This is a genomic window from Bacillus sp. FSL M7-0003 (assembly GCF_038628485.1).
Classification (GTDB): Bacteria; Bacillota; Bacilli; order Bacillales; family Bacillaceae; genus Bacillus; species Bacillus safensis.
The window spans coordinates 288,358-519,043 of the sequence record NZ_CP152024.1 but is presented as its reverse complement, the minus strand read 5'-3'; the positions used below and the strand labels follow the sequence as shown (position 1 = coordinate 519,043).

Here is a 230,686-nt window from a genome sequence, read left to right as displayed (position 1 = left end):
TTTGAGAAAATAAGTCATCTGATACGGTGAGAACAGCCACCCCTTTATGGGTATAAGCTGCTTTAATGGCTTGATTCAATAAATCAGGCAGAGCTTCTGCTGTTTGTACCTGCTGATTAAAGACAGCGACGTCGTCAAACATCCGCTCTAATTTGATTTCTTGAAATGTGTCTCTTCCTACTTCATTCGACGCAACCTGCCCTGCAATTGCTAAAACGGGTGCGCCATCTGCTTTTGCATCGTATAGTCCATTTAATAAGTGGACAGCACCCGGTCCAGCGATGGATAAGCAGACACCGAGCTTACCTGTTAGTTTGGCATCAGCCGCTGCTGAGAGTGCCGCCACTTCTTCATGTCTCGTTTGTATAAATTGTATTTGGCTTGATTCATGCCTAAGCTCTTCAATCAATTCGTTTATGCTGTCGCCGGGCATTCCATAAATATGTTTTACGCCCCACTCTTCCAGTAGCGCTGTTACTTCTTTTCCTGCGGTTCTTTGCGGCATGTGAGAAAACTCCTTTTTTCTTACTCCATACCACCGCACCCTTTTGATCAAACGTTTCAACTTGCTGCTACTTTTTAAAATGATATGGAAGGGTGGCGACCACAATATCCCGTTTCCATAATAGACGGAATCTTAATAAAAAGGCAGATTGGTTATGCAAGATCGTATGCCATCTTTTTTTCGGGATAAATTGAGGCACAAGCACCATCACTTTATATTGATGCGCATTTGCTTTAGCCTCAACTGTTTCAAGAAATTTATCAAGCGGATGAATAAGACTTCGATAAGACGAATGCAATATCACAAGCCGCACACCGCTGTTCAGTTTTTCCCAATCCGCTTCAATTTTCTTATCTTTTTCTTTATCAAAAGATACATGAACTGCTATGACTTGCTCTGATAAGGATTTTGCATATTGAACAGATTGTTCGACGACTCGTGTTACTCCTGCTATTGGCACGATGACCACATTTCCTTTAATCTCAACAGGCTCTGTTTCATTCATTAAACGCAGTTGTTCTCCGACAGACAGATAATGCTTTTTTATGGAATGAAAGATCAATAGCACAATTGGCATGAAAACAAATACTGGCCATACAAGATGGAACTTGGTCAAAATGAGAATCATGAGAACCGTGAAAGAAATCAGTGCTCCGACTATATTGATAGGCATTTTCGTTTTCCAGCCCTGCGGTTTTTCACGAATCCACTTCACACACATACCGGTCTGTGACAAGGTAAATGGAATAAATACACCGACAGCATATAGCGGAATGAGGTGTTCCGTTTTCCCATCAAACAACCAAATGAGCAGCATGGAAGCTACACCTAAAAAGATAATGCCATTAGAATAACCAAGTCGATCCCCTCTTACTGTAAACATGCGCGGCATATATTTATCCTTTGCTAAGTTGACCGCCAATAAAGGAAAGGCGGAAAAGCCGGTGTTTGCCGCTAATATCAAGATTAAAGCTGTGACAGCCTGAATGACATAATAGAAAAATGTACGTCCAAATGTATCTGATGCAATTTGTGATACAACCGTTTCTTCTGGCTTTGGTGAGATGCCAAAACCAAACGCAAGCAATGTCACACCCACAAATAAAACAGCTAGTAATCCACCCATCATCAATAATGTTCTCGCTGCATTTTGTGCAGCTGGTTTTTTAAAGGATGGAATGGTATTTGAAATGGCTTCTACCCCAGTCAGTGCTGAACAGCCAGACGAAAATGCTTTTAATAAAAGAAATAATGTAATGCCAGGTACATGTGTGCCGATCGCTGTATGCTCAGGTGCTGGAGGCACACCTCCTGTTAATAATTTAAAGCCGCCGACTCCAATTAATATAAGGAGTGATATGACAAACAAGTATACGGGATAAGCCAAAATAGATGCTGATTCTGTCAATCCACGAAGGTTGAGCACCATAATCAAAATGACCAATACAATTGAAATCAGCACATGATATGGGTATAGTGCCGGAAAAGCCGATGTGATGGCATCGGTACCCGCTGATATGCTCACTGCTACAGTCAGAATATAATCTACAAGCAATGATCCGCCAGCGACCAGTCCTGGCTTTTCACCTAAGTTTCTGCTAGAGACGACATAAGCCCCTCCGCCTTCTGGATAAGCATAAATAATTTGGCGGTAAGATAAAATTAACGCCATTAAAAGAATTAATACACAACCTGCAATCGGGAGTGAGTACCAAAATGCTGCTGCACTAACAACGGAAAGAACAATCAAGATTTGTTCTGTACCATATGCAACGGATGACAATGCGTCTGATGACAATAATGCCAACGCTTTGATTTTTGATAGTTTTTGTTCTCCTGCTGCCTGTGATTTTAATGGTTTCCCAATTAAAATACGCTTCATCAAACTGTACATGTGATGCCCGCTCCTTTAGTGTCAAAACGATTTAAGTTACAAAAGATGGATCGCCAAAAAGACACAGAGGCAATAGAATGCCCCTGCGTCTATTGTTTAGATCACAGGTTGGTCTTTGCTCTCTTTAACGCTTACGAGGTTAGCTGACGGATTCGGGCGCATGAGACTTTGCCCTACCTAAAAAGGATTCACCCCACGTGGTGTCCTGCACCACTAATGGTTCCCCCGCTCATTGAAATGATTCAGCGATTGGTCTTTTATAAAAGAGATCATACTCCCGTTTGACACCAAAGTAAAGACATTTTTTCAAGGTCTTTTGATCGTTTATCAATCAGTCTTTTTGCGGTTTTTTCGCACGAAATAAATAATCAGCCCAACCACAAAAATAATCAGCGCAGCGATACATGCAAAGTAAATCCAAGAATCATCGATGCCTTGCTTTTCATCTTTTTGGAGATCATTTGTTGTGCTGCTGACCGTTTGATGATTAGAGAACATGTCTTTGTTTTTGCTCTCGATTGCGACTGTTGCCGTTTCCGTATTTGTTTGCAGGAAATGAAGCACTTCATGTGAAAGATCAGCGTCAGCTGCATTCATTCCTGAAAAGACGGTCATTGTCTGTTCTTTATTCCATACAGATGGCTGCGTCCATACAATACGAGCAGTCGTTTCGTTGATCATGCCAAAGGAGGATACATCATACTGATCCTTTTTCACTGGAACGATGAGATCGTCTGCCTTTTCTTTTAAAAGAGAGAACGTTTGAATGCCTCCGATGAAAATGAGAGAGTGATCTTTCAATTGATCATTTGTCACATTTGAAGCTTTGATCAAATGATATTGGGCAGCTTCCGGCTGACTAAATGATTCTGTCAGCATCGCCATTTGATTGATCGTTTCTTGCTTGATTTGATCTGGAATGACGATCAATGTTTTTCCTTGCTGCGTTTTTGATGTGAAAGGAAGCGGCCATGCGGCTAAATCCGGTGTATCACTAGTCGTACCTTCTGGTATTTGAAGAGAGCTGTTCTTATCAATGTAAATCCAGCCTTCTTCATCCGTATGTCTGCAGGATTCCATGTTTTTAAAGCCTGTAGTAACAAATTGCAAATCAATATATTCGTTCTTTTGGAGTACTTGTGAATCTACTGGAATTGACACATGATAGAATCCATTCTCATCTTTGTTTCCTAGTTTTGTTAACGGTACATCGTGTGGTTCGTTATTGATCATGACTGTTAAGCGTTCCGCTTTGTTCGCTATATCAGATTTTTTAAATGATAGATTTAGCTTTGCACCTGATTTTTGATTAGCGATCAATGCCTTCGGATAATAGTAATGTTCAGACGACGTTTTCTTGGTTCCAACTGTGACATCCTCTCCACCGAAATCTTTTAAACGAATTTGATGAGATGGTTTTGATGCTTTAGCCGTAACCTTTTGAAGCAGTAAATCGCTACCAGTGAGCTGACCAGTCAGTTCTGGTTGAGTTAGGACATTGATTTTTTCAGCAATTGTTTTTGGCTGCTTAGCAGTGACAAATAAAATAGGCTGTTCTTTTTTCTTTCCTGTCAAGGTTCTCACCGCTAATGTGAGCTGATTGCTTGCTGTTTTCATTTTCGCAGCTTGCTCGATCGATTTCACTCGTCCATCCCAGTTTCCTTTTGCTCCCACAGCAATCGTTGGATGCGCGATTTGCTTGATGTCCTTTTCTTGGACAATTTTGAGGTCTGCTTGGCGGTCTTTGTTTTTCAATGTACGGTATACTTTCATAGCCGCTTCTAATTCAGCTGCTTCCGGTGAATTTGGAATCACGATATCTGTTTGTTCTTTCTGATCACCTGTTTGAATGAAAGGTGAAGGGAAGCTGTCTAACGTCACGTCTTTCGTTTGAGTTCCTTTGAAAGTCAGCTCACTTTCAGGATATACTTTCAGCCAGTTGGCAGGTGTCTCTTGGTTGATACACACACCTTCTTTTAACACGCCATAAAATGCGAGCTGAATTTGATGAGAACCTTTTTTCAATTGCGATTTGCTTAATTTGATTTGAATTGATTTCTTTTGGTTTTTCCCTGATACGGGAATGGTCTTTTCAATCTCTCCATCGATCATGACTGTGAACGAAGATGGCGAAATGAGTAATGGTGAAGCCTCTATATTCAATGTAAGGATGCTAGACTCTACTTTTTCTTTTTCTATTTGATAGGAAAATTCAGTGCGGTCTTCTTGTCCATACAAGGTCACTACATCTTCTGATAAGTGCTGCGTTTCTGTCTGGCTTCCTTTAGATGAGCGAATCCAGTCATCTTTCACTTGTACTCGATTTGATTGCGCCATTGCTTGACCCGCCATAAAAAAGGGCTGAATGGCAAGGGATATCATCAATATAAAAATCATCCATTTTACCGATTTCAATTTGTCACCCGCTTTTCTTTTGTTGTTGATCGTAACGCTCGGTTTTGTACCATTTCACTTCTTGTTTGAATAATCGGCTCTTTGCCTCTACACATAAGGAGTACACGACTAGCGCAATCCATACTTGAGAATAAGTGAAGTACATGAGTGCCACAATGAGTATATTTTGTTTGGTGAGCTCTGTTTTCTCAATGCTTAATGTAATCATCACTTCTGTTAGAAAGAGGAAGAAGGCCAATCCCCACAGGATCAGTGCAACAGCTCCTACAGATAAGTGAAGGTCAACAAATAGGTTCACGATAAAGATCCCATTTGAGAGCAGGACACCGAAGAAAAATAAGAAATACGTAAAGAAGAAATAAAACAAATCGAAAATCATTCGTTTTCGTTTCAGCTTCATAAACTGCTTTAAAAATTTGAGTACAACATATTGATTGCCTCGTGCCCAGCGCGTTCTTTGCCGCCACCAGACTTTCCATGTCTCAGGCTCTTGTTCCCATGTAATCGCAGCCGGGAAAAATCGAATGACATAGCCAAGGTTATAGACTCGAATCGTTAATTCGGTGTCCTCAGCTAACGCATGAACATCCCAGCCGCCAAGCTCTTCTAAAATGTGCCGGCGGATGGCGAAGTTGGTGCCTGGTATTGTCGCAATGCCAAACCACTTCCATCTTCCACCCTGCGCCATCCATTGGAAGCAGATGGTCTCAATATTAATAAATTTGGTCAGGAGATTTTTGGCTGCATTGATAACCCTGAATTTCCCGACAACAGCGCCTGCCTTCGGGTCATTCAATAAACCAAGAACCAAATGATAGACGGCCTTTTGTTCAGGCATGTTATCTGCATCGTATACGCAGATGACTTCTCCTGTTGAAGCCTTTAAGCCTTCATTCAGTGCAGTGGATTTTCCCTTTCCTGCAAATGGCGGCTTCGTTTCAATCATATGGACATGATCATATTGCTCACTGAATGACTGCACGATGTCCCCTGTGCCATCAGAGGAATTGTCATTAATCACAATGATTTCAAGAAGATGTTTAGGATAGGATAGCTGCACCATTGCTTTTAGCGTTTGCCGGATGACAACTTCTTCATTATGAGCAGGAATTAGAATGCTGACGGTCGGCAGCTCTTTCCCTTGTTTCGTCCATTCAGGCAGCACTTTTTCGTAGGTCAGGTAGTGCTGAAAGCCGCCCTGCATGAGAAACATGTGGTATAGGAGCATGATCCAAATCAGTATTAATGAAAGATAAAATAAGACATCAGCCACCTAATTTTCTCTCCTTAAAAATTCGTTTTTTCATTGTCAGTCTTAAATACAATGTGTAAAATGCAAATGCCGCAATAAACAGCATCACCACGACTGTTAGAATTCGCAGCATATTTTCCATACCGCTTCGTTTGACTGTTGTGGTTTCCGCTCTATTGGATTGTTCTACTTGAATATGTCCATTCCCTGATGTTTTGATCTGTACATGTGATGTTTGGACTGTTTGTTTTGTTTTCTTTAAATCCAGCCATTCACTAGAAGGAATTGCATCCATCTGCATCATCAGATTCTGCAATCCAGTTATTCCGGATTCCACATCATAGGACAGCCCGATTGCGGCTGATTGAAGATGCTGGATGGATTGAATCTTTTGTTCTAATAAAATATTTGAACCTTCTTGGTCAGACGCTGGCTCTACTGATTGCTGAGGATATAAGGTCATACCATGAAGCATGGCGGGTTTCGTCACGAGTGGCGGAGCACCGGCTGTTTTCCACGTATGGTCCGACAGCTGTACCTGTCCAAACAGACTGGACACATGCCTTGATATCACTTCATAGCCTTGTTGAGATATGGCATCATGCGGCACCTCGAATGCCAGTGGATAGAGACCTTGCTGCGCAAGAAACTCAATACCTTTTGTCAGTTTTTCTTCTGTATAGATGGTTTCTTGCTGCTGATTCGATCTCGTATAAGCATGGAAGTCTTTCTCATTCGAAAAATGACTTTCACTTTGCTTCTTCTCGGCTTTTTTTGGGTCATTTGACGTAATGGACTGATCATTCTTTGCATCCCAGAACTCAAAGTCCTGACCAGAATCCTCTGTTCGATACGTACGGCTAAATCCATGAAGAATAATGCTGGCTCCATTACTTTGCAATTGTTTTAACACTTTTACGAGCTTCGGGCGGTCACTCAGTGTCACTTCATCGCCTGTTGTTCGATCCACCCAAACAGGGGTTACCGCTATCAGAAACGGGATATGCCGAGTGGATACATATTGTCCAAGCTCAAGCAGCTTCTTTTCGTCAGTGACAGGACTGATGTTCCCAAGCCTTAAGTACTTTGTGGTCAGCTGATCAGAAGAAGGCAGGTGTTTTTCTAGCACTTCTGCAAGAAGCTCATTATGCTGCACGACATTTAAGATTCCAATATAGGCCGCACCTTCCTTTGTTTGAATCACAAATGGAAGATCAGCTTCATGCTTCTTCAATAGAAATTCCCTTTGCAAGTCTGCCCCTTGAACCGTTAACGCAATGATCCTTTTCTCTAGCTGACGGTAAGTGGGATCATCTGTATATTTGATTTGACTCGTGTGTTCTTGTTTATGAAAAGTAAGCTTGGAAAATGGGCGCAGCTGGTCCGCATTGTATCCAATGGCTATGATCTTCTGTGCTTCGTTCATTACACGAATGGTCTGTTTTGGTAAGGTTCTCTTTATTTCCCCTAGATAGATGACTTGCTGAAATTCGCTGATCTTCTTTTCAGCCAAATGTTCATCAGATACAATCGTCGTCTGTTTGGAAAAATGTCCGGCGAGTAGATCCAGCATATGCACTGCTGGAGTCGCTTCTCCCGATTCTGTTGAATAAACGATCAGGGTATCTGGCTTGGCAAGAGCGTCGGCTGAAGCCATGTGAAACGAAAGAATGAAAAAAAGAGCGATCATCAAACAGCATTTCATTATAGAATTAAAGTTCATTCATCATCATCTCTTTTTCTAGTTCTTCTAAAAATTGCTCTGGCGTACGATAATCCGAACTGCTTGTTAAATGACAGACATGAAAAGTCAGGGTGACTTCACGACCGTTTAACAGCACATGCTTTTGCAATTTATCTTTTAGCTTCTCAAGGACGACAGAGACATTCTCTTCTGGTGTGTGAGTAAGCAGCAATCCTATTCGTTCTTCGGATAATCGAAATTTCTTATCAGTTTCTCTGACACTTTCGCGGATCTTGATACTTAATTGCTGAAATAGGTGCTGCATTTCTTTTTCTCCATATAATGATTTGAATTCCGCTGCATAATGGATATGAAGAAGGATAAAAACGAATGGCTGTCTGTAGCGTTCTGCCCGTTTCATTTCCTCGGATAATTCCAGCTTCATCCGATCTGCATTGTCAAATCCAGTTGTCGAGTCAATCGCCACAAATTGTTTCATCGCCTGCTTTTGTTGTTCTATGGTGTGACGCATCGTCTTGATTCGCTCATGCAAGCTTCCTGCTGAAATCGCGAAAAAGAGAAGAGCTGCGCCCCAAACCACCACATCCTGCAATGTTTGATTGGAAAAGAAGGGATTTGTGTGGCCAAGCTCTGTAAAGAACATAGCACTTCCTATAAAGAACAGCATTAGCAAGGTAAAAATTAATGCTGGTAAGATGCCAAATAAAATCCCGCATCCTAACACGACAAAAGTCAGTGTGATCATCAAAAAGCTCTCTGCATCAAGTACGCCAAGGTAGCCCATAAATAAAATAAGACCTGCAAACGTGAGGAGCAGAGAATAATATAAACGATACGTATTACTGAATAACCGATTCATTAAAAAGCTCCCTTTCTGCAATGAGAGGCAATAAGTTGTCAAATGAGTGTGTGTCTTTTTCGTTCATGTATCCTCCATAATAATCCTTGAGAGGATCTTGAATTTGTAATTCTTTCATGCGGTCATACACCTCTTTTGCGAATTCCGGTTCGTTTCGTTTAAGAGCATACAAGATGACCAGCGCATATACAGAAGGCGATTCATACGTCACTGATGGCTGCAATGTGCTCAGTTTATATCTACCGTACAGCTTTCCTTCTTTTTTAAAAGTCGTTTTAAGCCATTTCATGATCGCGGACGTATTCACCTTTGCACGATCAGCATGTAGAGCCGTATAGAGTTGATCAATCATATTGATTTCTCGATCAAATGAATAGGCTTTTTTCTTTATGTCATAGGATTTAGGAAAGAATCCTTTTTTTCTCGGTGCTTGTTTTAGAATGGTCAATTGGTTACTCGTCATTTGTTTCGTGAATATTTTGAGGGATTCCAATTCTTTGATTGCTTTTGGGTCTAAATATGAGAGTGTGATTGTGTGTGAAGTTCGATTTGTTGATGCATCATAATAATCGGACAAGATGCCTCTATACATATTTTTGTCTTTTAACGCTTGTGCGATTTCTTTTGCTGTGGTTTGATACGCTGCATTCTTCCATAAACGATCTGCCTTTTGAAGTGCCGCCACTACCCGTAAATCATCAACTAAGGCATTGGCCTTACTTTTTTGATCAGATTCGATTTGCCAGCTGAGAAGATGATGGTCTAGTAAAAATTCATCTTGCAGGACACCAAATTGTTGGTCAAAAGAATTTTGGTCTTTTTTTCGAACAAGATAATCCATCCAAAGCCCAAGCGATTCAGATAAGTAGATATGCTGCTCTGCAAATGAAGTGCGAATCATGCCTTGATCTGTCATGAGGTGATGAGTAATAAAATATTCTCCAGGCAATACAGGCTGTGGTGATACTGGATAAGCTGATTCCTTCTGCTGCTTCCAGGTACATCCGCCTAGTAGAATGACAATGAGTAAAACAATACCTATGCGATGTATGGGTGTATCCATTCGTGTCCCCTTTCAACTCCCGTTCTCTTAGCATTCCAACGATTTATTATAGATTGTTTCTGTTTAAATTTAAATAAATATTTTATACCAAATTACGAGTCTTTTCGCATAGACATTCCCATTTTCAGAAAAACAATATGTCGATATGCTTGATTACATTGGAAAACCCATGCGTTTCCGCATGGGTTTTTATAATACTATTGATCTAATTTTAATTTCTTTAATTGCTCAGCCAGTGCGTTATTGATTGGTTCTTCCACTTTCTTTTGTTTCTTCATATATTTAGACACATCATGCTTACTGGCTCTCTTTTGATTGGATTGTGATTTGCGTTTTTCGAAAACAGACAGTTTTTCTCTATGGCCGCACACACAAGCGAAGATTTTGCCATCGCCTTCTCCGCGCAGCTCGAGCTTTTTATGGCAGTTCGGGCAGCGTGCGTTTGTTTTCTTCGCCACATTTTTACGATGGCCGCATTCTCGGTCTTGGCACACGAGCATTGTGCCATGTTTTCCGTTCACTTTCAGCATAAGTTTTCCGCAGTCCGGACAATGGGTGCCAGTGACATTGTCATGCTTAAAGGTTTGGTTCGTCTGTTTGATTTCAGATACGGCTTGTTTTGCATAGGACTTCATTTCACTCATGAATTGAGAAGCCTTCAGCTGTCCTTTTGCGATTTTAGAAAGCTTTTGTTCCCACTCTGCTGTTAATGCTGGAGACTTTAAGTCTTCAGGCACTAAGGAGAGCAGCTGCTTCCCTTTCGATGTGATGAAAATATCTTTGCCCTTTTTCTCGATTAAGAAGCTGTTGAACAGTTTCTCAATCATATCGGCTCTTGTGGCTACTGTCCCTAGTCCACCTGTTTCACCAAGGGTTTTCACTAAGTCCTTTTCCTGATTTTGCATGAATGCCGCTGGGTTCTCCATTGCAGATAGCAGGGTTGCTTCATTAAAACGAGCAGGAGGTTTCGTTTCTCCTTTTGTTTCTTTCAGCTGGCGTACTTCAAGTGATTGCCCTTCGGAAAGTACCGGCAGATGCTGATCTGCTTCGGCTGATTCCTCGTCTTCATAGGATTCATCATACACGGCTTTCCAGCCGGCTGATTGCACGGTTTTTCCTTTTGCTGTGAATGTTTCACTGCCTATTTTGGCAATCACCGTTGTTTCCTCGTATTCAAAAGGATTCATGAGTACAGCAAGGAATCGTTTGGCAATAAGATCATATAATTTACGTTCTTTATCACTTAATGCACCAGGATACAGCTCTTCCTCGGTTGGAATGATCGCATGGTGATCTGACACTTTTGCATCGTTGACGAAGCCTTTGTGTGCTTTCACGCCTGATTGTAAAATGCGGTTCACATGCTGTGCGTACGGTCTGACGTTCATTCCTTTTAACCGATCTTTTAATGTAGGAACGATATCCGCTGAAATAAATCGTGAATCTGTACGCGGATATGTCACAAGCTTATGCTGCTCATACAACCGTTGAAGCGTAGATAATGTTTCTTTCGCCGAGAAGCCATAGCGTTTATGCGCATCACGCTGCAATTCAGTCAGGTCGTACAGCCCTGGAGCAAAAGCTTTTTTCGCTGTTTTTTTCAATGCATCGATCACTGCTGGTTTTCCTTTACAGCCTGCTAAGCGCTCTTTTATGACATTCTCTTGGAATGTGCGGTTTTGCTTTGTTTTGGCATCCTGCCAGGTCAAGGTAAGTCCATCTACTTGTGCAGTCAATCCATAGAACGGCTTCGGCTGGAATTGCTGAATGTCTTCTTCTCGTTTGGCGATCATGGCAATCGTTGGTGTCTGTACCCGTCCGCAGGAAAGCTGTGCATTGAACTTGGTCGTCAGCGCTCTTGTTGCGTTGATCCCTACAATCCAGTCTGCTTCTGCACGTGCAACCGCCGAGCGATACAGGTTATCATATTCTCTGCCGTCTTTTAATCGTTTGAAGCCTTCTTGAATGGCTTTGTCCGTAACAGATGAGATCCATAGTCGTTTTAGCGGCTTTTTCACATGTGCTTTTTCAAGAATCCATCTTGCGACAAGCTCCCCTTCACGTCCAGCATCTGTTGCGATGACAATATCTTTTACATCTTTTCTTGCAAGCTGCGCTTTCACTGCTTGAAATTGTTTCCCTGTCTTTTTCATAACAACAAGCTTAAGCGGCTCTGGAATGATCGGCAAATCCTCTAAACGCCAGGATTGAAATTCTTTTCCGTAGCCTTCTGGATCAGCCAGTGTGACCAAATGGCCAAGCGCCCACGTTACAATGTATTGATCTCCTTCTAAAAAACCATTTCCTTTTTTATGACACTTCAGCACACGCGCTAAGTCACGTCCTACTGAAGGTTTCTCTGCTAATACAACTGTTTTTGACACTAGATTTCACATCTCTTTCTTCTATCCATCCTTTTATTATAGCAGACGTGGAGATGTGGTTCTAATGACTAAAAAATTCAATGATCTTCTAGAAAATAAATTCTGATCATGTTATATTTAATTAAATTATTTTACAAATCAGGAGTAATTTATGAAAATATTTAATGATTACATACACAATGTATCTTTTTTTGATCTCTGCTGGACATCTCTTCTCTATTTTATTACTACTCTAATATTATTTTCTGAAAATGAATATTTATTACTTATCTCTATACTATTAATCCCTTTTACATGGATATTAAAAATAGTTAGTATAGTTAATTCATTCAAGAATTTCAAAAATATAGACATTAGTGAACCAGGGTTTAAATCAGATCGTGTAGCTAGAGGGAAAACCTATATATATATTTCTGTATTAACTTTGATTTTAGGATTTATAACATTTAAATATCTTGGTTATAATTATTTTAGCAATTTTCATACGATTTCTTTCTTCTGCTTTATTATCTGTTTGTTTTTTAGTGGGCTTGCAATAATTAAAAATAGTTATATTTTCAGATTTTGTTGTATTATTAGTGTAACTTTTTTAGGATTATTCACATTACTTTTAGTTTTTGTATCTTTGTTATCTTTACTTATCACTTTTTTACCCTTAGAAGCTAGTAATAGTAACCAAAACTTTTATACAGAAATTTATAATGTATTTTCGCTAAAAACTTTAATTATTCTATCATTTGTAGTAGAAAACTACTCATACGAGTCTATAATACTATCCATCTACTCAACTGTATTTTTATGCATAACTGTACTTATCCATCCAGCATATCAACTTGAGCAATTAAGTACAGCTTTTAAAATAAGCAATATCACTTTAACCTTAAGCTCTTTAGCAATCTTTTTCTTTGTAAGTATAAGTTTTTCACCAATTTCTTTATTAAACGAACTTAAAAATTTGGAATACTACAAGGATACTGATATCGCAGTGATTCAGAATAATTTCTCTAACTTTAAAACATATTTAAGTGATTTTTCCAAAGCGAATATTATAAGTGTTGGTACAATTCTTTTTGCACCATATGTAGTGGGAATCTTAATTACATCTTTTTTACTTGATCTAAGGTTAAAGCAAACAAAAAAAGTTTCTGCAAATATCTTAGAAAAATCCATGGTATTAGATCTTTCTTATAAAAATGAGCACTTTATGACGAAAAAATACTTTTACTACAATGGCGACAAAAACCAATGGAAAATGCATAATGATTTAAACACTTTAAAAAGGAACAATCTGAATAGATCCAGCATAAAAAAGACATTTTTTAAAAATAACATGAACATATTTTGAATTTTTCGTAGATTTCAGCATGTCCAGACGATCTTTCGTTTATATTAGAAGATGAGAAACTAGCTTTTATACAGGAGGATTTGTATATGCATACAAGTATTAGCCGTCTTCGACAGGCGGGTTTTATTGAGGGTATGTCTCTTTTAACCCTTCTTTTAATTGCCATGCCTCTAAAATATTTTGCGGATATTCCGATGGCAGTCACTATTGTAGGCTCTCTTCATGGCGCATTGTTTGTCATCTATATGCTCATTTTGGCATATGTGACTTTTAAAGTTCGCTGGCATTTGAAATGGTCCATCGCTGGTTTTTTTGCGGCTTTCATTCCTTTCGGTAACTTCGCCTACGATAAGGTGCTCCGCCAATATGATACAAAAGCTTAATCAAAAAGGGCTAAAACGACATTCGTTTTAGCCCTTAGTCTTCACGCTGAAGCGTCCTGATAAAGGAACGCTTTTTTATATTGATGCATATTTCACAATGGCTGCTCGACGCGTCATGTCGTGATATGCCACCCATAATTCATCACCAGGCAAGATGCTGGTGATTGGATCGATTGGCTGTTTCACTTCATACATCATGCCATTTCTCTCAACCTGAATGATCGCTAACGGCAGATTGCCGATGACGCCAGCAAATTCGACATTGGTCACTTTTGCACTTCCTTGTTTCTCTTGCATGAGACCCATTTCTCTATCCAGCTCTTCTTTCTTTGTCTGGATCGTGATTTGAGTGCCCGCTGCGACCTGCATATGATCAGGGATAAACTGGCTGACCGTTTTTGTGATGGACTCATCTCCGTTTGAAACCGTCACATCAAGCTGAATAGGCTTTTGTTCATGGATGGCAATTGGATATTGCTTCACACGCTGGATCGTTCCTGTTAACGTCACATCTTTCCCCGATCGATTCCGCACTTCATGGCCATAGGCTGCCATTTTGAGCTGGCCGTTGATGTCGACGAGATCGGCTTTTTCTCCTGTTGTAAATTCAAAACCAGCGGCTTGAATCATTGGAATGATATAAGTTTTCTGATCCAATTCAAATGTGAGTGATAAGACAGTGCCTCGTCCTACGGTTCCATATGATTCTATATTTCTTAAAACAGCGCCTTTGATGAACTTTGGCTCACTTGTCTGGGAGAAGTCTCCCTCTTTTAAGAGCATCGCCTTTTTCTTCTGCGGATTATAGAGAATGGCGATACGCTGACCCGGCTGTGGTATCTGGGTATAGGATACAACCGTTTTAACCGTCTTCTCGATATTTTGCCCATCATATTGAAATTGCAGCTGCATTTTGATAATCGGCTGTTCGTTGATGTAGGTGCCCGTTTCTTTAACAGACACAATATTGGCTTCTAATGTGACACTGTCTTTGATTTTGTTGTTTCTCACCAATCTCAAAATCGGCGGCAGGAAGATGGCTAGTATAAATAACAGCAATGGAATAAACAGCCATATTGCCCAGTTGAGAATGAGCGGTCCGCCTTTCATGACATATTGCATAAAGGTGTCAAATGATGTTTGGTGAGCAGGGCTTGCGTTTTCGATTGAGATGACTTTTTGCAAAGGAAATTCCTTTAGCTGTTTGCTTTTCGTCTCAAATGCACCCGTTAATTGATTTTCGAATGAATAATAGATCCAATCACTTTTCACATTTTTATGGAAAAATAGTCCTTCTCGGTTTAAATTTTCATATGAAAACGACTGAAAAAGCTTGCTGACAGACGTCGTCTTATTCGTGCGGTGGTTGTAAATATAACCAGTCAGCTTGCCTTTTGCTTCGTCCTTTGCTGTAGAGCCTACAAGAAGAACTTCTTCTTCATTAAGCTGGTAGATAAAGGTTTGATAAATCGGTTTTGGTGTTGGGACGACTTCACCAAGCCCTCCATCTGCATTCACTTTCCTTGGTCTTTTTGGATAGTTAGATTCGACAGCGACGGCAAAGTTTTGGGATGTTCCGATTGTTTTTGCTAGCTGCTTCTCCACTTTATCTTTAATGAGGCTAAACGGTTCAGCGTTTTTGGAGACATAGACCCCAAGCTGATGCTTATCGTTTGAGACTCCGCTGACATATGCTTTCTGGTCATTTTTTAAAGTCAATTCAAATATAGGTATAGGCGTCTGGCCTCTAAAGGAGTTCATGACGGCATCGATGGAAACGGGTCTTGCTGGCAGGTTCAGTTTGTTGAGATTGTGCACATGAAAAAACTGACCATTCTTTAGCTCACCTAGGACGGTAGCGGCACCTTCCATTTCTCCTGTAAACACAAGCCGTCCATTCCATTGATATGTATTCGTTTTTAAAAACGAGGGTATCTGCAAGTTTTGTTTAATGAGCTCTTTCTTTTCTCCGCTAGGCGTTAGTTTCTCGATCAAAAGCTGCCCCTCTTTATTTTTTAAAGCAAGTAAGAGATTGTTACCTTGAATGGATGGCAGCATTTCATTAAACGTATCGCTTTCCGTGGTCCATTCACTGATTATTTTTCCTGATTGAGGATCATACATTACAAAATGGAGCTGCTGGTCTTTTGATACAGCACTCACCACTCGTTTCCCTTCATCAAATGTAAATATTCGTCTGACGTCATATTGCGTCGCTTTCCCTGCTGACAAATCATCTTGGTAATGGTTCCACACCAAGAAACTAAGAATGATTGCTGGAATAAAGAAGACAATATATCTGAGGAAGATGACTGGTACTCTTTTCACTTGATCGCTTCCTTTCTTGAGGTTCCTTTCACTTATACGTCAGTACAGCGAAAATGTTTCATGCTAGAAGAATACCATCAAAGCCTCTAAAATCCATATTTTACAAACTTTGTTGTTTACGATAAAATCCAATCAGATTCAAAAAAGGAGTTATCTCATTGGATAAGCTATCATCAATCATTCTAGCAGCTTGGCTGCGTGTCCCTCGCTGGTTCAAGCAATGGGTACTCGTATCCATTTCCATTTTCTTTTTTTATATGTGTTTTGTAAAGGGGCTGACTAGCTGGCACACCTTGCCGCCTAGCACTTTGCTCTCATGTGTGATTGGTTCCTTCATCATTTGGCTGATGTGGCTTAAGGGTCAAAAAAATAAGTGAAAAGAGGACAATAATGAAAAAATCGATTCTATATTTTGCGATCTCTTTTGTTCTGCAATTCGTTTGGTTTGGTCTTGTGCACCCAAATAGAGGGGTGACACTGCTGGATATGTTCATGTTTTCTATTTTGTTTGCGGTTATGTTCTTTTTTATTGAGCGAATTTGGCAGTATCAGAAGAAAGGACAAAGTAAATGATCATGAAGCCCGCTTTATTCACTCTGATGATCTGTGCATTTATCGGCCTGCTGTTAGTATCGAACCCTTTTGGAGCGGACGCTATGCGAATGGTTGCGACCTTTGTTTTTCCTTTTCTTGTGCTCATTGGTTTCGGGGTTCTATTGTTTGACCTAATGAAAAAGGCTGCCAAATAGATGGCAGCCTGTTCCTTACTCTTTTCATGCAAATAAATAATCAATGTTTAATCTCCGTTACGGAGTGTATGAGTTAAGATTCGATCATATCAGTGTGTCATATGTGTTCCGAGTGAACCTACGTTTGAAAGTAAACGCCATGGAAGTTCTGGATAACAAGACAACGAAAGCCCTACCTCTCATTCGTCCTTACGGCTCCGAAGCCGCGCCAGTGTGAATTGTAAATCAAAACGTCTTTTTTCCATTCTTCCGCTTTTATAGGGGGCGGGTGCAGAAGGAAAAGAATAAGTTTGTTCGCTTTGACAGCGTCTCGTTCTTATCAAGTAGAAGCTCTATTGCTTCTCATTATGTCATAGAAAAAAGAAAGTTTACTTTCTTTATTTATTTGCTTATTTCAACACTAATATAAAACTATAACACATTCCCCCTGCTTACGCAAGTGTTAAAGTGATAATTCTGCTGGTGTACGGCTTCCTTCATTCATATAACGAATGGAGGTTGGCTCAATCTTCAGAATCACTAGATTCGGATCCTCTTTTCCTTTAAACCATTTCTCCATCTCATCAGACCAAAGACGGTCGATCAGTTCCCGATCATCGGTTAATGTGGCGGTGCCTGCAATCTCTGCATAAGTATCACCGAATCCTTCGCCTGAATATCCAATAAGAATATGAACATTCGGGTTTTTTTCAATTTCTTCTGCTTTATGTGTTTCTTTACTCGTTGGTGTATATAACGTCAGCCCTTCATGGAAAAAAGTCATATAGCGGGTATGCGGCTTATCCTGTTCAACAGTCGCTAGTGTCCCGACCTTTTGTTCATCTAATAGGTTTAATACCTTTTGTTTTAATTCTTCTTGAGACATATCGTTTCACTCCTTCAAAATTTCATCCGTATTCGTAGGTTTCCACGACAGCCCATTCATTAAACAAAGAAATGTGTTTTTCATAAAAAGCGACCTTCTGGCTGATGCTATAGAAAACAGGTTCAATGAAGGGAGAAATTGAACATGCATCATGAAACGATGTTCCATTTAAGTTCACTTGTCATTGCGGCAGTTGTTGTAGGCATTATCGTATGGTCTGTCATATCTGTGCAGAAAAATCGCAAGAAATACTAAAAACACCGCCCAATCAAAGCTGGGCGGTGCCGCGGTAGATCATGTATTCATAAAGGAACCGCCATTTACATGAAGTGTTTGTCCTGTCATATAAGACGATTCATCAGAAGCCAGCAGGACAAAGCAGCCGACATGCTCAACAGGCTGTCCTGGTCTTCCCATTGGGGTTTCTGCGCCGAAGCTTTCCACACTGTCTTCATCAAATGTAGATGGAATGAGCGGCGTCCAAATTGGACCTGGCGCTACACCGTTCACCCGAATCCCATCTTTCACAAGCGATTGTGCCATAGAACGCGTAAAGCCGTTAATGGCTCCTTTTGTCGCCGTATAATCAATCAGCACTGGGTTTCCCCGATATGGGTTAATTGATGTTGTATTAATGATGGAGCTTCCCGGTTTTAAATAATCCAGTGCCTTTTTCGTAAAATAGAAATAGGAATAGAAGTTGGTTCTAAAGGTTTGGTGAAGCTGTTCACTCGAAATATCTTGAATACGTTCTTGCGGATGCTGTTCAGCCGCATTATTTACTAAAATGTCTAATTGACCAAAGGCTTCAACTGTTTTTTCTACTGCTTTCTCACAAAAGGCTTCGTCACCGACATCTCCTGCAATCGTTAAGCATTTAACGCCTTCTTGTTCTACACGCTTTTGCGTATCCTCTGCATCCTCATGTTCATTTAAATACACAATGGCAACATGTGCACCTTCCTTTGCATAGGCAACAGATACTGCCCGTCCAATTCCACTATCTCCACCTGTAATCAGTGCCACTTTTCCTTTAAGCTTGCCAGAACCTTGATATGATTCATCCTCAAAGATCGGCGCTGGATTCATTTCTCTTTCACTGCCTGGCTGCTGATCCTGCGTTTGGCGCGGAATGCCATTTGTTAAATATTCACGTAAATCCATGTATAAGCTCCTCCTTGATTTGTTGATGTATCCTTTCATTACCACCTCATTTTTTCACTCAAACATCATAAAGCTGTACTGATGTGTTCCCGAAAATCAGCATGTTTGAAGAGGGGAAAAATCGGTTACATGATCATCAAAAAGGAGCGTTCTCACATGCTGTCTATTTCGAAAACCTTTAGCAGACCAAAAGGCTGGCTCGGAAGCATTGCTGGACTCATTATGGCAAATGAAAATAAAGCATTGAATCAGTGGGCCATCCGCCACTTAGATTTGACAGATGGTGAAAACATTTTAGAAATTGGCTATGGACCCGGCTACAGCATTAAACATATGCTCAAGCATTATCAAGATCTTCATATTGATGGGCTTGATGCTTCTTCCACCATGCAGGAGCAAGCACAGTCACGCGTCAGCAAACGGGCAAAAGACAAACAGGTTCGGCTGTATGTCGGAAAAATCGAGAAAACACGTCTTCCCGGAGAGCAGTATGATAAAGTGCTGTCTGTTAACAATTTTACGATTTGGGATGATCCAAAAACGGGCTTACTCAATCTTTATCACACCTTGAAACCAGGCGGAACACTCGTTATTGTGATGCAGCCAAGAGAAAAAGGAGCTGATGCCAATCGGACAAAAGAGATGGGTGAAAACATATTAAACGACTTGCAGTTTGCTGGGTTTGACCAATTTTCTATTGAGTATGAAGAAATTCGCCCTACCCTTGCCGTCTGTGTCACAGCAAAAAAGCCGAGAAGCGACTAATCTCTCGGCCTTTTTCTTACCACTTTGCCTCTTTAACAAATTGATAGAAAAGCTGATGTAATTTCTGTTCAATGTCTTCCTTTGTTCCTTGTCCATAAAGCGCCATGCTTTCTTCACTTTCAATGATGGATGAACTGATCAGACTAAACATTTCTGACCCTTCCTTGCCAAGCTCTTGCGGCGCAAGCATCATGAGCATTCGTGACATCTGCTGCTGCCCGCCATCCATGCTTTTAACCTCATATGCCTGATCAAGATCATAAATATGAAAAATTGGTTCCTTGATGAATGCATGCTTTAAATGATAAAGAGCAAACTCGGTCCCGGGTATGCCTAAGCCGCCTTGCTGTTCACGTTCCAAAAGGCCGCCCGCTACATCATCCGCATGTATGATAAACCCTTCCTCTTCAAGCTGACAAAGCAGCTGCCTGATGGTTTCATCATGCTGCGGCATCGTCTTTCTTTTTTCGATGGTAAAATGGGACAGAATGCTGCGAATCACAAACATATAATTCGCCACCTGCTCTGCAACCGCCATCATATCAACGGTTTCTTGCACCAATTCTTTAGGAGATTCTTTTGTTCTTTTTTTCTCGATGATATAAGGAATCTTCCGTTTAATATGAGCCTTCACACGCATGGCATCATCCTCGTTTAAAAGGGGGCTGACCATAATGTAATCGATATGCTCATAGGGAATCGGAACGGTCGAGACAATCATGTCATAGCTTGATGCATCGATTTCCTTTAGCTCCATCAAAGAGGATAGATCGAATTTGGCGATCTCCGGCAATTCTTTTTTCAACCGGGAGGCGAGCATTTTCGAGGAACCAATCCCGCTTGAGCAAACAACGAGCGCATGAATTTTTGTTTCTTCTTTTTTGATTTCAAGCACTGAGCCAAAGTGAAGCACAAGAAAGGCGATTTCATCCTCTGGAAATTCAATCTCTGGAAAGAAACGCTCGACTCCTTCTTCAATCGCCATAAACAGCAAAAAGTAGTCTTTTTTTATTTGTTGTGTGAGCGGATTATAGATTCTCATCTTTTCCTTTAGACGGTTCATGGCAGGCTCAAGATGAGACACGAGCCCCTCATACAATGAATCATTTTCATTGAGATGATAGCCGGTTTTATTTGAAATAAAATCAATGAGCTTTTTCGTTCTCAGCGCTATATCCAGCTCAATTTCATCAATACGGTATTCTGCCCCAAAGCTGCGATTTGCACTGCGAAGATGGATGGTCATATATCCGACCTCCGCTTCAGGAATCTCCACATTAAACATGCGTTCAAGTGCCCTTGCCATTCGAAGTGATGATTCAAATTCCTTCGTCCGCTTTAATTCCAGCAACTCTTCCTCTTCCATTCGAATGGTTTCCCCAAGCTGAATACGTTCGATAGCATAGGTTAAGTGAACAACAAGTGCAATATAGGCACTATCAGATAATGAGAGTGACAGTCGATCTTTCAAATGAAAGAGCAGCCTTTCTACCTTTAGCAGCTGTCCTCTGCTGACAACGCCAAACACCTTTTCCGTTGCTTTCGTTCGATGTTTGATATTCATTTCTATCGTTTCTAAAAATAATTGAATGTCGAGCCGGTCAACAATGAGATTGCCGACAATTTTTCGTTTTGCTTCCTCCGGCCCTTTTAATTCAATGCCGTACCCGCGCTTGCGGATAAGCTGCAAACCGTATGGAGCAATCCACTCTGTTAGTTCATCTAAATCATAGCTGATCGTCGCATTTGTTACCTGCAAGTCAGCTGCGAGTGTGTATAATTTCACCGGTTCCTTCGCTTCAAGCAGCGCACATAGAATTAAGAGCTTTCGTTCATCTGAGCTATATTCGATTTGATCCTCATTTGACATATGAGCAAGAAGCCGCTGTTTATCCTCCTGTTCGCCGACTGCCTTCAAGCCTTTCCCCGGCTGTTTATCTAATGAAAGATGATAATCTTTCAATATTGGTTTAATGGATTTTAGTTCTCTATGGATCGTTCTAGTACTTACCTGAACAGAATCGGCTATCTCACGAATGGTGACATAACGATTTTGCTGAATGATGTATTTAATGACTTTCTGTTCTCGTGCCGTTATGTACATGAAATGCCTCCTTCTGTATAAATAGGTCTATTGTCACACCTTAATATAAAACGCTTTCAACAAGCGAAGCAATCTTAAGTTGATCTGACTTTGGCACAGCGGCTATGACAAAATTAAAAACAAGGGTTTCATCAGACACTTCTCCAAAATGAAGGCCCATAATCCTTTTGATGAAATTGAACCTTTTGTTTTTGAAAAGGCAGTGAACCCCCGGCTTTTAAAGAATAAGTCGGATTGTATACTGGAGAGCCAAAGCAATAATCGATTGTGCCTTCTTCCGGACGAAACATGACGGTTCGCATCGTTCCAAACAGCTCCTCATAATTGTGCACAGTCAGACCATCAGGATATTCTGTCTGGAACAGTTTCAAAAGAGAATCACTTGACCGTTGCTCTTTTAAAGCTTCCATTAACATATCGTATCTGACAACAGAATGATGTTTGGTCATCCCTTTTGCTGTTTGATCAGCTACCGGATGATTCGTTGCAGCAATATAACCTCTCTCCGGTCTCCTCACCCTTTTTTGACCATCAATGATTTCAATCACAGCCGCCTTTCCTTTTCGATCGGCAAGCATGATATGAACATTTGAGGCAACGGGCATTTCCTCGATAGAGCGAATGGCTTCCTCGACCGTTGGACAGGATTCCAGAACAGAGCGAATCACATGATACACCTGCAAACCGGCGACGGCTGGAGGCTTTAAACCGGGTTCATTGCCAACCGGCGGACCGCAAGCAGAGAAAGTCACAGCAAGACCATGCTCATTCATTCCATCAGATCTGCCAAACAACAGCAGCGACGAGCCTGTATGATATGCCGAGCCTTTCACATGTGTCGTCACAAGACGCATATCATCAAAAATCGGGGAGAAATCATAGTTACGCAGCATGACCGTTTGTTGACCGGCCGCCATATTCCCCTGCCTCACACAGTGGGAACAGCCTGGCTGAAGATGAGATGAATAGAAAAAGGTCAAATAACGCTCATCTAATTGCATTTCATCACAAAACCCAGCAATCTCTTCATCTAATTGAGGAAGAAAGGGACGGATCAGCTGCTTCGTTTCTTTCACAGCCTGTTGTGTTACCGGTTCTGTTCGAATATATTGTGTCTTTAGCAACGGGTTCTCCTTAAGCCAGACAGCCTGCTGTTTTCCTACTTCATAAGCCGTTCCTGTCATCTTTTGAAAAAACGCACTGATTTCCTCCATGCCTGCACACCTCTTTCGCCTTCGTTTCTTTTATCATATCGAAACCGTCATATAATGAAAAGGATGAAAAAAACTGCAATCCCACGGATTACAGCTGTTTACAGTATGCCTTAAACAATGCTTCTGCCATCGCTTCATACCCCTTAGGATTCGGGTGAAATTGATCAATCGATAAGTAGGCTCTTTCATGTCCTTCAAACGCCCGGTACACATCCACAACTTCTACATACGGATTCGCAGCAAGCAAACGAAGCTGTTGATTATATTGCTGAAGCCACCGCCCGGCTATTGGTATTTGCGGAAATGGATTATATAAATTCATGAAATACACGTAGTAGGGCTGATGCTGCCCTCTTTTAATTTGAGCGATTTCTTGAATCATCTTGCTAAAATTCGCCTGGCAATGCGTGACCGCTTGCAGCAGTTTCTTTTCATCTTCACCTTCTTCATACTGCTGAACAGCTTGAACAAGGTCATTCCCACAGCCTGTGATGGTGATGATGTCAGCTGCCGCAATCGAACGTCTCACCTCTGACCGTTTGAAGAGCTGTAAAATCTGCTCAGTCGTTAACCCTGATTTTGCAAATACGGACAGCTCAACTGGTGCATGCGTCTTTTTTTCAAGCATCCACCAAAACCGCTGAACAAATCCTCCGCCAAATAAACGTGCCCCCACCCCAACTGTTAAGGAATCTCCAATCGCAACATAGGATCGTCCCACTCTTATCCCTCACTCTCTCCTGCCTTCTTTTATATATACGAAACCGGAGAACAGATGCTTGTAGCAGATGACTTAGGGGCATCCATCTTTTTTTGAGATGCAGCGCCTTTACAAACTCTTTACTTGCGATATCGATCAATTTTTTGTTCAATAAGAGTAGGCTTTTTGCGCTGAAAACTGCGTGTTTACGCGTTCCAGAAAAATTTACAAACTTTTTATCTTGATTTCGAGACTTTTTACCTTGACTTCAAACTACATAGTGATTACAATGAAAATATCAGTTTTCATGTAACTGTGCTTGTTACATCTTTTTCATAGCATTCCAATATGATTAAAGATGCCACATATTCAGTGTACCTTTGGGATACGCTAAAAAAATAACCGAAACAGAAAGGATTGAATGAACATGGCAAAAGTTTTATACATCACTGCACATCCGCATGATGAAACAGTTTCTTACAGTATGGCTACTGCTAAGGCATTTATCGAATCTTATAAGGAAGCAAATCCAAGTGACGAGGTTGTACATATCGATTTGTACAAAGAAAACATCCCTCACATTGATGCAGATGTATTCGCTGGCTGGGGCAAACTTCAATCTGGCGCTGGTTTCGATACACTTTCAGCTGAAGAACAAGCGAAAGTTGCTCGTCTAAACGAATTAAGTGATCAATTCGTTTCTGCTGACAAATATGTATTTGTTTCACCACTTTGGAACTTCTCATTCCCACCAGTTCTTAAAGCATACATCGACTCTGTTGCTGTAGCTGGTAAAACATTCAAATACACTGAGCAAGGTCCTGTTGGATTATTAACAGACAAAAAAGCTCTTCACATCCAAGCACGTGGCGGATACTACTCTGAAGGTCCTGCTGCTGAACTTGAAGCAGGTCACCGTTACCTTGGTACAATCGCTAACTTCTTCGGAATTCCTTCTTTCGAAGGTCTTATCGTTGAAGGCCACAATGCTGAGCCTGCAAAAGCAGAGCAAATTAAAGCAGATGCAATCGAACGTGCGAAAGCTTTAGGAAAAACTTTCTAATAACTGCACACAAAAAGCCAATGATCTTTACGGTCATTGGCTTTTTATTTGTTCAGAAAAGCCTAATTCTCTCGAAATATCACTGGCGGCTTTTTTCACCTGTTTAATTAAGTAAGGTAAGCGTTCTTTTTGATATCCTGCTTCAAATCCTGCAATGCTAATACCTGCTGCCACTTCCCCCAGATGATTGAAAATAGGAGCTCCAATCGCAGCTGTATAGTTTTCAAGCTCAGAATAGCTTAGCGTATATCCCCTCGCATTTGATTCTTCCAGCATGTTTCTTAGAACCTCTTTATCTGTGATGGTCCCAATTCCGATCTTCCCCAGCTCAATTGAGTCAATATAGGCAAGTCTCTCGCTCTCTGGCAAAAAGGAGAGAATACTTCTCGCACAGGCACCCGCATATAGGGGAGACCGTCTGCCAACGGCGGTGTAGAGACGAACAGGCTGCGTACCTTCAATCTTTTCCACGTAAATGGCTTCGTCGCCCTCACGAACAATGAGCTGTACAGCCTCTCCTACTTCATCGCGTAAGCTTTCCATAAATGGTCTTGCAATCCTTCGAATATCAAGGCGGTCCGCCACAAGCTGACCGTATTCAAGGAACATTAAGCCTAATCGATAAACACCTGTTTCTTGCTTTTCTAACAGTCCCATATCGGCTAAAGAGCTCGCCATGCGATGGACAGATGTTTTCGGCATACCGGAAAGCTCGATCATTTCATTTAATGTTAATTGATCGTGAGCGATAAACAGCCGCAAAATCTCCATTGATTTCACAACCGTTTTATTTGTGTTTTGCATCTTCTTCACCTTTTCTAAACGAGAATGCTTCCAGCTTGATTCTTGCGGCCAGCTCCCTCAGTTCTGCTTCTTGCTTAAATAACGCCTGCTCTGCATCCCGATGATCTATTTGTTCAAAATACAGCTTTGCCCCAGGCATCGCCTGTGCAATAAGCGGCAAATCAACAGTCGCTACTTCTCCAATACGCGGGTATCCGCCTGTCGTCTGCCGATCTGCCAGCAGAATAATCGGCTGGCCATCGGGTGGAATTTGAATAGATCCAAAGGCGACAGCTTCTGAGATCAATTCCAGCTTTTCTTTTAAATGAACCGGCTCTCCCTTTAGCCGGCAGCCCATGCGATCTGATTGGGGTGTGACCTGATAAGGCTGCTCAAAAAACGCGGTTTGAGATGTTTCTTGAAAATGAGAAAGATGCCTGCCTGCCAGCACACGAATCACTGGTGATTTCCGCAGCGGTAAAAAATGATCATGACTCACTGTCCAATCGGGTGCGCCGTATCCCGCCTGTTTCACTTTATTTTTCAGCCTATCAAACAAATGATCCGCTACGAGAGACGGCTCTCCAACAGGCAGAACGTCGCCTTTTTCAAGCGGTCGTCCTTTCAGTCCACCGATCCCTGCTCTGACATAGGTGCTTTTGCTCTGCATGACTGGTTCCACATCAAATCCACCTGCCACAGCAAGATAAACGCGGCAGCCTCTCTTACAAAGACCAAAGGTGATCGTACTTCCTGATCGAACAAAGAGCGGCTTCCATAATGGTGCCCGCTCCCCATCAATATCAATCTCTACATCAGCACCAGTGACTGCAATGAGCTGATCCCTCTCACATGTGAGCACAGGCCCCGGCCCCATCAACGTCACTTCCAGCACTGCTTCGTTTTCTTGGTTGCCAGTGAGAATGTTGGCGATTCTAAGTGAGAGCGGGTCCATGCCGCCGCTCGTTAAGACACCATACTTTTGATAGCCTTGCCGCCCTTTATCTTGAATGGTTGTGTAGATTCCTGGCTTGATGACATGAATACTCAACGTTCTGCCTCCTTCATGCTGAAAAATTCCTTTTCAGACATTTGGACAAATCTGACCTCGTCCCCTGCTTTCAATAGACTCGGAATTTCCTCGTCTGGGCGAAAAAGCGGCAGCGGGGTTTGTCCAATGAGCTGCCAGCCCCCGGGTGTGGAAATTGGATAAACACCTGTCTGCTTTCCTGCAATACCAACAGAGCCTTTTGGAATGGACATCCTTGGTGTTTCTCTGCGTGGTGCCGCGATCTTTTCAGACAGCCCGCCTAAAAACGGAAACCCTGGGGCAAATCCAATCATATAGACAAGGTACGTGCCGGCAGTGTGAATACGCACGACTTCTTCTGGCGTTAAACCATTGATACGGGCAACCTCTTCTAAATCAGGGCCCAGCGCTCCCCCGTAACAGACTGGAATGTCAACGGTGCGGCGCTTTACCTGAACTCCCTCCTGCCATTTGTCTTCAAGAAGTTGTTCAATATAGCCTTTGACCCATTCATACGGAGACAGATCTTGTGTTTGCAGCTGGGCCGATTGATGTACGGTATAAGGCTCGTAAAAAACAGTCACGTTTGTAAAGGCTTGAACTGCTTCTACATACCCTTCAAATGGGTGCTGTTCAATACATGCAAACAGCTGCTCAACACGTGCATGAATCTCCTCACGTATGTCAGCTCCTGCTTGGATGACGATCGCTGCATCTCCCAGCGGGTGATAGGTGATGGAATCTTTTATCGTTGAAAAAGCCACTTGAGGACACCTCTCTTTCTACAGTACACCGAGCTTTTGATCTCTTCGATCTGTGATGAACATATGCCCGGGTGCATGAGTGATCGCAATGTCGGGTTTTGTATGCATGACAATCGCTTGCGGCGTCACACCACATGCCCAAAACACCGGGACTTCTCCTTCTTTGATCACAGATGGCTCTCCAAAGTCAGGATGATTCACATCGGAAATGCCAATCACCGCTGGGTCCCCTATATGGATCGGTCCGCCATGGACTGATGGAAATCGAGATGTCACTTGAACACTTCTTGTGACTTGATGCGCCGGAATGGGTCTCATGCTGACCACCATCGGGCCATGAAAGACTCCTGCTTTTTCACAAGCTATATTCGTTTGATACATGGGAACGTTATGACCGTCTTCAATATGGCGGACAGGAATGTCATTCAGCATAAGCGCGTGCTCAAACGTAAAACTGCATCCAATGAGAAAGGCAACCATATCATCCTCCCAATAAGCCGTGATATCTGTCACCTCTTCTTCAAGAATCCCTTTTCGGTAAATACGGTACTTAGGAAAGTCCGTACGAATATCCGCTTGAGGCGCCGACCGTCTTGGCACTGGATCACCTGGGTCCAGTACATCAAGCAAGGGACATGCAGCCGGATTCCGCTGGCAAAATAAAAGAAAATCAAAGGCAAGTTCCTTTTTGACAATCATTAAATTGGCTTGAGCAAACCCTTCTGCAAAGCCAGCCGTTGGTCCTGTGATCTTTTTTTCGCGAATCAATTCTCTCATCTGTGATGGCTCATATGTTTGATAAGTATTCATCTGAATCAGCTCCATAGTTTCGGGATTTCATTAATGATGGTATAGCCGCCCATCATCGCCATAATGACCACAACAAATGCACCAGTCACTGTCAAAAAGAATGGATGACGATAATCTCCGACAATGTCTTTCTTATACGCCGCAACGAGTAATGTGCCAAGGGCGAGCGGCAAAATCAATGCATTGATTGCTCCAACTAATATCAAGATGTTCACTGGTCTTCCGATCGTAATAAAACAAATGGTCGAGAGGGCAATAAAGCCAATGATGATACCACGCTGGTTTTGCTCAATTTTTGGTGAGAAGGTTTTAAAAAAGGAAACAGATGTGTATGCTGCTCCAATGACGGATGTAATCGCCGCAGCCCACATAATAATCCCGAACATTTTATATCCGATATTTCCTGAAGCTAATTGAAAAACAGAGGCAGGCGGGTTGGATGGATCTATCTGCAAGCCTTTTGAGACAACTCCTAATGTGGCAAGAAAAAGTGCTACACGCATGACAGATGTAATTAACACACCGAAAATAGAGCTTTTCGTCACTTGCGGCAGTGCTTCCTTCCCCTTAATACCTGCATCCAGCAAGCGATGCCCGCCAGCAAAGACGATATAGCCGCCTACCGTTCCGCCCACAAGTGTCACAATGGATAAAATATCAATCGTCTCTGGGACAAATGTTCTCACGGCCGCTTCTCCAACTGGCGGCGCTGTTGAAATCGCCACATACAGCATCAGGCCAATCATGACAAAACCAGCTGCCTGTGTGAAACGGTCCATCGCTTTCCCAGCCTCTTTGATCACAAAGATGAGAATGGCAATCACAGCACTGATCCCTGCGCCGATTCGCGGATCGACTCCGAAGATTACCTGGAAACCGAGACCAGCTCCAGCGATATTTCCGATGTTAAAGGCAAGTCCTCCAATGACAATCAAAAAGGCCAGCACATAGCCGAGACCCGGGAGCACCATATTCGCTATATCCTGACCTCGTTTTTCTGAAACGGCAATGATGCGCCATACATTTGTTTGTGCAAAAATATCTAATAAAATTGAGATCAAAATGACAAACCCAAAGCTAGCCGCAAGCTGCTGTGTGAAGACGGTTGTTTGTGTTAAAAATCCCGGTCCGATCGCGGACGTCGCCATTAAAAAGGCAGCGCCCATCAGCATAGACCGATTCCCCTTTGGTGCCTTCATTTGTTTGACTTTCTCTGTTTTCATGCTGTTTCCCCCTTTGATGACGATTTTTATTGAAAGGCCTTGAGATGAATCCCGGCTTCTTTTAGCTTCGCTGTAATGGTCTTCGCAAATTGAAGCGCATGGCTGCCGTCTCCGTGAATGCAGACCGTATCTGCTTTGAGCTCGATATCTTCTCCTTGAACTGTACGAACCCTGCCTTCTCTCACCATACGAACAACCTGCTGAACGGCCCGTTCATCCTCTTCAATGAGTGCATGTTGTTCGCGGCGCGATGTCAGCGTCCCGTCTGTTTGATACGTCCGATCAGAAAACACTTCATGTGCCACTTGCAAACCTATTCGTTCACCTTCTAACGCAAGTTCACTGCCTGACAGACCAAATAACACAAGGTTTGGGTCCACATCATACACAGCCTTCGCAATCGATTCAGATAATTCAGTATTTTCAGCCGCCATGTTGTAGAGGGCGCCGTGTGGTTTGACATGCTGCATCGTACCACCCTCGGCCTTGAGAAAGGCTGATAGAGCGCCAATTTGATAGATGACAAGATCATAGGCTTCCTCTGCGGAGATAGCCATTGGACGTCTGCCAAAGCCGGCCAAATCTTGCAAACCAGGATGTGCACCAATTTTGACCCCTTTATCCAATGCCATTCTGACCGTCTTTCTCATAACCGTTGGATCTCCTGCATGAAAACCGCAAGCAATGTTGGCTGAGGTGACATATTCTAAGATTTGTTCGTCTGCACCGATTGTGTATTGACCAAAGCTTTCTCCCAAATCACAGTTGATATCCACTTGATACATAGAATCCCTCCTTGTTGTTCCGAAATACGGAATATAAAGTCCGAATATTCGAATTTATATTGATTATACCAACTTTGGATAGACTGCACATGAAATTGTCAGAAAATATAACAATCGAACTAGGAGAAAACAAAAAAAGCGAGAGGCAAAATCCTCTCACTTTTTCTGTCATGAAATGCACCTTATTTAGACAGCACCCAATGTTGGATGGCTTTTGCCACACCGTGTTCTGTGTTAGGAGCCGTAATCCAATCAGCGGCCTCTTTCACCACTTCCTGGGCATTTCCCATCGCAATGCCTAACCCGGCTTCTTGAATCATGGCCATATCATTGAGGCTGTCGCCAAGTGACATGACGTTGTCCATCGTACAGCCAATGCGTTCTGCTACTTTTGCAAGAGCTGCCGCTTTGTTAATGCCGGCTGCATTGACTTCAATATTCGTTGGACTTGAGTTTGTGATCTCTAGGTGCTTATTTGTTTTCAATGTATTGAGTACTTCCTCACGAACGTCATCATCATGAATATCAAAGCCAAATTTCAGCCATTCATGGTCATGAATTCGTTCAGGAAATTCACCTCTCCACACCTTATCCACAGTTGAAGCCCAGTAATCGGTTTCGTACCTATTTTTTAAATCCCACATCATTTGGACATGATCAGGATGCAGCAGATCCCGTTCGATCAGCTGGAAGTTTGAATCCCAGATTTCACTTCCGTTTGCTGTCACAAGGTAAGACGATAACTTGAGCGGCTCAACCAGCTCTCGGCATGTCATCAGTGTCCGCCCTGTGCTAATGACCACATGGACCCCTTTTGCTTCAGCCTCTTTAATGGCTTGTTTATTTTCCTCTGGAATGATGTGCTCACTGTTTAACAGCGTGCCATCCATATCAATGGCAATCAATCGGATGTCTTTCTTATGAGCTTGTGTTGACAAATTGAGTACCCCACTTTGTATCGATTTTTGAAACTATCTTTATTTTAATATAAAGAGGAAGAAGGCACAAAGGGACGAGTTTGATCCCATAGAAAAAAGACCTTGTTGCAGGTCTTTTTCACATGTGCTTAGCGTTCACACGCAATGCCGTCTTTATCGCGGTCAAGGTGCTTATTTTTTTGATAAAGTGCTTTAGATACATAAGGCTTGTATTTTGTTTTTCCGCCTTTGTTTTTCGTGTTTTTGCTTTTTGCTACGCCGCCTTTATACACTTTGTTCAGCGCTTTGCAGTTTTTGTAAGACTTGACCGTTTTTGCATCTGCTGTGTGGGTGTCGACTTGTGTAAAACTTAGTAAAAGTCCTAAAGACAAGACAGCCACCATGATTTTTTTCAACATGTAAGATCCCCCTATTTTTTCTATTTTTACATTTTTATCATATGTCACCACTTTTTGTTTTTCAAGACTATTGAGCTAAATATTTTGATTTTTTTGGAACGAAATACACCTTATATCCTATATGGTACAATGAGTGGGAAACCTTTCCGTTTTTGACACGTATATGAAGAAAGGAGTTTTTCACATGAAAATGAAATATACCATTTTATATGTAAACGATGTGGAGGCAAGTATTCATTTCTATCAGCATGTACTTGGTTTCCCAATAAAATTGAGGGTTGAATCCTATGTTGAGTTTGACACTGGAGACGTGACGTTATCGATTAATTCACGCCAGGATGTCAAAGAAGCACTCGGATTGCCTGTCCCTGAAGCAAATCAAGCGTCTCACACGTTTGAGATTGGCTTTGTTGTGGATGATGTGGAGCAAACGATTGCATCAATGAAGAAAAAAGGGGTTTCGATCATCAAAGAACCTGCCAAAAAACCATGGGGTCAAACAGTCGCTTATGTGTCTGATCCTGATGGTCATTTCATTGAAATATGTGATGCGGTCTCCTAATTGTCTTTGAAGGGAGTGAACCAGAATGAGAAAAAAACATGCTTTTTTCGCCGGTGTTTGCTCAATGATTGTGATTTGCAGCGCCGCTATCCTGTTGCAGCACCTTGAATGGATTGGGTTTGTCAGTGGCGGCATCTCAATTATTGGGGTCGTGATGTCTGGGGTGCTAATGGGTGCTTGGACAAGTGGAGAAGAGACACGAACAGCCTATCATTCTGAAACAAAAGAACACCGCATGTGGCGTCTTGATACGGCTTTTCTTGTAATCATTTTTGCACTTCCACACATGGCTGCGTCAGTCTTTTATGTTTTGATGTAAACACTTGTTAAAAGGAGTTCGCAATATGGCTGTTTTTATTCTATTCATTGTATTTGGCTTTCCTATTCTCTCTGTGCTGATTGGCATTTTGGGCACGCTCTTTTTGAAGAATGTTTGGATGCCCACTTTAATTGTGCTGTTAGCGAGCATGATCTTCATGTTCACTTATATTGACGGGAATGAATCCTTTCTCATTTGGGTCATCGTCTATACCGTCTTTACATTCTTTGCTGGGTGGATTACAAAGCGGCTCAAGTAAAAAAGAACAGTTTCCACTGTTCTTTTTTTGAATCATATCTCCGCACACCATAGTTCAATTTCAATTTTCAGCTCAGGCCATCCTAAAGCTGATACATAAGCAACCGTCATTGATGGGTAAGCTGTTTTGAAGATCGTATCCCACTGAGGGTATAGATGGTCCCAGTCGATCACTTTAGGAGCTATTTTTCATTTCATTTAAGTGCTAATTCACACTAAAATACTCTTATATTGAAGCATCTTATTGATTTAAACAAAATATTAAGTAATAGCCCATAAGGGATAGCTTCATACCTAAACTACAGGTAAAATACCAGTCATACACTAAGCGTTTTTGTTACCTTTATTTTTTTGAGGCCGAAAAAGGGTCTCATCGTTTTCTAGCTTAGAATCAATAAACTCCACAATACGTTGAAGATCGTGTATTTGATTCATCACTTTTTCTTTATATTCTAAAAGGGTTCTTTTTAATTCGGGAACAGAACTAAGTTTATATTTTACAGGATATTGTAAAATATTTTTCATTTCATTTAATGACATTCCTGTTTTTTTCAGACAAATGATCAGTTCCATTAGCTCTATGTCTTCTTCATCGTATATTCGATGTCCATTTCGTTTTCTTTTTGCATAAGGAAGCAATCCGATTTTTTCATAATAGCGGATCGCATCTTCAGTTAATCCGGTTTTCTTGGAAGCTTGCTTGATAGAATAAGCATTCAAATCATCACCTACTAATTTTGTTTACAGATAGATTAATTAAAATCTAAACGAGAAACTCGTTTTGGTAAATATCAATCAGTTGATTAAGTACTTGTGCCTCATAACCAGAGAATTTGATTGCAGTTTCTTTGCCCTTGTTTACAAAAATCCCGGTAATTTCGTTGTTGAAATTGAAAGCAGCTTCATATAAGCGAGATGCCCCTTTGCTTGGAGGAGAAAAAATAAGGTTCCTTATGGGAAGAATATAACTGGGCATTCTTTTTCCTTTGGTCAACTTCGTCCTGTTTGGTCCTGGGCAGACACTGCGAATTTTTATTCCCTCGGTCAATAGCTTCGGAGCAATTCCATTCGTCCACAGGGAAAGGGCTAATTTACTGTTCGCATATGGACCTATAATCTTTTTAAATGGAATTGTCTTAGGATCGATTACTGTATTTAAGTCAAATTGCTTCAAAAATAATAAAGAATTGGAAGACGTATTGATGATCGTTTTCTCCTGCCCATGTAGTAACAGTTCTTTAAGTTCCATTGTAACGATATAAGGCACTAATGTATTAACTTCAAAATGAATTTCACGCCCTTGTTTGGAATATTTGTATTCAGCAAAACTGACTCCTGCATTGTTAAAAATCAAGTCAATTTTGGTCTCGCTTTTCTTAATCTGGCTAAGTACGTTTCTAAGGCTGGAGAATTCGGCTAAATCAGCTTTATATACTCTTAATAGCTTCTTTTTAAGAGCATCAATAATTATTGGTTGATCATTTGGAAAATCAGAACGAATTACAGCAATTACTTCCCATCCTTGAGATAGAATCTTTTTCGTCAGCTCCAATCCAATCCCAGAGTTGGCTCCTGTAATCAATACTACTTTATTTTGTTCGTTCATTTTATTCTTCCTTTCTGTGTTTCCGATAGTAAACACAGATTACTACTTGGAGTGAACACCAAGTCAAGGGAAATTTATTTAATATATTTCCATAAGCGATTTATATTCGTATCCTTAAAAAAGCTATCCTTTATTATGGATAGCTTTTTGTATTAGTGAAAAATAAAACCAAAATGAGTATCCATAGCCACAAGGTAAGAACATCAATATCTTCTTTTTCATGACCGGAACACTCCTTTTGTTTGCGTGAGCAAGGTTTTGATTAACTTCATCGTATCTGACAAGTGATACATCGTCAAAATGATTTATAGACGATAACGTGCAATGTCCTGATTCAATCGCATGCTTAGTTCATTGAGCCTTTCTGCTGCTTTAGCCACATTAGAGATGGCTGTCACTTGTTCGTCTGTAGACGCAGTGATTTCTTCGATCGCCGCAGCATTTTCTTGAGAAACATGTGCTGCGCCGTGCATGGCTTTAGTGATGAGGTCGTTTTGCTCCAGCAGTGTATTCAGCTCTTTTGCCATCGCGTTTGTTTCAACGATGGTTTGTGAAATCAATGTAGAGATGGCATTGAATTCATGTTCTGTTGCATGCACCGCTTCATCCAGCTCGGCAAAACGATCCATTGTGTTAGACATGATACCAGCTGTTGTTGTCGTTTCTTCTTTAATGCCTTGGATCATTTGCTGAATTTGAACGGCTGATTGTTTTGTCTGCTCAGCTAAATTCCGCACTTCACTCGCCACAACTGAGAAGCCTTTGCCGTGCTCTCCTGCACGAGCTGCCTCAATACTTGCATTCAGTGCCAGTAAATTCGTCTCATTTGAAATGCTTTCAATCGTATCTGTGATTTGAGAAATATCCTGTACTTTTGTACTTAACTGCTCGATTCCTGCTCTAATGCCTTGAGACGCCTGAATCGATTGTTCATTCGATTGTTTTAATTGCTGTACGATTTGCTGGCCCTGCTGCGATGATTGACTCGATTGGTCGGAAATCCGTTTAATTTGATCACTCTGTTCTTTAACATTCTCAATAGATTGATTAAACTGGGTCATTTGTTGATTGGCTACTTCAAGATCGGATGCTTGATGAAGTGTTCCAGTCGAAATGTCTCCGATGGCTCGTCCAATTTCTTCACTGCTGGCTGAGGTTTCTTCAGATATCGCCGATAAATCTGTCGCTGATTCAACAAGCTGACTGCTCGTTTCCTGTAAACCGCTCACCAGTGTTCTGAGCTCTCCTGACATATGGTTAAAGCCTTTTGCCAGCTGGCCGATTTCATCCGTTGTTTCCTTTAAGTTCGTGCGTTCAATATTCCCCGCCGCAATTTCCTTTGAAGCAGAAGTGACTTGCTTCAGCAGTCTGACTTTTCCTCGGGCAGCTAAATAAAAGACGCCTAGACTCAGAAGGGCGACACCTGCTGTAATGAGAATAATATAGAGCTTCATCTGCTCTAATTCTTTATAAAATTCGTCCTGGAAGACAGCGATACCTACACTCCAATTCCACGGCGTAAACTGGCTCATATAGGCGAGCTTTTCTTTTTCTTCGCCGGTTGCATCGTCCTTATCCATATAGGTCACATAGTGTGCATCCTCACCTTTTGCATTAGCGCCAGCGACCATTTTTTCACGATTGGTCGTGTTATCTGGAATGACGCCAATGTCGTTGACCGGATGAACCTGGGTAGAATAGTCAGAGCCATATGCGATCAGATAGCCTTTATTTTTATAGATAAAATCTGATTTTTGAGATTGGTATCCCTTCCCGTTTTCATTTTTGGGTCCGCTCAAGTAAAGCCGGGCTTGTTCTTGCGCCTGCTCAAGCGTCAGTTCTTTTTTCTCCACACGGTCATTCAACTGTTCAAGTGTGGCCATCGCTCCGCTGACGATGTGCTTTAAATCTGCTTTCCCTGCATCAATTAATACATGTTTCGCTAACAAATACCCCGTTGTTCCAACAAGTCCGCCCGTTAAAATCGTGATCACGATAATGGCAGACATTAATTGAAAAAAGACACTTCTTGACGCAAACGCTTTCTTTTTCATGTACAAATTCCCCCTTACTTTATATATCGTCAAGCAGGGAAAAGTATTAAAAAAGTCATAGAAAAAATCCCTTTCTCACGTTGGAAAGGGATTTTCTGATTAATGGGCTGTTTCTTTAAGAATGGCTTGATAAAGATCGTCTGCTGGCGAGAGTCCACATACCTCTTCCAGCACACCTTCAATGCCTTTTTCTTTTCGTAATGCCTGCAGACGAACAGCTTCTTCGTCTTCAGTAAAGTCATAAGACAAAGCTGCCACAATACCTTTAATTAAATACTGTGGCTGTTTGATTTTTTTCGCTGGACCGATTAAACGGTCATTTGCTCCAAGCTTTCTAAGCGGGGAACGTGCGACGCGCGTGACTTCATCAGAGATAAAGGCATTTTCAAATCGTTTGATGATTTTTTGGATATACGCATCATGTTCTTCTTTTTGAAAACCATATGTGTCGATTAAATAACTGCCCGTTTCGTGAAGTGCACCTTCGACCACTTGACGAATCTCTGGTGTATCGACAGCTTCTTTAATCGTTTGCACGCCTTTTTCGTACCCGACATAAGCAGCTAGTGCATGTCCTGTGTTGACAGTAAAGAGCTTACGCTCAATATAAGGCGTCAAATCTTGTACAAAGGTTGCTCCATCGATCTGAGGAACGTCTCCAATAAAGCCTGTCTCATCAATGACCCACTCGAAAAATGGCTCGACTGATACTTTCAAAATGTCCTCATGGTGCTGAATGGGGACAATGCGGTCAACCGCAGCGTTTGGAAAACCAACTGTGTGTGACAGCGCTTCTTGTTCATCAGCTGTTAAATGAGAGAAAACAGCTTCCTTTAAATGAGAGCTGCCGCCAATCATATTTTCACATGCCACAATGTTGATGATATGATCAGATTTTTTTTGTTTTAAACCTTCAGCAATCGATGAAGCAATAATGTTCAAAACAGCTGGTCCAACAGCTGTTGTAATGAGATCAGCTGTTGCAACTGCCTCTCTTAAAGCGGCTGGATCTTTTGCGGAATTGATGGCTGACACAGGACCAACCACTTCTTGCTGCTGCCCTGGTGCTGCGAGTTCAACCGTGTATTCTCCTTTTTCATTCAGCTCGTTGATCACCGCTTCATTTACATCGGTAAAAACGAGCTCAAAGCCTGATGCTTTTAACAAAGATCCGATAAACCCTCTGCCAATATTTCCTGCTCCAAAATGAAGTGCCTTCATGTTAGTTCACCTCGTTAAAGATGGCAATCAGTTCATCCTGATCCTTTGCATGAATGATACGCTCTACGTTTTCTTCCTCTGAACAGACAATCGCAATTTGGGAAAGAATATCGAGATGTTCATTGTTTTTACCAGCGATACCAAATACAACTTTAGCAATATTCCCCTCGCCATATTCAACGCCATCTGGAATTTGGATAATGGAAATTCCTGAATGAAGTACAGCCGCTTTCGCATCCTCTGTTCCATGAGGAATGGCAATTCCATTGCCCATAAATGTAGAAGAAATGTTTTCTCTTTCAAACATTTTGTCCACATAATCACTTGTGACATAACCGTTTGCCACTAAGACTTCGCCTGCTTTTTTAATGGCTTCTTCTTTAGATCCCGCTTGTTCGTTTAGAAAAATATTGTCTTTTGAAAGTACTTGTTTCATGAAAGATCACACACCTTTTTTAGAATAGAAAATCAGAAAACAACCAAAACGGGGAGTTCAATTAGGAAAAATTGGACTCAACCCGTTTCGTCATGTTATTTTTTCAATTTCTCAATCAGCTCATCGTATTTCGGGCTGTTTAAGAAATTATCAACTGAGATATGGACAGCTCCTGGCAGTTTTGCCTTGGCTCTATCTGTTAAATCTTTATGAGTAAAGACCACATCGGCATCATCTGGGATGTTGCTGATGGATGTATTTGTCACATCAATATCAAGCTCTGCCTTTTTGACTTTATTCTTTAAGACGGATGCGCCCATCGCACTTGAGCCCATTCCTGCATCACAGGCAAAGATGATTTTGTTCACGTTATCTGGATTGATTTCATCTGGAGATGCTGCTTGCTCGCTTGCTTCAGCGCCTTCTTTTTGTGCTGTAAGAGCAGCTGCTGCTGCACTTTTCTTGCCTTTCATGTCTTGCATTTTTTCAGTTGCTGCTGTTAAGTCTTCGTCCACTGCTTTAGATGCTTTTAAAATGACAGAAGCGACAAGGAACGATACGACCGCTGCCACGACAACACCTGCTAGAACGGCTAGATGGCCGCCTTTTGGTGACATGAGCATAAGAGCGATGATACTTCCTGGTGACGGCACAGCCTTTAAGCCTGCATTTAACAGTGTAAAGGTCAGAACGCCGCTTGCTCCCCCAGCAATAACCGCCAAAATGAGCTTTGGCTTCATTAAGATGTATGGGAAGTAAATCTCATGGATTCCCCCTAAAAATTGAATGACAATCGCACCCGGTGCAGACTGCTTTGCCGTCCCTCTTCCAAAGAACATGTAAGCTAGAAGAACACCGAGACCTGGCCCTGGGTTTGTTTCAAGCAAGAACAGAACGGACTGGCCTGTCTTCGCCGCTTGCTCTACTCCTAATGGACCTAAAATCCCTTGGTTAATGGCATTGTTTAAGAACAATACTTTCGCTGGTTCAATGAAGATACTTGCCAGCGGAAGTAAATGTGCATTGACAATGATATCTACACCTGCCGCAAGGGCTTTATTCAGGCCTAGTACCACTGGACCGATGGCGTAGAAAGCAATGGCGACTAAAATGGCACCTAGAATACCTGCACTAAAGTTATTAATCAGCATTTCAAAGCCTGATCTGATTCGGTCTTTGAACAGCTGGTCGATTTTCTTAATGAGATAACCGCCAAGCGGCCCCATGATCATTGCGCCTAGAAACATTGGGATGTCCGAACCGACAATAACCCCAATCGTAGCGGTTGCACCGAGTACCCCGCCTCGATGGTCATATACGAGCTTCCCGCCTGTGTAACCGATTAAGAGCGGCAGCAAGTAGTTGATCATTGGTCCAACAAGTGTATTTAATTGTTCATTTGGAAAATAACCACTTGGAATGAACAATGCTGTGATGAGTCCCCAAGCGATAAACGCTCCAATATTCGGCATGATCATACCGCTTAAATAGCTTCCGAAGCGCTGTACTTTTACGCGAAATCCGCTTTTTTCCTGCATCTATGAAAACTCCTTTCTTCTCTCCCTTTATTTAGGGCTTTATAGGTCAAAAGATATAAGAACAAGATTCAGTGAAGCCCTTATGCCTATCGTAAAACGCTTTCACTTTCTCTTCAATTGAAACTAAATGTCACTTTGTCACATAGTGTGTGACAAAATTGAAAAATGATGTGACATCACCTTCAGATCCCAATACAAAAGGGGAGAAAAGGTTGATCTGCCGTTGTTTTGAAGCAAAATTCATGGGAATTTCACAACTTTCAAATGGTCTCTTCTTGTTTCCTCTTCTTAAATCGAATAGGCTTATAATTGATCAAACCTATTCAATTAAGAAATGTCTGCGCAGACATGACACAGAAAAAGTGAACCATCTTGCTGTTTGTTTCGTTTACCTTTTAGAGAGGGCGGTACAATAGGAAGAGCGGTTTTTTCTGTGACTCACAGTTTACTGCCGCTTTCTTTCTGATACATGAGACATTTTCATAGGTAGAAAGGCGGTTATTCACCTTGTTTAAAAATAGTAAGTGGCTTCTGCTTCTTATGGTCATGTTCGCTTTTTTCATTCCAAAGGAAGCATTTGCTCACGCATACGTCGTGAGCTCAAACCCAGCGGCAAATGAAGAACTGGATCAGCAGCCTCCTTCAGTCTCGATCACATTTAGTGAAGGGATTGAAAGCGGATTTCATGCCATTAAGGTGCTAAATGCAAAAGGTGATCGTGTGGATAAAGGAGATACGGTCATTAAAGATCAAAAGATCATGGAAGCGGCTTTGAAAAAGAATTTACCAAAAGGAATTTACACCATCCAGTGGAATGCGGTATCAGCGGACGGACACTCTGTCTCAGGCATGATTCCGTTTAGTATTGGAAAAGCGGATGGCGGTTTTGACCAATTAGAGCAAGGTCAAACGAATGAATCCATTGATGTGGCCTCAACTATTGATAAAGCCTTTCTTTATACGTCATTCAGCTTATTCCTTGGGACCATTTTGTTTGGACTGCTTTGGTTTAAGACTGCGATTTCACCTGCATTGGCGAAACGAATGAAGCGGCTTTTGACCGTGTCATTGATGATGATGGGCGGAGCACTTGTGTTCCAGCTGCCGATTCAGACAAAATCAGCGGCAGATGTGTCCTTTTGGGGGGCATTTCAGCCTTCGCTTTTACAAGAAACGATTGCGTCCACTTCTGGCGGTAGTCTGTGGATGATGCTTATGGCGTCATTTGTTCTTCTCACCATCTGGACGATTGTGGCGGTGAGAAAAGGGGATTTCTCTTCTTTCCGGGTTTGGCTGTTTCCACTGCTCCTCTTCACAGTGCTCCTTTGGCTGAAGGCACAAATCGGACATCCAGCCGCAACAGACAATAGAATACTCACAACATCACTTGATTTCATCCATCTCGTCTCTGCTTCGATTTGGGTCGGTGGTTTAACAGCCATTGTCCTTCTATTAATGAAGAAACTGCCAAATGAAGATCAGCCGCTCATTCGGAGTACGCTAGCAGCATTTCATCCTTGGGCACTGCTCTCTGTTGGACTCATTGTGTTTTCAGGATTTGTGAATGCCATCTTTATTTTGCAATCGTTTGACGCTCTTTTCCAATCAGCATACGGACGCACCTTTTTAATCAAGCTTGGTTTATTTATCATCATGGGCCTTCTTGGGCTTATGCATTACTTGATGCTGAGATGGGAAAAGAAGCAGAAACGCAGCATTTCCTTACGAGCCGAATGGATGATCGGGATCGCCATTTTGTTATTAACAGCTGTCTTTACCAATATTCCGAGCCCTCCTCCGCCTGCACCTGAGCCCTTCTTTGGTGCAAATCAGGTCGAGCATCGTGATATTGTGTCCTTGAGCATTACTCCGAATGCCCCGGGGAAAAACTCATTCGAAGTGGCATTTACAAAGAAGAATGGCGAAACGATCACTGATATTCAATCTGTAACAGCCAAGATCCATAAGGTGGCTTTATTCGGTGATGAGACACCGAGTGAATTTCAGCTGAAACGATTAAAAAATGGTCATTTCTCTGCTGAAAATCTCTTATTAAATGAAAAAGGCACATGGAAAATTGAAATCCATGCGTTAACTGGTTCTTTTAAGAATATCGATACCACATTTATTAGAAGAAACTAAAAGGAGTTCATCACATATGAAAAAATACGTTAAAGCTTTATTACCAATGCTTCTCGCTTCATTTTTATTAGCAATTCCTGTGAGTGCGCACGTAACAGTCAAGCCTGATACATCTGCGACAAATGCTTGGGAGACCTATACATTAAAGGTTCCTTCTGAGAGTGACAGCCCGACGACAAAGGTTGTCTTGTCAATACCTAAAGGCGTAGAATTCCAGCAATATGAGCCAGTACCTGGCTGGAAAACGTCAACTGAAGAGAAAGATGGCAAGGTAACAAGAGTGACTTGGGAAGCAACAGGTAAAGGTGTGCTTGCTGGACAATTCCAACAATTCGTTTTTGTAGCGAAAAACCCTGAAAAAGCAGGTGAAGCTGCTTGGGATGCGTATCAATATTATAAAGATGGAACAGTCGTTGAATGGACTGGCGATAAAGATGCTGATAAACCTCATTCCATCACAAACATTGTGGCATCTAATACTGTAACGGATTCACATGGCCAGGAAAAACCAAAAGAAGAAAAGGCCTCTGAAACAGCCTCTGCTTCTTCCTCACCACTTGTCCTTGGTCTGTCCATTGCTGCTCTAGTCGTGGCACTGATTGCACTTGGACTTGCTTTTAGAAAGAAATAAAAGCTGTATGAGCGATCGTTTTCTCAGAAACGATCGCTTTTTCTTGCACCACAGACTGTTTACTTTTATTAGAAATCAATTATTTTCCATTTTCCCAACTTGTTATTACCAATATAGGATTGAATAGGATAAAGCCGCGTGACATAATGAGACAGATGACCACATAGGAGGCTATGAGATGAACCATGTAATTATATTTGCTCATCCCCAGCAAAGCTTAAATCAAACCTTATTAGATCTTGTTGTGAGCACTCTATTGAACAATGGTCATAAAGTGACTGTTCGTGATGTCTATGCCCTAGGTTTTCCGCCAGAGCTCACCATTGCAGAAAAGGCTGCCATCAAATGCGGTGATGTCCCGATTGCCATTCAAAGAGAGCAGACACTGATTCAGCAAGCGGATGTGCTGACGTTTATTTTTCCAATATGGTGGACAGGCTTGCCGGCCATGCTAAAAGGATATGTAGAGCGCGTGTTTTCTGAAGGTTTTGCTTATCAGATCAGTGAGGATGGAGAGATTGAAAATCTGCTTCGACACAAAAAAGGTGTCATTATCAACACGCATGATGCACCGAGGACTTTTCTTGATTCCAATAAAGTCTTCAGCTCCTCTCATCACATGACAACCGATACTGAAGTCTTCAATTTTATTGGCGTTCAGCCTGTCGAACGGCTTTTGTTCAGCAGCATGGAGCAGGCATCTGCAGATTACATACATGAAATTTTGAAAGAAACGAAAGAAACGGTGGATCAGCTTTTTCCGCCGGCTGTTTAACATAAAAAAGACTGCCGAGATCCCTCTGACAGTCTTTTTCACGTTTATTCGTCTAAACCAATGGATACATATTTTGTTTCTAAATAAGGTTCGATCCCTTCGATGCCGCCTTCTCGGCCAATTCCGCTCTCTTTCATACCGCCAAAAGGTGCTTGGACAGCCGATGGACCGCCATCATTCCAGCCAATAATCCCATAATCGAGATGTTCTGAAATGTAGAGTCCGTTCCGATAATTTTCTGTAAAGAAATAAGCTGCAAGGCCAAAAGGTGTATCGTTGGCTAATTCAATTGCCTCGTCTAACGTTTTGAATGTCGTAATTGGTGCCACTGGACCAAATGTCTCTTCATGCATGATGTTCATCGAAGGATCCACATGTGTAAGAACCGTTGGCTGGACAAAATAATATGATTTGTCATCGTCGAAATGCGTATCGCCGCCGACAAGAACTTTCGCCCCTTTATCCACTGCATCTTGAATTTGACCGACAATTTTATCAAAGCCGCGCTTGTTGATAATTGGTCCAATAGATATGCCTTCTTCAAAGCCATTACCTACTTTCAGCTTTTCTACTTCTTTGCTGAAGCTTTGCGCAAATGCTTCATGAATATCTTCATGCACAATTAAGCGGTTGGCACAGACACAGGTTTGTCCTGCATTCCGGAACTTAGATGCCACTGCCTGTTTGACAGCTAGTTCAAGATTCGCATCCTTGTCTACGATGAGCGGAGCATGACCGCCAAGCTCCATTGATACGTGTTTGACTGTGCTGGCACTGTTTTTGATCAAATGCTTTCCGACGGGCGTTGAGCCTGTAAACGTGATTTTTCGAATCAATGGACTATCTGTGAAGATTTCACCCACTTCTTTGCCATCTCCCACAACCCATTGCAGTGCATCCTCTGGAATGCCGGCTTCATGACCTAATTTTACTAGTTCAATGGCTGTCAGCGGTGTGTCTTCAGCAGGTTTTACAATAAACGTACAGCCTGCTGCAAGCGCAGGAGCTGCCTTTCTCGTAATCATCGCCGCAGGGAAATTCCACGGAGTAATGGCAGCAACAGGACCAACTGGCTGTTTTGTGACGAAAAGGCGTTTGTTCGTCGTATGTGACGGGATGGTTCTGCCGTAGATTCGCTTTGCTTCTTCTGCGTACCATTCAATATAACCAGCCGCATAGACGATTTCTCCTAATGCTTCTTGATACGGCTTTCCGTTTTCTTCTGTGATGATTTTCGCAAGCCTTTCTTTATGCTCAATCATCAGATCAAACCATTTGCGAATGATATTGGCACGTTCATGCGCTGACGTTTTTGCCCATGATTTGAATGCTTTGTGTGAACGGGAAATTGCATCTTCGATCTGTTCTTTTGTATGCTGAGCAACTGAAGCAATTTCTTCTCCTGTTGCAGGATTATATACTCTGAGTTCGTTTGTCATGCTCTACCGTCTCCTTCGTTCTTGGATTCATTACATATAGTATATACCCAATGAGTACCCAACCTAAAAGCAATATCCATTCAGCTGGCCACGATAAGGAAGCCGGCATTCCTGGAAAGTAAAATGAAAGGAAAAGAAGACTCAGTCCGATGGCTAAAACACCTGTCGTCCGCCAATATTTAATGCTGTATGGACGCTCCAGCTCAGGTTCTGTTTTGCGAAGTCTCATAAAGGCAATGGACACGATTAAGTACCCGACGATGATTCCGACACCGCCTGCATTGACAATCCATACGAGGGCAGGACGCCCTAGTAATGGAGCAAAAAAAGCTAAAGCTCCAAGAAATAAAATGGCATTTGTCGGTGTTTTATACTTTGGATGAATATACGCAAACCATTTGGAAATCATACCTCTTTCCGCCATAGCATATAGAATACGGCTTGCACCGATAATAAAAGCATTCCAGCTCGTCACAATTCCTGCTACCCCTCCAATGACAAGCACTGTTCCAAACGCTTGATGACCGAGAAGCTGTACCATCGCATCTGCTGTCGCTAATGAGGAAGCTTCAAGCTGTCCTTTTGACATTCCAGCAGCTACCCCAAAGACAATAAGCAGATAAAAAACGACTGCGCTCACGATGGAGATAATCAAGATTCTCCCAATGATTTTTTTTGGTGCGTTAATCTCTGCCGCTACTTGCGGAATGACATCAAACCCAACGAATAAAAAGGGAATCATGACTAACACCGCCATAAGCCCCCCAACCCCGCCTTGAAACATCGGCTCAAGGTTTGCAAAATCTCCATTAAATGTTGCGCCGCCTAAAAGGAGAAAACCTGTCAGAATAATCGCCACTGTGAACACGGACTGAAAAATGGCAGCAGGCTTCGCTCCAATGTAATTCAGCGCTGTTAAAAACAATGCCCCGCCAGATCCAATCAATACCCATGTGAAATAAACGTCCCATCCTCCTATATTCCATAAGAAGCCAGCATGCTGTGTTGGAATCACATAATCAATGACAGTCGGCAAGGCGACTGCTTCAAACGTAATCACAGACACATAACCAAATAATACGCCCCATGCTGAGACGAACGCTGCTTTCATCCCAAATGCCCGCTGGACAAAAACGAGCCCTCCGCCTGTCTCTGGAATCGCAGACGAAAGCTCAGCATACGTAAGTCCGATAAAGATGACGAGAATACCGCCTATAACGAAAGCAATCACACTGCCTAAAAATCCAGCTGTTAAAATCCAATCTCCCGAAAGTACAACCCAGCCCCAGCCAAGCATTGCACCAATGGACAAAAATAGCACGTCAGACTGCGACATCGTTTTTGCCATTTGTTGTTTTTGCATACAACCATCCCCCTTTGTTGTTTAGCGTGCTTTGAAGGCGTCCTCGATAATCCCTAGTCCTTCGTGAAGCAGCTCATCTGTGATGACAAGTGGTGTTAAGAAGCGAATGATATTCCCATTAATCCCTGCCGTTAAAAGAAGCAGCCCGTGCTCATTTGCATATGCTGCAATCGCTGCGGCTGTTTTCTTATCCGGTGTACGCGTTGTTTGATCTTCCACAATTTCAATTGCCGCCATTGCCCCTAACCGGCGGACTTCCCCAATGAATGGATACGCCTGTCTCCATTCATTTGCTTTGTCCTCAATGACTTGCCCAATATGTTCAGATCGTTGATTCAGTTGTTCTGTTTCAATGATATCAAGGACAGCCAGTGCAGCTACACAGCCTAACGGACTTCCTGCATATGTTCCCCCAAGCTCCCCTGGATCTGCCGCATCAAGCATTTCTTTTCTGCCAACGACTCCGCTCAGCGGTAAGCCAGCTGCAAGAGATTTTGACACAGTGATTAAGTCCGGTACCACATCAAAGTGCTCAATCGCAAAGTATTTCCCTGTTCTCGCAAAACCAGTTTGGATTTCATCTGCAACAAAGACAATCCCGTGCTGCTGACAGAAGGAAGCGACATGCTGAACGAAACGCTTCGATGGCACAATGAATCCGCCCTCCCCTTGGACTGGCTCCATGACCACACAAGCAACAGTTTCAGGTGCAACGGCTGCGACGAAGAATTGATTGAATTGGTCAATGATGTACTCGTCGTAAGCAGCATCGCTTAATCCTTCTGGCTTTTGATAGTAATACGGGTATGGTGCTTGATACACCTCTGACGCAAATGGCCCAAAGCCAAATTTATATGGCTTGACCTTGCTCGTCATGCTCATTGTCATATTCGTTCTGCCATGAAAACCTCTTGTAAACGACACAACGGCCTGTCTTTTCGTATATTTACGTGCAATTTTCACCGCATTTTCAACAGCTTCTGCACCTGAATTAAGAAAAATGGCTTTCTTATCATGATCCCCTGGTGTGAGATGGCACAGCTTCTCTGCCAATTCGATATACGATTCGTACATCATCACGTTGAATCCTGGGTGAATCAGGCTCTCTGCCTGTGCTTTGACCGCTTCCACAACCTTTGGATGTGAATGTCCTACGTTTAATGTGCCAATGGCGCCTGCAAAATCGATAAATCGTTTCCCATCAATATCGAACAGCTCGGCTCCTTTCCCCTTCGCTGCAAGATGACGGTTGCCATTACTCACGCCTCTTGCGACGTATTGATCTCTTTTCCCCTGCCATTCTTCGGTTGAAAAACGGTTTGTTGTCGTTTGACTCATTGTCATCCATCCCCTTTATATCCTTTTTTATTATTCTGAATATTTTTTGGTATGATAGAAAGTACCAATATCATTTTTTTCATGGTACCAGAGAGGATGGAATGGTGAGATGCTGACAATTCAACTAGACCAAACAGGACAAAACGGATATATTTATCATCAAATTTATATGAAAATTAAAGAAGAAATCTTAAATCGCAACCTGCAGCCGCATGATCAATTACCATCTAAACGAGAGTTAGCCGATACATTAAACGTCAGCGTTAATTCAGTGAATGGCGCCTATCAGCAGCTGCTTGCTGAGGGATATTTATATTCGGTTGAACGCAAAGGTTTTTTCGTGGAATCACTAGAAACATTTCATGAATCTGGTCAGCTGAAACCCTCTTCTCTTCCTGTAGATTTAAAGGAAGAACCGATTGCCCGAGACGACTGGTATTCCTTTTCACATATCTCCGTCGATACAGCGAACTTTCCATTTAAAAGCTGGCTGAAAAGTGAACAAAAGGCGATCCATCTCCACCAAGAAGCCTTCGGTGAGCTTCCGCATCCACAAGGTGTGTATGAACTGCGGGAAACGATTGCCCGATTGATCGGACTTGCACGAGGGGTCAAATGCTATCCAGAACAGCTCATTTTAAGTGCAGGCACCCAGTCACTGATCCATTCGTTATCAAGCATTCTTCCGGCCGATCAAATATATGGGTTAGAAAACCCTGGCTACCGCCGGCTCTATCAAATGCTGAAAAACAATCATCACCAAATTGAAACGATTGGCATTGACCAAAAAGGTGTGCGGATGAGCGACATTCATAAGAAACAGCCAAATGTGTTGATCATTACCCCTTCACATCAATTTCCAACAGGGGTGATTATGCCGATTTCCCGGCGTATTCAGCTGTTAAACTGGGCAGCCGATCAGCCAGATCGTTATATCATTGAGGATGATTATGACAGTGAATTTAAATATGGCACAGACAGCATTCCGGCGCTGCAAAGTCTTGACCGATATGACAAAGTCATTTATATGGGCACCTTTTCAAAATCATTGCTGCCCGGCTTGCGGCTAAGCTATATGGTGCTGCCTCAGCATTTATTGAGACGCTATAAGGAGGAACAGCATTTTTTCATTCAAACAGCTAATCTTTTTACACAATACACCCTTCTTCATTTTATAAAAGATGGGGCGTATCAACGGCATATTAAAAGAATGAATGGTTTATATGAGGAAAAACGGAAGCAGCTCATTGAAGAGCTCAATACGGTTTTTGCTGACAATGTGCGGATTATTGGAGAAAATGCCGGTCTTCATTTTATTGCAGAGTTCCGCTCAAATCGAACGCAGCATGAGATTTTACAGCGAGCGAAAGAAAGAAAGCTGAAAATGTACGGAATGGATCGTTTTACCCTTGATGAGCAATTGCCGGGGCATCAGCCAGGCTTTGTTCCGCTCGTCCTCGGCTTCTCACATATGAAGCAAGAGGATATTCAGCCGGCAGTGAAACGGCTGTATGACGCCATTTTTGGGAAATAAAACAGCCAGCTGCTCTTCATAGACAGCTGGCTTACCACCGTTCTTTATCTATAGCTAGAATCGATGACATGAGTCCAGGAAAAGCGGTCTCGATGTCTTCTTTTCTTAAAGAATAGTAACGGTGCTTCCCGTCAATTCTCACTTTCACGACGCCTGCCTCCCTCAGCACTTTGAAGTGATGGGAAAGCGTGGATTTGGCAATATTCATCTCATACGTGCCGCATGTCCTCTCCCCCGCTTCCGCTAAGCAGCGGACAATTTCTAACCGGATTGGATCAGCCAATGCGTGCAGCACAGAAATCAGTCTCATATCTTCTTTGTTTGGATGGCTTGGATTCGTCATACAATAAATGTATCGTATTTTGTGCCAACATACAATCTCATTCACCTGGAGCTGACTAGTCAAGTAACGATATGACTTCACAAACGTCTATTATTCATGAGACTGTCTGAAGGGAAGGAACCCATTTTGAACATAATATATGGATGAGTTTATTGATGATGATTTTCGCGATCTTCCTATGTGCCTGCCAGTCCCTCCAATATTCTTAGTCAAAACCACCTAGTGCGGAAGAGTTATTAGCTATGGATCAGCAGGCAGATTTATTTCAATGGGAAGGAACGGTCTATGAAACAAATGTAGATTGGACGACATCCTTACACGTCACAAAACATCAGCAAGTAGGTGTCATTCAGAAAACAGCCGTCAAAAATTTTGAACATGGTACAGCTTCTAGGCTGCAAAAAGGGACCGCTATTTACTCTGTGAAAGAGAGAGAAGACATGTTGGTCGTCGAACTTCACGGCAAAACAAAAATATATACCGCACATGCGGAAGGATAAAATACCTGTCATGCAGACGGGTATTTTTTTAAGTTCATTTTCTTGTCATGGGTCATTGGTTTTGTTATCATAGCAAAAGTGACCACTCGGTTTCCATTGTGACCATATGGTTTTGCCGATTCGGAAAGGACTTATGAAGATGAACGAAAAGCAAGAAGAGATTTTGCGGGTTTCAAAGAAATTATTTTCTCAAAAAGGCTATATGAGTGTCTCCATGCAGTCAATTGCCGATGCCTGTAAAATATCAAAAGCGTCTATTTATAAACTGTTTGATTCAAAGGAAGCTCTTCTACTAGAACTGATTAAATACAATCAGTGCAAAATGAGAGAGATTTCTCAGATCATTCATTCAGAAACAACGTTGTCCAAAAAGGAAAAATTCACAAAGAAGATCAAGCTTGAGCTTGAAGAGTTTAAAGAGAATCATAAATTTTTGAACATGCTGTCCTTTGAAGCTTTTTCTCAGCATTCGCCTATTGTCATTAAACACTTACGCGAGACACGCTCCATTATCATGCAGCGGCACAGGGACATTATTTTGAGCACCTATGGTGAATCTGTCGCTCCTTATGTCTGGGATCTCGTGATTGTTCTCAATGGATTAATGAGAGAATTCATCTTAATGCTGGCGATTGAGCACAAGAACATCAAATTAGAAAATGCTGCTGAGATGATTATCGGTGTGATGGACCGTGTATCGAAAAAGCCTTGCTCAATTGAGCCTGTGTTAACAGATCAGCTCATGGACTCTTATTTGTTTTCCTCACAGGACGGATATGATGAAGAAAAACTTGTCATCTCGTACTTAACGAAGATCAAACATGAGCTTCACGCACTGTCAAACGGAGAAGAAAAAGACGATCTCCTCTCTGCTTATGAGCTGCTCAAACAAGAATTATCAAAGGATGAACCGAGAACCTTTTTAGTCAGCTCACTGCTCGATTATTTAGGCAAAAACAGCGTTTTATCACAAAACGTGTCACAGCTGAAAAACATCATTTTATAGATAAAGAAGGGATAACATGAACCAATCAACTACATCGTATAATCGATCTGTGATTGTTGGGATTTTCCTCGTTGGGGCATTCGTTGCGATTTTAAACCAAACGCTTCTCATTCCAGCGATCCCGCATATCATGGAAGATTTCAATATTGAGGTCAGCAAAGGACAGTGGCTTACAACAGCCTTTATGCTGACAAACGGGATTCTCATCCCCATTACGGCTTTCCTCATTGAGAAATTTTCAAGCCGTTCTTTAGTTTTAACGGCACTTAGCATCTTTACAGCCGGTACAATTCTTGCTTCATTTGCAACGAATTTCCCGGTGTTACTTGCAGCGCGTATCGTACAGGCAGCAGGCGCAGGGATTTTAATGCCGCTGATGCAAACGATCTTTTTAACCATTTTCCCGAAAGAAAAACGCGGGCAGGCAATGGGCATGGTCGGACTTGTCATCTCGTTCGCACCTGCGCTTGGGCCAACACTTGGCGGCTGGATTGTTGATTCCTTCAGCTGGAAGTTCTTGTTCTATATTGTTCTGCCAATCGGTATCATTGATCTCATTCTTGCTTTCTTCTTAATGAAAAATGTGACGCAGCAAAGAGAAACACGTATTGATGTCTTATCTGTCATCTTGTCGTCGTTCGGTTTCGGAGGGCTGCTTTACGGATTTTCTAGTGTCGGCACGTATGGATGGACGAGTGCGACTGTTCTCATTTCGCTGATTGTCGGCGCCGTGAGCTTGTTCTTCTTTATCCTGCGCCAGTCGAACTTAACAAGGCCGATGCTGGAGTTTGGCGTATTTAAATTTGCGATCTTTAGCTTAACAACCTTCCTCGGCATGCTTGTCTTTGCTTTATTAATTGGGACAGAGACGATTCTGCCGCTTTATACGCAGAATGTCAGAGGGCTGTCTGCACTTGATACAGGGCTTATCTTATTGCCAGGTGCTCTCTTCATGGGACTCCTGTCACCGATTATTGGACGGATTTTTGATAAAGTCGGCGGAAAAGGGCTGGCATTAGGCGGATTTACGATACTCACCGTTACCACCCTGCCATTTATGCTGCTCACCCTTGATTCATCGATCGCCCTCATTACAGTCGCCTACACGCTTCGGTTAATCGGGGTTGGGATGATCATGATGCCGCTGACAACCGCAGGTATTAACTCTTTACCGCCTCATTTGATCCCTCATGGGACAGCGATGAATAACACGATGAGACAAGTAGGCGGTTCCATTGGAACGGCTGTGCTTGTCTCTATCATGAGCAGCTCTGCTGCAAATGCAGAATTGGCCAATCCATTAAAATCGGCCGTTCATGGAATGAATACGTCATTCTTCATTTCTGGTCTGATTGCCGTCATTGGTCTCGTCCTCTCCTTTTTCTTAAAGGAAAAAAAACGTGAGAATAAAGTGATGAAGCAGGAGCTATCTTCCTCCTCGTCTTCTTCATAAGAAAAAGAGCTCGGCATATGGCCGGCTCTTTTTTCATATACTCATACAATATCGTCCTCTCTGTAAACACATTTGTATTTCTAGTGAAGAAAAACCTTGATAATTTAAAGAAAAGAGTTGATAATAGGAACTATTCAATTTGTGAGAAAATTTTTACTATAGGAGATGTATGCATTGAAGGTCGTTAAATTTGGTGGCAGTTCACTTGCATCTGGCAAGCAGCTGCAAAAGGTATTTGACATTGTAACAGCAGATCCAGCTCGAAAAGCAGTCGTTGTTTCCGCACCAGGAAAACGGCATTCAACGGATACAAAGGTCACCGATCTATTAATTAGCTGCGGTGAACAATATTTACGTTTAGGCGAAGCACATGATTTAAAGGAAGCAGTCATTGAGAGGTATGCCTCAATAGCGGATGAACTCGGATTAGGTCAAGACATTATCGATACCATCAGGCAAGATTTAGACACATTATTACAGGCTGATTCATCCCGCCCTGAGTGCTATCTTGATGCCATTAAAGCAAGCGGTGAAGACAATAACGCTAAGCTCATTGCCGCCTATTTCCGCCACCAAGGTGTGGAAGCTCATTATGTGAATCCAAAGGAAGCTGGTTTGTTTGTGAGCGATGAGCCTGGCCAAGCACAAGTTCTGCCGGAGTCTTATGATCATTTGTACAAATTAAGAGAGCGCTCTGGCATTATTATATTCCCTGGCTTTTTTGGCTTTAGTCTCTCGGGAGACATCGTCACCTTTTCGCGAAGCGGCTCCGATATTACCGGCTCCATTTTGGCGAACGGTTTGAAGGCAGATGTATATGAAAACTTTACAGATGTCGATGCTGTCTATGCCGTCAATCCAACGATTGTTCATGAACCGAAAGAGATTACAGAGCTGACATACCGGGAAATGCGCGAGCTGTCCTATGCTGGTTTTTCTGTGTTCCATGATGAAGCACTTATTCCTGCCTTCCGTGCAGGCATTCCGGTTCAGATTAAAAACACCAACAACCCGTCGGCAAAAGGGACAAAAATCGTAAATCAGCGGGACCATACAAATGGACCTGTTGTTGGAATCGCCTCAGACAATGGATTTTGCAGTATTTACATTAGTAAATATTTGATGAACAGAGAAGTCGGTTTTGGACGAAAGGTGCTGCAAACACTAGAAGAGTATGGGCTTACGTATGAGCATGTTCCTTCTGGCATTGATGATATGACCATTATTTTACGTCAGGATCAGCTGGAGGAGCAGCATATCGAAGAGGAGCTGCTAGACCGCTTGAAGGTCGTGCTTGATGCAGATGAGGTCGTTTTAGAGCGAAATCTCTCGCTGATTATGGTTGTAGGAGAAGCGATGCGTCATAATGTTGGCACAACAGCAAGAGCGGCAAAGGCGCTGTCAAAAGCGAAGGTCAATATTGAAATGATCAATCAAGGCTCTTCAGAGGTCAGCATGATGTTTGGCGTCAAAGCGGCTCAAGAAAAAGAAGCTGTTCAAGCCTTGTATGAGGAATTTTTCTCTATGTCTACTGTCCCTGTCTCTCTTTAATCAGAAGGCTGCCAGATCTTGGGATCGGCAGTCTTTTTTCATCTCGACGATCAGAGTGTTTTTGCGCATTAAAGTGTATCTATTTCTTGTTTGATTTTGTATGATAGAGACAAATCAACTATCCGTTCCGGCCTATGATCGGAGCTACAAGGAGTCCTAAAACAATGCCTCGTCAACAACTATTAAAACAGTTTCGCAATTTTCATGATGCTTCTACTAGTATTTTAAACATGATGAGTCAATTCATTGATGTGAATACACTGTTTATTGCTAAAAATGATCAAAACACCAATCAAATTGTAAAGGTGCTAAATCATGACGAGCAGCTTCTTGAAGAAGGAGAAGAACTTCCTTACGAAAAGACATTTTGCAAGCTTGTGGTCGATCATCGGGATACACTTGTGATTCCTGACATTTCGAAGGATGACCGTTTTAAATACTTAGAGGTTACGAAAAATCTTCAAGGCGGCTCGTTTATTGGAGTTCCCATTAATTTCACAGATGGGACGAACTACGGAACGATTTGCGGACTTGATTTGAGGCCGAAGCAGTTCACAGAAGAGCATGTGTATATGTTTGAAACGATGGCTTCATTATTAAGCTATGTCCTCGAACTAGACCGTGCCAACCGGCAAATTCGGCAATTGTCTGTACCGATCGTACCAGTTGTTGACGGTGTTGCTGTGCTTCCTCTGCTTGGTGATATCGAAGAGACACGTGCTCAGCATATTTTAGAAACCATTTTACAGGAAAGCTACAGGCTGTCGCTCTCTCATTTGGTCATTGATGTATCGGGAACCAAAAGCCTGAATGAACAAAGCATTCAATATTTGGTCAGCTACGCACAAACGCTGAGACTTTTAGGAATTTCGGCAGTTTTAACAGGTATTAAGCAAGACCTTGCTTTAAGTGCGATTCAATCCAATATATCGTTTAAAGACATCACCATCCGGAAAGACTTGCCGCAGGCACTTGCTCATATTGGGTTGACGTTTACCAAAAATGAATAAGTGGTGATTCACCAAAAAGGGCTAAGATGAACTTCATTTTAGCCTTTTTCTTTTGGAAACGGCAGTCGTATGGTAAATGTCGTTCCATTGTTTTTTTCACTTTTCATATCAATATGCCCTTCATGCAGGTCCACAAGCTGCTTCACGATAGACAAGCCCAATCCGTATTCTCCATACGGTGTATTCGTTCTTGAGATATCCGCTTTATAAAAACGTTCCCATATGTGTTTGACTTCGTCTGGCGCAATGCCAATGCCTGTGTCTTCCACTTCGATGATCGTCTCTTGATTTTCTTGTTTTCCTCTTAAGTAAATACGGCCGTCTTCTGTGAATTGAATCGCGTTCTTTGTGATATTGACAAGTATTTGAATGAGCCTGTCATAATCTGCATAAACCTTTAGCTCGGGATCAACGTCCACGATCAGCTGATTGTTTTTCTCTTCGGCGATTCGGCTCAGCTGCTCTTTCATCACTTCAAATGTGTCAATGAGTGGATAATGAAATTTCTGAAGGGTAATTTGATTCGATCTAATTTTCTCATAATCCATATTTTCATTGACGAGGCGCAGCATACGTTTTGTCTCATCAGTGATTAAGGCATAGCATTTCTCTTTCTCTTCTGCTGACACATCCGCAGTGTTCAGCCATTCCACCAGTCCTCGAATGGTGGTCAGCGGTGTTTTCAATTCGTGAGACACATCTGCGATGAATTGACGTCTGCGCTTTTCGAGCCGATCAATTTCCTCTCTTGATTGCTGAAGACGCTTGGCCATCATATTAAAATCCTCACCAAGTGTGCCAATTTCATCAAGGTGTTTGTTTTCAAGCTTGATGTTGTAATCACCTTGCGCAATCTTTTCAGTCGCCTCTCTCAACTTTTTGATGCGGTTCACATGAAATTTAGACAGGAACAGGCTGAGAATAAAGGTGATCGTCAGCGCCACAAATACGATGATATACAGATAACGATTCATTTGGGCGATGAGCTGTTCAGCGCCTTGAATCGGGGCAATAAGGACAACTCCACCCTTTAGCTTTCCATCCTCCATGACAGGGAGCGCCACAAGTGATGCCTCTTGATCAAGGCGGCGTGAATCACTTCGCTTCACAATGATTTGCTCTCCTTTTGAGAGTTTGGCCCATAAATCCTTTGTCAGTAATACTTCATGCGGCGGCATCACTTGCTGCTGAGACAGAATATCTCCTTTTTCATCAAACACGAAAAAACGAATTTGCCTCGTCGAAAGAATATCTTCAAATGGCCGCAGACGAAAGGTCATTTCGCTTTTAGAGAGTCGTTTATAATCTTGCAAGATTTCATTCCCATAGGAGCTCATTTCATTCACTCTGTTTTGATAGGCAATATCTTTCACAAAATGAGATAAAAGGGTGCTGATAATGACAATGGCAATGAGCAATAACCCAAGGTGACTGATCAGCAGCTGATAAAAATATTTAATCTTCATCGAACTTATACCCTACGCCCCATACTGTATACAAAAAGGGCTTAGGCCCGTCCCCAATTTTTTGACGCAGCCGTTTAATATGAACATCTACCGTTCGTTCATCTCCATAAAATTGGTATCCCCAAATTTGCTCAAGCAATTGTTCTCGTGAAAATACTTGCCGAGGATGCTGAATAAAAAAGCACAGCAGATCGTATTCTTTCGGTGTGAGGTTCTCTATTCGCTCTCCATCCAGGAAAACTTCTCTCGTTTTTTTATCCAACTGAAAATGTGCTGTCTCCAGCCGTTCGCCCTCATTCACCTTTTCTTGAGTGGTTGTATGAGCAAAGCGTCGTTTCACCGCTTTAATTCTTGCCATCAAGGTTAGTGGACTAAAGGGCTTGGTCACATAATCATCTGCCCCAAGATCAAAACCAAGCACCTGATCAGATTCGGTTTCCTTGGCTGTCAGCATGATAATCGGAATGTCACTAATCTGGCGCACTTTTTGACAAATGGTCAGACCATCCATCGAAGGAAGCATGACATCTAAAATGAGCAGATCCCAATCCTCCTCTTGCTTAAAGCGATTCAATCCTTCTAATCCATCATGAACGAATTCCGCTTGAAATCCCTCTCGTTGAAAAAACATATCCGTCATTGTACAAACGCTCTGATTATCTTCAATCATTAATATTTTCATGATCAGCCTCCGCTGCTACCATTGTTTTTCTTTATGTAGCTTTATTTTACATGTTCCCTTTCAAATCTCAATTGGATTCCACTGTTTTTATGAACTTATCATCGTTTGGTCATCTTTTATTCATACTTTTTGAAAGAACTAATACTGCGGTGAATCACATGAGGTTTTTTTATGATGGCATTGCAGAAGATGGTCAAGATATTGGTTGAAATAGGACAGCGTCATTTACATATATTTAGAGAAAGAACTTCCTGACAGTTATAGGATAGATCTATTTAAAAAAGCTCATCACTATATCGATGAGCTTTTTTATCATGCCAGCAACTTCAAATAAGCAGTGTCATTTTCCTCTTCAACCGCCTGTAAAATCTGCTGTGCCTGAGATGCGCTTGTGATGCTGCTTAACTTTTGTATGATGTCTTCTTTCGATAACGCACAGCCTGGTGCTCCCTGCGGAATATCAACCCGCTTGCTCATGGTGGTGCCGTCAGTTAAGGTGAGCTTCACAATCGTAAAGCGTCCTTTTGGGACAGCATCGGGATGGGGTACTGTCGTTTGATCATATCCTCTGTTTACCCGCTTCATCCATGTCCGCATGTCTGATGGAATGTTTTTTTTCGTAAAGGCATCCAGCGTAAGCGTCTGTCCAAACACTGCAAGTGCGATGACATATTCGACACTGAATCGTCCTTCTTCCCCGGTTAAAGGTGTCCGCTCAATAAGCGCTGCATCTCCGCCTGGCGGGAATATGACATCGACCTGTTTTACCTGCTCCGGCAAGAAAGACCGCTCTTTCATTAAGGATTGGATCGCATCTGCTGCATGGTGGGCTGCTGAGCAGAATGGATATACTTTGAACCACAGCCCCGGCGAAACGATACGCCATGTAGAACCATAGCCCTCTAGCAAACGGCTTTTCGCAAGTTCCAGATCTCCATAGAGTGAAAAGAAACCAAGCGCGCCATCAAGAACCGAGTCATTCCCGCCAAAACCTGAACAAGCTAAATCCATAGACCAAACGGCTGTTTTAGCAGCTAAGCCGGCTTGTAATGATTTCATATCAGAGCCAAATTGCTTTCGCATTCCGGCTGATTGCGCTCCGGCAAAGCCGATTGCTTTCGTCAGTTCTTCCTTGGAGACTTGTTTCAAATAGCCAATCGCACACACTGCCGCAATGGCTCCGAGTGTTCCTGTATTATGCCAGCCCCGCTCATAATGCGCCTTACCGATCGATTCGCCAAGTCTTGCCATCACTTCAACACCTGTGATGTAGGCAGCTAAAAACCGCTCGCCATACCCTTTGCCGTCTGTCAGCTGTGATAGCAGCGCTGGAATGATGACTGCGCTCGGATGTCCTCTCACATCTGAGTGCACATCATCATAATCCAGGGCATGGATGAGGTAGCCATTCAGCATTGCTGCAGATTGGCGGCTCACCTTCTTTCCTTGTCCAATGACAGGAATCTGAGCGGCTCCGCCTTCCTGTTCAACAAGCTGCATCAGCTTTTGGATCCCTTCATCCTCTTTCGCAGCAAGCGCTGATGCTGCAGCGTCTAACAGGCCATTTCTAGCCATTTGAATGGCCCGCTCATCCTGCAGCGGATCAGCAGAAAGCACTGCTTCTGCCAGATGTTTTGTTAATTCCATGATCGAGACTCCAATGCCCGTACGGCAAGCTCAGCAAAGAAGGCAGCGGAAACTGGAAGTGCGTCTTCATTTAATGTAAACGCAGGGTGATGCCACTCCTTCGTACCACTAGTCCCCATCCATACAAAAAAGCCTGGAATGCGTTCTTGATAAAGAGCAAAATCTTCTCCGCCCGGTGACTGCTCTGCCTGCACGACATGTAAGTCAAGTGAGCCAGCCGTTTCTTCTACTACCTTTGTCAAACGCTCATCATTCATGACAGATGGCAAATAAGGATGCCATCTTACTTCAGCCTCTGCTCCAAATCCTTCTGCAATTCCACTGACGATTTGTTTCATAAGCTCCGGAATCATCGCTCTTACTTCAGGCTCAAACGTCCGAACGGTTCCTTCCATCTCAACACGGTCGGGTATGACATTCCATGATGTACCGCCTTGGATACGTGTGATACTGACAACCGCATGATGCAAGGAGCTGATGCGGCGGCTGACGATTTGCTGAAGGGCGCTTGTGATCTGCCCGCTGATGGCTATGGGGTCTACCGTGTGATTTGGAATACCGGCGTGGCCACCCGTTCCTTTAATATCGATTTCAAACCGGTCCACACTCGCCATCAATGCTTTTTCTCTGATGCCAATCGTGCCAACTGGCAGGTCAGGCTTGTTGTGCATACCGAAAATCGCATCGACTCCATCTAAAACGCCTGCCTCTATGACGTGTTTCGCCCCTTGAGCAACTTCCTCAGCCGGCTGGAACAAAATACGCACCGTTCCTTTGATCTCGTGTTTCCGCTCTTTTAATAAAAGAGCCGCGCCAAAAATAGAAGCTGTATGGAAATCATGACCGCATGCATGCATTTTACCCGGTACCTTTGAAGAAAATGGTTCGCCAGATGCCTCTTCAATCGGAAGTGCATCAATATCGGCTCTCAAAGCAATTGTTGGCCCCTCTTGTTCTCCTTTGATTTCACAGACAACGCCTGTTTGAAGGGCTGGGATATCAAGTACAGTGATCCCTTCCTCTTCTAACCAGTGGCGCAGTTTCTTTGTCGTTTCATATTCTTCAAACGCCAGCTCTGGATGCTCATGAAGCGCTCGGCGAATGTTGATCAAACGTTTGTTTAAAGCTTCATTTCCTATTGATTTCACTAGACACTCACCCCTCTAAAGAATAAAAAGCAGCTTATGCTTCTTCAGCCGCTGCTTCTTTTTGGATAAATCGTTTCGTTCGTTCATTCTTTGTTTCATCAAATAGCTCAGTTGGCGTCCCCTGCTCGATAATATGACCATCCGCCATGAAAATCACATGGTCTGCCACTTCTCTTGCAAATGCCATTTCATGTGTGACGATAATCATTGTTGTTTCTTGAATCGCAATGGATTTAATGACTTGAAGCACACCTGAGACAAGCTCTGGATCAAGCGCTGACGTTGGTTCATCCAGCAAAATCGCATGTGGATCAACCGCTAACGCGCGGGCAATCCCAATCCGCTGCTGCTGTCCGCCAGATAATGTGACTGGATAGCTGTCAGCCTTTTGCTCTAACCCTACCTGCTTCAGCAGTTTCATACCGATTTCATTCGCCTGCTGCTTCGTCATTTTTTTCGTCACAAGCAGTGATTCTGTTATGTTTTGCAGTGCTGTCTTGTTTTTAAATAAATTATAGTTTTGAAACACCATGGCCGTTTGTTGACGCAGGTGATGAGCTTCTTTACGTGAATATTTGGACGCATCGAGCCTTGCATCGCCAATTTCAATCGTGCCTTCATCAGGTGTTTCTAATAAATTTAAACAGCGCAGCAAGGTGGATTTACCGGAGCCAGAAGGTCCGATAATGGCCACAACCTGCCCTTTTTTCACGTCGAGATTGATTCCGTCTAAGACGACAAGGTCGCCGAATGATTTCTTCAAATTGGTGAGCTTGATCATGTCCACACCTCCTTAATTCCGGTAAGGTTTGCTGATTTTTCGTTCAAACAGGTCCTGCAGGAAGCTATAAATGATCGTCATCACCCAATACACGATCCCTACGGCTAAATAGGTTTCAAAGTATTTATAGTTCGCCGATGCAATCATCTTCCCTTGTGCAAACATTTCTGCCACACCAATCGTAAAGGCAAGAGATGTTTCTTTTAAAAGACCGATAAAGGTATTCCCCGTCGCTGGAATTGCATTTCTAATGGCCTGCGGGAAAATAATTCTAACGTAAGACTGCCATCTTGTCATACCGACAGATAAGCATGCCTCAAGCTGCCCTTCATCCACTGAGTTCAGAGCCGCTCTGAAAATTTCTGCTAAGTATGCTGAGTTTTTAATACTTAATCCGATAATGACCGCTGTTAAAGCATCCATTGAGGTCATCGCAGGGAATAGCTGCGGGAGACCAAAATAAATGAGAAAGAGCTGAACCAAGGTTGGAACCGCTCTGAAGAAAGAAATATACAGCTTGGCAAATTGGTATAAAACAGGTATCCGGTTTTTCGTAATGAGAGCGAATACCACACCAATGATAATGGCAAATACCATGGAGACAATCGCCATGAAGATCGTTATCGGCAAGTATTGAAGCAATGTCGGAAACACCGTCACCATATACTGCCAATCAATTTTGTTCATGTCTGCTCTTCACCGCCGCTGTCGTTATTTTTTAATTGGCACTGTGACATCGTCTTTGAAATATTTCTCAGACAATTTCTTAAGTGTCCCGTCTTCTCTTAATTCTTTGATGGCTTTGTTAAATTCTTCTCTTAGTTTGTCATGCTTTTTATCTTTCGCAAATGGATAGCCTACTTCTTCATACACAATTGGGTTGCCTACGATTTTCAGCGGCAGACCTGTTTTTTCAATTTGAGCAAGTAATACACTGCGTCCGTTGACATAAGCATCTACGCGGCCATTTGCCACTTCATTTAATACGCCGTCTTGCGTTTCATATGTTTTGATCTTAATTTTCTTGTCAGGGTCTTTGCTCTCTAAGTTTTTAGCATGGTTAGAGCCAAGAACCGCCGCCACTGTTTTTCCTTTTAAATCGTCAAGACCTTTGATGTCGTTGTTGTCTTTTTTCACGATGATTTGTGTTCCTGCGTAAGCGTACGTATCTGTAAAGTTAAATGTTTGTTTACGCTCGTCTGTGATGGCAACTTGGTTTGACACTGTATCGAGCTTACCAGACGTCAGCTGTCCCATCAGTCCGCTGAATTCACTCAGCTGCCAGTCTAGTTTGTAGCCAAGCTTTTTCGCAATGGCTTCTGTTACTTCAACATCGAATCCTACAAGCTTGCCATTGTCTTTATAAGCAAACGGATAGCTTTGTCCTGTAGCGCCTACTTTTAACACCTTTTCGTCTTTGCCTTCACTCTGATTGTTGCCGCCGCAAGCTGCTAAAACTGCCAGCATTGCTGCAAATAGAACGACTAGCCACTTTTTGTTTTTCATGTTTGTAAACCCTTCTTCCTCTTATGGTTGTGTGATATCTGATCTTAATTGTTTTTTGAAATAAACCGTGATATGACCTTTGCCTAAATCCTTTTCACCTGCTCTGACGTAGCCTTTACGCTCATACATCTCTATGAGCCATGGATGCTTATCAGCTGTACCGAGCGACACGTACGGCACCTTCAGTGTATCCCTTAGCACTTCGGTTTCAACCCATTCCAGCAAGGCTGAGCCTGTGCCTTTTTTGGCAGCTGGTTCTGAGGCAAACCACCAGATGTGAGGGACGCCGAATGGTCCTGGCTGCTCTCCCCAAGGCATACGGAGTGATAAGGTGGATAGAAGCTCTCCGTTTTCTTCCATCACATAGCAAAGATTCTTTTGTACATTTTTCTGAACGAGAGCGAAATCAGCATGTGCTGCTTGGAACTGGATGCCTAGCTCACGAATTGGCTCGTAGGCTCTTGTTGTCAGTTCAAGCAGCGCCTCTATATCTGCCTCTGTTGCCAGACGAAACGTGTATCCCAACGTTAGTCACCTCACCCTTATGTCGTGTAGCGATTTTTTGGCTCTGTTAATCCAAGATTTTCTCGTAAGGTTTGTCCTGTGTAATCGGTTTTGAATAAGCCTCGTTCCTGAAGGATTGGGACGACGCGGTCTACGAACACATCCAGCCCTTCTGGCAAGAGCGGCGGCATGACATTAAAGCCGTCTGCTGCTTCTTCACGAAGCCATGTTTCCATCACGTCTGCCAGCTGCTGCGGCGTTCCAATGAAAATATTATGACCGCGTGAGCCAGCAACCGATTGATAAAGCTGGCGAATGGTCAGGTTATCCTTTCTCGCCATATTCATCACGAGATCAAAACGGCTTTTCACCGCATTTGACGTGCTCGGATCAATCTCTGGAAGCGGCCCGTCTAAAGGATACTGAGACAGATCAATCCCGCCTAAGTAATTTTGCAGAATGCTCAGTCCAATCTCAGGAACAATCAGCTCCTGTAATTCTTCATATTTCGCTTGGGCTTCTTCCTCTGTATCAGCAATGATCGGGAAGATACCCGGCATGATGCTGACGTCCTCTCTAGCACGGCCAGCAGCCTCTACTTTCCCCTTCAAGCTTTGATAAAATTCCTTCGCTTTATCGAGATCGTTTTGTGCAGTGAAAATGAGTTCTGCTGTTTTTGCTGCAAGCTTTTGGCCATCTTCAGAAGATCCTGCTTGAATGATCACGGGCTGCCCTTGCGGCGTGCGTGATACGTTGAGAGGACCTCTTACTGAGAAGAACTCACCTTTGTGCTGGAGCTCATGAAGCTTACTAGATTCGAAGAATTCTCCCGTTTCCTTGTTTCTGACAAGGGCGTCTTCCTCCCAAGAATCCCAGAGACCTTTGACGACTTCGACGAACTCTTCTGCACGCTCATATCGTTTATGGTGTGCTAAATGCTCTTCTCCGCTAAAATTTTTCGCTGTTTCTTCAATAGAAGATGTGACCACATTCCATGCTGCTCTTCCGCCTGATAAATGATCAAGGGAGGCAAACTGCCTTGCAATATGGAAAGGCTCACTGTATGTAGTGGATGCTGTTGCTGCTAAACCAATGGTTGAAGTAGACTCAGCAATCGATGAAAGCAGCGTGAGCGGTTCAAATCTCGTTAATACGTTCGGATGAGAGGTTTGATTAATGGATAAACTGTCAGCTAAAAAGAGCAAATCCAGCTTTCCTTCCTCTGCCTTTTTCGCTAATTGTTTAAAATAATCTAGGTTCATGGCTGCATCTGGTACTGCATTCGGATGTCTCCAAGAGGCAACGTGATGTCCAGTTCCTGCGATGAATACGCCTAGCTTGAGCTTCCTTTTCGGCTGTGACACTTGTTCTTCATCCTTTCTATATCCTACATGTATCAAACTGAAGTCTTAGAAGATACATTTTTCTGATTGAATTAATCGGTTTTATTAATAAAAAAAGGGCAAATGTTGCGAAAAATGAAAAATAATTATTACTATATGCCCTTTTTACAGGATTGTCAACCGCCTTCTGAACCTCCAAAATAAGGGATTTCAAACGCTCATGACGGTGTATCAATCTCAATATTTCCGATGAGCCGATCTGTGGTATGTGTCAACAATTGACTGCGTTCCAGCATGTTGTGAGCGATGACAGAATGAGTGGAATTTGCGGTGCGGACAGCAATCGCTTTTTGAGGAGATAGATTGATGATGTTATTGCGCAGCACACGGGCTGAGGCGGCCTGGTCAATAAAGATCGCCGTCGGCTGTCCGATCGATCGATTTAAATAGAAACGGTTATCTCCAATTTGTGGCGAACCATTTTTAATATACATCACCACATATAAGGATGTTTCTTCAAAGGAATTATCTTTAATCTCTAATGCCCCCGTCGTGCTGCTGTATACAGCGTAGTTTTGATAGTGTTTAAAGCGATTCTGCCAGATGAAAGCCTTTGCATTTTCAGTGACACTGATCGTATACGAAGAATCTAGCTCCGGGTGTCCTTCTTGAATAAAGTGATTGCCGTTGATCCCGACTTCCCCTTCCTGCACCCAGATGCCTCTGCTGAATTCTTTGAATTGATTGTGCTGGATGAGAATATTCGTTCCTCTCACCACGGCCGCATCGATTACAGAGTAGACCGTATTGTTTGAAAAGACGACACTATCCGATTGATAGATACGCAGCGAGGCGCTTCTTTTTCCGGTATTCGTTCCTGATTCAATATGGTTTCCTTCTATTAGAATACGATTCGCCATATAAACGGACACAGCCGCATCTTCAAAAAGACTAATCTTATTGCCTGTAATGTGAACACTGTCTCCCCTCACATCAATCCCTTTTTCAAACCCCTCAATCATATTGCCAATAATCACCACATTGTTTTCCGTTTGACCAAGTGAGACGCCTAAGCTCGTAATCCCTGCTTTTGTCACACCTCCTCCCACTGCACGAATCATATTGTTGGCAATGATCGTTTCGGTGGAGAAGCCATAGGAGATACTGCTATCTGTATGATTGCCTTCAATGATCACACCATAACCGTTAAAGTTATAGATGGAGCTCGCTGCACCTCCTCTGACGATGTTGTTGCGAATCTGAATATTCAGAGGCTCCTCCATATTAACGGCATTTTCTCCATAGCCTTCAATATCAATACCCATTCTTGGCTCGACCCCATTTACTCCTGCTCTTTCCAAGAGACAGTCCTCCACAATAACCCCATCACAGCCTGTAATCGAAATATTGTTGCGTCTCGAATCTGTGATGGTGCAGCCAGAAATATCAATAGATGCAGCAGGCGAGTATGGTTCCCCCTCTGTCAACAAACCGTGGGGACTGACAATGATGCCGTCTCCCGTACAATTTTTTATTTGGACATGATTGACCTCTACATGGGAGGCACCTTCAATACATATCCCAAAGCCCCATTCATGGGTTTTTCGTTCAGCGGGGAGCGGCTTGTATACATGCTCATGACGATCCCCTTCAATACGCCCGCCTCGAATGGTCACATGCTCAACCTTTCCTATATAAAAAGTTGCATACCCCCATGAATCATTTGGTTTCACCTTTATTACAGCGTCTGACGCCATCTCAATGCATATATGACTTGGCACCCGTATACCTGCACCTCGGAAAGGAAAAAATGGATCACCTCTGTACACCGCATCGATTAAATATGTGCCGCTCGGCAGCCAGATATGGGAATATCCCTGTGCTTTTGTCCACTCTAAACATTCATTGAGCTTAGCTGTGCAATCCGTTTTCCCGTCAGCAATTACGCCAAAATCTAGTACATTGACAACTGGTTTTTTTAGATCAGATTCATTCAATTCCCCCAACCTAATCACTCCTTTTCACACATGTTCTCTTGTCATCCTATGCATGTGGTAAAGGTTTGCTTGTACATTCCTTCAAATTTTAAATAAATTCTTTCGGAATAACTTTCCGATAATTTTCACTTCAAAGAATTTTTCAATTTTTTGAGTCTTTACGCCTATTGAACTAACATTTTCCTGTTTTAGAATAGTTTTATATTGACACAAGAACTATACAAGAATATCATTTTTCTCATATCTCTTTTTTTAAGAAAGGATCTATGCCATGTCTACAATTGATCACGATAAAATTGTTAAAAGTGTTCCTCAAAAAGGGTTTTTTGGACATCCTAAAGGACTTTACACACTGTTTTTCACTGAATTTTGGGAGCGTTTCTCCTATTATGGCATGCGTGCACTGCTTATTTATTATATGTACACAGAGGTGACAAAAGGCGGTCTAGGCTTTGACCAGACGACAGCCAATTCGATCATGTCTGTCTATGGTGCGCTTGTCTATATGTCAGGAGTGATTGGCGGATGGCTCGCCGACCGGGTATTTGGATCATCCAGTACGGTCTTTTATGGCGGAGTTTTTATTATGCTCGGCCACGTGATTTTGGCTTTGCCAAGCGGAGCAACAGCGCTCTTTATTAGTATGGGACTGATTATTATCGGGACAGGTCTTCTCAAGCCAAACGTTTCAAACATTGTTGGTGACCTGTATACAAAAACAGACCCTCGCAGGGACTCTGGATTTAGTATTTTCTACATGGGGATCAACATGGGTGGCTTTATCTCCCCATTAATTGTCGGAACACTCGGTCAAAAAGTCAATTTCCACCTCGGGTTCTCACTCGCTGCCGTGGGGATGCTTGTTGGACTTATTACATTTGTGGTCACAAAAAAACCGAACCTTGGTCTTGCCGGCACGTATGTGACAAATCCATTATCAGCTGCCGAACGTAAGAACTTCAAAATTTACGGATCATTGGTTGTGATTTTGCTTGCGGTTTTTGCTGTCATTGGCATTCAAACAGGCGCACTCACAATTAATCTATTCACTTGGTTTGTTAGTGCCCTTGGTGTACTCATTCCGATTGTTTATTTCATTGTCATGTATTTCAGTAAAAAGACGAGCGCAGTGGAACAATCCAGGGTTCTCGCTTATATTCCATTGTTCCTTGCTGCCGTGATGTTCTGGGCAATTCAAGAGCAGGGCTCAAACATTTTAGCAACATATGCAGATCAACGAACAAACTTGAATTTCTTTGGGATGACACTAGCGTCTTCATGGTTCCAATCATTGAACCCAATCTTTATTGTGCTGCTGTCTCCAGTGTTTGCTTGGTTATGGGTTAGACTTGGGAAGAAACAGCCGTCTACCCCGATTAAATTCTCACTCGGTCTTCTGTTTGCAGGGTTATCCTTCATCATCATGATCATTCCTGCATACATGTCCGGTCCGAACACACTTGTGAGCCCATTATGGCTCGTTCTGAGCTTCTTCCTCGTCGTGATCGGAGAGCTCTGCTTATCACCAGTTGGACTGTCAGCGACAACAAAGCTGGCCCCTGCTGCCTTCTCAGCGCAAACGATGAGCCTTTGGTTCCTTTCAAATGCAATGGCACAGGCGATCAATGCGCAAGTAGTCAAACTGTTTGATAAAGTGCCGGAAACCGTCTATTTCGGTATCATCGGATTCCTTGCCATCGTTTTATGCGTTGTGATGCTATTACTGACACCAGTGATTAAGAAAGCGATGAAAGGCGTTCATTAATAAAAAACTGGGCATGAGTACATCATGTCCAGTTTTTCACTTTAATTATAATCATTATCTTACTGCATTATTCATTCGTTTTCATTGGTACTGTCTCATTTATTTCAATATTAAAATAATTCACGGCATTGTGATAACAAATATCTTTGACTATTTTTCCTATAAATTCGTAATCCCTTGGAAGCTCACCATTTTCTATCCAAGTCCCAAATAAATCACATAAGATTCTTCTGAAATATTCATGGCGAGGGAACGATAAAAAGCTTCTGGAGTCTGTAAGCATCCCTACGAAAGTGCTAAGCAAACCTATATTAGATAATGTTTTCATTTGATCTAGCATGCCGTCTTTTTGATCATTAAACCACCACCCAGACCCAAATTGAATTTTTGCTCTGGCATCAGAAGACTGAAAATTCCCTATAGTAGAGGCCACAATCGCATTATGAGCGGGATTTAAATTATAGATAATGGTTTTAGGTAAAAGGTTGTCTTTGTCTAATTCATTCAAAAAACCATTTAAATGTCTTGCTAGGTGGAAGTCAGACATAGAGTCGTACCCACTATCTTTCCCCGTTAACTTGAACATTCGTGTGTTATTATTCCTTAAAGCACCTATGTGTAATTGCATGGTCCAATGAAGCGAATGATATTTTTTACTCAGGTGAAGAAGAGTGTTTGTTTTAAATTTATTGATATCCTCTAGGGATAGTGTTTTTCCTTGCAGCGCACGTACAAATATAGAAGACACTTCTTGTTCAGTAGCTGGTGAAAATGGAAATATTTCAAAACCATGATCAGAAATTCTGCATCCATTCGCGTGAAAATAATCAATTCGTGAATGTAATGAAGCGATAAAGTTTTCATATGTTAAAACAGCGCCGTTGATTGAATCACCTAATTTTTCTATATAGTTTACAAAATTCGATTGTTCAATATTTAAAGCATGATCCGGTCTAAATGTAGGTAGGACCCTAGTTTTAATTCCTACATCTTTACGTATGATTTGATGAATCTCTAAAGTATCGATTGGATCATCAGTCGTACACACAACTTTTACATTAAATTTTTCTAAAATTCCATTTGTGGACATGTTACTTTCATTTAATCTCTCATTACAAATATCCCAAACTTGATGTGCATTTTTTTCTGAGAACAACTCATTTATATTGAAATAACGACTTAATTCTAAATGTGACCAATGATAAAGAGGGTTTCCTATTGTATATGGAACCGTTTGCGCCCAAGCTAAGAATTTTTCCTTGTCACGTGCATTCCCCGTGATCAATCTTTCTTCTACGCCTAACCATCGCATCGCCCTCCATTTATAGTGATCTCCATTAAGCCAAATATCAGTCATATTTTCATATTTTTTGTTAGCAGCAATGTCATCAGCCATTAAATGCGTATGAAAATCATAGATTGGCATATTTTTCGCGTAATCATGATAAAGAACTTTTGAACTTTCATGATTAAGCATCATATCTTCGCTTAGGAATGTAGACAATATCGTCACCTCTATACTTATGTTTAGAAAATCAATTAAATGAAATAAGGTGTTATTAACAAAAATAACACCTCACTTTTTTAGATCTTACTTAATTCAAACTCCGTATTTACGTAGATTGCGTCCCGTTGTGCAATTAAGCAAAGTTCTGCGGCTTTAAAAGTATGTTCTTGAGTCATAGCATTTTCAGTACCGTTTAAACAATCTAAAATAAGTTCACCAAAGTAAGGGAATCCTACTTCTCCATTTAGAGAAAAATGCTGCTCTGTCTGTTGATTTACTAAATATAAATGGTCTCCTGTTTTATCCCTTGCGATGTCTACGTATTTGCGGATTTCAATATACCCTTCTGTTCCAAGAATGAATGTACGCCCATCCCCCCAAGTGCTAAGGCCATCAGGAGTCAGCCAGTCTACTCTAAAGTAGTTTGTGGCCCCATTATCAGCAATCAAAGTAGCATCACCAAAGTCTTCTAATTCTGGATATTGATGATGCTTATAATTGCCCACTTTACTATGTACAACTTTTGCATCTTTTGCGCCAGAATAGAAAAGGAATTGTTCAATTTGGTGACTGCCAATATCACATAGAATACCTCCATAATATTCCTTTTCAAAAAACCAGCTTGGTCTGCTTTCTACATTACTACGATGTGGGCCAGTTCCAAGAACTTGTACCACTTTTCCAATGGCTCCTTGTTCAATCAATTGACCAGCAAATACGGCACTCTCCACGTGCAAACGTTCACTATAATAAACAGCCCATTTAAGGCCCGTATCAGCTGTTTTTTTACGAGCAAGCTCCAATTGTTCTAACGTTGTAAAAGGTGATTTATCGGTAAAGTAATGCTTACCATGATCTAAAACACGCAGCCCTAAATCACAGCGTTTAGATGTAATGGCTGCGCCTGCCACGAGCCTAACATCTGGATCTTCGAGGATTTCTTTCTCACTTTTGGCTGCCTGTACCTCCGGATATGCTTTACAAAATTCTTGTACTTTTTTCTGATCATGATCATAAACCCATTTTAATGTAGCCCCAGCCTCAGTTAATCCATTGCACATTGCATAGATGTGTCCATGATCAAGACCTATAGCCGCCATGACGAATTGTCCTTCTGTAACGACAGGGGCACTTTTTCCCTTAGGAGCATAATTCATTCCATCACTTTTCTGCATGATTGTTCCTCCTCTAGCTAGCTTCCAGTTTATTTTTAATAATTTAATAACGTTAGACTCATAGTTTCTCGTAATTTCCTCCAACGGTTATCGTATCGTCTGAAAAATTTTCTACACTGCTTTGTTTTTCATAAAAATGCTTAACGTTCGCGAGCATTCCTTCACGTGTATAAAAAGGATCGTCTGCTGAAAGAGGAAGCTTCACATGAACACCTTGGTTTGCAGATTTATAGATGGCTGTAATAAGTTCTAGTGTTTTTCTTCCTTCTGTTCCATCAATTAAAAGCTTCTGGTTACCCTTGATAGCCATTAAAAAATTATTTATTTGTCCTTTATGCCCTTCAAATAGTAATTCCGGATATTGATGAAAAGCTTCCTGAATACGATTTTCTAAATCCTCATCATTTTTCTCTTGAGGAAACCCATTTTCTTTAGCTATTTGAGCATTTACTTTCCATGGGACAGATACTCTAGCTTTTTCACCTTGAAAAATCAATTGTTGTTCTTCTCCATGATGAACAACAGAACTGGTTACTTGTGCTAAGCTGCCATTTCCATAGCGAAGTACAGCAATAGAAAGGTCTTCAACCTCTGCATTATCATGCAAGGTATTACTAGTTGCTGCAAAAATGTCAGTCGGCAATCCTAACATCCATTGCAACATATCAATATGATGGACAGCATGATTAAGTGTACAACCTCCACCTTCTTTTTCCCATGTACCGCGCCACCATAAATCATAATAACTATGACCACGCCACCAAAAAGAATCAACTTGAGTATGAGCGATTTTTCCAATTAGGTTTTGATCAAGGACATGTTTTAATCTCATAATGGGCGTCATAAACCTGTTTTGAGCAACAACAGATAAAAGCTTTTGGCTTTCAATAGATGCTTTTATCATTTCGTCACATTCTTTTAGAGAAGAAGCCATAGGTTTTTCTACTAAAACATGTTTGCCTGCTTTAAGAAAATCGATGGCAATAGTTGCGTGCATATAAGGAGGTGTACAAATGGAAACGGCATCAATCGTAGGATCATTCAATAATTCTTGGTAGTTAGCGACAACTCGTGCTTCCAGGTTATATTTTGTTGCTGCAGACATTGCTTTTTCAGGATAAATATCAGCTAAAGCTACAATTTTACTGATTTCAGGCATTGCAAGATAAGCCTCGATATGGGCAGTTGCAATAGATCCAGTTCCTATAATGGCGATGTTGGACATATCAATCTTTCCCTTCTGCAATAAGATAAATTTTCACTTCTAATAATGAGATAGCGCTTTCAAAAAACTGAATAATTCACCTAGCTGATAGATCAGAGTACCGTTCGTTTTATTAATATTCTAGTTATACTAGTATGGTAGCTCAAAAACATTATAACTTAATCTTTTTGAATTTTGTATAGTTTTTTGAATTTTCTTTTTAATATCCCGCACTTTTATGATTGATTATGGCTTACATAGTGGAATCATCAGGAGATGCTCACAGTGAAAGTATTCAGAAAAATGAAATTAATGGCTACCATTCTAATCTACTTGTATGGTAGTATGTTAGAGAAAGGAGATTAGAATAATGAATATTGATTTTAAAAACCAAAACCTCTCTACGAGGGAACAAGTTTACAATATGCTAAAAGATCAAATATTAAGCCTGAAGCTTCCACCTGGGACAAATATTTCTGAAAAAGAAATATCCGTTCAATTTAATGTTAGTCGAACTCCTGTAAGAGAAAGCTTTTTAAAATTATCTCAAGAAGGATTATTAAGTATCTATCCTCAACGAGGTACTTTTGTTTCTTTAATTGATTTGAACCTTGTGGAGGAAGCACGGTTTATGCGAGAACATCTCGAGAAGGCAGTGATTAGACTAGCCTGTCAGGAATTTTCGGAAGAGCTGATTAATGATTTAGATATGAATTTAAGTATGCAAAAAATTTGCGTTAAGAAAAAAGACTATAAAAAAATGTTTGAATTAGATGAGGAGTTTCATAGAACTATTTTCAAACGGTGTAAAAAAGAAAAAACATGGTTAGTTATTCAACAGATGAATGTACACTTTAATAGGAGCCGCATGTTAAGGCTAGTAACAGATTATAATTGGGATAATATTCTTTCCCAACATGTGGATATATTCAAAGCTATACAAGATCAAGATGCTGATAAAGCTGAAAAAATCATGGAAGAGCATTTGAAAATTGCACTTGTTGATAAAGAATTATTGAAGAAAGAATATCCAAATTATTTTAAATAACATTAGGGGTGATGGTAGATGAGGATGACATTCAGATGGTTTGGAGAAGGAAACGATACGATCACACTGGAACAAATAAAGCAGATTCCAGGAGTGGAAGGAATTGTTTGGGCACTGCATGATGTGCCCGTAGGAGAAGAGTGGCCAATAGAAAGAATGTTAGAAATGAAAAAATTAGCTGATAAACATAACCTTCATATTGAAGTAGTTGAAAGCGTGAATGTTCATGAAGACATTAAGCTCGGACTTCCAACTAGAGATCGATACATAGAAAATTATAAGAAAACAATTCAGAAGCTAGCAAAGGTAGGTGTTAAAGTCATATGTTATAACTTTATGCCTGTCTTTGATTGGATCCGTACAGACTTAAATAAAACACTTTCTGATGGATCTACAGCTCTATTTTATGAACATAGTCGAATTAAAGATATTGATCCGAAAGAATTAGTAAATAAAATTAGTGAAAACTCCAGTTTAACCATGCCAGGTTGGGAACCAGAGCGGTTAAATCACCTCCACCAACTTTTTGAAGCCTACAAAAATATAACAGAAGATGATTTATGGGCCAACTTGAAATATTTTTTAGATCAGATTATTCCAATTGCAGAACTTCATGATATTAAGATGGCTATTCATCCTGACGACCCACCTTGGCCTGTCTTTGGTCTACCGCGAATAGTAACTAACCAAAAAAACATCAGAAAAATTTTACAACTAAATAGCAGCCCATCTCATTGTATAACGCTCTGTACAGGATCTTTAGGAGCAAATTTAGAAAATGATTTAGTCTCTATGATTCACGAATTTATTGATAGAATACCATTTACTCATATAAGAAATGTACGTGTATATGATAACGGGGACTTTGTTGAAACATCGCATCGATCAAAAGATGGATCAGTAGACGTTTCAGCCATTATACATGCTTATTATGAAAGCGGATTCAAAGGTTATTGCAGACCCGATCATGGAAGACACATTTGGGATGAACAATGCAGGCCTGGATATGGTCTTTATGATAGAGCACTTGGAATTATGTATTTGTGGGGAGCTTGGGATGCTTTAAAAAATAAACAGTCTGTACGAAAAGAAGCAAAGGAGGAAGCTACATGGTAAACATACAAGAAAATAAAAATTTAGCTGGTAAAGTAGCTGTCATAACAGGAGGCAGTGGCGTACTTTGCAGCGCCATGGCAAAGGAACTTGCTAGACATGGCGTGTCTGTGGCTATTTTAAATAGAACAGTCGAAAAGGGCGAAAAGGTAGCCGAAGAAATTAACCTTATGGGTGGGAAAGCGATTGCGATTAAATGTGATGTTCTGAATAAAGATAGTGTGGAACAAGCCGAGAAGATTGTAACAGAGGAATTAGGCAATTGTACAATATTGATAAATGGAGCTGGTGGTAACCACTCCAGTGCAAATACAACCAACGAAATATTTCAAACAGAAGATCTTACTAATCCTAATGTAAATACTTTTTTTCATTTAAGTACAGATAGTGTACAAAATGTATTTGATTTAAATTTTATGGGGACTTTCATTCCTACACAAATTTTCACTAAACATATGGTTTATCAAAAGGGAGCAGTTGTCATCAACATGTCATCTATGAGTGCCCCTTCTCCAATGACCAAAGTGCCTGCTTATAGCGCGGCAAAAGCAGCAATTGAAAATTTCACCAAATGGTTAGCTGTTCATATGGCTGAGGCAGGAATTAGAGTAAATGCTATTGCACCGGGCTTCTTTTTAACCTCACAAAATAAAAAACTTCTCCTAAATGAAGATGGAGATTATACAGAGAGGTCTTATAAGATTATTTCGAACACACCAATGAGAAGGTTTGGTACGCCAGAAGATCTTCTTGGTACCCTATTATGGCTTGTTGATGATCATATGTCAGCATTTGTTACCGGCGTGACAATTCCTGTTGATGGAGGTTTTATGGCGTATTCAGGTGTTTAATATTTTTATTTTTTTCCTTGTCATACATCTTTATTTTATATGTTTTTTTAAATTTATAAGTAGGCTTGGAAAGGAGAAATAAGAATGCAGACTGAGAATAGGAAACTAACACTCAAAAATTATATTGGTTATGGAACAATGGATTTATTTGGAGGGGGAGCATTCGCTATAATAGGCGCATGGATGTTATATTTTTTCATTACATACTGCGGTCTTACCCCTGTTGAAGCAGGATCTATTATTGCAATTGCTCGTATTATTGATGCGATAGCAAGCCCAATTATGGGCCATATCACTGATAATTTTGGTCGTACAAAACTTGGGAAAAAATTTGGAAGACGCAGGTTCTTTTTGCTAGTTGGAAGCCCTTTGATGATTATTTATTCCCTTCTTTGGATTTCTGATATGAATTACTGGTACTATTTAACGGTTTATATTTTGTTAGAATTCCTTGCAGCAATGGTATTAATTCCATTTGAAACACTTGGAGCTGAAATGACGAATGATTTTAATGCACGGACCAAGCTCTCAACAATAAGATTAATCTATTCAGGACTAGGAACATTTTTAGCTACCTTTATTCCAGGCAGATTATTCGAAATATTCGGAAAAGATTCACCTCAAGTTTTTCTTTACAATGGGATTATCTTCACCTTTATTTTTATGGCTGCATTATTAATTACACATAGAACAACATGGGAACGTAAAATAGAAGAAGACATGATAGAACCTGATGGTGTAGAAAAAGTACCTGCTATAGAATCCATCAAAAAAGTCATCATTGACTTAACATCTACTTTTAGAATAAGAAGTTTCCGTCAGCACCTCACGATGTATATTTGTTCGTTTACAGCCATGGATATTTTAAACGCTGTCTTTGTCTACTTTGTTGTGTTTTCTTTAAATAAAGATGCAGTGCTGGCAGCTGATTTATTATCTATTGGTTCATTACTTCAAATGGTATGTACAATATTGTTTGGTTGGCTCGTGATTAAAATAGGCCCTGCGCCATCTTTGAAAATATCTTATATTGCGATTATTACATGTATCAGCGGTTATATATTTTTATACTTCACACAACCAGCTTATATGATTATAGCGCTGTATGCTTTCTCTGTTATCTTAGGCATCGGAAAGAGTGGGTTATATTATATACCATGGAATATTTACACTTTCATTCCTGATGTAGATGAAATGGTCACTCGTAAAAGAAGAGAAGGAATATTTGCAGGTATTATGACGTTTACACGCAAAAGTACTACAGCTTTAGCCACATTTTTGGTAGGAGTTATTTTACAGGAAAGTGGATTCGTTGCAAGCGCGACGACACAGTCTACGACAGCAATAAATGGGATTGTAGGTATTCTGTTTTTCGGAACTGTAGGGCTAGTCGGTATTAGTTTAGTCATTTCATTTAAATTTAAATTATCTAAGAAAACTCATTCCATTATGATTAATGAAATTAATAGGTTAAAGAATAATGGTTCAATGGAACAGGCTGATGATGAAACGAGAAGTGTTTTGAAAGCGCTAACAGGATGGGATTACGAGAAGCTTTGGGGTAATAATAACGTAGGATATCAGAATAAGCGCCAACATTTTGAACAACAAGATTTTAAACAGGATATGAACTAACTTTTGTTGTTAGTTGCACTTCAAAAAAAAACACCTTCAGATTGATATCAGAGGTGTTTTTAAATATCTTACATTTAGTGTTTTTTGATTTTAAAACCGGATCTCATCATCTCCATGGATTTGCAGCTTCAGTGGCTCACTTTGTGCCTGATGCTTTTTCACATAGCGGTGATAGACAATATACCCAATGATCATGAGCGGTACACCGACATATAGCCCGATGCGCTGCTCTTGATCAAAGGCAAGGCTGACCAATACGATGGTATTCAGTGTGATCGCAATGATTGGCAGCACCGGATAAAGAGGCGTTTTAAATTTTAAGTTTTCCAGCTTTCCGCCTGCTTTCAAGTATTTTCTACGGAAAAGCAGCTGTGATAATGTAATCGTGATCCAGCCTGTCTGGGCACTCATGCCGGCAATGGACACGATCCAGGCAAAAACCGTTTTCTCTGCAAAAAACCCGGATAACAGCGAAATCCCTGTAAACAGGAACGTGAGCAGTAAGGCATTCATCGGAATACCGCGCTGATTGACGCGTCTAAACGCTTTTCCTGCCATTCCTTCCTTCGATAAGGAATACAGCATTCTCGTCGATGCATACAAGCCAGAGTTCGCAACAGATAATAAAGCAATGATAATGACAAAGTTCATGATGTCTGCCGCAAAAGGAATGCCCGTTCTCTCAAACACAGTAACAAATGGGCTTTGCAGCACACTAGCTTCCTTCCAAGGCACCATACCGGCTAAGACGAAAATCGATAAGACGAAAAAGACAAGTGTACGCCATACGGTCTGATGAATCGAGCGGGGAACGGTTTTCTCAGGGTTTTCACTTTCTCCTGCCGCAATCCCGATCAGCTCTGTTCCTTGAAACGAAAAATTTACTGTTATCATCGTAACCACAACAGCGAGCAGGCCATTTGGAAACAGCCCGTCACTCACAAAATGGCTGAAGTATGGGGCGGGTTCACCGCTCGTTGTTTCAATAAACCCAAACATCGCCGCTCCACCTACGCCAATAAAGAGTAAAATCGCAATAATCTTAATGGTGGAAAAGAAAAACTCCGACTCCCCGAACGCTTTCGCTGACCGGGCATTTAATAAGAAAAGACAGAGTCCGAATATGAGACACCAAATCCACACATCCACTTGCGGGAGCCAGCGCCTCATCAGCTGCCCTGCTGATAAGAACTCAAGGGCGACCGTTGCTGCCCAGCCGAGCCAATAAATCCAGCCGACAGCAAAACCTGCTGCAGGGCTGACAAATTTCGTCGCATACGTATGAAACGACCCCGACACAGGAAGTGCAACCGACAGCTCACCAAGACACAGCATGGTTAAATACATGATCAATCCGCCCACAATATATGAAAGAACAGCTCCGACTGGCCCTGCTTGTCCAATCGTATAGCCCGTTCCTAAGAAAAAGCCTGTCCCAATGACACCGCCAAGTGAAATCATAAATAAATGGCGGGAGGTCATCGCCCTTTTCAATTGTTCAGGCTGATTTTGTCCAACATCCACAATGATGCCCTCCTTCTTCTAAGATGCTCTGTTATCAAAACATGTCTCCATGTGATTCATTCCATTTTCAAAACAACCTACTAATTATACATCTTTTATAATAAATATGCTTCCTTCTATGGTCACTGTCTCAAAGTCTTTATTTTAGTAATGTTCGCACAACTATGTGGTGGATCAAACCATTTGATAGGATGCCATATATCTAAAATATTGCACAAAAAAACCAGCATGAAACTTTATCGTTGCACACTGGTTTCGTTTCATTCTTTTCAAGTCTCATTTTAGACAGTTCTTATGATCACTTTAGTCACAAGTCATTCTGCTTTTAACAAACACACTTTGATAAATTCATCTATTTTCTGAAAGCAGCGCTTTTTAGATTCAGCGTGAAAGGCCGCAGAATATGAATTGGCGAATCCATGCTCACCCTCTACTATTGTCACGCAAAGCTTTTCCTTTTTCTCCAAAACACTCGCAATCTCCCTTGGATGAAAGGATGCTTCGATCTCCGGGAAAAATAACAGCGTTTTGCAGGCGGGCACAAGATCGACGTCATCTCTGATCCTTGAACCATAAAATCCAATAACTCCTCTAAACAGCTGATCATTTTGGCTGCATCGCCAGGCAATTGTTGCCCCCACACTAAAACCTAGCAGAAATATGTCTATCGCGGCATTCTTCGTTTTTAACTCTTTTGCCAGATTCAGTACACTCTTTACCGGCTTATCAAAACCAACTTTATTCATAAAGTAGTCGTAAGCCTCATTTTCACTGACATAAGGGAAGTGCTTCGCCTGTCCCAATAAATGAGGACAATAAACCTCAAAACCAGCTGTGTCGAAATAATGGATCATACTCTTCATATGATCATTTATTCCGTATATTTCGTGTATTAAGATCATGACAGGTTTTTGTTTCGATGTATGCAAATGTTCACACTTCCCTTTTGTTTCTTAGAAGTCAATTGAATCGATTGGAAAATTTCGTTGGGATGATCATTGCATATTTTACCCGAATCGTTTATCTAACGTTCCTCCAATCAAATCATCTTAATCATCTTGAACTTGTGATTGGTTTTATTCACCTTTTAACTTGGGTATAGTTCTATCGTTTGTCCGTTCGACCGTTTGAGGGCATAAAGTTGGTGAGATTCGCTCAAGCTAGTTTCAAATGCTTTACTTTTAGGTTGCTTCTCTGTAAGATCATATGTTGTAAATACCAACAAGAAAAGTGGGGAATAAAATGAAAAAAATGTTCTTTGCCATTATTTTAGGCGTTTGTGTTGCATTGATCACGGCATGTGGATCTGGTGCAAGCGACAACGCGAATAAACAATCTGGGTCTAAGGAATCAGGAGACCTTTGGAAATCCATTCAGGATAAAGGTGTATTAACCATCGGAACAGAGGGAACTTATGCTCCTTTCACCTTCCATGACAAAAAGACAGATAAATTAACTGGCTATGATGTAGAAGTCATCACAGAGGTAGCAAAACGCCTTGACTTAAAACCTGAATTCAAAGAAACACAATGGGACAGTATGTTTGCTGGACTGAATGCAAAACGTTTTGACGTGGTAGCAAACCAAGTTGGGAAAACTGGACGTGAAAATCAATATGATTTCTCTGATAAATACACGACTTCTCAAGCTATTGTTGTGACAAAATCAGATAACAACGACATCAAGAAGCTATCGGATGTCAAAGGCAAAAAAGCAGCACAATCGTTAACAAGTAACTACAATAAACTAGCAACAGATGCTGGCGCTAAGATTGAAGGCGTTGAAGGTCTTGCACAATCCATTCAATTGATTCAGCAAGGACGTGCTGATCTAACGTTCAATGACAAATTAGCTGTATTAAATTACTTGAAAACAAGCGGTAACAAAAACCTAAAAGTTGCATTTGAAACAGGAGATCCTCAAGAAACGTATTTCGCATTCAGAAAAGGCAGCGGCGAAGTCGTTGACAAAGTGAATGGCGCATTAAAAGAAATGAAGAAAGACGGTACACTTGCTAAGATTTCTAAGAAATGGTTTGGTGAAGATGTTACAAAATAATATCCTAGGAGTCGTCATTCCTTGGGATCTTCTTCAGCAATCTTTTTGGCCAATGGTGATGCAGGGGATTTATTATACAATTCCCCTCGCCATCATTGCCTTTATTATTGGTATTTTTATCGCGCTTGTGACAGCTCTTGCTAGAATGTCTAAGATTAAAGCCCTCAGATGGATTTTCTCCATCTATGTGTCGGCCGTTCGCGGAACGCCGCTTTTTGTGCAATTGTTTATTATTTTCTATTTCTTTCCGACATTTAATATCACACTTGATCCATATCCAAGTGCCATTATTGCTTTTTCTTTAAACGTAGGTGCGTATGCGTCGGAAATTATCCGTGCATCTGTCCTGTCTGTTCCAAAAGGACAATGGGAAGCTGGTTATTCAATCGGAATGACGCATCGCAAAACGCTCGTCCGCGTGATTTTACCGCAGGCTGTGCGTGTATCGATTCCACCGCTCTCTAATTCATTTATTAGTTTGGTGAAGGATACATCCCTTGCCTCCCAAATTCTCGTGGCAGAGATGTTCCGTAAATCACAGGAAATTGCTGCGGCAAACTTGGATCAAATCTTGTTTATTTATATGGAAGCAGCCCTCATCTATTGGGTATTCTGCTTCATTCTATCGCTCGTTCAGCATCAAATTGAAAAACGACTTGATCGATATGTCGCAAGGTAAGGAGGGAACGACATGCTAACAGTCAAAGGTCTCAAGAAATCCTTTGGTGAAAACGAAATATTAAAGTCGATTGATTTTTCGATCAACAAAGGGCAGGTTGTGGCCATTCTCGGTCCATCTGGTTCAGGAAAAACAACGATGCTTCGCTGTTTAAATGCACTTGAAATACCAAATGGCGGCTCCTTTACCTTCGATGATTTCTCGATTGATTTTTCGAAAAAAAATAAATCAGCTGATCTCCTGAAGTTACGCCGGAAATCAGGAATGGTGTTTCAGGATTATCACCTGTTTCCTCACCGTACAGTGCTTGAAAATGTGATGGAAGGTCCTGTTCAGGTGCAGCGCCGTCCAAAGGAAACGGTTCGAAAGGAAGCCATTCAGCTCTTGCAAAAGGTCGGTCTTGAGGATAAAAAGGATCTGTATCCATTCCAGCTCTCAGGCGGTCAAAAGCAGCGTGTCGGGATTGCCCGTGCACTTGCCATTCAGCCAGAGCTCATGCTTTTTGATGAACCAACCTCTGCGCTTGACCCTGAGCTTGTCGGGGAAGTCTTAAAGGTCATGAAGGATCTAGCGAAGGAAGGCTGGACCATGGCAGTTGTCACACATGAAATCAAGTTTGCCCAAGAAGTAGCAGACGAAGTGATTTTTATTGATGGCGGCGTCATCGTCGAACAAGGTCCCCCGGAAGAAATCTTCAAACGACCAAAGGAAGAACGAACAAAACAATTCTTAAACCGGATATTAAATCCAGTATGATGAAAAAAGGCTGTTCTCACGTGGTGAGGACAGCCTTTTTTATATCTCTTTTTGCAGGCGAAGTGCCAGTAAATCTTGCAGAAGCAGTCTCGCTCCCTCTGGACTGATAACTAGCCCGCCGGATAGCACCTTATTGGAACACGTCACTTGTCCTGTTACGATGCAAGGTTTGTCCTGCCAATACGGCTTCATCACAATTTGGTCTTCTTCTCGATAAATCTCCATAAAATCTTGCGGATGAATGTTCAACCGTTTTCTCATCTCTGTCGGCAGGACGATTCTTCCAAATTTATCTATATATTTAACATAATCGTTATTTAACAAATTGCCCCCTCCTGCATCTCTAGATATGATATAAAAGATTCCCTCTTTATGAAGGGATTAAGCGATCAAATCGGTTAATCTGCAGGCTGTTCCAGTGACTAAATACGCTTCCCATATATGATATATCTGTTTGGTGCAGGACCAATATAGGAAAAAGGGTAACATGTGGTGAGGACAAGTTCTTCCTTTTCCTGTTGTAAAGTAATAATTGTTTGATCATCTTTCTTCACTATCTTTGTTTTCTCGATTTCATAGACAAAACGTCCATATGAAAGCTCGATAATCAATTGATCTCCCTTCACAAGTTCTCCTGTTCGTCTAAACACCGTATCACGATGCCCTGATAGAACGATTTGTCCGTGCTCGTTTGGAAAATAACTCTCGTGAAAGTGACCAACGCCTTTTGCTAAATCATCTGCTTCTGTTCCTTCTACAATCGGTAACTCAGCTTTTAGCTTTGGGATGTGCAAAAGCCCAATCGCTTCACCAGTCTGCGGCGCAAAAGGGGAATCTGTTTGCCCCTTTTGCGCCGCAGACTGAAATGACTGATCTACTTCTTTTTGTCCATCAACGATATTCAAATATCCTACAATCGCAAGACAAAGCCCTGCTATGATCATTATCGCTGAGATGAATTTTTGAAACATGACTGGTTATCCGTTTCTTTTTCTTCTATTCCAAAAAATCAGGGCTGCACCTATTAATACGAGTGCAAATCCTGCTAGTAAAAGGTTGTACATCGCAGTTGCAGTATTCGGAAGATGATGTCCAGGTGTATCCTGTTGTGGATCAGAAGGTTGATCTGGATTTGCTGGCACTTCTGGCACATTCGGTGGTTCTACTGTCGTTGAGTTTTCAGGTTTGTCTGGTTCATCTACATTCTCACCCTTCACGACTCCAATATTTTGAATGGTTTTACCTTCAGATCCTTTGACAGCCTTCGCCTCAAACGTTACGGTATGCCAATCGTTATCTTTGATATCGCCAAATTGACCAGTTACTTTGCCTTTTGTGTAATCTCCGTTGTCGTCATCTTTTGCATCTGTGACGGTTTGTCCATCTACTTTTAATGAATCTTCGACATATTGAAGACCTTCCGGCAGCTTATCTGTGATGACTAGATCTTTGATGACACTGTCTTCTACACTATTTTTTGTTTTGATGGTGTAAAGAAGAGTGTCGCCTGCCTGTACTTGTTTTTCATCTGTATTGCCTTCTGCTTTTTGAGAGATTTCAGATGTTTTCTCTGATTCAAGCTTTGGATCTCTTGGTCCAATTTTTGTTTCGGTCGTTGGTTCATCTGGCGGTGTGTTTTCGCCTGTTACTTTCGCTGTGTTTTGAATGCTTTTACCTGATTGGCCTTTAGCGACTTTCGCTTCAAAGGTCACTGTATGCCAGTCCGTATCTTTGATATCGCCAATTTGACCGGTTACTGTGCCTTTTGTGTAGTCTCCGTTGTCGTCATCTTTTGCATCTGTAACAACTTGTCCATCTACTTTTAATGACCCTTCGACATATTGAAGACCTTCTGGCAATTCATCGGAAATCACGAGATTGTTGACGATGCTGTCTTCTTCAAGGTTCTTTGTTTTGATTGTATACAGAAGGGTATCGCCTACCTGTGGTGTCTTTTTATCTGTGTTGCCCTCTGCCTTCTTTTGAATGTCCGCTGATTTTTCTGATGCTAGTTTTGGGTCACGAGGGTAAATTTTTGTTTCTGTTGTTGGCTCTTCTGGCGGTGTGTTTTCGCCTGTGACGCTGGCTGTGTTTTGAATGTCTTGACCAGCCTGTCCCTTTTCAACTGTTACTTCAAACGTCACCGTGTGCCAGTCCGTATCCTTCACATCACCAAAAGAACCTGTAACCTTTCCATCTGTGTAGTCTCCGCTATCGTCGTCTTTTACATCCGTGACAGATTCTCCATCAACCTGAAGAGATCCCGTGACATACTTCAGTCCTTTTGGTAATTGATCTGAGATTACTAGATTTTCAACAAGGCTGTCTTCTATCGTGTTTTTTGTTTTAATTGTATAAAGAAGGGTATCGCCTACTTCTGGGTGTTTCTCATCTTTGTTACCTTCTGCTTTTTTCTGCAAGACCGCTGATTTTTCTGATTCAAGCTTTGGATCACGCGGATAGATTTCTGTTTTTGTTGTCGGCTTATCCGGCGGTGTGTTGCCGCCTGTGACATTGGCTGTATTTTGAATGTCTTTACCAGATTGTCCTTTTTCAACCGTCACTTCAAACGTCACCGTATGCCAATCTGTATCCTTAATGTCGCCAAATTGTCCTGAAACGGTTCCGTTTGTAAAGTCTCCGTTATCGTCATCCTTTGCGTCTGTGACTGTATCTCCATCCACCTGTAGTGAATTCGGTACATACGCCAATCCTTCCGGCAGTTCATCTGAGATCACTAAGTTTTCAACGAGACTGTCTTCTTTCGTATTCTTTGTTTTAATTGTATAAAGAAGAGTGTCACCAACCTCTGGATGCTTCTCATCTGTGTTACCTTCTGCTTTTTTCTGCAAGACGGCTGATTTTTCAGAGGTCAGCTTCGGGTCACGCGGATAAATTTCTACATTCGTTGTCGGTTCATCTGGCGGTGTGTTGCCGCTTGTGACATTGGCTGTATTTTGAATGTCTTTGCCTGCCTGCCCTTTGTTAATCGTCACTTCGAACGTCACTGTATGCCATTTTGCATCTTTCACTTCACCGAACGTTCCAGTGACAGTTCCGTCTGTCATATCACCGTTGTCATCATCTTTTGTATCTGTGACTGGATTTCCATCTATCTGTAGAGAATTTGGTACATATGATAACCCTTGAGGTAACTTGTCAGAAATCACCAGATCTTCAATGACGCTGTCTTCAACAGCATTACGGGCTTGAATGGTATACAGTAATGTGTCGCCTACTTCTGGATGCTTCTCATCTGTGTTACCTTCTGCTTTTTTCTGTAAGACGGCTGATTTTTCTGATTCAAGCTTTGGGTCACGCGGGTAAATTTCTATGTTTGTTGTTGGTGTGTCCGGTGGTGTGTTTTCCCCTTTGACATTCGCGGTATTTTGAATATCTTTTCCTGCCTGACCTTTGCCTACCGTCGCTTCAAATGTCACTGTGTGCCAATCGGTATCTTTCACGTCACCTATTTGACCTAAAACAGTGCCGTTTGTATAATCACCTTTGTCTTGATCTTTTGCATCTGTTACGCTTGTTCCATCCACCTTAAGCGACCCTGACACATACGTTAAGCTGCTTGGCAGGTTATCAGATATGATCAGATTTTTGACAATACCATATTGCACGGTATTTTTTGCTTTAATTGTATAAAGTAACGTGTCGCCTACTTCTGGATGCTTCTCATCTGTGTTGCCCTCTGCTTTTTTCTGTAAGATAACTGATTTTTCAGATTCAAGCTCTGGAGGATATGGATCAAATTCTGGCTTTACTCGTGATGCTAAGTCGTAAGATAATGAATCACCTACAGTGCCCATATATGTTGTACTTAATGTTTTCGCATCAAGTGTAAAAAGAGTGGAATGGCCAATGGATTCATTTAACCCTGACTGTAATAGCATTTGTCCATTTGGCAAGAAGCTAATCCCCCGAACGCCTCCGTCAATCGTTTTGCCATCCGCATTTTTAATTGGAATGACACGAATGACTTCTGCTGTATCAGGGTTCATTTGCGCAATGGCTCCACTGCCATTTGATGCGAACCAAAGATAGCCGTCCTTATCAACGACAAGATCTCCGCCAACGCCAGAGCCAATGTCATAGCCTACAATTTTTTTGGCCGTTTTTTTCTTCGTAACTAAATCGTATGTTCCAAGGAAATACTCACCATTAGAAGCGTAAGAATAGATATATTTATCTTGATACACAACGGCATTAGAAGCACCTTCTGGTAATTGGGCTACACTCTCTGCTTGTCCTGATGTCGCATTTATTTTATATAGAGTAGGGGTAGTGCTATTCGCAAATGCATACATAACATTTTCTCGATCACTTACAGCAACACCATTCACTGCACCTATATCGATTCCCTTCACCTGTACACTAGCTTTTACATTTGTTGGATTATTTCCATCAAGTTGCTGAAGAACTAGCGGCCTACTCCCAATAATATATGAATCCGTGTTATTGACAACCACCGTCCCAGCGGCTTTCGTAACAGCTGGTGAGACCGTTAATAAATTTCCAACGATCAGCACCAATATAAGAAATAATTGACTCGTTCTTTTTAATATATTCATTTTTTGACCTCCCCTTTTTCCTGCTTCATTTCATAATGGTATGTACCAGTTCACCTCCCACACTTTGGTAAAGAATATCAGTAACATTTGAAATGCCTCAACATGACTAAATGACTATTTTCGACAAAAATAGACTTTTAGAACTATACACCTCTCGTCATTTGATCTGTCTATGTTTTTTCCAAAAAAATAGCCTTTTTTCATCTTAAATCCCCTCATATATCTATCTTTATAAACAGGTCTTATGATGTGAATTACATACAATCCTTTCTATTTAAAGATAAATATTCTTTAATTGGGTGTAGATTATTTTTTTGGCAAAATATATTGAATTATTTTCTTTTTTTCTTAAAGATAGGAAATTAATGGCTTGGTTTGTCAAAAAAAACAATCCGAAAGTCATACTGCTTGTTTTGCCGTTTTGACCTTTACAATTCGAAAAAATTATTTTTGAAGTAAGCGATTACAATTAGGCTAAGCCATTTAAAGGGGTGTGAGAGTATGTTACGATGGAAATCGAGTGTTTAAGAAAGAAGGGAATGCTTTTGAAGCGGGAACATCTTTTACGTTGGTTTTTTTATTTTGTTGGATTGATCGTACTAGCTTTTGGACTATCGCTGACAGTGAAAGGGAAGATCCTTGGGATTGGTCCTTGGGACGCTTTCCACTACGGACTGTTTCAGCATTTTGGACTCACAATTGGACAATGGTCCATTATTATTGGTGCACTTATTGTGACACTGACTTCTATTTTTACGAAATCATTTCCAAAGATCGGCGCTTTACTAAATATGGTGCTGATTGGCGTGTTTATTGATTTCTTTAATGCGATATTACCTGCGCCGCACGGATATTTACCGGCCTTATATGTATTTATTACAGGTGTTGTTGTTTCTGGATATGGCGTTGGCATTTATGTTTCAGCTAATCTTGGCGCTGGGCCACGGGACTCATTAATGCTGCTCATCTCAGCGAAAACGGGACTGAACGTACAGTGGGTTCGAAATGGCATTGAGTTAACAGTGCTTTTGTTTGCATGGATGCTCGGTGGACCGATTGGCATTGGAACGATTTTGACTGCGATCTTCACAGGTCTTGTCCTTCGTTTCTCCTTGCCTCAATCAACACGGCTTCTGGAGCTGCTTATTACAAAAACAGCAGAGAAACCTGTTCAAACCCTGACTAGATGAGAACAAGCCATTCTATAATTAGAATGGCTTTTCTTGTGCTAAAATAAATAAACAGAATATTCACACACAGGAGATGAGACCTATGCAGCTTTTCCACTATCATTACTGGACACCATTTGTTGAAGAGACAGAACAAGCGTATCGTTCGCTAGGCTTTGAGGTAAAAGGTCGTTTCACAAAAGATGGCTCCTTTCATCCCCCGCTGACATGGGATGATTTTAGAGAAGAGCAGCCCACCTTTCGAATCATCGAAATGAGAAAAGGTCAGATCAATATCACTTTTGGCTATAGCAAAAAAGTCCTTTTTGATCACATCGGCTTTCTTGTCTCAGACGAAGAATATGCTCAGCTGCTTGCACAAGCTAAAGAACTAAACTGGCCAATCCAAGCTGGGGAACGGAGAACGTTTCTTTCGACACCTCTTCGTTTAAGGCTTGAGTTACAGCGGCGTACAGATGTCATTGAAACGGGAACCGAGGCGCTGCACGCTATGACAATTGCTGTTCCTGATTTGTCACAGACACCTAAAGTGGATCAGCTGCTATCACCTTTGCATCAGCCCATTCACTGGCAAAAAGGTGAACAGCTTTCCCTGCTTAACGTGGTCATGACAGATGATGATGGAGTTGATACAACTGATCCGAATGGTGTTCACATCGTGAAACAGACGTAAAGCAGCGAGGCTCGCTGCCTCTTTACGTTAATGGACCCTTTTACGCGGCACTCTTCAATGGTACAATCAATGTAAAAAATTAGAGGTTCGTTATGAAGATATTTGCTATCCAATTACAACACTTAGATGAAATTGATGCACAACAACAAATAGAGCGGCTGAAACCCTTTGTTTCATCTGAAAAGCGTGCTGCGGCTGAACGCTTTCGTTTTTTGATCGATGCAAGAAGAACCTTGTTAGGTGAGGTGCTGGTTCGTCAAACGATCCATGATATGTACGATCTGCCTATGGATCGGATCGTTTTTGAAACTGAGGGCAATGGCAAGCCTGTTGTCCGGCAGCTTCCTTCTTTTCATTTTAATCTTTCTCATTCTGGCGATTGGGTCGTTTGCGCAGTAGATGATGCACCTGTTGGCATTGATATTGAGGAAATCAAACCTATTGATCTGGCGATTGCCAAACGATTTTTTTCAGCGGATGAGTATCAGGATTTACTCTCACAGCCGGCAGAACGGCAGGAAGCGTATTTCTTTCATCTCTGGTCAATGAAGGAGGCCTTTATCAAGCTCACTGGAAAAGGCTTATCCTATGGACTTTCGTCCTTTACAGCCCGTCTGTCAGAGGATGGACAGGCTGCGTTGACATTACCTGATCATGAAGCACCTTGCTTTGTTCAAACTTATTCACTTGACCCTGCCTACCAAATGGCGGTATGCACACGAAGGTCTGCTGCGGCTGAAAGCGTAGAGAAAATCACTTGCAGTGATGTGCTGTCCCGTCTTTAATAACGCGTGCTTTGCTGAAATACCGTCTTTAATAAATCGACTCCACGTGTGATCTGCTCTTCTTTCACCTGCCAGATGTTCAGCTGAAGAATGGGGTCCTTTTGATAGGCCTGTAGGTAATGGCGGTCAATTGGCTGAATGGAAACAGATGCCTTTTTCAGCTGCTGAATGAGCTGGTTCATGGGAATCGACCGGTCGACACGTACATGTGTATGGGTAGCCGGCTCCTGTTCTCCCAGCTGATAAGCGCTCTGATCATTTTTTAAACTTGCCACGAGCTGCTTGGAGCGGTTTCGATAGCTCGCCCGCATTCTGTCTCTATGCCGCTCAAACATCCCGCTTTTTAAATAGATTTCTAAGGCTGCCTGGGACAGCATGGAGCTGTCGATATCAATCAGCCGTTTGTGTTCGCTAAAAGGTGTAATCAGTTCTTCAGGTAAGACGACAGCTCCTGTTCGCAGTCCCGGAAAAATGATTTTAGAAAAGCTTTTCAAATAAATAACCTTTCCTGCCTGATCGTATGAATAGATCGGGTCTCTTTTTGTGTCGAATTCTAAATCTGCCAGATAATCATCCTCAACAATGTAGACATCATATTTCTCAGCAAGGGCTGCAATCGCTCTTTTTTCTTGCTTTGATAAACTCGTTCCAAGCGGGTTTTGAAATCTTGGCATCGTATAGAAAAAACGAATCTCCTCTTCTCGAAAGATACGTTCTAATTCGATCAGATCGATCCCTTTTTCCGTCCGTTGAATTCCGCGCACAGGCAATTGGTTTTTCTCTAAATATTGGAGATATAAGTGATACCCCGGCTGTTCGACTAGTATGGTTTGTTTTCCATTCGGAAAAGGGATGGTGCTTAAAATGGATAACGCGAGCTGAATACCAGAGGTCATGACGATCTGTTCTGGATGAGCAAACACTTGATAATCCATTAATCGCTTTGAAATGACTGGCAGCAGTGATGGTAAGCCGCTGGATGTGCCGTAAATAAATAAGTCATTTTGATATAAATCGATCGCTTGGTTGATGCAGTGCTGGAAATCGACATATGGAAACACAACGGGATCAGGCGCAGATGAAGCAAAATCAATCCATGTGCCGTCCTGCTTAGCTGCTGATTGCTTCGTTTTCACGACATAATAGCCGCTCCTTTCTACAGAATACAGCAGATGTTCACGCTCCAATGTGTCCAGCGCTTTGATGACAGTGCTTTTACTCACTGCATATTGAGCCGCTAAGTGGCGAATGGAGGGAATTTTCATTCCAGCGCTGTACTTACCTGAATCCATTTTTCTTTTTAAACTCAAGACAAGCTGATCATATTTCCTCACACCTTTTTCCTCCTTGTACCGGTACAGATATCATGTTCTCTTATTGTACACGTTAGATGATCCGATTACGATAGAAGAACAGAACCGGTCAATTCATTTGAAGCATGCATGCTCATGTAAGGAGTCACGTTATGAATATGTCAAAACAAAAAGCGTATGCTGCCGCAATCGCATACGCCTCTATCATTGGTTTTTCCTTTTTGTTTGTCAAAATAGCATTAGAATCAGCAAATCCAATCGATTTATTGGCACACCGCTTTACTGTTTCTTTTGCAGCCGCTTTATTGCTGTATCCGTTTCTACGAAAAAAGTATCGCATATCCATTCAATGGCGTGATCTCATTTACATCGTACCGTTTTCCTTGCTTTACCCTGTTTTGTTCTTTGCTTTTCAAGTGTGGGGATTGATGTATACATCTTCTTCAGAAGCTGGCATCATTCAAGCGACGATTCCCATTTTGACGATGCTGCTGGCAGCCTGGTTTTTAAAGGAACGTGCGACATGGATACAAGTGCTGTTTACCTTCCTTTCTGTGTGCGGGGTGATGCTTCTCTTTGTCATGAAAGGAATTGATGTCAAGCATTCTCACTTCATCGGCTATGTGCTGATTTTACTTTCAGCCCTGTCATCCAGTGCATATAGTGTGTTTGCCAGAGTGATTACGAAACGCTTCCATGTGATCGAACTCACCTTTGTGATGACCTTCTTTGGCTTTGTCTTTTTCAATGCCGCCGCGCTTATTCGGCATTCGATCAATGGAACATTGCCTCAGTTTTTTAGTCCATTTACAGAACCATCCTTTGTATGGTCGATGCTCTTTTTAGGTATTCTTTCATCTCTTCTTACCGCATATTTATCAAACTATGCACTCTCACAGCTAGAAGCGGCAAAGGTCAGCATCTTTAACAATTTATCCGCGTTTATCACGGTCGCCGCCGGAGTTCTCATTTTACACGAAACGATTGATTGGTATCATCTCCTCGGAGGGGTGCTGGTCATTGGCGGGGTGATTGGCGGGAATGTGGTGAAGAAACAGCATTCATAAGAAAAAGCGGCATCTTTATAGAGAGCCGCTTTTCTTATGTCCTATTAATTGTTGATAGTCTTGTATAAGCTTCTTTTTTCGTCCAAATTAAATATCATATTTAATAAAATAAGTGATTTCACCTTGTATTTCATAGCTAGTTACTGAAGTAATGTCATTATCAATATAAAAAATAGATTTATGGGCTATTAATTCTCGAGTAATTTTACTACCTTTTCTCATATTCCATCAAACTACTACTAAATCTTTCGTTACAGAGAAATAAAATACAGTATAAAAAACCCATTTATTAAATATCCTTTTTTTGTATAATATGGGCATATAAGCAAGGGAGGAGGTGTTAATTATGGAATTGAGTTTAAAAAATAGATTTTTTGCAATTGTAGGCTTGAGTCTTATTTTCACTCTAACTTTGACAACTATGATTTTATTGACTCTTGAACCAGTTACACCTTTTGCAAATCTAGTAGCAAACTATCCTCAAATACCTGGCTGGGCTATAACTTCTGTTAGTGCAATTCTAAATGCTGCAGGTACAGTGGGTGCTGTTGCTGCTGTCTTAGGTACTTTTGGACTTGGTGCTATTGCTTCTCTGGTCATTAGTTATGCTAGAAAATACGGAGTGAAATACGCTATTTCTTTCTAAAAAAGATTTAATAGAGAAGGTGTAACAGCCTTCTCTATACACCTTTAAAATGGAAGTGTTGTAAATGCATAAATATTTAACATATACAAAAATCTTGTTAATCAATGATTTAAGAAGACATCATCGAAAAAATGCTCTCATTTTTGTATTTTTTGCTTTTTTATACATAATAACACCACTATTACTAGGTATATTAACTCCTTTTTTCGTTAAGGATTTATCAATAATTTATTTATCGCTGTTTATATTTATGTTTACAGTTAATATTGATAAGAGTTTGATGAGAATACTTTTCTCCTCTGATAAAAAACAGATGGCTATTTTAAAAGTTCATCTTGATCAATACATTTTCGGCAAAGATATGAGTAAGTTTTTCAGCACTATTGTGGGTGTATTATTCTTCATATTAGGGTCCTACTTAGCAAACTTAATTATAAATGGGTATGAGGGAGCTTTTACAATAGCAGCTCTCGCCGCCACTTCTTTTATTTTAGGTTACTTACTTAGATTACACGTCTTGTTGCTACTTTCTAATCCAAAGTTTTTCTCAATTTCATCGAGCATTGGTTATATAACTACAGGCCTCATTGCTCTATGGGTATTCACTGTATTTAGATTCAATTTATTAACAAATTCTTTATCTAGTTATTCAATATATTTTATTTTAACCTTCACATTCATTAGTTTATTGTTATTGATGAATTGGAAGAAAAATGTTCGTAATGTACCAATTTTTAATTCCCAAAAAGAATTAAAAGAAAAACGAAAAAGAACATCTAGAGAGTTTAATCATATTTTGTTTTATGAAATTACGCTTCTCATGAGAAATCCCCCTATTCAATGGTCAGTATTATTATTCATATTAACCTTATCTGGGGGGTTATTTGGTCTAATTCTTTATGGTGTTAATACAAATCAGCTTGAAACATTGAATATAGAAAATGATTTTTTGTTTATTTTTAGTGTAATTTTTCCAATGATTATTATATCGAATGCAATACAACCATATGTCTCTTTTGATATTGATGGACCCATTCTTCCTTTAAAACAGAATCTACCTAACTTAGTGAAAAATAAAATTAAAAATAAGATAATTTTATCTATTATATTACACTTGTTTTTTTGTATTTTATATATCATTTTTTCAAGCTTTGTATTAAAACTAGATCAGCCTTTTTACGTGATGATTACTTTAATAAACACTTGCATTCTCGTCGGTATTTGTACTGTCGGTTCTACTGTTGTATTTCCTTATTTTAATTGGGAATTTGTTTATCAAGTTCCAAGTTCTCTTAGTAAATTGACTTTAAATATTTGTTATGGATTTATTCTAGCTTTATCAGTGATTTCCTCATACAGCACAGTATATTTCATTTTAACAAATTCTGTTATGGCTGCTTGTTCATTCATCATTTTATTTTTAATGATTAAATTTTGGGATAGAACAATCAACAAAAACTACAAATCATTTAAAACATTATTTGAGTGAGGGATTGTATGTTATCAATTCAAGGTCTAATTAAAGAGTACAAAGAGTCTAACTTTAAAGTTATGATCCCTGAGATGCATTTCCAAGAGGGTAGAATTATCGGACTATTAGGTAAAAATGGTGCTGGAAAAACGACTATTTTAGAAATGGTAGCTGGATTGATAAATCCTGATGAAGGTCAAATATTAATAAATCATAGTAAGCAAAATTTTTCTTCTGTCGGATATATGGAAGACGATCCAACTCTATTTGAAAACTTAACCTGTTTTGAACTTGTAAAATATCAATCTATGCTTGTAGAACAACCTTTAGAAAATGAACAAATCAAGGATTTATTGAGCAAATATGGATTAGAAGAACAAACTCACCGCCGTTCCTCTGCTCTTTCAAGAGGTATGAGACAAAGAATGTCTTTTATATTAACAATATTACATCATCCAAACATTATTTTATTAGATGAGCCATTTACAGGTCTTGATCCTACTAACATGGCTGACATGAAAAAACATTTAAGAAATTTCAGAGATGCCAACAAAATCATTTTGCTCTCCACACATATCATTCAATTTGCAGCAGACTTATGTGATGAAATCCTTTTTATTGATAATGGTAGTATTATTCACTCAGAAAAAAAATCTTCAGGAGTGACTTTTCATGAGGATCAGCTCGAAAAGAAATTTTTTGAAAAATTATCTTAAAAATTTTTCAGTTTTTATCATATTATTTTTAGGAGGTTTTAGTTTAAGTATTTTTGCTTCAACATTTATAGATAGTATAGATTTTAAAAACAACATTGAGATTCATAGCTATCTAGACATTTTTTTTAATAATCTTTTTGTGTCACTCCTAATATTAATATCTGGAATAGTTAGTTTAGGTTTGTTATCTAGCATGATTATTTTTCTAAATGGTTTTTTCTTAGGTGCATTTTTTATATCGTATACCTATATATATGGATTTGATATAGCATTATACTATATTATTTTCCACGCTCCGATGGAGATTGTCGGTTTGTTCCTTTTTTATTTTGTCTCTTTTGATATATCAAGACAGATTATAGGATATATCATATCTAAAAACAAAATTTCATTTAAAACAAAAGGGAAAATCTATGCTAGTCAGCTTATAACCGGTGTTTTCTTATTATTTATTGCTTCGATGATTGAATTTTATTTTATAAAAATTTGATATTGTTAAAGGGTGCTATTATGAAAAAACACATTTTATTAGTATGTATGCTTTCTGGTATAATAGCTTTCATCCTTTCTATATTAAAAATGGATGAAATAAATAAAAATCTACTAGAGCTACAACTTGAAGGGAATCAAGATGTAATTGAAGTTAGTAAGTGGATAGGTATTTCACTTGCTGTGATTGGAGAAATATTCAAGCCAATGATTGAAGTTTTATTTTTTTCATTAGTCATTTTTTTAAGTTTTATTATTTTTGGAATAAAAGATTCCTATAAAAATATTTTTAAAAAAGGGATATTAGCTTACTATTACATTTTACTAGGCAACTTGATTGTTATTATTTTATACCTATTTAAGGTATCTAATGCTGAACGCACGATTACACTTCCATTTTTATGGAACATCAACATTTTCGTTATAGTCGCATTTAGTGTGTGGTGCTATTCTTACTTAAAAGATCAAGAAAATAGAAGTTATAAATTTTACCTCCCATTCGTTTTATTATTCTTATTTTCATTAGCTATATCAGCGTTTTCAAGTATTATTCCTCAGTAAAAAACGACCCTATTGATGGGTCGTTTTTTCTTAATTCTTGATCAATTGCTGCTTGGCTGTAAGCTCAATCACCTGTCTCATCTGCTCTGCAAATGGCTCGAGGTGTGTGTTGATGTACATGTGGCCTCCATCGAAATTGGTGCGTTCGATGGTTTTTGCCCATTTTAACCAGCCGCTTGCATCCTGCATGCATTTCTCATCTTGCTTTCCATTGAATAAATAAACAGGTGTGTCGATAATCGATTGATCTGTGTGCTGGAAGGTTTCTAGTGCCTTGTAGTCTGCACGCAATGATGGCGTAAAGTAATCCATCATTGGTTTGTTCTCTAGTAATTCCTTTGGAATCCCGCCCATTTCGGCAATATGCTGTACAAATGCTTCGTTGGATAAATGCGTCAGCATCTGCCGTTTTGTTTGCGGAGGCTGAATGGCTGAGATCACCACTGCTGCAGGATAAATTCCTTCCTTTTCTAGCAGCTGGGTTAGTCTATATACCACAAGCCCTCCCATTGAATGTCCAAACAGAATAAATGGGCGGTTCAATTTGTCCGTAAGTCCTTCTTTATACAGCTCTGCCAGCCGGTCAATGCTTGATTCAAGCGGCATGAGATTGGTGCCGTGCCCTGGGGGCTCTGCTGCTGTGACTTCGGCCACGTCTTTTAGCTGTTCAAAGAGCGGACGGTATGAGGCGGAATATCCGCCGGCAAAAGGAAAACAAATAAGCTGAATGAGATCTGATTTTTTTTCAAAGGTTTTCAATAACTGATTCATACGTCTTTACCCCTTTATAATCGTTTGAAGAATCCGTGCCAGTTCATCTGCCTGCGGTCTTTTCATCATGGTGACATGGTCGCCTTTGATGTGGTAATACGAGCACGACTCTTTCGTATAAGCCTCCCAATCTGCGAACTTCTTCTGAAAATCGCTTGCGTGATCACTGCTTTGGACAATATAAAATGGCACAGGGAATGGTTCTTTTTCTAATTCAATGGCTTGTGACATGATCGTATTATGCGTTTGCATTTGCAAATATTTATCTAAATATTGATCATTCATGAATTGATGAACAACTTCATCCTTTTCTGCCTCTTTGAGTATTTTCTGCTTCACTTCTTGGAAGCTCAATCCTTGTAAAGCTTCTGGCTGAATGCCGACCAGGTTCCCCATTCCAAGGACAAGTGCGAGCATTTTTACTTCTTCTTCGTTCATATCGGCATGAAGTGCCTGATCTGCCTCATCTCTTAGCACTGGCACCGTATCTAAAATGATGAGTCCTTTCGGTGCTTTTCCTGCATGGCAGAGCCGCTGATTCATTCCGTAGGCAAGATGCCCGCCCATTGAATGCCCTGCGAGATAGTCAATGCCCGGACGGTAGAACGTCTCAATAGCTTCAATAAAAAGGGTTACAAGCTCCGTGTAATGGAGGAATTGCGGCTCTTCATCCTCATATAGGCCAGGAGACTGCAAGGCGTACACAGCCCCTTGATGTGTCATGAGCTTAGCAACATCAATATAGCCCATCACTGTTCCACCAGCAGGCGGCGCAAAGAATATTCTCGGTTCGGCTGGATCGCCTTTTTTCAGCTCGATCACGTAGTCCTTCGGAGACCTTTCAACGTTCTCAGCGGCTTCTGGCACTGCGTCCAAATGGGCGGCTAATTGCGCAGGCGCCGGGTGCATGAAAATCCATTTTGGATCAACACGAACACCTTTTTCTTTTAATTTGGCCACAGCCTGAATACTCATAATGGAATCGCCGCCCAGATCAAAGAAGGAGTCATGCATACCTACTTGCTTCACACCAAGCACTTCCTTGAAAGCTGCGACAATCCGCTCCTCCGTTTCGGTGACCGGTTTGTCGTCATCATCGGAAAGGGAAATTGTTTCTGTTGGCTCTGGCAGTGCTTTTTGATCAACCTTCCCGTTCGTTGTCACCGGCATTTCATCCAGTACGACAAAGTAACTTGGAATCATATAGCCTGGCAGGCTTTCCTGCAAAAAGGCTTTCCAGCCCGGAACAGGATTTTCTCCATCTGTCACAAGGTAGGCCGCCAGCCGTTTTGAGCTGCCATACGTTTTGGCGATGACTGTACATTCTTTGATTTGCGGATGCTTGAGCAGGGCTGTCTCAATTTCTCCGCATTCAATTCGGTAGCCTCTAATTTTCACTAGATGATCTTTTCGGCCGAGGTATTCAATGGTGCCATCTGATCGCCATGTACCAAGGTCGCCTGAACGATACAGCTTGTCTCCCTTTAGTTCAGGGAAAGGATTGTCAATAAACCGCTCCTTTGTCTGCTCTGGATCATGAAGGTAGCCTTTCGCAAGACCAGTTCCACCGATATAAATTTCTCCTTTGACGCCTGCTGGTACTGGATTGAGCGCATCGTCCAGTATGACGACAGTTGAGTTCGACACCGGCACACCAATTGGAACTGATTTTGCGCCTGCTGGCACGTGTGTGACTTGATGTGTTGTGGCTAATGTCGTATTTTCTGTTGGACCGTAAGCATTGACGAGCACACCTTCCATATGCGGCAGTGCCTTTCGTGCATGCTCACTAGACATGGCTTCCCCGCCAACGAGTAATGTGCGGTAGCCTGCCACACTTTTTGGATCGTGCTCTACCAGTCGATTAAATAAAGCGGTTGGCAGACAGTTGGCTGTCACTTGATACGTTTTGATGAATTGCGTTAATTCTTCCATATTCAGTGCTGCATATTTTGGGAGTAAAATCAGCTGACCGCCATTCAGCAGCATCCCCCATAATTCAAATGTAAAAGCATCAAAAGCATAGTTTGAGAGCTGAAGCATTTTGTCATCTGGACCGAGCTTGATATAGTTTGTTTCTCTAACTAAGCGGACAACTCCTGCATGAGGAAGCATTACGCCTTTTGGTGTACCTGTTGAGCCTGATGTGTAATTGACATAGGCGATCTGGTCTTCACCTATAATCGATGATTCTCTTTGATAACCTGCATTTGTTTCTGGTATTGGCTTGTCCATGATAATCCTTGTGCCTGTAAAGCCTACTAGACGATCTGCAAGATGAGACTGAGTGATGATCACATCGCTTTGCGTATCACGAACAATGAGACGGATGCGTGCATCAGGATATTCAGGTGACATCGGAACATATGCAGCACCAGATTTGATGATTCCTAGTACCGAAACAATCATGTCAAAGGAGCGATCAAATATCATCGGGACAAGGGAGCCTGGTCCAATTCCTTTTGACTGCAAGTAAGCAGCAAGCTTTGTCGCCTTCTTATCCAAGGCTTCATACGTCATATGCTCATCCATATAGGACAAGGCAATACGATGCGGATCACGCTGCACCTGCTCTTCAAACAATTCTTGAAGCGTTCGCTTTGGATATGGCGTATCTGTTTGATTTTTGCCTAGAATCATGGCCGCCTGTTCCGCTTTGTTCATTAAGCAATAATCCGCAAATGTACGCTCAGGCTGTGCCGTCATGCCATCTAGCACATGGAGATAATAGTTCATATAACGATGAATGGTCTCTTGATTAAATAAATCCGTATTGTATTCCACCTGAATCGACAGCTGCTCTTCCTGTTCAAATACATGCAGGGTGAGATCAAATTTAGATACTGTATGATGGACCATCACATGTTCACTTGTCAGCCCTTTAAGGTTTACATCGAGCGAATCGGTGACATACCCCATTGCCGCCTGAAAAATAGGGGACCGGCTTAAATCTCTATCTAACGAAAGGTCATCGACAAGCTTGTCAAATGGATAATGCTGATGCTCAAACGCTTTTAATGTCATTTCTTTCACATTTTCCAAGAGGTCGGCAAACGTCTCAGCTGTTGAGACGTCCTGTCTCAGCGCAAGTGTATTCACAAACATCCCAACGAGCTGCTCTGATTGCTTGGCATCCCGGCCCGCGATAGGCGATCCAATGATGATATCTGTCTGTCCGGACAGCTTGTGAAGCAGGACGTAGTACGCGGACAGCATCGTCATGAACAAGGTCGTGCCCTGCTGCTTGGACAAAGCCTGCAAGCGGCGGATAAGCGGTTCATCCAGTACGATTTGCTCTGTAGAACCGTTAAATGTTTGAACCGGCGGACGAGGACGGTCAAACGGCAGCTCCAGCACTGGAAGTTCACCTTGTAACGTATTGAGCCAATAGGCTTGGTCTTCTTGATGATGCTTTAATTGTTCATTTTCCCAATGTACATAGTCTGTCCATTCGATTTCTAAGGCTGGGAGCTGCGGCGTTTCATCTGCAAGCAGCGCTTCATATGCCACTTCTAATTCCTGAATGAGCAGGCTGAGTGACCATGCATCTGAAATGATGTGGTGCTGCGCGCAAAGGAGATAATACTCCTCCTTGCCCATATCTACTATCGTCCACTGCGCAAGAGGTCCTCTTTCTAAATCATAAACGCGGTCTGCCTCTTGCTGAATGAGCTGCTTGAGTCTTCTCGCTCTTGTTTTTTCATTAAATAACGAGAAATTTGCCACTGTCACAGATGGCGGAAGGTCTTCACGAATAAGTTGAACCGGCTTGCCGCCAAGTGATTTAAATACTGCCCGAAGTGCTTCATGCCGCTTTGTTAAAAGGCCAATCGCTTTTGTTAATGCTTGAACGTGTAATGGTCCTGTCAGCTTCCAAGCACCTAATATATTGTAATGATGGCTCTTTTCTAATGTCGATAAGAACCAAATACGCTTCTGAGCATGTGACAGTTCATAGCTTGTTTGCTTTTCAAGCTTTGGAATTTTAGCTTCCTGAACGGCTGGCGCCCCTTTGATGTCATCAACCATTTGCGCCAGATGTGCCAGATGTTTGCTTTCAAATAATATTTTTAAAGGCGCCTTCATTGAAAATTCATGATTGATCCGGGAAATGGTTTGAGTCGCCTTTAGTGAATGTCCGCCAAGGTCGAAAAATTGATCCTCTTTGTACACGCGATCTACATCTAAAATGTCCTCCCAGATGGCGGCAAGAAGCTGCTCTGTCTTCGTTTCTGGCAATTGCTTTTCAAGGCTTTGTCCGTTTTTGTCATGATTCAATTTGAGTGCTTCATGATCAATAGAGCCATCTTGCTTTTTCGGTATTTCCTGTACTTGCTGAATGTCCCATTTGCCTTTTGAGATGCTCGTGATCTCTTCAACATGCACTTCTTTGCCAGGCTGAACGGTGTAAAAAAGCTTTTTCTCAAAGACCGGTATTGGAGCTGGCTGAAGATACCCGGCGATGTCTGGATTTGCTCCGTCCAGACCGATAAACAGATGCGCTTCATTGAGCCGGACACCTAAACATAATGAATGGAGACCTTGTTTCTTTCCAATCAATTGAAATCCCTTGCGAACGGTGATAGCTGCTCCGGTATGACCCTTAGACAAACCGAGATTATCCCACATACTAAAGTTCAAAGAGATTGCTCGTCTTCCTTCTTGAAAGGTGAGAGCGTGCGCGAGTCCATCTAAAAAGCTGTTGGCCGCAGAGTATGCCCCAAATGTTGTGCCGCCAAAAAAGCCATTGACCGATCCAAAAAAGACAAGCGGTACTGTCGGATCATACTTAAAGGCTTCCTGCAGGACCCATGCTCCGTCTGCTTTCCCTGACATTTCTTTTGTGAAATCCTCTTCTGACGTATGAGCCAGTGTATACTTGTCCACCTGCTGAAAATGCTCAGACACATGACCAGCACCGGCTAAATGCAGCACACCCCGGATTGATTGTCCAAAATGCTTTTCTGCTTCATAAATCGCCTGTTCAACGTCACGTAAATCGGTCACATCCGCTTGGATATAAATGACGTCACCAACATCTTTTAGCTGTGAGAAGGCTTCTTTCTTTTCCAAGCTGTCTTCTAGAGATGTACGTCCGATCAATACGAGCTTTAAACCAAATTGGAGCATTTGCTTAGACAGCTCAAACCCAATTCCGCCAAGTCCTCCAGTCAATAAATAAAGACCTTCATATTCTAAAAACCCTTCTGTTTGAGGTGCTTCGATCATATTGACTTTTTCCAGCTTTGGTACAAACCTGTCCCCATTTCGGTAGGACACCTCTGCTTTTATATGAATCGCAGACAATTCTTCCGCAATATGCTTGGCATCCTGTTCTACATTCTCCGCTTCAATATCAAGATGAGACACCTCTGCACCTTCCCATTCTTGCGGAATGGTTTTTAGCAGACCTACAAGCGGCGTTTTCTCCACATGAAGATCGTCTTCAGGCTTCACAAATTGACCACCTTTTGTCACAACGACAAGACGGATGGGCTCTTTATTTGCTTGTCTCAAGGCTTGATACAAGTACAAAATGGATTGATTGGTGCTGGCATGCAGCTCTTTGAACTGCCCAGGATCAACGATGTCTTCTTTGTCTGACACATTCCAAAGATGGAGAATACGCCCGATCTTTAGTTCATCTGCTTCAAGTGCGGCAATGAGCCTGACGTAATCCCCCTTGATTCTCGGATTTATCTGGTACATCCCTTTGGACAGACGCAAAAATTCATGCCCTTTTCTCACAGAAATATATGGCTGTTTCTTTTGCAATTGGGCGTAAAGCGATTGATACAGCCCTTTTTCATCCTCGAAAACGAGTGCATGATCAGTAAAAGGCTGAGTTGGACCGATATGCTCCTTAGCCCAAATGCGTTTGAAAAACCAATCTGGGAGTGTTTGTTCATTTTCAGAAGCAAGATCCAGTGCCTGTTCAATGTCACGGAAGGCTCCTTCTTTTAGTGCTGCGCCTAACTGGGCACGCTGAATTTTCCCACTCTCCGTTTTTGGAAATTGGTCTTTTTTCACTGGAATGATGTGATCAGGCTCTATGCCGATTTTTCGAATGATAGCCTCTCTAATCTGTTGAATCATCGCGATTTGTTCCTCTATTGAATCCCTTTGTGAGACAAAAAAGACGGCAAGCGTGTCATTGCTTGATTCGGAATTATAAATGCCATACGCAGCGGCAAAAGTGACTTCGACCCCGTCCACCTCTTCTACAACCGCTTCAATTTCGTAATTCAAATAGTTAGCGCCGTTGATAACAATGATGTCTTTTTCTCGACCTGTCAGAACGAGACGCCCTTCATGAATAAAACCTAAATCCCCTGTGTGAAACCAGCCGTTTTCCGCAAAAACTTCTTGATTGGCTTCTTCATTTTGATAGTAGCCCATCATAATTGTTGGACTCTTCACCTGCAAGCGCCCAACCTGATCTTCTGGCAGCACCTCGTGATGCTCATCTACAATTCGAATCCATACAGACGGAATCGGCGTGCCGACTTCTGTAAACGTCATCTTGTTCGGATGATCGTGCGTCACATATTCGATCTCACTTGTTAACGAGGTCTGATCAATCGTCAGCTGTCCATCCTGTTCACTGTTCCGCATAAATTTCTTTGACTGAACAATGGCAGAGGATGTTTCTGACATGCCGTAAGCAGGTACCATCGCATGACGGCTTAATCCGTGCTGCCCCATAATGTGCATGAAGCGCTGCGTGACTTTCGGAACAATTGCTTCGGCTGCATTCATGATATAAGTCAGAGTGGACAGGTCCCAGTTTCCCTTACGAATGTCGTCTTCATATTCATTCATCATGGAAAAGGCAAAGTTTGGTGCCCATGTCCTTGTGACACCGTATGTTTCTACCCAATCCAGCCACACCATCGGCCGCTCGATAAATTGATCGATGGATGGACTTATCTGCTGGCAGCCAAGGTAGACGTCATGTACATGAAACATGACAATTCCACCAACATGATCAAGCGGCATCCAGTTAAGTGACACATCCTCATGTGTAAAGCCGTTTACCTGCTCAAAGGCCATAATTCTAGATAAAATGCTTTGATGATGATGACGGATACACTTTGGTACACCCGTACTTCCTGAAGACAGCAGCTGCAGCACAGGCTCATTCGGCTCCGGCTCATAATGCTGTTCATCTGGTTCATACGCCAGCAATGCTTCAATTGTTAAGATAGGCACGACCTTTGCTTCAAATGTCTCACGCAGCCCAGCAATGTCCTCAGCACTTGCTTCATTCGTAATAATGAAAGGTTCATTTTGCAGCTGAAACACGCCCTTCAGCTTATTCACACCTTGATTCACTTCATCATAAACAGGCGGCACAGAGACTGGGGTCGGAATGATTCCTCCGAGAATACAGCCCCAGAACACCGTGATAAAATCTTGATGGTCTTTCAATTGAAGTAATACTTGATCGCCGTTTGTCAGTCCTGCTGCCCTTAAACCGGACAGAACCCGTTCAGCGCTTGTTAGTAATTCAGGATAGGTTTGGGTCAACGTATGCCCGCCTTCTTTTATATAAGTCACCCCGCGGTCTGGTGACATAAAGGCTGATCGAATCAGCACCTCTGTCAGTGTGACAGGTGTGCCTGGTTTTTTGATCACATCTCCGCCATACACAAGTGCGGGCGGCTTCTCATGTAGAGATGATGGTTTTGCTTCGCTCGCTTCACTTTTCGAAAGCGGTCCGTTCCCTTGAGCACGCTGTCGATCAGGAAACAGGTCATCTAGATGATAGGGCATGCGTTTTTCTGACTGACTTTCAATGAAAGCGGCCGCTTCCTCTACTCCATCTATAGCTTTGGTGCGCTGTTCTATCTTTCTTAATTCCTCTTGATCTATGATTTCAATTGAAAGCAGTGCCTCTGTGTCGACTGCTCCACTTTCTGTCTTTGGCAAAGAAGGTAATAAGACGAGAGCGGCTGGCACTTCATGAGGATGAAGCGGACCTTTCATCAGATCCTCTCTTGTCAGCGAAGCGTCCTTCGCCTGTGCAAATAGCACAAGCGATAGACTGCCTTCTTGATTTTTCTTCGGAATGATTGCACATTCCTTTAGTGGAAAATGAAGCATCATGACTTGCTCTAATGCTTTGAGATCCATCCGTTTTCCGTTGATTCTGACGATATGATTTGCTGCATGTCCTTTTCGTCTACTCACTAGCATCGTTCTTCTCCTCCTACATCCAATCCAAAATCTGAATCTTGTTTTCTTCAGTCCAAACGCCGACATCCCCTGTCGGATAGAGGTATTCGCCAGTTTGATGTTTGAATGGATGCGGAATTTTATGCGTCTCCATCCAATCGGCAAGCTCCCCGCAAATTGCTTTGATATCCTTTGCACCGATAAAAATATCTCCAGAAAATCCTACCGGCATGAGCTGATGCTCTTCGCTCAGGACATATATTTCCGTCTCACAGGAAGGATCATGCACACCTGAATAGACCTCTTCTTGATCTGGGTACAGCACGCTGACTTGTGCGTTTTTCGCCCAATCGGTGATCATCCGCTCTTTTTCTTCATTCGTCACGATCGTGAAGGAAGAGAGGGGTGTCTCCATTTGTTCTGTCATCGCTTCAAGTGTATGGATCAGCTGCTGCATCAGCGATTGTATTTGCTTTTCTGTATATTGATTGAAGCGATATGTGACCCGAAGCTCCAGCGTATCTCCCGGAACTGCCACAAGGGTCAGGTCATAGTTCGTTTCTTCATGACTCGCAATGTCTAAAATGCGTACCCCGTATGGCTCGATAGATTCAATCGGATAGTTTTCAAACACGACAATGCTGTTAAACAATGAATCTCCATTCGGGATGTGGGTCAGCTGCTGAATATCTGGCAGTACGGTATATTCGAATTCCCGCATCTGAAAAACTGTGTCCTGCGTATGTGCCAGCAGCTTGGAAATGGTCCACTCTGGCGTAATCGGCAAACGGAGCGGCAATGTGTTTATAAAGAGCCCTGTCATGCTTTCAACCTGTGGTAAATTCGCCGGCCGTCCTGATACTGTCACTCCGAACACAACATCCTCTGATCCTGAATGAAGATGCAAAAGCAGCCCCCATGCTGTTTGAATCAATGTGCTCATTGTCACCTTCTGCGCGCCTGTCATCTTTTCGAGTTTCTCCTGCATCTCGGGTGTTAGTTTGATACTTAGCTGATCAACACCTGCATCTTCATCCGAAGCATGCCCGCCGTCTCCTGGAAGTGGTGTAGCCTCTTCTACTCCTGACATATAACCTTTCCAGAACTCTAGCGCCTTCTCTTGATCCTGCTTTTGCAGCCACTCGATAAAATCTTTATATGGACGTACAGCAGGAAGATCCACCTCCCGTTCATCCACAAGAGAGCGGTATAAAGAAAAGGATTCTTCAATAAAGCTGAACAAGCTCCAGCCATCGATTAAAATATGATGAAAGCTAAAAATAAACGTGCATGTGTTTTCATCACGATGGAATAAAGCAATACGAATCAGCGGTTCATCCGTATCTTCTAGTTTGAAATCCTTTAAACGATCTGTTTGCAAATATTGCTGGATGGCTTCCTTCTGATCCGTTTCACTCAGGTGGCGCACATCGTGCTGAGTGAGATGAATGCTTCCTTCTGATTGAATCAACTGAACAGGCTCCTTTAGCCCTTCCCAAGCAAATGTTGTCCGTAAAATCGAATGACGCTCTACAAGCAGATTCCAGGCCTTTTCATAGGCTGCGCCGTCCGTTAAGCCTACGAGCGTCATATGCACTTGACCAAAATACGCCTGTGACGCTTGATCTAATAGAGCATGAAACAGCATCCCTTGCTGCATCGGAGATAGTGGATACACATCCACTACATTCTCTGGAAGCTCATCGATTTGCTCTTGCGTCAGCTGAACCATTGGAAAATCAGATGGCGTAAAGCCGCCTTTTGTCTCTACACAATGCGTCAGAATATCCTCCATTTTTTCTTTGAACCGTTCAGGTAACAGGCGCACCTCTTCATACTGAAGCAGTTCACGATGGATCATAAAATTCATTTGAAGCTGACCGTTCACAACATATCCGTATACATCGATCAAATGCTGTCTTTCTGCCTTTGGATCATGTACATGTCCATTTCGTTCGTCTGCTAAATAAAGAGATGCTTCACCGTCTATTTGATCTAACTGTCCTAGATAATTAAAGCTCATCTGCGGCGCTGCTTTTTTGAGTAAACGAGATGCTGTCATGTATTGAAGCAAGCCATAGCCGATTCCTTTTTGCGGCACAGCTCTTAAGGTTTCTTTGACATCTTTGATTTGTCTCTCAACATCGGTTTGAATAAAAGGAATAAAAATAGGATAAGAGCTTGTAAACCATCCGACTGTTCGTGACAAATCCATCTGTTCAAATAAATCCTCGCGTCCGTGCCCTTCTAACGTGATGAGCAGCGGCTTTCCAACGGCTTGTGTGAGTCCTGATAAGAGTAAATCGTTTACCTCTGTTCGGTACGCTTGTGATGCCTGTTTTAATAAAATATCTGTTTGATCCTTCGTCAATTGAATAGACAGGATCTCTGCATGTTCTTCTATATTGAAAAGCGCAGGTGTTTGAAAAGGAGAACCCTCTTCCTCTTGACTGATGATATTTTGCCAAAAAGGAACCTGCTCTTGTAATTGATCGGTTTGTGCATATTCATAAAGAGCATCTGCCCACTGCTGATAGGACGCAGTTTTCTTTGCAAGCGCGATTTCCTGCCCTGCCGCAAGCTGCTTCAGTCCATTTAATATGTCTTCCTGTATGATGCGCCATGAGATTCCATCCATTACAAGATGATGGGCAGCGATAAAGAGTTCAGACGTACCATCACTTGTGTGAAAAAGAATGGCTTTGATCACTTCTCCCCGTTCTAATGACAACGTTCCTTGACAAGCGGCGGTCTCCATGCGGATTTGTTCCAGCGCTTCCTCCTGAGAAACACCCGTCAGATCAAAGAAGGTGACACAAGGGGTGATGCCAGGCGCACGAATGGTTTGAATCCATGATCCATCTGCTGTTTTTGTATACATCGCTCTCAGCATATCGTGATGATCGACAATTTTTGAGAGAACCTGTGTCAGCTGCTTTAGCTGTATGGATTGCTTGAATTCCATATGCGCTGATAAATTCCAATAATCTTGGTTTGTCATTGATTGCTCAAAGAACCATGATTGGATTGGAAGCAGACGAACAGCTCCTGTGACAGGCGACTGATCATAGAACGCAGCAGCATCTGACCTTTTCATAGCAAGTGCCAGCTGTGAAATCGTCTGTTTTTCAAATACATCCCTTGGCTGAATGACATAGCCTTCCTGTGCTAAGCGCGCCACCATTTGTATGACAATAATCGAATCTCCGCCAAGCTCAAAGTAGTTATCATGTACGCCAATCGAAGGCGTACCGAGCAGCTGAGTCCATACTTTTTCCAGTACACGCTCTTCCTCACTGAGTGCCCTGTCAGCCGGTTTGTCCACTTCTTCCTGTCTCCACTCTGGCGGCGGAAGACGTTTTTGGTCTACCTTGCCATTTGCCGTGAGCGGGAGTTCCTCCAGCTCTATTAATAGGCTTGGCACCATATAATCTGGCAGTATTTCTTTTAATTGATGGCGAATGTCTTGCGTGGTCATGCTGCCCTTTTGGACAAAATAACCGATCAATCGCTTATGACCACTCTCATGCTGATGCGGAATGACCGCACATTCTATGATGTCTTCAAAGCGCAGCATAGCAGCTTCAATTTCTCCGCATTCGACGCGGTGTCCGCGAATTTTCACTTGATGATCGATTCTTCCAAGGCAGTCGATGATGCCGTTTGGCAGCCAGCGGCCCATATCGCCTGTTTTATATAAACGCGCTCCTTCTTGGAAAGGATGCGGGATAAATGATTGCGATGTTTTTTCTTCATCTCCAAGGTATCCGAGTGCAAGCCCTGTACCTCCTACGTAAATCTCTCCAATAACACCTTGCGGAACCGGCTGCAGCTGGTCGTCTAGTACATAGGCCTGAGAATACGCAATTGGCTGACCGATAGGAATTGTTGCCTGCCCCTCATCCATTGCCCGAATGTGATGCACACAGGAGAACGTCGTATTCTCAGTTGGTCCATAGCCGTTTAAAAGACCTTCAGGTAAATACGGCAGCGCTTTACGGATGTGAGCAGCTGACAAAGCATCACCGCCGACCAATAAGGCATCGAATCCACATAAAGCTTCTGGATGTTCCTCTGTTAATCGGTTAAACAGCGGCACCGTCAGAAATCCTGTTGTGATCTTGTAAGATGTCAGCGTGTCAGCCAGTGTATCCATTGATAAGATCGTATTTCGATCGGTCAGTATCAGCCTTCCCCCGTTGAGCAGGGCTCCCCATATTTCATACGTAAAGGCATCAAAGGAAAAGCTCGCGATTTGTAAAATACGCGTTTGTTCATTAAGGGTGACATAATCTGTTTTGCATACAAGCCGGATGACCGCTTGATGTGGAATTAAAACCCCTTTTGGCTGACCGGTTGATCCTGATGTGTAATTGATATAAGCGAGTCCATCAGGTTTTAAAGCAGCAGACTTGAGTTCTGCCTCTGATAAAAACTCTTCATACCCCTGATCAAGACAAATGAGCTCGGTTTGACTGATCGTGACTTGTTTCAGCCATTCATTTTTTGTCAGTAACAGCTGAATACCTGTATCCCTCAGCATATAATCAATGCGTGCATCTGGATATTCAGGATCAATTGGGACGTAGGCCCCGCCTGCTTTCACAATCGCCAGCACCCCAAAAATCATTTCAGGCGACCTGTCGATCAGAAGCCCTACTGGTTCATGCGGCTTCACTCCTCGCTGCTGCAGATAAGCGGCAAGCCGATCGACTTTCTCTTTTAACTCCTGATACGTCCACTTATTTTCCCCAGATTCGAGGGCGATCGCATGAGGTGTCTTTTTCACCTGTGCTTCAAACCGTTCTGTGATGAGAAGCGGGCCTGCTGGTTGATCTGTTGTGCCGCTCCATTCATAGAGCAGCTGATTCCTCTCTTTCTCTGGCAGGTAATTCATTTGTCTGATCGGCTGTGCTGGATTTTCACAAATACATGCAAGCAGCTGCTCGTAGTAACGAAGGAACCGTTCCATCGTGTCGTCAGAAAATAAGTCTGCATCATACTCCAGTTTTAATTGAAGACCTTCCGCCCCTTCAAAAACAAACAGAGATAGATCAAATTTAGCCGTATCGTTATCCTCAATGGCTAAAACGGATGTCGCCTCACCCATTGGAGAAGCTTCAAGGGGCAGGTTTTGCAGAACGAACATGACCTGAAACAGCGGCTGCTTGCCAGCCTCACGTACAATATTCAGCTCATCTACGACCATCTCAAACGGCACATCCTGATGCGCATAGGCGCCCATTGTTGTTTCCTTTACTCGCTCTAATAGCTCTGTGAAAGCCGGATTCCCGCTATGATCAATCCGAAGTGCCAGTGTATTCACGAAAAATCCGATAAGCTGCTCCATCTCCGTCCGATTTCTCCCGGCAATGACGGATCCAATAACAAACTCATCCTGTGAAGACAATCGATGCAGCAAGGTAGAGAAAGCCGAAAGTAATGTCATATAAAGGGTGCTGTCTGTTTTCTGAGAAAGAGCAGCCAGCTGGTCAGACAGCGGCTTCGATAAGCGGTATTTTTTCGTCTTTCCTCTGTAAGATTGAACGGCCGGCCGCGTATAATCATACGGCAGCAGCAACTCTTCCACAGGTACCGCAAATTGCTCCTTCCAATAAGAAAGCTGCTTATGCAGTGTTTCCCCAGTCAAATACTCCTTCTGCCAAAGTGCGTAATCCGCATATTGAATCGGCAGCGGTGAGAGATCAGGCTCCCTCCCTTCGATGATCGCTGTATACCATTCGGACAGCTCCCTTGCGGCAATGCCAATCGACCAGCCATCTGACACGATGTGGTGAATGGACATCAGCAGCAAATGATCTGTTTCTGACAGTCGAATCAGTTTCACGCGAAAAAGTGCATCATGCTCTAAGCGGAAAGGCGTGCCCGCTTCTTTTTTCGCCCACTCAGCCGCTTTTTGTTCTTTTTCTTCCTGTGATGCCAAATCTGATACATCGACCACCTCAAGCGCTGGAAGAGTCATATGCTCATGTATGATCTGTACCGGTTCATCGCCGTTCATCGCAAAGGATGTTCTGAGCGATTCATGCCTTTGCACCATTTGCTGCAGGCTGCGCTGAAGCACCTTTACATCTAAAGGTCCATTCATCCGAAAGGAAATCGTATTATTGTATAATGGCAGATCAGGCTGTAATTGATAGAGAAACCACTGTCTTTGCTGGGCATAGGACATCGGAAGCTCCTGACCCTTTTCTATTTTCCGTATCGGAATCGCTTCATCGGCTTTGGCATGTGAATCAATCCACTCCGCTAACTCTCCAAGTCTCGTATGCTCAAAAAGAACAGCGAGCGGCACGTCAAATCCCGTTTTCTGTCTAACAGCAGACAGCATTTGCGTTGCCTTGAGCGAATGACCTCCGAGTAGAAAGAAATGATCACCACAGCTGATGTTTGAAACATCAAGCAGTTCGGACCAAATGTGTGCCAAAAGTTTCTCCGTCTCGGTTTGAGGTGCTCTGTCCTCTGAAGCATGTCCGCTTTCCTCTATTAATTCATTGAAATGCACTTCGTCCGGCATCCCATCCTCTGTTTCTTTCCAGTATTCTTCAGGATATAGATGGACGGAATATTCATCAGAAAGACGAGACTGTAAACACGTATAAATGGATTGATACAGCCTTTCTTCAACAGCCTTTGTTTGATCGGTCTTGAAAAAGACATATACGGCCTGCTCTGTTTGTATCTCCCCTTGTATCATTTCTTGAATTTCCTGATTCGATCGATCCAGCCCGATATAAATGAGAGGAGCATCTGTCATCAAACATGCCATCATTGTTTGAATGCCCGCCCGTTTTGGAATCGAGAGATAGCCCCTTTCTTTTAGCATGCCTTTGATCATTGAGCCTTCACTCATTCCGGTCTCATCCCACATACTAAAGCTAAAGCAATACGGCTTTACTGTAGAGGTCAGCCTCTGATAATGAGCAAATTGTTCAACGAACTCATTGGCCGCACAATAAGCGCCAACGGTCATCCCGCCCTTTAACGTTCGAGCTGACGAGCTAGAAAGGAATAATACATTCTCCCGTTTAGAGGCTGCTTCATGAAGCGCAATCGTGCCATATACCTTCGCTTCGTACATCGCATCTAATGACACAGACGTCATTTCACGAAGCAGCTCTTCTTGAATGATGCCAGCGAAATGAATAACGCCATGCAGCCTTTTACCTAATGCCGTCTCCTCTCTTGAGATCAGGTCTTCAATGGCTTGTGCGTCAGTAATGTCTACTTTTTCATAAAGAACTGTACCGCCGTGCTTTTCCACTAGTTTCTCAAGTGAAATCAATACGTCTTGCTGCTCCTCAGATAAAGCCTCTCGCGCTTTTCTTCCAACCAGTACTAGATGCGCTTGATAGGATGTCAGCAGGTACTCACTAAGCAAACTCCCAATGCCGCCAAGCCCGCCTGTCATCACGTAAAGCCCGGATGATTCAAATGGCGGTTTCTTCATCCTTTGTTCTTTTTCCAGATGAAGCGGTGTTAAAAGAGGAGTATAACGAACACCTTCACGATAAGCGGCGATATGATGGCTTGTGTCATGTGTGAGCTCTGTCATGATCGATGATGCATGAGAACGGCCAGCGTCCGGTTCTGCCAGAGAAAAATCAAGACACCGCACCTTGATAAACGGCCATTCATGCTGAACAGCTGTCATCAATCCTGCTGTCGTTGCTTTCTCCACATCATGTGTTTGATCTTCCGGCAAATTCATCGCATTGGCAGAGACAAAGGTGATCTCTACCGGCTCATCATAGGCAGCGACCGCTTTAGTTACATATAGTGCACTCATACTGCCTGTTTTCTGCGCTTCTTTCGCCAACGCTGCATGAAGTGTGTCTTCTTGAGTTGTGTAGTTCCAAAGGTGAATGATTTGTTTCACCGAAACGCCATACGAACGGAGCGTCTCAAAGAGTTGTTCGTAGTCAGACGGCCGATTCGGGTGGATGATGAAGTGTGTTTGTGTAAGTTGTGTGAATGCTTGACCCGGTTCAACCGTAATATATGTTTGTTCATTGCTTGAAAGGGATCTCAATTGATCTGCCAGCCCTAATGTGTCTGCAAAGATCACCATATTCCCTTCTGTTTGTTTTTCCGCTTCATGAAGCGGAGCAGGTGTCCACTTCTTTTGTAAACTCCAATCAGGCAAGGTGTGTTCATTTTCAAGTCTGATGTCCAGCTCCTTGATGATTTCATCGAATTCGCCTTCCTGCCATCGCTTCTTGAGCTGTGCCCTTTCTATTTTTCCAGAGCTTGTTTTCGGAAAGGCGTGCTTCTGGACAGGGATCACACGCGATGCAGACAACCCCATTTTTGTTGCAATATGGGATTTGATATTCTGACTTGCCCTCATGATATAAGAAGGTTCATACAGCTTCGGTGTAAAAAAGAGAATCAGCTCGTCGGATGCAGATGCTTCCATCCGGGCGGAACAAGCGGCTACAAAGCTCGTTTCGACGCCAGGTACTTCCTCTGCAACGACTTCTATTTCATAGTTGTGATAATTTTTCCCGTTGATGATGATCATGTCTTTTTCTCTTCCGGTTAATGTCAGCCTTCCATCGTGCAGAAAACCTAAATCCCCCGTGTGAAACCAGCCGTCTGTTTGAAAGACTTCTTGATTCGCTTCGTCATTCTTGTAATAGCCCTTCATTGTCGTCGGCCCTTTAATTTGCACACTGCCAATATGATCTTCGGGAAGAAGCTCATTCTGATGATTAACGATACGAATCGTGATACCAGGAATTGGCCTTCCCAGCTCTGTAAAGCTGACAGTTCCTGTCTCACGTGCCTCCGCTGGTCTTAGCTGCTCTGTGAGTGATGTTTCCTCAAAGGTTAGAACCCCGCTGCTTTCATCTCCCCGTTCTATCGCAAAAGAGAAGACAACGGCTGAAGAGATTTCAGACATGCCAAATGCCGGTCTCATGACGTCTCCCTTTAAGCCGTGCGGAGCAAGCAAGTGTAAAAATCGGTGAATCGTCTTCGGTACGACCGCTTCAGCCCCATTGATCATACAAGTCATAGCAGAAAGATCCCAAGATCCTGATGAAATGTCTTTCTCATAATCATTGATCATCGCAAATGCGAAGTTAGGCGCCCATGTCTTCGTTGCACGGTAGCGGTCCATCCAGTCAAGCCAGCGCAGCGGCTGAGCGATAAAATCATCTGTTCTTGCCCGAACCTGCTCACAGCCCGTGTACACATTGACAAGGTGAAACATCACAATACCGCCAATATGATCTAAAGGCATCCAGTCTAACGACACATCCTCTTGTGTAAACCCATTGGCTGCCACTGTTCCTTTGACATTCGCCAGCACGCTTCGATGAGAATGCTCTACGCATTTGGGCATCCCTGTACTTCCAGACGTTAAGATAAAAAAGACTGAATCATCCGGTGACGCGGGATAAGCTTCTATATCTCTTTCTAAAGAAAGCATCGGCTCAACGGCTGCGACACGTAACTTGTCTGTATGCCACAATAAAGCTAAGCCTTGCACCTCATCAACCAGCGAGTCATCTGTTAAAATGAGCGGATGCTCCAGCAGCTTCCACGCATGATGAAGCTTCTTCACAGAGGCATTCATTTCCCGATAGGTCGGTGCAGCCGACACTAATGTTGGAACAAATCCCCCTAACACACACGCCCAAAAGGCTGTTACCATCGCATGATTGGATGAAAACTGAAAGAACACAGGATCACCCGGTTCAAGTCCGAGCGCCCTCAAACCTGTCAAAACCCGCTCAGCATCCTCCTTTAACTGCGCGTAGGATTGTGTGAGTTCATTTTCACTATTGACGATATAAGTCAGCCCATTTGTCGTTTTTGCCGCCTCCGTTAAGGCGTCCTGCAAGGTTTGGGCTCCTGCCTTAACATCTAGATCCCCTCCATAGGAAAGGGCGGGCGGCATGTCCGCTAAAGCAAGGGAAGCCGTTTGCGTCTGTATCGATTCAGCTGCGGCCTCCTGCTCCATGTGATTGTCGAGAAATAAATGAGAGAGGTGATATGGCCGCGGTCGAATGGTTTTTTCACGAGAAAAAACAGCGAAGCGTTCGATTTCGTTGGTTTGTAAAATGGTTCTCTGTACATCTTGTAAAATCGTATCCATTGATTCATGTACATTTGATTGGTTCATAATTGATGGTTTCATATGAGTTCCTTTCCTTTTTTATCAGGCAGAGCTGCCAATGTGCACCCCTGCCTGATCTAAAGTTTACAAAACGGCTTCTCTATTTTTTTGATTGACGATCTTTTGGATCAGCTGGGCATTTTGGGCTGCACATTCTTTGTTTTTGAACATGTCAGCATGCTGACCATAGCCTTGATAATAGCGATAAGCACCGGTCGTCGCATCTTCCCAATGATCCATCCAGTCTGGAATATCAATTTGCTCTTCTGATTGGATGAAATCAATATCTGCTTGTATCTTTCCTCGATTCACCCCCTTAACAAATGTTTCATAATAGGCCCGCGTTTTTTGAGCAAGCGCTTCTTGAACGAGCTCTTCTTGGGCAAGTTCACTTTGCTTTGATTGATGGACAATCGCTGCGATATCGTCATCAATGGATCGTCCTTCTAAATCACTTTCACCAATTTTCTTATAGGAATCGATCATGATGACCTTTTCCACCGTCCGTCCTGCTTGTTCAAGCGATTGAACGAGCTCAAAGGCCAGATAGCACCCGCCAGAGTAGCCCATCAAAGTCAGCGGTCCTTCAGGCTGAAGGTGCTGAATATGCTGAACGTATTGCGTCATGCGTTGATCAGCTTCAATAAAGTCAAAGGCGATCAAACGAACGCTATCAAGCGTTTTGGCAGCTTCCTGATAGATAAAGCCGTAGCCCGGTAATGGCGGAAGAGCAAAGACTGTTGGCGTTTGAGATTCATTGAATACAAGATAGCCGGCAGCTTCGTGATCCTGCTGTTGAATATAACGGCTGATGGCTTCAATTGTCGGCGTCTCAAACAGCAAGTGAATAGGCACCTGAACATCGAATTCCTTCGACACCTTTGATAAAAGCGACATCGCTTTTAAAGAATGTCCGCCAAGCTCAAAGAAATGGTCATCTGTACTGATATCATTTCGTTCAAGTACTTCACGCCACATGACAAGCAGCTTTTGTTCTACCTCATTGGCCGGAAGCTTCACATGGCGGTTTCCTTGAGGCGTCTCCGGCTTTGGCAGCTGACGTTTATCAATCTTTCCGTTTGGTGTCAGCGGCATTTTCTCAAGTCTGATCAGCTCATGAGGCTGCATGTAAGCCGGAAGTTTCTCCTTCAGCCCTGACTTGATCACATCAACTTTGTCCTTCCACTCCTCCTCACACGTCATATAGGCGAGCAGTCTTGTATGCTGCGAGCCATGCTGATCCGTCATAAGGGCAGCTTGCTTTACGCCTGGATGCATGAGAAGGTGGGCTTCAATTTCTGTCAGTTCAATTCGGTGGCCGCGAATTTTCACCTGATCGTCCACTCTGCCTGCATACTCAATCAGACCATCTGCTCGAAAATAAGCCAAATCTCCCGTACGATACAGCCTTTCTCCCGTAGCAAATGGATGTGTGATAAAGGCTTCTTTTGTCAGATCAGGACGATTCAAATACCCCTTCGCAAGCCCTTTGCCGCTGAGACAAAGTTCTCCAACCATTCCAATCGGCTGAAGCTGTCCTTGCTGGCTCAATATATAAGCACCCGTTTGGTTAATCGGCTTTCCGATTGGAATAGAATACGCTTCAATCGGCGGAGCTTCATCTACAGGATAATAGGTGGCGAAAACCGTTGATTCAGTTGGGCCGTAGACATTGATTAGTCTGCCTTTCCCCATGACACCAAAGGCTTTTCTCACATGCTGTACAGATGCACGCTCACCTCCGAACAGCACCTTGCGCACACTGCGCATCCAATCGGTTTCTTCATCAATAAGAAGATTAAATAAAGCAGTTGGAACAAACATGACAGAAATGCTTTCTCTTTTAATCAGCTCCGTCAGCTCATGCATATCTAAAATGGTGTCTTTTTTCGGCAGGACAAGCTTTGCTCCGTTTAAAAGTGCACCGTATACATCAAAGGTAAAGCCATCAAATACGCTGTTGGATAGCGACAGTAGTGTATCTGTTTCTGAAATGGTTAAGTAGTTCGTATTTTTGACCACCCGGGCAATATTGGAATGGGTTGTCATGATGCCTTTTGGCTGACCCGTTGTGCCTGATGTATACATGATATATGCCGTATCGTGTAAACCTGCTTCCAGCGGCAGATTCTCTGAGCTCATTAGTGAAATCTCCTGATCATCTGCAAACAGATACGTGCCAGCAAACCCAAGTCCCTTCGCCTGACCAATAAAGGATGAGTGAGTCAGAAGATGCGTCGCTCCGCTGTCTTTAAGCATGTATTGAATGCGGCTTTCTGGATAGTCGGGATCAATTGGCACATAGGCTGCGCCTGCTTTTAAGACAGCAAGCAGACTGACAATGAGTTCAGGCGTTCGATCGGCTAAAATGGCGATGACCGTTTGATGTTCGGCCCCATTTTTTTGCAAATGTCGTGCCAATCGATTGGCTTGTTCATTCAGTTCAGCATATGTCATCGTTTGCTCTTCTGCTGATAGCGCCACTGCATTTGGCTGTTTGCGGACATTATGCTCAAACCATTTCGATAAATACAGCTGGTCATGCTCAAGCTCAGGTGCATTCCATTCCTCAAGAATCAGCTGTTTTTCCTGTTTTGTGACGAATGGGAGTGTATGAACCGATTGATCAGGATGCTTGACCGCCTCATGTATCAATAGGCTGAGCTGTTCCTTTAACTTATGAACAAATTGAGGATCAAACGCTCTTTGGTTAAAGGCCAGCTTCAATAGTAATTCTTCTCCAGGCGATGCGAGCAGATTGAGATCATAGTTTGATTTTTCATAGACATTCATGTCCTCCACCGTGAACCCTAATCGTGCTTCTTGCTCGTCCTTCTTTGCGGCTGGAACATTTTCAAACACAACAATATGATCAATGAGCTGCTGCTGACCTGTCTTTGCCTGAATATCATAAATCGGAATATATTGGTGCGGCTCGGCTGCAAGAGACTGCTGCTGTGTTTCTGAAAGGAGTGTACGAAATGTCATGTGATCTGTCAGCTGAATTCTTCTTGGGATGACATTAATGAACAATCCAACCATCCTGTCAACGCCAGCCAAGTCTGCCGGACGTCCTGACACAACTGTTCCAAACAGCACATCATTTGACCGCTGATACCTGCTCAGCAGAATCGACCAAACGGATTGAAGCGCACTGCTTAACGTTGCATTTTGCTGCAGCGCTAACTCTGATAAAGCGGCCGTTTCTTCTTTGCTCATGGACCACTCAATTTCGCCTAATTCATGTTCATTCGTTTGTTTCCGCTGCTCTTTAAAGGTCGATTGTCCATCAAACCCTGCTAATGATTGCTGCCAATATTGAAGTGATGCTTGCTTATCTTGTTTTTCCAGCCACTTTATATATTCTTTATATGGTTTGACCGGCTCTAACTTGTAAGGGACGTCATGTAAAAGTGCATGATAAATCGCAAATAACTCCTGCACCACAAGTCCAAAGCACCAGCCATCCAGAAGGATATGATGATAGCTCCATATCCAGCGATAGCTGGCAGGGCCCGTTTGGAAAACAGACGCCCGCATGAGAGAATCCTTCGAGAGGTCAAATCCTCTCAGCTGATCCTGTTGTTTGAATTTCTCTATACGTTCAAGCTGTTCGTCTTCAGAAAGATCTTGCAAGTCCACAACATCAAGTGTAAAAGGACGTTCTTTTAGTACAACTTGGACAGGGCGCTTTACTTTTTCGTGGAGAAACACGGTACGAAAAATATCGTACCGCTCCACGATGATATTCATGCTTTTCTCAAGTAAGTCATAACGTAGTGTGCCCTTAACGTTCATATCCATTTGCTCTACATAAAAGCCCTTTTCCTGATGATGGAGGGTATGAAACAGCATTCCTTCTTGCATCGGTGACAGATAATACATGTCTTGAACTTGATCCCTTTTAAATTGACTCATCTATTTCATCCTCCCTTCCTTTTTTATGATTCATCTCGTGTTGTTAAGTCAATTTCTCCTCAAGCATGTCAAAAATGTCGTCCATTTCATCCATTTCAAGGTCAGCCGCAGAGAAGTCACTTGGCGTAAATTCCCGTTCTTGCTGCGCTAAGCAATGGGTGATGATGGATTGAATTTTTCCCTTCAACAATGCCATGAACTGCTGTATCGTCTGTTCTTCATATTCACTTGCACAATAGGAACAAGACAAAATGAATCGATTTTGTTGAACAAGACCACTAAGGTTCAGCTTATAAACAGCTTCCGAATCAGGGCTTGCTTGTCGTCCCATATCATAAGTCGACGGCCCAAAGAGTTCTGTCGTCACTTCCTGATCAATCTGTCCAAGATAGTTCAAACTGATTTCAGGCTGTACGTGCTGTCCTGACGGTTCAGCGGCTGTCATGTATTTTAAGATTCCGTATCCAATTCCTTTATTTGGCACACGCCGCAGCATTTCTTTCGTTCCTTTAATAGCATCAGCTATGGTCTGATCTGGCTTCGCTTCAAGTACAACTGGATACATACTCGTAAACCAGCCAATCGTGCGAGAGACATCCAGCCCTGATAAAATATCCTCTCTACCATGACCTTCAAGCTGCACATGTACATGGGACTCACCTGTCCACTCTTGAACAGCAAGACCGAGAGCACATAAAAGAATATCGTTCATTTCCGTAGTGTACGGCAGATGAATATCGGTCAAAAGATGTTCAGTTTCTGTTTCTGTCAGCTGCATTTGAACTGATTTGGTTTCGGCAACTTTTCTTTTTGTCACTTCATGATCAACAGGTAATGTGGTTAATGGTTTGCTTTCAATCTCTACCCAATACTCCTGCTGACTTTTTAAAGGCTGTGACTGTGCATAACGTTCAATGGCCTCTGCCCATTCTTTAAAGGAATGAGTTTTCAGCGGCAGGACAAGCGTTTGCCCCTGAGCTGCCTGCTGATATAGAGACATAAAGTCCTCTAGTAAAATTCGGCATGAGACACCATCAATGACTAAATGGTGTGTCTCGATGAGTAAGTGATCGCCATCTTTTGCATGGAAACAAATCACTTTCATTAACGGACCTGTTTCGAGATTCAGCTGACGCTGATACTCATTGGCATATGTGGAAATAGCCTTTTTCACGTCGTGCTCTTTTGAGACATCATGAGAAATAATCTCCAGCGGTTCCGTGAGCTCCCGCTGGTTGTATTGCAGGATACCGCCATGTTCCTGCCTGTATACCATACGCAGTGCATCATGATGTGAAAGCAGTTTTTGCATGACTTGTTCTGTAATGGAAAGGTCAAATCCATTTGGTGCATGAAGCATCATCGAGAGATTCCAATGGTGCTGATCGCTGAATGCTCGTTCAAAGAACCAGCGTTGAATTGGTGTTAAGATGACTTCTCCTTCGACAGGTGATTGGTCAGCTGTCATTTGATCGGCTTCTTCGATATATGGGCGCAGCTCTGCAATCGTTGGGTACTGGAATAGAAGTTTCATATCGAGCTTCCAGCCTGCTTGCGTGAGTCGGCTTGCCATTTGGATACCTTTAATCGAATCTCCGCCAAGGAAGAAGAAGTGATCATGAATGCCGACTTGGCTAACGCCAAGGACATCTTCCCAAATGCCGCAAAGCAGTGTTTCCACTTCGTCTCTTGGTGCTTCGTATACCGTTTGGTTCGCTTCGATATCAGGAGCTGGCAATGCTTTCAGATCGACCTTTCCATTGGCCGTCATTGGAAATTGGTCTAGTTTTATGATCCATGATGGCACCATGTATTCAGGCAACGTTCGTTTTAGGCTTTCTTTCAGGGTTGTTGTTTCTTCAGCCGCGATGACATAAGCGATAAGTGCATCTTGATCACTCGCATCTTTGACCGTTGTCACGACGGCTTCTTTGACCGAATCCAGCGTCAGGAGCTGGGCTTCAATTTCTGACAGCTCAATACGGAAGCCGCGGATGTTGACCTGATGGTCTATTCTGCCGAGATAAATCAGCTCTCCATCCTCTGTCCATTTCACTAGATCGCCTGTGCGGTACATGCGCTCGCCTGGATAAAATGGATCTGGGACAAATCGTTTGTCGGTTTCATCTGGAAGATTCCAGTAGCCTCTTGCCAGTCCTTTTCCTGCGATCACGAGCTCACCTGGTACGCCTGGCGGCGACAGGTCGTATAAAGAACCCATGATGTAAAAACGTGTATTGGCAATGGCTGTTCCTATCGGAATCGTGCCTTGTTCTGGATCGATCATTCCGCTTGTCGCTACGACTGTATTTTCTGTTGGACCGTAGTTATTGACGAGTTTGTATGGAACAGGCTTCACTTGTTTCAGCTTGTCTCCGCCTGTTAGTAAATAACGCAGAGAATGATTGTCCATTGACATAAACTGCTCGCATAACTGCGTTGGCAGGAAGGCAATAGTGATCCCTTCTTCATTGAAATACGCATTGAGTTTGATCATATCGAGACGAATCGCTTCATCGATAATGTGCAGCTCTGCGCCGGCGATCCACGTTGGGAACATCTCCCAAATGGAGGCGTCAAAGCCAAAGCCGGCATATTTCGCGGTTCGATCGTCTTTCGTCACTTGGAACGCATCATTGTGCCAGAATGCAAGATTCACAAGGGACTGATGCTCGACCATGACACCCTTCGGCTGTCCTGTCGTCCCGGACGTGTAAATCATATAAGCGAGATCCGTTGGTTTGATATGAACCTGAATCTCGTGAGCTTCTCCTTCTACGGCATCTTCTATGAACAGCACTTGACCTGTAAAGGAAGGTGGTGCAGTAAGCCCTTTTTGCATTAGAAGTACCTCTGCCCCGCAGTCTTCTAGCATGCATGCAATACGCTGCGCTGGATAGTCTGCATCAATTGGAACGAATGCCGCACCTGACTTGAGAACGCCAAGAACAGCTGCCGTCATGTCAAGAGATGGGCGAGTGAGAATACCGACGCGGTCGCCTGGTTTTGTGCCGTTTGAGATGAGTCTTGAAGCGACTACATTCGCCCGGCTGTTCAGCTCTTTATACGTCCAGCTCGTTCCGCAGAAGGTCGCTGCTTTTTGGTGCGGTGCTTCTTGTGCCTTAGCCTCAATCAAGGCATGAACGGTTTGATCTAACGGGACGTCTAGGGCAGGTCCTGACCATTCGTTGATCAGCTCTCGTTTTTCCTCTTCAGTTATGAGAGATAGCGCTGAAATTGGCTGATTCAGCTTAGCCAGCATATCATCTATGATTTTTTCAATATACATGCTCCAGCGCTGAATGGTGCTCTTTTTAAACAGGGCCGCTGCATACTCAAAGCGCAAGCCCACTTGGTCATTTTCTTCAAATACACCGAGCGTTATATCAAATTTTGCATGAACGGTATCTTGCTGCTTTTGCGACAGCTTGAGTCCATGCAAATCCGGTAACGTCAGGTCACGGTCATCTGTTGTCAGCATGACACTAAACAATGGATTGCGGCTTGTGTCTTTCGGAAGATCTAGCTGAGCCACCAATTCCTCAAACGGGTATTCTTGATGTTCATAGGCTGATAGGCTGCGATCTTTCATTTTTTCAAGCAGCTGCGCTGTCGTTTCTTCTGGCTGCACTTCGTTTCGAAGAGCCAGTGTATTGACAAACATGCCTGGAACCCGTTCGATCGAAGCATGCGTACGTCCTGCGGTCACAGCGCCTATGACGATATCTGTCTGCCCCGTTAACTTGGAAAGGAAAATGGCAAATGCCGTTTGCATCACCATGTTCAAGCTCACACCTTTTTCCGCCATGAGCGTTTTGATGGACTGCACCTTTTCAGCAGACAACCATCTATCGACTCGGCCCCCTTCAAATGACTGAACTTGAGGGCGCGGAAAATCAAGGGGCAGTGCTAAGTCTTCCGGCGGCTGTGCATATTGCTCCAGCCAATACTGCCGCTGTTTCTCAAGCAGCGCCTGCTGCTTTTCTTCCTGCTGCCATACCGCAAAATCCTTGTAATGCAGCTGAACTGGCGGTAACGTCTTTTTCTCATACAGCTCTGCGAGTTCTTGAATGAGCAGGCCGCGTGTGACACCATCTGCAATGATATGGTGCATATCCATCATGAATACATATTTCTCATCAGAAAGCTTCGCCACTTTTGCCCTCATTAATGGTGCTTGATGTAATGAGAATGGTGTAATGAATGAATCGATGACAGACTGCTCCTGATCGCCCTCTATTTCAACCGATTCTAATGTAAACGGTACTTGGCGATAGACTTTTTGAACGGGTACGCCGTCAATTTCTACAAAGGCTGTCCGAAGTGATTCATGTCTGTCGATCAAGGCTTGAAGCGCTGCTTCCAGCTGCTTTACATCAAGGCGGCCTTCCATCATTAAAACGGCTGGCATATGATAAGTGACTGCTTCTGGATGCAGCTGCTGCAGTACATACATCCGCTTTTGAGCAGAAGAGACGGGATAGAAATCTTGCTTTTCCGCTGGCTGAATGGATGTCACCACCGAAGAATCTGTTTCTTCCAAGTAGGCTGCCATTGCCCGTATGGTTGGTTTTTCAAAAAGGACTTTGAGCGGCACATGCTTGTTCAGCTTTGCTTGCACCTTCGAAATGAGCACCATGCCCTTGAGGGAATGACCTCCCAATTCAAAGAAGTGGTCAAGAACACCTATTTGTTGAACCCCAAGAACTTCTGACCAAATGTCACACAGCGCCCGCTCAAGTTCCGTTTCTGGTGCCACATGCGCCGCATGGTTCATATGCACCTCATGCGGAAGCGGCAAAGACTTCGCATCCACCTTTCCGTTTTGGGTGAGTGGAATGTGATCGACTTTCACAAAGTACGTTGGAATCATATAATCCGGCAGTGTCTCCGCAAGATTTTCTCTAAACGTCAGTGTTCCAATGTGTTCAGGCGCTGTGTAATAGAGTGCAAGCTCCGGCAACCCAGACAGGTGCAGGACTTTTACATAGACTTCTTGAATAGATGCCAGAGCACGTGCGGCATGCTCAATTTCCTGTTTCTCAATGCGATAGCCGCGGATTTTCACTTGATCGTCTACTCGTCCAAGAAACTCAATATCTCCATTTGCATGCTGTCTGACCAAATCCCCTGTGCGATACATTCTCTCTTGAGGATCATATGGATTTTCAAGAAAACGTTCTGCTGTTAATTCAGGCTGATTCAAATATCCTCTCGACACGCCTTCTCCAGATATATAAAGCTCTCCCGGCGCGCCAAAAGGGACAAGCCGCTGCTGCTGATTGCATACGAGCGCTCTTGTGTGAGCAATTGGCTGTCCGATCAAAGATCGTTCCTTCAAAGCGTCCAGCTCTTGCGGTGTGATCAGCTTGGTCACTGTACCAATGGTTGTCTCAGTCGGACCATAATGGTTCATTACTGCCACGCATGGATACTGCATCATAAATGTTTCAACATCCTCAGGGATCACCGGTTCTCCTCCAAGTACCACCAGGCGTAAAGCATTAAATGAATGTTCCTTAGAATCTGCCATCATATGAAATAAGGATGGTGTCATTTTGATATAAGTCAGCTCTTGTTCATCAATCAACCGCATCAGACGTACAGGGTCTGTATACACGTCTTCACGAGGAACATAGAGTGTCCCCCCTGCTTTTAAAACAGGGAAAATGCTTGTGTAACCAAGATCATATGCATAAGAAGAAAGCAGTGCCGTCCGATCACATTCCTGCAATGTCACCTCATTTTTCAGCCAGCTGACATAGTGAGATAGATTACGATGCGTGAGCTGTACACCCTTCGGCTTCCCTGTTGTCCCAGATGTGTAAATGACATAAGCAAGCTGATCAACCGATACTTCCGGCAATTCTAGTGGATGACTTTGATGCACTGCTTGTTCAACCTGCACCACTTGAATCGACTTATGATTTTGATAGGAATCTGCTAGAGACTCATTTGTCACGATGACTTGTGCACCTGAATCCTCTAATGTGTAGCGGATTCGTTCAGCCGGAAAGGCCGGATCAATCGGGGCAAACGCTCCTCCTGCTTTCATCACACCAAGCATGGAGACGATGACATAGACAGAGCGGTCAAGGATCAGTGCCACAGTTTGTTCCGTCTCGACGCCTCGTTTTTTAAGCTCACAGCTAAGTGCATATGACATATCCTCAAGCTCGCGGTAGGTGAGTTTTCTTTGATCATCCATGACGGCGATAGCATCCGGTGTTTCCTTCGCCTGACGTGAAAATTGGACATGGAATGGCTCATGACGATTCGTCTGTCCTTCGGTTTTTTTCTCCAGACGCTCTATTTGTTCATGCTGATCCAGTATATGGAGCAAGCCGATCTGTTCCTCTGGATGACGAACCGCCTCCCGAATAATCGCCAGAAGATGAGTTCCGAACCGGCGGACGGTCTCTTCTTTAAATAATGCCGCTGCATAGTCAAAGCTCAGCTTTAATGCTCCCTCGCGTTCAAATGCTTCTAAAGATAGATCAAATTTGACCGAGTGATGCTGAATGGCATAAGGCGAAATGTGCAGATCGCCGAGATTTAGCGCCGGTACCTCCATGTTCTGCATGTTAAATGACACACTAAAAAGCGGGCTCCGAGTTGTATCACGGTCTAATGGAAGATGTGCAATTAACTCTTCGAGCGGATAGCTTTGATGTGCAAAAGCATCAACACTTGTTTCTTTTATTTCTTCAAGCAGCTGTAAAAATGTTTTGGTTTGTTCTGGTTTTCCGCGCATCGCAATGGTGTTGATAAACATCCCCGGCATGTCCTGAATATCAGGGTGTGTCCGTCCAGCAACAGGCGAACCCACAATGATATCTTCCTGCCCGCTATAGGAGGCAAGCAGCACCTGAAAGGCGGATAACAAGAACATATACATGGTCGTATCAGTTTTCTGAAGCAGTTCATGAATGCGCTGAGTCGTTGCTTGATCACAGCCAAACATGAATCGTTCTCCAGTAAAATCACGTTCTGCTGGACGAGGATAATCAGTTGGCAGCTCTAAAACCGGTAAATCTCCTTCAAATTGCTTCAGCCAATACGCTTCATGCTCCTTCTGTTTCTCCTTTTCTTCTTCACTTAGCTGCCAGACAGCGTAATCTTTATAATGAAGGGCTCGTTCAGCAAGAGCTTCTCCATCGTAGGCCTTCGCCAAATCTTGAATGAATGTCTTCATGGAGCTGCCATCTGTAATGAGATGATGTGCTTCTAAGACGAGAAGATGACGATTCTCACTGACTTTCAGCAGCTGAGCTCGCAAAAGGGGTGTTGCTGTTAAATCAAATGGCGATTGACGTTCTGTAAGAAATGCCTCCGCCTCTTCTTCCTTGATGTCATGAACAGGAAGGTCAAATTCAGTCCATTCATGCACCCTTTGGACAATGTCTTCTCCGTTCATATGAAAGCTCGTTCTTAAGATTTCATGTGTTTGGATTAACTGATTAAATGCTGATTTGAGCCGCTGATATTCGAGTGTTCCTTCAAGCGTTAAGACGATCGGAATATGATAATTCGTGCTGTCAGGTTCAAGTGTCTGCAAAATGTATAAACGGCGCTGAGCTGGTGATACCGGATATTCGTCCGCCTGCTCTGCTGGCAAAATAGGATGTCCGGTTTCTTCTTGACCATCCTGATCGATGTAAGCCGCTAATGAGCGAATCGTCGGCTTCTCGAAAATCACTTGAATCGGCACTTCCTTTTGAAGCACTTCTTGAACCTTCGCAGACATCATCATCGCCTTGAGTGAGTGCCCGCCAGCCATAAAGAAATGCTCGTCTATCCCAATCGTTTTCCCAAGAAGCTCCTCCCAAATGTCAGCGAGTGCCTTTTCTGTCTCAGTCTCAGGCAGAATGATTTTGATTTCCTCGCGATGCACTTCGTCAGGCTTTGGTAAAGCTTTTCGATCTACCTTCCCGTTCGATGTCAGTGCAAAGGTATCCAGCTTCATCACATGGTGCGGCACCATATAAGCTGGCAGTTTTTGATTGAATACATCTCTTACCTCTTCTTCTGTCAGTGTCCCTGTGAAGTAAGCGATGATTTCCTTTTCATCTGAGGAGAGCTGCTGAACAAGTACAACTGCTTCATCTATGCCCGCTTCTTGGTGAAGCACTGATTCAATTTCACCAAGCTCAATACGGAAACCACGAATTTTCACCTGATCATCGGCACGGCCGAGGAATTCAATCTGACCATCTGCACCATATCTAGCCAAGTCTCCCGTTCGATACATCCGTCCTGACGGCTTAAAAGGATCTGCCATGAATACTTGATCAGTCAAATCTGGACGTTTGATGTACCCTCTTGAAACACCATCTCCGCCCACATACAGCTCTCCTGGGGCTCCAATTGGCTGAAGTCTTTGATAGTCATCTAAAATATAAGCTGACGTATGATTGATCGGCTGACCAATTGGGATCGGGCCCATTTCATCTCCTCTTACTTCGTAAATGGTCGAAATGGTTGTATTTTCAGTTGGGCCATAGACATTCAGCAAGGTAATTGATGGATGATGCTTTTTCACAAGCTCCGCACTTTTCACATTGATCACATCACCGCCGGTGAATAATGTTTTTAACCCTTTGAACATTTGCGGCCGCTGCTGAGCGAGCTGATTAAATAAACCAGTCGTTAAAAAGAGCGCTGTGATCTGATGTGTTTGGATAAATTGTTCAAATCGGTGAATATCCAATAAAGTATCACGGTCAACAGGATAAAGCGTCGCCCCATTCAGAAGCGTAGTGAAGATTTCAAGGGTAATCGCATCAAAGCTGACAGCTCCTGTATGCGCCATACGATCCGACGTGTTCAAGCCTATTTTTTCCTGAGAGCATGCTAATCTCACAATATGCTGATGCTCAATTTGAACTCCTTTTGGCCGTCCAGTTGATCCCGAAGTGAACATGATATATGCCAATTGAGATGGGGACGTCTCGACTGATAACTCCGCTTGTGAGTGATGAGACATGCCGGTCACATGAACAGCTTTGATGCTTTCATCAACTGGCGGCTGGCTGTCAGCATAGAGCAAAACGGATACGCCGCTGTCTTCAAGCATCCAACGGATTCTCTCCTCAGGCTGAGCTGGATCAATCGGTACATAAGCAGCCCCTGCATGTAAAATGGCTAAAATAGAGATCACTGCATCTGCTGATCGGTTCATATATACCGCGACAGCATCCCCCCGCCGAACGCCGTTTTCTACAAGGCTGCTCGCTAAACGACGGATTTCCTGTCCAAGCTCTTCGTATGTGAATGTTCGCTCGCCTTCGACTAATGCCGGATGGTCAGGCTGCGCCTTGATACGTTCATCGAGCAGCTCAGGAATGGACAGATGCTTCGGATAATCTCGCTCCGTCTGGTTCCATGCTTCAATCTGCTGCTTTTCTTCTTCTGTAATACATGTCACTTCATGAAGACGTATGTCAGGATTGTGAATGATTTGCTTCATGAGGTTGGTCAGATGTTTGGATATGTTTTCAATGACCTTTTCTTCAAAAGCCATCGCATTGTATTTGAATTTCAATGTCCACGTTTCACCAGGATAGACAAGGACATTGAGATCGAAATTCGTTTGTTCAAATCCGTCCTTTACATCAATGGCAAAACCGAGACGTGCAGACATGGTGTCACCAGACAGCTCCTGATCTAAAGGATAGTTTTCAAACCCAACCAAATGATCAAAGAGTTTTCCTCCAGCAGCTGTTTTCTGCTGAATGTCATAAAGCGGCATAAAATCATAGTTTTCCGCTTCCAGAGCATGCTGCTGAACCGTTTGAAACAGCTGTTTAAAGGTCTGCTCCTGATCTAATGTCACTCGAACAGGTATCGTATTGATAAACAGCCCTGCCATCCGCTCAATCCCAGACACACTTGGAGGTCTGCCTGATACGACTGTTCCGAATGTGACATCATCTGCTGCATGATAGGTGCCTAAAAGAACGGACCAGACAGCCTGAAAAAGGTTCGGTGCTGTCACTTGGCATTGTCTTGCCGCTTCTTGAATGGCTTGTACGGTTTGAGCGTCCCATGTAAACGTCCATTCCTGATGGTCATATTGTCCGTTCGCTTCTTTTTGCTGCAGCAGCCCTTGGTGCTGAACAGCACCATCCAGCCGCTCCGTCCAATAGTCTTCCGCTTCTTGTTTGTTTTGCTTTCCAAGCCACTGGATATAGTCCGCATAAGGCTTACCTTGTGAGCGATCCGGCGTTCTACCGTTCCGATAAGATTCATAGTAATGAAACAGTTTTTTCATTAAAACACCCATGGACCAACCATCCATAATAATGTGATGGTTGCTCCAAATCAGGTGCCAGTTTGTTTCATTTAATTGAAAAACAGCGACTTTCAACAACAGATCATTCGTTAAGTGAAATCCTTGCTTTCTCACTTGCTTTTTATATTGATCCAATACCTTTTTCTGCTCTTGATGATTCAGATGAGATAGATCTTCTCTATACACATCTATATGACGTTCAGCCAGTACAACCTGACGAGGCTTTTGTAATTGCTGATAGACAAAGGCTGTACGCAGAATGTCATATGTCCGTACGAGTTCATTGAGACTCTTTTCAAAAAGATCGAGATCAAAATCTCCGCTTATTCCAAGCTCAAGCTGTGTGAAATAAGAGGAGGAATTAGGGTCTAGCATGGCATGATACAGCATGCCCTCTTGCATTGGTGTTAAAGGATATACCTTTTGAATTTTCTGCTTGCTCATAAGTCCACCTCTTCATTTTTGCTTAAAATAGATCCATTAGCTTTTCAAGTTCGTCCATGGTGAGATCCTCATCCCCCACATCACTAGGTGTGATCTGACTCTCATCCTGTGATAGACAATGTGAGATCAATGCCTTCACATTCTTTTCTAAGAGTTCCTTGAACTGTTCGATCGTACGTTCTTCGAATTCAAGGTGATGATAGGAAATCGTCACATGGAGCATGGCTTGTTCTACGAAACCAACAATATCCAGCGCATGAGGTTTCTCGGATTCAGGGCTCAGCGATTGTCCTGCATGCCATGGAGAACGCCTCAATTCACCGCCGCCGATCTGTTCATCAAATTGACCAAGATAGTTAAAGCTGATATCTGGTGTGACTTGAAAATCGATATCGTCCTTCATCTTGTCAGGCGTTAAGTATTTTAAAACGCCATAGCCGATGCCCTTGTTCGGAATGTGTCTGAGTTCCTCTTTTAAATACTTGATCTGATAAGAAAGATCGTCTGCATGCGACATATCCAGTAATACTGGATACATGCTAGTAAACCAGCCGATGGTCCGTGATACATTAACCGCAGGGAGGATATCCTCTCTCCCGTGCCCTTCAAGATAAATAAAGTGTCTGTCTTCACCTGTCCACTCTTTCATGGACAACCCTAATGCCGTCAGCAAAATATCATTGATTTCTGTTTGATAGGCTTCATGTACATCCGTCAGCAGACTGTGTGTTTCCTCCTCAGACAATGTAAAACGAAGGGTCTCTGTATGAAGCATTCGTTGATCCTCCGTGACATGGTCCTTTTGAAGCGGAGGAACGGAATGCGCAAGCACCTTTTTCCAATACTCTCTTTCCGATAGCAGCTCATCTGACACAGCGTATTCAGTCAGCTTCTGGGCATATTCTTGGAAGGAGTGTGTTTTTTCAGGAAGGGTAAGAGTTTCCCCGCGCTTCGACTGTTCATAAAGAGCCATGAAATCTTCAAGGAAAATGCGCCATGACACACCATCAATGACAAGATGGTGTACAGCGAGCAATAAATGATCCCCTTGATCTGTTCGGAAAATGGCAGGTTTCACTAGTGGTCCCTCCGTTAACGACATACTCGCCTGCACTTCATTTGCCAGCTTTTCTACCTGCTGAATTTGCTGTGACAGCTCTCCTTTTACTTCCACCACATCAATTGCCACATTATTTTCCTCGATTCCTCGATGACGCTGGATGACGCGCCCTTCTTCGAGCGGATACACCATTCGCAATGCATCATGATGAATCATGAGCTGCTCTAGTACTTGCTGAACGTTTTTCTCATTTAAACCATTTGGCGCATGAAGCATCATCGATTGGTTCCAGTGATGCTGATTCGTAAAGTTTCGTTCAAAGAACCAGCGTTGAATCGGTGTTAATATGACTTCTCCTTTGACAGGTGATTGGTCGGCTGTGAGAAGATCGGCTTCTTCAATATATGGGCGAAGCTCCGCAATGGTCGGATACTGGAATAGAAGTTTCATATCGAGCTTCCAGCCTGCTTGCGTGAGTCGGCTTGCCATTTGGATACCTTTAATGGAATCTCCGCCAAGGAAGAAGAAATGATCGTGAATGCCGACTTGGCTGACGCCAAGGACATCTTCCCAAATGCTGCAAAGCAGTGTTTCCACTTCGTCTCTTGGGGCTTCGTATACCGTTTGGTTCGCTTCGATATCAGGAGCTGGCAATGCTTTGAGATCGACCTTTCCATTGGCCGTCATTGGAAATTGGTCTAGTTTTATGATCCATGATGGCACCATGTAATCAGGCAATGTGCGTTTCAGGCTTTCTTTTAAGTCCTCTGTATCGTTCTCCGTAATCACGTAAGCGGCAAGGGCGTCCTGATCACTTGCATCTTTGACCGTTGTCACGACGGCTTCTTTGACCGAATCCAGCGTCAGGATCTGCGCTTCAATTTCTGACAGCTCAATACGGAAGCCGCGGATATTGACCTGATGGTCTATTCTACCGAGATAAATCAGCTCACCATCCTCTGTCCATTTCACTAGATCGCCTGTGCGGTACATGCGCTCGCCCGGATAAAATGGATCTGGGACAAATCGTTTGTCTGTTTCTTCTGGAAGATTCCAGTAGCCTCTTGCCAGTCCTTTTCCTGCGATCACGAGCTCACCTGGTACGCCTGGCGGCGACAGGTCGTATAACGAACCCATGATGTAAAAACGTGTATTGGCAATGGCTGTTCCTATCGGAATCGTGCCTTGTTCTGGATCGATCATTCCGCTTGTCGCTACGACTGTATTTTCAGTTGGACCGTAGTTATTGACGAGTTTGTATGGGACTGGCTTTACCTGTTTCAGCTTATCTCCGCCTGTTAGTAAATAACGTAGAGAATGGTTGTCCATTGACATAAACTGCTCACATAGCTGAGTTGGCAGGAAGGCAATGGTGATGTCTTCTTTATTGAAATACGCATTGAGTTTGATCATATCGAGACGAATCGCTTCATCGATAATGTGCAGCTCTGCGCCGGCGATCCACGTCGGGAACATCTCCCAAATGGAGGCGTCAAAGCCAAAGCCGGCATATTTCGCAGTTCGATCGTCTTTCGTCACTTGGAAGGCTTCATTGTGCCAGAATGCAAGATTTACAAGGGACTGATGCTCGACCATGACACCCTTCGGCTGCCCCGTCGTCCCAGACGTGTAAATCATATAAGCGAGATCCGTTGGTTTGATCTGAACCTGAATCTCGTGAGCTTCTCCTTCTACGGCATCTTCTATGAACAGCACTTGACCTGTAAAGGAAGGTGGTGCAGTAAGCCCTTTTTGCATTAGAAGTACCTCTGCCCCGCAGTCTTCTAGCATGTATGCAATACGCTGCGCTGGATAATCTGCATCAATCGGAACGAATGCCGCACCTGCCTTGAGAACGCCAAGGACAGCTGCCGTCATATCAAGGGATGGGCGGGTGAGAATACCGACGCGGTCGCCTGGTTTTGTGCCGTTTGCGATGAGTCTTGAAGCGACTACATTCGCCCGGCTGTTCAACTCTTTATACGTCCAGCTCGTTCCGCAGAAGGTCACTGCTTTTTGATGAGGTGCTTCTTGTGCCTTAGCTTCAATCAAGGCATGAACGGTTTGATCTGACGGGACGTCTAGAACAGGACCTGACCATTCATTCAGCTGTTTTTGCTGCTGCTGCGGTGACAATAATTGCATTTGATCTAACGATTGATCTGGCGCTGACACCATTTGTTCCAGCAAATGAAGGAAATATTCTTTCCACTTTTCAATTGACGTCTTTTGAAAGATAGAACAATTAAAATCAAACACGAGATCAATTTGATCTGCGGATTCGTTTCCAGTTAAGGTCAAATCAAATTTGGCAATATTCTCTTCGAATGGCTGTGGAACAATGTGAAGCCCATCCATTGATAAATCACGAATATCCGCATTTTCCATTGAGAATACCACGTCAAAAATTGGATGACGGCTTGTGTCGCGAACCGTTTGCACCTGATCTACCAATTCTTCAAATGGGTACAGCTGATGCTCATTTGCTTCTAACACAAGCTGATGAACATTTGACGCAAATTCAGCAGCTGTCTGATGTCCTGATGGTCTTGTTCTAAGTGCCAGCGTGTTCACAAACATGCCGATCACAGATTGAATATCAGGATGGGTTCTGCCAACAACCGGAGAACCAATGATGATATCCTCTTGTCTTGAAAGCTTGCTTAAAAGAATACTGTAGCCAGCAAGCAGGACTGTATAGGTCGTACTGTTGAGCGCTCTAACGAGTTCGTCCAATTTCGCTTTAAGCGAACCTTCGATTGTAAATGAGACACGATCTCCTGCGAATGTTTGCACTTTTGGCCTTGGCAGATCTTCTGGCAGTGCCAGCACAGGCAGCTCCCCTTGTAATTGATCCAGCCAGAAAGCCTCTTCAGCTGCTTTTTGCACAGCAGATGCCTCACTTTTTGACCAAACTGCATAATCCTTATATTGAACAGGTAATTCCTCTAGTTTGTCTCCTCGATACAGGGCTGATAGCTCCTCAATTAAAATGCCAACAGACGCACCATCTGAAATGATATGATGCATATCAATCAGTAAATAATGGACATTTACGGAGACGGAAACCAGCCCTATTCTGAGTAAAGGCGCTTTTTCAACATCAAATGGCCTGATAAAGTCATTCATTAATTCCTGTATGTCTCGGCCGTTCTGTTCAATTTTTTCAATGTCTATAGAGACATTTGTTTCAATCCGTTGAACAGGTTCATTCTGAACAAAATCAAAGCTCGTTCGGAAAGCTTCATGACGTTGGACTAGCTGATCAATTGCCTTTTCAAATCGTTTTTCATCAAAGGCTCCTTCTAGCTTTAAGGCAGCCGGCATATGATAGCTTTGCTCCGCATCAGTCATTTTCTCCAAAACAAACAGTCTTTTCTGAGCAGATGTCACTGGATAATAGGACGCCTCTTTGGCAACTTCTACTCGCTTGATCTCCGTTTGATCCGCTTGATCAACCGCAAGGGCGAACGCTTCTAATGTTGGGGATTCAAATAAAGACTTCAAAGTGAGCTCCACCTGCATCTCTTCATATAGCCTGTTCAGCATTTTCATGCCGCGCAGCGAATGACCTCCGCATTCAAAGAAATGATCACGCCTGCCGATTCGCGGCACTTCAAGAACTTCCTCCCAAATGTTCGCCAGCAGACGCTCTGTTTCTGTTTGAGGAGAGGTGTATTCATTTGCCCCCTGCTCACTGAGATCAGGTGCTGGCAGCGCCCGCCTATCGACCTTGCCATTATTCGTCAAAGGAAGCTCGTCTAATTGCATGAAAAATGCCGGCATCATATATACAGGCAGTTCACGCCCTGCTTGCTCGCGCAAATCAGATAATGAAACAGATCCTTCTGCTGTGAAATACGCACATAAGGTGTCATTCGAAGCAGCAATGACGACAGCTTCCTTCACCTGAGGATGCTGCAGCAGCTGGTGTTCAATTTCACCAAGCTCGATACGCTGTCCGCGAATCTTCACTTGATGATCGATCCGTCCAATGAATTCAATATCTCCATTTGACAGCCAGCGTGCAAGATCGCCCGTTTTATACATGGTCTCTCCAGGGCGGAAAGGATTGTTGACAAACTTTTCGCTTGTTAGTTCTGGCTGCTTATAATATCCTTTCACCAGTCCATCACCAGCGACACATAGCTCTCCCGCCACACCCGGCGGCTGAACATGTCCAAACTCATCTACAATATAAACAGCCGTTTGACTCACTGGCTTTCCGATTGGGATAGATAACGCCTGCTTCTCAATATGATTCACAGGATAATATGTGGTGAAAATTGTGCTCTCAGAAGGTCCGTACATATGAACAAGCTTGTCTTTCCCAACTGTCTCAAGTGCAGTCACTACATGAGGCACAGAAGCTCGCTCTCCGCCAAACAGCACTTTTCTTACGTTTTTCAGGCTGTCTTTTTTCATGTCGATGAGTAAGTGAAAAAGAGCTGTTGTGATCATTAAAATACTGACTTTTTCCTTCTCAATCGCTCCAGAAAGCTCATTCATGTTTAAAATATGATCCTTTGGCAGAACAATGAGTTTCGCTCCGTTTAATAATGCACCAAACACATCAAACATAAAGGCATCAAATACATAGTTTGAGAGGCTCATCACCGTGTCTTCAGGATGAATGGTGAGATAATTCGATTGCTTCACCGTTCTCAAAATGTTCCGGTGTGTCACCATATTTCCTTTAGGCTTACCGGTTGTACCTGATGTATAGGTCAAATTCGCCAAGTCCTCAGGTAAAATATGAGCATCTATAGGGCTGTCTGACTGCTGAGCAATCGCTTGATCTTCTGTTTCTATGATGGTTCCCTCAAATGCAGTGAGCACCGAGCGATGGCGCAGCACTTGATGTGTCAGTAAGAATTGTGCACCGCTGTCTGTTAAAAAGTACTTCACGCGCTCATCAGGGAAATCGGGGTCAATTGGTACATAGACACCGCCAGCCTTAAGCACAGCCAAAACAGAGAGCACCATTTCATTGGAACGTTCAAAGAATAGGGCCGCTTTCATCCCTTTTTCAAAACCAGTTTCACGCAAATAATGAGCCAGCTGATTCACTCGGTCATTCAGCTCTTGATAAGAAAGAACCACATCTTCACATTGCAATGCAGGCTGATGACCATGCTGCTGCACCTGTTTTTCAAACTGCGTCACAATGGTTTCTTCTGCTGGATAAGGCGAAGGTAACGGATTCCACCTATTTAACTGAGCTTCTGCTTCTTGTTCAGACAGTAATCGATAGGATTGAATAGCTTCCTGCGGCGCTTGAACCATTTGCTCCAGCAGATAAACATAATGTTTCATCATCTGCTCTGCCGTACTTCGTTTAAATAGCGCCGTACTGTAATCAAGTACAAAGGATAAACCTTGATCGGACTCCATCGCTTGCAGTGTTAAATCAAATTTCGCAATATGGAAATTGGTTTCTTCAACCTCGACCAGCATGTCTCCAATATGCTGGGCTGCTCCATGATCCGGCGCGAGTGTAAAGACGGTGTCAAACAATGGATGACGGCTAAAATCTCTTGGCACATTCAGCTTTTCAAGCAGCCGTTCAAATGGATATTGCTGATGCTCAAATGCCTGCATTGTCTTTTTCTTTACTTGCTCAATCAGCTGAGACATGGTTCCATTCGGATCTACCTCAGACCGCAAAGCAAGTGTCTGGACAAACATACCGATCATGTCATTCAAATCTGTATGCACACGCCCTGCCGCCGGTGTTCCGACCACGAATTCCTTTTGACCTGTATATTTGGCAAGCAATGTATAGTAAGCAGAAAGCAAGACCGTATACAGTGTCGTGTGATGGTTTGCTGCAAGCTCCTGTAATTGATTCTTTAACGCTTCATCTATTTCTTTGATGACACGATCACCTGCGAAAGACTGGACAGCTGGACGCTGATAATCAGTCAGCAGCTGTAAAGCCGGAATATCACCCGAAAATTCTTGCAGCCAAAATGCCTCTTCTTTTTGAAAGCCTTGGTGCTGTTGCCAAACTGCATAATCTTGATATTGAAGCTTCAATGGTGCTTTAACCGATCCCTCGTAAGCATCTGACAGCTCACGCAGCATCAAATCGATCGAAAGACCATCTGAAATCAAATGATGCATATCGAAAAAGAGCAAATGCTCCTGATCATGCAATGACTGCAAACCAATTCGAAGAAGCGGCGCACACTCAAGATCAAAAGGTCTGACAAATTGCTGCATGTTTTCTTCCATCGTACCGCCTGTCAGCTGTTCTATTTGAAAGGACACTGATGAAACGATCCGCTGACGAGGAACACCTTTTATCGTATGAAAAGAAGTGCGCAGCATATCGTGACGTGAAATCAGCCTGTCAAAGGCTTCAGTCAGCTTCTCAAGCTGCAGAGTTCCTTTTAACCTCACAACAGCAGGCATATGATATGCAGTGCTTTGCTCCAATTGACTCACCATATAGACGCGCTGCTGTGGAGGCGACAATGGATAATGATCAGCAGCCGGCGCTTTTGGTATCACCGTTTCAGAAGACCTTTCTGCTTTCTCAATATAAGCAGCTAGAGCAGCAATTGTCTGCTGTTCAAATAAAACGGAGAGCGGCACCTCCACTTCAAAGTCTCGCTGAACCTTGGTAAGTACGGTCATCGCTTTGAGCGAATGCCCGCCTCGATCGAAGAAAGAATCATACACACCGATCTTCTCTTGATCTAGAATGTCTTCCCACAAATGAACAAGCTTCGTTTCTATATCGTTTCTAGGTGCCGTATAAACAGCATGTACCGCTCTATCACCTTTTAATGCAGCAAGTGCACGACGGTCGACTTTGCCGCTGACTGTGAGTGGAAAAGCATCGAGCTGTTTGAAATAAAGAGGCATCATGTACGCTGGAAGCTGATGTTTGATAGCCGCTTGCAGCATGTCAACAGACACACCTTCATGACGAGCTTGATAATAAGCACTTAACGCCTTTTCTCCATCCGCTTCGTCAACCACTAGCACGACAGCCTTATCAACTCCATCTACCTGCTCCATCACAGCTTCAATCTCGCCTGTTTCTATCCGGTAACCCCTTATTTTCACTTGATCGTCCATTCTGCCAAGATAATCAATCGTGCCATCTGGAAGCCATCTGACTAGATCCCCCGTTCGATACATCCGCTCATGCGGAGAAAACGGATCTGCTGTGAATACCTTCTCCGTCAATTCAGGCTGATTCACATAGCCTCGCCCAACACCTATACCGGCAATGCACAGTTCTCCTGCTGCCCTATGCAGCTGCAATTGATCATATTCATTTAAAATATAAATGCGATGATGACCAAGCGGTTTTCCAATCGTCACATAGCGCTGTTCAGTTGATTCGCTCAGCTCACTGAGATTCAGGCGATGCACCGCCGCATCCACACACGTCTCAGTTGGACCATACACATTCCACAGAGTAAAATCAGGCTGACTCATACGAACTGCTTCAATGAGTGAACGTGCTGCTTTCGCAGGCAGCGCTTCTCCCCCAATCAACATGTGCGTCAATGACAGCCCGTCCAAATCCGCAGCAAGTAAAAGCTGCACATGCGCCGGTGTTCCATCTGCCGCTTCAATTTGATGTTTTCTGTAATAAGCCGCTAGCTGCATGCCATTTCTCGTCGTTTCTCGCGGGATGATATGAAGCGTATGTCCAAATAAAAGGGCAGCAAAGATTTGTTTGACCGATGCATCGAAATGGAATGGGGCTAGTAGCGCCATTTGTAGCTCATTCGCCCCTTGATAAATCTCATGATGCAAAGCATGGACCAAATGATGAAGCTGAAGATGCTCAATCATGACGCCCTTCGGCTTTCCAGTCGTACCCGATGTATAAATCATGTAGGCTAAATCATCCGGCGCCGTCTGATCTACAAGCTCAGGCAGCCGTCCATCATCTAATAATATTTGCTGCAGCACGATCAATTTTTCCGAAAGGGCTGGGTATTCTTGAATGAACGATTCCTCTGTTAACACAATAGAAGCACCTGAATCCTCCACAATAAATTGAATGCGCTCCTCAGGTAATGCCGGATCAATTGGTACATATGCCCCGCCAGCCTTTAGTATGCCGAAGACTGCTACCATGGCATCTGTCTTACGCTCCATCAAAACAGCAACAGGCACATCACGTGAGATACCTTTCATTTGTAAAAAACGAGCCAGCTTTTCTGCCTGTTGTTGCAGCTCTCCGTAAGTAATTGTTCCATCTTCTGCTACAACGGCTGTCCGGCCTGCATATTTGTTGGCTGTCTCATCAAACAGGTGATGAACCGGTTTTGCTGCTGGCCTTTCAAACGATTCTCCTTCAGATAATTGCAGCAGCTCCTTTTGTTCACCTGCTGAAAGTAAAGGCAGTGTCCCGATCAGCTGATCAGGCTGAGAGACGGCCGCTTCTAGTAATATCAAGAATCGATCAAACATCTTACTCATTTCTTCTTCTGTGAATACATCTGTACGGTAATCCAAATCAATGGTCAATGTATCAGTATCCCAGCGGTCTTTCACATGGATTGAAATATCATTCATTCCGCTCCCGCTAAAAATCGGTTCAGTAATGAACGACAGATTCTCTTTTTTCTGCCACTGCATCACCTGATACTCTAAAGAAATATCAAAAAGGCGTCCTGTAAACCCTTCTCTTTCCCGCAAATCATTCATGAGCAAATTGTAAGGGTACTTTTGGTGTCGCAAGATCTTCATTTGATCCGCCATGACCTTCTTTACGAAATCAAGAAACGATTGCGACCCTTGAACAGAAGCACGCATTGGAATCGTAGATACAAACATCCCAATCATCTTTTTTTCTTTGGCATTCGTCCGGTTGCCCATAAAGGTTCCAAGAACGACATCCTCCATACCGCTAAAGCGATGTAAGTAAATATAGACAGTGGACATAAACATCGAAAGCATACTGACTTTCTGTTCTTCACAAAAAACACGAAGCTTCTCCTTTAAAGAATCTGGAACATCCCCTGAAAATCGCTCCGCATGCAAACTCATCTCGTATCCCTTATGCGGTTTTAAAGATGCGAAGTCTGGAATATGAGCAAATTGCTCATTCCAAAAAGCTTGGTCTTTTTGAAAACGTTTAGAAGATTCATAGGTCTGCTCACTCATGATGTGATCAACGAAGGAAATCTCCTCAACTGGCGAGATGTCTACTCCTTGCAGCATGTCATGATATAAATCAATAATGCGATTTCCCATTAAAATGATGGAAATACCATCCGCGACAATATGATGTGCTTTACAGAACAGCCAGCACTCTTGATCACTGATTTGAAACACCGTAAATTCAATCAAAGGGCTGTCAATCAATGGCATCGGCTCACGAATCTGCTCGTTTGCCCAAACCCTTACTTCCTCTTCACTCCAGCCCTTTTCCATGCGAATCGGCTGTTTTTCATAAGGTTTGATATATTGAACAGGCTCCTCCTCTTCATCTCGATACACGAGCCTCAGCCGAAGAGAGTCAGTTTGTCGAATGTACGCTTGAAGCACATCGACGACCAAAGAAGGATCGAGACCAGATGCTGATCTCAACCTGGCGAATCCACCCAAATTAGAAATACTTGTACCTGGATAAAATCTTTCCGTGTAGAATACTCGCTTTTGCGCATGTGTTAAGGGGTAATAAACTATATTCATTCTCATCCTCCGCCTCTTCTATGTTTTCTCCACCAATTTCACCCTGCACCCTCTATATCAAAAGAACCAAGTCTATTTCATTAAAATAGACGGTTAAACAGAAAAGGAGCCCACCCCGAATAAAACGGAGGGACTCCCATTTTCATTCGGTAGCCTGCCGACCTTAGCAAAAAAAGAATCATTTACCTTAGGACATGGCTTTGCGTCTCTATGTTTCCATAGATTTGCCTTTTTCTTCTTTTCTTTTAGATATTTTCTATTTACGTCCACTTTATATGAAAATATTGTTTTTTTCACCGAAAAATGGGTGTAAAGATTCATGCGTTATACCGAAGGGATCCTGTGAGAATTGACGATATTTACCGAAAATAACTAATAATAGTTGCGTTCAACCGAAAATAATCGACTAAATACCGCAAAAATTTCATATTTCCCCTTAAATTTTGAAAATATGACCGAAAATGTAGGATAGAGGTCTCCTTGCGTTCCCCGCAAATTCTTAAATCTTAAGAACTATATTCCCTAAAAAAATGAATTTTTTTACTGTAAAAACAACAAAAAAAAGAGTTGTCATTTCAAATGACAACTCCTTGTTTCTTCATTATATTTACATCACCTTAGACAAACCAATCGTTTTTTCAATAATGAGCAGCGCAATGATAGAAATGATAATAAATATGACAGATATCGCATTGACACTTGGATCAAAGGTCTGCTCAATGTAATTAAAGGTCCTGACAGGAATTGTAATGGTTTGAGGAGAGGAAACGAACAAACTGATCGATATTTCCCCAAATGACGTCACAGCTGAAAACACCCCTCCTGCAATGATTCCCGGCTTAATCAAAGGCAATGTGACTCGAAAAAACGTACGAATGGGTCCTGCGCCAAGATTCATTGAAGCCAGCTCAAGCCGCGGATCTAAATTCGAAACACTCACGCCTACCGTTCGAACCACATAGGGAAAACCAATGATGACGTGACCAATGACGAGCGCCCACAAAGACCCTGTAAAGCCCATAGCCGTAAACAAGTAAAGCATTGCAATCCCTAACACCACCTGAGGAATCATGAGAGGTGACAGAATGAAAGCTTGGACAGCCTCCTTTCCCTTAAAGGAAAGCCTTGCTAAAGCATACGATGCCATTGTCCCTAAAAGAACCGTGAGAGGCGTCACGATGAACAGCAGAATCACACTGATCCGAAGAGATTCCATCCATTCTGGATTTGACACGACCTCATGAAACCAGCGCACAGAGAACGAAGTCGGTGGAAATTCAGGAAAGGCATTTGGACTAAAAGCAGATAGGACGATCACAAGAACAGGTATGGTTAAGAAAAGATAAACCAATGACCCAGCAGTCCAAATCAGGATGGAAAGCAAGCGGTCACCTATTGACTTTTTACGCATGCATCCTCGCCTCCCAACGCTTCAATAAATAGCTTAATAGACTGACTACCACAAGCACACAAACCAATAATGTAAAGGACATAGCCGCAGCAAGAGGCAGATTATACACCTGCATGACCTGCTGATAAATTGACAGCGGCAGCAGCGGCTGCATCCGTCCGCCGACTAACAGCGGGGTGATATAACTTCCTGCTGCCAGTGAGAAGACGATGATCGCGCCAGTCACCATGCCTGGAATGGTCAGTGGTAAGGTGACATGAAAAAAGGTTCGAATCCGGCCAGCTCCAAGACTCATAGAAGCCGGTCTTAAGTGACGATCCATATCGGTTAAGCTTGTTGCGATCGGCAGTACTGCAAATGGCAGCATGACTTGGACATAGGCAATAATGACCGCATTCATATTCCACAGCATCGAGAGCGGCTTCTCAATCAACTGTAAATCTAGTAACATGCCATTGATCAGACCATTTTGCGAAAGAAGAACAATCCATGCAAATGTCCGAATCACAACACTTGTCAAAAGCGGCGACACAAGTAGGATATAGAAAAATGCCCGCAAACGCGGATTAGGTGCTTTGACGAGCACGTATGCTGCGGGGTATGCCATCAATAAACAAATCACCGTTGTCTGCAAAGCCACCCACACAGTACTTCCAATCGCCTTTACATATGCATCTGTCGTGAACACATGCATATATTGAGAAAAGCTATACGTTTGTAATGTATTCATCATCGAATCGACATCGCGAAAACTGAGAACTAGCATCATCACCAGAGGAGCTAGTAAAAATACTACAAGAAACAAACAGGCTGGCAGCAGCATAAACCAATGAAATCGTTGATTCTTTTTCTTGATTCGCATCACGTATGCACCTTCGAATCTAAGAAAACGATATCTTCAGGCTGCCAATGGATATGGACGGTTTCTCCAACTTCAGGCAGCTCGGGAAATGCCGCATCAGAAGCATGGACAATGATTTCACCATTATCAAGCCCCACAACCAAACGTAATGAATGCCCAATATAACTCACATCTGACAGCACGCCTGATACATGGTTCGGCTTTACTTCCTCCCGCTCAGAAGAGATACTGATTCTTTCAGGACGCAGCATAAGCAGTTGCTTTTCCCTCTTCTCTTGATGTGCCGCAGCCTGCAGCTGAAGATGCTGACCGTTTGAATGGGTTACATGCGGAACTGTAAATGCCGCATCAGCTTCATTGTACACGGCCTCAAAGATGTTCACCTGTCCGATGAATTCAGCTACAAATCGATTGTTTGGCTGGCGGTACACCTCTAAAGGCGTCCCAATCTGCTGAATTCTTCCCTCTCCTAAAATTCCAACCCGATCAGAAAGGCTTAAGGCTTCCTCTTGATCATGTGTCACAAGAATGGTTGTAATCCCGACATTCCTTTGAATATTTCGCAGCTCTGTCTGCATGTTTTTTCTTAGTTTGGCATCTAGGTTGCTGAGCGGTTCATCAAGAAGAAGAACAGACGGCTGAATCGCCAGCGCTCTTGCAATCGCTACCCGCTGCTGCTGACCACCGCTTAATTGGTGGGGCATCCGTTTCGCAAATGCCTCTAATTGAACAAGAGACAAGCTTTCCATCACCTTCTCTTTAATTTCCGCCTTCTTTTTCTTTTGAACCTTTAGCCCGTACGCCACATTATCAAATACAGTCAGATGTGGAAAAAGTGCATAGCTTTGAAAGACCATACCTGTTTTTCTTTGGTAAGGCGGCAAAGCTGTCACATCCTGATCACCAATATAGACGACGCCTTTTGTTGGTTCTAAAAAACCGCCAATGATGTTTAATAATGTTGATTTTCCGCAGCCGCTAGGACCAAGAAGGGAGAAAAACTCTCCCTCATTCACCGTAAGACTGACATCGTTGAGAGCAATCTGCTCACCGAAGTGCTGACTGATGTGTTCTAAATGAATTCCACTCATGCGATCACCTATTTTCCTCCGCCTAATACTTCGTTCCATCGGTTTGTCCAATTGCCAAGCTCAGAGGTCGCTGTTTCATAATCTACCCACGTCAGCTTGCTGTAATAATTTTCTCCAACTTTCACTTTCCCCTTAATCTTGTCATCGTATTTCACATCAGAATTCGACATGCCATAATAAGATTTTTCCGAGAAAGCCTCCTGAGCTTCTTTTCCACTTAAGTAGTTTAATAGTTTGTACGCCGCTTCTTCATGCGGACTTCCCTTCGTTAAAGCCCAGCTCGCAACAGCTGCAACAGCACCTTCTTTCGGATATGAAAAACCAATATCCATGCCTTCTTCTTCAAGTGCAAATACTCGCCCGTCCCAATATGGAACAGCCGCAACATCCCCACGTTCTAACAAGGTTTGAATCGATCCTGGGTTATCTGGAAAAGCAGCAACATGACCTTTTAACTGCGCGAGACTTTTAAATGCTTTATCAATATCCTTAGGATTTGATTCTGTCCCCCCTTGCGCATGAACAAGTGCAGAGAAAAATTGCAAACCGGCTGAATAAGTCGGAGATGAAATGGCTACCTTCCCTTTCAGCTGACTGCTCCATAGGTCAGTCCAGCTGTTTGGTTCCTGCTTGACGAGGTCTTTTCTATAAGCAATACCAAGCTGCCCCATACTAAAACCTGCTGCATATTGTTTTCCATTCACAGTAAGCTTCTTTTGGACAGAACGGTAAAGCTTTTTGACGTTCGGCGCTTGATCTTCATCAATAGGCGCAAGAACGTTTGCCGCGATACCTCTTTGAATCGTATCAGGCTGTAAGATTAGTAAGTCATATGGTGGATTTTTCCCATTTGACGCTTTTAATTTTGTAAACCATTCAGAATCCGCCCCAGAGACGGTTTGCACTTTAATTCCTGTATCTTTTTCAAACTTTTCAAGGATTGGTTTGATATTCTTTTCCCAATCGCCTCCATATACGCCAACAATCACAGTCTGCTGCTGTTTGCCTTGATCCTTTCCATTTCCACCACAAGCGGTCAGCAGTACAACGATTGATAGGATGCCTGCAAAAATAGCGATTAATCTTCTTTTCATGATTCATTTCCCCCTTTTTGTCCATTCATTTGACGAAGTGCTTGAGTAATATCTTTCGTTGTTAACGGCTCATTTCTATGACTGAAATGTTGATGAACTGCATGTTTATAGTGCGTACGTTCATTAGCCGGATAGGAACGAAGCTGAACGGCAAGCTCACTGCTGGCTTCGTCCGTCCATACTTTCTCATAAGCTGCTCTTTGTTCTCCGAAATCCCACACGTCAGTAGATGGAGAATGATTAACCTTTTCACGCACCCTGCTCGTCTGCTCCTCATCAATCTTCCATTCATTTTGGTCTAAATATACTTTCACACCATATTGCTGCAGCGCTCTTTCTTCACTTAATAGACCTGCTTCCACTTCCTGAAGGACTTTTTCTTTCTTCCTGTCAAATGGATTCCCCCAGCCGCCTCCACTTGGTGAAATCAATTGAACGATATCGCCTTTATCAAGTCGCAAGACATCTATTTTGGGCTGGTCTTGTTTCTCACCATTAGCTGTGATCAGCTTGACCTCACCAACCGCTCCTGCTCGGCCGCCCATTAATCCCCAAGGCTGAAACTTCATCCGTTCCATTCCTCGTGCTGTCACCATCGATTCAGGCTTTATCATTTCAAATTCCAAACCAATCGCATGTCCGCCTCGATTTTCACCAGCTCCACCTGTATTCGGCAGAAGCTCATATCGGTGAACATGAATATCAATATGCTGTTCCAAACTCTCAATTGGTGTATTCTTCAAAAAGCCTGACGAATGATCAATACCGTCGACTCCATCAGTACCATTTTGAGCACCGCCACCTCCTCCTAATGGTTCGACAACGGACATTTTCCTGCCACCCGTTTGATCATCAGGTACAGAGAGAACCACAATGGCAGATTGACCTGCACCTGCTGCCGGCACTGCTTCAGGCAGCAGCTTACCAATGGCGCCTAGCACGACATTGTACAGCCTCATCGTAATCGAATGTCGAATCCCGACAGAAGCTGGGTATTCTGGATGCACCAGCGTTCCTTTAGGAGAGATCACATCGATTGGATACGTTATTCCACCATTAATCGGTATAAAAGGGTCCTTACTAATGATGTAATTAATCAACCCTTGATAAAGAAAGGAATGCTTCTGACCATTGGTAACAAGGTTAAAGGCTGTTTTTACTTGCGGGTCACACTCAGAAAAATCGAGCGTCAGCCGTTTTCCTTTGATCGTTAGCTTGATTTTCAACCGAATAGGGACGTCTGAAATCATATCATCATCTAAATAATCAGCAAATTCACTCGTTCCATCCGGAATAGCTTCAATGACCTTTCCAGCACGATCCTCGGCTTGCTTCAGCAAGTCTATCATTCCTTGTTTCACTTCGTTTTTTCCGAATTTCTCAATCATTTCTTTTAACCGAATATCTGCTGTATTCACTGCAGCAATCATCGCATTGATATCACCATCATTTAGATGACTAGCGCGGCTGTTAGCTCTTAAGAAGGTACGTACGATCTGATTCTCTTTTCCGCCTTCATAAATTTTTACTGGCGGAATTCTTAATCCTTCTTGATGAACATCCGTTGCTGTCGGTGAAATACTCGAAGGCACAAGTCCACCCACATCACTGACATGAACAAAAGACCAAGCATAGCTTACGATTTCATCATCTACAAAAATCGGCTTAATGATATGGACATCTGGCAGGTGAGTCGCCAAACCATCTGTCGTATAAGGATCATTAGTGATGATAATGTCTCCTGGATGCATCGGCCCGCTTTCTTCAATCGCCTTTTCTAGACTCAGCCCTAAAAAGATCGTCACACCCACTGTCTTCGGATAAACAAAGAAATCTCCAGAAGGCGTGGCTAATGCTGTCGCAAAGTCAGCAGATTCTTTGACGAAGGTCGTAAATGACGTTCGTTCAATGACATGTCCCATGCCTGATGCAATCGCATTAAAATAACTGCGCATCATCTCAAGCTTTGCTGGATCAGTTCTCATGTAAAGCCGCCTCCTTTGAAATCACTAAGTTACCTGATGGATCAATGCTGCCTGCCCAGTTTGGCAAAATTAATGTTGTTGTATCATCCTGCTCAATAACGGCTGGTCCATTTACAATAGAACCTACTGACAGAGTGTCCCGGTTATAAACCGATGCTTCGTATTCTTTTTCCTCTATAAAGATTCGTCTATATTCATATGGTTTCAAAGACTGTCCGCTGCTTTCATGAACAGGTGAAAAAGGCAGCGGAGGCGTCTCGCCTATGACTCGAACGCGTAAATGAGTAAACTCGATGTTTGCCTGATCATCCCTATGACCATATTGACGCTGATGCAGTTTGTGAAAGGCTTCAATGAGTTGGTGGATGTCTTGTTCTTGTTTTAGCCAATCAATCGATAATGGCAATTCAATCTCAAATGCCTGTCCTTGATAACGTGCGTCTGCTAATAATAGAATGGATGTCTGATTGATATGCTGAATGTCCTGCTGGCTGACCCAATCAGTCGCTTTTCGCGACAGCTTCTCATAATCTTGTTTTAGTTGGTTGATCGAATAGTCTTGTAAGCATATTTTCTTCGACAGCACCGCATCATGAATAAAGTCAGCGGTCAGAGCACCTAATGCACATAATGTACCCGGACTCGGAGGAACAACCACATTTTTCGCATGAATTTCTCTCGCAAGAAAATTCGCTACAACCGGCCCTGCTCCGCCAAACGCCAGCAAACTAAAATCTCTAGGGTCAAATCCTTGCTGCTCCATCACATTGCTTAATTCTGTGTACATATTGGCTACGGCTACTTGAATGAGCTGGTCAGCCGCCTCTTCAACCGTTTTGTTGAGCTGATCAGCAATTGGCTGAAAGGCCTTTTTCGCCGCAGACAACTGTAATTGTAAATGTCCTCCGGCAAAACGTTCTTGATTGAGATAACCGCATATAAGAAACGCATCAGTTAAAGCTGCTTTTTCTCCCTTTCCATACGAAGCTGGTCCCGGATTTGAACCAACTGATTCTGGTCCCGCTTTTAGAAGTCCGCCCTGATCAATCCATGCTACCGAACCTCCCCCTGCTCCTATTGAATACATCGCAACAGATGGAAGAATAATCGGAAAGCCTGAAAGCTGATTGGATTGCGCCATTGTAGGCTGTCCATTTTGAATAATCGAGATATCTGCACTCGTCCCCCCGACATCAAAAGTGATCAGGTTGGGTTCACTAGCTGATGCTGCAATTCTCGCTGCACCGATGACACCAGCTGCCGGACCAGAAAAGAGAGTCTTAACAGGCGAGGTTGCCGCACTTTCTGCATCCATTAAACCACCATTTGATTGTGTAATGTATGGAGAAATTGGTACACCTTCTTCCTTCAAACGACTTTTCAGTGTTTGCAAATACTGTTTCACCTTTGGTTGAATGTACAAATTAACAACAGACATCACTGTACGCTCGTATTCCCTCATTTGAGGCCATAATTCAGATGAGGTAAGGACTTCTAACTGTGGATAATGATGATTGATATAGGCTTTTGCCTGTAATTCATGAACTGGGTTTTGATAACTATGTAAAAAAGAAATGACGATACCTGCTAGATTTTTAGATATAACATGCTGGACTGCATCATCTAACTGCTGCAGATGGAGAGGGTTTTTGATCGTACCATCGTGTATCAACCTTTCAGAGATTGGATATACATGCTTCCGAGGTATCAATGGTTCTGGCAAACGAGAATTGAAGTCATAAGGAATGGGTAGTCGTAAACGTTGAAGTGACAATATATCTTGAAATCCTTCTGTCACAAAAAGGGCTAAATCTGCTCCTTTTCGCTGCAATAATGTATTAAGACCGATTGTCATTCCGTGAACGAGGTATTGGATGTTGGATAAATCAACACCTCTTTTTTTTAGAAGATTTAACCCATTGATAATACCTTGGGCTGGGTCATCAGTCACTGTGGGTGTCTTGAGTTCAGTCAGCTCCCCTGTTGCTTCATTTATCAACGATAAATCAGTAAATGTTCCGCCTATGTCTATTCCGAGCCGGTATGAGACATCCGCCATTTGTACTTCCCTCCTACAATGTAATTAGAATCATATTTTGATAAATTACGACATTTTTTGATATTTGACTCCATATTATTAAAGCAGATCGGTCTAGTCAATTTTATTTTTTTGAAATTTCTGTGTGTTAAATTCTTGAAATTAGCTCAAAAAGCAGTGATAAAGCCATTTTGGATGAGCATAATCGTTTTATGATCTACAAAATTAAAATTTTTATGAATTTCTATAAAAATGAAAAACAAGAAATCAAGTAAAATCTGTTTTTTGAATTTTAAAAGGCGTTTTTTCAAAACCAGGAGAAATTGGTAAGTAATTCTGCTATACTTCTGTTTACAAAATACGCAAACAAGAAAGAGAGCCAGCACCTATGAAACTTCTTAAAATGATTCTCTTGCTTTTATTGATTGTTATTGGTGTAGCAACAGGCTATATCCAGCTGGAGCAAGGGAAACAAGAGACAGCGAATTCATCTTATGACAAAACGATTCATTTTCCATCAGACCGCTATCCCGAAACAGCCAAGCACATAGAAGAAGCCATTGATGAAGGTCATTCATCCATTTGTACAATTGACCGTAAACATAGTGATGAGCAGAGGGATCGATCATTACATGGCGTTCCAACAAAGCGCGGGTATGATCGTGACGAATGGCCAATGGCAATGTGCAAAGAAGGAGGCACAGGAGCTTCTGTCAAATATGTACGCCCTTCTGATAATAGAGGCGCAGGCTCGTGGGTAAGTCATCAATTATCGGATGATCCTGACGGCACAAGAATTCAATTTATCATCGATTAGCAGCCTTTCCCTTTTCTATATTAAAAAAATTTCCACATGACTGCATGCAGGTATTTTAAACACTTTTTTCATGCCGATAATCCTTAAGGAGGGATATCCTACCTTATACCTAAAGGAGTTAAAAAGCATGAAGAAAAAGGGAAAACTGAGGCTTGGCGCCAAAATTTTGCTGATCTTTTTAAGTGTCCTCATCATCTTTTCCGCAGTTGTTGGTTATGTGGTGAATCGCGAGATGACAGAAAACATCAAGCAAATGGCAACTGAAAAAGCAAAAGGTGATTTAAAACTAGGCTACGCCTACCTGAATGAAAAAGTAGAAGGCTCGTGGCAGATTAAAGAGGACAAGCTATTCAAAGGAAATACGCAAATGAATGATCATGACACATTGGTTGACCAATTAGCCGAATATACCGGTGATACCATCACGATTTTTCAAGGAAATACCCGCGTTGCTACGAATGTCATGTTAAACGGGAAACGAGCTGTAGGTACAGAAGTCTCTCCTGAAGTGAAGACCACTGTTTTAGATAAAGGAGAAAACTATTACGGCACAGCAAATGTTGCCGGGAAAGACTATCAAACGGCTTATATGCCGATCAAAAATGAAGCAGGCGAAACAATTGGTATTTTTTATACTGGCGCCAATCAAAGCATGATTTCACAAATGCTTCAGTCATTCTATATACAATTTGTCATCGTCCTTTTGTTAAGTCTGATCGTTTCGGTCATCATTATTTCTATTTTCACTAAACGGATTCAGGCACGTCTCAAGCATATGGCTTCTGCCATTAAGAGTGCAGGCGAAGGTGATTTAACCATCAATGTGACGGATACTGCTGGTGATGAATTGTCTGATCTGGCTGGCCATTTCAATAAGATGCGTGAAAAATTAAATCAAACCATTCTAAATGTCATGAACACGTCTGAATTAGTGGCCACATCCTCTGAGCAGCTGTCAGCTAGCGCAGAAGAAACGAGTGCAGCATCAGAAAAAATCACCTACACGATTCAAGAAGTTGCACAATCTTCAGAAGAACAGTCCACTCAAATGACAGCTAGTGAGCACAAAATGATTCAAGTATCAAACGAGCTGGCAAACATTACTGAAAATGCAGGACAAATGGCTTCAAGAAGTCACTCCGCACAAGAAGTGGCCCAAAAAGGTGTACACAATATCGGTGAAGTTCATTCACAAATGACGTCTATTGCCAAATCAATTGAAGAAAATGGTACAGCGATTCAAGCATTGGAAACACGTTCAGCTGAAATTGATCATATTTCCAAAGTCATTACAGATATCGCCAGCCAGACAAACCTGCTAGCTCTTAATGCAGCAATTGAAGCAGCACGGGCAGGTGAGCATGGAAAAGGATTTGCTGTTGTCGCAGACGAAGTGAGAAAGCTTGCAGAAGAATCTCAAGCATCATCAAACATGATTTCCCATCTCATTTCTGAAATACAAAAAGAGATGACTCATTCGACGAATGCCATCAAACGAGTAAGAGAGGAAGCGGCTCAAGGGGCTGTACTTATCTCTCATACAGAGGAATCATTTCATGATATCCAGCAGTCGATGAGAGAAATGGCGAATGGCATTAAGCATTTATCAAGTGCATCACAAAAAATCGCAGCTTATACAAACGATGCGAAACAGTCTTTTGCGTCTATTACAGAAGGCGTGAAACGAACGAGTGAACATTCACAGCAAGTAGCCGGTTTAACAGAAGAACAATTTGCTGCAATGGAAGAAGTAACAGCTTCATCAGAAGCGCTTGCCCATTTAGCAGGAGATTTAAAAGCAATGGTCTCGCAATTTCACATCTAGATCCCACACCAAATAGCGCAAGACGGCGACAATCGTCTTGCTGCCTAACTTTCTCCTCAAGAATCACTCTTTAACCATTCACGTTCCAACGAAAATCCATAAATAAAGGAGTTTTTTATATGAATTACTTAAATCAAGCCTATTCCCTATCTATCTCCTACCACCAAATCACGGTATACACCGGAAGCGAAACACCACCTGTCATTGATTGGACAGATGAGGACATTCTTCAAGGATTTGCAACGGGAGATCAAGGAGTTTCCTTTGAAGGAATCAATAATGGAAAGGCGTCTATTATTGTGACATTAAATAGCGATGAGCCCCAAGTCTCGGTTGATAGAGCCATAACAGTTCCCTTTACGCTTACAAGTGATCAAGTTTATATCACAAGCGTCATGGCCCATGTGCTGTCTTTCTCCATTCCAAAAGGAAACTATCAGCTTACCTGCTACACCTCACAGCAGCCTGATCAAGAAGTTTATTATGTAAATTTCCAAACAGTGTAGATTACGACTGATCGTATAGATCAAGCCACTGTTCCGCATAGTCTACCGATTCTCTCATGGGCAGTAAATATGAACTGGCAAGTCCAATTTTGTTGTGCTGATGGATGCCTCCTGATTGCAGAAAATCACGGCCAATCTGTTCAAATAGTTCTTCTCTTGTGATGATATCTTGGTACTCTTTCCATACCCTCCACCCATTCTCTAAAATAGGGGCCCCTCTTGTCATGAGGTCCTGTTGAGGGATTCGGTATTCAGCTAGATGAAAAGCTGTCATGCTCTCAAATGATGCGCCAAGCAGCAGCACTTGAGCATGAAGATCATACATGCGGCCAAGAGGCGACTGCTCTCCTAATCCAAAGGAAAGTGCATGGTGTTTCAGAATTTCATGTTTTCTTTTCCCCCAGGCGGTGAATGAAAAATGGGGATGATTGCTTCTCGCCACGCCTGGGTATTTCCAAAATGTTTCCGCCACCTTTCCCATTGCTGCTGGTGTCGTGTAAGCTGGGTCAAATGCGGGCATTGTTTCTTTGATCGATTTCCACCATGAATAAGGAACAGGCGGATCGATCCAATCGGCGGGATCAGAAAGCTCTAACGTTTGTGCCGGCATAATCAGTGTCCCCTCTTCTGTTAAGGTTTCCATCAATGCTTGTATGACGGCTACAGCGCCTCCGTTTACCCAGCCGATTGATGATAAAGATGAATGAACACATAAAATCATGCCCTTTTTCACACCAAGTTGAACCAAGTCTGCTTTGATTCTATCCTTTGTCATCGGTTCAGCTTGATTTTCGATTAATTTTTGCATCGTTCCTTTTCCTCCTGCGTCTCTTCTATTACTGATGAATGAGACGTTTAACCGCAATAGACAGTTTGTAATTTGCGTAATTCGTCAGCTCCGTTAAAAACTGATCAAGTTCATCATGACTGGAGAAATGTCCTTCAGCCATATAACAGCCTTCACCACTTATTTTGAACAAATTCTTGATTTCTTCCTTTTTATAAAGAAACGACAGAAGTGGTTCATGATGATGACTACGGGTATATAGCTGCAAAAAGGTTTGAATCGTCTTTTGTGTCTGCCAATCAATTGAAATGGTATATGCTTCAATCACGCCTTCTTCTTCTAGCTTTAACACCCGATTTGCAACAGCTTGGCCGGTCAAATGAACTTTTTCACCTAGAGCTTTCATCGTTAATCGGCTGTTCTTTGATAGTTCTTTTAAAATATTCATATCTGTTTGGTCTAGCATTGGCTCACCTCTTTCAAAAATCAAGCCCTTCTACCAAAAGACTTTCATGATCCTCTGTCACGTAGAACTCTTTTAATATACTGTAAACTTAATCAGAAAAAAAGGAGGCCTTTTTATGAAAATTACACTCATTCGCAATGCGACTTTATACCTTCACTATGGTCATGCAACTTTTTTAATCGATCCCTTTTTAGCAGCAAAAGGAACATATCCACCGTTCCCTCATACAGCCAATCAACATTTGAACAATCCTATTGTGGAGCTTCCTGTAAATATAGATTTAGACAGTCTGTTACATCCAGATGCTGTCTTACTCTCTCATTTACATGTGGACCACTTTGACGACGAGGCCAAAAGGAAATTAGCTCAGGATCAACCAATTTATACTCAATCGGAGAAGGATCGAAAAGAAATTGAAGAAGCTGGATTTCAGCATGTCACATGCATTGAAGATGAAATGGACATTTGCGGCGTTCATATTAAACGTACAGGCGGACAGCATGGGACGGGAGAAACGGCGAAGCGGATGGGGCAGGTGAGCGGTTTTGTTTTCTCTCACCCTGATGAACCTACCCTTTATATTGCAGGAGATACCATTTGGTGTGATGAACCGAAAGAGGTTGTGAATACAAGCAAGCCAGACGTCATTGTGGTCAATAGCGGGGCTGCTCAATTTTTAGAAGGCGATCCCATTACAATGACCAAGGAAGAGATTCTAGACATTCACCGTTCTCAGCCAAAAGCTCAAATTGTCGCCTGTCATCTTGAAGCTGTGAATCATTGCCTGTTAACAAGAGCTGCTTTAGAAGCTTACGTTCAAGAGCATCATGCAGATCAAGCCATTTTTGTCCCTCAAGATGGGGAAAGTCTCACCTTCTAATCGACAATAAAAAACCGGCACTTCGCTGCCGGTTTCATCATTATCATGGGCGATGGTGCTGTGGTTTTTTCAGCAATGGAACAAATCCGTTCTTTTTCAAATGAGTGTAATGCTCATCCATTCGTTTCGTGATGTGTGTGCCTTGTTCCTTTGTTAACACGCCGTACTGTACATATTTCTCAATGACTTCTTTTCGCTTAGAAAGAATTTGCTGCTCAAGGATTTCAATTTGTTTTTGTTGTTCTGCTGTTAATTTCACTTGATGTGTCACCGGGCGCTTTTCCATTTGAGGTGTTTCTCCATGAGCCGTTTCTATATGAAAACCAAATAACAGCATCATCGACAAGATGATCAAACTACTTATTTTTTTCATCATTGTTGTTCCCTCCTTTATTCGCCTTTATTTTGCGCTCGCTTTCCTTTTTTATACATTATTTCTAACACGCAAATTGCTTATAATATTCTTACTTTTTCACTTTTCTTCTGAAAACGTTGTCCTTACAGAAAAAGCGTGCTATGTTTTGTTTTGTATAAAAAATAGAGGAGGATTCTTAAATGAGTCGTTTTTATCATAAAAAACCTATATGGATCATGCTTGTTGTATCTGCTTTCATGCTTATCATGTCTGCTTGCAGTCAATCAGGCTCATCTCAATCTGAAGACACAAAGTGGGATCAGATTAAAAAGAAAGGGAAAATCGTGGTTGCAACTTCAGGCACCCTTTATCCAACTTCTTATCATGATACTTCTAATGGCAAGGATCAATTAACTGGCTATGAAGTAGAAGTCGTCAAAGAAGCGTTTAAACGTCTTGATGTGAAAGTAGAATTTAAAGAAATGGGCTATGATGGGATGCTGAGCGCCATTAATTCTGGTCAAGTGGATGCCGCTGCAAATGATATCGACATCACAGATGACAGAAAAGACAAGTTTGCCTTTTCAACCCCTTATAAATATTCCTACGGAACGGCTATTGTTCGGAAAGATGATTTATCTGGCATTAAAACTTTAAAAGATTTAAAAGGAAAGAAAGCAGCAGGGGCTGCCACAACGATTTATATGGATGTTGCTCGTAAGTACGGTGCAAAGGAAGTCATTTATGATAATGCGACAAACGAGCAATACTTAAAGGATGTTGCAAACGGCCGTACAGATGTCATTCTAAATGATTATTACTTGCAGACACTGGCTCTTGCTGCATTTCCTAAACTAAATATTACAATTCACCCTGACTTGAAGTACATGCCGAATGAACAAGGTTTTGTTATGAAGAAGGACAACAAAGAGCTTCAAAAAGAATTAAATCGTGTATTAGGCGACATGAAAAAAGACGGAACAATGAAAAAGATTTCTGAGAAATTCTTTAATCATGCAGACGTCTCTAAGAAAATTGATGCTGATGTCGAAGATGTCGACATTTCCAAATAAGGAGCCGCAATCGTGGGAGATATTCATTTAGAATATATATTTAATCCTGCACTGGCAAAGGCGTCATTTCCGTTTGTTATGAAAGGCATCTGGCTGACGCTGCTCATTTCCTTTGTGAGCATGTTTTTTGGTACCATTCTTGGCTTTTTTATCGCTCTTGCCAGGATGGCGAATTCATGGATTCTTCGGCTGCCTGCACGACTGTATATCTCATTCATGCGAGGCGTGCCCATTCTGGTGATTTTGTTTATTCTCTATTTTGGATTCCCCTATATCGGCATTGAGTTCACAGCGGTCACTGCCGCCATTATTGGGTTCAGCTTTAATAGTGCTGCCTATATTGCAGAAATTAACCGGGCGGCCCTCTCCTCTGTTCCAAGTGGACAGGTGGAAGCTGCTAAATCATTAGGTCTCAGCTATTGGCAAACGATGCGTGGGGTCATTTTGCCTCAATCCGTCCGCATCGCCCTGCCGCCATTGACCAATGTCATGCTCGATTTAATTAAAGCTTCCTCACTGGCAGCAATGATTACTGTACCAGAGCTCTTCCAGCAAGCAAAAATTGTAGGCGGACGAGAATTCGATTATATGACCATGTATATTTTGGTCGCACTCATTTACTGGGGCATTTGCAGTGTCGTCTCATTGCTTCAGGACTTTTTAGAAAAACGCTATGCGAAATATCTGTAGCAAAAAAAGAGCAGATCTCATGGATCTGCTCTTTTTCAGCGTGATAGAAAACCTTTGCAGCCCTAATCACCGGAGCGCAGACCTGCGGGCGAATGCGAGGGTTTGTTTACACGATAATTAATGAATAAGCCATAACCATACATATAACCCGAGTAATGTGAGAATCAAGGTTGGGATGGTCAGGATGATTCCGGCTTTCATGTACGCCCCCCAAGAGATATGGACGCCTTTTTTCTTTAAGACATGAAGCCACAGCAATGTCGCCAATGAGCCGATTGGGGTCATTTTCGGTCCAAGGTTGGAGCCGATGACATTGGCATAAATCAGTCCGTCTCTCATGACACCTGCTGTATCTGTATGTCCAATGGCAATCGCATCAATTAAAACGGTCGGCAGATTGTTCATCACAGAGGACAGCACTGCGGCAAGCACGCCCATAAACATCGTTCCTGCAAGCAAGCCATGTGAAGCCCCTTGCTGGATCCATGCCGCCAATATTTCTGTAAGACCGACATTTTTCAGTCCATATACGACGACATACATACCGATCGAGAAAAACACAATGGACCACGGCGCTTCTTTGACCACTCGCTTTGTCGCTACTTGTGGACTTCTTCTCGCCAGCCATAAGAAAGCAAGGGCAATCCCGCCTACGATGATGGACACTGGAATACCGATCAGCTCCCCCGCAAAATAACCCACAAGCAGACAGCCGAGCACATACCAAGACAAACGGAACATACGGATATCTCGAATAGCTGACGCCGGTTCCTTTGCTTGTGACAGATCGTAGGTTTTTGGGATAAGCTTTCGGTAAAATACATACAGAACCAGCATGCTCGCTCCAAGCGACACAAGGTTTGGCACGAACATATTCGCTGTATATTCTAGAAAACCAATATGAAAATAGTCGGCTGATACGATATTGACCAGGTTACTAATGACAAATGGCAAGGAGGTTGTGTCTGCAATAAAACCGCTTGCCATCACAAAAGGCAGCACCATGCGCTCATCCAGCTTCAACGCTCTCACCACAGATAAAACGATTGGGGTCAAGATCAGTGCCGCTCCATCGTTGGCAAAAAAAGCAGCCACAACAGCGCCGAGCAATGTTAAGTAAATAAACATGCGGACACCGTTGCCTCTTGCGGCTTTGGCCATATGCAGTGCAGCCCATTCAAAAAAACCGATCTCATCTAAAATTAACGAAATGATAATAATGCCAATAAAGGCAAAGGTAGCGTTCCATACAATTTGCGTGACTTCCCACACATCGCCTAGATGAACGACACCAAAGGCAAGTGCAAGAATGGCGCCTCCACACGCTGACCATCCTATGGTGACACGTACTGGCTGCCAAATGACAAGGACGAGGGTCATGATGAAAATCAAAATGGCTAAGGTGACTGATCCCAAAGGTGGCCCCCCTTTCACTTTTCTCATAAAATCTTTATCTATCATACAACGAAATGCTTCAGTTGTATGCCATTTTCGAATTTCACATGCAAACCCGCAGGTGATCCTATGCACCTGCGGATTCCATCATGATTATTGATCTTTTTTCATCAGCATCAATTCAATAAACAACTCACACCGCTGGCTAAAATGACTTAAGTCGATCGAAGTCATGTCAAAAATTTGTTTCATTCGATAGTTTAATGTATTTTGATGAATAAACAACTGCTCCGCCGCTGGCTTTAGCTTGCAGTTATTCAATAAGTAGACTTCCAGCGTTTTTAAAAACGAGGTTTGACTCTCGCGGTCTTTTTCCTTCAAGCGTAACAAATCTGGATTGAAGTCGTTTTTCTTTTTTTGATGGCTGTAAATAGAGTCTAAAAACCGGAAGACCCCTAAATTCTCATAATCATATGGAATCAGTTCTTGCCCTCCGACAATTTTTACTGCCTTGACGACCTCTATCGCTTCAAATCGACTTGTACTCATTTTCATGACATCACGATACTCTCTTCCCATCCCAATATACAAAGGGGAAGGATGGGCATTCGTTTTTGATTGCAGATGTGCGATGACATCAGCGGCAGTCGCTTTCGGTGAGTGCCGGTCTGACAGGCTGCCTAATATAACGACAATATCTGCTTGAACCGAATAGACGTGATTCACTTTATCCTCTAGCTGCAAATAAGTTCGAATGACATCCTTCACATCTTCTGCCGTCTCACTTTTGTTATCGGCAGCGTGCACGACCATAACGGTAAATACGGCTGGCAGTGGAATGCTTAAGTTCTCAGCCTCCCATTTCAGCTCTTCTTCAGTATAAAAATGATCATCCATGACCTTTTTGAAAAACTCTTCAATCTTGCCTTCCTTTTTCTCAAGCTGTTTCTTATTCTTATAAATCACTTTTCCAACCTGAAAGGAAGCTTCGTGTAAAAATTGCAGCTCCTCCTGAGAGAGGGAGTCCTCAATGTCCTGCACCCAAATAAAGCCTACTACCTCTTGTTTATGCTTGGCGCTCACAGCCACCCGCCGATTAAATCCGAGCTCGTCATGGCCGCTCACATAAAAAGGCTTTGACTCCTTGTGAAGCCGCTCAATTACCCCTGTTTTCTTTAACCAATCGACCACAGACCCCGGACATTCCTTGGAGAAAATCGTTTGCTGATTGACTGGGTCAAACTGCTGAATGCTGTAAGAATTATAAGCAAGGAGCTGACACTCTGTGCTTTCTAAAATGACTGGTTTTTTTAAATATCCGCTAATAAATGCAATTAATTTATCGACATCAAAAAATGTATGAAGCTTTTCTAATATCTCTTCCATCCCGATTGCTCCCTGATTAAGTGATACATTTATCATACTTCTTTCCAGTCAGATTTGTATAGAAACAAGTCGCAAGCAGGCAAAAAAAGCATGAACCCATCAGTGCAGGTTCATGCTTTTTCCATATTAAAACATTTCACTAATCGTTTTTGCCTGCATGTGCAGAGCTAGGTAATCTGGACCGCCTGCTTTTGAATCCGTTCCTGACATTTTGAAGCCGCCGAATGGGTGGTAACCAACGATGGCACCTGTGCAGTTACGGTTAAAGTAAAGGTTCCCTACATGGAACTCCTGCTTCGCACGGTTGATGTGATCACGATTATTCGTAATGACAGCACCTGTTAAACCGTATTCTGTGTTGTTGGCTACCTCAAGTGCCTCATCAAAGCTAGAGACTTTCGAGAAAGCCAAGACTGGTCCAAAGATTTCTTCTTGCATTAAACGGGAAGTTGGCTCAAGATCTGCAAAAATGGTCGGGTGGATAAAGTATCCTTCCGAATCATCACTCGTTCCGCCAGTGACTAAGCGGCCTTCCTGTTTGCCAACCTCGATATAATCCGTGATCTTGTCAAAGGACGCTTGATCAATGACAGGTCCCATGTAAACATCGGCAGAAAGTGGGTTGGCTGTTGTTTTCGTTTCTGTGATTTCCTTCACTCGCTCAACCACTTGGTCATACAGCTTCTCATGGACGACAGCCCGAGATCCAGCTGAACATTTCTGACCTGAAAATCCGAAGGCTGATGTGAAAATGGCATTAGCCGCTAATTCAACATCTGCATCCTCATCGACAACCACTGTATCCTTACCGCCCATTTCAGCAATAACACGTTTTAAATGCTGCTGGCCTGGCTGCACTTTTGCCGCGCGTTCAAAGATACGTGTCCCTACTTCTCTTGATCCAGTGAATGTAATCAGGCTTGTTTTCGGATGATCTACTAAGTAATCCCCGACCTCTGCTCCGCTTCCTGGTACAAAGTTGACAACACCCTTTGGAAGACCGGCTTGCTCAAGCTCTTCCACAAAACGGGCTGCAATGACAGGCGTCGCACTCGCTGGTTTTAAAACAACTGTATTCCCAGTGACGATTGGGGCTACTGTTGTTCCTGCCATGATCGCAAACAAGAAGTTCCACGGCGGAATCACGAGCGTCACGCCAGTTGGTGTGTAAACATATTGATTGCGTTCGCCTTCGCGGCTGTTCACTGGTTTGCCTTTTGCCAGCTCCAGCATTTGACGGGCATAATATTCTAGGAAGTCAATCGCTTCTGCTGTATCTGCATCTGCTTCATTCCAAGGCTTACCTGCTTCTTTGACAAGAAGGGCTGAATACTCATGCTTTTTACGGCGAATGCTTGCCGCAGCTCGGAATAATACGCCAGCTCTTTCTTCTGGAGACGTGTAGCGCCATGTTTCGAATGCTTTCGCTGCTGCTTGAACCGCCTGCTCTGCCTCTTCCTTCCCGGCCTTTGATACGGTTCCAACCACTTCATCCTTTTTCGCTGGATTGATCGAAACAATCTTGTCTTTCGTTTCAATTCTTTCTCCATTAATCACGAGCGGATAGGTTTGACCAAGTGATTCTGTTACTTTAGCTAATGCTTGTTCAAACGCTTTGCGGTTTTCTTCCTGGCTAAAATCCGTGAATGGTTCATGCTTGTAAGGTGTTGTCATTTTTGTCACGCTCCCGTTTCAAATTATTTTCTCGTCATCCCTTTTAGAGCAAAGGCAATGTTTGCCGGCCGTTCTGCAAGGCGTCTCATGTAGTAGCCATACCACTCTCGTCCATACGGAGTATAGACCCTCATTTGATAGCCTTCTTTCACAAGTGCCTGCTGCGTTTCTGATCTCATGCCGTACAGCATTTGAAATTCGAACTGACTTGTCTGTATATTGTGTTTTTTCACAATATTTTTTGTGAACTCGATCATTTGATCGTCATGTGTCGCAATGGCTGTATAGTTCCCTGAGAGCAATTGCTTTTCGATCAGCTTTTGATAATTCAGATCGACATCTTTTTTGTTTGGATACGCCACTTCGGCGGATTCCTTATAGGCACCCTTTACAAGTCTTAAAAATGGCTGCAGCTCATTTAAATCATCAAGATCCTTTTCTGTTCTGTACAAATACGCCTGCAAGACCGTACTGACATACTCATATTGAGATTTCATCTCTTTAAAAATGTCCAGCGTTTTTTGACAGCGCTGTTCATCCTCCATATCGATTGTCACCATGATACGGTGTTTCTCTGCCGTATCTAAAATACGTTTCATATTGTGATACACAAGGTCATCGTCAATATCCAGGCCAAGTGATGTCATTTTGAGTGACACATGGGAATTGAGTCCCGACTCAGCAATCCGCTGAATGGTTTGAATACACTCAGTCGTCCGTTCATTGGCAATCTCTGCCTTTGTAACAAACTCACCAAGGTGATCAACTGTCACAGCCATTCCTTGGTCATTTAATCGCTTGATAACAGGGATGGCACTCTCAAAATCCTTCCCTCCGATGATTTTCTTAGATGCAACAGCACTTCCCCAATTACGAGCAATATGGTTCAAGAGACTGCTCTTTGACAAAAACAAGAAGAAATTTCTTGTGACCGACTCCATAAAGGGCACCTCCCACTCTTTGTAAGCTATGTCTTTATTGTAAAGCTCATAAGCTGTCCGCTACAATATTTGAAGATGACAAAAATTCTGACTTTTTTTGTGGTTTTATCACAATAAGAGATAAAAAAGAGCCTGCCGTGATCCGGCTGGCTCTTTCCTGCTTACGCCCACACCTCATCAAGGGTAGACTGCAGCAGCTCATTTAATTCTTGCAACAGGTTGTCTTTCGGCTGATTGTAGCTTTTCACCAATTCATCAAATCGCGCGAGCTCTTTGTCGATAAATGGATGGACATAAGCGAGGCGGTTCTCTACATCCATTTCTTCTCCGTCCATTTTACGTTTGAGCAGCTCATGGATTTCCGCTAAAAGCGGACCTTCCTCCACTAGTTCTTCGAGCAGTTCATGAAAGTCCATCGGCGGAACCGTCCGGTATCGTTCAATCCACTGACAGGCAAGCAGCGGACGAAGCACATAGAAATATTTCTTGATTCGCACCTGCTCTCCTCGTAAATGCCGGCTTTCATTCCGCTTCGCCATATTGAGGTAATGATACATCAATGCTGGAGGATAAAACGCTCGGTCCTTTAATTCTCTTAGCTGCTTTGCCAAAGAGAAGGATTCAGCATAGATGATGTCAGACGACAGCCATTCCATGATGGACGGATTCGATTTATTGAATAAGCGAAGTGCCTTTCTAAGCTCCCAGCCGCTGATATCAAGCACATCATCAATCGGCCGTTCAATGACATCACGATGTTCTTCCATTGCCCAATACCATTCTTTTCGAGGAACATATAAAAAACGAACATCGTAATCACTATCAGTCGAGGGGAATCCCCATGCTCTGCTGCCTGATTCGACCGCGAGGCAAATTTTCACGTCATACGTTTCTTCGATGATTTTCAGCTCTTCCTTGATTCTCTCTCTCATCATCCATCAACTCTTTCTATAGAAATCTGCATGACTTCTTCACGTTTTGGTAAAATACGAATAAGACATATATGAAAAAGGAGTTGGATCTCATGTCTATATCTCGCATCATGAAATGGATTACCGGGATTTTTGAAGCCTGTCTTGCCATCCCTGTCATCGGAGGACTATTTATTATTAGCAATGGCTATTCACCGCTCATGGTCATGCTTATTCTGCATATTATCACACTCGTCTTATCGAAGCGAGACCAAGGACCAATGATTGGCAGCATCATTGGGATTATCACATCCTGCCTCGCCTGGATTCCGATACTTGGATTCATCCTTCATATCATCACAGCTCTTGCCCTTATTATCACCGCGTTAGTGCCTGATGAAAAAACGAGACAAAATACGAGTTATTAAAAAAGAGGCCCTCCTAGAGCGGCCTCTTTGTTCTTTTATTAGAGTAAGTGCTTTTGTAAGAAGGAGAGCTTCTCTGTTTGCAAAGCCGGGATAAACTCGTGTCCAAAATAGCGATATACCTTAAGGTCTTTATCTGTTTCTAAATGGTTGTATGCCGCAAACACAGTAGATGGCGGGGTAATTTTGTCAATCAGACCGATCGCCATCAAAGTTGGCTGTTTGACCCATCCAGCTAAATTGATTAAGTCAAAATAGCTTAATGTCTCAAATGCCTTTTCTTCCACTTCCGGGTCACTGTTTCTTCGAAAGTACGAATTGATTTCTAAATAAGGCTGCTCCAATGCCACATCCACTGCACGCTCAAAGTTTGATAAATAAGGGTAATCTGCCACGACGACCTTCGGAATATCTGAAAGGGCTGCAGCTGCTACCGCTAATGCGCCTCCCTGGCTTCCACCAATTACGCCGATCCGGTGTTTATCCACTTCAGGGAAGGACTGAATGACTTCGAGTGCACGAACCGCATCTAAATAAACACCGCGATAATAGTAGGTCTCTTTTGATAAAATGCCTTTTGTCATCCACCCCAAAGCGTGACCGCCTGGTGTCACTGTCTGATCTTCACTGCCGCCTTGACCGCGGACGAGCATACCAAAAATTGCATAGCCGTGGAGCGCCCAGTTGACGATGTCGTGAATGCCGCCGTCATAGCTGGCATTATAGCCATGATAACGAACGAGCGCTGGATGCGGGCCAGATTGATCAGGTACAGCATAAAAGCCTTCAATTTTAGAATGTCCAAAGCTTTGATACGTCAGGCGGTACACCTTGACGCCTTTCACTGGATAGTCATACGGTTCAAGTGCTGGCTTTGCCTCCACTTGGCGCAGTTCTTCGAGCGATTTCTTCCAAAAGTCTGAGAAATCAGGACGTGCAGTTTTCTTTGGTTTATATTTTTTTAGATCTTCTAGTGATAAATCGAACAATTGCATATCATACTATTCCCCTTTGTTTTATTAGTTATAGGTATCATACCACTCATTTCTTGATTGAGAAAGTCATTTAACAAAACCTTCTGACATTTCTATTGGCAAAGATGATGGAAACCTTTATGATAAAGAAACTGGCCTTGAAGACTAAAATAAACCATTACATACATTCATGATTTTCACATGACATATAGCGAATAAAGGAGGAACCCATATGAAAATCGCCCTTGTCCAAATGGACGTACAAATTGGAGAACCTGAAGTGAATTTTAAAAAAGCAGAAGCGTTTTTAGAAGAAGCAGTCCGCGAGCAGCCTGATCTGATCATTTTACCCGAAATGTGGAATACCGGCTACGCCCTTGAACAAGCCGAGCAGCTTGCAGATATAAACGGTGAACGCACAAAGCAGCTCTTCTCCTCCTTTGCCCGCAACCACCAAGTGTATCTCATCGCAGGCAGTGTGTTAAATAAACGGACAGAAGATGAACACATTACCAACACAATGTATGTTTTTAACCGCCAAGGTGAGCTTGTGTTAGATTATGATAAAATTCATTTATTCCGCTTAATGGATGAGCACAACTATTTAACCGCTGGTGATCAGCTTGGTTTATTTGACTATGGTGAAGTTGTGACGATTGGTGCGATGATTTGTTATGACCTCCGCTTCCCGCAGCTTTCCAGAACACTTGTGAACAAAGGAGCGAAGGTGCTTGTCAATACGGCGCAATGGCCGTCAGCAAGAGTGGACCATTGGCGCAGCCTGCTCATCGCAAGAGCGATTGAAAACCAGTCATTTATGATTGCTGTTAACAGAACAGGCACAAGCAGAGACACGGCATTCCCTGGACACTCTATGGTGATTGATCCACTCGGCCGCATCCTGCTTGAAACAAAAGATGACGAAGATATTTATTATGCGGAAATTGATCTTCAGCTGGTGGATGAAGTCAGACAGCAAATTCCGGTTATGACGGATCAGCGTCTGGATTTATATTAAACAGCAGGGTGCTCCCCTGCTTTCAGCGTGTAGACAAACCCTCGCATTCGGTGTCAGGTCTGCGCTCCGGTGCTCACGAATGTCAAATTCGCTCCGCTCCGCTGCTCGCCCTTTCTAGACTCAAAGGTTTTCTATCACGCTGAAAAGAAGACAAAGGGCTAAAACCAAGATCATTTTAGCCCTTTGTCACCAATCTTAAAGCAGGGTGCTCCCCTGCTGTTTGCGTTTAATTAAACGTTTGTTTAAGCTTTCCCTTGGTTCTGATAAAGGTCCATGAAGGCTTGAGCGGCTTTCGTTAAATACCTTTCTTCAACATATGCAAATACAAGTGTTCGGGTTGGGCATGAATCAATGTTTAAATAAATAACTTGGTTCCTATCCTCTTGTGCCACCATTTTCGGCACAACGGTCACACCTAGTTCGTTTTTGACCAATGCCTGTGCTGTTTGAATATGGCTTGTTTCAAAAGCCACTTTTGGCTGAAAACCGTGATGACGGCACAGTTCCATGACCACATGCCGAAAACCGTATCCCTCTTTCAGCATAATAAATGGGATACCTTCAAGAAGTTGAAAGGGAACCATTTCTTTTTGTCCTGCTTGCTTGATGATCTCGTTCAATTCCTCTGATAACCAAGGCTGAGCAGCTTGTGGAACTGCAAGAAGGAGCGGCTCTGTCAGCATTTGTTTCGTTTTCAATGATTCATGCTCGACAGGCATAGATAAAATAGCCAAATCCAGTTTTCCGGCCAATAGAAGTTTTTCGAGCTCACGAGGTGAATCTTCTATCAATTGAACGTCGACATGAGGATACGTTTGACAAAAGGTTTTTAATAAGCCGGGCAAGACATATCCCCCTGTGACTGCTGGCGCTCCAATGTTCAGCTCTCTCCCGATTTCATAAGCTGCTTCTCCCATTTCACGCAGCAAATCATCTCTTTCCTTCAAAATATTCTCAGCCCTTTTAATGAATCGTCTCCCTTGAGGTGTGGGCGTTACTTGTCCATACTTTCGAATAAATAGCGGTGTGTCTAATTCCTCTTCCAGCTTCTTCATTTGCTGGCTTAAAGAAGGCTGTGCAATATGAAGTTGATCCGCTGCTTTTGTAAAACTTTGCTGCCGGTACACTTCAATGACATATTCCATCATTCGTATATCCACTTTCATCACCTCATAGGTTTTAACTATCCATGTCATATCTTTTATGTCTTAGACAAATAACAGAAGGAATTCTACGATAAAGAGACCACAAAGGGGGAAAAGAAATGAATCCATATGCTAAAGCCGAGAACCAATTTTCACAAAATGCCGAGAACTATCGAGATTCACCTATATTTGCAGCCGGAGAAGAGCTGGAATGGATGAAAACAACAGCAAATGCGAAGGGACATGAGCATTTACTTGATATTGGCTGCGCGGCAGGACATACCGTTTTTTCCTTTTCAGACGTTATCTCTAAAGGGGTAGGCATTGATGTCACGCAAAAAATGATCGAGATTGCAGCAGCACTAGCGGAAGAACGCCACCTGAACCACATTACTTTTGAGCAGGCAGCCGCAGAAGCATTGCCCTTCTCTGATGAATCATTTGATTTAGTGACGTGCCGATTTGCTGCTCACCACTTTCCAAACCTTCCGGCAGCCATGTCTGAAATCAGCCGAGTCTTAAAAAAAGGCGGCCAATTTCTGCTCGTCGACCATTATGCACCTGAAAACCCTGCACAGGATTCATATATTAATCACTTAAATAGAATGAGAGACCCTTCTCATGTGCGGGAAAGCTCATTATCAGAATGGAAAGAGCTTTTCGATGACAACCAATTGACTCAGAAAGAGATTCGTTACTGGGATCTGCATATTGATTATCAGGACTGGATTATACGTGGACGCACGCCAGAGAATATTCAAAAGGAGATCGTTTCCCACCTTCAAGCCGCAGACCCTGACACAAAGCAGCTGTTTCAGCTTCAATTCGATGCGCAGCATCAGCCCATTTCCTTCTGTTTAAAAGCTGCACTGCTTCAGGGAATCAAGCATTAAACTGATAGAAAAAGTCTACCATCGCCGGTAGACTTTTTTAATCTTCACTGTTTCACAGGTGGCTTTTCATGTTCGTGACACGTCTCTCTTCACGACTAGATTATGTTTCTATTATATGATAAATGAACGAAGATAGGTGAGGCATTTTAGATCCTCTGAATAAAAAAAGAACCTACCCTCTTTGGAATAAGTTCTTCCCTGCATGCGTAACTTACGGTGCAATATCCTCTAATACTTTCTCGCGCGTTTCGATCATTTTAAAAGCAAGAATTGCTCCCACTACCGTCACACTTGCAAAAAGAATAAAAATAGTTGAAACACCGCTTACCTCTAAAATAAAACCTATCATAATAGGAGCGATCGCTGAGGCCAGTCTAAGCCACGCTGTAGCAAATGCCGTTCCAATCACCCTCATACGTGTCGGATAAATTTCAGGTGTATATAGATAGAGGAGAACTGTAATTGTCCCCATCATTCCGTAAGCAGCAGATCCTAAATAGATGACGCTTTCTGGTGAAGTCGCTCCGCTGATCCATAAAGTCGTTAATAAAACACCTGTTAATACAAATGCAATGGTTGCCCAGCGCTTCCGTCCCACTTTATCAATTAAAAATGCACAAGCGAATACCCCTATGGTCTGTAAAATATTTGTGAGAGATGCTGCCCTTAATGAATCTCCAACTGGCAAATGGTAAACAGTATTATAAAGACTCGGTAACCAGTTATTTAAACCATTCGATACAAAGTAGGCAGAAAACCATAGTCCCCATACGACCAATGTTCTTTTACGGTAAAAAGTTGAAAATAGCTCTTTCCAGTCGCCTTTTTCAGTACTGCTGGATACTTGATTTGCGACAGGCATTCGTTTGTCAGTACTAGCTTCAATTTCTTCAATAATTCTTTCGGCTTCATCTAACCTGCCTTTCGAAATAAGCCACCTTGGCGATTCACGCAGCATGAAAAAGAATCCAAAGACGATTAGACCTCCAATGCCTCCAATCAAGAACATCCATTTCCACCCAAAGCTAGGTACAACAAATGCCCCAATTTGAGCTGAGATCATTAATCCTAATGGAAAAATCATCTCATAAAGCATAAAAAATCTGCCTCTTCCTTGGGCTCGGGACAACTCATTAATATATGAGGCTGCTACCGGCACCTCTCCTCCAACTCCAATCCCTTGTATAAAGCGGAAAATAAAAAGGGCCATAAAATTACCTGAAAATACACATGCGATACTCATAATAGACATGAGGAACACCGTCCACTTTGCACTAAATACACGGCCGCGCCTTTCTGCTAACCACCCAAAGAAAATAGCACCAATCGCTTGTCCTATATAACCAGACCCAATAAGAAGGCCAATTTGAGCAGGTGATAAATTCCACATGCCGATGAGGACCGGGAGAACAAACGCTAAAGATAGCGCATCAAAAGCATCAAAAAAAGTAGCAGATCCCATAATGATTCGAGGTTTTAAATGCCATCTCGAAAAAGGTACACTTTCCATCCTAGTCAATAGTTGTGAAGCTCTATCAACAACTTGCCCACCTTGAGAATTTGAATTTCCGCTGAGTTCTAACGTCATGGTATCTCCTCCTTATTAGAGGAAATGATGCAAAAGTACATGCCGAAGAGCGCTGAAGAAATCGCTTACATTTTAAATCAAGAGGAATTCTCAAGCGATCTTACGAGTTTTCAGCATCTATCAAATCTTTTTTGGCGTTCCCGTGGTGCCCCGATCTATATAATACATAGGGAAGATATGCTCCATCGCCTCTAACTGTTCTCCTTCTAATAACTGTGTTAGTAAAGAAACAGCTTTTCTTCCCATTCCAACTAAATCAACATGAACAGAAGATAAAGAAGGGGTTAGGAAACTTGCAATGGGCACATCATCGGCACCAACGACAGACAAATCATGAGGTATTGACACATGTGCGTTTTCTGCCGCTTTCATGACCCCTATCGCCAAAAAATCTGAAGAGCAAACAACTCCAGTCATGTGCTGGTTTCCTTGGAGAAATTGAGAAACCACTTCTACTACTTTTCCCCCATCAAATTCATCTAACTCAAACACAAGCTCTTTGTTCAATGTTAATCCTAAACGTTTCAGTGTGCGCTCATACCCCTTGTAATACCTCACACTATGCATCGAACTCATTGGACCATTGACCAGCCCAATGGTTCGATGACCTTTATCAAATAAGGCCGTTACAGATTGACAAACACCTTCTTCATCATCTGGCCTGACACATGGAAATGGTGAATCCTCTAAGTAACTTCCGACAACGATAATGGGAATAGCCAAACTTTTTAGCCAATCCATGCTCAATTCTTCATTTCTTGGAGAAAATAAAATGGCACCATCTACAGCCTGCGTCTCAAGTAACCGCTGCTGCTGCACAGATGTAAATGACATCAGCATATTGAATTCGGTCTCATCTAATTCCTTCGCTATGCCATCTAAAATCGTTGAAAAAAATGGATTATTCAAAATATATGAACCGCGGGGAACCACTACAGCGATATTCCCAGTCTTTCTTTTCACGAGTCCTCTCGCTCCTAAATTAGGGCGGTAGCCTAACTCATCAATCACTTGTTTGATTCTTTCAGCCGTTTGAGCGCCTACTCCTGGTTTACCACTTAATACTCGGGAAACAGAAGCTATAGACACTCCTGCTTTCAATGCGACATCTTTAATACTTACTGACACATTTCATACCTCCGGGAGTCTGTTGTTTTATACCCTATTATAACCTGACTCACCTTCATCATGAAATCAATGGTCTGTTATCTACTGACGTTTTCCTTAAGCAAACCAACACTTTGAAGGCCTTGGCGAATCTCTTCTTTTTCCTTTTGAGTTAAAGGTAATACCGGCTTTCTAGCAAGTGAACTGCTGATCAAACCTCTCTGGAACATCGCTTCCTTCATTCGCAGATGAGAGGTAGAGGAAGGTTCATCCATTTTATATACAGCATGCTTTAATTCAAAGATTCTATCGTACACTTTATTAGCTGCTGCAAGGTCTTGTTCTTTCACACATTTCACAAGTTCAGCGATCAAATCTGGTACAAAACAGCCGAAACCGACAAGCGCTCCATCAATCCCTTGAACTAATGTTGGCAATAAATATTCATCGTGACATGTGAGCAGCGATACATCTGGTGCATGCTTTTTCAGTGCGCGCACATCGACTTCATATTGTGCCATGTCTCTTTGACCAATTTTGAATGAGACAACATTTTCAATTTCCGACATTTCTAGTAATTGATTCGTTGTATATGAGGTTTTTGTCCAAGTTGGATATTGATGGACGATGATTGAAATGTCAATCGCTTCTGCAACATCTTTAAAGAATTGGACAGGTGATTCAGGTTGCATACCGAATCTCAGCCATGAATGCGGCGGCATGAGAAGGATACCTTCTCCGCCAGCTTCTTGAACTGCTTTTGCATGCTGGATCGCTTCAATTGTCCCTTCAGCTGAAACCCCGGAAATGACAGGTACTTCCCCTTTTAATTCGTCAGCTGCAATACGCACAGCCTCAGCTCGTTCATGTGGCAGCAAAGTCATAATCTCGCCAGTATGTCCATTGACAACAATCCCGTTAATTCCTTCGTGCTCCGCCACCCAGCGAACAAGCTTACGAAAAGCAGGTTCATCAATTGAATAGTCATCTTTAAAAGGAATTAAGACCGCCGGGAATACACCGCTCCATTTTTCTTTATTTTTCATCAACAAATTCCTCCCCATTCGATTATAGTAAACGTTTACCGTAAGCGTTTACGTAAACAATCATAGAATGTGCTCACGGAAGATGTCAACATTATTTTTTAAATATTATCATAATTCAAAAAACTCTTATTAAAATTTAGATACTATTTTATTTTTCCGAAAAAGAAAATGATCTATATCAAAAGCCTCATCACCATGAACTGATTGAAGGAGGATCACCGCTTTTTCCAAACGGCTGCACACCAAAAAAAGGATAAATACATTTTGGTTGTCAAAGCATCATCATATGTACGAAGGAAAAGAATTCAATAGAAAAAAAGTCTACCCTCAAGGGACTGACCCCATAAGATGAGACAAATAAAAAACACCTTCAAGTTTGAAAACGGATCGTTGTAATCCGAAATAAAACATGGAGGTGTTTTTTCTATGGGGACAAGAGTGAGTTATCCGGTTGAAGTCAAACAGAAGGCTGTAGAAATGAGATTGGCAGGCGTATCAATGAAAGAGATTTTGCGGGAATTGAATATCAAAAATAAAACGCAGGTTCAGACATGGGTGAGGTGGCATAAGGCTGGGGATACACACCGGTTCGAACAGCCTGTTGGAAAACAATATACCCATAGAAAGGGTCCCGAGTACTCTTCCGAATTAGAGAGACTGCAGGCAGAAAATCGCTATCTGAGTCAACAGAATGAAGTTTTAAAAAAGTACAACGAATTGGAAAGGAAGTTGATAAGGAAACGTCAATCAAACTGGTAGAAGAATTGTGCAAAACAATGACAGTACAGGACATCTGTGTCCATTTAGGCGTCTCACGCGCTTCGTACTATAGATGGAAAAAAGATCTGACTCAGAATCATTCTAAAAAACAACTAGAGGAACAAATCGGCACGTTGTGCCGAGAGCACAAGTATCGATATGGATATCGAAAAATCACAGCCATACTAAAAATGAGGATGCATATTAACCATAAAACTGTTCAACGTATCATGCAGAAAAACCAGTGGCAGTGCCGGGTTAAAATGAAAAAGCGTAAGAAGAATGGGCAGCCCTATGCCGTGGCCGGTAATATACTGGATCGGAACTTTCAATCTGATCGCCCTCTTGAAAAACTAGTAACGGACATCACGTATTTGCCTTATGGACAGAAACAATTGTACCTTTCCAGTATATTGGATTTATATAATGGAGAAGTAATTGCGTTTACGATTGGTGATAAGCAGGACACAGACTTTATTTTAAACACACTTGATCAGCTCCCAGCACTGCCTGAAAACTGTGTGTTACATAGCGACCAAGGTTCTGTGTATACATCTTACGAGTATCAGAAAGCTGTTCATATAAAAGGCATTACCATGAGCATGTCCCGTAAAGGGACGCCCGCTGATAATGCCTCCATCGAATCGTTTCATTCCTCGCTAAAGTCTGAAACGTTCTATCTTAACAGCATTGATCGAACTACAACCAACATTGTAGAACGCACTGTCAAAGAATACATTTATTATTATAACAACATTCGTATTCAAACAAAACTAAACAACCAATCACCGATCAACTATCGGCAATTGGCTGTATAAAGGTGTTTTGATCCCTGTCTCAAAAACGGGGGTCAGTCCCTCAACGGTAGACTTTTTTTATTTCGAATATAAATCCCAGCCAAGCTTGAGTGTGTCCACAATATAATTGGCGACTTCCTCAGCCTCTAAATGATCTGTTTCCACTCTTGAGTTATGAAGAGAATAAATCTCCCGGCGCTCTTCAAACAGCTCTTTCATCTCATCAAGTGTCCGGTTGTGAAGAACAGGGCGGTTTTCGATTAAAATATCAAGCCGCTGCTTCCAATTCTCCCACGATAGATCAAGGAAAAGAACGGTACAATGCTTCAAGCAGGCGCGTTTGATTTCTTCCTGTTTGAATGCACCGCCTCCAAGGGAAACGATCTTGAGCTGTGTATGTTCACATAAATCGACGATATAATCCTTTTCAGCCTGCCTGAAGAATGCTTCTCCTTTTTGCTGAAACATCTCTGGAATCGTCATGTTGTACTTTTTCTCAATCTCCTGATCGACATCAATAAAATCTCTATATAGCTTTTTGGCAACCAACTGCCCAATGGTTGTTTTCCCAACACCCATAAAGCCAATGAGGACAATATTCCGCTGTCTTACAGGAATTTCTCTATTGATTTTCATGGTCGTGACACGTCCTCCCTACGACAAGGAATGCTACATAATGTTTCTATTATATGATAAATGGAGCTCGAAAAGATAGGCAATCTTAAAAATTGTGTTTGACGACGTAGCCGAGCTGTTCAGAAAGCCGCTGTGCCTGTTCTTTCACTTTTTGCTGCAACTGAGGAATGACTTCTTCAGTAAACCGATGGGTTGGACCAGATATGGATAAACAGGCTTTCACTTCACCATGAATGTTAAAGATTGGTGCCGCTACTGCCGCAGATCCTACCTCGCGTTCATCGATGCTGCAAGAAGTATATGTGTCAAGAATATGTTCACGTTCCTTTTGCCAGTCACCCTTCATCACATGATCAGCCTCAGACGCTAATACTTTTTGTTGAAATTCTTCACTTTGAAATGCCAATAATACCTTTCCGCCTGCACCTGCGTACAATGGCAGTTTTTCACCAATCTTGACAAGATGCCGAATCGATTGCAGCCCTTCCGCTTGTTCAATACAAACCCTGCTTGTTGAATCCAGTACATACAGGTTGACGGTTTCCTTTGTTTCATCACGAAGTGAGTACATGAGTGGCTTAGCCAGTTCCCTCAATTTAATGGACTTCCCTGCAATGTATCCGAGGAGATAAAGCCTTTGACCCAATCGGTATTTCATTGTTTCTTGATTCTTCTCCACAAAATGATTCATTTCAAGTGCCTTGAGCAGTCTCGTTGTCGTAGACATTGCTAAATTCATCTCTTTTGAAATATCCGTTAGCGTCAGCTCTTGACGTTCTTCACTAAAACAATACAGAATATCCAAAGCACGCTGAACTGTACGCAGTCCTGATTCTTCTTTTGACTTTTTATCAGCCATATTCACTTTCTCCTTTTCCCCTTTGATTTCTTATCGACATCAACGATCGATTTTGCTATAATCCATTTTAAACGTTCCATTAAAAGAAAACAAATTCCACCAGACGGAATAAAATCAATTGAAGATATTTGATGGAGGAGATATTTGAATGTACCTGCTCGTTTTTACACTGCTTATCAGTCTATATATAGTTCATCAACTATTTCCTGCTCCTATACTCTCCTATTTTGTTGGTCTGCTGGCCGCTGCTTCGCTCACCATTTCTTTTAAGAAAGCAAGCGGGCTTTATTTGAAAACAGGTGCTGTATTTCTCATCATTGGGTTGTTCTTATTCTTCTTATCCGGCCAGCCTTTGCACACGTTTTTTCTTCACTTTCATTCCATGCTGGGCTTGCTTTCTCTCTTTTTCATGCTGCCTTTTATTCATTCTCTCATACATGTTGGACATTTCGATACACAATTAAATAAACTGCTCACACTGCATACAACGAGCTCAAATCAGCTTTATCGCAAGAGTTCATTTGTCACTCATATACTTGGCATGTTTTTAAATATCGCGACGATTCCCTTACTCTATACATCGCTCAAACCGTCGCTTGAATCCCTAAAAGAACAAGTGAAACAACATCTTTATACACGCAACCTCTTAAGGTCATATGCATTATGTTTAAGCTGGAGTCCTGTTGAAGTGCTGGTAAGCGTCACCATTGATGCAACCAAACTAAAATATTATCAAATTGCACCTATTACTTTTGGTTTAATGGTCTTCGTGCTGGCGATAGATTGGATGCTTTTTTCTCGTCAAAGCAAACGATTACCAAACATCATTCAGTCTTCAAAAACAAGCGCCAACCCTCATCGAATTAAGCGAAAAACCCTTCAGCTCGCTTTCATGCTGCTAGGTTTTATGACAGTCGTCTCACTTGTCGATGCATGGATTGGGAAAGGCTATTTATTCGCTGTAGTACTGACGATTATTCCATTTGCTCTATTATTCTCTTCTGTTATCAAAAAAAGAAAACAATATATCGCTGTCTCTGTACCTCATTGGAAAGAAAGAACCCGTCAGCTCTCCAACTATATGTGTCTATTTTTAAGTGCAGGCTTCTTTGTCGATATGCTCCTTGCGACAAACAGTATGCAGCCGATTCAAGCATTTATTGTCAGTATATCAGACCATGCCATTTGGGTTTATTGTGTCATTGGGTTGTATTTTCTGATCACCGCCCTTTGCGGTTTTCACCCGCTCGTCTCACTTGCTTTGTTAGTGAGTATGATGGCACCAGTCATCCATGAACTGCCTGCTCTTCCCATTGCCATCATGCTGATCGTTGCTGGCACATCAACTGTTATGTTTAGCCCTTTTAATGTTTCTGTCTCCCTATTAGCTGATTTGATGAAGGTCAACCCTTACCGTATCACTCGCTGGAATATATGGTTTGCCAGCCTTTATATCAGCATGGGTATCGCATGTGCAGCGATCATCACCGTTATCTTTTATACATAAAAAAGAGAACTCATCCTTGAGTTCTCTTTTGCTTTCTCTCTATGGCTTTAATTGAATACGTTCAATTTTACCTACGATAAAGATGTACGACAATGCCCCGCCTAAAGCAACTAAACTGACGAATAAAATTCCTCCATTGTAAGAGCCTGTCGCCGACACGATGAATCCGATAATCAGCGGAGTGATGATCCCAGCTAAATTAGCAAAAAAGTTAAATACGCCGCCAGCCAGCCCAACCATTTCCCGCGGTGCCACCTCAGACAGCATCGTCCAAGAGATATTAGACAGACCTTGCGCAAATGAAGCGATGGATAAAATGGTCAGCACAAGCGGGATATTTGTTGTAAAGTTTGCTAAAACAATGGTACTCGTCATCAGTAAGCCAACCACTACTGGCAGCTTTCTCGCTACATTCACTGATACGCCCTTTTTAAGCAGCCAATCAGATACATAACCTCCAAACAAGACCCCAAAGAATGCAGCAATATAAGGAAGAGAAGCAGCAAAACCTACCTTGAGAAACGCCATATTTTTCGCCTCTGCCAAATAGGTCGGAAACCACGTTAAAAAGAAAAAAAGGGTAGACGCAACAGAGAATTGGCCAATATAAAGCCCGATCAATTTACGATATTTTAGAAGGGCGGCAAAGTCTGCCCATTTCAGCTTCTCCTGTGATGCGACTGTCAGCCCATCGCCTTGCCGGATTAATTCTAACTCATCTTCATTTATCTTCGGATGCTCTTTCGGTTCGTGATAATACTTGTACCAAAAGAAAGCAAATATGATACCGAGCGCACCTGCCGTAATGAAGACGGTTCTCCAATCGAAAGTCGTCATGATCCAAAATAGAAGAGGTGTCGCAAATGCAAGACCCACATACTCTCCAGCAGTATAAACACCTGTTGCAAAAGCCCGTTCCCGCCTTGGAAACCATGTGGTAACAATACGGTTATTTGCAGGAAAAGCGGGAGATTCTGTAATCCCAATAAACAAACGGCAGCCGAATAAAAAGGCAAAGCTGTTCGCAAACGCCTGTAAGCCTGTGAAAATAGACCAAGTAACGAGTGATATCCCATACGTTACCTTTGAGCCAAATTTATCGAGAATAAAACCGCCTGGTATTTGCATCGCTGTATATGTCCAGCTAAATGCTGAAAAAATCAAGCCTAATAAGGCAGGATTTAGTTGCAATGAAGATTGAATTGCAGGAGCAACAATGGATACACTGGCTCGATCAATATAATTAATAGCGGTAATAAAAAACAACAGAAGCAATATGCCAAAACGGGCTTTCGTTGGTTTCACATATGCGGGCTGCAATTCATTCCCCTTCAGTTCTGAATGCACTTTCATAACCATCCTCCTTTGTTTCCGCAGCGTGCGGTTCGGTTGAGCGTATTAAATAACCCCTTTTTCTTCTAACTGCTTACACTCTTCTTCTGTTAAGCCAAGCATATTTGTTAAAATCTCATAATTATGTTCGCCTAAATCAGGTGCAATGTGACGGATACTTCCAGGTGTTTTTTCAAACTTTGGAATGATCCCAGGCACCTTCACTTTTCCAAGACGAGGGTGATGCACCTCGACGATATTCTCTCGTGCTTTAAATTGCGGATGCTCAAAAATATCCCGAATACTTAAGATTGGGCTCACAGGAACACCGTGTGTATCTAAAATTTCTAATACGTCATCCCTTGTTTTCGACGCGATCCATTCAGAGACGATCGCATCCATTTCTTTGTTATGCTTCAGCCTGGATGCATTGACCGCGAATTTTTCATTCTCTAGTAAATCTAATCGATTCATCGCCTCTGCCAATCGATTAAAGGTCGAATCTGTACTCGTCACAAGAACCAAATAATGACCATCCTTTGTCTCATAGGTGCCGGCAGGGCTTGAATGTCCGCTTAGCCCCGGTGAACGCTCACGCACCTTCCCAAGCTTGTCATATTCTGCAACCAAAAACTCTAACATACGAAACACAGATTCATAGAGGGCCAAATCCACCATTTGCCCAGTTCCTTCTGGATGTGTATCCCTGTAATACATCGCTGTCACAGTAGCAAACGCCACATAGATGCCAGCAATATAATCAGTGAGAGAAAAGGAAGGGCTGACTGGATGCCGGTCTGGAAACCCTTGAATATATGTAAAGCCGCTAAACGCCGTCGCTGGTGTTCCAAAACCGGCTTTGTCCTTAAACGGACCAGTTTGTCCATAACCTGATACACGAATCATGATTAAACGAGGGTTGATTTCTTTTAACACATCGTACCCAACGCCCCATTTTTCGAGTGTTCCAGGGCGGAAATTTTCAATCAGCACATCGACCTGACCCGCAAGTTTTTTAAAAATGTCTTTTGCTTCGTCTTTGTGCAGATCCAGTGTAAGGGATTTCTTATTCCGTGAGAGACCTGACCATCTAAGTGGTTCCCCATCTGCAAAAGGGCCGACATGCCGCAGCGTATCGCCTTTGCCAGGAATCTCGACTTTGATGACCTCTGCTCCAAAATCCCCTAGAAGCACCGCGCCATAGGGTGCAGCAATCATCGTAGAGACGTCTAATATTTTTATTCCTTCGAGCGGTGTATTCATATTCATTGCTTGACTCCCTTTCATTCAAGTGATGAAGGGCTAAAATCATTCCTAATTTTAGCCCTTTTCATCTTTCTGATTGACCCGGAAAGCCCTGATCATTCAAAAGGAGGACTTACCGGTGCAGTTTTTTAATCCTTTGGAAGCTGCCCTTGCGGTGTGTAGAGCCAAATGAGCCATAAAGGTTCATCTCCTGTATTGACATGCTGGTGCGGGACACCGTCAGGAATGAACATAAAATCATTTTGTTTAAAGGACTGCCTTTCTCCATCACAAATGACTTCGCCAGATCCTTTAATCACAAAATCAAATTCCTCTGAACCCGGGTGATTGTGCACTGAACTTGCTTCCCCTGGTTCAAAAATGGTAAGACCCGCCATCATATGTTCTGAACCAACTGTATCCGGTGTAATGGTTTGAAATACCTTTCGAACCATTTGCTCCTCTGGACGATCTAAGCCTAACCATAATGGGTTCCCATCTTGAAACGGATTCAATACTTTAATTTTCATTGTTAATTCCTCCCTCGTTTTGATTAATTCACGCTGACATGTGAGCGCTTTGAATTTGGTGAATAAATGTCATTAATATTCCAATGTCCATCCGTAGGAACAGGATCATTTTTCATTGCTACATCAATAACGCAAGGCTCCTGAGAAGCAATGGCTTCAGCTAAAGCTTCTTTGAATTCAGAAGCAGAGGTGATTTTAATCCCCTTCATTCCATAACCTCTCGCAATGGCAGCAAAATCCGGTGAATAGCTTTCTCCATCTTTTCTGAAAACAGTGCCGTACGTCGTTTCATAGTGCGCCATTTGCAAGCCGGCTATTGTGCCAAACGCACTGTTATTCATCACAATCCACACAACAGGAATGTTCTCTTCAACGGCTGTTGCGAGAACGGATGGATTTTGACCGAAGCCGCCGTCTCCAACGAGTGACACAACAACACGGTCAGGCTGGGCAATCTTTGCCCCAAGTGCGGCAGGGGCTCCAAATCCCATCGTTGCAAAGCCGCCTGGCGTTAAAATGGTTCCTGGCGTCAACACTGGAAATTGCTGTCCAACCCCATTTTTGTTCCAGCCAACATCCGTTGTAATAAAGGCATCTGGCGGCAATACTTCCCGCACTTCCTGCAAAATACGCTGCGGCTTCATTGGGAAGGATTCATCTTGAACATTCCTCAGATTGCTAGCCTGAAAATCCTTACGATATGCCGCAATTTCCTTTTTCAATTCAGGACGATTCAGTCCTTTTGGCAGCCTTTCTTTCGCCACTCGATTGAGTACAGTCAAGGCTTGCTTTAGATCGGCTACCGCTCCAATTTCAACAGGGTAGTTCCGGCCAATTTCATTCGGATCTATGTCGATATGAATGAGCTTGGTTGTTTGGAAATTGAACGTATACTCCGTTTCCCACGAGCTCGCATCAGCTTCAGCAAAACGAGTGCCTAAAGCCAATATATAATCCGCCTCTTTGCACTGATCATTGATAAATTTCGTCCCCCAAAACCCTGTCATTCCAAGGGTCATTGGGTGATCATCCGGCATGGCTCCTTTTCCCATTAAAGAATGGGCGACAGGGATACTTAGATGGTCAGAAAATGCCTTTAGTTCTTCAGCTGCATCAGCTAGTAAAATGCCTCCCCCAACATATAAGAGCGGTCTTTCTGCCTGCAGCAATCGATCTAATATTCGATTGGCCGTTTGATCATCAATAGAAGGTTTTTCAATGGTGTGTGTATGATGGTTGATTTGTTCAAACAGGGACACATCTAAATCTTTTGAGAACACATCCATTGGAACAGAAATAAGCACCGGGCCAGGACGGCCGCTTTCAGCTAACTGAAATGCTTTTGATAAAATCTCTGGAAATAATTCTGGAATATCGACTCGCCATGCTCTTTTCACAAACGGCCGGTAAATTTCGTATTGAGAGGCATCGGAATGAAGATTGATTTCTTGGTGTGGGTGCTTTCCGTAATAATGACTTGGGACATCTCCTGCAATGACAACCATTGGAATGGAATCAAGTGCGGCATTCGCTACCCCTGTTGCGGCATTGGTGAGTCCAGGTCCTAGATGACTGAGAACAACAGCCGTCTGTTTCTTCGCCCGCGCATAACCATCTGCTGCATGTGCCGCTATCTGTTCATGTCTGACATTTACAAATTGAATCGAGCTTTTTTCAAGCGCTGATAAAAAAGCAATATTCGTATGACCACAGAGGCCGAAAATATGCTCGACTCCCCGATTTTCTAAGTACTGAATAACCTGTGTAGAAATATTCTTCTTCATGTTTCTCTCCTCTCACGGTGCAGCTATGAATCTGCTACTCACTTATTCTTTGAAAACACAATAGATAGAACATTGTTCAAATCCTGTATCGCCACTTGCCCGGGAGCTGAGCTTTCTTTCCCTACAGCAAAGGTCATCACAGAACCAAAAAGCCCGCCAATCATTCTTGTAAAAGCCCCGTATTCCGCCATTGCCATCGAAATAACGGGAATTGACAGCTGCTTTTTCGCATGGCTGGTCGCCGAGAGCAGTGTTAATGCATCGTCATAGGAGTGCGGCATCACTGCGATCTTTGCGATATCGGCGCCGACTGATTCTGCATTGACGAATAGCTGCACGAGGCGATCCACCTCAGGGGTGCGATCGAAATCGTGATACGACACAATCAAGGTAACGCCATGTCTTTTAGCTGCCTGACTGACTTGCTGTATATGTGTCACATCATGCATTAATTCATAATCAACGGCGTCCACAAGCTGTGTGGAACAAAGTTCGGCAAGCAGAGAAACCTTCTCAGATTCTGAGAGTGATATCCTTTCACCTCCCTCCTTTTCAGAACGAATGGTGAATAAAAATGGGATGCCCTTTGCCTTTTCTACCATTCCCTTAAGGGTTTCTATCACTTGATCCTTGTCATGAAGGTGATGAAAAAAATCCGCCCGCCACTCTATCACATCAGGCTTCTTCTCTGTTAACACCTCTATCTCATGAAACAATTCTTCCTTTGTTTGTCCGATGAGCGGCGTACAAATCATTGGCTGACCGCCTGCCTGCACACTTTTTACCTTTTGCTGAAATGCATTCACATCCATACGCCCCTTTCACAGACCATTTGGAAGCACGACCATTTTGGTTTCGGTCATCTCCTCGATGGCGAAACGCGGACCTTCTCTTCCAAGGCCACTTCGTTTAATCCCGCCATAAGGCCAATGATCCAGTCTAAAATTCGATGTCCCATTGATGACAACCCCGCCAGCTTCAAGCTCTTTTGCTGCGTGTAATGCCACATCCAGCTGATTCGTAAAGATCCCTGCCTGCAAACCATATCGGCTATCATTTGCTTCTTTAATTGCCTCCTCCAGCTCCTCATAAGGGAGAATGCTGACAACTGGGCCGAACACTTCCTCACAGACGACCTTGGCCTGTTTCGGAGGGTTTAGCAAAATAGCCGGTGTGATGCTCGCTCCATTTCTTTTCCCCCCGCATAAAAGCTGGGCACCCATGCTCTCTGCCTCTTGTATCCATGCCTCAACACGCTGTGCGGCCTGTACATCGACCATACAGCCGATATCACTCTCACTGGACAGCGGATCTCCAACAACAAGCTGCTCTACTTTTTGTTTTAATACCTCAGTAAACGACGGCATTATTTCCTGGTGGACATAAATTCTTTGAACAGAAATACAGCTTTGACCGGAATTACTAAAGCCTGTTTTGGCACACATGGATGCGGCTTGTTCAATATCTGCATCGTGATGAACAATCGTCGCTCCATTCCCTCCGAGTTCGAGCAGTACCTTTTTTAATCCCGCAGAGGTTGTAATGTGTTCGCCTCCGGCAGCCCCGCCGGTAAAAGAGATGAGATTCGTTCTATCATCAGTGACTAACTGTTTCCCGGCGTCGACCCCGCCAATCACAAGCTGCAAACCAGCCTCAGGAAATCCTGCTTCGAGAAGGAGTTCGACAAACGCTGTGGCAACAGCTGATGTTTGCGGTGCAGGCTTCAAAATGATGACATTCCCTCCCGCAAAGGCCGGACCGACTTTGTGACAAATTAAGTTGAGCGGTGCATTAAAAGGGGTAATCGCCAGCACAACTCCGACTGGTACTTTAAATGTCATGGCCATTGCTCCCTGTCCGCGCGATGATACATTGCCAGGAATGGTCTCACCTATTAATCGATTCGCTTCTTCCGCCGATTGCGCCAGCGTCTCGATTGACCGCGAAACTTCATCTCTTGTATTTTTAAGCGGTTTGCCTAATTCTAGCGAAATCAATTTTGCAAAATGGTCTTTTTGTTCTTCAAGCAAGGTGGCTGCTTTTGTTAGAAGCCTTGAGCGGTCGATTGCCGATATTCCCGCTATTTGTTTTTTAGCATGCTGCGCACTAGAAAGTGCTTGTTCTATGTCTTCTGATGAGGCGAGATAGGATGTACCGATCCTTTCTCCTGAGTAAGGATTGATGATATCTGTTTTCACACGACCGGTATCCAGCCACTCGCCGTTTATATATGACAACGCTCTCAAACTACTCAAATTTTCTCTCCCTCCTTCAAGTGCCGCGTTCCATGTCCTGCATAACGAACCAATCTTTCTTCATTCGGACAAGGTCCTTTCACGAGGGCTCCCTTTGTCAGCTCCTCATATGCATGCGCCACGATGCCCATTCCTCTGGATAAGGAAAAAATGCCTTTTGCTGCTTCTGCTGGAATGTTTAATTCACATTGGATGGCAGCAGATACACCATCTATATTCATCGTGATTTTCTTCCCTTTCAGTTGTTCAAGCTCATGCCTAATCGCTTCGGCTAACCGTAAATATGTGCCGCTGATAAGACCTTGCTGGACATGTTTGTGACTCAGCTCATATAGACGTCTCACCCTCGGATCATCATCATGAAGCTGATGGCCGATTCCCGGGATTTTTTCCTTGCGATTTAACCATGTTTGACACACTTGCTTTGCCGCAGAGTGTATATCCTTTTGATCATCGTAGATCGCTTTGGCCTCGTATAACATACGCATGGCCTTCTCTCCGGCTCCGCCATGAATGTCACCTAATAGATTCATCCCTGTTGCTACAGAGGAATTAAACGAAATGCCGCAAGTCACCGCCATTCTAGCTGCTGCAATAGATGGCGCTCTTGGTCCATGGTCCGCACCTGCGACAAGAACACTTTCAAAAAGAGCTGCTTTTGAATCATCCAATAATTCACCAACAAGCAGTAAATAGAGCATTTGTGGATAAGACAATTCACCAATCAGTTCTTCAATCGGATACCCTCGAATTTCAATTGAATTTTTTTGAATATGACTAATCTCAGTCTCCCACCAAGCGCCTCCCTCTTTGTAAATTTCCAGTGCACTTCGATTTTTCATTGTGTGAATCATTCCTTTAGCTTCTTATTTGGGGGTGAACCACCCCCTTTATTCCATCCAGTGGAATCTAATTTCACTTTTCGGAATGTGGTTTCATTGTAAGCGCATTCTTTTTATTCGTCAATTATTTTTTCTGAAAATACTGTCAATAGGAGCGAAATTAAGTGAATCGAACTAATTATGTTTGCTTTTTTTGATCAAAAAAATTGATATTTAGTTAAATGGACTTAAGTAGATCGTTCTACTAATTTAATGAATTTTTGGTTATTTTGTCAAACCCAATTGAAATTTGACATAAAAAAACCTCTCCATCTGGAGAGGTTTCTTTTTTATTTCCACCAGTCATCAAACATGGAAGCGGGTACTTGGCGTTTATGCTCTGATTGAACATAGCGCTTTTCAATCGCTTCTGCTGCTTGATCTGACACTGGTTTTCCTTCTAAGTAATCATCAATTTCACTGTACGTAATACCGAGTTCTGTTTCATCCGTTTGCTGAGGTTTGTCGTCTAGCAGATCGGCTGTTGGTTTCTTTAAATACAGGCGTTCCGGTGCTTTTAGCGCTTCTAAAAGCGCCCGGCCTTGGCGTTTTGTCAGACCTGTGAGCGGAAGAACATCGGCACCGCCATCACCATACTTCGTGAAGAAGCCGGTTACTGCTTCAGCTGCATGATCTGTACCGATGACAAGCAATCCTTCCTCACCACCGACAGCATATTGCGCGATCATTCTCATGCGTGCTTTGACATTCCCTTTATTAAAGTCAGACAATGGTCCGCCCGTTTCCTTTTGATATTGATCACTGAATGCTGACACGGCAGGTGCAATATCATATTTCCATGACTTGTCTGGCTGAATAAATGATAGAGCGAGCTGCGCATCATCTTCATCCTGCTGCACACCGTGCGGAAGGCGTACTGCAATAAAGACTGCATCCTCTTTTCCTTCTTGACGAAGCTCACTGACAGCAAGCTGTGCAAGACGTCCGGCAAGCGTTGAATCCTGCCCGCCGCTAATGCCGAGTACAAATCCCTTTGCCCCGGTTTTTTTCAAGTACTCTTTTAGAAATCCAACCCGTTTTTCGATCTCCTGCTTTGGGTCAATTGAGGGCTGCACATGCAACTCTTGGCTGATCTTTTTCTGCAAACTCATACACTTTTCCTCCTAAGCATCCTCTACATGAAGAGAACAGGTTTTACTCACAATTCATTGATTTAACAACGTTTTTTGAATCTTCATTATACCATGTTTTCATCAAGAACATTTTGTTAGACGTTCCCCTATTTCTGAGATGATCAAACATTCACAAGTGAAAAAGACCACGTCTTGATTGACTGGTCCTTTTCTTTTTTAATCGATTTCTACCCGTATGGATGTACAGCTTGATCCATTGCACTTCCCAATATCAGCAGGGCATGCAGAAACGGCCACAATGAGGTCCATTTCAGCCCGAAGGCGAATGTAGTCACCGGGCAGCGATTTTGGCTGCTCCACAGACAGCTTTCCTTTTTCATCAATGACTGTATTCATAAAGGCATTAAAAGGATAGTACATATCCTCCTTTGGAATCCCAAAGGGCTCAAAGGCAGTCCGCAAATTATCGTAGCATGTATGCATGACCTCTAAGTGCGTCCTGCCGTATAAAAGCTGATACATCTCTTGGCGGCAGGCGGGCATGTATAAATCATGGCATTCCACTGTATCTTCAATGATCGTAAACATCGGTTTATATAAATTAGAATAGAGCTTATCACCTTTTTTCACTTTGGATGAAAATAGGCTGTCCATTGTCGCACCTTGGTCAAATTTTTCATAAAAATCCTTTTCATGATAGGCCATCACATCTGCTACTTGCTGGCCTTCGACATCAACCACTCGCATACATTGGCCTTTTCCTAAACGAAAGCCGAGTCTACCCTTTGGTAAAATGACGTATTCTCCGTTCATCACATGCACTCCTTTCCATGACAGTATGCCCAAAATGTCCCCTTGATCATGTATAAAAAAAAGAGGCGGTCACAAGCTAATGTCATTGAAATAGAAAGGTGTTGCACTTGCATTGAAAGAAGAACAATCTTTATCTTGGTGGCAGCTTTCTCTTATCGGAGTCGGCTGTACAATTGGCACTGGGTTCTTCCTTGGCTCCAGCATCGCCATTACAAAGTCCGGTTATTCCGTCTGCATTTCCTTTTTGCTTGCTGCGGTCGGAACGTATCTCGTCTTTAAACATTTGGCTGCGATGACAGCTGATAACCCTGATAAAGGGTCGTTTTGTTCCTATGCTCGTAAAGCATATGGACGCTGGGCAGGGTTTAGCAATGGCTGGGTATATTGGTTTGCAGAAATGCTGATTACAGGGAGTCAATTGACAGCCATTTCTCTATTTACCCGCCACTGGTTTCCTTCTGTTCCGCTTTGGGTGTTTTCTACGATTTATTCCGCTCTTGCCCTTCTCGTCATTATCATTGGGCTTTCTTCTTTTCAAAAGACAGAAAATGTTCTTGCGGTACTGAAGACAGCGGCGATTTTTCTGTTTATGATTCTTGCCGTGCTTGTGTTATTCGGCATTTTGACAGAACATAAACCGACCCTGCATCTGCCTAACAAGGATCACGAATGGATGCCGCTTGGCCCGCTTGGTCTTTGGAATGGATTGATTTACGCGTTTTATGCATTTGGAGGAATTGAAGTCATGGGGCTGATGGCGGTTCATTTAAAAGACCCGAAGGATGCGGCAAAAGCTGGACGTGTCATGCTGATCATTCTAGCGGTCATCTATATCGTCTCAATCGGACTTGCTCTCTTGCTTGTCCCAGTGACAGCCTTTAATGAGAACAGCAGTCCATTTATTACATCATTAGAGCCGTTTCATTTATCAATCTTTCTTCATATCTTTAATGGCATTTTCATCATTGCCGGTTTTTCGACATTGGTTGCCTCTCTCTATGCGGTCACAACACTGCTCGGCACAATGTCAGAGCATCAAGATGCACCTGCTTGCTTTAAACAAAAAGACCCATCTCATGTGAGGTGGTCTTCGATTATCTTAACTGCTGCTGGCTTAATTGTCTCAATTCTGCTTGCACTCTTTTTGTCAAAACACATCTACGAGCATCTCACAACAGCAGCTGGTCTTACCCTGCTGTACACATGGATCTTTATTCTGTTCTCAAGTAAAAAGTTATCCAAGCCATCCACTCGCCAAACGTGCGAAATGATTCTTGCGCTGCTCTTAATTGGAGCCGCCGTTTCAGGCACATTAACAGAGGCAAGCGGACGACCTGGCTTTTTTATCAGCCTAGGGATCATTGCAGTGATTGCCATCATGGTGCTATTTATGAGGAAAAAGTGGAAGCAGGATCAGACCGCATCATAATTTCATCATGTTTTTTAATGCAGTAAATGGACATTTGGCGGAGGCTGGTTTCTCCGCCTCTTCATCTGGGAGAAAGTATTGCTTCCATTCATGATTGGCCGGGTCACCGTACCATTTTAATGATGAATGAACACTGACCTCATCATATGCTTTGAGCCGCTTGCGAACGAGCTGGCTCATTTTTTGTCCAAACTTGGTCGACCCATTCAATTTCTCAAACACCCATCTAGGCTGAAACGCCATCAAGAGATAAGGGAAGTGGCGGCTTTTTCTGAGTTTGTGAGCAGGTGTGGAACACAAAATAAAATAAGCTTCACCATGGAAGCAATACTCCCACTCATGATGATGAGTATCGAGCGGAATCTCCTCAGGCCACGGTTCTTCATCTTTATGATGGAGCCGTTGAAGCAGCGACCAAAACTGCTGCTCAAACTCTTCAAGCGAACTTTCCTTTAAATCCTGCGGTGTTTCAAAAAAACAGATAAATGAAGCATATTGACCGGTTTCTTTCGCACAGCCTTGATATTCTCTCAGGAGCTGGGCTAATTCATCCACCGCTTCCTCTTCCCTCGGGTCACCAACAAACCCATAGCGTAAATGATCGAGAAAAAATCCCTGTCTTCCGGGTACACAAGGGAATGTATCGGCTTCATCTCCTACCATCTCGCCAAATTGTGTGAAAGCATCCTGTTTCCATTCTTCTAGTGATCGTAGATTTTGATCAAGGCAACTTTTTGCATACAGCTGGGCCATTTCCTACACCTCGTTTTAGCGTCTTCTCCATAGCCTATGAGGTGCAAATGGCTGTGGTGACTGTCCCTCCACGACTTCCTAGCGTATGACAAGATGGGTTTCCTATGATCAGACTAGTGAAAGTTAATAGAGAGCCTTTCATCATACCTACGATGGATTCTTCATCAAAAAGACGGAATCCAGCACCCAATAAATAAGGGCTGCGCAGAAGCTAAACAGATAGACTTTATAGCTGATGAACACAACAAGCCCATAATCAATCCATAAAGCCAAAGCCGAACACACCACCCATGCTGCAATAAAATAAATCAATAAGTCACGGCTTCGAAACCTCTTAGGATGCCGGTGTAAAACAAACTGAATCGGTGCAGCAAAAATGACATAAGCGAGCAAAATGAACAGACTGGTCATCTCCACATAACTAAAGCCCACTTCAGGCTGCATGAATAAAAACGTATAAACGAATGTTGCAGTGATGACTGATAAAATCAGCATACACACATAGTTGAATACTGGCAGAAACATACGCATAGCAGAAGCTCCTTCAAACCATTTAATATTCCACCATTATTCAAGAATGTGTTATGTCTGTCAATCCTTACAAAAAAACAGACTGGATGTGTCAGCCTGATTCAGATTATTGACAAAGGGCTAAAATGATTTTTTATTTTAGCCCTTTGTCTTCTATTCAGCGTGATCAAAAACCTTTGCAGCCCTAGAAGGGCGAGCACTGGAACGGAGCGAATTTGACATTCGTGAGCACCGGAGCGCAGACCTGACAAAGAATGCGAGGGTTTGTCTACACGCTGAAACAGACTGGATGTGTCAGTCTGTTTTTCTACCCAATCAACGCCATGATTCCTTGATACCCAAAATAGGCGCCGAAACCAAGTAAAGATAGACCTGCCAGAACAGATAAGCCATGTAAAACACGTTCACTTAAATAACGCCTAAACGAACTAGCAAGCAGCGCCATGCTGAAATCCCAGATCAGCATGCCGATAAAAATAGCCATACTGTACATGAGCATTTGGGAAGCTCCATACTTTTCGATCGTATTGGCTAAAATGCTGCCGTAGATGCCAAGCCAAAACAAAATACTGAGCGGATTAGATAGAGAAATGAAAAATCCGGTCATGAATGACTGGCCAACTGATGTGTTTCCACTATGCTTTTTCGGACTCTCCTGCAAATTGATTTTACGCAGACTTTCAATGCCGGTATAGGTCAGAACAAAAAAGCCGAACAGCCACAAAAAGGTCTTTACAAGAGGTGCAGTCAAAAGCTGGGCGACACCAAAATAGATGAGAAGCATATAGACAATATCCGCAGCCATAGCCCCCACACCAAATATCCACGCATGCCAAAATCCACTTTTAATCCCTCTGTCGATTTGGGCTGCATTGACTGGCCCAACAGGCGCTGAAAGTGACAACCCTAAAAAGATATAACCAAAAAACACCGCCACATAGACGTCCTCCTTTTGATGCTGACTTGTACATGTTATTCAAACTTTCTGCGTTTTAGTACAAGTCCTTTGTCATCATTTCAGGTGGAGGCTTAGCGGTCTGCTTTCAGTGCTGACTGCTGCGCGTGTACCGTTTCTTTTTTCTTAGAACGATTCATTTGAATCGCAGCTGCAAACAGAAGAACAGCTAAGAAAGCAAATACAAAGACGGCACTAGCCGCTCCTGCCCATTCCAGACTAAATCCAATCAAAAAGGACAAGCAGGCTCCGCCTAAGCTTGCGGCTGCAATAAAATAACTCGTCGCCTCATCGATGGCATTTTCAATCATTAAGGCAGATGCTGTCAGTGCGATTGGGAACATGCCAGCTGCGCAAAGACCGATGAAAAAGATGAGGATCAGCTGCGCGGCGATGTGGGTTGTCAGAGCAAATATCACAAGCAGCAGAATCATCAGAGATGCACTTAGCTTTAAAAAACGCAGCGGATGCAGCTGATCAGCTTTTCTCGCGATCATGGTTCTGCCGATGACGATCGCTGTCCAGAAAGTAGAGACCGCAAAGAGTCCCCAATTTTCTCCCCCTTTTTCCAGCATGATCGACGGCAAAAAATTCGCAAAGTTCGTTTCAATCCCTGCGTAGAAAAAGGCAAAGCAAATCATGATCACCACAATCATTCGATTATTTCGATCAACAAGTAAAGACGGTTTCCTCGTCCCCCTTGTGGTGGGAGCATCCATCTGTCCATGAGGCAGTTTGTTCATAAAAACCAGCCAGAGCATGAGGAAAAATGTCAGCGCACCCACCTGAAATAAAAACACATACTGCCATGTCTGTTCTGTGACAGTCAGCAGAATCACTAGCGGGAATAACAGCGCACCTAATCCAAAAAAGACCTCCATGATACTGATTCGCTTTGCACTATTAGCCATCGAAATGACATACGCTCCGGCTGTTGTCTCAAGACTGCCTGCGCCGCTCCCAAGAAAAAAACCTGCCAGCACAAGCGTTGTCCATCCGGGCACCAATAGCCCCAGCAGAAGTGAGCCGATCATCAGCAAAAGACCCATGGTCAGCACAGCGCCATAGCCTTTTTTTCTCACTAGAATGGGAGATAGCAGAACACCTGTCAAAAAACCAATAAACTGAAAAAAAATTAAAGATGATAATTCCCCGGGACCCTTATCGTAACTCGACAGCAAATAAGGTGTTAAGCTGCCAAAAAATACATGAATGGTCCCAATAAAAAAATAAAAGACACAGCCAAAATAAAATACCTTTTTCATCTTTTCACTTCCTCTAAAAAGGAGCGGAGTCATGATATCCTCCGCTCCACCTCTTTAATATGCCTGGGCAGAGACAACTGCCTCTTCCCTTTCAAAGCATGTATTGAGCGCAGCCTGAGCGCGATAACCATCTTCAAAATCAGCGACCTTCATATGAGATGGGTATGGATCAGTATTCACCCAATGCATCAGCTGATCGCGGAATGTATCGGACCATCCGTAAAATTCATTTGGCGGATCTGTCAGCAAAGTTTGCGGCATTTGATGACGCTCCACACACAATCCATCACTGATCTCATATTCGTTTTTCATGTTCGTATGGTATTTGAATACCTTGTCATGACCAACGACTTCTACACTAAATCCACATTCCTCAGGCTGCGTGCTTTTGGATGTCACCAAATGAAAGAACACTTGATTCTCCATCTGCCCGAAAATTTCGGTATGATCATCCACCTGAACCTTTTTCTCTTCTTTTTCCTTTACATGTGTCAGCATCTTGGTGTTAAGTGATTCTTTCTTCATTTCACTGCCAAATAAGTACCACAGCATATCAATCAAATGAATGCCAAGATCCCCTAGTGCACCGCTCGTACGCAGACTTTCACCGCTGTCTCTCCATGAAAAAGTCTTTCTTCTAAGGGCACTGTTTTTCTTAAAATGAGTTCTGACGGTCAAAATGCGGCCTAATTCACCGTTGGCAATCAAGTTTTTCAATATATTCACAAAGGATAAATAACGATAGTTAAAGCCCATACTGGCTTGAACTTGGAACTGTTTGGCTGTCTCCACCATTTCCTTCGCTTCCTTCAACGACACAGCCATCGGTTTTTCACATAAAATCGGCTGTCCTGCTCTTAGCGACTGAAGGGCATGGTCCTTGTGACAAAAATTAGGGGATGCAATGATCAATCCATCAGATGCATCTGCCAGTGTCCCGATACTTGAATACACACGTCCGCCGTACTGTTTAATGAATCCCTGTGCGACCGACTCATGCAAATCATAGACACCGGATAATTCTGCACCTTTGATCGTTGATAATGCTCTTGCATGTGCTTTTGCAATATTCCCTGCTCCAACAATTCCAATTTTCTTCATGAATGTGCCTCCTCATGTTTATACATCACTGTTTTCAGTGTTTCATAGATTCCTTTTGCATACCCATGATGACAAATTTGGTGATGGTGCCGTTTGGCTTCAGCTGTCGCATTTTGGACAAGGAAGCCGTGTGTGACGGATTGAAGCATCCGCAAATCGTTCCCGCTATCACCAAAGGCAAAGCCTTGATCTTTCGATAAATCATATTGGTTCAGCATAAAACGGACAATTTCATCCTTCCCTGTTCCGACTGGTAAAAAATCGACATCATAGCAATCCGCAGGATCTCCAGCAAGCGGGTTGCATTTATTGATGTTGACTGCCACGCCTCGCTCTTTAGCCAGTGTTTGGATAAATGATAGATGATAAAGATCTGTCCGTTCATCCTGCTCCTGATAATAGAAATTCTTCTTATACCCTGAACTGCCCAGCTGCGTTTGCGGTCTAAGGGAAATGCCCTTTTCTCGGATGGTTTCCAGGATGTCTTCGATTTTTTCATCTGAAAAGCCCTGTGCATCCAGCCGCTTCATCCACTCTGCATCTGGCTGTCCAAAATGGGCATCCGACGTATATACAATCTCAGTCCCTAAGTTCGACGCAATGAAATGCGGGAATTGATGAAACCCTCCTTTTTCCATTTTGCTCGTGACAGAATCGAGGCTGCTTCCCGTCACCCAGCCCAGCAAGAGCTGTCCCGCTTCACTCTTTTCTGCTACAAAGGCTTCCAGCCGATTGACATCCGCTCTCTGCTCCTCTGTCATTCCGTGAGAATAATACGTTTCATCAAAATCACAGAAGACGATCCACTGCGGATTCTTCGGCAGATTCAGCAGTTTTTTATTGAATGGAAGACTTGATAACATGATGAACCCCCTCGATGACCTTCTCCTGATCTTGCAGCGGCATTCCTGGATAAAGCGGCAAGTGAAGTAATTGCTGCGCAGCTTTTTCCGTGTGTGGAAGTGTCGTTTGTCTATATTTTTGAGAAACAAGATTTGTTTGATGCTGATGCGATAGAACCGGGTAATAGACATCCGTCTCTATGCCCATTTCCAGCAATTTCGCTGCCAGTTCATCTCGTTCTCCCTTCAGCACTCTAATCGGGAATAGATGCCATACATGATCATCTGTCAGCGTCGGGAGCTTCATATATCCTTCATCCTCAAGCGTTTGCAGCTGTTCAATGTATCGCTTGGCTAAGTAAAAACGTTTGAAATTTTGCAGTCCTAAATACTTCATTCGTTCGAGTCCAATCGCTGCCTGCAAATTATCAATTTTCGAATTAAAGCCATAGTCACTGCGTTTGACATTTTTCTTTCCAGCTTCAAAGCCGTGATAGCTGATCTCCATGCATTTTTCCGCTAAGGCCTCATCATTTGTAGCGATGGCTCCTGCCTTTCCGCAGACCCCAAGGTTTTTGTATGGATTAAAGCTGAGAACAAGTCCATCTCCATAAGCGCCAAGGCCGCTGCTGCCAATCGCCTGACAGCCGTCTTCAATGATTTTCAGCCCATGCTGTTTCGCAATCGCCGAAATCTCCTTCATATCCGCTTGCTTTCCATATAAATGAACCGGTAGAATGCATACCGTTTTATCTGTGATATGTTTCTCTATTTCACTCGGTGAGAGGCAGTAGGTTTCAGGATCAATATCGGCATATACCGGAACAGCCCCAATGGCAAGCACTGCATTTTCTGTTGCAGCAAAGCTATTGGCCGGCAAAATCACCTCGTCTCCTGGATGGACGCCTGCTGATATGAGACTGATCATTAATGCATCTGTTCCACTTGACGTGGCAATGACATATTTTTTCCCTAAGTACTCAGCAATCGCCTTTTCAAATGTCGGAATATATGGCCCTGAAGTAAAACGGCCAGAGCTCAATACTTCCTTCAGCACCTGCATAATATCATCGATTTCATCTTCTGAAATCAGTTTGTCAACTGGCAGAAACGGTATCTTTTTTTCCTTATTTTGTTTATAATGGAAGAGAATTTTTTCCAAACCTGTGCGCTCTATATCTTGCTCAAGGAACGTCACCAGCTTTTCATTTGCTAGATGCTTTTCAACTGAATCAGCCTTAACTTGAACACCTTGATTGATCATATCCAGCAAAGGAAGATAATCCTTGCTTTTACCTGATATCTTCGTCAATATTTGCATTCCATTCCCTCCAATTAATCAATTCCTTTTGTTAATATTTAACTTGTTTCACATTGTAAATGATGTTATCGATTTCAGAACAATAACTTTGTGTAAAGGATTTGTTAATATGTGTACAATTTATGAAATTGCCAAACGCTGCGGGGTTTCAACCACCACCGTTTCCAGAGTGCTAAACCATCACCCATATGTGTCAGAAGAAAAGCGGCAGCTCATTTTACAGGTGATGAAAGAAATGGAATATACACCGAGTTCAGCAGCCCGCACACTAAGGTCACATCAGACAAAAACCATTGCTGTGTCTGTTCCAGCTGTGGACCATCCTTTTTTTGCACAATTGATTAAAGGCATTTCAAAGGAAGCACTGGATCAAGGATATAAAGCCATCGTGCTCCAGACGTTTTATCAAGAAGCATTAGAGCTTGAAGGGCTTCAATTATTAAAAAGAAAAGAAGTCGATGGGGTTATATTGGGTGCGTTAGAAAATACGTGGGAGAAAATTGAGCCATTTTTAACGAACGGCCCCATTGTCATGGCAAATGAATATCACCAAACAGCAAACATCCCGATTATTGGATACGATGAACGGGAAGCCGCCTATAAAGCGGTGGACTATTTGATTCGGTCGGGGCGAAAATCGATTGGGTTTTGCTTTGATACAGAAAGCAGTGAAGCGCAGAAACAAAGGAAACAGGGCTATCTTGATGCACTCTCTGCTCACGGTTTGCCGCTGCAAGATGATTGGCTGTTTGGAGAGGCTTTTACCATTGAAGACGGCTTTCGCTTAATGGAGGTCATCCATCACATGAAGGAAGCGCCTGATGCCATTTTCACCGGCAATGATCAAGTCGCAGCAGGACTCATTAAACAGGCTATTTCATACGGCTATCAAATCCCCGGGGATCTAGCGGTCATCGGCTATGACAACCAAGACATTTGTGAGGTGACAGCTCCAACGATCACCACAATTGACATACCGATCGTAGAGCTTGGCCAGCGGTCTGTACAGCAAATGATCGCACTCCTGCAAGATCAAAAACCATTACAGCGCGAACATATCCAGCTGCCTACCCGGCTCGTGACAAGAGAATCTACATAAAGAAAAAGACTGAGATCTTTCTCAGTCTTTTTTAGTCTATCAACCTATACAAATTGAGCAAGAATGAATGTCCATATACATACAATACCGAGCAGGATGAAGCTGTACTTCACGGTCTTTTTGAAGAGCTCAGATTCTTTCCCTGTTTCTCCAACAGCTGCTGTAGCGATAGCGATTGATTGTGGAGAAATTAATTTCGCCATCACACCACCGGTCGTATTCGCCCCAATTAACAAACCTGCCTGTGAGCCGATTTGAGAAGCAGTGACCGCTTGAAGGTTACCGAATAAGGCGTTGTTACTCACGACAGACCCCGTAATAAACACGCCGATCCAGCCAAGCACCGGGCTGACAAGCGGGAACAAATCGCCCGTTTTGGCAAGAGCAAGTCCAATGGCTGAACTTAGGCCAGCAAAGTTCGCAAGGTTGGCAAAACCCATAACAAAACAAATAGTCAGAACAGGAACCCAAAGCTCTTTCACCGCTGCTTTTAAGCAGACAGCGCCTTCTGTTAATGTAATATGTCTGCTAAACAGCCCTGTCAGCATGACCGCAATCAGAATGGCGGTCCCCGTTGCACTGATGACATCAATTTTAAAGATCGCATCAATAGGTGTTTCCGTTTGTGCAATTGGTGGTAATTTCACAATTTGCTGATGTAAAAATGGCATTTTCACTAAAATGGTCGTCCAGTTAAGCGGTCCTCCTACAGCAAACAATGCTTTAAATGCCGGCAGACTCCATACCGTAATAACAGCAGTTAAAATATAGAACGGAGACCATGCTTTCAGTATTTCAACGCCGCGATACGTTTGTTTCTGTTCAATATCTGGCGCTCCTTCTTCACGATAAATGTGTTTTGGCTGCCATTTCCGAAGAAATAAAGCCAAAATTCCCATACTTGCTAAGGCAGAAATAATATTGGCAAGCTCAGGACCCATCGTCACCATTGTGACAGCTTGCAAAATGGCATAGGTACCACTCACAACAAGCAAGGCTGGCAGAGTTTCTTTGATCCCTTTCAATCCATCTACAATCAGAATGAGGAGAAACGGAATACAGAATGAAATAAATGGGATGGTATATACAAGGGTTTGAGATAACGCAAGCGGCGTCATATTGCCCATTTGCGCCCCTGTAATCACCGGGATGCCCACCGCCCCAAATGCACCAGACGCAGCATTGGCAATTAAGCAGAGCATCGCAGCTTTCAGCGGTTTAAACCCAAGCTCTGTTAAGAGAGCGGCACTGATCGCAATCGGTACACCAAATCCAGCAGCGCCCTCTAAAAATGCGTTAAAACTAAAACCGATTAATAAGAGCTGAAGACGTTGATCTTGAGAGATTCCTGCAATACTAGATCGAATGACATCGAACTTACCAGATTTCACGGCAATTTTATAGAGCCATACCGCCATGATGACGATATATCCAATCGGCCACAGCCCATTAGATATACCGAGCAGCACAGCAGATAATGCTTTTTCAACTGGCATATGGAAGAAGAAAACAGCTGTTACAAAACTGACGATTAAGGTAAAACAAGCGGCTAAAACACCTTTTAGCTTAAAAACAGTTAATGCAAGAAGGAAAAACAAGATTGGGAGCATTGCCACCAATGCACTGACGAATTCATTACCAAACGGATCATATATTTGCTGCCACATAGTGATTCATCCTTTTCTGCTCAGATAGGTTGCTTTTGATTGATTAAAAATGAGGAGCCAAAATCTCTTTTAACACATTTACACTGTGTGCAAATTTTTCTTTCTCCGTGTCGTTCAGTGCGAGCTCCATCACTTCTGTTGCACCATTTCGATTCACAAGAGCTGGTACACCAATGTAAACATCTTCTGCTCCGTACTCTCCATCTAAGTAAGTGCTGACAGTTAAAATGCTGTTTTCATTGTGCAGGATCGCTCTTGTAATGCGGGCTAAACTCATTGCTACGCCGTAATAAGTGGCGCCTTTTTTCTCAATGATTTGGTAAGCGGCATGACGAACATTTTCCATGATTTCATCTAAGTCTTCTTGTTTGTATTGATCATTTCTCTTCATTAATTCTGCAATTGGTACACTTCCGATATTCGCATGACTCCAAACAGCAAGCTCTGTATCTCCATGCTCGCCAATGATGTAAGCATGCACGTTGTGTGCCGCTGCTTCAAAATACTCACTAAGCATGTATCTAAATCTTGCCGTATCAAGCGTCGTACCACTGCCAATTACTCGTTCTTTTGGAAGTCCACTGAATTTCCAAGTCGCATATGTCAAAATATCGACTGGGTTTGTGGCAACTAAGAAAATGCCATCAAATCCACTTTTCATTACGTTTTCTACAATGCCTTTAAATATATTTAAATTTTTCTCAACAAGATCAAGTCTTGTTTCACCTGGCTTTTGGTTTGCACCAGCACAGATACAGACGATATCTGCATCCTTACAATCCTCATAATCTCCATACCATGTATTCACAGGATGCGGGGCAAATGCTTTTCCGTGGTTTAAATCCATCACGTCACCCATTGCTTTGTCTTGATTCAAATCGATGACAACCAATTCATCTGTGATTGCTTGATTTATTAATGTAAAGGCATAACTGCTGCCGACGAAACCTGCTCCAATAAGGGCTACTTTGTTTACTTTTTCGTTTGTCATTTATCTCATCCTCCTGAGTAAAACTAGGCTGTTTTTCTTATGTGAAGTATTTCACATTCATATTGTGCAACATTTCACAAACTTTTGCAAGGGGACTGCTCAAAAAAAATATGTAGCGAATTTGTGAACACATTTATTGTGCTTTCAAAGCGCTGGATCCATACATATTTCCACAAGAAAAAAGCTGCCAAACACTCGTCGGCAGCTTCCTACATATTTAATAAGGTCCCCAGTTGATCATGACCCCGATACAAATAAATACAAGACCGATGACAAACCAAATGAGGGCAAGCGGCACCATAAAACGCAGCCATTTTACATAAGGTATACCACTTGCAGCAAGCACAGCCATCAATACACCAGAAGTCGGATTGATACAGTTGACTACCCCTTCGCCAAGCATCACTGCTTCTACAGCTACCTGTCTTGTGATACCCATTAAATCAGCGAGCGGCGCAAGAATCGGGATAAAGACAACAGCTTCTCCTGATCCTGATGAAATCAAAAAGTGAAGAAGCGCACTCGCAATATACATCCCGATCGCACCAGCGATTGGACTAAAGCCTGTCAGCATACTCGCCAAGCCGTTGACCACTGTATCAAGCAGCTTCCCATTTTCTAAAATGACCGAAATACAGCGTGCCATCCCAACAATAAGTGCGCCGTATACAAGGCTTTGGCACCCAATAATAAACGTTTTCGCAATATCATTGGCCGCTAAACCGCCAAGCAGTCCAGCAGCGATAGCCATAAAGATGAACACACCCGCCATTTCCTTATCGGTCCAGCCAAGCTGAAGTGCGCCATATAAGAATCCTCCAAGTGACAATCCGCACACTGCTAAAATCAGCTTATGTCTGCCAGTAAATGCAGGCTTGTCCACAGATTCCGCATCGGCTCCGCCAAGCCCCTTAGCAGGAAACCATTGATCGCCAAGAATGCTTCCCTTTTCTTTATTCTTCAGACGTCTTGTATATAAATAGATGTACACAATACTAGAAATAAGAAAACAAAGATAAATAATGACACGCAGGCCAATTCCGGAAAAGATCGGCAGCTCTGCAATCGTTTGTGATAAACCTAATGGAGATGGAGATAAAATCGTTGCGTTAAATCCTGCATAACAGCCGATGTATATGACAGCCGCTCCTGCTACAGCATCCCATTTCAAGGATCGTGCTACAATGATGCCGATTGGAATAAATCCAATGACAGAGTTCACGACAATTCCGGTCGTTCCAAGGACTGAAAATAATCCCCCAACAATACAAATAAACAATAATTGCTTCGTTTGAAACCGGCTGATGACATGGTGAATCATCCCGTTAATAGCACCTGTCTTCTCCAAAATGGCAATGGTTCCGCCCGTAAATAGAATCAGAAAAATAATAGAAGAGGACCCTACCATTCCTTCTTGTATCGCTGTAAAAAAGCCAACTGGACTCACTGGTGATTGATCAATACGGTGATAGCTGCCAGGAACGGCTGTTGTGATCTCCCCAGATGTCTTTCGGTCAAACTCACCCGCTGGTACAAAATACGTTGCTATTGTACAAATCAGTGCAATCATAAATAAGAGAACATACGCATCTGGCATTTGAAGTTTTCGTTTTTGTTTCTCTGGTGCTGATACTGTCGCTGTTTTCATGTGTCAAAACCCCTTTGTCCCGATCGGAATTTCACTTAATTTTCAGAATAATCAAATGATGTGTTATATTATAAACACTGTTGATATTTAAGAGCAATATTATTTCATTAAAATAATGTTTTGGCAGATTATCTGTCAGCAAGGAGGATTCTCATGACAACTTTGACAAACGAAATGAAACAAACCGTGACAGACATCTTTGAACACTTGCATGCCCACCCAGAAATCAGCTGGGAAGAAACAGAAACGACCGCTTATATTGAAGATATATTGAAAAAATTGGGCTGCAAAACTCAAACATTTGACGACTGTACAGGGGTGATCGGTGAAATTGGAGAAGGCGCACCAGTGGTCGCTGTGAGAGCTGATATTGATGCACTTTGGCAGGAAGTAGATGGTGAGTTTAAAGCCAATCATTCATGTGGCCACGATGCACACATGACAATGGCTCTTGGCACCTTCATGGCATTAAAGGAAAAAGAACGACCAAACGGCACGATCCGTTTCATCTTTCAGCCTGCTGAGGAAAGAGGCGGCGGTGCGCTGAAAATGATTGAAAAAGGTGTGCTGGCAGATGTCGATTACTTATATGGCGTACATGTGCGTCCAATTCAAGAAACATTAAACGGACGCTGCGCTCCTGCTATTTTGCACGGATCAAGTAATCATTATGTCGGCACCATTATTGGCGAGGAAGCGCACGGTGCACGTCCACACCTTGGCATCAACGTAATAGAAGTGGCTTCTACCCTTGTGCAGAGACTCGCGCATATCCATGTCGATCCAAGAGTTGCGCATTCTGTCAAAATGACCAATTTACATGCTGGCGGGGGCAGCTCAAACATCATCCCAGGTAAAGCTTCTTTTACATTAGATGTACGGGCGCAAACAAACGAAGTGATGGATGAACTAGAAAAAGAAATTGAAAGAGCCGTTCATTCTGTAGCGGATGCCTTTGGCGCTTCCATTACACTTTCAACAGACCATCGTCTGCCTGCCGCCACCTTAAATGAGGAAGCTGTCCAGATCATGTCTCATGCAATTGAACAGGTTTTAGGTAAAGAACAGCTTGATCCCCCGATTGTCACAACAGGTGGAGAGGACTTTCACTTTTATGCAGCAAAGCTTCCGCATATCAAATCCACAATGCTCGGTTTAGGCTGTGATTTAAAGCCTGGTCTTCATCATCCGTATATGACCTTCAACCGCTCGGCAATCTTTACCGGCATTGAGATTTTGACCGAAGCTGTCTATCAAACACTCCAGCAGCATTCATCATAAATGAAAAAGCCACCCGCCTTCTCATTAAGCGGGTGGTCTGCTTTATATTATGCATTCAGATCTGCCATGGCGGGAACGTTGATTTCTTTTACGCAAGATACCCTTGATAAATGAATCACACATCTCGCAAGCTCCACAATATCCTGGACAGGGATTCTCGTTTCATCATATAGAGTGATGGCCTTTTCGGCTCCATCCTCATATGGAACCTCCGCCGCCAGCTCTCCTGGATTGATACAGGTGACGGATATTTTATCTTTCCTCACATGCTCTCTCAGTGCATTTACAATTCCGCGCAGGCCAAATTTAGATGCAACAAACGAGACCTGAGGCAGGTTTGTATGGTCGAGTCCGGCCGTTGAGCCAATCACGATGATTTTCCCATTCTCTGATTTCCTTACGTGCGGAAGCAGTGCCTGGATGTATGTAATGGTTGAGGTGACATTCACATTGATTAAATGTGCAATATCCTCTGGCTGATCGTGATCAAAGGAATAATCGTCTTCAAAGCCTCGTTTTTCCCATAAGCCGACGTTATAGATGAGTACATCAATCGTCTTGTTCTCCAGTGCTTCGAGCATATAAGAGATATGCGTTTGGCTTGATAAGTCGATTTTCAGCCAAATTCTATGTACACCGTCATCTATGCTCAAACTGCTTGGTTCACTTCGCGATACAATCCAAACTGTATCTCCACTTGAAGGGAGACCCTTTACAAAAGCATCTCCTAATCCTTGACTTGCACCGAATATGATATAGTTTTTACTCATAGCTCCTCCTTCTAGGAAACACAAACTGTAAGCGCTCTACACCTATATCATACAGATTTTAAGAGACTGGCGCCCTTTTTATGCTCGTCTTCACTTATTGATTGGCGCGGCTACTGGATTTCCTTTAATTCGACTGGTAATGCACGTGCCTCTATAAAGCATTTGATCATTTCTGTAAAAAGTTCTTTCTTCTCAAAAGTAAATGTATGTCCAATACCGGGAACGATGAAGCCTGTTGCCTTCGGATGTGAATTCGTTATTTTTTTTGCTGACCGTTTCATAATGCCTTTTTCTTTTTCTCCCACTGTGACAAGAATGCGTGCCTTCGCTTGTTGAAACGTGTCAGGGAGCTTGTAATGGAGGTTTTCTTGAAACATCGTAAGAAGGGTTTTCTTTTGCAGATGTTTCGATTCCGCCGCATAATGATGCAGTACATGTTGCGAGAGCCCCATCTTTTCGGCTTGGAGCTGGATAAACCAATCTTTCTTTAATAATGGATACGTCAGTGGCAAGAGGGGTCTCACCATGAAATGGAGCCATGGCAAAGGCATCACAAGGGCGCTATTGATGACGGCTATGTCTACGATATCCGGCTCTCTTGATAACACATCAACGGCAATCTGCGCACCTAAAGAAAATCCAATCAGAATCACTTGACGGCCATTCGCATTTTCCTTGATCCATGAGATGACTTCACGGGTGCTTTCATTCATTGAAAATATCTGTTCTTTTGCTCTTGTCCCGTGTCCAATGAGATCAGGAGCAAAGCATTCATACGTGTCCTTCAATATTTCAACCTGCTCCTGCCACATCCAGCTGCTTACTCCTCCACCATGCAAAAAAATCATGATTGACTTATCCATCGCCCGACAACTCCATCCTTCTATATAAGAAAAAAGCAGCCGCTTTTTGAGCAGACTGCTTTTTCAACATGCTCCCTTCTATTATAAGGGAACCACTACATCATTGACTATTTTTTCAAATCCTCAATGGAGTTTACGTTCTTCATATATGTCGGGACAACTAGCCCCATTCGAAGACCTTTCATACTTGTACCAAGGTCATCATATTTTCCTTTAAACTTCGCTGCATACGTTTTATGCGTATTTGGCAGCCAAGCAGATAATGATGCATCCGCACTTCCGGTTGCAATTGCTGTCCACATTGGACCTGCTTCAACCTGAGTCAAAGTTACTTTAAACCCGAGTTCACGCAATACTTCTGCTGCAACATTGGTACTTGCAATCTCACTATCCCATGCAACGTAAGCAAGATTGACTTTTCCACCATTCGACTTTTTCACGCCTTTTGTCCATTTCGCTACTTGGTCTTTATGTTTTTTCACATATTTTATGGCGGCATCCTTTGGTTTCACACCATCTTGGATATCCATCATGACTTCGCCCATGTCATCTTGAGACCATTTAAACTGACTAAGCATTTTAGCTGCTTCCGGCTGATCCTTCGCAAAGCCTTTACGTGAAATCGTATGAATTTCTTCCGCTTCACCGTAAGATTTTTTTGGATCATCTAAATATTTTAAATCATAGCGGGAAAACATCCAGTGTGGATTCCAGCCAGTGATAATGATTGGCTTTTTACGGTCGTAAGATTTTTTGAGCGTTGCCGTCATGGCTGCACTTGATGCAGACACAACCGTCCAATCCTCTAAGCCATAATCCTTTTTGGCCTGATCGGTTAGAGCCATAATACCTGAACCCGGATCAATCCCAATAATCGTTTTATTGACCTGCTGTGCAGCACTTGCATTTGAATCCGATTGTACACCACAAGCTGCTAGTAAAAAGACGAGCAGGGCGGTCATCCCAATGTAGAGAGACTTTTTCCACATTAAGCATTCCCCCTGGTTTTTTTCGTTTTAATGTTTTGTGTAATACGGTCAAGTGTAATCGCCACAATAACAATGGCAATACCTGCTTCAAAACCAATACCTGTTTTCAGCTGCGTTACCGCACTATATACTTCTGAACCAAGTCCTGGTGCACCTACCATTGCCGCAATCACGACCATTGATAGAGCCAGCATGATACTTTGGTTAATACCAGCTAAGATGGTTTTTGTTGCAAGTGGAAGCTGAACTTTGAATAAACGCTGGAATGTCGTTGAACCAAATGCTTCGGTAGCTTCAATTAAATCAGCTGGTACTTGTTTAATACCGAGAATGGTCATACGAATCGTTGGCGGCATGGAGAAAATAACCGATGCCACAACCCCAGGAACAACCCCAATATTAAAGAAGAAGATCGCTGGTAATAGATAAACGAATGCAGGCATTGTCTGCATTAAATCTAAAATAGGTGTCACAATTTTACGCACAGTTTCCTTCTGTGATGCCCAAATACCGATCGGAACCCCGATTACAATGGAAATGACCACAGCGGTCAAAACGAGTGCAAGTGTTTGAAGCATTGGATGCCAGTAGCCTAAATAGTCAATCAGTAAAAATCCAATAAGTGTGAAAAGAGCAACTCCTCTTGTACTGATCCACCAAGCAATACCGGCAAAGATAAGGGTTAGAATTATGGATGGAATGACGCCAAGTGCTGCCACAATCCCATTTACTGTTCCTGCTAATCCATTTGTGATGCCATCAAAAAAACCACCAAACGTTAATGTTAACCAGTCAACAAATTGATCGATATATTCCGCAAACGGAATTCTAGGTAAATCACTCATACTAAACATCTTATTCTACCTCCTGTGCAGAAGGCTCTTGTGTCTTAATTTCCTCTAGCTTGTTAGAAGACATGTTGATATATTCATCATTACCTGATAATGCACCAATCAATGCACCTCTGACCACAATGCCCTTCATTCTGTTTTTCTCATCTACAACTGCAATTGGAATGTTTGCCGCATCAGACACTGCATCAAAGATTTCTGTTAAATACGTTGATTCCAACACTGTCGTAAACTCTTTATCAAGAACAGTTTCAAGCGATGCACCTGTTTCTGCTGCTTTTTTCGCTGCTTGTGCAGAAATAACACCTAATAAATGCTTTTTCTTATCTACTGCATAGATAGACGAAATCCCAAGGTTTTTCATGAGCGTAAGCGCAACACGTGCCCCTTTATCGATCTGAACTGTTTCTGCACGTTTCATAATATGACCAGCGGTTAATACTTTAGAAAGGTCAACATCTTCAACGAAGCGTTCAACATATTCATTCGATGGGTTCATCAGAATTTCTTCTGGTGTTCCGATTTGAACGATATTTCCGTCCTTCATGAGTACAATGCGGTCACCAATACGAAGCGCCTCATCTAAATCATGGGTAATGAAAATGATCGTTTTTCCTACAGATGTATGAAGCTCAAGCAATTCATCCTGCATATCTTTACGAATTAATGGATCTAGTGCGCTGAATGCTTCATCCATTAATAAAATGTCAGGGTCATTTGCTAACGCACGTGCCAATCCAACACGCTGCTGCATACCGCCACTTAATTGATTTGGATATTGCTCTTCAAAGCCTTCAAGTCCAACAAGCTTTAAAGATTCAAGCGCTTTTGGTCTGCGCTCTTCTTTATCGACACCTTGCAATTCAAGACCATACTCAGTGTTCTCAAGAATTGTACGGTGCGGGAACAATGCGAAGTTTTGGAAAACCATGCTGATCTTTTTCCGTCTGACTTCACGCAATTGATCCTTTGACATATTTGTTATCATATCCCCATCAATATATATTTCACCGGAGGTTGGTTCGATTAACCTGTTTAGCATCCGCACAAGTGTGGACTTTCCGCTCCCTGATAGCCCCATGATGACAAATATCTCGCCGTCATATACATCAAAATTTGCTCGATTGACACCAACAGTTGCGCCGGTCTCTTTTAGGATTTCTCTTTTTGTTTTCCCTTTTTCAAGCATTTGAGATGCTTTTTTAGCATTTTTACCGAAAATTTTAGATACATTATTTATCTTGATTTTGATATTTCTCTCTTCAGAATTCATATTTTCCCTCCAAATTAGCATCTTTATAACCGTAACATAAGCGTTATGATGCGAACAATCTTTAGAATTCGCTTATTTCCCCACAATATGTATGAATTCCATATAGAGGTCTGGTCATTAGAGTTTATACGCCGTATTACTCTTAAATCCTATAGAATGCTTCATAAACTACATATTTTACGGGGTATTTCCTCTCATCAGACAATATTTTACTGGAAATTCCTAATTGTGCTAAAAAATAAGTCGAATCCTCGTCATAGCGGTTTTTTGAATCATGGGCGAACCATTCCCCTGAACAGGATTTACCCGAAAATGGTCACATAAAAACCTTTTTCCTCAAATTTTATTTAAATTCATAAAAAACTGCCTGCAACTTTAGTTACAGACAGCTTGTTTTTTTAGGACTCTAGGGCAGCCCGCTTAATATTATCTTGAAGCTCAAGCATACGTTTTGTTCCATCTTCGCGTAATCGCTTGTTCTCTTCTTCGATCTGTTTCGTCTCTTTCATCCCTTGTACAATTGTATTAAAGGAAGATTCGATCGTTTCAATGTCGATGCTTGGACGGCCAGATAATTTGGCAATCTCCACACTTTGACTTGAAATGTTTTCAGCATTTCGTTTCAGCATTTCATTTGTTCTTCTATCCAGCTCACTCATAGAATCAGCCACAAGCTTTTGTCTCTTCGCTGTAACAGCTTGAATGATCCCATTTTTGAAAATTGGAATCGTGATGATGAAGGCAGAGTTGATTTTACCGATTAATTTCGTATTCCCACGCTGAAGCAAACGGATTTGCGGTGCCGTTTGAAGCGCCACCATTCGTGCCATATCAAGGTCATACACACGCTCTTCAAGCGCTTGAATGCCATTACGAAGCGTATCAAGCTCCATTTGTGCCAGCTGGTTTCCACTAGCTGCTTTTTCTTCATATGAAGGAACCAATTGCTTTAATTCTTCGATTTTCATTTGACCGGCTACGACATACTTTTCCAGCTCCAAATAGTATTGAATGTTATGCTCATACATTTCTTCAAGCGTCACAGTCGATTTGGTCATTTCATCTTTATATTTACTAATTTCCACATTAATTTTTTCAATTTCTGCACCGAGCGTTTGATATTTACTAAAAATCTTTTCGATCATGCTGCCGCCGCGCTTAAAGATTTTTGACAACAAACCACCCTTCGGTTCGTCAAAATCATTTTTATCAAAGCGATCCATAATCTTACCAAGCTGTGTCAGCATTGTTCCTGAGTCAGTGACGCTTGTTGAACGCATCATTGAAAGGATACGATCAGAGAACTTAGAGATTTCAACGGCCGGCTGTTTCCCGTATTCAAGCAGTTCCAGCTGATTTTTCACATCGATCTGTCTCGCAATATTTTGCACTTCTGGTTCGTTTCGAAGCTGAACGCGAATATCGTCTGCCTTCTCAATCGTGATTTCCTCTTTATCAATTGAAATGATGTCATTTCCGTTTGTATTTGTCATAAGCTTTGATCTCCTTATCGGTTTTTAATGGATTGAAATAACTTTCTAACGATGGACGGCTCTTTAAACTCCTGGTTCATGACCATCTCATCAAGCCAATGGGTATCAAATAATTGGTCATCGATATACCGTTCGATACACTGATATCCCGCCGGATGATATACGAAGAGATCCACACCCATTTCATTTAGGAAAATCAGGGCGGCCGCATCAGAACGAGTCAGCTCTCCATTATATTCCGTATGGTATAAAATCACTTTCGGTACGGTTTGTGCGTAATCAAAGGTTTGAATCAGTTCAATGAGATCCTGGCTTAAATGCAGAACCTGCTTGAATAAATAAATACGGACATCTAATTCGGTTTCATTGCCTTCTTTTAATAGCTTCGGATGCTGACAGATTCGAGATATCGCCTCTGCTATCGCACGCTGCGTGCCCTCATATAGATGAGAAAACTGCCACACATTGCTTTTCATTAATAAGTCAGGATCAATCTCTCTATTAGAAGAAAGTGCATGCTGATAATGAAATTGATAATTCGAAGTCACTTCTTTCGTAAAAGGAAAATGGCGAATGGTCTTCGTCTCTTTCCCCTCCATTAACGTGTGAATGCGATCCCAGTATTCACGCTTGTCTCGTGTGACACCCATCATTTTCGCAAAAAGATTCGGAATCTGTATCGTGTCCCGGTCTGCTTTAAAATTCGGGCGGATAAAGGATCGTTCCTTTGCGATTAAAAACAGCTCATCATACGTTGTCTTCAGTGTAATAGAAAGAGGAGTATGATCTCTGAATTGCCACGGCTTATAGAGCATTGAATCTTCCGTGTGAAGCACCTCTTCAAGCTCTCTTGTCGAGCGGTACGCCACCGTTGATTTCCTCTCAGGCCTTTCAGTAGGGAACGGCTCAAGCTTTGAAGTCCCCGGGTACTGATCAATAAAAGTCAGCTTTTCTTCTGGATCTAATTCGCGGAACGAATCCTCGCCTTCTGGATGAAATAGCACAACATCACAGCCAATCAGCATGACATAGTAAAGAAAATAAAGCTGACTTTTATTCGCCTCTCCATACCAAATGACAGCCGGCATTTTTTCTTCGATATTGACTTCCCTCAGCCATGGACCTAGATGATTATTTGAAAACTTCACGACATCCAGCAGAACCCGGCGGAAATCAGGATGCTGAAATCCACCTTCATGCATCTGCTTGAAATGCTCAAACACCTTAATCAATGAAAGACGAATATGCCGGTTCATCACAGGGTTTGGATGGCGTACAATCAGCTGTTCACCATCTAAAAAAGCCACAAAGCGATTCACGGACAATCCCTTTTCTTCTTGGTTAATCAAATGAATGCGCTGCAGCGCTTGAAAATGCTCTGGCTCAATATGACGATTGAGCGTTTCACTTAAAATATGCATGCCGTCTGTTTCGTATAATTCATGTAAATAAATAAAATAATCGGTTGCATCATGCGGAGTTCCAAGGACCCGGGCGGCGAGACGCGGCAAGGACAACGTATGCTCGTCCTTTACATAACCTTCTCTTTCAGGGAGCGGCTTTTTCAGCACGTTTTTCCAGGCTTCCTGCTCCGCCCGTGTATGGGTGACATTGATTTTTTTATAACTCACGCCGCTCCTTCCTTTCTCCTATATCTTCTCGAAAGCTACTACTATCATATCATTCAGCCTTCTACTTCTGCTATCGAATCGAAGGCTTTTTTACGTTCATCATCTGCTCGATGACACAAGCGGTGATTTCATCCGCTGCGGCCATGCCAGATGCTGCTGTCGGCTTAAGTTCTGGGTCAAAGCCGAGAACTTCTCCATGCCTTGGGGCAAAGCCCATATCTGATTGACGAATGAGCCCCGCATCTAACAGGGAATCACCCGCACCATAGACGTATTCTAGCTGCAGCCTGTCCTTTAGAAAAGCAACAGCATCCCACTTATTAAGCGGCTGTGGAATAAAATAAAGCTTCCGTCCCTGAAGAGAAACCTGCCATCCTCTCTCCTCACCCCACAGCTTCAATTCAGTAAGCGGAATGTGAGATAGATACTCCTCTTTCATAATCAAATAAAGGAATCTTCCCTCTGCTGTACGGGTACGCTTCACCCATGCCGCAACTGGAAGCTCGGAGATCGCCCTCAGCATCTCTCTGACTGGCATACACTCCCTAAGTCTCTCATCAACAATGGCCTGCCAATCCTCAAGCGGCTTGCCATGATGAAGAATACAGCCCCCGTTTGTTGTGACAGCATACTCCGGTTTAAGCTCTTGCTCAAAGAAGGTGATTCGTTCATACTGTGCGGTTGTTCTTGTCGTCACTGGAATGAACCAGCCTGATTGATGAATCGTCTGCAAAGATTTTTTCGTTTCAACAGACATATAGGAAAGCGGCCGTTCGTCCAGCACCTCAACTAAATCATACTCTCCTTCATACGCATACTGGTCAAGCACTCGATGTGAGTAAATCAGCGTCCGGTCTAAATCACTGGCAAATGCAAATGTCTTCATGACGTTTGCTCCAGCGGACGAATTAACCCACAGCACGTGTAGGACATATTGGCATATTCAATGACAGGAACACCTCTGTCCTCAGCCAAAAGCAAAATATGCTTCAGCTTTTCCTGAGATCCAGGCTGAATCAAGATTTTCCAAGGGATTCTTCTAAGCAGCACGCGGGTCGTCTCACCAACTCCCGGCTTAATCAAATGGGTATTTTCAATTTGAAACTCCTGACCGATTGCTTCAATGGATGCCATTCCCCGCCAATCTGCCGGCGTCCCCTGTGTAAGGATGGTTTCTGCTTTCTCTTGTACATTTGGTCCGAGGCTGGAAAATGCTTGTTCAATTGTATCCACATATAGATTGGACACATCCTCATCAAGCAGCTCTTTATAATACTTTGCCCCATGGAAATCATCGGCATTGATCCAGCGGTTGTTTAGTACCGTACGACTGACAAGTCCAGACACCGTCGAATTCAGGCAGGCACTTGGAATGAGAAAGTCCTCTCTCGTTCCGTATACATGTGTACAATAGCCGGGGTCTGCCAGCACAGCCAGCTCACTCGAGAGACGTACACCATACTTTTTTTCAAAATCAAGAACAGCTTTTTGGAGCTCTTTCGAAATCGCCCCTTTTCCAGTCCATCCATCGATAAAAGCAATTTCAAAACCTGGATGTTCTTTCAGCATATAATGCAGTGCATTCTCGTCTATTCCGCGGTCGCGAATAATAGAGATGCTGTAATGAGGCAGATCGACACCATACGTCTTTCGAATATATCGTTTGATCAGCACCCCGATCGGTGTCCCCGCACGCGCCAAACTGCAAAGCACGGTTTGGAAGCCTCTCTTTTTCACAATCTGTTCTGCTACAACAGCTACTGCTTCTGCTACCTTTTCCTTACTTTCTTCAAGAGATTGATAGAATAAAGTCATATAAGATGCCGTTGGTTTGTACTCAATTGGCAGCATTTCTGAATAATGCGCACCGCTCTGAATCGAACGCTCCCGCTCCTCTGTACTTTTCTCCATCTCAATAGAGGATAAATCTTTGAGTAAGAAGGTTACATCCTGCTCTGGATAGCTCCCCATCTTTGTATACACATTAGCCATTCACCTTCACCTCGTCTGATAAAGTCACAATATGCACATGCTTCACATGCCGCTCAGCAAATAAGTGAACAAGCGGAAGCAATGACTCCTGAGAGACCTTTTTCTCAAAAAAGAGAAATACATCATCATATTCACCTTTTGGAATGTTGTACACGTAGTGCTGAATTCGGGCATCCTCTGGATTCATAAAGGTAAACCCATTTTGGACAGCGTATCCATCCTTTTCGACTGGGTGAATAGGGCTTCTCGTTGTTGAATGAAAGAGAACACCTTGCCCCATGTGTGCAGACAGTCTCATTGGCACATACATCAGCTCACCTGTCCCTAAGCAGAGTGTTTGTTTTCCTTTGCGTTCCTGCCGCAGCTTCAATCCCGCTTCAGCAGCTGCTTGGTCGAGCGCTTCCGTATCTGCTGCATTTAAACCAAAACGGCCCGTTTCATGTATATATGGCGAATGAACAGCCGAATTTGCTGCATGAGAAAGTGAATATGGCACCTGCTTAAAGAAAGATTGAAGAGAGTGAAAAGAGAGACTTGGCTGCTTCTCTTGCTCCGCAATCTCATACGAATAAGCTGGCTCATCGAGCGTCTTGCCTCGAAAAATCATCTGCCCTTTTAATAAAGACAATGATGTGATGTGAATTCCAAGCTCCTCTTCAAGCTGGCACATGGCTTTCTCATGCTCCTCCGTCCGCCAGTCCAAAATGGAAAGAATGGTATAAGAATGCCTTGGATACTTTGCGTGAAGGTCACGAATGATGTTGATATTGGTACGGCCTGTCGTGACTTCATCATCTACTAACACGATGGGGCGGTCTGTGCGAAGTAATGCTTCGTCTGCATAACAAAGCTGATCTGTTGCATGCGAATGTTCTTCTTCAAATACCAATGACGGGTCAAGATCCAGCAGCTGTTCACGTGTCGTATGAATGTATGATGCGCCTTCTATCACATCATACACACCATGTCCAAGGGCTGTTGCCGTTTCCGCAAAGCCGATGACGACAGGCACATTGCCAGCTGAAAGCTTTTCTTCTTTGAGTGTTTCATAGGCTGCCGTTAACACCGTGTGATCATCCGTCTTGAGTGCCTCGACGATAAAATCTTGGTGCGGGGGCGTCTTTCCCGTTTGCTCTTTGGCATATGCCATCGCTAAAAGACCCGAGACAAGGAGCGGTTTTACTGGATGAACAGGAATATGCTTTCCAAGCACCTTACTAACGAATAAAAAGGCTCTTTTTTTGTTCACCCTTGCCGCCATCTCAAAAAGATGCTCTTTTTCCAGCTGGAGCTCACCCTCTTTGAGGTCAAGCTCAACCTCCATATGTTCCAAGATGTTCAGCGTATGCCGCTTCTGATTCTGTGAGTATGTCGATATAGCTTCTATTTTCATGAAACACCCCGTAAATGTCTGACTTAATTAAAATGTGCTCTGCCCACCTGTAATGGGGCTTCGTTTCATTCATCTTATTAGAGAAAGCACTCTTCATCACGCCAACTGTGCCGTCGGCATGTTCCAGAATGCTTAATGCATCCAAGTACTCTTCCTTTGTCACAACGTACATGCTTTGCACTGGCTTGAGATGTGTTGGATGGATCACTGTCTTTCCATGTATGCCGTTGGCTACATCGAGTCTTGTCTCTTTGAGTAAACCTTGTACGTCATCGAATTCAGATAAGGACAGCTCACCGCCCTTAGAAAGCGCACGGATGAAAGGTTTTTGTTCCTTTCGTGCAGGGCCAAAATGCTCCCATACAGCACCTGATACAACAAAGGAACGGCCAAAATAATTGATAATATCTGTGATCAAATCAGCAATCAATCTGATTTCATAGATGGTGGTGTTGCGATCACGGCGAATGCCATATAAGCCGCAAAGATCCGTTGCCCCAATACGAATATTCAAAATATATTCTTCATCATTCAGCATGATCTGCTTTAACTTAGACAGCACCGTATATCTTGTTTCTTTTTCTAATAAATCGGGTGTTTCCAAAATGGGCATACCGTACAGCGTTGTCTTCGTTTGTGCGGACGCCTGTTTCAAGCTGTCCAAATAATCCTTCGCATTATGAATAGAACACTTTGGAAATACAAAACCCGTCAATAAACGAAGAGATGGACCAAGCAAATCTGCCATTTTCAGCAGCTGCTTCGGCGAACGAACCCGAATAAATAAAAGCGGCATTTGTTCAGCCATTTCAGGTGTATGCGTTAATTTGTCCGACAGTTTGGCGAGTTGTACCACTAGATTCTGTTCAGCCATTTCCACTTCTTGATCACCGATGGCATCCTCTAAACAAAATACAACAGAGCAAAGCGCTTCATATTTCTGCGACAGCAGCATGTCTGCTATATCCTGTCTTGTCGCAGGCATATACAAAGTAGCACCTAATGCATGCGCAAGTACGTGCCTTGGCGTCATCAAATGCATCGACCCCGGCCGTTTGAAAAAAATATCGTGCTGCCTCGCCTCTGATAAAAACTGAAAATACCGCATGCTGTGCCACCTCCTGTTGTTGAGAGAAAATCGAACAAATGACTTGATGATTCAAAAAAGGATGGAGCCGCTAATCAACTCCATTCCTTTTTGATCGTCCTATTCTTCTTTTGAAGCCGCAGCTTCGTTTGTCACTTCTTGATGTTTCTTCTTATTGATCTTATGAACGATAAACGTTCCGATAAATGCTAGGATAATAATCGCAAAGAATACAAGATGCGGGATTTCAATGTGAGCAGCACTCAAGCCCATTTTGATCGCAATGATCCCGATGAGAATAAACGCAGTATTCTCAAGCTCTGGGATACGATCAATGAGAACAAGGAATAACTGCGCGACTGTACGCATCATGAGAATTCCAAGCATTCCGCCTAATAGTAGAATCCATACTTCCTCAGATACAGCGAATGCTGCAAGAATACTATCAACCGAGAAGGCAAGGTCCATAATTTCAACAGAAATAACAGTTGCCCAGAACACACCAAAGACTCGAATCAACCAGCCTTCTTTTTTCAGTTCCTTCGCTTCATCATCGCCGTCACCTAACCAGAAGTGCTTAATAACAAGCCATGCTAAGTAAGCAGCTCCGAGGACCTTAATCCACCAGAACTTAATAAGCAGCATCCCTACGCCAATGAATAGAAAACGGAAGAAATAAGCGCCAATTAATCCGTAGGTTAATGCTTTTTTACGCTGCTTTTCTGGTAGATGTTTCACCATCACAGCTAATACAAGTGCGTTATCTGCTGATAACAATCCTTCAAGCACGACAAGAGTCCCAATAAGCCCCCAAGAGACAGGGTCTGTTAATACCTCTGCCCACATATGCCAATCAAAAAACGAGGCATATGTATCCAACATATGTTTCAAAATGTCCAACTGGTTTTCCTCCTATAAGTGTAGAAGCATCAGCAGGCTTTCGCCTGCTGCTATTCTTGATCGCTGTTTCTTTCTCACTTAGGAAAAGGCCCTCATATGAGCTTTTGACAGCATCTCTTGAACTGATTTGTTTCTCTTATTTACACTTCTAACCCATAATTTTGACAAAGAGCTGCAAGTCCGCCAGAGAATCCGCTTCCGATCGCGTTAAACTTCCAATCACTTCCGTGTCGGTACAATTCACATACCACAACAGCTGTTTCAATTGAGAAGTCTTCGCCTAAATCGAAGCGAATCAATTCTTCCCCGCCCTCTTCATTTACAACACGAACAAATGCATTAGAGACTTGTCCAAAATTTTGGCTGCGCGCCTCTGCATCATGGATCGTAACTGTAATTCCGATACGATCAATGTTAGCAGGAATTTTCGAGAAATCAACGAGAATTTGCTCGTCATCTCCATCTCCTTCACCCGTACGGTTATCACCTGTATGAGTGACACTGCCGCTCGGATGCTGAAGGTTATTATAGAACACAAAATCTGTATCTTGCTGACAACGATTGTTTGCATCCACCAAGAAAGCCGAAGCGTCCAAATCAAATTCGGCTCCGCCAGAATATTTATTCGTATCCCAGCCAAGACCGATCATCACTTTCGTCAGCCCTGGGTTGGTTTTGGTTAAATCGACACGTTGTCCTTTTGAAAGCTGAATCGCCATATTCGTATCTCTCCTGTCTTTGAAAATAGAAAACTATTGCGTTATCCGATATCTAAGCCAAAGTCCGTTGCAATGCGGGCAAGACCGCCTTGATAGCCTGATCCGACAGCTGAGAATTTCCATTCCCCGCCATGACGGTATAATTCACCTACAATAATGGCTGTCTCAATTGAGAAATCCTCTGCCAAATCGTAGCGAATGAGTTCTTCATTCGATGCTGCATTTAAAATACGTACATATGCGTTAGACACTTGTCCGAAATTTTGACTGCGCGCTTCTGCATCATGAATTGTAATGACAAATGAAATCTTTTCAACACTTGCTGGTACAGCTGCAAGGTCAACATTGACCTGCTCGTCATCCCCGTCCCCTTCACCAGTGCGGTTATCGCCTGTATGTACGACACTGCCGCCTCCGCCAGTTGTTTGGTTGTAAAAGACAAAGTCAGATGGAGAGCTTGCTTTACCTGTCGCATCTAAAAGGAATACACTTGCGTCCAGATCAAAGTCATGTCCGCCGTCATACTTATTGACGTCCCAGCCAAGACCGACGACTACTTTTGTTAAACCCGGATTCGTTTTTGTTAAATCAATTTTTTGACCTTTCGCTAAAGAAATTCCCACTAGGAACCTCTCCCTTCTGTTTAAATATAGTTTCTCGTAATATCTGCAAGCTTCGCATCATTTGTTCCATTTCCAAGCGCCGCAAACTTCCACTCATTCTCGTGACGATAAAGCTCTCCGACGATTAATGATGTTTTTCCTGCATAATCATCTTTTAAATTATATTTCACTAATTCTTGATTGTTTGAACGATCAACGATGCGAATGTAAGCATTTTGAATCATACCAAAGTGTTGGTTTCTTCTAAGAGCATCATAAATGTTCACGACAAACACCAATTTATTCACGTTACCTGGCACCTTGCTCAAGTTGACGAGGACTTGTTCATCATCTCCGTCTCCTTCACCAGTCAGGTTGTCACCTGTATGCTCAACACTGCCGCATTTGCTCTTTAGGTTGCCAAAATAAATCAAATCTTTATTTTCCGTAAACTTATCATTTTTCAGCATGAGCACTGAAGCATCACAATCAACATCAGCGCCGCCTCCGCCGCCAAACAGCTTTCCTAAAAATCCGCCGCCTTGTGATACAGGGTCCCAGCCAAGTCCAACAAGAATATTTGTTAGCCCTGTTTTCCCTTTTGTTAAATCAATACGTTGACCTTTTTCTAATGTAATCGCCAAATCAATCACTCCTCCAGCATAATAAAAATCTATTTATTAAGCGATGGACCCTATTAAAATCATCATACATGAAAATTCGACAAAATTCATGAAATGACATTGGAGCCTCTTACTCTTTTTTCTATTTACTAGTATATACGATCTATGTTCAAGATAGGTTTCAAACACTTTATATTTTTTTAACGAAAGATGCACATTGGAAATGGTTCATGTCGTTAATGAAGTGTTTCATGTGAAACATTGTCGAAAGTTCCCGATGAACAGCTCTAGCTGATAACGAGTGTATTGATGTGGTTTCATATGTTGATATAGAAAAGATAAAAGCAAAGGATAAACCCTTTCGTTTCCTTCCACCTAAGGATTTCTTTATACTTATATTCAGCATGTTGATGAAAGGATGTTGATGATGCCATCACTTCATATATTAGATCAAGTCGCCATTCCTAAAGGTCAGTCTGCTCAGGAGACATTGATTCATACAACGCAGCTGGCTCAGCTGGCTGAAACGCTTGGGTATGAGCGCTATTGGTTCGCTGAACACCACAGCACAAGAGGGCTCGCTAGTACAGCGCCTGAAATATTAATGGCTCATATTGCGGCTCATACAACGACCTTGCGTACCGGATCTGGCGGTATTTTACTTCCTCAGTACAGTCCTTTTAAAGTAGCAGAGGTCACGCGGCAGCTTGAAGCCCTTTATCCTGGACGGATTGAGATTGGTGTCGGCAAATCTCCAGGCGGGATCGAAAGGACGAGGCTCGCTTTGACAGACGGCGTGCCTAAAGATCTGTCTCAGTTTGACCGCCAGCTGAAGGATCTTCTTTTTTACTTATCAGACAGACTGCCTTCTGGTCATCCGCATACAGGCGTGAAAGCTGCTCCGCTTGTTGATACTCATCCGCCGGTTTGGCTGCTTGGGCTGGGAGAAAATAGTGCCATGCAGGCGGCGGAGCTTGGAATCAACTATATTTTCGGCCACTTTATCCATCCTGCACGCGGCACACAAGCATTTGAGACGTATCGATCACACTTTTCTCCATCTGTCTTTTCTAGGCAGCCACAATCTATGTTTGCCGTCTTTGTCATCTGCGGTGAAACAGATGAAGAAGCAGACAGGATCGCCAGCAGTACAGATTTATGGCTGCTTCGTGTTGAAAAGGGACTGGACAGCCGCGTTCCTTCTATAGAAGAAGCAAGCGCCTATCACTACACCACACAGGAAAAGAAAAAAGTGCTGCAAAACCGCCAGCGGATGATTGTCGGCTCGAAGAAAACGGTGAAAGAGCAATTACAGACCTTGATGGACCGCTATCAAACGGATGACATCATGATTCTGAACAATTCCTTTGATACGATCGAAAAACAACGTTCCTTCAAGCGAATAGCAGAATTATTTTGAAGCCAGCTTTCCAGGCTTCTTTTTTACATTGTCATAAAAAATGGGAAATGTAACATCAAGATGTCAAAATCCTTCCTTCTGTCATCTGATCGCAAATGTGTCTTCTAATCGTTAGCGAACTGTAAACGCATAAGAGGTGTACCTTTTATATAGTAGAGGTACATATTCAATGAACGGTTTACAACGCTGAGAAAGAAGGAGATGACAGACATGAAAAAGAGACTCGATTGGGTTGATGCAGCTAAAGGAATTGGCATTCTGCTCGTGGTCATGGCGCATGTGCCCATTCCAGATTCGCTCAAGCAATTCATTTACTCTTTTCATATGCCGCTTTTCTTTTTACTATCAGGCATGATGTTTCGATCATCCTCATCCCCTGCTCTGTCATTTATTCAGAAAAAAGCCAAAAGCTTACTCTTGCCCTATCTCTATTTCTCCATCATTACGTATGTATTTTGGTTCTCCGTTACCCGTTTTTTCGCATTCAAGGGACAAACGGATATTGATCCTTTCGTTCCGTTTACAGGTATTTTCATATCCAATGCAGATGAAGCAAGACTCACACATAACCCAGCGATTTGGTTTTTAACGACGCTCTTTTTAGTGGAAATTTTATTTTTCTTTATGCATCGTCTTTCTAAAGGAAAACCCGCTGCCGTGATCTTGCTGACTGTTCTTTGCGGAGGTGCTGGATATGCCTCTACCTTGCTTTTAGATCAAAGTCTTCCTTGGAACGCCAATGTCGCCTTGACAGCTGTTGTGTTTTATTCGATTGGATTTTTAGCAAAGCAATGGTTTGTGGAATTAAAAACAGATCCAACCCTTCTTTTATGTACAGGTCTGCTTGTGCTAACGGCTTACATGCAAAGCTTTAATTCACGGATCGATATGCGCGTCAACGACTACGGTGATCTCTTTATTTTCTACGCATGTGCTCTGCTCGGTTCAGCTGCCGTGATTTATTTAAGCTTTAAATTGAAAACATCCCCTATTTTGACGTATCTAGGACGTAATTCTATTGTCATTCTTGTCTTGCAGTTTGCCGGTATCGATATCATGAAAGCATTTGTTTTTTATGGACTCGGTATCAATATTGCTGATACAGCACAGCTCTCTTGGACACTTTTTTATACGATTGGCACATTGCTGCTCATGGTGCCATGTATCTCCTTCCTGAGCAAATACCCGATGCTGCTCGGCAAACCAGCCAAAGTCGCTCAACGCTACGAACAAAAAACATCCGCCGGATGAACAGGCGGATGTTTTTTGGATTAATCATTGATTTGAGAAGGATAAAGTGTCATTCCACCATCTACAAATAAGGTGGTGCCTGTGATATACGCCGCTTCCTTAGAAACGAGGAATGCAGCAGCGGCCCCAATCTCCTTCGGTTCACCAAAGGTTCTCATCGGAATTTTCTCAAGCTGCTTTTGTTTTTTCAATTCATCCTGTAAATCATCATTCGATTCGGTTGCCATGGTACCCGGCGCAATCGCGTTGATTCGAATACCTGCTTCGGCATAATCAAGAGCCAGCGTCTTCGTCATCATATTCATTCCGCCCTTTGAAGTGGAATAATGAACATTAAACGGGCGCGGAATTTCCTGATGGACACTGGAAATATTTAAAATCGATCCTTTGATGTCATGCTCCATCATATAGGCGAGCGCAGCCTTTGCGCCTAAAAATGCACCTGTTATGTTGACATCGATGACGTTTTGCCATTGCTCCAGCGTCATCTCATGCGGCAGCGCTTCTTCGCCGTTGAAGCCTGAATTATTGACGAATACATCTACTGTACCGAAATGCTCCAGTGCTGTATCCATGATGGCTTGGATGCCTTCCTCTTTGGAGACATCTGCGTGTACTTTCACCGCCCCACCTCCGTGCTTCTGAATGGCTTGTACGGTCTCTTCAGCTCCATCTTCATCGCCTTTATAGTTTACAACCACATTCATTTCCTCTTGTCCAAACCGCAATGCAATCGCTTGTCCAATTCCTTTTGAAGAACCTGTGACAATGGCTGTTTTCCCTTTTAAATCTTGATACATCTTCATTTCCTCCATTCACGTGCTTCATCTTGCTGATACACAATGGTTACCCATTTTGGAAAAAACAAAAACACAACCCTCTGCATTTGTACTCGAAGAGGGTTGTGCGTTTCATCAAGCTAAAAGGTGTTATAAACATTTTCACACGTTTCGGCGGTTGGCTGATAAAAGCAATGTGACTTATACCTTGCCACAAACGGCTGATTGTACCAAGTCGCCGGACAATCGCCAGGCGGTTTAAAATACCAAAGGCTGAATTTTGCCGGCCAAAAACGTTCTCCGTTAATATTTCTCCGCGCAAGTGTTTTTTCCGTTTCTCGTGCTCGCTGATAGAAGTAACCATGCGTGACCGCTTCAAATGCATGCTCCTGATAAATCATTTGTGGAATCGTACGCAGCCCTTTAAAGTCAGAGCAGTTGGCACGCAAACGATTGATGCCCACGTTTCCTACGAGCAGCATCCCTCGCCTCCCTTCACCTTCTGCCTCCGCTCTCAGCAGTCTGGCCATTAAATCAATATCAGAGCTTGTCGCTCTTACCACTGCCATACATCCACCTCCAGTTCGTTTCTCTTTTATTTTATGTAGCGTTTCTGTGTAGATGACTGCCATTTTGACATGAAAAAGCACGTTCAGTGTCGGCAGCCTGTCTAAATTTGCTGGACATGTGTCTCGCTGCCAACAACACTCAAACCAAGTGACCATATACATAACAGGAAGAAATATTCATTACTATATACTCATTTACAAGTCATAAAAATCCTTCTAATTGCGACATCATCTTCAAAAACAGTCATTTGAACCTATTCAATAATCCGACTCAAAACCTTAAAATATAAAATGTTGAGTTTCTACAGGAGATATCAAATAATAAATTACAAGTTTCTCCTCTCAACTTAGTGTCATTTTTACTACTTGAAGCCAATCAACCTCGGAAACGCACTGAGGTATTGACAGTACTTTCGCTTCATTCTACAGTAAAAAACATACAGTATTTTTCTTTTTGTGCAAAAAGAATGATATGAACTACAGCTTTTCAATGAAATTCACCATAAACCCGAGGAGGAAAACACGCCATGTTTAAAAAGAAATTATCCCTGTTTCTTCTGATCTTGTGTGTAACTGTTGTCGCTGCTGCTTGTAGTGGTGGAAAAGACAAAACAGCTGCGAAAGAAAACGATACCAAAAAATCTCTTGATGCAGCAGAGGTAAAGGTAGAAAGTGCTGAGTACACATTACCACCTCAATACGATACATCTGTACAGGATGATCAGTATGTACTAAAAGTGAATGTATCTGTAAAAAATATCAGCAAAGAGCCTCTCAATGTTGATAAAAGCAACTTCACGCTTTACCAAGATGACGCACAGGTATCTACAATCTCTCCAGATGACTATAACGAAGTATTATCTTCAAGCTCTTTAAATGCAGACAAAGTGACTAAAGGCGGTCTTTTCTTTGTTGTTGACAAAGACAAAGACTATCAGCTTGTTTACACAGAGCCAGGAAGCGGATCGAAAAAAGATGACAAGACATTAGAATTCGATATTAAAGGAAAAGACTTAATGAAAAAAGCAGATACACTACAAGCATCTGCAAAAGCTCTTTCTTCTTATATTGATGTGATGATTTTTGGTAAGAAAAACGATGATTTCGAAAAACTAACAGGTGATAACAAATCAACTGTTGTGAACGAATTTGATAAATCATTCAAACAAGGTTACATCACTTCTTCAGGTATTTCTTCTAGCTCAGCGAAGGATGAAAACCTTGATAAGCTACTGAAAGCTGTGAAAGAAACATTAGCTGAAAAATCAAAAGTTTCAACAAAAACAAAATCCATCAGTGGTGATAAAGCTGTCGTGTCTGTGACTCTTACACCAATCGATGCAAGTCCGCTTGTCGATCGTTTGAAAGAGAAAGCGACTGAGTTCTACAGCAAAAACCGTTCAGCTTCTTATGATGAAGCGCAAAAATACTTACTATCAATTTACCCAGATGAGTTTAAAAAATTAGGACCATCATCTTCTGAAGAAACAGTAGAAGTCAACATGAAGAAAAATGATATCGACCAATGGAAACTAGATTTGAACGACTACAAAACAAGCTCATTAGTTGAGAAATTCATCAAGAACTAAAGAAAAACCCCCGATTCCGGGGGTTTTTGTTAATTTATTTCGGTTGTTTCCTATATTTGATTCCGAAATACAGAGAAGAAAGCAAGAAAATCGACAACCACACCCACTGAATATCCACCATAAATATAGTAATGGCTGCTACTATTAATATAGTGAGGTCCAGCTTTTTTCATAACGAGAATATTTCATGAAGAAGAATTCCCCTTTTCAGCTTCATATTCTTTCATGATCTCGATTGGATCAACCGCATCTTCCTCTTGTGCGTATTCCTCTACATAAGGAGTTGTTAATTTTTCAAACCTTTGCTCATCGTCTACTAAAGCAATATAGACATCATATCCCTCATAATCAGAAGGGAATAACGTTGCAGTAGAACTACCGGTTTCTAAAGCCTTGTCTATTGCATTTTTTAATTCTAATAAACCTACCCTGTTTCCCAAAATAAAGGCTTCAAAATGATGTGTTTGCTGAGCATATATATTACATAGTCCTAACACATCACCGTCATCTGTTTGATAAGACATATCCGAACTCCTTTCTTTGGTAAAATTAGGATAATTATATCATTTCCTCTTCCATCATGCTATCGCGAGCCTCTTTTATATGAATCTCTGAATATAAAAAAACTTGCAGAATATATCTGCAAGTTTTCTTTATTTCGCAAGCATCCATTTCTCTTTCATAAACAAGCTTCTGACGATGACAAACAGGATGACGACTGCCAAGGCTGAGGAGCCGAGTGTCAGGGCGATGGACATTGGATCGATGATACCAAACATCAATTGCTTACACAGCGCATGAATATTGAGGAATGGGATGGCAAAGTAATACGTATCTAGCTGCGTAGCACCCGCTCTCATGGTAAAGAACATTGGGAGCACACCTAGCGTAATGATCATGGACATGTACGATTGCGCTTCTTTGACTGAACCCGACATCACACTGAGCAGCAATTCAATCATGGATACCATGAAGGAGAAGATGATTAACGCCGCAAACATAACGCCGATAATGCTCCACATTTGATCACCAAAGTTCAGAGCTTGCTTCAGCTTTTCTGTAAAGAGCAAAGTCGATAGAAGCAGCATCCCGATCGCCACAATCCCACTTAAAATACCGAACATAGAGACAGCGAGCCATTTTCCGATGAGAATCTGGAGTCTGCTGGCCGGCGTCAGGAATAAGGCTTCAATTGATTTTCGGTCTTTTTCACCCGCTACAATATCAAGCGCTGCCGGCAAAGCTCCTGAGATCACGGAGGTCACCAAAATCATTGGAAGGAGAATCGACAACAGCATAGCGGTCACTCCGTTTTCCCCTTCATCACCTTCTTCTACATCAACGGACTGCACTTCAAACGGATGAATAACGGACGTATCGATTTGATCCGCTGCTAAGCGCTTCTCGACCACCTGGTTTTGATACTGCTCCAGCAATGATTGCAGCATTTGAACGGTGATCACCGAATCATCATCTGTCGTATATCCATGAATTTTAATGGCGAATGGCTTTTGATGCTTGAGCATATCGCCTGCCTCTTTCGGCATTTCCAGGTAAGCATTTGCCTCCCCATCCTTGACGGCTTGCTGCGGATCATCAAATGTTTCAAGGTTTAGGTTTTTGACCTCTTTGATCATTTGGTTCATTTCGGCTGGAAGCTGTTCATTGATGGCGACTGTATAGGCTTTATCCCCTGGATCTGCAATCATGCTTTCATAAAAGAACACCAGCCCAAGCATGGTCAAAAGAGGAATCAGTACGGTTAAGAGCAACGTTTTTCGATCCCTTAGCGCATCTGTCATTTCTTTCAAAAAGACGATTTTCCACATTATGAAATCCCCCTAGCGAGCTTCGACATAAAGATATAGTTCAAGTCTTCACTTTGTTCCTGTGCATATAATTCTGGAAGTGTCCCTTTGTAAACAAGCTCTCCTTGATGAATCATCATCACACTGTCACAAAGCTGGCTGACTTCTTCCATGATGTGGCTTGAAAAGAGGATCGTTTTATTTTGCTGCTTGAGCTGATGGATAAAATCTCTGAAAATATTACTCGACGTGATATCTAAGCCTGTTGTCGGCTCATCAAATAAAATAATGTCAGGATCATGAATTAACGTTCTGGCAATCGCCACCTTTTGTTTCATTCCTCTTGAGAATCCTTTCACCTTGCGATCCATGTATTGTCTCATCCCAAAACGCTTTGCCAAATCCTCTATTCTTGCTTTGATTTCATGCTGATCTAAGCCATATAATTTGCCAAAGTATTCAAGGTTTTCTCTTGCCGTCAAACGATCGTAAAGCCCCGTCTCTCCGCCAAACAAGACACCAATTCGCTTTTTCACTTCTGTTGCTTCTTTCACTGTATCAAAGCCTGCGACAGTGACTGTTCCGTGTGTAGGCTCTAATAATGTGGCTACGGCGCGCAATAATGTTGTTTTTCCTGCACCATTTTCTCCTAGAATGCCAACGACTTCCCCTTCCTTCACGGAGAACGTCATGTGTTTCATCGCTTTTACGACTTTTTTCTTATCTTTAAACCAGCAGCTGCAATCGCTGAGAGTAATCATGTGGTTCGCCCCTTTCAACTTTCTAAGTCTATGATAGAAAAAATAACGCTTGCCTGATATAAAAATGTCGCGAAACGTCCTTTTTCTGTCTTGAAATGATCTATTTCAAAAAAACAAATGGTAAAATAGACAAATAATAAGAATGGTCATAGGTGATTTTTATGATAAAAGTAGGTCTCGTCGACGATTACCGAGTAGATTTAGAAAAGCTGCACGCCATTGTAGGCAGGATGGAGGCTGTGGACATCATCTTTGTCACGCAGTCAGCAGAGGATGCATATGAGAAGGTCAAAAAAGGAGACATTGATCTGTTGTTCGCTGACATTGAAATGCCTGGAATGTCCGGCTATGAATTAGCGGACCTCATTCACTCTCACGCACTGAATGTCGATGTGGTCTTTGTGACAGGAAACAGTGGATATGCGGTCCATGCGTTTGATTTGAATGTACATGATTATATTATGAAGCCCTACCAAGCTGATCGAATTGCCAAATGCTTAGAGCGTTATATGTCCACCAAACAGGAGAAGAGCATTCATGGACGGCTTCTCATTAAGCAGCAGTCAGATATTCATGTGCTCCAGAAAAAGGATGTTATTTTTGTTGAGCGAACAGGCCGGTCAACAACTATCGTAACAACGACAGGAGATATCCAGACCTATCAGACATTAAATGAGCTAAAGGGCGATCTAGCTGAAAAGGATTTTATCCGCTCCCACCGATCGTTTATCATTAATATTCATTACATTAAGAATTTCTCGGCGTATGCTAAAAATTCGTATATCGTGTCTTTTGAAGGGACAGATAAAAAAGCCATGATGACCAAGCAGCAATTAGAATTCTTTAAGAAATACTATTTTTAAGGAGAACGAACGTGAACGCTTTCTATCTTGGATTTCGCATTTATGCTCTCATATGGTTAGGTCTTGCGTTTCATGCAGCTGCTGAAGCCTTTCTGCCGCTTTCATCCATTGTGTTGTGGCTTCTTACCTTTTGCGCGGTGTGTGTTTATACATTTTTCATGTACAAAAGATTTTTGCCTCATACGAGCGGTGATGTGATATTAGGCGCTTTTATACTCATTACCTGCACAGGTCTTTTGCTGTTTCTAACGCAACCGAATGGACTGAGCTGTCTTTTGGCGCTCATCATGATGGTGACAATCGATATCCTCTCATTGAAGGTGATGCAGACAGAGAAACAGTTAAATGGACAGCTTCAAGAGCTCATAAACGCAGAATCAAGAACCAACGAATTACTTCTTGAGCTGCGCAGTAAACATCATGAAACAGCCAGACATTTAAATGCCTTTTCCGCATCGAACGACGAGCATGAAATCAAAGATTTGATTCAGCAATACGTCAAACATTTCCCATGGATTAAAGGAGAAAATGCATATTTAGCCTCAACCCTACATCCCTTTTTGGAGCGGGCTGAGAAAGAGGACATTGCACTTTCACTAGACCTTCAAGCACCCTTTTCATCGCTTCCTTTTTCAAAGGCGGATCAGGTTAGTTTTACTGGCAACCTGCTTGATAATGCTCTAGATGCAGCGATTGAAGCGAAGCAAGCCGGAAAAGAGGGAAGCATTTCGGTCACGACCTCTATTCGGAGCGGGCTATTTTTAATCCATTGTGAAAACAGCACAAAAGGTATGGAAAAACACGTGCTAGATCATTTGTTCAAAACTTTTGGCCGCTCGACAAAAGGCGGCGATCATCAAGGCATGGGGACGTATATCATTCAACAGCTTGTTGAAAAGGCAGACGGTACGCTTGATTTCACTTACCGTTCTCCAAATTTGCGGCTCGTCATCAAAATCCCTCTCACCATGTCATAAAAAAAAGGTGCATAGCTGCACCTTTTTTAGTGTTAAGAGAAGATCTTATCGATTTGATTGATTTCCTCTTCTGTTAATTGAACATCGTTTGTTTTTAGGTTTTGCAGCACTTGGTCTGCTCGTTTTGCCCCTGGAATAATAGCATCAATGCCATCCTGCGCTAAGAGCCAAGCGAGTGCGACGTGTGCTGTTTCTGCATTCTTTGATTGAGCAATGGCCTTCAGCTTGTCTACTTTTTCGAGATTTGAAAGGAAAGCATCGCCTTGGAAAAGCGGGTCCTTTGCTCGAATATCATCAAATGTCGCATCTTTTGTAAATTTCCCAGTCAACAAGCCTGACGCCAATGGGAAATAAGGAATAAAGGAGATCCCATGCTCGACACAGTATGGAAGAAGATCCTGCTCTGCCTGACGTTTCAGTAGAGAATACTCTGATTGAAGCACGTCTAAGTAACCATCTCGGTTAAAGGCTTGAAGCTGTTCAAAATCAAGGTTTGATGCACCGATTGCCCTGATTTTCCCTTCGTCCTTCAATTCCTTTAATGTGCCTGCTACTTCTTCGAGCGGCGTACGTCCATCTGGGAAATGCATATAGTACAAATCAATATAATCTGTTTGCAGTCGTTTCAGGCTATTTTCAACCTGCTCTCTTAAGAAATCACGGCTGTTATCAAGTTCAATTTGCCCGTTTACTTCCTTATGAGCTCCTTTTGTCGCAAGGACAAGCTTTTCTCTGCCGCCTCTTTTGGCAATGATCTCACCGATTAATTCCTCTGAACGGCCCAGCCCATAAATAAAAGCAGAATCTAAGAAATTGACACCTTGATCAAGAGCGGTCTCCACAAGCTCCCGTCCAGCATCCTCACTAAGATTCGGGAATAAATTATGCCCGCCTACTGCATTCGTACCAAGCCCTATCGGATTTACCTGCAAATCAGTTCGTCCAAGCGTTACCTTTTTCAAAAGCTCATCTCCCTTATCTACATAATCATCCTTATTTTCCCACGAACCATTTCCAACATTCAAGTATACCGCTCTCTAAAAATCAACCTGCGGGTGGACGCCGCGAAAATAGAAGATGCGTATGATGAAGATAGACTAAAACGAAAAGGAGATCTTGTCATGACCATTCAAATTGTCATCATTATGATTATTCTGCTTTTAAGAACAGGCAAGGAAAAAGAAATCCGCCCCATCAGGCTTCTCATAGGACCGCTCATTTTATTAGGCACACTCTCTTATTCCTTTACCCAGCATATTGAAATCACGGCGATGAGCCTGCTTGCAATGATTGTCTTTGCACTCGCAGGTTTTGCAATCGGTCTATGGAGAGGTAAACTATACAAAGTAACATATGATCAACAGTCGGGACGTATCACCGCCGCCAGCTCACTTTATGGAACACTTTTTTTCATCGGAATCATTTTTATCCGGATGACAGTAGGTTCCATTGTACAGGATGGCGGTCATTCCCTGATCATTTTCGCAAATGGCCTGACATTCCTTCCAATCGGCAGTATGATCGGCTTACGTTTTATTCTTTTAAAAAGATATATGAACATCAAGGCATCTGCTGCTATTAACTGACAGACAGGAGTTTTTGATATGAACCTTCAGCAGCCACTCAAGCTTTTAGGTCAAATAAGGCGGAAATTCGTATTAGGCCTTGTTTTGACCTATATGTATATTCAAATGTATGAGCCCCTTTCATTAGGCGAATTGGTGTTTCGCACCTTCGTCTATTTGGTGTTTCTCCTTTGTCTTTTTCCAAAAAACAAGCTGTCACCTAAAAAGCAATTTTCTATGCTCCTCTTGATGTGGATTTTGACACATCTTTTGTGGCTGGTGACAGGTCAGATTCAAGACAGTATTGGACTGACCTTTTTTATGATCGGCTTTATCGCTTTTCGTTTTTCAGAGGCGCATCATCCCTATCTATTTGCTATCATCTTTTTCACCAGTGGGATCAGCTATTATATAAACGATTTTTCTTGGAACATGGTGATCACTCTCCCGCTATTCCAGCTGCTTGTGTATACACTTGTTTTGATTTCTAGAATGCGTCGGCGTGAACAGGAATTAAAGGAAGAACACTTCGGAGAACTGCAATTGGTTCACAAGGAATTATCAGAAGCCCATGAACAATTGAAAAAGGCGCATATGGAGCTTGAAGAAGCGACCGTTCAGTCACTCCAATTTGCAGTGCTGGAGGAGCGAAGCAGAATTGCACGTGACCTGCATGACAGTATCGGTCACCAATTAACCTCAATGATTGTCCAGCTGCAGTCTTTGCCCTACCGTTTAAAGCAGGAAGAACCAGAGCAGATGACGCAGACGTTTCAGGAGCTGATCCATATTTCTAAAAATTGTCTCACCGAAGTTCGTTCTGTGGTTCATCATATGGCGTCAGATGATGCAGGTCTCGGACTTGCCGGACTTCGCAGCCTCATCAAGCAAGGAGAGATATCGGGTGAGCTTGACATTCACTTTCATACAGAGCAGCTTACGTATAAAAAATGGCCGCTCTCCGTATCTGAACTGCTTTACCGCATTTTACAAGAAGCCATCACCAATACAATTCGCCATGCCAAAGCCACCGCGATGACCATTACACTATCTAACGACCAGCATGAGCTGATGATGAACATTGAAGACGATGGATATTTGACCAGCGAAAAAGATATTTCATTTGGCTTTGGACTGTCAGGCATGAAGGCACGGTGTGACGCAGCAGGCGGTTCCCTCGAGACGTCCATACGTGAGCCGCACGGCTTTTGTATCCATGTTCAAATTCCTATCAAGGAGGACTCCGAGACATGACAAACCCTATTAAGATTGGCATTATTGATGATCAGCCGCTGATCCGCCAAGGATTTCGTTATATTGCAAGCGCTCAAGAGGATATTGACGTCATATGGGAGGCGTCAGACGGTCAGGAGGCGGTTGAGCTTTGCTCGATCAACACACCAGACGTACTGCTGATGGATGTACAAATGCCTGGAATGGATGGCATCACAGCAACAGAGCACATTTTAAAAAAGCATCCAGATGTAAAAGTGGTGATTCTCACGACCTTTGATACGGAAGAATACGTCTTTGACGGAATTCGTGCAGGGGCAGTCGGTTATTTGCTGAAGGATACAATGCCTGAGGAATTAATTGAGGCCATCCGTACCGCCTTTGCTGGTGAATCTGTATTTCGAACGGCAGCCTCTGAGCACATGATGGCACGAGCTCTTCAGCAGGCAAATGATACACATCACACTCATCTGCTTCACGAATCATTCACAGAACGTGAACGCGATGTATTACAGCAAATGGCCTATGGCTTAAAGAATGAAGACATTGCTGATCAATTATTTATCAGCAAAAGTACGGTAAAAACGCATGTGCACCGTATTTTACAAAAGCTCAATGCACAAGACCGTACACAGGCTGTCGTCTTCGCCATCCGGCACCGCCTCGTGAAATAAAAACTGCCTTCACTTCAAGATTTTTATACAAAAAACATTTAAAACCTAAAATAAATCTATAAATTAATACTTATTAACTAGTATATTATGCTTATTTAATTCCTTATTTTATAGGTGATTGTGTTAAAAACTATCAAAAATAGGGACTAAAACCTATTCCTCATCATGAATGAATTTCGATAGAATGAATAGTGCAAATCGTCATTAGGATATTTTCCCCTTTAACACCCGAATATACCAATCTATCTGTTTCTTTTTTCTTAGTCAGATAGCGGGAATGAAATGACGAAAGAAAAGCAAAGGAGCTTCAACTGTGAATCTTAAAAAATTAAGTGCACTCCTCATGATTTCATTCGTGATGATCATCTCTGCAGCCTGCCAGAGCTCAGCCAAATCAACCGACGCTGATCAAAAGTCAACGAAAACAGCAGAGGTAAAAGTCAATAGCTACGAATATACGCTACCAGAAGACTCAACAACTACCTTGAGAGATAATGAATTGGTGCTAAAAGTCAATCTGACGATCACAAACAAAGGTGACAAAGCCCTTTCATTATATAACTCTGACTTCTCCCTTTATCAGGACGACGCCAAAGTATCTGATTTAAAATTCTACGGCAGCAAAGACCGTCTTGACCTTGGTTCATTGAACAAAGGCAAGTCACTTTCAGGAGCTCTTTATTTCCTAGTAGACAAAGGGAAGAAATATCAGTTCGTCTATCAGGACAGCATCAAGAAAAACAGTGATTCCATCCAAATCGACCTAGATGGAAACAAAATACTCGATTCAGCAAAAAAGCTGGATAACCCAGCAAAAGCATTATCCGCTTATACCGATATTATTGTTTTTGATAAAAAGAACGATGAATTCGCAGATTTAACGGGTGACAACCAATCGGATGTCGTCAATAAATACCATGAGATGTTTGTAAAAGACTTCAAAAGAAGTGCAGGAATATACGGAAATGAAGTGAGTGACCGAGATATTCTGTCGATGTACAAACGCATTCAAAACACCATGAAGGATAAAGCGAAAGTAGAAACAAGTGTGAAAACCATCTCTGATGACGAAGCAAAGGTTGTCGCTCAAGTAACAGGCATTGATGCTTCTAACTTAAAAGACAAGCTAGACAAGCAAAGAGACGAGTTTTACAACGGGAAAATCCGTTCTAAAGAAGAATTGTATAAAAAAAGCTTAAACATGTACGCATCTGAATTCGAAAAACTTCCTCCCGTTTCCAGCCCAGCTGAATATGAAGTGAAAATGAAACGTAATGGGGATGGTCAATGGAAAATTGACCTCAATGATTATAATACAGAGCAGTACATGAGTGGTTTTATTAAAACGAGATAATCTAAAAAAGACGCTGGCCTCTGAAGGAGCCGCGTCTTTTTTAGATTTTATACTGTCGCCTCTTGCTCTTCTTTCACCGCTTTTTCGATATCTTTAAAACGGCTCGATACAGTCGACGCACTAATGCCATACTTCTTCGCTACTTGTGCTTGAGAAAGCGGGGCATCGCTTGCAAGTGAATGAATGTAGTATTCGATTCCGGCAGCAAATGACGCTACTTTACGGATCACTGGTGATTTCTGATCACAGTAGGCTTTCCAAACCGTTAAAGCACCATCTGTCAGGCTTTGGTCACCGTGCTCCTTCATTCCGTCTTCAATCAGCTTAGCAGTTTCCAGCTGGACGTCACTTGCCCAGTCCATACGATCTGCTGATAGACCTGCACCGCCTTCTGTTTGAGCAGGTGTTTCTGATTCTTCTACTTCTTGCTTCGCAAACATACACTTCAGCACATCAGGGAATGATTCTCTCATAAATGTGCTGCGCGCCCCTCCATTTGCTTCATATGCGTCAACAAGCTGGCGAACTTGAAGAAGAAGAGTATCTGTAAACTCTTTCGCAAACATCGTATATTGAATGAAAAACTCTGCCTTTTCTTCAAATTGAACAGGAAAACCAAGCACGAGACTTCCCTTTTCAGGCAGTACCGTTTGATCAGGTTTTACATCTACTTCAACCTTCTCCGCTGTTACCATATTCTCAAAGTAAAGAGACTCGTCCGTTTTTTCATTTAATAAAAGCAAAGATGGCTCCATGTCTGTCCAAGATTGGACCACTTGTCTTGTTTTCGGACGGGTAATATCTTCTGCTTTCTTTGTCAGGAACTCTTGGAAAATGGTCTCTTTCTGATCAGTTAATGGACGGAAGAAGATGCCCCATACACTCAAATGGAAAACTGAGATTTGTTGCGTTTCTTTATCCATATCTGCAAGGAAAGAAAACTCATTAATGAATTGATTGATCGCTCTCTGATGCTTAGAAAAAGCATAATTCATTAAATCCTTTTGAACTTGTACAGCTTCCTTAAACACAAGCTCAGACGTTTGTTCTCCGCCTGATTTTTGACCACAGCAATGTTTATATTTTTTTCCGCTTCCGCATGGGCAGAGCGCATTTCGTTTAATTTTTCCCAAAATAAAACCTCCGACATTCTAGTCTAACCTCACTATTTTAACAAACGATTGCACAGGAGGGTTTTATTTTCAAGAAAAAAGAAAAATCTGAATGATCAGTTAAATTATAAAATCACCTGAAGATCACGATAGATCATAGGAAAGACAGACTTTCTCTGTTTATTTTCTCCAATCATACCAACAGATTTTCTTCAGCTCATTCCTTCGAATAACTGCTTTGCCTCAAAATAAAAGATTTGAACGAATTTCTTCGTATTGACTCTGCCTGTCGATCCTGAGGGAGAAGATGTCTTCTGCATTTCTTTCATTCTTTGACTGACATCGGTAAAATCGAAAAACTTCGACGCGTAGTGCTCAAACTTAGGATTTGAGAAATCTGTTAATCCTAGTGAGGCAAAATGATTCAAGGAATGATGAATAGCTCGTCTAATCCGCTGCTCCGCCGCTTTCACTTCCCGCATCACCTCTACATCGGTTGCACCATGATCCAGTTTTCTTTCTGCTGTTTTGATAAACAGCTGCTTTAGCGGCGGGAAATTGACCTCATGAGAATTAGCTGACTGTGTTTCATGTAAGTAGATCAGTATCTCCAGTAAATCCTTAGAGCCGCTCTCACCGACAATTCCCAGCTCAGATAAGAGGAATTCCCCAGCCTCTTTCATCGTTCTTCTCTTCGCCCCAGCGCCCGCACCTTGAGAAATGACAGGCTCTAATGGCAGCACGTGGCGAAGAGAGGCTTGTATATCGTATATCGATTTTTCCAGCTTGATACGCTCCATGACTTTTCGAATCACACTGACGATTTCAATGCGATTGACAGGCTTATGGATATAATATT

At 42.7% G+C, this 230,686-nt stretch carries 179 protein-coding genes and 2 riboswitches (2 of these 181 running past the window's edge); of the genes, 59 read left to right on the top strand and 120 right to left on the bottom strand.

Going from position 1 to position 230,686, the window contains the following annotated elements; genetic code table 11:
* The 8 genes from MHI23_RS02460 to MHI23_RS02425 all read right to left on the bottom strand — a co-directional run.
* On the bottom strand, nucleotides 1–505 hold the 5' end (the start) of the coding sequence (locus tag MHI23_RS02460) for a pyruvate oxidase (RefSeq protein ID WP_342492252.1). Its footprint begins 1,217 nt before the window's first position; 505 of the gene's 1,722 nt are visible here — the first part of the coding sequence; it begins with the start codon at nucleotides 503–505; the stop codon falls past the left edge of the window.
* Nucleotides 506–572: 67 nt separating this feature from the next.
* Nucleotides 573–2,399: an APC family permease gene (locus MHI23_RS02455; protein WP_025093601.1), complete on the bottom strand. Its 1,827-nt coding sequence runs from the start codon at nucleotides 2,397–2,399 to the stop codon at nucleotides 573–575.
* Nucleotides 2,400–2,512: 113 nt separating this feature from the next.
* A riboswitch (cyclic di-AMP (ydaO/yuaA leader) is annotated at nucleotides 2,513–2,657 on the bottom strand.
* A gap of 69 nt (nucleotides 2,658–2,726) precedes the next feature.
* Nucleotides 2,727–4,814, bottom strand: a complete 2,088-nt coding sequence (locus MHI23_RS02450) for a cellulose biosynthesis cyclic di-GMP-binding regulatory protein BcsB (RefSeq protein ID WP_342492251.1) — start codon at nucleotides 4,812–4,814, stop codon at nucleotides 2,727–2,729.
* A gap of 4 nt (nucleotides 4,815–4,818) precedes the next feature.
* On the bottom strand, nucleotides 4,819–6,087 hold the full coding sequence (locus MHI23_RS02445; RefSeq protein WP_024427352.1) for a glycosyltransferase: 1,269 nt from the start codon (nucleotides 6,085–6,087) through the stop codon (nucleotides 4,819–4,821).
* On the bottom strand, nucleotides 6,080–7,789 hold the full coding sequence (locus tag MHI23_RS02440; RefSeq protein ID WP_342492250.1) for a DUF2334 domain-containing protein: 1,710 nt from the start codon (nucleotides 7,787–7,789) through the stop codon (nucleotides 6,080–6,082). Before MHI23_RS02440 ends, MHI23_RS02445 begins: the two co-directional genes overlap by 8 nt.
* The gene (locus tag MHI23_RS02435; RefSeq protein WP_342492249.1) at nucleotides 7,779–8,630 is read right to left on the bottom strand and encodes a GGDEF domain-containing protein; all 852 of its coding nucleotides are present in this window, start codon (nucleotides 8,628–8,630) and stop codon (nucleotides 7,779–7,781) included. Before MHI23_RS02435 ends, MHI23_RS02440 begins: the two co-directional genes overlap by 11 nt.
* Nucleotides 8,611–9,693 (bottom strand): glycosyl hydrolase family 8, encoded by a 1,083-nt coding sequence (locus MHI23_RS02430; protein ID WP_125587514.1) that lies wholly within the window; start codon nucleotides 9,691–9,693, stop codon nucleotides 8,611–8,613. Before MHI23_RS02430 ends, MHI23_RS02435 begins: the two co-directional genes overlap by 20 nt.
* Before the next feature lie 197 nt (nucleotides 9,694–9,890).
* A complete protein-coding gene (locus tag MHI23_RS02425) occupies nucleotides 9,891–12,077 on the bottom strand; it encodes a DNA topoisomerase III (protein ID WP_342492248.1) in 2,187 nt (728 codons plus the stop codon).
* 151 nt (nucleotides 12,078–12,228) lie between these two features.
* On the opposite strand from MHI23_RS02425, the gene MHI23_RS02420 reads away from it, so the two are divergent.
* Nucleotides 12,229–13,422: a hypothetical protein gene (locus tag MHI23_RS02420; protein ID WP_317222196.1), complete on the top strand. Its 1,194-nt coding sequence runs from the start codon at nucleotides 12,229–12,231 to the stop codon at nucleotides 13,420–13,422.
* Between the two features lie 86 nt (nucleotides 13,423–13,508).
* A complete protein-coding gene (locus tag MHI23_RS02415; RefSeq protein WP_008347156.1) occupies nucleotides 13,509–13,805 on the top strand; it encodes a DUF3817 domain-containing protein in 297 nt (98 codons plus the stop codon).
* 75 nt (nucleotides 13,806–13,880) lie between these two features.
* Here MHI23_RS02415 and MHI23_RS02410 read toward each other — a convergent pair whose 3' ends face one another.
* The gene (locus MHI23_RS02410; RefSeq protein ID WP_024427344.1) at nucleotides 13,881–16,133 is read right to left on the bottom strand and encodes a hypothetical protein; all 2,253 of its coding nucleotides are present in this window, start codon (nucleotides 16,131–16,133) and stop codon (nucleotides 13,881–13,883) included.
* A 158-nt stretch (nucleotides 16,134–16,291) separates the two neighbouring features.
* Between MHI23_RS02410 and MHI23_RS02405 the strand changes: the two genes are divergently transcribed.
* The 3 genes from MHI23_RS02405 to MHI23_RS02395 are packed head-to-tail and all read left to right on the top strand — an operon-like array spanning nucleotide 16,292 to nucleotide 16,882.
* On the top strand, nucleotides 16,292–16,510 hold the full coding sequence (locus MHI23_RS02405) for a hypothetical protein (RefSeq protein WP_024427343.1): 219 nt from the start codon (nucleotides 16,292–16,294) through the stop codon (nucleotides 16,508–16,510).
* A gap of 13 nt (nucleotides 16,511–16,523) precedes the next feature.
* The gene (locus MHI23_RS02400) at nucleotides 16,524–16,706 is read left to right on the top strand and encodes a hypothetical protein (protein WP_024427342.1); all 183 of its coding nucleotides are present in this window, start codon (nucleotides 16,524–16,526) and stop codon (nucleotides 16,704–16,706) included.
* Nucleotides 16,703–16,882: a hypothetical protein gene (locus tag MHI23_RS02395; protein WP_024427341.1), complete on the top strand. Its 180-nt coding sequence runs from the start codon at nucleotides 16,703–16,705 to the stop codon at nucleotides 16,880–16,882. Before MHI23_RS02400 ends, MHI23_RS02395 begins: the two co-directional genes overlap by 4 nt.
* A gap of 442 nt (nucleotides 16,883–17,324) precedes the next feature.
* Here the strand turns inward: MHI23_RS02395 and MHI23_RS02390 are convergent, their stop codons facing one another.
* On the bottom strand, nucleotides 17,325–17,747 hold the full coding sequence (locus tag MHI23_RS02390; protein ID WP_024425562.1) for a pyridoxamine 5'-phosphate oxidase family protein: 423 nt from the start codon (nucleotides 17,745–17,747) through the stop codon (nucleotides 17,325–17,327).
* Nucleotides 17,748–18,041: 294 nt separating this feature from the next.
* Nucleotides 18,042–18,911, bottom strand: a complete 870-nt coding sequence (locus MHI23_RS02385; protein ID WP_024425561.1) for an SDR family oxidoreductase — start codon at nucleotides 18,909–18,911, stop codon at nucleotides 18,042–18,044.
* Nucleotides 18,912–19,040: 129 nt separating this feature from the next.
* Between MHI23_RS02385 and MHI23_RS02380 the strand changes: the two genes are divergently transcribed.
* Nucleotides 19,041–19,676, top strand: coding sequence for a class I SAM-dependent methyltransferase (locus MHI23_RS02380; RefSeq protein ID WP_224426885.1), 636 nt, complete (start codon nucleotides 19,041–19,043; stop codon nucleotides 19,674–19,676).
* Between the two features lie 16 nt (nucleotides 19,677–19,692).
* Here MHI23_RS02380 and MHI23_RS02375 read toward each other — a convergent pair whose 3' ends face one another.
* The 3 genes from MHI23_RS02375 to MHI23_RS02365 all read right to left on the bottom strand — a co-directional run bounded on the left by MHI23_RS02375 (nucleotide 19,693) and on the right by MHI23_RS02365 (nucleotide 23,715).
* Nucleotides 19,693–21,780 (bottom strand): transcription antiterminator, encoded by a 2,088-nt coding sequence (locus MHI23_RS02375; RefSeq protein ID WP_024425559.1) that lies wholly within the window; start codon nucleotides 21,778–21,780, stop codon nucleotides 19,693–19,695.
* 131 nt (nucleotides 21,781–21,911) lie between these two features.
* Nucleotides 21,912–22,994 carry a C45 family peptidase gene (locus tag MHI23_RS02370; RefSeq protein WP_342492247.1) on the bottom strand — a complete coding sequence of 361 codons (1,083 nt, stop codon included), beginning with the start codon at nucleotides 22,992–22,994 and terminating at the stop codon, nucleotides 21,912–21,914.
* 88 nt (nucleotides 22,995–23,082) lie between these two features.
* On the bottom strand, nucleotides 23,083–23,715 hold the full coding sequence (locus MHI23_RS02365) for a GDSL-type esterase/lipase family protein (protein ID WP_342492246.1): 633 nt from the start codon (nucleotides 23,713–23,715) through the stop codon (nucleotides 23,083–23,085).
* Nucleotides 23,716–24,121: 406 nt separating this feature from the next.
* On the opposite strand from MHI23_RS02365, the gene MHI23_RS02360 reads away from it, so the two are divergent.
* Entirely contained in the window at nucleotides 24,122–24,757 is a 636-nt protein-coding gene (locus MHI23_RS02360; RefSeq protein WP_024425558.1) for an FMN-dependent NADH-azoreductase, read from the top strand.
* Nucleotides 24,758–24,790: 33 nt separating this feature from the next.
* On the opposite strand, the gene MHI23_RS02355 is transcribed toward MHI23_RS02360, so the two are convergent.
* From MHI23_RS02355 to MHI23_RS02320, 8 genes are all read right to left on the bottom strand, one after another.
* Nucleotides 24,791–25,561 carry an IclR family transcriptional regulator gene (locus MHI23_RS02355; RefSeq protein ID WP_024427337.1) on the bottom strand — a complete coding sequence of 257 codons (771 nt, stop codon included), beginning with the start codon at nucleotides 25,559–25,561 and terminating at the stop codon, nucleotides 24,791–24,793.
* Nucleotides 25,545–26,591, bottom strand: a complete 1,047-nt coding sequence (locus MHI23_RS02350; protein WP_125587523.1) for a biotin-dependent carboxyltransferase family protein — start codon at nucleotides 26,589–26,591, stop codon at nucleotides 25,545–25,547. Before MHI23_RS02350 ends, MHI23_RS02355 begins: the two co-directional genes overlap by 17 nt.
* Nucleotides 26,588–27,334, bottom strand: coding sequence for a 5-oxoprolinase subunit PxpB (pxpB, locus tag MHI23_RS02345; protein WP_125587524.1), 747 nt, complete (start codon nucleotides 27,332–27,334; stop codon nucleotides 26,588–26,590). The genes MHI23_RS02350 and pxpB overlap by 4 nt, the downstream gene beginning before the upstream one ends.
* Before the next feature lie 18 nt (nucleotides 27,335–27,352).
* Nucleotides 27,353–28,144, bottom strand: coding sequence for a putative hydro-lyase (locus MHI23_RS02340; protein WP_125587525.1), 792 nt, complete (start codon nucleotides 28,142–28,144; stop codon nucleotides 27,353–27,355).
* Nucleotides 28,145–28,149: 5 nt separating this feature from the next.
* Nucleotides 28,150–29,367 carry an NRAMP family divalent metal transporter gene (locus MHI23_RS02335; RefSeq protein ID WP_025093622.1) on the bottom strand — a complete coding sequence of 406 codons (1,218 nt, stop codon included), beginning with the start codon at nucleotides 29,365–29,367 and terminating at the stop codon, nucleotides 28,150–28,152.
* A 26-nt stretch (nucleotides 29,368–29,393) separates the two neighbouring features.
* Nucleotides 29,394–30,152 carry a 5-oxoprolinase subunit PxpA gene (locus MHI23_RS02330; protein ID WP_125587526.1) on the bottom strand — a complete coding sequence of 253 codons (759 nt, stop codon included), beginning with the start codon at nucleotides 30,150–30,152 and terminating at the stop codon, nucleotides 29,394–29,396.
* A gap of 182 nt (nucleotides 30,153–30,334) precedes the next feature.
* Nucleotides 30,335–31,090: a Cof-type HAD-IIB family hydrolase gene (locus MHI23_RS02325; RefSeq protein ID WP_024425552.1), complete on the bottom strand. Its 756-nt coding sequence runs from the start codon at nucleotides 31,088–31,090 to the stop codon at nucleotides 30,335–30,337.
* A 128-nt stretch (nucleotides 31,091–31,218) separates the two neighbouring features.
* The gene (locus MHI23_RS02320) at nucleotides 31,219–31,488 is read right to left on the bottom strand and encodes an excalibur calcium-binding domain-containing protein (RefSeq protein WP_080652949.1); all 270 of its coding nucleotides are present in this window, start codon (nucleotides 31,486–31,488) and stop codon (nucleotides 31,219–31,221) included.
* Between the two features lie 184 nt (nucleotides 31,489–31,672).
* Here MHI23_RS02320 and MHI23_RS02315 point away from each other — a divergent pair, with 184 nt between their 5' ends.
* Genes MHI23_RS02315 through MHI23_RS02305 form a run of 3 tightly spaced genes read left to right on the top strand, consistent with a single transcriptional unit; the run spans nucleotide 31,673 to nucleotide 32,628 of the window.
* On the top strand, nucleotides 31,673–32,050 hold the full coding sequence (locus tag MHI23_RS02315; RefSeq protein WP_034622913.1) for a VOC family protein: 378 nt from the start codon (nucleotides 31,673–31,675) through the stop codon (nucleotides 32,048–32,050).
* Nucleotides 32,051–32,075: 25 nt separating this feature from the next.
* The gene (locus MHI23_RS02310) at nucleotides 32,076–32,369 is read left to right on the top strand and encodes a DUF5316 family protein (RefSeq protein ID WP_025093625.1); all 294 of its coding nucleotides are present in this window, start codon (nucleotides 32,076–32,078) and stop codon (nucleotides 32,367–32,369) included.
* Nucleotides 32,370–32,394: 25 nt separating this feature from the next.
* Nucleotides 32,395–32,628 (top strand): DUF2651 family protein, encoded by a 234-nt coding sequence (locus MHI23_RS02305; protein ID WP_024425548.1) that lies wholly within the window; start codon nucleotides 32,395–32,397, stop codon nucleotides 32,626–32,628.
* A gap of 323 nt (nucleotides 32,629–32,951) precedes the next feature.
* Here the strand turns inward: MHI23_RS02305 and MHI23_RS02300 are convergent, their stop codons facing one another.
* The 6 genes from MHI23_RS02300 to MHI23_RS02275 all read right to left on the bottom strand — a co-directional run bounded on the left by MHI23_RS02300 (nucleotide 32,952) and on the right by MHI23_RS02275 (nucleotide 39,482).
* Nucleotides 32,952–33,347, bottom strand: coding sequence for a MerR family transcriptional regulator (locus tag MHI23_RS02300; RefSeq protein WP_025093626.1), 396 nt, complete (start codon nucleotides 33,345–33,347; stop codon nucleotides 32,952–32,954).
* Nucleotides 33,348–33,390: 43 nt separating this feature from the next.
* Nucleotides 33,391–34,233, bottom strand: a complete 843-nt coding sequence (locus MHI23_RS02295) for an SDR family NAD(P)-dependent oxidoreductase (RefSeq protein ID WP_024425546.1) — start codon at nucleotides 34,231–34,233, stop codon at nucleotides 33,391–33,393.
* Nucleotides 34,234–34,538: 305 nt separating this feature from the next.
* Nucleotides 34,539–36,287 carry a methyl-accepting chemotaxis protein gene (locus MHI23_RS02290; protein WP_342492245.1) on the bottom strand — a complete coding sequence of 583 codons (1,749 nt, stop codon included), beginning with the start codon at nucleotides 36,285–36,287 and terminating at the stop codon, nucleotides 34,539–34,541.
* A gap of 99 nt (nucleotides 36,288–36,386) precedes the next feature.
* Nucleotides 36,387–37,508, bottom strand: coding sequence for a mannitol-1-phosphate 5-dehydrogenase (locus MHI23_RS02285; RefSeq protein ID WP_342492244.1), 1,122 nt, complete (start codon nucleotides 37,506–37,508; stop codon nucleotides 36,387–36,389).
* A gap of 1 nt (nucleotide 37,509) precedes the next feature.
* A complete protein-coding gene (locus tag MHI23_RS02280; protein WP_012008933.1) occupies nucleotides 37,510–37,944 on the bottom strand; it encodes a PTS sugar transporter subunit IIA in 435 nt (144 codons plus the stop codon).
* A 95-nt stretch (nucleotides 37,945–38,039) separates the two neighbouring features.
* Nucleotides 38,040–39,482: a PTS mannitol transporter subunit IICB gene (locus MHI23_RS02275; RefSeq protein ID WP_024427324.1), complete on the bottom strand. Its 1,443-nt coding sequence runs from the start codon at nucleotides 39,480–39,482 to the stop codon at nucleotides 38,040–38,042.
* Between the two features lie 507 nt (nucleotides 39,483–39,989).
* Between MHI23_RS02275 and MHI23_RS02270 the strand changes: the two genes are divergently transcribed.
* The 3 genes from MHI23_RS02270 (at nucleotide 39,990) to MHI23_RS02260 (ending at nucleotide 43,030) form a co-directional block, all read left to right on the top strand.
* Nucleotides 39,990–41,624 carry a copper resistance CopC/CopD family protein gene (locus tag MHI23_RS02270; RefSeq protein ID WP_056765153.1) on the top strand — a complete coding sequence of 545 codons (1,635 nt, stop codon included), beginning with the start codon at nucleotides 39,990–39,992 and terminating at the stop codon, nucleotides 41,622–41,624.
* 16 nt (nucleotides 41,625–41,640) lie between these two features.
* The gene (locus tag MHI23_RS02265) at nucleotides 41,641–42,255 is read left to right on the top strand and encodes a DUF1775 domain-containing protein (RefSeq protein WP_024425541.1); all 615 of its coding nucleotides are present in this window, start codon (nucleotides 41,641–41,643) and stop codon (nucleotides 42,253–42,255) included.
* Nucleotides 42,256–42,433: 178 nt separating this feature from the next.
* Nucleotides 42,434–43,030: an NAD(P)H-dependent oxidoreductase gene (locus MHI23_RS02260; protein WP_034622928.1), complete on the top strand. Its 597-nt coding sequence runs from the start codon at nucleotides 42,434–42,436 to the stop codon at nucleotides 43,028–43,030.
* 44 nt (nucleotides 43,031–43,074) lie between these two features.
* Here the strand turns inward: MHI23_RS02260 and MHI23_RS02255 are convergent, their stop codons facing one another.
* The 3 genes from MHI23_RS02255 to gabT are packed head-to-tail and all read right to left on the bottom strand — an operon-like array spanning nucleotide 43,075 to nucleotide 47,170.
* On the bottom strand, nucleotides 43,075–44,469 hold the full coding sequence (locus MHI23_RS02255) for an NAD-dependent succinate-semialdehyde dehydrogenase (protein WP_056765150.1): 1,395 nt from the start codon (nucleotides 44,467–44,469) through the stop codon (nucleotides 43,075–43,077).
* Entirely contained in the window at nucleotides 44,444–45,832 is a 1,389-nt protein-coding gene (locus MHI23_RS02250) for an APC family permease (protein ID WP_025093633.1), read from the bottom strand. The genes MHI23_RS02255 and MHI23_RS02250 overlap by 26 nt, the downstream gene beginning before the upstream one ends.
* Nucleotides 45,833–45,853: 21 nt before the next feature.
* Nucleotides 45,854–47,170: a 4-aminobutyrate--2-oxoglutarate transaminase gene (gene gabT / locus MHI23_RS02245; protein ID WP_024427317.1), complete on the bottom strand. Its 1,317-nt coding sequence runs from the start codon at nucleotides 47,168–47,170 to the stop codon at nucleotides 45,854–45,856.
* A 109-nt stretch (nucleotides 47,171–47,279) separates the two neighbouring features.
* On the opposite strand from gabT, the gene MHI23_RS02240 reads away from it, so the two are divergent.
* Nucleotides 47,280–48,704, top strand: coding sequence for a PLP-dependent aminotransferase family protein (locus MHI23_RS02240; protein WP_024427316.1), 1,425 nt, complete (start codon nucleotides 47,280–47,282; stop codon nucleotides 48,702–48,704).
* 31 nt (nucleotides 48,705–48,735) lie between these two features.
* Here MHI23_RS02240 and MHI23_RS02235 read toward each other — a convergent pair whose 3' ends face one another.
* Nucleotides 48,736–49,047: a metalloregulator ArsR/SmtB family transcription factor gene (locus MHI23_RS02235; RefSeq protein WP_342492243.1), complete on the bottom strand. Its 312-nt coding sequence runs from the start codon at nucleotides 49,045–49,047 to the stop codon at nucleotides 48,736–48,738.
* A gap of 242 nt (nucleotides 49,048–49,289) precedes the next feature.
* Here MHI23_RS02235 and MHI23_RS02230 point away from each other — a divergent pair, with 242 nt between their 5' ends.
* The 5 genes from MHI23_RS02230 to MHI23_RS02210 all read left to right on the top strand — a co-directional run bounded on the left by MHI23_RS02230 (nucleotide 49,290) and on the right by MHI23_RS02210 (nucleotide 54,567).
* Nucleotides 49,290–49,547, top strand: a complete 258-nt coding sequence (locus MHI23_RS02230; protein WP_245207173.1) for a hypothetical protein — start codon at nucleotides 49,290–49,292, stop codon at nucleotides 49,545–49,547.
* 139 nt (nucleotides 49,548–49,686) lie between these two features.
* The gene (locus MHI23_RS02225; RefSeq protein WP_239500339.1) at nucleotides 49,687–50,553 is read left to right on the top strand and encodes a TetR/AcrR family transcriptional regulator; all 867 of its coding nucleotides are present in this window, start codon (nucleotides 49,687–49,689) and stop codon (nucleotides 50,551–50,553) included.
* Between the two features lie 16 nt (nucleotides 50,554–50,569).
* On the top strand, nucleotides 50,570–52,006 hold the full coding sequence (locus MHI23_RS02220) for an MDR family MFS transporter (RefSeq protein WP_025093639.1): 1,437 nt from the start codon (nucleotides 50,570–50,572) through the stop codon (nucleotides 52,004–52,006).
* Between the two features lie 174 nt (nucleotides 52,007–52,180).
* Entirely contained in the window at nucleotides 52,181–53,557 is a 1,377-nt protein-coding gene (locus tag MHI23_RS02215) for an aspartate kinase (RefSeq protein ID WP_041116670.1), read from the top strand.
* 164 nt (nucleotides 53,558–53,721) lie between these two features.
* A complete protein-coding gene (locus tag MHI23_RS02210; protein ID WP_025093640.1) occupies nucleotides 53,722–54,567 on the top strand; it encodes a GAF domain-containing protein in 846 nt (281 codons plus the stop codon).
* A gap of 38 nt (nucleotides 54,568–54,605) precedes the next feature.
* On the opposite strand, the gene MHI23_RS02205 is transcribed toward MHI23_RS02210, so the two are convergent.
* From MHI23_RS02205 to MHI23_RS02160, 10 genes are all read right to left on the bottom strand, one after another.
* Complete coding sequence (locus MHI23_RS02205) at nucleotides 54,606–56,033, bottom strand: HAMP domain-containing sensor histidine kinase (protein WP_024427309.1); 1,428 nt, start codon at nucleotides 56,031–56,033, stop codon at nucleotides 54,606–54,608.
* A complete protein-coding gene (locus tag MHI23_RS02200; RefSeq protein ID WP_024425529.1) occupies nucleotides 56,023–56,715 on the bottom strand; it encodes a response regulator transcription factor in 693 nt (230 codons plus the stop codon). The genes MHI23_RS02205 and MHI23_RS02200 overlap by 11 nt, the downstream gene beginning before the upstream one ends.
* 312 nt (nucleotides 56,716–57,027) lie before the next feature.
* Nucleotides 57,028–58,362, bottom strand: a complete 1,335-nt coding sequence (locus MHI23_RS02195) for an MmgE/PrpD family protein (RefSeq protein ID WP_342492242.1) — start codon at nucleotides 58,360–58,362, stop codon at nucleotides 57,028–57,030.
* Complete coding sequence (locus tag MHI23_RS02190; protein WP_034622943.1) at nucleotides 58,353–59,510, bottom strand: amidohydrolase; 1,158 nt, start codon at nucleotides 59,508–59,510, stop codon at nucleotides 58,353–58,355. The genes MHI23_RS02195 and MHI23_RS02190 overlap by 10 nt, the downstream gene beginning before the upstream one ends.
* Before the next feature lie 34 nt (nucleotides 59,511–59,544).
* A complete protein-coding gene (locus tag MHI23_RS02185; protein ID WP_025093644.1) occupies nucleotides 59,545–60,291 on the bottom strand; it encodes an amino acid ABC transporter ATP-binding protein in 747 nt (248 codons plus the stop codon).
* Nucleotides 60,292–60,303: 12 nt separating this feature from the next.
* Nucleotides 60,304–60,978 carry an amino acid ABC transporter permease gene (locus MHI23_RS02180; protein ID WP_024427305.1) on the bottom strand — a complete coding sequence of 225 codons (675 nt, stop codon included), beginning with the start codon at nucleotides 60,976–60,978 and terminating at the stop codon, nucleotides 60,304–60,306.
* A 24-nt stretch (nucleotides 60,979–61,002) separates the two neighbouring features.
* Nucleotides 61,003–61,797 carry an amino acid ABC transporter substrate-binding protein gene (locus tag MHI23_RS02175; RefSeq protein WP_024427304.1) on the bottom strand — a complete coding sequence of 265 codons (795 nt, stop codon included), beginning with the start codon at nucleotides 61,795–61,797 and terminating at the stop codon, nucleotides 61,003–61,005.
* 21 nt (nucleotides 61,798–61,818) lie between these two features.
* Complete coding sequence (locus tag MHI23_RS02170) at nucleotides 61,819–62,322, bottom strand: GNAT family N-acetyltransferase (protein WP_024427303.1); 504 nt, start codon at nucleotides 62,320–62,322, stop codon at nucleotides 61,819–61,821.
* A 17-nt stretch (nucleotides 62,323–62,339) separates the two neighbouring features.
* Nucleotides 62,340–63,665: an LLM class flavin-dependent oxidoreductase gene (locus tag MHI23_RS02165; protein WP_034283773.1), complete on the bottom strand. Its 1,326-nt coding sequence runs from the start codon at nucleotides 63,663–63,665 to the stop codon at nucleotides 62,340–62,342.
* Between the two features lie 197 nt (nucleotides 63,666–63,862).
* Entirely contained in the window at nucleotides 63,863–65,650 is a 1,788-nt protein-coding gene (locus MHI23_RS02160) for a right-handed parallel beta-helix repeat-containing protein (protein WP_342492241.1), read from the bottom strand.
* A 262-nt stretch (nucleotides 65,651–65,912) separates the two neighbouring features.
* On the opposite strand from MHI23_RS02160, the gene MHI23_RS02155 reads away from it, so the two are divergent.
* The gene (locus tag MHI23_RS02155; protein WP_025093647.1) at nucleotides 65,913–67,406 is read left to right on the top strand and encodes a peptide MFS transporter; all 1,494 of its coding nucleotides are present in this window, start codon (nucleotides 65,913–65,915) and stop codon (nucleotides 67,404–67,406) included.
* 67 nt (nucleotides 67,407–67,473) lie between these two features.
* Here the strand turns inward: MHI23_RS02155 and uxaC are convergent, their stop codons facing one another.
* From uxaC to MHI23_RS02140, 3 genes are all read right to left on the bottom strand, one after another.
* Nucleotides 67,474–68,910, bottom strand: coding sequence for a glucuronate isomerase (gene uxaC / locus MHI23_RS02150; protein WP_342492240.1), 1,437 nt, complete (start codon nucleotides 68,908–68,910; stop codon nucleotides 67,474–67,476).
* An 80-nt stretch (nucleotides 68,911–68,990) separates the two neighbouring features.
* A complete protein-coding gene (locus tag MHI23_RS02145) occupies nucleotides 68,991–70,088 on the bottom strand; it encodes a Gfo/Idh/MocA family oxidoreductase (RefSeq protein WP_342492239.1) in 1,098 nt (365 codons plus the stop codon).
* A gap of 58 nt (nucleotides 70,089–70,146) precedes the next feature.
* Complete coding sequence (locus MHI23_RS02140) at nucleotides 70,147–71,313, bottom strand: Gfo/Idh/MocA family oxidoreductase (RefSeq protein WP_025093649.1); 1,167 nt, start codon at nucleotides 71,311–71,313, stop codon at nucleotides 70,147–70,149.
* 349 nt (nucleotides 71,314–71,662) lie between these two features.
* On the opposite strand from MHI23_RS02140, the gene MHI23_RS02135 reads away from it, so the two are divergent.
* The 4 genes from MHI23_RS02135 to MHI23_RS02120 all read left to right on the top strand — a co-directional run bounded on the left by MHI23_RS02135 (nucleotide 71,663) and on the right by MHI23_RS02120 (nucleotide 75,939).
* The gene (locus tag MHI23_RS02135) at nucleotides 71,663–72,340 is read left to right on the top strand and encodes a GntR family transcriptional regulator (protein WP_024427298.1); all 678 of its coding nucleotides are present in this window, start codon (nucleotides 71,663–71,665) and stop codon (nucleotides 72,338–72,340) included.
* 18 nt (nucleotides 72,341–72,358) lie between these two features.
* Entirely contained in the window at nucleotides 72,359–73,456 is a 1,098-nt protein-coding gene (gene uxuA / locus MHI23_RS02130) for a mannonate dehydratase (RefSeq protein WP_034622951.1), read from the top strand.
* Nucleotides 73,450–74,304, top strand: a complete 855-nt coding sequence (locus MHI23_RS02125) for an SDR family oxidoreductase (protein ID WP_125587092.1) — start codon at nucleotides 73,450–73,452, stop codon at nucleotides 74,302–74,304. The genes uxuA and MHI23_RS02125 overlap by 7 nt, the downstream gene beginning before the upstream one ends.
* An 84-nt stretch (nucleotides 74,305–74,388) precedes the next feature.
* Nucleotides 74,389–75,939 (top strand): MFS transporter, encoded by a 1,551-nt coding sequence (locus MHI23_RS02120; RefSeq protein WP_024427295.1) that lies wholly within the window; start codon nucleotides 74,389–74,391, stop codon nucleotides 75,937–75,939.
* 90 nt (nucleotides 75,940–76,029) lie between these two features.
* Here MHI23_RS02120 and MHI23_RS02115 read toward each other — a convergent pair whose 3' ends face one another.
* Together MHI23_RS02115 and MHI23_RS02110 are read right to left on the bottom strand one after the other, a co-directional pair.
* On the bottom strand, nucleotides 76,030–77,421 hold the full coding sequence (locus tag MHI23_RS02115) for an amino acid permease (RefSeq protein ID WP_051149986.1): 1,392 nt from the start codon (nucleotides 77,419–77,421) through the stop codon (nucleotides 76,030–76,032).
* A gap of 356 nt (nucleotides 77,422–77,777) precedes the next feature.
* The gene (locus tag MHI23_RS02110) at nucleotides 77,778–78,392 is read right to left on the bottom strand and encodes a dienelactone hydrolase family protein (protein ID WP_024424284.1); all 615 of its coding nucleotides are present in this window, start codon (nucleotides 78,390–78,392) and stop codon (nucleotides 77,778–77,780) included.
* A 313-nt stretch (nucleotides 78,393–78,705) separates the two neighbouring features.
* Between MHI23_RS02110 and tcyA the strand changes: the two genes are divergently transcribed.
* The 3 genes from tcyA to MHI23_RS02095 are packed head-to-tail and all read left to right on the top strand — an operon-like array spanning nucleotide 78,706 to nucleotide 80,956.
* On the top strand, nucleotides 78,706–79,521 hold the full coding sequence (gene tcyA / locus MHI23_RS02105) for a cystine ABC transporter substrate-binding lipoprotein TcyA (protein ID WP_024424285.1): 816 nt from the start codon (nucleotides 78,706–78,708) through the stop codon (nucleotides 79,519–79,521).
* Nucleotides 79,508–80,200, top strand: a complete 693-nt coding sequence (locus MHI23_RS02100; protein ID WP_024424286.1) for an amino acid ABC transporter permease — start codon at nucleotides 79,508–79,510, stop codon at nucleotides 80,198–80,200. Before tcyA ends, MHI23_RS02100 begins: the two co-directional genes overlap by 14 nt.
* A 12-nt stretch (nucleotides 80,201–80,212) precedes the next feature.
* Nucleotides 80,213–80,956 carry an amino acid ABC transporter ATP-binding protein gene (locus MHI23_RS02095; RefSeq protein WP_024424287.1) on the top strand — a complete coding sequence of 248 codons (744 nt, stop codon included), beginning with the start codon at nucleotides 80,213–80,215 and terminating at the stop codon, nucleotides 80,954–80,956.
* A 39-nt stretch (nucleotides 80,957–80,995) separates the two neighbouring features.
* Here the strand turns inward: MHI23_RS02095 and MHI23_RS02090 are convergent, their stop codons facing one another.
* The 3 genes from MHI23_RS02090 to MHI23_RS02080 all read right to left on the bottom strand — a co-directional run bounded on the left by MHI23_RS02090 (nucleotide 80,996) and on the right by MHI23_RS02080 (nucleotide 85,536).
* A complete protein-coding gene (locus MHI23_RS02090) occupies nucleotides 80,996–81,280 on the bottom strand; it encodes an AbrB/MazE/SpoVT family DNA-binding domain-containing protein (RefSeq protein WP_024427292.1) in 285 nt (94 codons plus the stop codon).
* A 98-nt stretch (nucleotides 81,281–81,378) separates the two neighbouring features.
* Nucleotides 81,379–81,927, bottom strand: a complete 549-nt coding sequence (locus MHI23_RS02085; protein WP_342492238.1) for a class D sortase — start codon at nucleotides 81,925–81,927, stop codon at nucleotides 81,379–81,381.
* A gap of 6 nt (nucleotides 81,928–81,933) precedes the next feature.
* Nucleotides 81,934–85,536: an isopeptide-forming domain-containing fimbrial protein gene (locus tag MHI23_RS02080; RefSeq protein WP_125587093.1), complete on the bottom strand. Its 3,603-nt coding sequence runs from the start codon at nucleotides 85,534–85,536 to the stop codon at nucleotides 81,934–81,936.
* Between the two features lie 545 nt (nucleotides 85,537–86,081).
* On the opposite strand from MHI23_RS02080, the gene MHI23_RS02075 reads away from it, so the two are divergent.
* From MHI23_RS02075 to MHI23_RS02065, 3 genes are all read left to right on the top strand, one after another.
* Nucleotides 86,082–86,726, top strand: a complete 645-nt coding sequence (locus MHI23_RS02075; RefSeq protein ID WP_024427289.1) for a YitT family protein — start codon at nucleotides 86,082–86,084, stop codon at nucleotides 86,724–86,726.
* An 82-nt stretch (nucleotides 86,727–86,808) separates the two neighbouring features.
* The gene (locus MHI23_RS02070) at nucleotides 86,809–87,399 is read left to right on the top strand and encodes a hypothetical protein (RefSeq protein WP_342492237.1); all 591 of its coding nucleotides are present in this window, start codon (nucleotides 86,809–86,811) and stop codon (nucleotides 87,397–87,399) included.
* Between the two features lie 92 nt (nucleotides 87,400–87,491).
* Nucleotides 87,492–88,184, top strand: coding sequence for a 4'-phosphopantetheinyl transferase superfamily protein (locus MHI23_RS02065; protein ID WP_342492236.1), 693 nt, complete (start codon nucleotides 87,492–87,494; stop codon nucleotides 88,182–88,184).
* On the opposite strand, the gene MHI23_RS02060 is transcribed toward MHI23_RS02065, so the two are convergent.
* Nucleotides 88,181–89,518, bottom strand: coding sequence for a PLP-dependent aminotransferase family protein (locus MHI23_RS02060; RefSeq protein WP_342492235.1), 1,338 nt, complete (start codon nucleotides 89,516–89,518; stop codon nucleotides 88,181–88,183). The two genes, MHI23_RS02065 and MHI23_RS02060, sit on opposite strands and share 4 nt — an antisense overlap.
* 131 nt (nucleotides 89,519–89,649) lie before the next feature.
* On the opposite strand from MHI23_RS02060, the gene MHI23_RS02055 reads away from it, so the two are divergent.
* The 6 genes from MHI23_RS02055 (at nucleotide 89,650) to MHI23_RS02030 (ending at nucleotide 94,447) form a co-directional block, all read left to right on the top strand.
* Complete coding sequence (locus MHI23_RS02055) at nucleotides 89,650–90,564, top strand: DMT family transporter (protein ID WP_286098907.1); 915 nt, start codon at nucleotides 89,650–89,652, stop codon at nucleotides 90,562–90,564.
* Between the two features lie 346 nt (nucleotides 90,565–90,910).
* Nucleotides 90,911–91,210 (top strand): hypothetical protein, encoded by a 300-nt coding sequence (locus tag MHI23_RS02050; protein ID WP_024427284.1) that lies wholly within the window; start codon nucleotides 90,911–90,913, stop codon nucleotides 91,208–91,210.
* A 64-nt stretch (nucleotides 91,211–91,274) separates the two neighbouring features.
* Complete coding sequence (locus tag MHI23_RS02045; RefSeq protein ID WP_087975287.1) at nucleotides 91,275–92,699, top strand: hypothetical protein; 1,425 nt, start codon at nucleotides 91,275–91,277, stop codon at nucleotides 92,697–92,699.
* 8 nt (nucleotides 92,700–92,707) lie between these two features.
* Complete coding sequence (locus MHI23_RS02040) at nucleotides 92,708–93,397, top strand: ABC transporter ATP-binding protein (protein WP_041116637.1); 690 nt, start codon at nucleotides 92,708–92,710, stop codon at nucleotides 93,395–93,397.
* Nucleotides 93,354–93,887: a stage II sporulation protein M gene (locus MHI23_RS02035; RefSeq protein ID WP_034622973.1), complete on the top strand. Its 534-nt coding sequence runs from the start codon at nucleotides 93,354–93,356 to the stop codon at nucleotides 93,885–93,887. The genes MHI23_RS02040 and MHI23_RS02035 overlap by 44 nt, the downstream gene beginning before the upstream one ends.
* Before the next feature lie 20 nt (nucleotides 93,888–93,907).
* Nucleotides 93,908–94,447, top strand: a complete 540-nt coding sequence (locus tag MHI23_RS02030; protein WP_025092825.1) for a hypothetical protein — start codon at nucleotides 93,908–93,910, stop codon at nucleotides 94,445–94,447.
* A 30-nt stretch (nucleotides 94,448–94,477) separates the two neighbouring features.
* On the opposite strand, the gene MHI23_RS02025 is transcribed toward MHI23_RS02030, so the two are convergent.
* The 12 genes from MHI23_RS02025 to MHI23_RS01970 all read right to left on the bottom strand — a co-directional run bounded on the left by MHI23_RS02025 (nucleotide 94,478) and on the right by MHI23_RS01970 (nucleotide 147,430).
* Nucleotides 94,478–95,218 (bottom strand): alpha/beta fold hydrolase, encoded by a 741-nt coding sequence (locus tag MHI23_RS02025; RefSeq protein ID WP_208946028.1) that lies wholly within the window; start codon nucleotides 95,216–95,218, stop codon nucleotides 94,478–94,480.
* A 6-nt stretch (nucleotides 95,219–95,224) separates the two neighbouring features.
* Entirely contained in the window at nucleotides 95,225–103,417 is an 8,193-nt protein-coding gene (locus MHI23_RS02020; protein ID WP_342492234.1) for an amino acid adenylation domain-containing protein, read from the bottom strand.
* A gap of 13 nt (nucleotides 103,418–103,430) precedes the next feature.
* Nucleotides 103,431–113,564, bottom strand: coding sequence for an amino acid adenylation domain-containing protein (locus tag MHI23_RS02015; RefSeq protein ID WP_342492233.1), 10,134 nt, complete (start codon nucleotides 113,562–113,564; stop codon nucleotides 103,431–103,433).
* Between the two features lie 63 nt (nucleotides 113,565–113,627).
* Nucleotides 113,628–117,461, bottom strand: coding sequence for an amino acid adenylation domain-containing protein (locus tag MHI23_RS02010; RefSeq protein ID WP_342492232.1), 3,834 nt, complete (start codon nucleotides 117,459–117,461; stop codon nucleotides 113,628–113,630).
* 43 nt (nucleotides 117,462–117,504) lie between these two features.
* The gene (locus MHI23_RS02005; protein WP_342492231.1) at nucleotides 117,505–128,199 is read right to left on the bottom strand and encodes an amino acid adenylation domain-containing protein; all 10,695 of its coding nucleotides are present in this window, start codon (nucleotides 128,197–128,199) and stop codon (nucleotides 117,505–117,507) included.
* Nucleotides 128,200–128,221: 22 nt separating this feature from the next.
* A complete protein-coding gene (locus MHI23_RS02000) occupies nucleotides 128,222–138,928 on the bottom strand; it encodes an amino acid adenylation domain-containing protein (protein ID WP_342492230.1) in 10,707 nt (3,568 codons plus the stop codon).
* Between the two features lie 145 nt (nucleotides 138,929–139,073).
* Nucleotides 139,074–139,167: riboswitch (cyclic di-GMP riboswitch) on the bottom strand.
* Nucleotides 139,168–139,535: 368 nt separating this feature from the next.
* Nucleotides 139,536–140,339 (bottom strand): ABC transporter permease, encoded by an 804-nt coding sequence (locus tag MHI23_RS01995; protein ID WP_024424298.1) that lies wholly within the window; start codon nucleotides 140,337–140,339, stop codon nucleotides 139,536–139,538.
* Complete coding sequence (locus tag MHI23_RS01990) at nucleotides 140,332–141,201, bottom strand: ABC transporter permease (RefSeq protein ID WP_149126008.1); 870 nt, start codon at nucleotides 141,199–141,201, stop codon at nucleotides 140,332–140,334. Before MHI23_RS01990 ends, MHI23_RS01995 begins: the two co-directional genes overlap by 8 nt.
* Nucleotides 141,201–142,292: an ABC transporter ATP-binding protein gene (locus MHI23_RS01985; RefSeq protein ID WP_024427274.1), complete on the bottom strand. Its 1,092-nt coding sequence runs from the start codon at nucleotides 142,290–142,292 to the stop codon at nucleotides 141,201–141,203. The genes MHI23_RS01990 and MHI23_RS01985 overlap by 1 nt, the downstream gene beginning before the upstream one ends.
* A gap of 8 nt (nucleotides 142,293–142,300) precedes the next feature.
* Nucleotides 142,301–143,386, bottom strand: coding sequence for an ABC transporter substrate-binding protein (locus tag MHI23_RS01980; protein ID WP_024427273.1), 1,086 nt, complete (start codon nucleotides 143,384–143,386; stop codon nucleotides 142,301–142,303).
* Nucleotides 143,383–145,371 (bottom strand): hydantoinase B/oxoprolinase family protein, encoded by a 1,989-nt coding sequence (locus tag MHI23_RS01975; protein WP_254968264.1) that lies wholly within the window; start codon nucleotides 145,369–145,371, stop codon nucleotides 143,383–143,385. Before MHI23_RS01975 ends, MHI23_RS01980 begins: the two co-directional genes overlap by 4 nt.
* Entirely contained in the window at nucleotides 145,361–147,430 is a 2,070-nt protein-coding gene (locus tag MHI23_RS01970; RefSeq protein WP_024427271.1) for a hydantoinase/oxoprolinase family protein, read from the bottom strand. Before MHI23_RS01970 ends, MHI23_RS01975 begins: the two co-directional genes overlap by 11 nt.
* A 367-nt stretch (nucleotides 147,431–147,797) precedes the next feature.
* Between MHI23_RS01970 and MHI23_RS01965 the strand changes: the two genes are divergently transcribed.
* The 3 genes from MHI23_RS01965 (at nucleotide 147,798) to MHI23_RS01955 (ending at nucleotide 150,557) form a co-directional block, all read left to right on the top strand.
* Complete coding sequence (locus MHI23_RS01965; RefSeq protein WP_024424305.1) at nucleotides 147,798–148,226, top strand: NucA/NucB deoxyribonuclease domain-containing protein; 429 nt, start codon at nucleotides 147,798–147,800, stop codon at nucleotides 148,224–148,226.
* Nucleotides 148,227–148,353: 127 nt separating this feature from the next.
* Nucleotides 148,354–150,051, top strand: coding sequence for a methyl-accepting chemotaxis protein (locus tag MHI23_RS01960; RefSeq protein WP_056765079.1), 1,698 nt, complete (start codon nucleotides 148,354–148,356; stop codon nucleotides 150,049–150,051).
* 119 nt (nucleotides 150,052–150,170) lie between these two features.
* Nucleotides 150,171–150,557: a competence protein ComJ gene (locus MHI23_RS01955; protein WP_149126010.1), complete on the top strand. Its 387-nt coding sequence runs from the start codon at nucleotides 150,171–150,173 to the stop codon at nucleotides 150,555–150,557.
* A 1-nt stretch (nucleotide 150,558) separates the two neighbouring features.
* Here MHI23_RS01955 and MHI23_RS01950 read toward each other — a convergent pair whose 3' ends face one another.
* Entirely contained in the window at nucleotides 150,559–151,365 is an 807-nt protein-coding gene (locus tag MHI23_RS01950) for an AAC(3) family N-acetyltransferase (RefSeq protein ID WP_149126011.1), read from the bottom strand.
* Nucleotides 151,366–151,393: 28 nt separating this feature from the next.
* A complete protein-coding gene (locus tag MHI23_RS01945) occupies nucleotides 151,394–151,810 on the bottom strand; it encodes an Lrp/AsnC family transcriptional regulator (protein ID WP_025092811.1) in 417 nt (138 codons plus the stop codon).
* Between the two features lie 115 nt (nucleotides 151,811–151,925).
* Here MHI23_RS01945 and MHI23_RS01940 point away from each other — a divergent pair, with 115 nt between their 5' ends.
* Complete coding sequence (locus MHI23_RS01940; protein WP_149126012.1) at nucleotides 151,926–152,690, top strand: MBL fold metallo-hydrolase; 765 nt, start codon at nucleotides 151,926–151,928, stop codon at nucleotides 152,688–152,690.
* Between the two features lie 43 nt (nucleotides 152,691–152,733).
* Here MHI23_RS01940 and MHI23_RS01935 read toward each other — a convergent pair whose 3' ends face one another.
* On the bottom strand, nucleotides 152,734–153,063 hold the full coding sequence (locus MHI23_RS01935; RefSeq protein ID WP_024424311.1) for a YckD family protein: 330 nt from the start codon (nucleotides 153,061–153,063) through the stop codon (nucleotides 152,734–152,736).
* A 182-nt stretch (nucleotides 153,064–153,245) separates the two neighbouring features.
* Between MHI23_RS01935 and MHI23_RS01930 the strand changes: the two genes are divergently transcribed.
* Together MHI23_RS01930 and MHI23_RS01925 are read left to right on the top strand one after the other, a co-directional pair.
* Nucleotides 153,246–154,118, top strand: coding sequence for a transporter substrate-binding domain-containing protein (locus MHI23_RS01930; RefSeq protein WP_044332703.1), 873 nt, complete (start codon nucleotides 153,246–153,248; stop codon nucleotides 154,116–154,118).
* 12 nt (nucleotides 154,119–154,130) lie between these two features.
* Entirely contained in the window at nucleotides 154,131–154,808 is a 678-nt protein-coding gene (locus tag MHI23_RS01925) for an amino acid ABC transporter permease (protein ID WP_034283291.1), read from the top strand.
* Between the two features lie 117 nt (nucleotides 154,809–154,925).
* Here MHI23_RS01925 and MHI23_RS01920 read toward each other — a convergent pair whose 3' ends face one another.
* From MHI23_RS01920 to MHI23_RS01900, 5 genes are all read right to left on the bottom strand, one after another.
* Complete coding sequence (locus tag MHI23_RS01920; RefSeq protein ID WP_276569568.1) at nucleotides 154,926–156,224, bottom strand: arsenic transporter; 1,299 nt, start codon at nucleotides 156,222–156,224, stop codon at nucleotides 154,926–154,928.
* 132 nt (nucleotides 156,225–156,356) lie between these two features.
* Nucleotides 156,357–157,589: a helix-turn-helix domain-containing protein gene (locus MHI23_RS01915; RefSeq protein WP_024424315.1), complete on the bottom strand. Its 1,233-nt coding sequence runs from the start codon at nucleotides 157,587–157,589 to the stop codon at nucleotides 156,357–156,359.
* Nucleotides 157,590–157,715: 126 nt separating this feature from the next.
* Nucleotides 157,716–159,263 carry an L-glutamate gamma-semialdehyde dehydrogenase gene (gene pruA / locus MHI23_RS01910; protein WP_024424316.1) on the bottom strand — a complete coding sequence of 516 codons (1,548 nt, stop codon included), beginning with the start codon at nucleotides 159,261–159,263 and terminating at the stop codon, nucleotides 157,716–157,718.
* Nucleotides 159,264–159,286: 23 nt separating this feature from the next.
* Nucleotides 159,287–160,204 carry a proline dehydrogenase gene (locus tag MHI23_RS01905; RefSeq protein WP_024424317.1) on the bottom strand — a complete coding sequence of 306 codons (918 nt, stop codon included), beginning with the start codon at nucleotides 160,202–160,204 and terminating at the stop codon, nucleotides 159,287–159,289.
* Nucleotides 160,205–160,365: 161 nt separating this feature from the next.
* The gene (locus MHI23_RS01900; protein WP_034624023.1) at nucleotides 160,366–161,136 is read right to left on the bottom strand and encodes a nucleotidyltransferase domain-containing protein; all 771 of its coding nucleotides are present in this window, start codon (nucleotides 161,134–161,136) and stop codon (nucleotides 160,366–160,368) included.
* A gap of 92 nt (nucleotides 161,137–161,228) precedes the next feature.
* On the opposite strand from MHI23_RS01900, the gene MHI23_RS01895 reads away from it, so the two are divergent.
* Nucleotides 161,229–161,543, top strand: coding sequence for a hypothetical protein (locus MHI23_RS01895; RefSeq protein WP_024424319.1), 315 nt, complete (start codon nucleotides 161,229–161,231; stop codon nucleotides 161,541–161,543).
* A 38-nt stretch (nucleotides 161,544–161,581) separates the two neighbouring features.
* Here MHI23_RS01895 and MHI23_RS01890 read toward each other — a convergent pair whose 3' ends face one another.
* Entirely contained in the window at nucleotides 161,582–162,535 is a 954-nt protein-coding gene (locus MHI23_RS01890; protein WP_149126013.1) for an acetylxylan esterase, read from the bottom strand.
* 211 nt (nucleotides 162,536–162,746) lie between these two features.
* On the opposite strand from MHI23_RS01890, the gene MHI23_RS01885 reads away from it, so the two are divergent.
* A complete protein-coding gene (locus tag MHI23_RS01885) occupies nucleotides 162,747–163,532 on the top strand; it encodes a carbon-nitrogen family hydrolase (protein ID WP_024424321.1) in 786 nt (261 codons plus the stop codon).
* A 242-nt stretch (nucleotides 163,533–163,774) separates the two neighbouring features.
* Here MHI23_RS01885 and MHI23_RS01880 read toward each other — a convergent pair whose 3' ends face one another.
* Nucleotides 163,775–164,680, bottom strand: coding sequence for a LysR substrate-binding domain-containing protein (locus MHI23_RS01880; protein ID WP_149126695.1), 906 nt, complete (start codon nucleotides 164,678–164,680; stop codon nucleotides 163,775–163,777).
* A 116-nt stretch (nucleotides 164,681–164,796) separates the two neighbouring features.
* Here MHI23_RS01880 and MHI23_RS01875 point away from each other — a divergent pair, with 116 nt between their 5' ends.
* Nucleotides 164,797–165,570 carry a class I SAM-dependent methyltransferase gene (locus MHI23_RS01875; RefSeq protein WP_185854073.1) on the top strand — a complete coding sequence of 258 codons (774 nt, stop codon included), beginning with the start codon at nucleotides 164,797–164,799 and terminating at the stop codon, nucleotides 165,568–165,570.
* Nucleotides 165,571–165,781: 211 nt separating this feature from the next.
* Here MHI23_RS01875 and MHI23_RS01870 read toward each other — a convergent pair whose 3' ends face one another.
* From MHI23_RS01870 to MHI23_RS01860, 3 genes are all read right to left on the bottom strand, one after another.
* Nucleotides 165,782–167,158 carry an MFS transporter gene (locus MHI23_RS01870; protein ID WP_149126015.1) on the bottom strand — a complete coding sequence of 459 codons (1,377 nt, stop codon included), beginning with the start codon at nucleotides 167,156–167,158 and terminating at the stop codon, nucleotides 165,782–165,784.
* Nucleotides 167,159–167,278: 120 nt separating this feature from the next.
* A complete protein-coding gene (locus tag MHI23_RS01865) occupies nucleotides 167,279–168,286 on the bottom strand; it encodes a LacI family DNA-binding transcriptional regulator (RefSeq protein WP_061110398.1) in 1,008 nt (335 codons plus the stop codon).
* A gap of 77 nt (nucleotides 168,287–168,363) precedes the next feature.
* Entirely contained in the window at nucleotides 168,364–169,311 is a 948-nt protein-coding gene (locus tag MHI23_RS01860; protein ID WP_125587113.1) for a dihydrodipicolinate synthase family protein, read from the bottom strand.
* Between the two features lie 426 nt (nucleotides 169,312–169,737).
* Here MHI23_RS01860 and MHI23_RS01855 point away from each other — a divergent pair.
* Nucleotides 169,738–170,888, top strand: a protein-coding gene (locus MHI23_RS01855; RefSeq protein ID WP_098677243.1) for an IS3 family transposase whose coding sequence is annotated in 2 segments (ribosomal slippage) — nucleotides 169,738–170,011 and nucleotides 170,011–170,888 — 1,152 coding nt in all. Because the reading frame shifts where the segments join, the coding sequence is not laid out codon by codon here.
* Nucleotides 170,889–170,945: 57 nt separating this feature from the next.
* Here MHI23_RS01855 and MHI23_RS01850 read toward each other — a convergent pair.
* Together MHI23_RS01850 and MHI23_RS01845 are read right to left on the bottom strand one after the other, a co-directional pair.
* Nucleotides 170,946–171,503 (bottom strand): shikimate kinase, encoded by a 558-nt coding sequence (locus tag MHI23_RS01850; RefSeq protein WP_003214270.1) that lies wholly within the window; start codon nucleotides 171,501–171,503, stop codon nucleotides 170,946–170,948.
* An 85-nt stretch (nucleotides 171,504–171,588) separates the two neighbouring features.
* The gene (locus MHI23_RS01845; protein ID WP_061110400.1) at nucleotides 171,589–172,362 is read right to left on the bottom strand and encodes an IclR family transcriptional regulator; all 774 of its coding nucleotides are present in this window, start codon (nucleotides 172,360–172,362) and stop codon (nucleotides 171,589–171,591) included.
* 148 nt (nucleotides 172,363–172,510) lie between these two features.
* On the opposite strand from MHI23_RS01845, the gene MHI23_RS01840 reads away from it, so the two are divergent.
* Nucleotides 172,511–173,869: a hypothetical protein gene (locus MHI23_RS01840; protein ID WP_061110401.1), complete on the top strand. Its 1,359-nt coding sequence runs from the start codon at nucleotides 172,511–172,513 to the stop codon at nucleotides 173,867–173,869.
* Nucleotides 173,870–173,908: 39 nt separating this feature from the next.
* On the opposite strand, the gene MHI23_RS01835 is transcribed toward MHI23_RS01840, so the two are convergent.
* From MHI23_RS01835 to MHI23_RS01795, 9 genes are all read right to left on the bottom strand, one after another.
* Nucleotides 173,909–175,222 (bottom strand): MFS transporter, encoded by a 1,314-nt coding sequence (locus MHI23_RS01835; protein ID WP_044333529.1) that lies wholly within the window; start codon nucleotides 175,220–175,222, stop codon nucleotides 173,909–173,911.
* A gap of 45 nt (nucleotides 175,223–175,267) precedes the next feature.
* The gene (locus tag MHI23_RS01830) at nucleotides 175,268–176,470 is read right to left on the bottom strand and encodes a CoA transferase (protein WP_024427254.1); all 1,203 of its coding nucleotides are present in this window, start codon (nucleotides 176,468–176,470) and stop codon (nucleotides 175,268–175,270) included.
* Between the two features lie 125 nt (nucleotides 176,471–176,595).
* Nucleotides 176,596–176,976, bottom strand: coding sequence for a cupin domain-containing protein (locus MHI23_RS01825; protein ID WP_024424330.1), 381 nt, complete (start codon nucleotides 176,974–176,976; stop codon nucleotides 176,596–176,598).
* A 23-nt stretch (nucleotides 176,977–176,999) separates the two neighbouring features.
* Entirely contained in the window at nucleotides 177,000–178,760 is a 1,761-nt protein-coding gene (locus MHI23_RS01820) for a thiamine pyrophosphate-binding protein (RefSeq protein WP_342492229.1), read from the bottom strand.
* A gap of 38 nt (nucleotides 178,761–178,798) precedes the next feature.
* On the bottom strand, nucleotides 178,799–179,572 hold the full coding sequence (gene aroD / locus MHI23_RS01815) for a type I 3-dehydroquinate dehydratase (RefSeq protein ID WP_135032805.1): 774 nt from the start codon (nucleotides 179,570–179,572) through the stop codon (nucleotides 178,799–178,801).
* A gap of 9 nt (nucleotides 179,573–179,581) precedes the next feature.
* Nucleotides 179,582–181,015 carry an aldehyde dehydrogenase family protein gene (locus tag MHI23_RS01810; protein ID WP_342492228.1) on the bottom strand — a complete coding sequence of 478 codons (1,434 nt, stop codon included), beginning with the start codon at nucleotides 181,013–181,015 and terminating at the stop codon, nucleotides 179,582–179,584.
* Nucleotides 181,012–181,869: a citryl-CoA lyase gene (locus MHI23_RS01805; protein WP_342492227.1), complete on the bottom strand. Its 858-nt coding sequence runs from the start codon at nucleotides 181,867–181,869 to the stop codon at nucleotides 181,012–181,014. The genes MHI23_RS01810 and MHI23_RS01805 overlap by 4 nt, the downstream gene beginning before the upstream one ends.
* A 317-nt stretch (nucleotides 181,870–182,186) precedes the next feature.
* The gene (gene nadE / locus MHI23_RS01800) at nucleotides 182,187–183,008 is read right to left on the bottom strand and encodes an ammonia-dependent NAD(+) synthetase (protein WP_326483595.1); all 822 of its coding nucleotides are present in this window, start codon (nucleotides 183,006–183,008) and stop codon (nucleotides 182,187–182,189) included.
* 198 nt (nucleotides 183,009–183,206) lie between these two features.
* Entirely contained in the window at nucleotides 183,207–183,803 is a 597-nt protein-coding gene (locus MHI23_RS01795) for an urea carboxylase-associated family protein (RefSeq protein ID WP_024427248.1), read from the bottom strand.
* A gap of 112 nt (nucleotides 183,804–183,915) precedes the next feature.
* Here MHI23_RS01795 and MHI23_RS01790 point away from each other — a divergent pair, with 112 nt between their 5' ends.
* The gene (locus MHI23_RS01790) at nucleotides 183,916–185,232 is read left to right on the top strand and encodes an amino acid permease (RefSeq protein ID WP_164512176.1); all 1,317 of its coding nucleotides are present in this window, start codon (nucleotides 183,916–183,918) and stop codon (nucleotides 185,230–185,232) included.
* Here MHI23_RS01790 and MHI23_RS01785 read toward each other — a convergent pair.
* The 7 genes from MHI23_RS01785 to MHI23_RS01755 form a co-directional block, all read right to left on the bottom strand.
* Nucleotides 185,227–185,985: a YqcI/YcgG family protein gene (locus MHI23_RS01785; protein WP_125587119.1), complete on the bottom strand. Its 759-nt coding sequence runs from the start codon at nucleotides 185,983–185,985 to the stop codon at nucleotides 185,227–185,229. The genes MHI23_RS01790 and MHI23_RS01785 overlap by 6 nt on opposite strands.
* A 147-nt stretch (nucleotides 185,986–186,132) precedes the next feature.
* On the bottom strand, nucleotides 186,133–186,516 hold the full coding sequence (locus MHI23_RS01780) for a UPF0715 family protein (RefSeq protein WP_125587120.1): 384 nt from the start codon (nucleotides 186,514–186,516) through the stop codon (nucleotides 186,133–186,135).
* 307 nt (nucleotides 186,517–186,823) lie between these two features.
* Nucleotides 186,824–187,453 carry a LysE family translocator gene (locus MHI23_RS01775; RefSeq protein WP_125587121.1) on the bottom strand — a complete coding sequence of 210 codons (630 nt, stop codon included), beginning with the start codon at nucleotides 187,451–187,453 and terminating at the stop codon, nucleotides 186,824–186,826.
* Between the two features lie 92 nt (nucleotides 187,454–187,545).
* Nucleotides 187,546–188,736, bottom strand: coding sequence for an MFS transporter (locus tag MHI23_RS01770; RefSeq protein ID WP_125587122.1), 1,191 nt, complete (start codon nucleotides 188,734–188,736; stop codon nucleotides 187,546–187,548).
* A 54-nt stretch (nucleotides 188,737–188,790) separates the two neighbouring features.
* Nucleotides 188,791–189,837, bottom strand: a complete 1,047-nt coding sequence (locus tag MHI23_RS01765; RefSeq protein WP_103132600.1) for a Gfo/Idh/MocA family oxidoreductase — start codon at nucleotides 189,835–189,837, stop codon at nucleotides 188,791–188,793.
* Nucleotides 189,834–190,700 (bottom strand): HAD-IIB family hydrolase, encoded by an 867-nt coding sequence (locus MHI23_RS01760; RefSeq protein ID WP_125587123.1) that lies wholly within the window; start codon nucleotides 190,698–190,700, stop codon nucleotides 189,834–189,836. The genes MHI23_RS01765 and MHI23_RS01760 overlap by 4 nt, the downstream gene beginning before the upstream one ends.
* A complete protein-coding gene (locus MHI23_RS01755; protein WP_125587124.1) occupies nucleotides 190,675–192,000 on the bottom strand; it encodes a DegT/DnrJ/EryC1/StrS family aminotransferase in 1,326 nt (441 codons plus the stop codon). The genes MHI23_RS01760 and MHI23_RS01755 overlap by 26 nt, the downstream gene beginning before the upstream one ends.
* Before the next feature lie 109 nt (nucleotides 192,001–192,109).
* Here MHI23_RS01755 and MHI23_RS01750 point away from each other — a divergent pair, with 109 nt between their 5' ends.
* Nucleotides 192,110–193,099, top strand: coding sequence for a LacI family DNA-binding transcriptional regulator (locus MHI23_RS01750; protein WP_024424341.1), 990 nt, complete (start codon nucleotides 192,110–192,112; stop codon nucleotides 193,097–193,099).
* Between the two features lie 44 nt (nucleotides 193,100–193,143).
* Here the strand turns inward: MHI23_RS01750 and MHI23_RS01745 are convergent, their stop codons facing one another.
* The 3 genes from MHI23_RS01745 to MHI23_RS01735 form a co-directional block, all read right to left on the bottom strand.
* Nucleotides 193,144–194,766 carry an L-lactate permease gene (locus tag MHI23_RS01745; protein WP_024427240.1) on the bottom strand — a complete coding sequence of 541 codons (1,623 nt, stop codon included), beginning with the start codon at nucleotides 194,764–194,766 and terminating at the stop codon, nucleotides 193,144–193,146.
* 43 nt (nucleotides 194,767–194,809) lie between these two features.
* Nucleotides 194,810–195,757, bottom strand: a complete 948-nt coding sequence (locus MHI23_RS01740) for an L-lactate dehydrogenase (protein ID WP_172880166.1) — start codon at nucleotides 195,755–195,757, stop codon at nucleotides 194,810–194,812.
* Nucleotides 195,758–195,974: 217 nt separating this feature from the next.
* On the bottom strand, nucleotides 195,975–197,405 hold the full coding sequence (locus MHI23_RS01735; protein WP_024424344.1) for a YfcC family protein: 1,431 nt from the start codon (nucleotides 197,403–197,405) through the stop codon (nucleotides 195,975–195,977).
* A gap of 153 nt (nucleotides 197,406–197,558) precedes the next feature.
* Here MHI23_RS01735 and MHI23_RS01730 point away from each other — a divergent pair, with 153 nt between their 5' ends.
* The gene (locus MHI23_RS01730) at nucleotides 197,559–198,686 is read left to right on the top strand and encodes a M20 peptidase aminoacylase family protein (RefSeq protein WP_125587127.1); all 1,128 of its coding nucleotides are present in this window, start codon (nucleotides 197,559–197,561) and stop codon (nucleotides 198,684–198,686) included.
* A gap of 47 nt (nucleotides 198,687–198,733) precedes the next feature.
* Here MHI23_RS01730 and MHI23_RS01725 read toward each other — a convergent pair whose 3' ends face one another.
* From MHI23_RS01725 to MHI23_RS01655, 15 genes are all read right to left on the bottom strand, one after another.
* The gene (locus tag MHI23_RS01725) at nucleotides 198,734–199,456 is read right to left on the bottom strand and encodes an SDR family oxidoreductase (RefSeq protein WP_125587128.1); all 723 of its coding nucleotides are present in this window, start codon (nucleotides 199,454–199,456) and stop codon (nucleotides 198,734–198,736) included.
* A gap of 110 nt (nucleotides 199,457–199,566) precedes the next feature.
* Nucleotides 199,567–200,319: an alpha/beta hydrolase gene (locus MHI23_RS01720; RefSeq protein WP_024424346.1), complete on the bottom strand. Its 753-nt coding sequence runs from the start codon at nucleotides 200,317–200,319 to the stop codon at nucleotides 199,567–199,569.
* A gap of 107 nt (nucleotides 200,320–200,426) precedes the next feature.
* Nucleotides 200,427–201,308, bottom strand: coding sequence for a glycine betaine ABC transporter substrate-binding protein (locus MHI23_RS01715; protein WP_226015242.1), 882 nt, complete (start codon nucleotides 201,306–201,308; stop codon nucleotides 200,427–200,429).
* Nucleotides 201,308–202,153, bottom strand: coding sequence for a glycine/proline betaine ABC transporter permease subunit OpuAB (gene opuAB, locus MHI23_RS01710; protein WP_039182966.1), 846 nt, complete (start codon nucleotides 202,151–202,153; stop codon nucleotides 201,308–201,310). Before opuAB ends, MHI23_RS01715 begins: the two co-directional genes overlap by 1 nt.
* A 10-nt stretch (nucleotides 202,154–202,163) precedes the next feature.
* Nucleotides 202,164–203,432 (bottom strand): glycine/proline betaine ABC transporter ATP-binding protein OpuAA, encoded by a 1,269-nt coding sequence (opuAA, locus tag MHI23_RS01705; protein ID WP_087976279.1) that lies wholly within the window; start codon nucleotides 203,430–203,432, stop codon nucleotides 202,164–202,166.
* Nucleotides 203,433–203,830: 398 nt separating this feature from the next.
* Nucleotides 203,831–204,925, bottom strand: coding sequence for a toxic anion resistance protein (locus tag MHI23_RS01700; protein WP_135033223.1), 1,095 nt, complete (start codon nucleotides 204,923–204,925; stop codon nucleotides 203,831–203,833).
* A 14-nt stretch (nucleotides 204,926–204,939) separates the two neighbouring features.
* Nucleotides 204,940–206,556 carry a YceG family protein gene (locus tag MHI23_RS01695; protein ID WP_342492226.1) on the bottom strand — a complete coding sequence of 539 codons (1,617 nt, stop codon included), beginning with the start codon at nucleotides 206,554–206,556 and terminating at the stop codon, nucleotides 204,940–204,942.
* 70 nt (nucleotides 206,557–206,626) lie between these two features.
* Entirely contained in the window at nucleotides 206,627–207,442 is an 816-nt protein-coding gene (locus MHI23_RS01690; protein WP_076840679.1) for an HAD family hydrolase, read from the bottom strand.
* Nucleotides 207,439–208,548, bottom strand: coding sequence for a cysteine protease StiP family protein (locus tag MHI23_RS01685; protein ID WP_342492225.1), 1,110 nt, complete (start codon nucleotides 208,546–208,548; stop codon nucleotides 207,439–207,441). The genes MHI23_RS01690 and MHI23_RS01685 overlap by 4 nt, the downstream gene beginning before the upstream one ends.
* Nucleotides 208,541–209,872: a phosphoribosyltransferase family protein gene (locus MHI23_RS01680; RefSeq protein WP_342492463.1), complete on the bottom strand. Its 1,332-nt coding sequence runs from the start codon at nucleotides 209,870–209,872 to the stop codon at nucleotides 208,541–208,543. The genes MHI23_RS01685 and MHI23_RS01680 overlap by 8 nt, the downstream gene beginning before the upstream one ends.
* Nucleotides 209,862–211,049: an HpcH/HpaI aldolase/citrate lyase family protein gene (locus MHI23_RS01675; RefSeq protein WP_342492224.1), complete on the bottom strand. Its 1,188-nt coding sequence runs from the start codon at nucleotides 211,047–211,049 to the stop codon at nucleotides 209,862–209,864. Before MHI23_RS01675 ends, MHI23_RS01680 begins: the two co-directional genes overlap by 11 nt.
* Nucleotides 211,050–211,148: 99 nt before the next feature.
* Nucleotides 211,149–211,928, bottom strand: coding sequence for a TerC family protein (locus MHI23_RS01670; RefSeq protein ID WP_024424355.1), 780 nt, complete (start codon nucleotides 211,926–211,928; stop codon nucleotides 211,149–211,151).
* Nucleotides 211,929–212,068: 140 nt separating this feature from the next.
* On the bottom strand, nucleotides 212,069–212,647 hold the full coding sequence (locus tag MHI23_RS01665; RefSeq protein ID WP_007498343.1) for a TerD family protein: 579 nt from the start codon (nucleotides 212,645–212,647) through the stop codon (nucleotides 212,069–212,071).
* A 41-nt stretch (nucleotides 212,648–212,688) separates the two neighbouring features.
* On the bottom strand, nucleotides 212,689–213,270 hold the full coding sequence (locus MHI23_RS01660; RefSeq protein WP_034623949.1) for a TerD family protein: 582 nt from the start codon (nucleotides 213,268–213,270) through the stop codon (nucleotides 212,689–212,691).
* A 20-nt stretch (nucleotides 213,271–213,290) separates the two neighbouring features.
* Nucleotides 213,291–213,893: a TerD family protein gene (locus MHI23_RS01655; RefSeq protein WP_024427228.1), complete on the bottom strand. Its 603-nt coding sequence runs from the start codon at nucleotides 213,891–213,893 to the stop codon at nucleotides 213,291–213,293.
* Nucleotides 213,894–214,299: 406 nt separating this feature from the next.
* Here MHI23_RS01655 and MHI23_RS01650 point away from each other — a divergent pair, with 406 nt between their 5' ends.
* Both MHI23_RS01650 and MHI23_RS01645 read left to right on the top strand, forming a co-directional pair.
* Nucleotides 214,300–215,292 (top strand): LLM class flavin-dependent oxidoreductase, encoded by a 993-nt coding sequence (locus tag MHI23_RS01650; RefSeq protein WP_125587133.1) that lies wholly within the window; start codon nucleotides 214,300–214,302, stop codon nucleotides 215,290–215,292.
* A gap of 210 nt (nucleotides 215,293–215,502) precedes the next feature.
* Nucleotides 215,503–216,543 carry an acyltransferase family protein gene (locus tag MHI23_RS01645; RefSeq protein ID WP_125587134.1) on the top strand — a complete coding sequence of 347 codons (1,041 nt, stop codon included), beginning with the start codon at nucleotides 215,503–215,505 and terminating at the stop codon, nucleotides 216,541–216,543.
* Nucleotides 216,544–216,563: 20 nt separating this feature from the next.
* Here MHI23_RS01645 and MHI23_RS01640 read toward each other — a convergent pair whose 3' ends face one another.
* Together MHI23_RS01640 and MHI23_RS01635 are read right to left on the bottom strand one after the other, a co-directional pair.
* A complete protein-coding gene (locus MHI23_RS01640; RefSeq protein ID WP_024427225.1) occupies nucleotides 216,564–217,343 on the bottom strand; it encodes a glucose 1-dehydrogenase in 780 nt (259 codons plus the stop codon).
* A gap of 119 nt (nucleotides 217,344–217,462) precedes the next feature.
* Nucleotides 217,463–217,891: a cell wall hydrolase gene (locus MHI23_RS01635; protein WP_024424361.1), complete on the bottom strand. Its 429-nt coding sequence runs from the start codon at nucleotides 217,889–217,891 to the stop codon at nucleotides 217,463–217,465.
* A 527-nt stretch (nucleotides 217,892–218,418) separates the two neighbouring features.
* On the opposite strand from MHI23_RS01635, the gene MHI23_RS01630 reads away from it, so the two are divergent.
* The gene (locus MHI23_RS01630) at nucleotides 218,419–219,480 is read left to right on the top strand and encodes a DUF4352 domain-containing protein (RefSeq protein ID WP_163114419.1); all 1,062 of its coding nucleotides are present in this window, start codon (nucleotides 218,419–218,421) and stop codon (nucleotides 219,478–219,480) included.
* Between the two features lie 185 nt (nucleotides 219,481–219,665).
* On the opposite strand, the gene MHI23_RS01625 is transcribed toward MHI23_RS01630, so the two are convergent.
* The 3 genes from MHI23_RS01625 to MHI23_RS01615 form a co-directional block, all read right to left on the bottom strand.
* Nucleotides 219,666–220,004 carry a hypothetical protein gene (locus MHI23_RS01625; protein WP_342492223.1) on the bottom strand — a complete coding sequence of 113 codons (339 nt, stop codon included), beginning with the start codon at nucleotides 220,002–220,004 and terminating at the stop codon, nucleotides 219,666–219,668.
* A 129-nt stretch (nucleotides 220,005–220,133) separates the two neighbouring features.
* Nucleotides 220,134–221,309 carry an ABC transporter permease gene (locus MHI23_RS01620; RefSeq protein ID WP_342492222.1) on the bottom strand — a complete coding sequence of 392 codons (1,176 nt, stop codon included), beginning with the start codon at nucleotides 221,307–221,309 and terminating at the stop codon, nucleotides 220,134–220,136.
* On the bottom strand, nucleotides 221,309–222,049 hold the full coding sequence (locus MHI23_RS01615) for an ATP-binding cassette domain-containing protein (RefSeq protein ID WP_025092774.1): 741 nt from the start codon (nucleotides 222,047–222,049) through the stop codon (nucleotides 221,309–221,311). The genes MHI23_RS01620 and MHI23_RS01615 overlap by 1 nt, the downstream gene beginning before the upstream one ends.
* Before the next feature lie 161 nt (nucleotides 222,050–222,210).
* On the opposite strand from MHI23_RS01615, the gene MHI23_RS01610 reads away from it, so the two are divergent.
* Nucleotides 222,211–222,912: a LytTR family DNA-binding domain-containing protein gene (locus MHI23_RS01610; RefSeq protein WP_024424366.1), complete on the top strand. Its 702-nt coding sequence runs from the start codon at nucleotides 222,211–222,213 to the stop codon at nucleotides 222,910–222,912.
* 11 nt (nucleotides 222,913–222,923) lie between these two features.
* Complete coding sequence (locus tag MHI23_RS01605; RefSeq protein ID WP_120208457.1) at nucleotides 222,924–223,889, top strand: GHKL domain-containing protein; 966 nt, start codon at nucleotides 222,924–222,926, stop codon at nucleotides 223,887–223,889.
* 32 nt (nucleotides 223,890–223,921) lie between these two features.
* Here the strand turns inward: MHI23_RS01605 and MHI23_RS01600 are convergent, their stop codons facing one another.
* The gene (locus MHI23_RS01600) at nucleotides 223,922–224,851 is read right to left on the bottom strand and encodes an aldo/keto reductase (RefSeq protein WP_024424368.1); all 930 of its coding nucleotides are present in this window, start codon (nucleotides 224,849–224,851) and stop codon (nucleotides 223,922–223,924) included.
* A gap of 159 nt (nucleotides 224,852–225,010) precedes the next feature.
* On the opposite strand from MHI23_RS01600, the gene MHI23_RS01595 reads away from it, so the two are divergent.
* From MHI23_RS01595 to MHI23_RS01580, 4 genes are all read left to right on the top strand, one after another.
* Nucleotides 225,011–225,475, top strand: coding sequence for a DUF1453 domain-containing protein (locus tag MHI23_RS01595; protein ID WP_342492221.1), 465 nt, complete (start codon nucleotides 225,011–225,013; stop codon nucleotides 225,473–225,475).
* A gap of 18 nt (nucleotides 225,476–225,493) precedes the next feature.
* Nucleotides 225,494–226,708: a sensor histidine kinase gene (locus MHI23_RS01590; protein WP_342492220.1), complete on the top strand. Its 1,215-nt coding sequence runs from the start codon at nucleotides 225,494–225,496 to the stop codon at nucleotides 226,706–226,708.
* Nucleotides 226,705–227,361, top strand: coding sequence for a response regulator transcription factor (locus MHI23_RS01585; RefSeq protein WP_044333593.1), 657 nt, complete (start codon nucleotides 226,705–226,707; stop codon nucleotides 227,359–227,361). Before MHI23_RS01590 ends, MHI23_RS01585 begins: the two co-directional genes overlap by 4 nt.
* Before the next feature lie 313 nt (nucleotides 227,362–227,674).
* Complete coding sequence (locus MHI23_RS01580; protein WP_025092767.1) at nucleotides 227,675–228,715, top strand: DUF4352 domain-containing protein; 1,041 nt, start codon at nucleotides 227,675–227,677, stop codon at nucleotides 228,713–228,715.
* Between the two features lie 47 nt (nucleotides 228,716–228,762).
* Here MHI23_RS01580 and MHI23_RS01575 read toward each other — a convergent pair whose 3' ends face one another.
* Nucleotides 228,763–229,848, bottom strand: a complete 1,086-nt coding sequence (locus MHI23_RS01575) for an SEC-C metal-binding domain-containing protein (RefSeq protein ID WP_268436658.1) — start codon at nucleotides 229,846–229,848, stop codon at nucleotides 228,763–228,765.
* A 191-nt stretch (nucleotides 229,849–230,039) separates the two neighbouring features.
* A protein-coding gene (locus MHI23_RS01570; protein WP_025092765.1) for a response regulator crosses the window boundary here: on the bottom strand, nucleotides 230,040–230,686 show its 3' portion. Its footprint extends 292 nt past the window's final position; 647 of the gene's 939 nt are visible here — the last part of the coding sequence; the start codon falls outside the window, past its right edge — the gene reads right to left on this strand; the stop codon is at nucleotides 230,040–230,042.

Excerpts from the sequence above, each read along its gene's own strand:
- MHI23_RS02455 (WP_025093601.1), bottom strand. The coding sequence starts at position 2,399 with ATGTACAGTTTGATGAAGCGTATTTTAATTGGGAAACCATTAAAATCA.
- MHI23_RS02440 (WP_342492250.1), bottom strand. The coding sequence starts at position 7,789 with ATGAACTTTAATTCTATAATGAAATGCTGTTTGATGATCGCTCTTTTT.
- MHI23_RS02435 (WP_342492249.1), bottom strand. The coding sequence starts at position 8,630 with ATGAATCGGTTATTCAGTAATACGTATCGTTTATATTATTCTCTGCTC.
- MHI23_RS02430 (WP_125587514.1), bottom strand. The coding sequence starts at position 9,693 with ATGGATACACCCATACATCGCATAGGTATTGTTTTACTCATTGTCATT.
- MHI23_RS02420 (WP_317222196.1), top strand. The coding sequence starts at position 12,229 with ATGAAAATATTTAATGATTACATACACAATGTATCTTTTTTTGATCTC.
- MHI23_RS02415 (WP_008347156.1), top strand. The coding sequence starts at position 13,509 with ATGCATACAAGTATTAGCCGTCTTCGACAGGCGGGTTTTATTGAGGGT.
- MHI23_RS02400 (WP_024427342.1), top strand. The coding sequence starts at position 16,524 with ATGAAAAAATCGATTCTATATTTTGCGATCTCTTTTGTTCTGCAATTC.
- MHI23_RS02395 (WP_024427341.1), top strand. The coding sequence starts at position 16,703 with ATGATCATGAAGCCCGCTTTATTCACTCTGATGATCTGTGCATTTATC.
- MHI23_RS02390 (WP_024425562.1), bottom strand. The coding sequence starts at position 17,747 with ATGTCTCAAGAAGAATTAAAACAAAAGGTATTAAACCTATTAGATGAA.
- MHI23_RS02385 (WP_024425561.1), bottom strand. The coding sequence starts at position 18,911 with ATGGATTTACGTGAATATTTAACAAATGGCATTCCGCGCCAAACGCAG.
- MHI23_RS02380 (WP_224426885.1), top strand. The coding sequence starts at position 19,041 with ATGATCATCAAAAAGGAGCGTTCTCACATGCTGTCTATTTCGAAAACC.
- MHI23_RS02375 (WP_024425559.1), bottom strand. The coding sequence starts at position 21,780 with ATGTACATAACGGCACGAGAACAGAAAGTCATTAAATACATCATTCAG.
- MHI23_RS02370 (WP_342492247.1), bottom strand. The coding sequence starts at position 22,994 with ATGGAGGAAATCAGTGCGTTTTTTCAAAAGATGACAGGAACGGCTTAT.
- MHI23_RS02360 (WP_024425558.1), top strand. The coding sequence starts at position 24,122 with ATGGCAAAAGTTTTATACATCACTGCACATCCGCATGATGAAACAGTT.
- MHI23_RS02355 (WP_024427337.1), bottom strand. The coding sequence starts at position 25,561 with ATGCAAAACACAAATAAAACGGTTGTGAAATCAATGGAGATTTTGCGG.
- MHI23_RS02340 (WP_125587525.1), bottom strand. The coding sequence starts at position 28,144 with ATGAATACTTATCAAACATATGAGCCATCACAGATGAGAGAATTGATT.
- MHI23_RS02335 (WP_025093622.1), bottom strand. The coding sequence starts at position 29,367 with ATGAAAACAGAGAAAGTCAAACAAATGAAGGCACCAAAGGGGAATCGG.
- MHI23_RS02330 (WP_125587526.1), bottom strand. The coding sequence starts at position 30,152 with ATGTATCAAGTGGATATCAACTGTGATTTGGGAGAAAGCTTTGGTCAA.
- MHI23_RS02320 (WP_080652949.1), bottom strand. The coding sequence starts at position 31,488 with ATGTTGAAAAAAATCATGGTGGCTGTCTTGTCTTTAGGACTTTTACTA.
- MHI23_RS02315 (WP_034622913.1), top strand. The coding sequence starts at position 31,673 with ATGAAAATGAAATATACCATTTTATATGTAAACGATGTGGAGGCAAGT.
- MHI23_RS02310 (WP_025093625.1), top strand. The coding sequence starts at position 32,076 with ATGAGAAAAAAACATGCTTTTTTCGCCGGTGTTTGCTCAATGATTGTG.
- MHI23_RS02305 (WP_024425548.1), top strand. The coding sequence starts at position 32,395 with ATGGCTGTTTTTATTCTATTCATTGTATTTGGCTTTCCTATTCTCTCT.
- MHI23_RS02295 (WP_024425546.1), bottom strand. The coding sequence starts at position 34,233 with ATGAACGAACAAAATAAAGTAGTATTGATTACAGGAGCCAACTCTGGG.
- MHI23_RS02290 (WP_342492245.1), bottom strand. The coding sequence starts at position 36,287 with ATGAAAAAGAAAGCGTTTGCGTCAAGAAGTGTCTTTTTTCAATTAATG.
- MHI23_RS02285 (WP_342492244.1), bottom strand. The coding sequence starts at position 37,508 with ATGAAGGCACTTCATTTTGGAGCAGGAAATATTGGCAGAGGGTTTATC.
- MHI23_RS02280 (WP_012008933.1), bottom strand. The coding sequence starts at position 37,944 with ATGAAACAAGTACTTTCAAAAGACAATATTTTTCTAAACGAACAAGCG.
- MHI23_RS02275 (WP_024427324.1), bottom strand. The coding sequence starts at position 39,482 with ATGCAGGAAAAAAGCGGATTTCGCGTAAAAGTACAGCGCTTCGGAAGC.
- MHI23_RS02265 (WP_024425541.1), top strand. The coding sequence starts at position 41,641 with ATGAAAAAATACGTTAAAGCTTTATTACCAATGCTTCTCGCTTCATTT.
- MHI23_RS02260 (WP_034622928.1), top strand. The coding sequence starts at position 42,434 with ATGAACCATGTAATTATATTTGCTCATCCCCAGCAAAGCTTAAATCAA.
- MHI23_RS02255 (WP_056765150.1), bottom strand. The coding sequence starts at position 44,469 with ATGACAAACGAACTCAGAGTATATAATCCTGCAACAGGAGAAGAAATT.
- MHI23_RS02250 (WP_025093633.1), bottom strand. The coding sequence starts at position 45,832 with ATGCAAAAACAACAAATGGCAAAAACGATGTCGCAGTCTGACGTGCTA.
- gabT (WP_024427317.1), bottom strand. The coding sequence starts at position 47,170 with ATGAGTCAAACGACAACAAACCGTTTTTCAACCGAAGAATGGCAGGGG.
- MHI23_RS02240 (WP_024427316.1), top strand. The coding sequence starts at position 47,280 with ATGCTGACAATTCAACTAGACCAAACAGGACAAAACGGATATATTTAT.
- MHI23_RS02235 (WP_342492243.1), bottom strand. The coding sequence starts at position 49,047 with ATGACGAATCCAAGCCATCCAAACAAAGAAGATATGAGACTGATTTCT.
- MHI23_RS02230 (WP_245207173.1), top strand. The coding sequence starts at position 49,290 with ATGGATCAGCAGGCAGATTTATTTCAATGGGAAGGAACGGTCTATGAA.
- MHI23_RS02225 (WP_239500339.1), top strand. The coding sequence starts at position 49,687 with ATGAACGAAAAGCAAGAAGAGATTTTGCGGGTTTCAAAGAAATTATTT.
- MHI23_RS02220 (WP_025093639.1), top strand. The coding sequence starts at position 50,570 with ATGAACCAATCAACTACATCGTATAATCGATCTGTGATTGTTGGGATT.
- MHI23_RS02210 (WP_025093640.1), top strand. The coding sequence starts at position 53,722 with ATGCCTCGTCAACAACTATTAAAACAGTTTCGCAATTTTCATGATGCT.
- MHI23_RS02205 (WP_024427309.1), bottom strand. The coding sequence starts at position 56,033 with ATGAAGATTAAATATTTTTATCAGCTGCTGATCAGTCACCTTGGGTTA.
- MHI23_RS02200 (WP_024425529.1), bottom strand. The coding sequence starts at position 56,715 with ATGAAAATATTAATGATTGAAGATAATCAGAGCGTTTGTACAATGACG.
- MHI23_RS02195 (WP_342492242.1), bottom strand. The coding sequence starts at position 58,362 with ATGGAATTAACAAAACATCTGGCAGAAGCAGTGCTTTCTGCTGATCCG.
- MHI23_RS02185 (WP_025093644.1), bottom strand. The coding sequence starts at position 60,291 with ATGATCAAGCTCACCAATTTGAAGAAATCATTCGGCGACCTTGTCGTC.
- MHI23_RS02180 (WP_024427305.1), bottom strand. The coding sequence starts at position 60,978 with ATGAACAAAATTGATTGGCAGTATATGGTGACGGTGTTTCCGACATTG.
- MHI23_RS02175 (WP_024427304.1), bottom strand. The coding sequence starts at position 61,797 with ATGAAAAACAAAAAGTGGCTAGTCGTTCTATTTGCAGCAATGCTGGCA.
- MHI23_RS02155 (WP_025093647.1), top strand. The coding sequence starts at position 65,913 with ATGTCTACAATTGATCACGATAAAATTGTTAAAAGTGTTCCTCAAAAA.
- MHI23_RS02145 (WP_342492239.1), bottom strand. The coding sequence starts at position 70,088 with ATGCAGAAAAGTGATGGAATGAATTATGCTCCTAAGGGAAAAAGTGCC.
- MHI23_RS02140 (WP_025093649.1), bottom strand. The coding sequence starts at position 71,313 with ATGTCCAACATCGCCATTATAGGAACTGGATCTATTGCAACTGCCCAT.
- MHI23_RS02135 (WP_024427298.1), top strand. The coding sequence starts at position 71,663 with ATGAATATTGATTTTAAAAACCAAAACCTCTCTACGAGGGAACAAGTT.
- uxuA (WP_034622951.1), top strand. The coding sequence starts at position 72,359 with ATGAGGATGACATTCAGATGGTTTGGAGAAGGAAACGATACGATCACA.
- MHI23_RS02125 (WP_125587092.1), top strand. The coding sequence starts at position 73,450 with ATGGTAAACATACAAGAAAATAAAAATTTAGCTGGTAAAGTAGCTGTC.
- MHI23_RS02120 (WP_024427295.1), top strand. The coding sequence starts at position 74,389 with ATGCAGACTGAGAATAGGAAACTAACACTCAAAAATTATATTGGTTAT.
- MHI23_RS02115 (WP_051149986.1), bottom strand. The coding sequence starts at position 77,421 with ATGACCTCCCGCCATTTATTTATGATTTCACTTGGCGGTGTCATTGGG.
- tcyA (WP_024424285.1), top strand. The coding sequence starts at position 78,706 with ATGAAAAAAATGTTCTTTGCCATTATTTTAGGCGTTTGTGTTGCATTG.
- MHI23_RS02100 (WP_024424286.1), top strand. The coding sequence starts at position 79,508 with ATGTTACAAAATAATATCCTAGGAGTCGTCATTCCTTGGGATCTTCTT.
- MHI23_RS02095 (WP_024424287.1), top strand. The coding sequence starts at position 80,213 with ATGCTAACAGTCAAAGGTCTCAAGAAATCCTTTGGTGAAAACGAAATA.
- MHI23_RS02085 (WP_342492238.1), bottom strand. The coding sequence starts at position 81,927 with ATGTTTCAAAAATTCATCTCAGCGATAATGATCATAGCAGGGCTTTGT.
- MHI23_RS02080 (WP_125587093.1), bottom strand. The coding sequence starts at position 85,536 with ATGAATATATTAAAAAGAACGAGTCAATTATTTCTTATATTGGTGCTG.
- MHI23_RS02070 (WP_342492237.1), top strand. The coding sequence starts at position 86,809 with ATGCAGCTTTTCCACTATCATTACTGGACACCATTTGTTGAAGAGACA.
- MHI23_RS02065 (WP_342492236.1), top strand. The coding sequence starts at position 87,492 with ATGAAGATATTTGCTATCCAATTACAACACTTAGATGAAATTGATGCA.
- MHI23_RS02055 (WP_286098907.1), top strand. The coding sequence starts at position 89,650 with ATGAATATGTCAAAACAAAAAGCGTATGCTGCCGCAATCGCATACGCC.
- MHI23_RS02050 (WP_024427284.1), top strand. The coding sequence starts at position 90,911 with ATGGAATTGAGTTTAAAAAATAGATTTTTTGCAATTGTAGGCTTGAGT.
- MHI23_RS02045 (WP_087975287.1), top strand. The coding sequence starts at position 91,275 with ATGCATAAATATTTAACATATACAAAAATCTTGTTAATCAATGATTTA.
- MHI23_RS02040 (WP_041116637.1), top strand. The coding sequence starts at position 92,708 with ATGTTATCAATTCAAGGTCTAATTAAAGAGTACAAAGAGTCTAACTTT.
- MHI23_RS02035 (WP_034622973.1), top strand. The coding sequence starts at position 93,354 with ATGAGGATCAGCTCGAAAAGAAATTTTTTGAAAAATTATCTTAAAAAT.
- MHI23_RS02030 (WP_025092825.1), top strand. The coding sequence starts at position 93,908 with ATGAAAAAACACATTTTATTAGTATGTATGCTTTCTGGTATAATAGCT.
- MHI23_RS02025 (WP_208946028.1), bottom strand. The coding sequence starts at position 95,218 with ATGAATCAGTTATTGAAAACCTTTGAAAAAAAATCAGATCTCATTCAG.
- MHI23_RS02020 (WP_342492234.1), bottom strand. The coding sequence starts at position 103,417 with ATGCTAGTGAGTAGACGAAAAGGACATGCAGCAAATCATATCGTCAGA.
- MHI23_RS02015 (WP_342492233.1), bottom strand. The coding sequence starts at position 113,564 with ATGAAACCATCAATTATGAACCAATCAAATGTACATGAATCAATGGAT.
- MHI23_RS02010 (WP_342492232.1), bottom strand. The coding sequence starts at position 117,461 with ATGAGTCAATTTAAAAGGGATCAAGTTCAAGACATGTATTATCTGTCA.
- MHI23_RS02005 (WP_342492231.1), bottom strand. The coding sequence starts at position 128,199 with ATGAGCAAGCAGAAAATTCAAAAGGTATATCCTTTAACACCAATGCAA.
- MHI23_RS02000 (WP_342492230.1), bottom strand. The coding sequence starts at position 138,928 with ATGAATATAGTTTATTACCCCTTAACACATGCGCAAAAGCGAGTATTC.
- MHI23_RS01995 (WP_024424298.1), bottom strand. The coding sequence starts at position 140,339 with ATGCGTAAAAAGTCAATAGGTGACCGCTTGCTTTCCATCCTGATTTGG.
- MHI23_RS01990 (WP_149126008.1), bottom strand. The coding sequence starts at position 141,201 with ATGCGAATCAAGAAAAAGAATCAACGATTTCATTGGTTTATGCTGCTG.
- MHI23_RS01985 (WP_024427274.1), bottom strand. The coding sequence starts at position 142,292 with ATGAGTGGAATTCATTTAGAACACATCAGTCAGCACTTCGGTGAGCAG.
- MHI23_RS01980 (WP_024427273.1), bottom strand. The coding sequence starts at position 143,386 with ATGAAAAGAAGATTAATCGCTATTTTTGCAGGCATCCTATCAATCGTT.
- MHI23_RS01975 (WP_254968264.1), bottom strand. The coding sequence starts at position 145,371 with ATGAGAACTGATCCAGCAAAGCTTGAGATGATGCGCAGTTATTTTAAT.
- MHI23_RS01970 (WP_024427271.1), bottom strand. The coding sequence starts at position 147,430 with ATGGCGGATGTCTCATACCGGCTCGGAATAGACATAGGCGGAACATTT.
- MHI23_RS01965 (WP_024424305.1), top strand. The coding sequence starts at position 147,798 with ATGAAACTTCTTAAAATGATTCTCTTGCTTTTATTGATTGTTATTGGT.
- MHI23_RS01960 (WP_056765079.1), top strand. The coding sequence starts at position 148,354 with ATGAAGAAAAAGGGAAAACTGAGGCTTGGCGCCAAAATTTTGCTGATC.
- MHI23_RS01955 (WP_149126010.1), top strand. The coding sequence starts at position 150,171 with ATGAATTACTTAAATCAAGCCTATTCCCTATCTATCTCCTACCACCAA.
- MHI23_RS01950 (WP_149126011.1), bottom strand. The coding sequence starts at position 151,365 with ATGCAAAAATTAATCGAAAATCAAGCTGAACCGATGACAAAGGATAGA.
- MHI23_RS01945 (WP_025092811.1), bottom strand. The coding sequence starts at position 151,810 with ATGCTAGACCAAACAGATATGAATATTTTAAAAGAACTATCAAAGAAC.
- MHI23_RS01940 (WP_149126012.1), top strand. The coding sequence starts at position 151,926 with ATGAAAATTACACTCATTCGCAATGCGACTTTATACCTTCACTATGGT.
- MHI23_RS01935 (WP_024424311.1), bottom strand. The coding sequence starts at position 153,063 with ATGAAAAAAATAAGTAGTTTGATCATCTTGTCGATGATGCTGTTATTT.
- MHI23_RS01930 (WP_044332703.1), top strand. The coding sequence starts at position 153,246 with ATGAGTCGTTTTTATCATAAAAAACCTATATGGATCATGCTTGTTGTA.
- MHI23_RS01915 (WP_024424315.1), bottom strand. The coding sequence starts at position 157,589 with ATGGAAGAGATATTAGAAAAGCTTCATACATTTTTTGATGTCGATAAA.
- pruA (WP_024424316.1), bottom strand. The coding sequence starts at position 159,263 with ATGACAACACCTTACAAGCATGAACCATTCACGGATTTTAGCCAGGAA.
- MHI23_RS01905 (WP_024424317.1), bottom strand. The coding sequence starts at position 160,204 with ATGGAGTCGGTCACAAGAAATTTCTTCTTGTTTTTGTCAAAGAGCAGT.
- MHI23_RS01900 (WP_034624023.1), bottom strand. The coding sequence starts at position 161,136 with ATGAGAGAGAGAATCAAGGAAGAGCTGAAAATCATCGAAGAAACGTAT.
- MHI23_RS01895 (WP_024424319.1), top strand. The coding sequence starts at position 161,229 with ATGTCTATATCTCGCATCATGAAATGGATTACCGGGATTTTTGAAGCC.
- MHI23_RS01890 (WP_149126013.1), bottom strand. The coding sequence starts at position 162,535 with ATGCAATTGTTCGATTTATCACTAGAAGATCTAAAAAAATATAAACCA.
- MHI23_RS01885 (WP_024424321.1), top strand. The coding sequence starts at position 162,747 with ATGAAAATCGCCCTTGTCCAAATGGACGTACAAATTGGAGAACCTGAA.
- MHI23_RS01880 (WP_149126695.1), bottom strand. The coding sequence starts at position 164,680 with ATGATGGAATATGTCATTGAAGTGTACCGGCAGCAAAGTTTTACAAAA.
- MHI23_RS01875 (WP_185854073.1), top strand. The coding sequence starts at position 164,797 with ATGAATCCATATGCTAAAGCCGAGAACCAATTTTCACAAAATGCCGAG.
- MHI23_RS01870 (WP_149126015.1), bottom strand. The coding sequence starts at position 167,158 with ATGACGTTAGAACTCAGCGGAAATTCAAATTCTCAAGGTGGGCAAGTT.
- MHI23_RS01860 (WP_125587113.1), bottom strand. The coding sequence starts at position 169,311 with ATGAAAAATAAAGAAAAATGGAGCGGTGTATTCCCGGCGGTCTTAATT.
- MHI23_RS01850 (WP_003214270.1), bottom strand. The coding sequence starts at position 171,503 with ATGAAAATCAATAGAGAAATTCCTGTAAGACAGCGGAATATTGTCCTC.
- MHI23_RS01845 (WP_061110400.1), bottom strand. The coding sequence starts at position 172,362 with ATGGCTGATAAAAAGTCAAAAGAAGAATCAGGACTGCGTACAGTTCAG.
- MHI23_RS01840 (WP_061110401.1), top strand. The coding sequence starts at position 172,511 with ATGTACCTGCTCGTTTTTACACTGCTTATCAGTCTATATATAGTTCAT.
- MHI23_RS01835 (WP_044333529.1), bottom strand. The coding sequence starts at position 175,222 with ATGAAAGTGCATTCAGAACTGAAGGGGAATGAATTGCAGCCCGCATAT.
- MHI23_RS01830 (WP_024427254.1), bottom strand. The coding sequence starts at position 176,470 with ATGAATATGAATACACCGCTCGAAGGAATAAAAATATTAGACGTCTCT.
- MHI23_RS01825 (WP_024424330.1), bottom strand. The coding sequence starts at position 176,976 with ATGAAAATTAAAGTATTGAATCCGTTTCAAGATGGGAACCCATTATGG.
- MHI23_RS01820 (WP_342492229.1), bottom strand. The coding sequence starts at position 178,760 with ATGAAGAAGAATATTTCTACACAGGTTATTCAGTACTTAGAAAATCGG.
- aroD (WP_135032805.1), bottom strand. The coding sequence starts at position 179,572 with ATGGATGTGAATGCATTTCAGCAAAAGGTAAAAAGTGTGCAGGCAGGC.
- MHI23_RS01805 (WP_342492227.1), bottom strand. The coding sequence starts at position 181,869 with ATGATTCACACAATGAAAAATCGAAGTGCACTGGAAATTTACAAAGAG.
- nadE (WP_326483595.1), bottom strand. The coding sequence starts at position 183,008 with ATGAGTTTGCAGAAAAAGATCAGCCAAGAGTTGCATGTGCAGCCCTCA.
- MHI23_RS01795 (WP_024427248.1), bottom strand. The coding sequence starts at position 183,803 with ATGAACGGAGAATACGTCATTTTACCAAAGGGTAGACTCGGCTTTCGT.
- MHI23_RS01785 (WP_125587119.1), bottom strand. The coding sequence starts at position 185,985 with ATGGCCCAGCTGTATGCAAAAAGTTGCCTTGATCAAAATCTACGATCA.
- MHI23_RS01780 (WP_125587120.1), bottom strand. The coding sequence starts at position 186,516 with ATGCGTATGTTTCTGCCAGTATTCAACTATGTGTGTATGCTGATTTTA.
- MHI23_RS01770 (WP_125587122.1), bottom strand. The coding sequence starts at position 188,736 with ATGAAAAAGGTATTTTATTTTGGCTGTGTCTTTTATTTTTTTATTGGG.
- MHI23_RS01765 (WP_103132600.1), bottom strand. The coding sequence starts at position 189,837 with ATGAAGAAAATTGGAATTGTTGGAGCAGGGAATATTGCAAAAGCACAT.
- MHI23_RS01760 (WP_125587123.1), bottom strand. The coding sequence starts at position 190,700 with ATGTTATCAAGTCTTCCATTCAATAAAAAACTGCTGAATCTGCCGAAG.
- MHI23_RS01755 (WP_125587124.1), bottom strand. The coding sequence starts at position 192,000 with ATGCAAATATTGACGAAGATATCAGGTAAAAGCAAGGATTATCTTCCT.
- MHI23_RS01750 (WP_024424341.1), top strand. The coding sequence starts at position 192,110 with ATGTGTACAATTTATGAAATTGCCAAACGCTGCGGGGTTTCAACCACC.
- MHI23_RS01745 (WP_024427240.1), bottom strand. The coding sequence starts at position 194,766 with ATGTGGCAGCAAATATATGATCCGTTTGGTAATGAATTCGTCAGTGCA.
- MHI23_RS01740 (WP_172880166.1), bottom strand. The coding sequence starts at position 195,757 with ATGACAAACGAAAAAGTAAACAAAGTAGCCCTTATTGGAGCAGGTTTC.
- MHI23_RS01735 (WP_024424344.1), bottom strand. The coding sequence starts at position 197,405 with ATGAAAACAGCGACAGTATCAGCACCAGAGAAACAAAAACGAAAACTT.
- MHI23_RS01730 (WP_125587127.1), top strand. The coding sequence starts at position 197,559 with ATGACAACTTTGACAAACGAAATGAAACAAACCGTGACAGACATCTTT.
- MHI23_RS01725 (WP_125587128.1), bottom strand. The coding sequence starts at position 199,456 with ATGAGTAAAAACTATATCATATTCGGTGCAAGTCAAGGATTAGGAGAT.
- MHI23_RS01720 (WP_024424346.1), bottom strand. The coding sequence starts at position 200,319 with ATGGATAAGTCAATCATGATTTTTTTGCATGGTGGAGGAGTAAGCAGC.
- MHI23_RS01715 (WP_226015242.1), bottom strand. The coding sequence starts at position 201,308 with ATGTGGAAAAAGTCTCTCTACATTGGGATGACCGCCCTGCTCGTCTTT.
- opuAB (WP_039182966.1), bottom strand. The coding sequence starts at position 202,153 with ATGAGTGATTTACCTAGAATTCCGTTTGCGGAATATATCGATCAATTT.
- opuAA (WP_087976279.1), bottom strand. The coding sequence starts at position 203,432 with ATGAATTCTGAAGAGAGAAATATCAAAATCAAGATAAATAATGTATCT.
- MHI23_RS01700 (WP_135033223.1), bottom strand. The coding sequence starts at position 204,925 with ATGACAAATACAAACGGAAATGACATCATTTCAATTGATAAAGAGGAA.
- MHI23_RS01690 (WP_076840679.1), bottom strand. The coding sequence starts at position 207,442 with ATGAAGACATTTGCATTTGCCAGTGATTTAGACCGGACGCTGATTTAC.
- MHI23_RS01685 (WP_342492225.1), bottom strand. The coding sequence starts at position 208,548 with ATGGCTAATGTGTATACAAAGATGGGGAGCTATCCAGAGCAGGATGTA.
- MHI23_RS01680 (WP_342492463.1), bottom strand. The coding sequence starts at position 209,872 with ATGGAGGTTGAGCTTGACCTCAAAGAGGGTGAGCTCCAGCTGGAAAAA.
- MHI23_RS01675 (WP_342492224.1), bottom strand. The coding sequence starts at position 211,049 with ATGCGGTATTTTCAGTTTTTATCAGAGGCGAGGCAGCACGATATTTTT.
- MHI23_RS01665 (WP_007498343.1), bottom strand. The coding sequence starts at position 212,647 with ATGGCGATTCAGCTTTCAAAAGGACAACGTGTCGATTTAACCAAAACC.
- MHI23_RS01650 (WP_125587133.1), top strand. The coding sequence starts at position 214,300 with ATGCCATCACTTCATATATTAGATCAAGTCGCCATTCCTAAAGGTCAG.
- MHI23_RS01645 (WP_125587134.1), top strand. The coding sequence starts at position 215,503 with ATGAAAAAGAGACTCGATTGGGTTGATGCAGCTAAAGGAATTGGCATT.
- MHI23_RS01640 (WP_024427225.1), bottom strand. The coding sequence starts at position 217,343 with ATGTATCAAGATTTAAAAGGGAAAACAGCCATTGTCACAGGTTCTTCA.
- MHI23_RS01635 (WP_024424361.1), bottom strand. The coding sequence starts at position 217,891 with ATGGCAGTGGTAAGAGCGACAAGCTCTGATATTGATTTAATGGCCAGA.
- MHI23_RS01630 (WP_163114419.1), top strand. The coding sequence starts at position 218,419 with ATGTTTAAAAAGAAATTATCCCTGTTTCTTCTGATCTTGTGTGTAACT.
- MHI23_RS01625 (WP_342492223.1), bottom strand. The coding sequence starts at position 220,004 with ATGTCTTATCAAACAGATGACGGTGATGTGTTAGGACTATGTAATATA.
- MHI23_RS01620 (WP_342492222.1), bottom strand. The coding sequence starts at position 221,309 with ATGTGGAAAATCGTCTTTTTGAAAGAAATGACAGATGCGCTAAGGGAT.
- MHI23_RS01615 (WP_025092774.1), bottom strand. The coding sequence starts at position 222,049 with ATGATTACTCTCAGCGATTGCAGCTGCTGGTTTAAAGATAAGAAAAAA.
- MHI23_RS01610 (WP_024424366.1), top strand. The coding sequence starts at position 222,211 with ATGATAAAAGTAGGTCTCGTCGACGATTACCGAGTAGATTTAGAAAAG.
- MHI23_RS01595 (WP_342492221.1), top strand. The coding sequence starts at position 225,011 with ATGACCATTCAAATTGTCATCATTATGATTATTCTGCTTTTAAGAACA.
- MHI23_RS01590 (WP_342492220.1), top strand. The coding sequence starts at position 225,494 with ATGAACCTTCAGCAGCCACTCAAGCTTTTAGGTCAAATAAGGCGGAAA.
- MHI23_RS01585 (WP_044333593.1), top strand. The coding sequence starts at position 226,705 with ATGACAAACCCTATTAAGATTGGCATTATTGATGATCAGCCGCTGATC.